Origin of the sequence: Synechocystis sp. PCC 7339, from assembly GCF_019924095.1 — a bacterium.
Taxonomy (GTDB): domain Bacteria; phylum Cyanobacteriota; class Cyanobacteriia; order Cyanobacteriales; family Microcystaceae; genus Synechocystis.
In genome coordinates, this window is the sequence record NZ_CP063659.1 from 1,663,447 (window position 1) to 1,894,132 (window position 230,686).

The 230,686-nt window shown below is 47.4% G+C and carries 213 protein-coding genes, 5 tRNA genes, 1 other RNA gene and 7 pseudogenes (1 of these 226 cut by a window edge); 110 read left to right on the forward strand and 116 right to left on the reverse strand.

All coding sequences use genetic code 11. From position 1 onward, the window contains the following. A protein-coding gene (locus IQE94_RS07820; protein WP_212717264.1) for a DUF3685 domain-containing protein crosses the window boundary here: on the reverse strand, positions 1 to 653 show its 5' portion. The gene continues 1,030 nt to the left of window position 1, outside the view; the window shows 653 of its 1,683 coding nt (coding positions 1-653); its start codon is at positions 651 to 653; the stop codon falls past the left edge of the window. A 66-nt stretch (positions 654 to 719) separates the two neighbouring features. After that, entirely contained in the window at positions 720 to 1,826 is a 1,107-nt protein-coding gene (locus IQE94_RS07825) for an ABC transporter ATP-binding protein (protein ID WP_212717266.1), read from the reverse strand. 134 nt (positions 1,827 to 1,960) lie between these two features. On the opposite strand from IQE94_RS07825, the gene IQE94_RS07830 reads away from it, so the two are divergent. From IQE94_RS07830 to IQE94_RS07845, 4 genes are all read left to right on the forward strand, one after another. Beyond that, positions 1,961 to 2,713, forward strand: a complete 753-nt coding sequence (locus tag IQE94_RS07830; RefSeq protein ID WP_212717268.1) for a hypothetical protein — start codon at positions 1,961 to 1,963, stop codon at positions 2,711 to 2,713. Between the two features lie 52 nt (positions 2,714 to 2,765). Then, positions 2,766 to 3,641: a CbiQ family ECF transporter T component gene (locus IQE94_RS07835; RefSeq protein ID WP_212717271.1), complete on the forward strand. Its 876-nt coding sequence runs from the start codon at positions 2,766 to 2,768 to the stop codon at positions 3,639 to 3,641. Continuing rightward, positions 3,545 to 5,002, forward strand: a complete 1,458-nt coding sequence (locus tag IQE94_RS07840; RefSeq protein ID WP_223343076.1) for an anthranilate synthase component I — start codon at positions 3,545 to 3,547, stop codon at positions 5,000 to 5,002. The genes IQE94_RS07835 and IQE94_RS07840 overlap by 97 nt, the downstream gene beginning before the upstream one ends. 94 nt (positions 5,003 to 5,096) lie before the next feature. Then, positions 5,097 to 5,933 (forward strand): EI24 domain-containing protein, encoded by an 837-nt coding sequence (locus IQE94_RS07845; RefSeq protein WP_212717274.1) that lies wholly within the window; start codon positions 5,097 to 5,099, stop codon positions 5,931 to 5,933. A 61-nt stretch (positions 5,934 to 5,994) separates the two neighbouring features. Here IQE94_RS07845 and hemN read toward each other — a convergent pair whose 3' ends face one another. The 6 genes from hemN to IQE94_RS07875 form a co-directional block, all read right to left on the reverse strand. After that, complete coding sequence (hemN, locus tag IQE94_RS07850) at positions 5,995 to 7,395, reverse strand: oxygen-independent coproporphyrinogen III oxidase (RefSeq protein WP_223343077.1); 1,401 nt, start codon at positions 7,393 to 7,395, stop codon at positions 5,995 to 5,997. Positions 7,396 to 7,657: 262 nt separating this feature from the next. Beyond that, a complete protein-coding gene (locus IQE94_RS07855) occupies positions 7,658 to 8,410 on the reverse strand; it encodes a heme oxygenase (biliverdin-producing) (protein ID WP_223343079.1) in 753 nt (250 codons plus the stop codon). Between the two features lie 65 nt (positions 8,411 to 8,475). Further along, the gene (gene acsF, locus IQE94_RS07860; RefSeq protein ID WP_223343087.1) at positions 8,476 to 9,552 is read right to left on the reverse strand and encodes a magnesium-protoporphyrin IX monomethyl ester (oxidative) cyclase; all 1,077 of its coding nucleotides are present in this window, start codon (positions 9,550 to 9,552) and stop codon (positions 8,476 to 8,478) included. Between the two features lie 672 nt (positions 9,553 to 10,224). Continuing rightward, on the reverse strand, positions 10,225 to 10,584 hold the full coding sequence (locus IQE94_RS07865) for a hypothetical protein (RefSeq protein ID WP_190596049.1): 360 nt from the start codon (positions 10,582 to 10,584) through the stop codon (positions 10,225 to 10,227). Positions 10,585 to 10,679: 95 nt separating this feature from the next. Continuing rightward, the gene (locus IQE94_RS07870; RefSeq protein WP_370630538.1) at positions 10,680 to 12,077 is read right to left on the reverse strand and encodes an LCP family protein; all 1,398 of its coding nucleotides are present in this window, start codon (positions 12,075 to 12,077) and stop codon (positions 10,680 to 10,682) included. A 198-nt stretch (positions 12,078 to 12,275) separates the two neighbouring features. Further along, a complete protein-coding gene (locus IQE94_RS07875; protein ID WP_212717284.1) occupies positions 12,276 to 14,300 on the reverse strand; it encodes a sensor histidine kinase in 2,025 nt (674 codons plus the stop codon). A 181-nt stretch (positions 14,301 to 14,481) separates the two neighbouring features. On the opposite strand from IQE94_RS07875, the gene IQE94_RS07880 reads away from it, so the two are divergent. After that, positions 14,482 to 14,853 (forward strand): response regulator, encoded by a 372-nt coding sequence (locus IQE94_RS07880; RefSeq protein WP_212722334.1) that lies wholly within the window; start codon positions 14,482 to 14,484, stop codon positions 14,851 to 14,853. A 261-nt stretch (positions 14,854 to 15,114) separates the two neighbouring features. Further along, entirely contained in the window at positions 15,115 to 16,920 is a 1,806-nt protein-coding gene (locus IQE94_RS07885; RefSeq protein ID WP_223343091.1) for a SpoIIE family protein phosphatase, read from the forward strand. Here IQE94_RS07885 and IQE94_RS07890 read toward each other — a convergent pair. Next, positions 16,917 to 17,597: an ATP-binding cassette domain-containing protein gene (locus IQE94_RS07890; RefSeq protein ID WP_212717287.1), complete on the reverse strand. Its 681-nt coding sequence runs from the start codon at positions 17,595 to 17,597 to the stop codon at positions 16,917 to 16,919. The genes IQE94_RS07885 and IQE94_RS07890 overlap by 4 nt on opposite strands. Next, positions 17,594 to 18,661, reverse strand: a complete 1,068-nt coding sequence (locus IQE94_RS07895; RefSeq protein WP_212717289.1) for an aromatic ring-hydroxylating dioxygenase subunit alpha — start codon at positions 18,659 to 18,661, stop codon at positions 17,594 to 17,596. The genes IQE94_RS07890 and IQE94_RS07895 overlap by 4 nt, the downstream gene beginning before the upstream one ends. Positions 18,662 to 18,811: 150 nt before the next feature. Between IQE94_RS07895 and IQE94_RS07900 the strand changes: the two genes are divergently transcribed. After that, positions 18,812 to 19,729, forward strand: coding sequence for a S1 RNA-binding domain-containing protein (locus IQE94_RS07900; RefSeq protein ID WP_212717290.1), 918 nt, complete (start codon positions 18,812 to 18,814; stop codon positions 19,727 to 19,729). A 372-nt stretch (positions 19,730 to 20,101) separates the two neighbouring features. Here IQE94_RS07900 and dnaG read toward each other — a convergent pair whose 3' ends face one another. The 8 genes from dnaG to IQE94_RS07940 form a co-directional block, all read right to left on the reverse strand. Next, positions 20,102 to 22,009, reverse strand: a complete 1,908-nt coding sequence (gene dnaG, locus IQE94_RS07905) for a DNA primase (RefSeq protein ID WP_223343093.1) — start codon at positions 22,007 to 22,009, stop codon at positions 20,102 to 20,104. A gap of 151 nt (positions 22,010 to 22,160) precedes the next feature. Then, positions 22,161 to 23,243 carry a photosystem II q(b) protein gene (gene psbA, locus IQE94_RS07910; protein ID WP_028949231.1) on the reverse strand — a complete coding sequence of 361 codons (1,083 nt, stop codon included), beginning with the start codon at positions 23,241 to 23,243 and terminating at the stop codon, positions 22,161 to 22,163. A gap of 483 nt (positions 23,244 to 23,726) precedes the next feature. Further along, a complete protein-coding gene (locus IQE94_RS07915; RefSeq protein WP_212722336.1) occupies positions 23,727 to 24,329 on the reverse strand; it encodes an L-threonylcarbamoyladenylate synthase in 603 nt (200 codons plus the stop codon). Between the two features lie 58 nt (positions 24,330 to 24,387). Continuing rightward, positions 24,388 to 25,113, reverse strand: coding sequence for a photosystem II repair protein Psb32 (psb32, locus tag IQE94_RS07920; protein ID WP_223343096.1), 726 nt, complete (start codon positions 25,111 to 25,113; stop codon positions 24,388 to 24,390). A gap of 201 nt (positions 25,114 to 25,314) precedes the next feature. After that, the gene (locus IQE94_RS07925; protein ID WP_190597433.1) at positions 25,315 to 25,527 is read right to left on the reverse strand and encodes a glycogen debranching protein; all 213 of its coding nucleotides are present in this window, start codon (positions 25,525 to 25,527) and stop codon (positions 25,315 to 25,317) included. A gap of 57 nt (positions 25,528 to 25,584) precedes the next feature. Next, positions 25,585 to 26,112, reverse strand: a complete 528-nt coding sequence (locus IQE94_RS07930) for a hypothetical protein (RefSeq protein ID WP_223343098.1) — start codon at positions 26,110 to 26,112, stop codon at positions 25,585 to 25,587. Positions 26,113 to 26,154: 42 nt separating this feature from the next. Beyond that, a complete protein-coding gene (locus tag IQE94_RS07935; protein WP_212717297.1) occupies positions 26,155 to 26,619 on the reverse strand; it encodes a universal stress protein in 465 nt (154 codons plus the stop codon). A 260-nt stretch (positions 26,620 to 26,879) separates the two neighbouring features. Beyond that, positions 26,880 to 26,953 (reverse strand) — tRNA-Arg (locus IQE94_RS07940). Between the two features lie 130 nt (positions 26,954 to 27,083). Here IQE94_RS07940 and petG point away from each other — a divergent pair. Then, on the forward strand, positions 27,084 to 27,200 hold the full coding sequence (petG, locus tag IQE94_RS07945) for a cytochrome b6-f complex subunit V (protein ID WP_010872858.1): 117 nt from the start codon (positions 27,084 to 27,086) through the stop codon (positions 27,198 to 27,200). 240 nt (positions 27,201 to 27,440) lie between these two features. Here the strand turns inward: petG and IQE94_RS07950 are convergent, their stop codons facing one another. Next, positions 27,441 to 28,205 (reverse strand): metallophosphoesterase family protein, encoded by a 765-nt coding sequence (locus tag IQE94_RS07950; RefSeq protein ID WP_212717299.1) that lies wholly within the window; start codon positions 28,203 to 28,205, stop codon positions 27,441 to 27,443. Between the two features lie 229 nt (positions 28,206 to 28,434). Continuing rightward, the gene (locus IQE94_RS07955; protein ID WP_212717301.1) at positions 28,435 to 28,950 is read right to left on the reverse strand and encodes a ComEA family DNA-binding protein; all 516 of its coding nucleotides are present in this window, start codon (positions 28,948 to 28,950) and stop codon (positions 28,435 to 28,437) included. A 131-nt stretch (positions 28,951 to 29,081) separates the two neighbouring features. On the opposite strand from IQE94_RS07955, the gene IQE94_RS07960 reads away from it, so the two are divergent. The 7 genes from IQE94_RS07960 (at position 29,082) to IQE94_RS07990 (ending at position 32,976) form a co-directional block, all read left to right on the forward strand. Continuing rightward, complete coding sequence (locus IQE94_RS07960) at positions 29,082 to 29,708, forward strand: precorrin-8X methylmutase (RefSeq protein WP_212717303.1); 627 nt, start codon at positions 29,082 to 29,084, stop codon at positions 29,706 to 29,708. A 32-nt stretch (positions 29,709 to 29,740) separates the two neighbouring features. Then, the gene (locus tag IQE94_RS07965) at positions 29,741 to 30,190 is read left to right on the forward strand and encodes an EVE domain-containing protein (RefSeq protein ID WP_212717305.1); all 450 of its coding nucleotides are present in this window, start codon (positions 29,741 to 29,743) and stop codon (positions 30,188 to 30,190) included. 59 nt (positions 30,191 to 30,249) lie between these two features. Then, positions 30,250 to 30,387: a 50S ribosomal protein L34 gene (rpmH, locus tag IQE94_RS07970; protein ID WP_010872863.1), complete on the forward strand. Its 138-nt coding sequence runs from the start codon at positions 30,250 to 30,252 to the stop codon at positions 30,385 to 30,387. A 9-nt stretch (positions 30,388 to 30,396) separates the two neighbouring features. Further along, positions 30,397 to 30,771, forward strand: a complete 375-nt coding sequence (gene rnpA, locus IQE94_RS07975; protein WP_212717307.1) for a ribonuclease P protein component — start codon at positions 30,397 to 30,399, stop codon at positions 30,769 to 30,771. Then, a complete protein-coding gene (locus tag IQE94_RS07980) occupies positions 30,743 to 31,138 on the forward strand; it encodes a PH domain-containing protein (protein ID WP_194016018.1) in 396 nt (131 codons plus the stop codon). The genes rnpA and IQE94_RS07980 overlap by 29 nt, the downstream gene beginning before the upstream one ends. 100 nt (positions 31,139 to 31,238) lie before the next feature. Beyond that, complete coding sequence (gene yidC / locus IQE94_RS07985) at positions 31,239 to 32,393, forward strand: membrane protein insertase YidC (protein ID WP_223343100.1); 1,155 nt, start codon at positions 31,239 to 31,241, stop codon at positions 32,391 to 32,393. A gap of 88 nt (positions 32,394 to 32,481) precedes the next feature. Then, on the forward strand, positions 32,482 to 32,976 hold the full coding sequence (locus IQE94_RS07990) for a protein jag (protein WP_212717311.1): 495 nt from the start codon (positions 32,482 to 32,484) through the stop codon (positions 32,974 to 32,976). 69 nt (positions 32,977 to 33,045) lie between these two features. Here IQE94_RS07990 and IQE94_RS07995 read toward each other — a convergent pair whose 3' ends face one another. From IQE94_RS07995 to IQE94_RS08005, 3 genes are all read right to left on the reverse strand, one after another. Beyond that, complete coding sequence (locus tag IQE94_RS07995) at positions 33,046 to 33,990, reverse strand: J domain-containing protein (RefSeq protein ID WP_212717313.1); 945 nt, start codon at positions 33,988 to 33,990, stop codon at positions 33,046 to 33,048. Between the two features lie 126 nt (positions 33,991 to 34,116). Further along, positions 34,117 to 34,980 (reverse strand): inositol monophosphatase family protein, encoded by an 864-nt coding sequence (locus tag IQE94_RS08000; protein ID WP_212717314.1) that lies wholly within the window; start codon positions 34,978 to 34,980, stop codon positions 34,117 to 34,119. A gap of 67 nt (positions 34,981 to 35,047) precedes the next feature. Next, a complete protein-coding gene (locus IQE94_RS08005) occupies positions 35,048 to 35,416 on the reverse strand; it encodes a 2Fe-2S iron-sulfur cluster-binding protein (protein ID WP_212717316.1) in 369 nt (122 codons plus the stop codon). A gap of 71 nt (positions 35,417 to 35,487) precedes the next feature. Between IQE94_RS08005 and IQE94_RS08010 the strand changes: the two genes are divergently transcribed. The 3 genes from IQE94_RS08010 to IQE94_RS08020 all read left to right on the forward strand — a co-directional run bounded on the left by IQE94_RS08010 (position 35,488) and on the right by IQE94_RS08020 (position 36,677). Next, positions 35,488 to 35,574: transfer RNA gene (locus tag IQE94_RS08010), tRNA-Ser, on the forward strand. A gap of 169 nt (positions 35,575 to 35,743) precedes the next feature. Next, positions 35,744 to 35,840: signal recognition particle sRNA small type (gene ffs / locus IQE94_RS08015), an RNA gene on the forward strand. Positions 35,841 to 35,870: 30 nt separating this feature from the next. Continuing rightward, positions 35,871 to 36,677 carry a C40 family peptidase gene (locus tag IQE94_RS08020; protein WP_212717318.1) on the forward strand — a complete coding sequence of 269 codons (807 nt, stop codon included), beginning with the start codon at positions 35,871 to 35,873 and terminating at the stop codon, positions 36,675 to 36,677. 9 nt (positions 36,678 to 36,686) lie between these two features. On the opposite strand, the gene IQE94_RS08025 is transcribed toward IQE94_RS08020, so the two are convergent. From IQE94_RS08025 to IQE94_RS08035, 3 genes are read right to left on the reverse strand one after another with little or no spacing between them, the layout of a single operon-like run. Then, positions 36,687 to 37,100 (reverse strand): hypothetical protein, encoded by a 414-nt coding sequence (locus tag IQE94_RS08025; protein ID WP_212717320.1) that lies wholly within the window; start codon positions 37,098 to 37,100, stop codon positions 36,687 to 36,689. A gap of 60 nt (positions 37,101 to 37,160) precedes the next feature. Next, positions 37,161 to 37,805, reverse strand: a complete 645-nt coding sequence (locus tag IQE94_RS08030) for a GUN4 domain-containing protein (protein WP_212717322.1) — start codon at positions 37,803 to 37,805, stop codon at positions 37,161 to 37,163. Between the two features lie 12 nt (positions 37,806 to 37,817). Next, on the reverse strand, positions 37,818 to 37,979 hold the full coding sequence (locus tag IQE94_RS08035) for a hypothetical protein (RefSeq protein WP_212717324.1): 162 nt from the start codon (positions 37,977 to 37,979) through the stop codon (positions 37,818 to 37,820). 14 nt (positions 37,980 to 37,993) lie between these two features. Between IQE94_RS08035 and IQE94_RS08040 the strand changes: the two genes are divergently transcribed. Beyond that, positions 37,994 to 38,992 (forward strand): aspartate carbamoyltransferase catalytic subunit, encoded by a 999-nt coding sequence (locus tag IQE94_RS08040; protein WP_212717326.1) that lies wholly within the window; start codon positions 37,994 to 37,996, stop codon positions 38,990 to 38,992. Between the two features lie 42 nt (positions 38,993 to 39,034). Here IQE94_RS08040 and IQE94_RS08045 read toward each other — a convergent pair. Together IQE94_RS08045 and IQE94_RS08050 are read right to left on the reverse strand one after the other, a co-directional pair. After that, positions 39,035 to 39,256 (reverse strand): annotated as a pseudogene (locus IQE94_RS08045) (ABC transporter ATP-binding protein); the annotation flags it as partial. Positions 39,257 to 39,289: 33 nt separating this feature from the next. After that, on the reverse strand, positions 39,290 to 42,115 hold the full coding sequence (locus tag IQE94_RS08050) for a cyclic nucleotide-binding domain-containing protein (protein WP_223343102.1): 2,826 nt from the start codon (positions 42,113 to 42,115) through the stop codon (positions 39,290 to 39,292). A 125-nt stretch (positions 42,116 to 42,240) separates the two neighbouring features. Between IQE94_RS08050 and IQE94_RS08055 the strand changes: the two genes are divergently transcribed. Both IQE94_RS08055 and IQE94_RS18610 read left to right on the forward strand, forming a co-directional pair. Next, a complete protein-coding gene (locus tag IQE94_RS08055; RefSeq protein ID WP_223343104.1) occupies positions 42,241 to 42,411 on the forward strand; it encodes a hypothetical protein in 171 nt (56 codons plus the stop codon). A 12-nt stretch (positions 42,412 to 42,423) separates the two neighbouring features. Next, positions 42,424 to 42,546 carry a hypothetical protein gene (locus IQE94_RS18610; RefSeq protein WP_255611384.1) on the forward strand — a complete coding sequence of 41 codons (123 nt, stop codon included), beginning with the start codon at positions 42,424 to 42,426 and terminating at the stop codon, positions 42,544 to 42,546. Between the two features lie 115 nt (positions 42,547 to 42,661). Here the strand turns inward: IQE94_RS18610 and IQE94_RS08060 are convergent. The 4 genes from IQE94_RS08060 to IQE94_RS08075 form a co-directional block, all read right to left on the reverse strand. After that, a tRNA-Ser gene (locus tag IQE94_RS08060) sits at positions 42,662 to 42,751 on the reverse strand. A 147-nt stretch (positions 42,752 to 42,898) separates the two neighbouring features. After that, complete coding sequence (locus IQE94_RS08065) at positions 42,899 to 43,798, reverse strand: DUF1838 domain-containing protein (protein WP_223343106.1); 900 nt, start codon at positions 43,796 to 43,798, stop codon at positions 42,899 to 42,901. A 41-nt stretch (positions 43,799 to 43,839) separates the two neighbouring features. After that, the gene (locus IQE94_RS08070; RefSeq protein ID WP_223343107.1) at positions 43,840 to 45,279 is read right to left on the reverse strand and encodes a glycosyltransferase family 2 protein; all 1,440 of its coding nucleotides are present in this window, start codon (positions 45,277 to 45,279) and stop codon (positions 43,840 to 43,842) included. 150 nt (positions 45,280 to 45,429) lie between these two features. Continuing rightward, positions 45,430 to 46,740 carry an IS701 family transposase gene (locus IQE94_RS08075; protein WP_223341782.1) on the reverse strand — a complete coding sequence of 437 codons (1,311 nt, stop codon included), beginning with the start codon at positions 46,738 to 46,740 and terminating at the stop codon, positions 45,430 to 45,432. 98 nt (positions 46,741 to 46,838) lie between these two features. On the opposite strand from IQE94_RS08075, the gene IQE94_RS08080 reads away from it, so the two are divergent. The 3 genes from IQE94_RS08080 to IQE94_RS08090 are packed head-to-tail and all read left to right on the forward strand — an operon-like array spanning position 46,839 to position 48,739. Further along, positions 46,839 to 47,243 (forward strand): IS630 transposase-related protein, encoded by a 405-nt coding sequence (locus IQE94_RS08080; protein WP_223341982.1) that lies wholly within the window; start codon positions 46,839 to 46,841, stop codon positions 47,241 to 47,243. 7 nt (positions 47,244 to 47,250) lie between these two features. Further along, the gene (locus tag IQE94_RS08085) at positions 47,251 to 47,733 is read left to right on the forward strand and encodes an IS630 family transposase (protein ID WP_249214025.1); all 483 of its coding nucleotides are present in this window, start codon (positions 47,251 to 47,253) and stop codon (positions 47,731 to 47,733) included. A gap of 55 nt (positions 47,734 to 47,788) precedes the next feature. Further along, complete coding sequence (locus IQE94_RS08090) at positions 47,789 to 48,739, forward strand: stage II sporulation protein M (protein WP_212717331.1); 951 nt, start codon at positions 47,789 to 47,791, stop codon at positions 48,737 to 48,739. Between the two features lie 20 nt (positions 48,740 to 48,759). On the opposite strand, the gene IQE94_RS08095 is transcribed toward IQE94_RS08090, so the two are convergent. Further along, complete coding sequence (locus tag IQE94_RS08095) at positions 48,760 to 49,992, reverse strand: bifunctional sterol desaturase/short chain dehydrogenase (protein WP_212717334.1); 1,233 nt, start codon at positions 49,990 to 49,992, stop codon at positions 48,760 to 48,762. Between the two features lie 276 nt (positions 49,993 to 50,268). Between IQE94_RS08095 and IQE94_RS18850 the strand changes: the two are divergent. The 4 genes and pseudogenes from IQE94_RS18850 to lpxB all read left to right on the forward strand — a co-directional run. Further along, a pseudogene (locus IQE94_RS18850) lies at positions 50,269 to 50,367 on the forward strand (DUF4160 domain-containing protein); the annotation flags it as partial. Positions 50,368 to 50,424: 57 nt separating this feature from the next. After that, positions 50,425 to 50,715 carry a DUF2442 domain-containing protein gene (locus tag IQE94_RS08105; RefSeq protein ID WP_212717335.1) on the forward strand — a complete coding sequence of 97 codons (291 nt, stop codon included), beginning with the start codon at positions 50,425 to 50,427 and terminating at the stop codon, positions 50,713 to 50,715. 154 nt (positions 50,716 to 50,869) lie between these two features. After that, entirely contained in the window at positions 50,870 to 51,397 is a 528-nt protein-coding gene (locus tag IQE94_RS08110; protein ID WP_212717337.1) for a DUF4330 domain-containing protein, read from the forward strand. A gap of 14 nt (positions 51,398 to 51,411) precedes the next feature. After that, the gene (lpxB, locus tag IQE94_RS08115) at positions 51,412 to 52,596 is read left to right on the forward strand and encodes a lipid-A-disaccharide synthase (protein ID WP_212717339.1); all 1,185 of its coding nucleotides are present in this window, start codon (positions 51,412 to 51,414) and stop codon (positions 52,594 to 52,596) included. Between the two features lie 62 nt (positions 52,597 to 52,658). Here lpxB and petF1 read toward each other — a convergent pair whose 3' ends face one another. After that, on the reverse strand, positions 52,659 to 52,952 hold the full coding sequence (petF1, locus tag IQE94_RS08120; RefSeq protein WP_194015991.1) for a ferredoxin PetF1: 294 nt from the start codon (positions 52,950 to 52,952) through the stop codon (positions 52,659 to 52,661). Between the two features lie 438 nt (positions 52,953 to 53,390). Between petF1 and clpS the strand changes: the two genes are divergently transcribed. After that, positions 53,391 to 53,678, forward strand: coding sequence for an ATP-dependent Clp protease adapter ClpS (clpS, locus tag IQE94_RS08125; RefSeq protein WP_028947369.1), 288 nt, complete (start codon positions 53,391 to 53,393; stop codon positions 53,676 to 53,678). Between the two features lie 58 nt (positions 53,679 to 53,736). On the opposite strand, the gene IQE94_RS08130 is transcribed toward clpS, so the two are convergent. Next, a complete protein-coding gene (locus tag IQE94_RS08130; protein ID WP_223343110.1) occupies positions 53,737 to 54,924 on the reverse strand; it encodes a glycosyltransferase in 1,188 nt (395 codons plus the stop codon). Positions 54,925 to 55,094: 170 nt separating this feature from the next. Here IQE94_RS08130 and IQE94_RS08135 point away from each other — a divergent pair, with 170 nt between their 5' ends. The 3 genes from IQE94_RS08135 to IQE94_RS08145 all read left to right on the forward strand — a co-directional run bounded on the left by IQE94_RS08135 (position 55,095) and on the right by IQE94_RS08145 (position 57,647). Next, complete coding sequence (locus IQE94_RS08135; protein ID WP_014407118.1) at positions 55,095 to 55,604, forward strand: inorganic diphosphatase; 510 nt, start codon at positions 55,095 to 55,097, stop codon at positions 55,602 to 55,604. A 267-nt stretch (positions 55,605 to 55,871) separates the two neighbouring features. Next, on the forward strand, positions 55,872 to 56,237 hold the full coding sequence (locus IQE94_RS08140; protein WP_212717343.1) for an NAD(P)H-quinone oxidoreductase subunit M: 366 nt from the start codon (positions 55,872 to 55,874) through the stop codon (positions 56,235 to 56,237). A 36-nt stretch (positions 56,238 to 56,273) separates the two neighbouring features. Continuing rightward, positions 56,274 to 57,647, forward strand: a complete 1,374-nt coding sequence (locus tag IQE94_RS08145; RefSeq protein ID WP_212717345.1) for a hypothetical protein — start codon at positions 56,274 to 56,276, stop codon at positions 57,645 to 57,647. A gap of 57 nt (positions 57,648 to 57,704) precedes the next feature. Here IQE94_RS08145 and IQE94_RS08150 read toward each other — a convergent pair whose 3' ends face one another. Next, entirely contained in the window at positions 57,705 to 59,321 is a 1,617-nt protein-coding gene (locus tag IQE94_RS08150; protein ID WP_212717347.1) for a glycoside hydrolase family 3 N-terminal domain-containing protein, read from the reverse strand. A gap of 112 nt (positions 59,322 to 59,433) precedes the next feature. Then, entirely contained in the window at positions 59,434 to 59,853 is a 420-nt protein-coding gene (locus tag IQE94_RS08155) for an NUDIX domain-containing protein (RefSeq protein ID WP_194015985.1), read from the reverse strand. Between the two features lie 110 nt (positions 59,854 to 59,963). Here IQE94_RS08155 and folB point away from each other — a divergent pair, with 110 nt between their 5' ends. After that, the gene (folB, locus tag IQE94_RS08160; RefSeq protein WP_212717349.1) at positions 59,964 to 60,320 is read left to right on the forward strand and encodes a dihydroneopterin aldolase; all 357 of its coding nucleotides are present in this window, start codon (positions 59,964 to 59,966) and stop codon (positions 60,318 to 60,320) included. Positions 60,321 to 60,351: 31 nt separating this feature from the next. Then, on the forward strand, positions 60,352 to 60,963 hold the full coding sequence (locus IQE94_RS08165; protein ID WP_212717351.1) for a LysE family translocator: 612 nt from the start codon (positions 60,352 to 60,354) through the stop codon (positions 60,961 to 60,963). A 98-nt stretch (positions 60,964 to 61,061) separates the two neighbouring features. On the opposite strand, the gene moeB is transcribed toward IQE94_RS08165, so the two are convergent. Then, the gene (moeB, locus tag IQE94_RS08170) at positions 61,062 to 62,234 is read right to left on the reverse strand and encodes a molybdopterin-synthase adenylyltransferase MoeB (RefSeq protein ID WP_212717352.1); all 1,173 of its coding nucleotides are present in this window, start codon (positions 62,232 to 62,234) and stop codon (positions 61,062 to 61,064) included. Between the two features lie 138 nt (positions 62,235 to 62,372). On the opposite strand from moeB, the gene IQE94_RS08175 reads away from it, so the two are divergent. Both IQE94_RS08175 and IQE94_RS08180 read left to right on the forward strand, forming a co-directional pair. Continuing rightward, positions 62,373 to 62,774 carry a DUF2237 family protein gene (locus IQE94_RS08175; protein ID WP_212717353.1) on the forward strand — a complete coding sequence of 134 codons (402 nt, stop codon included), beginning with the start codon at positions 62,373 to 62,375 and terminating at the stop codon, positions 62,772 to 62,774. Next, a complete protein-coding gene (locus IQE94_RS08180; RefSeq protein ID WP_212717354.1) occupies positions 62,775 to 63,737 on the forward strand; it encodes an RluA family pseudouridine synthase in 963 nt (320 codons plus the stop codon). A gap of 106 nt (positions 63,738 to 63,843) precedes the next feature. On the opposite strand, the gene IQE94_RS08185 is transcribed toward IQE94_RS08180, so the two are convergent. From IQE94_RS08185 to IQE94_RS08195, 3 genes are all read right to left on the reverse strand, one after another. After that, positions 63,844 to 64,575, reverse strand: coding sequence for a sugar transferase (locus IQE94_RS08185; RefSeq protein WP_212717355.1), 732 nt, complete (start codon positions 64,573 to 64,575; stop codon positions 63,844 to 63,846). A gap of 99 nt (positions 64,576 to 64,674) precedes the next feature. Then, entirely contained in the window at positions 64,675 to 65,811 is a 1,137-nt protein-coding gene (locus IQE94_RS08190) for a glycosyltransferase (protein WP_212717371.1), read from the reverse strand. A gap of 12 nt (positions 65,812 to 65,823) precedes the next feature. Further along, on the reverse strand, positions 65,824 to 67,110 hold the full coding sequence (locus tag IQE94_RS08195) for a type IV pilus twitching motility protein PilT (RefSeq protein ID WP_212717373.1): 1,287 nt from the start codon (positions 67,108 to 67,110) through the stop codon (positions 65,824 to 65,826). A gap of 622 nt (positions 67,111 to 67,732) precedes the next feature. Here IQE94_RS08195 and IQE94_RS08200 point away from each other — a divergent pair. Next, positions 67,733 to 68,077 (forward strand): hypothetical protein, encoded by a 345-nt coding sequence (locus IQE94_RS08200; protein ID WP_020862287.1) that lies wholly within the window; start codon positions 67,733 to 67,735, stop codon positions 68,075 to 68,077. Between the two features lie 120 nt (positions 68,078 to 68,197). Here the strand turns inward: IQE94_RS08200 and IQE94_RS08205 are convergent, their stop codons facing one another. Then, positions 68,198 to 68,824 (reverse strand): hypothetical protein, encoded by a 627-nt coding sequence (locus IQE94_RS08205; protein ID WP_212717375.1) that lies wholly within the window; start codon positions 68,822 to 68,824, stop codon positions 68,198 to 68,200. Between the two features lie 12 nt (positions 68,825 to 68,836). Beyond that, positions 68,837 to 69,067, reverse strand: coding sequence for a DNA-directed RNA polymerase subunit omega (locus tag IQE94_RS08210; RefSeq protein WP_010873067.1), 231 nt, complete (start codon positions 69,065 to 69,067; stop codon positions 68,837 to 68,839). A gap of 176 nt (positions 69,068 to 69,243) precedes the next feature. Here IQE94_RS08210 and IQE94_RS08215 point away from each other — a divergent pair, with 176 nt between their 5' ends. The 4 genes from IQE94_RS08215 (at position 69,244) to smpB (ending at position 71,071) form a co-directional block, all read left to right on the forward strand. Then, on the forward strand, positions 69,244 to 69,630 hold the full coding sequence (locus IQE94_RS08215) for a DUF309 domain-containing protein (RefSeq protein WP_212717377.1): 387 nt from the start codon (positions 69,244 to 69,246) through the stop codon (positions 69,628 to 69,630). A 53-nt stretch (positions 69,631 to 69,683) separates the two neighbouring features. Continuing rightward, positions 69,684 to 69,756, forward strand: a tRNA-His gene (locus IQE94_RS08220). Between the two features lie 411 nt (positions 69,757 to 70,167). Further along, positions 70,168 to 70,491: a DUF760 domain-containing protein gene (locus tag IQE94_RS08225; protein ID WP_212717379.1), complete on the forward strand. Its 324-nt coding sequence runs from the start codon at positions 70,168 to 70,170 to the stop codon at positions 70,489 to 70,491. A gap of 115 nt (positions 70,492 to 70,606) precedes the next feature. Further along, positions 70,607 to 71,071, forward strand: a complete 465-nt coding sequence (gene smpB / locus IQE94_RS08230) for an SsrA-binding protein SmpB (RefSeq protein ID WP_194015972.1) — start codon at positions 70,607 to 70,609, stop codon at positions 71,069 to 71,071. A gap of 59 nt (positions 71,072 to 71,130) precedes the next feature. Here the strand turns inward: smpB and IQE94_RS08235 are convergent, their stop codons facing one another. The 5 genes from IQE94_RS08235 to IQE94_RS08255 form a co-directional block, all read right to left on the reverse strand. Then, positions 71,131 to 72,957, reverse strand: a complete 1,827-nt coding sequence (locus tag IQE94_RS08235) for a hypothetical protein (RefSeq protein WP_212717381.1) — start codon at positions 72,955 to 72,957, stop codon at positions 71,131 to 71,133. Between the two features lie 13 nt (positions 72,958 to 72,970). Then, a complete protein-coding gene (locus IQE94_RS08240; protein WP_212717383.1) occupies positions 72,971 to 74,131 on the reverse strand; it encodes an FkbM family methyltransferase in 1,161 nt (386 codons plus the stop codon). A gap of 2 nt (positions 74,132 to 74,133) precedes the next feature. Next, positions 74,134 to 77,124 carry a glycosyltransferase gene (locus IQE94_RS08245; protein ID WP_212717385.1) on the reverse strand — a complete coding sequence of 997 codons (2,991 nt, stop codon included), beginning with the start codon at positions 77,122 to 77,124 and terminating at the stop codon, positions 74,134 to 74,136. Beyond that, positions 77,121 to 80,615: a glycosyltransferase gene (locus tag IQE94_RS08250; RefSeq protein WP_223343112.1), complete on the reverse strand. Its 3,495-nt coding sequence runs from the start codon at positions 80,613 to 80,615 to the stop codon at positions 77,121 to 77,123. The genes IQE94_RS08245 and IQE94_RS08250 overlap by 4 nt, the downstream gene beginning before the upstream one ends. A 129-nt stretch (positions 80,616 to 80,744) precedes the next feature. Further along, positions 80,745 to 82,265 carry a class I SAM-dependent methyltransferase gene (locus IQE94_RS08255; protein ID WP_223343114.1) on the reverse strand — a complete coding sequence of 507 codons (1,521 nt, stop codon included), beginning with the start codon at positions 82,263 to 82,265 and terminating at the stop codon, positions 80,745 to 80,747. A gap of 276 nt (positions 82,266 to 82,541) precedes the next feature. Here IQE94_RS08255 and clpB point away from each other — a divergent pair, with 276 nt between their 5' ends. Continuing rightward, the gene (clpB, locus tag IQE94_RS08260; protein ID WP_223343116.1) at positions 82,542 to 85,160 is read left to right on the forward strand and encodes an ATP-dependent chaperone ClpB; all 2,619 of its coding nucleotides are present in this window, start codon (positions 82,542 to 82,544) and stop codon (positions 85,158 to 85,160) included. Here clpB and IQE94_RS08265 read toward each other — a convergent pair. The 4 genes from IQE94_RS08265 to IQE94_RS08280 form a co-directional block, all read right to left on the reverse strand. Continuing rightward, complete coding sequence (locus tag IQE94_RS08265) at positions 85,134 to 85,445, reverse strand: hypothetical protein (RefSeq protein WP_212717394.1); 312 nt, start codon at positions 85,443 to 85,445, stop codon at positions 85,134 to 85,136. The two genes, clpB and IQE94_RS08265, sit on opposite strands and share 27 nt — an antisense overlap. Before the next feature lie 197 nt (positions 85,446 to 85,642). Beyond that, positions 85,643 to 86,641, reverse strand: a complete 999-nt coding sequence (locus tag IQE94_RS08270; RefSeq protein WP_212717396.1) for a phosphoribulokinase — start codon at positions 86,639 to 86,641, stop codon at positions 85,643 to 85,645. A 1,132-nt stretch (positions 86,642 to 87,773) separates the two neighbouring features. Further along, positions 87,774 to 88,754 (reverse strand): adenine-specific methyltransferase EcoRI family protein, encoded by a 981-nt coding sequence (locus IQE94_RS08275; protein WP_223343122.1) that lies wholly within the window; start codon positions 88,752 to 88,754, stop codon positions 87,774 to 87,776. 34 nt (positions 88,755 to 88,788) lie between these two features. After that, positions 88,789 to 89,625: an EcoRI family type II restriction endonuclease gene (locus IQE94_RS08280; protein WP_223343125.1), complete on the reverse strand. Its 837-nt coding sequence runs from the start codon at positions 89,623 to 89,625 to the stop codon at positions 88,789 to 88,791. Positions 89,626 to 90,256: 631 nt separating this feature from the next. On the opposite strand from IQE94_RS08280, the gene petH reads away from it, so the two are divergent. Continuing rightward, entirely contained in the window at positions 90,257 to 91,498 is a 1,242-nt protein-coding gene (gene petH, locus IQE94_RS08285) for a ferredoxin--NADP reductase (RefSeq protein WP_223343126.1), read from the forward strand. A 91-nt stretch (positions 91,499 to 91,589) separates the two neighbouring features. Here petH and IQE94_RS08290 read toward each other — a convergent pair whose 3' ends face one another. Beyond that, positions 91,590 to 92,429, reverse strand: a complete 840-nt coding sequence (locus IQE94_RS08290; RefSeq protein ID WP_212717400.1) for a Cof-type HAD-IIB family hydrolase — start codon at positions 92,427 to 92,429, stop codon at positions 91,590 to 91,592. A gap of 266 nt (positions 92,430 to 92,695) precedes the next feature. Here IQE94_RS08290 and IQE94_RS08295 point away from each other — a divergent pair, with 266 nt between their 5' ends. The 4 genes from IQE94_RS08295 (at position 92,696) to fetB (ending at position 95,559) form a co-directional block, all read left to right on the forward strand. Continuing rightward, on the forward strand, positions 92,696 to 93,562 hold the full coding sequence (locus IQE94_RS08295; protein ID WP_223343127.1) for a lipopolysaccharide assembly protein LapB: 867 nt from the start codon (positions 92,696 to 92,698) through the stop codon (positions 93,560 to 93,562). 85 nt (positions 93,563 to 93,647) lie between these two features. Next, complete coding sequence (gene psb27, locus IQE94_RS08300) at positions 93,648 to 94,055, forward strand: photosystem II protein Psb27 (protein ID WP_223343129.1); 408 nt, start codon at positions 93,648 to 93,650, stop codon at positions 94,053 to 94,055. Next, a complete protein-coding gene (rnc, locus tag IQE94_RS08305; RefSeq protein WP_223343132.1) occupies positions 94,052 to 94,747 on the forward strand; it encodes a ribonuclease III in 696 nt (231 codons plus the stop codon). Before psb27 ends, rnc begins: the two co-directional genes overlap by 4 nt. 32 nt (positions 94,748 to 94,779) lie before the next feature. Beyond that, a complete protein-coding gene (fetB, locus tag IQE94_RS08310; RefSeq protein WP_223343133.1) occupies positions 94,780 to 95,559 on the forward strand; it encodes an iron export ABC transporter permease subunit FetB in 780 nt (259 codons plus the stop codon). Between the two features lie 327 nt (positions 95,560 to 95,886). Here fetB and IQE94_RS08315 read toward each other — a convergent pair whose 3' ends face one another. Next, positions 95,887 to 97,200, reverse strand: a complete 1,314-nt coding sequence (locus IQE94_RS08315; protein WP_223343134.1) for a mechanosensitive ion channel family protein — start codon at positions 97,198 to 97,200, stop codon at positions 95,887 to 95,889. A 554-nt stretch (positions 97,201 to 97,754) separates the two neighbouring features. On the opposite strand from IQE94_RS08315, the gene IQE94_RS08320 reads away from it, so the two are divergent. Continuing rightward, a complete protein-coding gene (locus IQE94_RS08320) occupies positions 97,755 to 99,197 on the forward strand; it encodes a carotenoid oxygenase family protein (RefSeq protein ID WP_223343135.1) in 1,443 nt (480 codons plus the stop codon). Positions 99,198 to 99,332: 135 nt separating this feature from the next. Continuing rightward, the gene (locus tag IQE94_RS08325; protein ID WP_223343136.1) at positions 99,333 to 99,923 is read left to right on the forward strand and encodes a chromophore lyase CpcT/CpeT; all 591 of its coding nucleotides are present in this window, start codon (positions 99,333 to 99,335) and stop codon (positions 99,921 to 99,923) included. On the opposite strand, the gene pgsA is transcribed toward IQE94_RS08325, so the two are convergent. The 3 genes and pseudogenes from pgsA to IQE94_RS08340 form a co-directional block, all read right to left on the reverse strand. Next, the gene (gene pgsA / locus IQE94_RS08330) at positions 99,920 to 100,459 is read right to left on the reverse strand and encodes a CDP-diacylglycerol--glycerol-3-phosphate 3-phosphatidyltransferase (RefSeq protein WP_212717410.1); all 540 of its coding nucleotides are present in this window, start codon (positions 100,457 to 100,459) and stop codon (positions 99,920 to 99,922) included. The genes IQE94_RS08325 and pgsA overlap by 4 nt on opposite strands. 47 nt (positions 100,460 to 100,506) lie before the next feature. Further along, a pseudogene (locus IQE94_RS08335) lies at positions 100,507 to 102,299 on the reverse strand (diflavin flavoprotein). 394 nt (positions 102,300 to 102,693) lie between these two features. Then, a complete protein-coding gene (locus IQE94_RS08340) occupies positions 102,694 to 103,110 on the reverse strand; it encodes a DUF2358 domain-containing protein (protein WP_212717412.1) in 417 nt (138 codons plus the stop codon). Between the two features lie 50 nt (positions 103,111 to 103,160). Between IQE94_RS08340 and pgk the strand changes: the two genes are divergently transcribed. Together pgk and IQE94_RS08350 are read left to right on the forward strand one after the other, a co-directional pair. Continuing rightward, a complete protein-coding gene (pgk, locus tag IQE94_RS08345; protein ID WP_212717414.1) occupies positions 103,161 to 104,363 on the forward strand; it encodes a phosphoglycerate kinase in 1,203 nt (400 codons plus the stop codon). 278 nt (positions 104,364 to 104,641) lie between these two features. Further along, positions 104,642 to 105,571: a LysR family transcriptional regulator gene (locus IQE94_RS08350; RefSeq protein WP_223343138.1), complete on the forward strand. Its 930-nt coding sequence runs from the start codon at positions 104,642 to 104,644 to the stop codon at positions 105,569 to 105,571. Positions 105,572 to 105,604: 33 nt separating this feature from the next. Here the strand turns inward: IQE94_RS08350 and alaS are convergent, their stop codons facing one another. The 4 genes from alaS to IQE94_RS08370 all read right to left on the reverse strand — a co-directional run bounded on the left by alaS (position 105,605) and on the right by IQE94_RS08370 (position 110,362). Continuing rightward, positions 105,605 to 108,238, reverse strand: a complete 2,634-nt coding sequence (alaS, locus tag IQE94_RS08355; RefSeq protein ID WP_223343139.1) for an alanine--tRNA ligase — start codon at positions 108,236 to 108,238, stop codon at positions 105,605 to 105,607. Between the two features lie 164 nt (positions 108,239 to 108,402). After that, entirely contained in the window at positions 108,403 to 108,861 is a 459-nt protein-coding gene (locus IQE94_RS08360) for a hypothetical protein (RefSeq protein WP_223343140.1), read from the reverse strand. Positions 108,862 to 108,943: 82 nt separating this feature from the next. Further along, positions 108,944 to 109,789, reverse strand: a complete 846-nt coding sequence (locus tag IQE94_RS08365) for a CPBP family intramembrane glutamic endopeptidase (protein ID WP_223343141.1) — start codon at positions 109,787 to 109,789, stop codon at positions 108,944 to 108,946. A 186-nt stretch (positions 109,790 to 109,975) separates the two neighbouring features. Beyond that, positions 109,976 to 110,362: an AbrB family transcriptional regulator gene (locus IQE94_RS08370; RefSeq protein WP_020862256.1), complete on the reverse strand. Its 387-nt coding sequence runs from the start codon at positions 110,360 to 110,362 to the stop codon at positions 109,976 to 109,978. A gap of 416 nt (positions 110,363 to 110,778) precedes the next feature. Here IQE94_RS08370 and IQE94_RS08375 point away from each other — a divergent pair, with 416 nt between their 5' ends. After that, positions 110,779 to 111,354: a DUF3038 domain-containing protein gene (locus tag IQE94_RS08375; protein WP_223343142.1), complete on the forward strand. Its 576-nt coding sequence runs from the start codon at positions 110,779 to 110,781 to the stop codon at positions 111,352 to 111,354. Between the two features lie 46 nt (positions 111,355 to 111,400). On the opposite strand, the gene IQE94_RS08380 is transcribed toward IQE94_RS08375, so the two are convergent. Beyond that, the gene (locus tag IQE94_RS08380; protein WP_223343143.1) at positions 111,401 to 111,550 is read right to left on the reverse strand and encodes a hypothetical protein; all 150 of its coding nucleotides are present in this window, start codon (positions 111,548 to 111,550) and stop codon (positions 111,401 to 111,403) included. A gap of 38 nt (positions 111,551 to 111,588) precedes the next feature. On the opposite strand from IQE94_RS08380, the gene IQE94_RS08385 reads away from it, so the two are divergent. The 4 genes from IQE94_RS08385 to IQE94_RS08400 all read left to right on the forward strand — a co-directional run bounded on the left by IQE94_RS08385 (position 111,589) and on the right by IQE94_RS08400 (position 115,473). Beyond that, positions 111,589 to 112,005, forward strand: coding sequence for a hypothetical protein (locus IQE94_RS08385; protein WP_223343144.1), 417 nt, complete (start codon positions 111,589 to 111,591; stop codon positions 112,003 to 112,005). Positions 112,006 to 112,227: 222 nt separating this feature from the next. Continuing rightward, positions 112,228 to 113,208, forward strand: a complete 981-nt coding sequence (locus tag IQE94_RS08390; RefSeq protein ID WP_212717426.1) for an NAD(P)H-binding protein — start codon at positions 112,228 to 112,230, stop codon at positions 113,206 to 113,208. Between the two features lie 99 nt (positions 113,209 to 113,307). Then, positions 113,308 to 114,225 carry an NAD(+) kinase gene (locus IQE94_RS08395; protein ID WP_212717428.1) on the forward strand — a complete coding sequence of 306 codons (918 nt, stop codon included), beginning with the start codon at positions 113,308 to 113,310 and terminating at the stop codon, positions 114,223 to 114,225. Between the two features lie 90 nt (positions 114,226 to 114,315). Then, on the forward strand, positions 114,316 to 115,473 hold the full coding sequence (locus tag IQE94_RS08400) for an extracellular solute-binding protein (protein ID WP_212717430.1): 1,158 nt from the start codon (positions 114,316 to 114,318) through the stop codon (positions 115,471 to 115,473). A gap of 28 nt (positions 115,474 to 115,501) precedes the next feature. On the opposite strand, the gene IQE94_RS08405 is transcribed toward IQE94_RS08400, so the two are convergent. Then, positions 115,502 to 115,573 (reverse strand) — tRNA-Thr (locus IQE94_RS08405). Between the two features lie 97 nt (positions 115,574 to 115,670). Here IQE94_RS08405 and rdgB point away from each other — a divergent pair. Continuing rightward, a complete protein-coding gene (gene rdgB / locus IQE94_RS08410) occupies positions 115,671 to 116,255 on the forward strand; it encodes an RdgB/HAM1 family non-canonical purine NTP pyrophosphatase (RefSeq protein ID WP_223343145.1) in 585 nt (194 codons plus the stop codon). Between the two features lie 101 nt (positions 116,256 to 116,356). Here the strand turns inward: rdgB and IQE94_RS08415 are convergent, their stop codons facing one another. Then, positions 116,357 to 116,695 carry a P-II family nitrogen regulator gene (locus tag IQE94_RS08415; RefSeq protein ID WP_028949278.1) on the reverse strand — a complete coding sequence of 113 codons (339 nt, stop codon included), beginning with the start codon at positions 116,693 to 116,695 and terminating at the stop codon, positions 116,357 to 116,359. A gap of 289 nt (positions 116,696 to 116,984) precedes the next feature. On the opposite strand from IQE94_RS08415, the gene IQE94_RS08420 reads away from it, so the two are divergent. Further along, on the forward strand, positions 116,985 to 117,989 hold the full coding sequence (locus IQE94_RS08420; RefSeq protein ID WP_223343146.1) for a DUF1517 domain-containing protein: 1,005 nt from the start codon (positions 116,985 to 116,987) through the stop codon (positions 117,987 to 117,989). 276 nt (positions 117,990 to 118,265) lie between these two features. Continuing rightward, positions 118,266 to 118,559: a DUF6439 family protein gene (locus IQE94_RS08425; protein WP_223343147.1), complete on the forward strand. Its 294-nt coding sequence runs from the start codon at positions 118,266 to 118,268 to the stop codon at positions 118,557 to 118,559. Here IQE94_RS08425 and IQE94_RS08430 read toward each other — a convergent pair. Further along, on the reverse strand, positions 118,556 to 119,233 hold the full coding sequence (locus IQE94_RS08430) for a phosphoribosylanthranilate isomerase (RefSeq protein ID WP_223343148.1): 678 nt from the start codon (positions 119,231 to 119,233) through the stop codon (positions 118,556 to 118,558). The genes IQE94_RS08425 and IQE94_RS08430 overlap by 4 nt on opposite strands. Positions 119,234 to 119,333: 100 nt before the next feature. Beyond that, complete coding sequence (locus IQE94_RS08435) at positions 119,334 to 120,326, reverse strand: DMT family transporter (RefSeq protein WP_212722344.1); 993 nt, start codon at positions 120,324 to 120,326, stop codon at positions 119,334 to 119,336. A gap of 66 nt (positions 120,327 to 120,392) precedes the next feature. Between IQE94_RS08435 and IQE94_RS08440 the strand changes: the two genes are divergently transcribed. After that, positions 120,393 to 120,560, forward strand: coding sequence for a hypothetical protein (locus tag IQE94_RS08440; protein ID WP_212722389.1), 168 nt, complete (start codon positions 120,393 to 120,395; stop codon positions 120,558 to 120,560). A gap of 86 nt (positions 120,561 to 120,646) precedes the next feature. Here IQE94_RS08440 and IQE94_RS08445 read toward each other — a convergent pair whose 3' ends face one another. Beyond that, positions 120,647 to 121,612, reverse strand: a complete 966-nt coding sequence (locus tag IQE94_RS08445) for a septal ring lytic transglycosylase RlpA family protein (protein ID WP_212717440.1) — start codon at positions 121,610 to 121,612, stop codon at positions 120,647 to 120,649. A gap of 855 nt (positions 121,613 to 122,467) precedes the next feature. Here IQE94_RS08445 and IQE94_RS08450 point away from each other — a divergent pair. Then, positions 122,468 to 122,779, forward strand: a complete 312-nt coding sequence (locus tag IQE94_RS08450) for a hypothetical protein (protein WP_212717442.1) — start codon at positions 122,468 to 122,470, stop codon at positions 122,777 to 122,779. Positions 122,780 to 122,997: 218 nt separating this feature from the next. Here IQE94_RS08450 and IQE94_RS08455 read toward each other — a convergent pair whose 3' ends face one another. After that, on the reverse strand, positions 122,998 to 124,179 hold the full coding sequence (locus IQE94_RS08455) for a transposase (protein WP_255611387.1): 1,182 nt from the start codon (positions 124,177 to 124,179) through the stop codon (positions 122,998 to 123,000). Between the two features lie 302 nt (positions 124,180 to 124,481). Between IQE94_RS08455 and mfd the strand changes: the two genes are divergently transcribed. Together mfd and cobA are read left to right on the forward strand one after the other, a co-directional pair. Next, positions 124,482 to 127,970: a transcription-repair coupling factor gene (mfd, locus tag IQE94_RS08460; protein WP_223343149.1), complete on the forward strand. Its 3,489-nt coding sequence runs from the start codon at positions 124,482 to 124,484 to the stop codon at positions 127,968 to 127,970. 195 nt (positions 127,971 to 128,165) lie between these two features. Beyond that, the gene (gene cobA / locus IQE94_RS08465) at positions 128,166 to 128,954 is read left to right on the forward strand and encodes a uroporphyrinogen-III C-methyltransferase (protein WP_223343150.1); all 789 of its coding nucleotides are present in this window, start codon (positions 128,166 to 128,168) and stop codon (positions 128,952 to 128,954) included. Positions 128,955 to 128,981: 27 nt separating this feature from the next. On the opposite strand, the gene IQE94_RS08470 is transcribed toward cobA, so the two are convergent. After that, positions 128,982 to 129,575 carry a hypothetical protein gene (locus IQE94_RS08470; RefSeq protein ID WP_223343151.1) on the reverse strand — a complete coding sequence of 198 codons (594 nt, stop codon included), beginning with the start codon at positions 129,573 to 129,575 and terminating at the stop codon, positions 128,982 to 128,984. 117 nt (positions 129,576 to 129,692) lie between these two features. Here IQE94_RS08470 and lpxA point away from each other — a divergent pair, with 117 nt between their 5' ends. Beyond that, complete coding sequence (lpxA, locus tag IQE94_RS08475; RefSeq protein ID WP_212717456.1) at positions 129,693 to 130,580, forward strand: acyl-ACP--UDP-N-acetylglucosamine O-acyltransferase; 888 nt, start codon at positions 129,693 to 129,695, stop codon at positions 130,578 to 130,580. 15 nt (positions 130,581 to 130,595) lie between these two features. After that, positions 130,596 to 131,693, forward strand: coding sequence for a glycosyltransferase family 1 protein (locus IQE94_RS08480; RefSeq protein ID WP_212717458.1), 1,098 nt, complete (start codon positions 130,596 to 130,598; stop codon positions 131,691 to 131,693). 143 nt (positions 131,694 to 131,836) lie between these two features. On the opposite strand, the gene IQE94_RS08485 is transcribed toward IQE94_RS08480, so the two are convergent. Then, on the reverse strand, positions 131,837 to 132,124 hold the full coding sequence (locus IQE94_RS08485) for a hypothetical protein (protein WP_212717460.1): 288 nt from the start codon (positions 132,122 to 132,124) through the stop codon (positions 131,837 to 131,839). Between the two features lie 145 nt (positions 132,125 to 132,269). Here IQE94_RS08485 and IQE94_RS08490 point away from each other — a divergent pair, with 145 nt between their 5' ends. Then, positions 132,270 to 132,548, forward strand: coding sequence for a hypothetical protein (locus tag IQE94_RS08490; RefSeq protein ID WP_223343152.1), 279 nt, complete (start codon positions 132,270 to 132,272; stop codon positions 132,546 to 132,548). A gap of 456 nt (positions 132,549 to 133,004) precedes the next feature. Here IQE94_RS08490 and IQE94_RS08495 read toward each other — a convergent pair whose 3' ends face one another. Beyond that, positions 133,005 to 133,160 (reverse strand): hypothetical protein, encoded by a 156-nt coding sequence (locus tag IQE94_RS08495; protein ID WP_010873614.1) that lies wholly within the window; start codon positions 133,158 to 133,160, stop codon positions 133,005 to 133,007. Positions 133,161 to 133,747: 587 nt separating this feature from the next. On the opposite strand from IQE94_RS08495, the gene IQE94_RS08500 reads away from it, so the two are divergent. Genes IQE94_RS08500 through IQE94_RS08520 form a run of 5 tightly spaced genes read left to right on the forward strand, consistent with a single transcriptional unit; the run spans position 133,748 to position 137,261 of the window. After that, complete coding sequence (locus IQE94_RS08500; RefSeq protein WP_223343153.1) at positions 133,748 to 134,521, forward strand: hypothetical protein; 774 nt, start codon at positions 133,748 to 133,750, stop codon at positions 134,519 to 134,521. A gap of 5 nt (positions 134,522 to 134,526) precedes the next feature. Beyond that, positions 134,527 to 135,060, forward strand: a complete 534-nt coding sequence (locus IQE94_RS08505) for a carboxypeptidase-like regulatory domain-containing protein (RefSeq protein WP_223343154.1) — start codon at positions 134,527 to 134,529, stop codon at positions 135,058 to 135,060. Next, a complete protein-coding gene (gene cbiM, locus IQE94_RS08510; protein ID WP_212717468.1) occupies positions 135,061 to 135,705 on the forward strand; it encodes a cobalt transporter CbiM in 645 nt (214 codons plus the stop codon). Positions 135,706 to 135,708: 3 nt separating this feature from the next. Continuing rightward, complete coding sequence (gene cbiQ / locus IQE94_RS08515; protein ID WP_212717469.1) at positions 135,709 to 136,485, forward strand: cobalt ECF transporter T component CbiQ; 777 nt, start codon at positions 135,709 to 135,711, stop codon at positions 136,483 to 136,485. Beyond that, positions 136,482 to 137,261 (forward strand): energy-coupling factor ABC transporter ATP-binding protein, encoded by a 780-nt coding sequence (locus IQE94_RS08520; RefSeq protein ID WP_223343209.1) that lies wholly within the window; start codon positions 136,482 to 136,484, stop codon positions 137,259 to 137,261. Before cbiQ ends, IQE94_RS08520 begins: the two co-directional genes overlap by 4 nt. Positions 137,262 to 137,343: 82 nt before the next feature. Here IQE94_RS08520 and IQE94_RS08525 read toward each other — a convergent pair whose 3' ends face one another. From IQE94_RS08525 to IQE94_RS08540, 4 genes are all read right to left on the reverse strand, one after another. Beyond that, the gene (locus tag IQE94_RS08525) at positions 137,344 to 138,255 is read right to left on the reverse strand and encodes a TIGR04168 family protein (protein ID WP_212717471.1); all 912 of its coding nucleotides are present in this window, start codon (positions 138,253 to 138,255) and stop codon (positions 137,344 to 137,346) included. Continuing rightward, positions 138,255 to 140,837, reverse strand: coding sequence for a DNA topoisomerase (ATP-hydrolyzing) subunit A (gene gyrA / locus IQE94_RS08530; RefSeq protein ID WP_212717472.1), 2,583 nt, complete (start codon positions 140,835 to 140,837; stop codon positions 138,255 to 138,257). The genes IQE94_RS08525 and gyrA overlap by 1 nt, the downstream gene beginning before the upstream one ends. 445 nt (positions 140,838 to 141,282) lie before the next feature. Continuing rightward, the gene (locus IQE94_RS08535) at positions 141,283 to 141,681 is read right to left on the reverse strand and encodes a DUF29 family protein (protein WP_212717473.1); all 399 of its coding nucleotides are present in this window, start codon (positions 141,679 to 141,681) and stop codon (positions 141,283 to 141,285) included. A 53-nt stretch (positions 141,682 to 141,734) separates the two neighbouring features. Further along, positions 141,735 to 143,831 (reverse strand): cation:proton antiporter, encoded by a 2,097-nt coding sequence (locus IQE94_RS08540; RefSeq protein WP_212717474.1) that lies wholly within the window; start codon positions 143,829 to 143,831, stop codon positions 141,735 to 141,737. A 38-nt stretch (positions 143,832 to 143,869) separates the two neighbouring features. Between IQE94_RS08540 and IQE94_RS08545 the strand changes: the two genes are divergently transcribed. From IQE94_RS08545 to IQE94_RS08565, 5 genes are all read left to right on the forward strand, one after another. Continuing rightward, positions 143,870 to 144,583, forward strand: a complete 714-nt coding sequence (locus IQE94_RS08545; protein WP_223343155.1) for a hypothetical protein — start codon at positions 143,870 to 143,872, stop codon at positions 144,581 to 144,583. Positions 144,584 to 144,724: 141 nt separating this feature from the next. Beyond that, complete coding sequence (locus IQE94_RS08550) at positions 144,725 to 145,363, forward strand: histidine phosphatase family protein (RefSeq protein ID WP_212717475.1); 639 nt, start codon at positions 144,725 to 144,727, stop codon at positions 145,361 to 145,363. 199 nt (positions 145,364 to 145,562) lie between these two features. After that, positions 145,563 to 146,237 (forward strand): response regulator transcription factor, encoded by a 675-nt coding sequence (locus tag IQE94_RS08555; RefSeq protein WP_212717476.1) that lies wholly within the window; start codon positions 145,563 to 145,565, stop codon positions 146,235 to 146,237. Positions 146,238 to 146,241: 4 nt separating this feature from the next. Next, entirely contained in the window at positions 146,242 to 146,895 is a 654-nt protein-coding gene (locus IQE94_RS08560; protein WP_212717477.1) for a DUF1361 domain-containing protein, read from the forward strand. 21 nt (positions 146,896 to 146,916) lie between these two features. Then, positions 146,917 to 148,239, forward strand: coding sequence for a deoxyguanosinetriphosphate triphosphohydrolase (locus tag IQE94_RS08565; protein ID WP_212717478.1), 1,323 nt, complete (start codon positions 146,917 to 146,919; stop codon positions 148,237 to 148,239). A 15-nt stretch (positions 148,240 to 148,254) separates the two neighbouring features. Here the strand turns inward: IQE94_RS08565 and IQE94_RS08570 are convergent, their stop codons facing one another. After that, on the reverse strand, positions 148,255 to 148,860 hold the full coding sequence (locus tag IQE94_RS08570) for an NYN domain-containing protein (protein ID WP_223343156.1): 606 nt from the start codon (positions 148,858 to 148,860) through the stop codon (positions 148,255 to 148,257). Positions 148,861 to 149,005: 145 nt separating this feature from the next. Further along, on the reverse strand, positions 149,006 to 150,604 hold the full coding sequence (metG, locus tag IQE94_RS08575; RefSeq protein WP_223343157.1) for a methionine--tRNA ligase: 1,599 nt from the start codon (positions 150,602 to 150,604) through the stop codon (positions 149,006 to 149,008). 386 nt (positions 150,605 to 150,990) lie between these two features. Here metG and IQE94_RS08580 point away from each other — a divergent pair, with 386 nt between their 5' ends. Then, positions 150,991 to 151,809, forward strand: coding sequence for a carbon-nitrogen hydrolase family protein (locus tag IQE94_RS08580; RefSeq protein ID WP_190595793.1), 819 nt, complete (start codon positions 150,991 to 150,993; stop codon positions 151,807 to 151,809). Positions 151,810 to 152,314: 505 nt separating this feature from the next. After that, complete coding sequence (locus IQE94_RS08585; RefSeq protein WP_223343158.1) at positions 152,315 to 152,533, forward strand: hypothetical protein; 219 nt, start codon at positions 152,315 to 152,317, stop codon at positions 152,531 to 152,533. Positions 152,534 to 152,577: 44 nt separating this feature from the next. Here the strand turns inward: IQE94_RS08585 and dacB are convergent. Together dacB and IQE94_RS08595 are read right to left on the reverse strand one after the other, a co-directional pair. Further along, positions 152,578 to 154,031: pseudogene (gene dacB, locus IQE94_RS18855) on the reverse strand (D-alanyl-D-alanine carboxypeptidase/D-alanyl-D-alanine-endopeptidase). Between the two features lie 14 nt (positions 154,032 to 154,045). Next, on the reverse strand, positions 154,046 to 154,666 hold the full coding sequence (locus tag IQE94_RS08595) for a VWA domain-containing protein (protein WP_212717486.1): 621 nt from the start codon (positions 154,664 to 154,666) through the stop codon (positions 154,046 to 154,048). Between the two features lie 130 nt (positions 154,667 to 154,796). Between IQE94_RS08595 and IQE94_RS08600 the strand changes: the two genes are divergently transcribed. Both IQE94_RS08600 and menD read left to right on the forward strand, forming a co-directional pair. Then, positions 154,797 to 156,860, forward strand: coding sequence for a PP2C family serine/threonine-protein phosphatase (locus IQE94_RS08600; protein WP_223343159.1), 2,064 nt, complete (start codon positions 154,797 to 154,799; stop codon positions 156,858 to 156,860). Next, the gene (gene menD, locus IQE94_RS08605; RefSeq protein ID WP_223343160.1) at positions 156,853 to 158,640 is read left to right on the forward strand and encodes a 2-succinyl-5-enolpyruvyl-6-hydroxy-3-cyclohexene-1-carboxylic-acid synthase; all 1,788 of its coding nucleotides are present in this window, start codon (positions 156,853 to 156,855) and stop codon (positions 158,638 to 158,640) included. Before IQE94_RS08600 ends, menD begins: the two co-directional genes overlap by 8 nt. On the opposite strand, the gene dusB is transcribed toward menD, so the two are convergent. Then, a complete protein-coding gene (dusB, locus tag IQE94_RS08610) occupies positions 158,599 to 159,666 on the reverse strand; it encodes a tRNA dihydrouridine synthase DusB (protein ID WP_223343161.1) in 1,068 nt (355 codons plus the stop codon). The two genes, menD and dusB, sit on opposite strands and share 42 nt — an antisense overlap. 154 nt (positions 159,667 to 159,820) lie before the next feature. On the opposite strand from dusB, the gene IQE94_RS08615 reads away from it, so the two are divergent. Then, on the forward strand, positions 159,821 to 161,215 hold the full coding sequence (locus IQE94_RS08615; protein WP_223343162.1) for an ABC transporter substrate-binding protein: 1,395 nt from the start codon (positions 159,821 to 159,823) through the stop codon (positions 161,213 to 161,215). 69 nt (positions 161,216 to 161,284) lie between these two features. Here the strand turns inward: IQE94_RS08615 and IQE94_RS08620 are convergent, their stop codons facing one another. Next, the gene (locus IQE94_RS08620; RefSeq protein WP_223343163.1) at positions 161,285 to 162,766 is read right to left on the reverse strand and encodes a site-2 protease family protein; all 1,482 of its coding nucleotides are present in this window, start codon (positions 162,764 to 162,766) and stop codon (positions 161,285 to 161,287) included. A 152-nt stretch (positions 162,767 to 162,918) separates the two neighbouring features. Then, positions 162,919 to 164,376, reverse strand: coding sequence for a folate/biopterin family MFS transporter (locus IQE94_RS08625; RefSeq protein ID WP_212717502.1), 1,458 nt, complete (start codon positions 164,374 to 164,376; stop codon positions 162,919 to 162,921). 52 nt (positions 164,377 to 164,428) lie between these two features. On the opposite strand from IQE94_RS08625, the gene IQE94_RS08630 reads away from it, so the two are divergent. The 3 genes from IQE94_RS08630 (at position 164,429) to IQE94_RS08640 (ending at position 165,441) form a co-directional block, all read left to right on the forward strand. Continuing rightward, positions 164,429 to 164,680 (forward strand): hypothetical protein, encoded by a 252-nt coding sequence (locus tag IQE94_RS08630; protein WP_223343164.1) that lies wholly within the window; start codon positions 164,429 to 164,431, stop codon positions 164,678 to 164,680. Between the two features lie 126 nt (positions 164,681 to 164,806). Then, positions 164,807 to 165,121 (forward strand): DUF2499 domain-containing protein, encoded by a 315-nt coding sequence (locus tag IQE94_RS08635; RefSeq protein ID WP_212717506.1) that lies wholly within the window; start codon positions 164,807 to 164,809, stop codon positions 165,119 to 165,121. Then, positions 165,076 to 165,441: a DUF3593 domain-containing protein gene (locus IQE94_RS08640; RefSeq protein WP_223343210.1), complete on the forward strand. Its 366-nt coding sequence runs from the start codon at positions 165,076 to 165,078 to the stop codon at positions 165,439 to 165,441. Before IQE94_RS08635 ends, IQE94_RS08640 begins: the two co-directional genes overlap by 46 nt. Positions 165,442 to 165,498: 57 nt before the next feature. Here the strand turns inward: IQE94_RS08640 and IQE94_RS08645 are convergent, their stop codons facing one another. The 6 genes and pseudogenes from IQE94_RS08645 to cobS form a co-directional block, all read right to left on the reverse strand. After that, positions 165,499 to 166,824 (reverse strand): cell wall metabolism sensor histidine kinase WalK, encoded by a 1,326-nt coding sequence (locus IQE94_RS08645; protein ID WP_212717507.1) that lies wholly within the window; start codon positions 166,822 to 166,824, stop codon positions 165,499 to 165,501. Positions 166,825 to 166,857: 33 nt separating this feature from the next. Beyond that, positions 166,858 to 167,749: pseudogene (locus IQE94_RS08650) on the reverse strand (mechanosensitive ion channel family protein). Between the two features lie 41 nt (positions 167,750 to 167,790). After that, entirely contained in the window at positions 167,791 to 168,690 is a 900-nt protein-coding gene (gene glyQ / locus IQE94_RS08655; protein WP_370630531.1) for a glycine--tRNA ligase subunit alpha, read from the reverse strand. A gap of 39 nt (positions 168,691 to 168,729) precedes the next feature. Further along, entirely contained in the window at positions 168,730 to 169,524 is a 795-nt protein-coding gene (locus IQE94_RS08660) for a hypothetical protein (RefSeq protein ID WP_212717508.1), read from the reverse strand. Between the two features lie 138 nt (positions 169,525 to 169,662). Then, positions 169,663 to 169,866, reverse strand: a complete 204-nt coding sequence (locus IQE94_RS08665; RefSeq protein WP_212717509.1) for a hypothetical protein — start codon at positions 169,864 to 169,866, stop codon at positions 169,663 to 169,665. A gap of 105 nt (positions 169,867 to 169,971) precedes the next feature. Beyond that, positions 169,972 to 170,754 (reverse strand): adenosylcobinamide-GDP ribazoletransferase, encoded by a 783-nt coding sequence (gene cobS / locus IQE94_RS08670; RefSeq protein ID WP_212717510.1) that lies wholly within the window; start codon positions 170,752 to 170,754, stop codon positions 169,972 to 169,974. Between the two features lie 255 nt (positions 170,755 to 171,009). Here cobS and IQE94_RS08675 point away from each other — a divergent pair, with 255 nt between their 5' ends. Then, positions 171,010 to 171,456, forward strand: a complete 447-nt coding sequence (locus tag IQE94_RS08675; RefSeq protein ID WP_223343165.1) for a hypothetical protein — start codon at positions 171,010 to 171,012, stop codon at positions 171,454 to 171,456. Between the two features lie 112 nt (positions 171,457 to 171,568). Here IQE94_RS08675 and IQE94_RS08680 read toward each other — a convergent pair whose 3' ends face one another. Next, positions 171,569 to 172,507: a folate-binding protein YgfZ gene (locus tag IQE94_RS08680; RefSeq protein WP_223343166.1), complete on the reverse strand. Its 939-nt coding sequence runs from the start codon at positions 172,505 to 172,507 to the stop codon at positions 171,569 to 171,571. A gap of 205 nt (positions 172,508 to 172,712) precedes the next feature. Continuing rightward, positions 172,713 to 173,621 (reverse strand): LysR family transcriptional regulator, encoded by a 909-nt coding sequence (locus IQE94_RS08685; RefSeq protein ID WP_223343167.1) that lies wholly within the window; start codon positions 173,619 to 173,621, stop codon positions 172,713 to 172,715. Between the two features lie 72 nt (positions 173,622 to 173,693). On the opposite strand from IQE94_RS08685, the gene IQE94_RS08690 reads away from it, so the two are divergent. The 6 genes from IQE94_RS08690 to IQE94_RS08715 all read left to right on the forward strand — a co-directional run bounded on the left by IQE94_RS08690 (position 173,694) and on the right by IQE94_RS08715 (position 177,606). Next, positions 173,694 to 174,110 carry a hypothetical protein gene (locus IQE94_RS08690; RefSeq protein WP_223343168.1) on the forward strand — a complete coding sequence of 139 codons (417 nt, stop codon included), beginning with the start codon at positions 173,694 to 173,696 and terminating at the stop codon, positions 174,108 to 174,110. 79 nt (positions 174,111 to 174,189) lie between these two features. Further along, on the forward strand, positions 174,190 to 174,846 hold the full coding sequence (locus tag IQE94_RS08695; RefSeq protein WP_212717518.1) for a peroxiredoxin-like family protein: 657 nt from the start codon (positions 174,190 to 174,192) through the stop codon (positions 174,844 to 174,846). A 37-nt stretch (positions 174,847 to 174,883) separates the two neighbouring features. Then, complete coding sequence (locus IQE94_RS08700) at positions 174,884 to 175,366, forward strand: hypothetical protein (protein ID WP_212717519.1); 483 nt, start codon at positions 174,884 to 174,886, stop codon at positions 175,364 to 175,366. Positions 175,367 to 175,485: 119 nt separating this feature from the next. Next, a complete protein-coding gene (locus IQE94_RS08705; protein ID WP_223343169.1) occupies positions 175,486 to 176,193 on the forward strand; it encodes a DUF4079 domain-containing protein in 708 nt (235 codons plus the stop codon). Positions 176,194 to 176,209: 16 nt separating this feature from the next. After that, positions 176,210 to 176,566: a cupin domain-containing protein gene (locus tag IQE94_RS08710; RefSeq protein ID WP_223343170.1), complete on the forward strand. Its 357-nt coding sequence runs from the start codon at positions 176,210 to 176,212 to the stop codon at positions 176,564 to 176,566. Beyond that, positions 176,566 to 177,606, forward strand: coding sequence for a DMT family transporter (locus IQE94_RS08715; protein WP_212717522.1), 1,041 nt, complete (start codon positions 176,566 to 176,568; stop codon positions 177,604 to 177,606). Before IQE94_RS08710 ends, IQE94_RS08715 begins: the two co-directional genes overlap by 1 nt. A gap of 81 nt (positions 177,607 to 177,687) precedes the next feature. Here the strand turns inward: IQE94_RS08715 and clcA are convergent, their stop codons facing one another. The 7 genes and pseudogenes from clcA to IQE94_RS08750 form a co-directional block, all read right to left on the reverse strand. Next, positions 177,688 to 179,043 (reverse strand): H(+)/Cl(-) exchange transporter ClcA, encoded by a 1,356-nt coding sequence (clcA, locus tag IQE94_RS08720; protein ID WP_223343171.1) that lies wholly within the window; start codon positions 179,041 to 179,043, stop codon positions 177,688 to 177,690. 9 nt (positions 179,044 to 179,052) lie between these two features. Continuing rightward, positions 179,053 to 179,979 (reverse strand): serine hydrolase, encoded by a 927-nt coding sequence (locus IQE94_RS08725; RefSeq protein ID WP_212717526.1) that lies wholly within the window; start codon positions 179,977 to 179,979, stop codon positions 179,053 to 179,055. Positions 179,980 to 180,033: 54 nt separating this feature from the next. Then, positions 180,034 to 180,595: pseudogene (locus IQE94_RS08730) on the reverse strand (phycobiliprotein lyase). Between the two features lie 161 nt (positions 180,596 to 180,756). Continuing rightward, a complete protein-coding gene (gene psbC / locus IQE94_RS08735; RefSeq protein ID WP_194013892.1) occupies positions 180,757 to 182,139 on the reverse strand; it encodes a photosystem II reaction center protein CP43 in 1,383 nt (460 codons plus the stop codon). Beyond that, complete coding sequence (psbD, locus tag IQE94_RS08740; RefSeq protein WP_010872429.1) at positions 182,123 to 183,181, reverse strand: photosystem II D2 protein (photosystem q(a) protein); 1,059 nt, start codon at positions 183,179 to 183,181, stop codon at positions 182,123 to 182,125. Before psbD ends, psbC begins: the two co-directional genes overlap by 17 nt. Before the next feature lie 341 nt (positions 183,182 to 183,522). Beyond that, positions 183,523 to 184,866: a chromosomal replication initiator protein DnaA gene (gene dnaA, locus IQE94_RS08745; protein ID WP_212717530.1), complete on the reverse strand. Its 1,344-nt coding sequence runs from the start codon at positions 184,864 to 184,866 to the stop codon at positions 183,523 to 183,525. 47 nt (positions 184,867 to 184,913) lie between these two features. After that, a complete protein-coding gene (locus IQE94_RS08750) occupies positions 184,914 to 185,435 on the reverse strand; it encodes a YidH family protein (protein ID WP_223343172.1) in 522 nt (173 codons plus the stop codon). Between the two features lie 96 nt (positions 185,436 to 185,531). Here IQE94_RS08750 and purT point away from each other — a divergent pair, with 96 nt between their 5' ends. Beyond that, positions 185,532 to 186,707 carry a phosphoribosylglycinamide formyltransferase 2 gene (gene purT / locus IQE94_RS08755; protein ID WP_212717533.1) on the forward strand — a complete coding sequence of 392 codons (1,176 nt, stop codon included), beginning with the start codon at positions 185,532 to 185,534 and terminating at the stop codon, positions 186,705 to 186,707. Positions 186,708 to 186,870: 163 nt separating this feature from the next. Here purT and IQE94_RS08760 read toward each other — a convergent pair whose 3' ends face one another. After that, positions 186,871 to 187,170 carry a YkvA family protein gene (locus IQE94_RS08760; protein WP_212717535.1) on the reverse strand — a complete coding sequence of 100 codons (300 nt, stop codon included), beginning with the start codon at positions 187,168 to 187,170 and terminating at the stop codon, positions 186,871 to 186,873. 191 nt (positions 187,171 to 187,361) lie between these two features. Here IQE94_RS08760 and IQE94_RS08765 point away from each other — a divergent pair, with 191 nt between their 5' ends. Both IQE94_RS08765 and IQE94_RS08770 read left to right on the forward strand, forming a co-directional pair. Further along, complete coding sequence (locus tag IQE94_RS08765; protein ID WP_212717537.1) at positions 187,362 to 188,342, forward strand: GHMP kinase; 981 nt, start codon at positions 187,362 to 187,364, stop codon at positions 188,340 to 188,342. A gap of 87 nt (positions 188,343 to 188,429) precedes the next feature. Then, positions 188,430 to 189,821: a TldD/PmbA family protein gene (locus tag IQE94_RS08770; protein ID WP_212717539.1), complete on the forward strand. Its 1,392-nt coding sequence runs from the start codon at positions 188,430 to 188,432 to the stop codon at positions 189,819 to 189,821. On the opposite strand, the gene mnmA is transcribed toward IQE94_RS08770, so the two are convergent. The 3 genes from mnmA to IQE94_RS08785 form a co-directional block, all read right to left on the reverse strand. Further along, the gene (mnmA, locus tag IQE94_RS08775; protein WP_212717541.1) at positions 189,818 to 190,894 is read right to left on the reverse strand and encodes a tRNA 2-thiouridine(34) synthase MnmA; all 1,077 of its coding nucleotides are present in this window, start codon (positions 190,892 to 190,894) and stop codon (positions 189,818 to 189,820) included. The genes IQE94_RS08770 and mnmA overlap by 4 nt on opposite strands. A 116-nt stretch (positions 190,895 to 191,010) precedes the next feature. Next, positions 191,011 to 192,099 carry a hypothetical protein gene (locus tag IQE94_RS08780; RefSeq protein ID WP_212717543.1) on the reverse strand — a complete coding sequence of 363 codons (1,089 nt, stop codon included), beginning with the start codon at positions 192,097 to 192,099 and terminating at the stop codon, positions 191,011 to 191,013. Between the two features lie 8 nt (positions 192,100 to 192,107). Beyond that, complete coding sequence (locus IQE94_RS08785) at positions 192,108 to 193,574, reverse strand: glycoside hydrolase family 13 protein (RefSeq protein WP_223343173.1); 1,467 nt, start codon at positions 193,572 to 193,574, stop codon at positions 192,108 to 192,110. A 110-nt stretch (positions 193,575 to 193,684) separates the two neighbouring features. On the opposite strand from IQE94_RS08785, the gene abc-f reads away from it, so the two are divergent. Together abc-f and egtD are read left to right on the forward strand one after the other, a co-directional pair. Next, a complete protein-coding gene (gene abc-f, locus IQE94_RS08790; protein ID WP_212717546.1) occupies positions 193,685 to 195,409 on the forward strand; it encodes a ribosomal protection-like ABC-F family protein in 1,725 nt (574 codons plus the stop codon). A gap of 458 nt (positions 195,410 to 195,867) precedes the next feature. Further along, positions 195,868 to 196,881, forward strand: a complete 1,014-nt coding sequence (gene egtD / locus IQE94_RS08795; protein WP_212717548.1) for an L-histidine N(alpha)-methyltransferase — start codon at positions 195,868 to 195,870, stop codon at positions 196,879 to 196,881. Here egtD and IQE94_RS08800 read toward each other — a convergent pair. The 3 genes from IQE94_RS08800 to IQE94_RS08810 all read right to left on the reverse strand — a co-directional run bounded on the left by IQE94_RS08800 (position 196,874) and on the right by IQE94_RS08810 (position 199,077). After that, positions 196,874 to 197,362, reverse strand: a complete 489-nt coding sequence (locus IQE94_RS08800; protein ID WP_223343174.1) for a hypothetical protein — start codon at positions 197,360 to 197,362, stop codon at positions 196,874 to 196,876. The two genes, egtD and IQE94_RS08800, sit on opposite strands and share 8 nt — an antisense overlap. Positions 197,363 to 197,451: 89 nt before the next feature. Further along, on the reverse strand, positions 197,452 to 198,147 hold the full coding sequence (gene pyrF, locus IQE94_RS08805) for an orotidine-5'-phosphate decarboxylase (protein WP_212717560.1): 696 nt from the start codon (positions 198,145 to 198,147) through the stop codon (positions 197,452 to 197,454). A gap of 45 nt (positions 198,148 to 198,192) precedes the next feature. Beyond that, the gene (locus IQE94_RS08810) at positions 198,193 to 199,077 is read right to left on the reverse strand and encodes a lipopolysaccharide assembly protein LapB (RefSeq protein ID WP_223343175.1); all 885 of its coding nucleotides are present in this window, start codon (positions 199,075 to 199,077) and stop codon (positions 198,193 to 198,195) included. A gap of 485 nt (positions 199,078 to 199,562) precedes the next feature. Here IQE94_RS08810 and IQE94_RS08815 point away from each other — a divergent pair, with 485 nt between their 5' ends. Then, on the forward strand, positions 199,563 to 200,039 hold the full coding sequence (locus IQE94_RS08815) for a hypothetical protein (protein WP_223343176.1): 477 nt from the start codon (positions 199,563 to 199,565) through the stop codon (positions 200,037 to 200,039). 320 nt (positions 200,040 to 200,359) lie between these two features. Here the strand turns inward: IQE94_RS08815 and IQE94_RS08820 are convergent, their stop codons facing one another. Together IQE94_RS08820 and IQE94_RS08825 are read right to left on the reverse strand one after the other, a co-directional pair. Continuing rightward, positions 200,360 to 200,581 (reverse strand): hypothetical protein, encoded by a 222-nt coding sequence (locus IQE94_RS08820; protein WP_212717564.1) that lies wholly within the window; start codon positions 200,579 to 200,581, stop codon positions 200,360 to 200,362. Positions 200,582 to 200,652: 71 nt separating this feature from the next. Then, positions 200,653 to 201,033 carry a transposase gene (locus IQE94_RS08825; RefSeq protein ID WP_223343177.1) on the reverse strand — a complete coding sequence of 127 codons (381 nt, stop codon included), beginning with the start codon at positions 201,031 to 201,033 and terminating at the stop codon, positions 200,653 to 200,655. A gap of 76 nt (positions 201,034 to 201,109) precedes the next feature. Between IQE94_RS08825 and IQE94_RS08830 the strand changes: the two genes are divergently transcribed. Beyond that, a complete protein-coding gene (locus IQE94_RS08830) occupies positions 201,110 to 202,420 on the forward strand; it encodes an IS701 family transposase (protein ID WP_223343178.1) in 1,311 nt (436 codons plus the stop codon). 202 nt (positions 202,421 to 202,622) lie between these two features. On the opposite strand, the gene IQE94_RS08835 is transcribed toward IQE94_RS08830, so the two are convergent. After that, positions 202,623 to 202,898 (reverse strand): transposase, encoded by a 276-nt coding sequence (locus tag IQE94_RS08835; RefSeq protein WP_212717636.1) that lies wholly within the window; start codon positions 202,896 to 202,898, stop codon positions 202,623 to 202,625. Positions 202,899 to 203,055: 157 nt separating this feature from the next. On the opposite strand from IQE94_RS08835, the pseudogene IQE94_RS08840 reads away from it, so the two are divergent. The 5 genes and pseudogenes from IQE94_RS08840 to IQE94_RS08860 form a co-directional block, all read left to right on the forward strand. Beyond that, a pseudogene (locus IQE94_RS08840) lies at positions 203,056 to 203,799 on the forward strand (IS256 family transposase); the annotation flags it as partial. Positions 203,800 to 203,914: 115 nt separating this feature from the next. Next, a complete protein-coding gene (locus IQE94_RS08845; RefSeq protein ID WP_223343179.1) occupies positions 203,915 to 204,682 on the forward strand; it encodes a CPBP family intramembrane glutamic endopeptidase in 768 nt (255 codons plus the stop codon). Between the two features lie 105 nt (positions 204,683 to 204,787). Next, the gene (locus IQE94_RS08850; protein WP_212717632.1) at positions 204,788 to 205,303 is read left to right on the forward strand and encodes a DUF4269 domain-containing protein; all 516 of its coding nucleotides are present in this window, start codon (positions 204,788 to 204,790) and stop codon (positions 205,301 to 205,303) included. Between the two features lie 323 nt (positions 205,304 to 205,626). Further along, a complete protein-coding gene (locus IQE94_RS08855; RefSeq protein ID WP_212717630.1) occupies positions 205,627 to 207,432 on the forward strand; it encodes an ABC transporter ATP-binding protein in 1,806 nt (601 codons plus the stop codon). A 91-nt stretch (positions 207,433 to 207,523) separates the two neighbouring features. Further along, positions 207,524 to 208,036 (forward strand): hypothetical protein, encoded by a 513-nt coding sequence (locus IQE94_RS08860; RefSeq protein WP_212717628.1) that lies wholly within the window; start codon positions 207,524 to 207,526, stop codon positions 208,034 to 208,036. Positions 208,037 to 208,239: 203 nt separating this feature from the next. Here the strand turns inward: IQE94_RS08860 and IQE94_RS08865 are convergent, their stop codons facing one another. After that, positions 208,240 to 208,905 (reverse strand): DNA-3-methyladenine glycosylase, encoded by a 666-nt coding sequence (locus IQE94_RS08865; RefSeq protein ID WP_223341765.1) that lies wholly within the window; start codon positions 208,903 to 208,905, stop codon positions 208,240 to 208,242. 148 nt (positions 208,906 to 209,053) lie between these two features. After that, positions 209,054 to 209,926, reverse strand: coding sequence for an NAD(P)-dependent oxidoreductase (locus IQE94_RS08870; RefSeq protein WP_212717626.1), 873 nt, complete (start codon positions 209,924 to 209,926; stop codon positions 209,054 to 209,056). 654 nt (positions 209,927 to 210,580) lie between these two features. On the opposite strand from IQE94_RS08870, the gene IQE94_RS08875 reads away from it, so the two are divergent. The 3 genes from IQE94_RS08875 to IQE94_RS08885 all read left to right on the forward strand — a co-directional run bounded on the left by IQE94_RS08875 (position 210,581) and on the right by IQE94_RS08885 (position 213,746). Beyond that, positions 210,581 to 212,113, forward strand: a complete 1,533-nt coding sequence (locus IQE94_RS08875; RefSeq protein ID WP_223341766.1) for a DUF4114 domain-containing protein — start codon at positions 210,581 to 210,583, stop codon at positions 212,111 to 212,113. A gap of 164 nt (positions 212,114 to 212,277) precedes the next feature. Then, positions 212,278 to 213,042 carry a twin-arginine translocase subunit TatC gene (tatC, locus tag IQE94_RS08880; protein ID WP_212717615.1) on the forward strand — a complete coding sequence of 255 codons (765 nt, stop codon included), beginning with the start codon at positions 212,278 to 212,280 and terminating at the stop codon, positions 213,040 to 213,042. A gap of 53 nt (positions 213,043 to 213,095) precedes the next feature. Further along, positions 213,096 to 213,746, forward strand: a complete 651-nt coding sequence (locus IQE94_RS08885; protein WP_190598263.1) for an LON peptidase substrate-binding domain-containing protein — start codon at positions 213,096 to 213,098, stop codon at positions 213,744 to 213,746. Between the two features lie 94 nt (positions 213,747 to 213,840). Here IQE94_RS08885 and ftsH2 read toward each other — a convergent pair whose 3' ends face one another. After that, a complete protein-coding gene (ftsH2, locus tag IQE94_RS08890; protein ID WP_223341767.1) occupies positions 213,841 to 215,724 on the reverse strand; it encodes an ATP-dependent zinc metalloprotease FtsH2 in 1,884 nt (627 codons plus the stop codon). 270 nt (positions 215,725 to 215,994) lie between these two features. On the opposite strand from ftsH2, the gene IQE94_RS08895 reads away from it, so the two are divergent. Next, positions 215,995 to 216,141, forward strand: coding sequence for a hypothetical protein (locus tag IQE94_RS08895; RefSeq protein ID WP_212717611.1), 147 nt, complete (start codon positions 215,995 to 215,997; stop codon positions 216,139 to 216,141). Here the strand turns inward: IQE94_RS08895 and trmFO are convergent. Continuing rightward, complete coding sequence (gene trmFO, locus IQE94_RS08900) at positions 216,138 to 217,508, reverse strand: FADH(2)-oxidizing methylenetetrahydrofolate--tRNA-(uracil(54)-C(5))-methyltransferase TrmFO (RefSeq protein WP_212717609.1); 1,371 nt, start codon at positions 217,506 to 217,508, stop codon at positions 216,138 to 216,140. The genes IQE94_RS08895 and trmFO overlap by 4 nt on opposite strands. Positions 217,509 to 217,645: 137 nt before the next feature. Here trmFO and IQE94_RS08905 point away from each other — a divergent pair, with 137 nt between their 5' ends. Beyond that, a complete protein-coding gene (locus IQE94_RS08905) occupies positions 217,646 to 221,182 on the forward strand; it encodes a PAS domain S-box protein (RefSeq protein WP_223341768.1) in 3,537 nt (1,178 codons plus the stop codon). Here IQE94_RS08905 and mnmG read toward each other — a convergent pair. Next, positions 221,155 to 223,062, reverse strand: a complete 1,908-nt coding sequence (mnmG, locus tag IQE94_RS08910; protein WP_212717605.1) for a tRNA uridine-5-carboxymethylaminomethyl(34) synthesis enzyme MnmG — start codon at positions 223,060 to 223,062, stop codon at positions 221,155 to 221,157. The two genes, IQE94_RS08905 and mnmG, sit on opposite strands and share 28 nt — an antisense overlap. Before the next feature lie 221 nt (positions 223,063 to 223,283). Between mnmG and IQE94_RS08915 the strand changes: the two genes are divergently transcribed. Continuing rightward, positions 223,284 to 224,051, forward strand: coding sequence for a sterol desaturase family protein (locus IQE94_RS08915; RefSeq protein ID WP_212717604.1), 768 nt, complete (start codon positions 223,284 to 223,286; stop codon positions 224,049 to 224,051). 240 nt (positions 224,052 to 224,291) lie between these two features. On the opposite strand, the gene petE is transcribed toward IQE94_RS08915, so the two are convergent. Further along, positions 224,292 to 224,675: a plastocyanin gene (gene petE / locus IQE94_RS08920; RefSeq protein WP_223341769.1), complete on the reverse strand. Its 384-nt coding sequence runs from the start codon at positions 224,673 to 224,675 to the stop codon at positions 224,292 to 224,294. Positions 224,676 to 225,101: 426 nt separating this feature from the next. Between petE and IQE94_RS08925 the strand changes: the two genes are divergently transcribed. Next, complete coding sequence (locus IQE94_RS08925; protein WP_212717602.1) at positions 225,102 to 226,655, forward strand: hypothetical protein; 1,554 nt, start codon at positions 225,102 to 225,104, stop codon at positions 226,653 to 226,655. Positions 226,656 to 226,764: 109 nt separating this feature from the next. On the opposite strand, the gene IQE94_RS08930 is transcribed toward IQE94_RS08925, so the two are convergent. The 3 genes from IQE94_RS08930 to IQE94_RS08940 form a co-directional block, all read right to left on the reverse strand. Next, the gene (locus tag IQE94_RS08930) at positions 226,765 to 227,535 is read right to left on the reverse strand and encodes an MBL fold metallo-hydrolase (protein WP_212717601.1); all 771 of its coding nucleotides are present in this window, start codon (positions 227,533 to 227,535) and stop codon (positions 226,765 to 226,767) included. A 3-nt stretch (positions 227,536 to 227,538) separates the two neighbouring features. After that, positions 227,539 to 229,719 carry a CHASE2 domain-containing protein gene (locus IQE94_RS08935; protein WP_255611273.1) on the reverse strand — a complete coding sequence of 727 codons (2,181 nt, stop codon included), beginning with the start codon at positions 229,717 to 229,719 and terminating at the stop codon, positions 227,539 to 227,541. 122 nt (positions 229,720 to 229,841) lie between these two features. After that, positions 229,842 to 230,609 (reverse strand): DUF928 domain-containing protein, encoded by a 768-nt coding sequence (locus tag IQE94_RS08940; RefSeq protein ID WP_212717599.1) that lies wholly within the window; start codon positions 230,607 to 230,609, stop codon positions 229,842 to 229,844. Positions 230,610 to 230,686 lie beyond the last annotated feature (77 nt).

Below are 230,686 nucleotides of genomic sequence, written 5' to 3' on the forward strand. Positions count from 1 at the left end.
GCAGTCAGAACATTAGTAGCTTTATGCCAGATTTTGAGGCGATGGGGTAATAAATGCCGCACTAACCACTGGGCAAATTTAAGCTCCCTTTGTCTGCCCTGCCAAAATAGTCGGTCAAAGTCCGATAGGGATGGTACTTGTAAACTCTCCTGGACTTGTTGGAGGCTTTGCTCGATTTGTCCTAGCCCGTTCCGGAACAGAGGCCAGATCAGCCTTTCCCACAAACTCAAGGGGGGCGCGTTGACAGTTTGCAAACTAGGCCAGCAGGTTTGGCCGCCATGGACTTGTTTTAAACCCGTCACCAAGTCGGCGATCGCCGTTCCTTTGGGAAAATAAGCTGTAACACCTTGGGTTTTGGCCGCCAGTAGTTGATCGTATTCCAAACTAGCGGTGAGCAAACAAATTTTCACCTGGGGATAGGCAGAGCTCAATTGTCGTAGCAGGGGCCAGCCAGATTGGGAACGGCGGGGAAACTGGGGATCGATCAGTAAAATACTGGGAATCAGGGTTTCCAACTGTTGCCGTAGATCATCGAGGGTGTCCCCCTCCCCCAGCACCTGCACACCAGTCTCCCTTCCCAGAACGGTGATCAATCCGAGGCGAAAGACAGGATCCTCATCAACAATGACAATCGTTAAGGGAGATTCACTCACGGCAATGGTGGGGCCACAACACCGCCCATTCTAGACCGTTAACCGACTAATACCATCAAATATGCTTCAGACCTGGGCAAATAGGGGGGGACAGGGATTGGTGGGCGTTAAATTTACCCTACTGCCCACCGGAATCGCCGTTTGCAAGGAAGTACGGGCATGGATTTGAAGACCGGCGGCGGTTTCCAAACAGTAGCGATATTCCCGGCCCAAAAATTGGCGATCGCGGATGATCACGGGGCCATCACTGGCGGGGCTCAGTTCCAGTTCTTCTTCCCTCAACATCAGTTCCCCCGCTGAGGGCAATTCGGGCTGAATGCCTTGGAAAGTTAAAGGCCATTGGCCAAACTCCGTGGCCCACAGTTCCCCTTGGCGTTGAGCCGGAACGAAATTGGCTTGGGTGACAAATTCCGCCACAAAACGGGAAGCAGGCGATCGATAAATCTCCTCGGGGGTGCCAATTTGCTCCAAGTTACCTCGATACATCACACCAATGCGATCAGAAATAGCCATGGCTTCTTCCTGGTCGTGGGTAACAAAAATAGCGGCAGTGCCGGTGGCTTTGAGAATATGGCGAATTTCGTGTCGTAGCCTTTGGCGCACCTGTACGTCTAGATTACTGAGGGGTTCATCCAACAAAATCAAATTGGGTTTGGGGGCCAGGGCCCGGGCCAGGGCAATGCGCTGTTGCTGACCACCGGACAGTTCGTGGGGATAGCGTTTTTCCAGTCCCGTTAATCCCACTAAGTGGAGCACTTCCCCCACCCGACCTTGGATTTGTTGACGGTTCAGCTTTTGGGATTTGTGGCGTAGACCAAAGGCGATATTATCGGCAATGGTGAGGTGAGGAAACAAGGCGTAATCCTGAAAGACCATGCCCGTTTGACGCTGTTCTGGGGGAGTAAGCCCATGTTCTCCAGAAACACAGTCCCCCTCCAAATGAACGGTGCCACTGGTGGGGGCTTCAAAACCTGCAATAATTCTCAACAAAGTTGTCTTGCCACAGCCCGACGGCCCCAATAGTCCCAGAATTTCCCCCGGTGCCAGATTAAAGCTGATTTTCCGGAGTACTGGAGTTGATTGCCCTCGAAAACTTTTGCCTACGTCCTGTACCGTTAAAACGGAGGGTTCTGGGGAAAGGCAGGCAACGGGAGAAGATTGGGCGACTGTCATAGGAACCAAGGGCAGAAACGCGGAAACAATGGTGGGAAGGCTGATCCCGTTTAAAGCTCAGAACTAAACTATCTAAAGCAAGTATTTAAACGGTACTTTAAATAAGAATTATTTGCAAGAGTTAACATTAACACATGATTCCAGTCGATCTCAATCCCCTCACCATTCCTTGGTGGATTCTTGCGCCCCAGGGCACTGAAGCCCAGGCGATCGCCAAAGGTTTAGGGAAAAACAACCACATACATTTGCAGGCTATGCCAGTGGGGGCCACAGCGGTGCAATCTTTCTTAGAAAACCTGGCCCAGACTTGGGCGGAAACAGAAAAGCCCCAAGGTTTATTGGTGATGGGGGTAACGGGGAGTTTATCCACTGATTACGGCATTGGCCAGGCTGTCTGGGTAGAGCAGTGTCAATATTGGGGCCATGGGGACCATGGTCGGCAGCCAGAATACTTTGGCGATCGCCATTTGATGGAGCGAATTAATCATTTGTTGGAGCCCCATTGGCAGATTCCGCTGGTCAAAGGCATTACCGTGCGCCAGGTGGTTTGTAGTGGGGCAGAAAAACAACTGTTGGGGCAAAAATCCGGTGCCCAAGTGGTGGACATGGAAAATATAGCGGTGTTGGCCTTTGGAGCAACGGCCGAAATTCCCGTGGCTATTTTACGGGTGGTGAGCGACACCATGGCCCAGGATTTACCAGATCTCAGCGGCGTTTTTACCGCTCAAGGGGCCTTGCAACCCCTCCCCCTGGCCCAAGCCTTACTGCGCCGTCCCCTGGCCGCAAGTCATTTAATCCAGGGATCCCTACGAGCCTGTGGCCAGTTAACTGCCGTCGCCCGCAGTTTGAGTCGGGGCGCTAGGGGAACAGGGAAAAACCCCGGCTGATGGGATTGTGGCAAAATGCTAGGGAACCAATTGTTGTAGGGCAGGCCTTGCTATGGATTTGATGCGGTCTTTACCCATCGGCTTATATTTAGAAAATCCGGTGACTTGGTTGCACCGCCTTGATCCCAGGGTAAAACTAGCTTGGCTAATGAGTTTTTTGTTAGCCCCAGTGTTGGCCAATGCCGTTTGGCGCCTTGGCATCGTCGTTTTTCTAATTTTATTAACCTTTGCAGTCCGTATTCCCTGGCGGGTGTGGAAGCAACAAATGGGCTTACTTGTATTTTTTTCCGGCCTAATTTTCCTGTTAACTACCTTTAGTCCGGACGGTTTCACTGTGTTGGAACAACCCCGATCGCCTACTAGTGAAATTGTGGTGCCCCCTACCCCCTACCAGTATGTTTTATTTGAATGGGGCAAATTAATAGTTACTCGCCGCTCCCTAGAATTGGGGATTCGTATTAGCACTTTGATTTTTACCCTGGTTTATAGCACCAATTTATATTTGCTTACCACCGCCCCGGAGGAAATTACCGCCGGACTAGAGGAATTAATGACTCCCCTGCGGCGCTTTAAATTGCCAATTACGGAAATCACCTTAATTTTGACCCTAGCTTTGCGGTTTATCCCCTTGGTGATGGAAGAAATTCAAAACCTATTCCGATCCATTCGCACCAGGGCCATTAATTGGAAAAAATTAGGCATCAAACGAAGCGCCCAGATTTGGATTTTAGTGGTGGAAAGATTACTCGAAAATCTTTTACTGCGGGCAGAACAAATGGCGATCGCCATGGAAGTGCGGGGCTTCACCACGCCCAATGAGCATCAAGTGCAGTGGCATCAATTACGCATCGTGAGGGCAGACTGGTTGGTGCTGGGAACTTTGGTTGTATTTTGGGGGGCTCGGATCGTGTGGGGAGGCATGGCCTAATGGAACCCCAACCCTGGCATTGGTGTTATTTGCCGTTACAAGGTCGCACTGGCAGCGAAGTTTTTAGTCAATTATTTGGCCATCAATCCATCGCCACCCTACTGGAAAGTCCCTATCCGCCGTCGCCGGACTATCCCCATTTAGGCCGTTATTCCATCTGTGCTGGTGAGCCTCGCCCTGGGAAATTATGGACTCCTAGCCCTGGGCAAATTTTTAGCTTCTTACATCAGCTACCTCGGTGTGGTGGTGCGCCCAAAACTGTACCAGACCATTTACCTTTCCACGGCGGCTGGTTGGGGTGGTTAGGTTATGACACCGCTTGGGCGATTGAAACTTTACCTTACCTGCGCCCGGATCATTTGCCTTTTCCCGTGGCCTATTGGTACGAACCTGAAGATTTTGCAGTCTTAGACCATCGGGAACAACTATTGTGGCTAGCCACTACCAATCAAGCTCAAGCTAAAGTTTTTCAAACCCGATTATCAAAAAGTATTAACCCCATTGCATCGCCTCAAGTGCCCTTCTTAAATTTGACCTATACCACTGACCAAGATCAGTATGAAACCATGGTCAACCAAGCCCAACAATACATTAAGGCAGGGGATATTTTTCAGGCCAACCTAACCTTACGTTTCATTGCCCAGAGTGATGCCCAGCTTAACAGTTGGCAAATTTATCGGCGATTACAAGCAATTAATCCTTCTCCCTTCGCTAGTTATTGGCGATCGCCGTGGGGAGATGTGGTGAGTTGCTCACCAGAAAGATTAGTTAAGTTAGAAGGCAACGTGGCCCAAACCAGACCCATTGCTGGTACTAGGGCAAGGGGCAAAAATTTGGCGGAGGACGAGCAATTATTACAGGAATTACTAGTCAACACAAAGGAGTTGGCAGAACATATTATGTTGGTGGATTTGGAGCGCAACGACCTCGGGCGGGTCTGCACCTGGGGAACGGTAGAAGTAGATGAGTTATTGGCGATCGAACGCTATAGCCATGTCTCCCATTTGGTCAGCAATGTGCGGGGCATTTTGCAACCGGGCAAAACGGGGGTAGATTTGGTCAAAGCTTTGTTTCCCGGTGGTACTATTACCGGTTGTCCCAAAGTGCGTTGTTTAGAAGTTATCGAAGAATTAGAACCAGTACGACGCAGTTTATTTTATGGTTCCTGTGGCTATTGGGATCAACGGGGTAACTTAGATCTAAATATTCTCATTCGTACCCTTCTATTTACCCCTGGGCAAGTGATAGGACAGGTGGGAGCTGGCATTGTGGCGGATAGTGATCCCACCAAAGAATGGCTGGAGTCGCTACAAAAAGCGAAGGCGCTACTGGCGGCACTGGATGGGGTAAAAAAAGACTAAAATCCTAGCCACGATTATGAAAAATCAGGTTAGTAATCCCATCTAATTTTTCTATAGAATACTAAGCTTTATAATCATTAATTGATGAATAGTTATGGAATTTTTTAAAGGTCTTGCCTACCCACTACGTACATTTAAAATTTTACGTCAATCTCCCGAATTAGCTATTTATATTATTATTCCTTTGATTATTAATATTAGCTTGGGCATATTGCTTTACTGGCAGTTACTAAACTTTGGTAATGACAGCGTCGATATTCTCCGTAGTTACGCCCAGCAATGGGTAGAAATTTTAGAGCAACGTATTCCCCAGATCGTGCCCTACATTTTACCAATATTGCAAGTTATCTTTTTCCTTTATATCTGGTTAGTGCGGCTTTTACTGCTCATCATTGCGGGTTTTTTACTCTCGCAAGTGGGAGGACTACTGGGCTCTCCCTGGTACGGTAGATTATCAGAAGAATTAGAAAAAAAACTGCTGGGTAAGTTAACAGTGCAAGAAGTGGGAGTGCTACAAGAAGTCAAGCGAGCCCTAGCCTTTGAGCTAAAAAAATTAGTCTTACTAATCATTTTCACTGCTGTGGGTTTTGCCTCTAACTTGATACCCGCCTTTGGTACCCCCGTAGCCACCATTGTAGGGATTAGTTCTACATCTTTATTAACTTGCATCGATTTTTTTGATCCCCCTTTAGAACGTCGTCGCCTCAAATTTCGTCGTAAACTATTAATAATTTTTCAATGTTTACCCCTCAGCGCTGGGTTTGCCCTAGCCAGCCTAGTTTGGGTAAGTATTCCCCTAGTTAATCTCGTCACCATTCCATTTTGCGTGACCGCTGGTACTCTCTTCTTTTCTGAAAAAATTTACCCCCGTTTTTTCCAACTCCAAGAAGAAATGGATGGAGCAGCGGAGGTAAATAAGGAGGCGAATTAAATGTCTATCTGCTAGTTCTTCTAGCTGGCTCGATTATAGCTTACCCAATGAAAAAATGTCCTTAAATTGCCCGAGAAAACATCTGTTGTTGTGAATTATTTTGTAGGTAGGCATCAAACACAGCAGCAATATTACGAATTAAAATCCTCCCCCGGGGGGTAACTTCTAAGCCATCCCCCAACCTACTGAGCAAACCATCCGCTTCCAGAGCATCCAGAGCAGCTAGTTCCTTGGCAAAATAGTCATTAAAATCACAGTCAAAGCCTAAATTATACTTGTCCTCTAACTCCTGGGCAGACAACTTAAATTGGCACATTAATTCTTTAATGACAGTGCGACGAACCAAATCATCTTGGCTCAATTTAAAGCCTTTTTCTATGGGCATTGCTTCTTGATCCAGGGCATTATAAAAAGCTTTTAACGTTTTATGATTTTGAGCATACACATCCTGCAACATACTGATGGAAGTAATGCCAAAGCCGAGCAAATCGGACTCTGGTTGGGTAGTATAACCCTGGAAGTTACGATGTAATTTTCCTTGCTGTTGGGCGATCGCCAACTCGTCATCAGGTTTAGCAAAGTGATCCATACCAATGAAAACGTAACCCTGATTGGTGAGGTCAGCAATGGTAGTTTGCATAATTTTTAACTTTTCTGCCGCTGGGGGGAGGGCCGCTTCCGGCATTTTTTTCTGTACTGGCTTGAGCCAAGGCACATAGGCAAAATTAAATACAGCAATGCGGTCTGGGTTAAGTTGGGCTGTTTTATGTAAAGTTTCCCGAAATGTGCCCAAGGTTTGATAGGGCAAACCATAAATTAAATCCACATTAACGCTCTCAAAATTAGCTTCCCGAATCCAGTCCATGACTTGGAATAACATTGCTTCCGGCTGGATGCGATTGACTGCTTCCTGAACTTGGGGATTGAAATCTTGGATACCAAAACTAATGCGATTAAAACCTAGTTGGCGTAGGGCGAAAATATAATCCTTATCAACATAACAGGGGTTAACTTCAATGGAAACTTCCGCATTTTTTGCCAATGGAAAGGCATCAGTGATGGTATTGAATAAAAATTCCGCTTGTTTCAGGGTCAAATAATTAGGAGTGCCACCGCCCCAGTGGAGTTGCTGCACTTGTCTTTGTCGGTCAACTAAAGGAGCCACCAGGGCAATTTGTTTAGCAACCGCTTTCAGATAGGGCTCCACCGCTGGTTTGTGTTGGGTGATGATGGTATTACAACCGCAAAAGTAACAAGCCTTCGCACAGAAAGGAATGTGACAATAGAGAGATAAGGGTGTTTTTTTGTAGTTGCCCAAGTTGATCGCCGTCCCAAAATCACTAGGATCAAATGCGGGGCTTAGCTCTGTGGCCGGAGGATAGCTGGTGTAGCGAGGAATACCTTGATTATATTTGTTTAATAATTCAGCACTAAATTCAACAGCAGGAAAGATGGTAGTCATAAATTTTGGATGTTATCGGGATTATTTAAATGGATTTTTATCGAGGTATTTAAAATGTTTTCTCTTGGCTCTAACCCTGGAGAAATTATTTTGCTAATTTTCTTAAATCAACCAAATATTGAGTTGAAAATTTAAGCAACAACAACAATGTTACTAAAACAACTCGTATTTGATTAACCTTTTGTCTAGCTTTTATCTAGAAAAAATTGTCAAAGAGAGTGTTTACTTTAGCTTAAATACTCTCTTAATTTCCCCGTTTAATTTATTCCCCCACCATGAGGGCGACGGGATGACCACTGGTACTCCGAGCTTCCGTACTTCCGGGGCGATCCTGACGGGTTAACAAGTCAAATGTGTGCTCACCGATCGCCTTTCGGATTAAATCTTCTAGATCGTGCATCACGTCCCGATTAAGGGAGAAAGCGTAATTGGCTTCTTCAACAATACGGTTCATGGTGGCTTCATCTAAGGACAAACTATTCAGCACATCCCGGTAAATTTCCTTAAATTGACGGCGATCACCTGGGGTAGGCAAACTGTCAAATTCGTACATGGCAGTGCCCTCTCCCCCCGGCAATTGCAACGCAGAACGGATAATATTTTTCAAGCTCTGGCCACCGGATAAATCCCCCAGATAGCGAGTGTAACAATGGGCAATGAGCAATGCAGGATCACTTTCGGCTAAGGTTTTCAGGCGATCAACATAAATTTTACCGCAGGGGGTAGGTTGAATTTCCTGTTGCCAATTGGCACCGTAATAGTAGGCTAAATCTTTGGCTAATTTATCAGTGCGGTTTAATTCAGGAAAATAAATAGCACTAATGATTTGATTGTCCCGATGCTCCCTCAGGGCTGTTTCTAGGGTGTTGTAAACATAATATAAATTGGCTAATAATTGCCGAAAAGGTTCCCGCTCCACAATGCCTTTTAAAAAGCATTTCATGTAGGCAGTATTTTCTGCCAAAGTGTGGGATTGTTGGGTACCGTGGCGGAGTTTTTGCGCAAGGTTAGTCATGGTTTTTACCAAAGGAAATTAGCAGTAATTAGTAAACAATTGGAGTAAGTTAAAAAGCGATTAAACTAGCACACCATACCCCGGCGGGTTTCTGCGTCCACTGGCTTTTGCAGAAAGATGCAGAGCATTTGCCAGACAATCACGGCAATCCACGGCATTTTTTGACAAAATTTGACCAGTTTCGGAGCTTTACCGTTGGCGATCGCCGTTAGTTTTTCGTTAGCACTGGCACAGGCTTCTAGGCGGGGGAAAAATTTAGGATTATCCGTGTCCAACACTTCTGGAAAGGCCCGGGCCGCCGTCTCGTTGGTGTTTTTAACCACATCAACGTTATATTGCCTAGCGTTTAGACCAACGGATTCATAAAAATCGCCCCGTTCAAATACCGTTAGGGTATGGGTGACAAATACTGTTAGTAAGAAAAAGCGGGACCAAAGTCGAGATTGCCAAGTTTTCCACAGAGCTGTTTGGGAGCGGAGTAAAGCTTTGAAAAAGTCTCCGTGGCGATTTTCATCCTGACACCAACATTCAAAATAATTAAACAGGGGATAAATATTGTGGTCTGGATTTTTTTCTAAATGGCGAAACATCAAAATATAACGCCAGTAACCAATTTTTTCTGATAAATAAACCGTGTAAATTACCCACTCCGGCGGAAAGAAAGTATAGGTTCTTTTTTGAGTTAAATAACGCAAATCGAGGGAAATTCCAAAATCTGCCATAGCTTTGTTAATAAAACCGGCATGGCGTGCCTCATCCCTAGCTAGAAGATGAAAAGCCTCTGCCAGCTTGGGACTGCGACCCTTAAGACGGCGGGACAATTCTTTAAACAGAAGAAAACCAGAAAACTCTGAGGTACAAGACCGTTCTAAAAAGTCGATAAACGCTAAACGAGTGGCTCCGTCAATGTGGTCAAAACTACGCTTAAAATCATCATTACGGACAAAGTGGTGACGATTGTAATCAGCTCGTAATTCCTCCAACGCCGCTTCAATTTCTTCATCCTGGAGGTTCAACACCATATTGGCGACTTTATCAAAATCGGTGGTGTAGAAGCGGGGGGTGAGGAGAGTTTCCTTCACTGGAGCTTTGATGCCGGGGCGAATGGTTTCTAGCTGGGTAGGCAGGGGGGTGGATACCATCGGTGATGAATAGGAAAATGTTAAAGGTTAAGGTTTAAAGCCAAGGAATTCAACTGGGTTTAGGAAACTGAAAAGCCCAAGAAAAAGTTCGATGTTGCTTTTTATCCTGTCCAATCTTCCGACCCCTGACAAGACAGTTTCCATTGCTACCCCATAGTTTCCAAAGGGGAAAAATTATCGCCTGGCCTGGATTGCAAGGTTTTATCAAGAAATGCTAAGGTTTACATCTCCCAGTCTGCTGCGCCACTGGATCTGAAGGCAAATGCTGGATGAGTCTGTTCAATTCCCCTGTCCATTGGTAGTTTTCTACGGCGGATTTTTGTTCCGTTGGCTGAGATGCTGTTTTACAAGCTCTCCGATTGCACCTAGTTTGGCGGGAAACTAGATAAAATTTCCCCGGTATTACTGGAGCTTTAGTGGTTTGATTGAGAGAAAAAACTAAAACTTTACCAACAAATTCCGAATCTGAAAAACAAAAAAATGCCTGTGATCATTATCACAAGCAGTGGAGAGGGATCCTATCCCCCAAATGGCTGGGCCAAGATTGTGCCAAATTTAATTAAGACAGGTATGCTTTCGTAGACTTGAATTGCTTATATACAAGCATTTTGTCAGCCGCTGTCGCTCCGAACTTAGCCTAATTGACTATAAAACGGTAAATTAGTGGATTTTTTAGCGTTTAACCTTAACTTGGCGAGCCATTTCCTTGAAACGATTCAAACTGGGGCCAGGGGCACGACGGGCTACATTTTGGGGAATGGGATCACCACTGGCAAACGCCACTTGGCTGGGATCAACTTTGGCCTTAGGAGCCGGAGCCACTGGGGCAGGAGTTTCCACTGGAGCCTCGGCTTTGGCAGCGGACTTTTTCTTAATGGAAGTTTTTTTCGAAGGGGTGGGGGCTGGGGTTTCCACCGGAGCTACCTCCGATTTCACGATCGCCACGTCGGCTTCTTCCACCTTGGCCGGAGCTTGATTTTCATCTAGCTGGACGTAAAATTCTTTTTTAGCGCCAAACAATTTTTTTAACATTTAATGTGGTTCTCCTAATTAAGCAGGATTTTATGGTGAATTGTGCACAAACTGATTGTGACTGAATTTTAACAAAAATATGTCGCCGGAATTTCCTATTGCCAATCAGCGCCGATTTGGATGGTTACGTCGGAGATTAGATAACCATTGCTATCCACTAAAACTTCCCCCAGACCAATACTATTACGCACTTGCCTGGCCCCCAAATGATCGCCTTGTTGGGCAATTACCCTGGTGGTTTGTAAGGGCTGGGAAAGGGCACTGACTACGTTGATGCGGCTGTAGCCAGCAGTTTCCAACTCTTTTACCAAAGCCTCCACTGCCTGAGGGCGATCGGTACTGTCCTGGATGGCAATGCGGAGGGCATAGGGGTCGAGGGTAGTTAAATCTGGCTCCATTTCCATATCCCATAACCAAGAATTAGGGGCCATGGCCCCAAAATACTCCTCCGTCATTTCCTGGATTTTGCGCTGGTGGGGTAACCAGTAACTAATGTTGGTGCGGCCGGTGCCATTAAAATCCCCCGGCAACATCAACATTTTGACGTCTTCCCTAGGAATTTGGGCCGAAAAACCGGCGATCGCCACTAACTCCTCCATATTGAGGTTAGTGTCAATGTTGGACTGCAGAATTTTGACAATGTCCGGTATCCTCAGAATAGTTTGGGGTTTGAGGGCTTGTTCTACCACCGCCCGCATAACTATTTGCTGTCTTTGAATGCGGCCAATATCCCCCAGGGCATCGTGGCGGAATCGCAACATTTGTAGAGCCTTTTCCCCGTCTAAACGCTGTTGTCCCTCCTTGAGATTGATATACAAACGCTGACTATCATCCTGATATTTCATGTCCCGGGGTACATATACGTCTACTCCCCCCAGGGCATCAATTAATTTTTCCACCGCCTGTACATTGACCCGGATATAACGGTCGATGGGCACATCCCCAAGTAAATCCGTCACCGTCATAGCCGCCAGGGCTGGCCCTCCCAAGGCATTGGCCTGATTGATTTTCCGAGCTCCGTTGTAGCCGGGAATTTCCACCCTGGTATCCCTAGGAATGGATAGCACCACCAGGGATTTTTCCTTCGGATCAAGGCGAATCAACACCATCGTATCGGTGAGGCCTTCCACTGAATTGACCAACGCATGGTAACCGGGGTTAGGCTGACTGGGGTCGGGCTCTTCAGAAGTTAACACCTTGGTGCCCAGCACCAACACATTAATGGGGCGACTAAGTTGGGGAATATTGAGATTTTTGTAGGAAACTGCCTTTTTCTGACCAAATACCGCCGCCTGCTCTGGCGTAAGTCTGCTCTGACCCAAAGGAGTTGAATACATGGCCAACAAAGAACCAGCCCCTGCCGACACCAAGGCGATCGCCGTTAAAGCGAAACCCGTTAATAACCATTTACCGCCCTGGAATCTACCTTTGCGGGGGGATTTTTTGCCATTATGGCTACCAGACCCCTTTCTATTAGAATTTTTAGCAGTCACCATTTTGACCCCGAACTAACCATTAATATTTTTCTCCAGCTGGCATAAAGTCCTTTGGTGCTCTGGGCAGATCCCAAGGTAATAAGGTAATTGGATTGGATACTAGCAAACCGACTGCAACATTGGCAAGGAAAATTTCCTCCCCCTATCACCATAGTCATGAACAAATTTTAAACGTGATCAAAAAAATGATGAAAATCAATCATTTTGGACAGAATTTAACTGGACATGTTTGGGTAATTTGATAGTAAAAGTAGAACCAATTCCCATTTCACTAGTTAGATAAATATCTCCCCCCATCATCTGACAAAATTTACGGGTAATAGCCAAACCTAGGCCAGTGCCACCATATTTACGGGTAGTGGAAGAGTCTGCCTGGGTGAAGGGCTGAAACAATTTCGACATTTGTTCTTCAGTCATGCCAATTCCCGTATCTTTGACTTGAAAAGAAAGCCAATCCTTTTCGTCTACTTTAAATTCTTTGACTATGAAGCTGATAACCCCTTCTTTGGTGAATTTGCTGGCATTACTGAGCAGGTTTAACACCCCTTGCCGTACTTTTACCAAATCTCCATACATTTCTGCCGATTCCAGAGAAATTTCCACTTCTAATTTATTATTATTGTTTTTGATCAAAGGATTAATAGTATCAAGAATACCTGCGATTAGTTCATTGAGATTAAAAGTTTCTAGATAGAGGTCCATTTTCCCTGCTTCAATCTTGGAGATGTCTAGCAAATCATTGATTAAAGTCAACAAAGCCTTCCCAGAACGCAAAATCTTGTCTAAATCCGGTACCAATCCCTCTGATTCCAAATCTTCAGCTTCCTCAATTAACATTTCACTATAACCAATGATCGCGTTCAGGGGAGTCCTCAATTCATGGCTCATATTAGCGAGAAAAATACTTTTCGTGGCATTGGCAGCTTCGGCCTCTGAACTGGCCAATTCCAAAGCTTTAACCGTATTTTCTAATTCTTCAGTTCTTTGTTGAACTTTTTCTTCTAAACAAGAATTAGCCACCGCTAACTGTTTTTGGGTTAACTCCAATTCTTGATTTTTTTTCTGTAAACTGAAATAGGATTCTCGCAACTCATTAGTCATCATATTAAAGGACTTGGCTAGAATGCCCAATTCATCTTCTCCCAACACCGGGGCCCTAGCTCCCCGATCGCCAGAAGATATATCGGTGGCAGCTTTGGTAATTAGCAAAATTGGTCTGGTTATTTTGATAGATAGTAGATAAACCGCAATTAAAAGTAAAGCCGTGCTCACCAATCCCACCAAAACTAACATGCGGGTAAATCTTCGAGCCGACTCTAATGCTTCTACTTCACTAATTTCAGTAATTAAAGCTAAATTATATTTATCTATCCACTGGTATACTCCCAACACGGGCGTGCCGGCGTAATTAACATAGGTGCCTTGACCACTATTGCCGGCCATCACCGAATTTATTCCTAGGGTATTAAAATTTGGCTTGGGGGCATTGGCAGTCGAATTTTTATTTTCATCTGCCGCAATAAACGAAACTTGATTATTTATTTCTCCAACCAAAAATGTTTCTCCCGTATCTCCTAATCCCGTGCGCTTACGAATTAAGTCATCAACGGCATTCAAATTTATATCTATACTCAAATAACCAATTCTTTCCTTCGTTAGATCATGCTTTATGCTAGTAGCAAAAGTCATACTGGGACGATTATAAACTTTAGAAAAATAGAAATTTGGTACAGTTTTAAAATCAGAATTAATATTGGCAAAATAAGTGGTCTGATTTCCAATACCCTTGTAGACACCGATTTCAGCTAAGTCAGTAGAGGCCACTACAATACCACCAGTGTTGAGAATGTTAATAGTTTCAACATGGGGAAGAAAAAGATTAATTTCTTGCAACTCGTCAATTAAAATTTGCTGGGCGGCCTTATAGTCAGAACCGTCGTTGGTTATATTTTTAAGCATTTCAATTCCCATTTGAATGCTATTGATTTCGCTCAGCAGAAAGAGTATATCTTTCTGACTTTCCATCCATTGCTCTAGTTGATATTCCTTCAGATTATTGGAAATAGTTAAACGTTGGAATGTTTGATTCTCTATGCCCTTAACTGCCCTATAGTTAGCAACTAAAAAAATTGATGCCACTACCACGCTGGAAAGACAAAAATAGGAAAGCACGAACTTCAGCAACAGACTTCTTCGCACTGACTTGATAATTGAGACCATGGTTAAAAATCACTAATATACAATTATTGAAGATTTTGATGGAAATAACACCAAGCTGTCACCCGAAGATTGAATTAGTGAGGGAACATTTTTTGTTTAGATAAACTTTGTGGCAAAGATTAACAATTTAGTTGGGGATAAAACAGGACAGCTATTGCTATAATTCTAACAACTGTTCAGTATTGAATCTATGACTAAGATTCTCCTGGTTGAAGACAATGAAATGAATCGTGACATGCTATCCCGTCGTTTGGGGCGCAAGGGATATGAAGTAGTAATGGCTGTTGACGGTGAACAGGCAGTGACCATGGCTATCTCAGAGTCTCCCCAACTTATCCTCATGGACATGAGTTTGCCGGTCATGGATGGCTGGACTGCTACTAAGCAAATTAAAAGTCATCCTGATGGGGCTCACATTCCCATCATTGCCCTAACCGCCCATGCCATGGCTAGTGATCGAGAGAGGGCGATCGCCGCCGGCTGTGACGACTATGATACCAAGCCGATTGAAATTAAGCGCCTATTGCAAAAAATAGAGGTATTAATTAATTAAAATATTATTGGCTTTTATCTTTCTGATCGAGCCATTTATCAATAGTTTTTACAGAAAAATTTATCATTAGGAGCTGAAGTAATTCAAAAGAGATTATAGCTTAATTTAATAATAATTAAGTCAAATTGAATTAATCTTTGTTAAAAAGCTCAGGTACAGTATTTAAGGGTTTCGATAAGTTTTGATAATCGCTTAATCATTGGCAAAAACTAAAATAGTCTGTAAAACTAGCTTGATTAACCATAATTTCTTTGGTAGATGATGAATCATTCTATTAAGTCAGTTGATATAGAAAGCGCTACTGCTTTCATTCGTCATGAACTCAGAACTCCCATTAATGCAATTGTTGGCTACGGAGAAATGGTTCAAGAAGAGCTCACGGATGCCAACTCCCCCCTAGCAGAAGAATTAGATGCATTACTAGTAGAGGCACAAAAATTACTTGAAGCTATCAACTTATTTGTTAAGCATTCTGACGGAGAAGAGAAGTCGGATTTTCATAAGCTTTTTTCCACTATTCCCCATAGCACTAATTCTTCTATTACTAAAATTATTCTTTCCTGTAATAATTTACTCAAAGCAGAGGAATGTGTTAATCAACTCGGCCTTACTGAAGACATTAAAAAAATAGAATTAGCGGCCTTGCGCTTACAGGGATTAGTGAATAATATTGAATCGATTTTCACTAATTTTTTAGAGTCATTAAATCCTGTTCACGAAGCCGATTTATCTCCTCAATTAACTTCTGCATCTTCCTCAACTACCAACGAAATAATTTTGGGTAGCATCAAAACTAATAGTATTGAGGGAAGGGAACTGCTAACGGGAAAAATTTTAGTGGTAGATGATAGTCCTAGCAATTTAGATTTATTTTTTCAGCACTTAACCCGTAAAGGTCATACAGTTACCACTTGTTTAAGTGCGAAGGAAGCATTGAACCTCCTCGAAAGTCAGAGTTATGATCTAATCTTGCTGGATCTGTTAATGCCGGAGACTAATGGAGACCAGTTTTTAGAATATTTAAAAACCAGTGTAGAGTTTCAGCATATTCCGGTCATTATTGTTTCAGCTTTAGATGAATTTCAAAGTATTATTCGTTGCATTGAAATGGGAGCAGAGGACTTTTTGCCCAAGCCTTTTGATCCAGTGTTGCTCAAAGCCCGCATTGGTTCTTCCTTAGAAAAAAAGCGTTTACGGGATCAAGAAAAATTATACACCCAACAGGTGGAAGCCCTTTCAAAAATAATGGCCAAGGAGCTAGAGAAAGGTAGGCAAATGCAAAAGAATTTTTTGCCAGCCCATTTATTAACTAGGAAAGGATGGGAATTTACCGCTTACTTTAGTCCTGCTCAACAACTGGCTGGGGATTTTTATGATTTGTTCGAGCTTCCAGGCGATCGCCTGGGGGTGGTAGTGGCAGACGTTTGCGACAAAGGGGTAGGAGCGGCATTATTTATGGGACTATTTCGCAGTTTAATTCGTATTTTTTCGGGGCAAGCGGCCCTGGATGGTTTAATCAATCCTTCCTTTAATTTACCTGGCGGCCAAGATCTAAAAATCAACCTAAACGATTTGCTGGATGGCGTTAATTTTGAACCATTGGAGTCTATTAAATTAATCAATAATTACGTCGCTTTTAACCACAGCGAAGCTAGTATGTTTGCGACAATTTTCTTTGGTATTCTAGAGCCTAGCACAGGAAAATTATCTTATATTAATGGTGGTCACGAACCAGTTTTTATTGTTGACGCTAACCATCAATTAAAAGCCAAATTAACTTCTACTGGGCCAGCAGTGGGGATGTTGCCGGATTTGGAATTTAAGACGGGGGCAGTAATTTTAGAACCGGGGGATTTATTGTTGTCCTATACCGATGGTGTAACGGAAGCTAAATCACCTGCAGGCAATTTCTTTGGCAAGGAAAAACTATTAGAAGCCCTAGGTAGTCAGTTTAATTCCGTTGACCAGTTAATGCTTAATATCAAAAATTCCCTGGGCGAGCATATGGGGGAAGCGGAGCAGTTTGATGACATTACTTTACTGGCGGTTAAATTTCAAGCAAGCTAATTTTTTTTGAGAGTAATTTCCTGTCCTAATTGTCCTTGGTTAAGGGTAAAAATACGTTGACAAAAACTTTCTAAATATTTCGGTGTGTGGTTAACCATAACCATGGTGGTGCCATTCTCTTGGTTTATCAATTTTAGCTGGGTCAAAACCCTTTGAGCTAGGGCCGGATCAAGGGCCGAAGTAGGTTCATCCAACAGAAGAATCCGGGGACTTAACATGGTGGCTCGCACCAGGGTAACCAATTGCCTTTGCCCCACAGAAAGCTGTAACTCGTTGCGGTCTAGCCAATCACTGGGAATTTCCCAAATATCACAGGCTCGAATCCGTCGCCGTTGACATTCTGTTTTGCTGACTTTCTGTAATTCTAGGGGATAAATTAAGCTTTCTTCCACTGTCATACCTAAAAGTTTTGGCTCCTGGGGCACTAAAACTATTTCTTGACGCAGTTGCTGAATTGGGTATTTATTTAAAGCTTTTTCATTATAAAAGATAGTACCTTGACTTATTTCCTGAAGTCGATTTAATAGCCGTAGCAATGTAGTTTTACCTGCCCCCGATCGCCCTTGCAGACCAATAATTTGTCCATGGTCAATGTGGAGAGAAATATTATTAAGTAAAACGGTGGAGCCGGTTAAGTCCGTGGTGCTAACCCCGATTAGTCTAATTAAAGAAGTCATGCACTCTCCGAGGCCTGTTGACGAATTAATTGCTGTACCTTAGCTAGGGCTGGGTTAACTTCCACATTTTGGCGATCGGGATTTTGTTCAAACGCTGCTTGTTCCTGGGTAATCATGCGAATATCTTGGTCAATCAACCCCTCCAGCAAAGGCCGGGCTGTTCCGGATAACCAATTTTTCAAAAAACTTCTAAAGGCAATGGGTAATTTATGCAGTTTAGGAAAAGCTTCTAGGGAAGTAAAATGAACTAAATAAGCTTTGGTTTGATTAGGAGAAACAGGACAAAATAGGCAGTAAATTTTAAAGTCTGCCCCCAACGTAGATGACCAATGGGGATAAATATAGCTCACCCGTAAATTTTCTGGATGCAATCGCCGTAGGGCTGGGAAGAATAGTTGGGAAATGGACCAGATTTTATCAATTTTGTAATAACTTTGGGCGTCGTAGTCCACCACTACCCGATCGCCACTAGTTTCAATTTGTCGTAGGGAAGCGGAGGCCCAAGCCTGGTAATTATCATGCAAATGCCCATGGTGCATATCCATTAAATTTTCGATCAAATAGGAAAAGTGACCAGGACAATCAAAGGCGGCAAAGCTACCAATGTAGTTTAAATGGTGCCACTCCGGTATGGCCAAGGGTTCCGGTCCATGGCTAGCAAGATAATCTAAATCGCCTGGATAAAGCCAAATAAACCCATCTTTTTCCTGCACAGGATAGGTGCGCAAACGACAAGGAGGAAGTTTTTGAGCTTCGCTAAAGTACGGAATCTTCGTACAATGACCCTGGGTATCAAACTGCCAGCCATGGTAAGCACACTCTAAATTATTGCCCAACACCTTCCCTTCACTCAATTTCACCTGACGATGGGGACAACGATCCTCCACCGCCCGCACCTGGCCCTCCTGATCCCGATAAATAGCGATCTGCTTTTCCCAAAGAATAACTCCCAGCGGTCCCTGGCCCAATTCCCCCGCCTGGGCCACCACATACCAATGGTTGAAATTGATCGGGGTAGTACGAAGCACAGATAATGCTTGACTATGGGAAGAAAGAGCGCTCATTAGCAAGCCAACGACAGTGGTAAAGGTAAAGGCAAAAAACTGATCTCACCCAGGCAAGGGTAGTCCCAAACTGGAACTAGCTCGTCACGAAAGTCCCAAGCAATCCTGCTAGAATAAGGCATTCAAACTGATTTTTCAATCTGTCCTCGTATGCCTTCTTCCCCCAACAGTGCAGCCTTTTCCCTTGACGAATTTGCCAAAGCCCTAGACAAACACGATTACCATGCTGAGAAAGGCCAAACCGTCCATGGCAAAGTCTGCCAGCACGCTAACGAGGGAGTTTATGTGGATTTTGGTGGTAAATCCCCTGGCTTTGTCCCTCTGCAGGAATTAGGATTAAGGCCCCACGCAGAGATTGAGGAAAGTTTTCCCCTCGACAGTGCTTGGGATTTCCTCGTCACCAGTGAGCAAAATGATGAAGGGCAAGTAAGGCTTTCCCGGCGTCAGTTGCAAATCCAGCAATCTTGGGAAAATTTGGCAGAGTTGGAGGAGAGTGGCAAAACCCTAGAAATGGTTATCACTGGCACCAATAAGGGCGGTGTCGTCGGGGATGTGGAAGGATTGCGCGGTTTTATTCCCCGGTCGCACCTCATGCACAAAGACAATATGGAGGCCCTGGTGGGGCAAGTGCTGAAAGCCCATATCCTTGAGGCTAACCGGGATAACAATAAATTGGTGTTGACCCAGCGTCGCATTCAACAGGCTGAATCCATGGGCAAAATTGCGGCGGGCAATATCTACGAAGGCAAAGTGGCCAAAATCCAGCCCTATGGCGTGTTTGTAGAAATTGAAGGGGTAACGGGGCTACTCCATGTCAGCCAAGTCAGTGGTACTAGGGTCGATTCTCTCAATACCCTGTTCACGTTTGGCCAAGCCATCAGTGTCTATGTCCAGGAAATTGACGAGTATAAAAATCGCATTTCCCTTTCCACCCGCATTTTGGAAACCTATCCGGGGGAACTGGTAGAAAAATTTGACGAGATGATGGTCGATGCCCCCAATCGCTTACCCCTGGTACAATCCAAGCAAAATTTGCACGATAAACAGGAACAACTAGAAAAAAATTAAGGCAGTTACCTGTTAACCAAAAAGAGTCAGAGAAACTCTCCCTGACTCCACCAAATGTTGTTGTTGCTTGAGGAAATCTCAGTGGCGGTTTCCCAACTCGCGCAGTCCTTGATTTCTGTATAAAAAATTGTAACATGGAACACGATTTTTGTAACAAAAAATAAAGTTTGGTTATTTCCTGCCCCAATTTTGCCTCAAAGTCCTTATTCTGGAAGGCTATAGCCGTTCTTTCCTGACGGGCTAGACTAGAGAAAATTCGGTTCTCTACCTGGTTAGGCTTGTGGTCAGACCAGATTTTATCCCGCCATAGAAGACGGGAGTATGGGAAAAATTGCAATTTCTCCCTAGGGTGAGACTCAGGCAATAAATCCATCAATTGACCGGTGGGTTCAGTCGTTGACTCTCCAGCCGTTGAATTTCTTGTCGGGCCTTTTGCCATTGCTGTTGATAATAACGAAAATCTTCTGCCTGGGTGCAGGGATCCAACTGTTGCAGTTTACCAAAGCAATGCTTTTGATAATTTTCCCAGGGAACTTTTTCCATAATAGCGATCGCCTCTGGGATTCGCAGATTAGCCTGAAACAGTTCTTCCTCGCTGGTTTCCGTCAGTTGAAACAGGGATTCGACGGGCTTAAAGTCCTCCTCCTGCTCCAGATAGGCTAATTGCACTAACAAGGGCAACTGATTATCGGGGTCGGAGTCCAAATTAAAATGCTCCCGCACCTGGTCAATTTTTTGCCACAGTAAACGATGGTGAGCAAAGCTAAATAAAAGATCATTTTCTGTCAATATTTGGTCAATAGTTGACCGTTCCTGGGGACAGTGGAGGTAAATTTTCAACAATAGAGCCTCTGCCTTCTCTAGCAAACTACTAGTGGGATCCTTGGCCTGCCAAGGCCTAGACCTATTTTGTCCAGGGCGATCGCCATAAGTGAGTTGACTGGAAAGATTATTAACTTGCAAACCAATTAGACGACTGTCTCCCTGGCTCAAAATTTCTCCGCACAACTGTAGATAGTAAGCCCGTTTATTTTGGTCTGTTAAACGTTTTAGAATCTCAACCATACCCCGGGCTACCTGTTCAAAATCAAGGGGATCTTTAAGATTTTTTTGCTTAAGCAATTGCTGAACTTGCCAATCCACCCAGAGGGGAGCCTGCTTAACTAAAGTTTGGTAAATTTCTTTATTTTCAGGACTGCTGTGAATAAATTCATCAGCATCTTTCCCCGCTGGTAAATTCAAAATACGTAAATTAACTTGGCCACTATAAACCAAAGGCTCAATTTCCTGAATAGCCCGTTGGGTAGCATTAATGCCCGCTTTATCCGCATCAAAATTAAAAATAATTTGCTTTGATTGACTAAAACGCATCAAACTTTGCACCTGGTCTCGACTTAGGGCCGTACCCAAGGCCGCCACCGTTTGCTTAATACCACTTTCATGCAAGGCAATAACATCAAAATAGCCCTCTACTAAAATTGCTTCATCTACTTTTTGAATAGCAGTTTTAGCTTGGTCTAAACCAAACAAAGTCTTGCTTTTATGAAATAAAGAAGTCTCTGGAGAATTGAGATATTTGGGCTCATCGTTTCCTAAAGTTCTGCTACCAAAAGCAATCGCCCTACCCTGAATATCCCGAATCGGAATCATTAAACGATGGCGAAATTGATCATAATATCCAGTACCAGATTGGCGAGCCTTAATTAAACCAGCCTGTTCCACTGCCGCTACCGGATAACGTTTTTGCTCTACCAAGTAACGATAAAGAGTTTCCCAACTAGCCGGGGTATAACCCAACTGAAATTCTTGAATTGTAGTGGAAGATAAACAACGTTTTTGACGTAAATAAGTTAGAGCTTCCTGTCCTTGGGGCTGAAAAAGAGTATGGTGATAAAAACCAGTCGCCACCGCCATAATTTCATAGAGCTGCTCCCGCAGAGATAGTTGCCGTTGTAATTCTTGTTTTTGCTCCGGCTCTAGGGTTTGAATTTGTATTTGATAGCGGCGGGCCAAGTCTAAAGCCACATCCGTAAAGGAACGTTTACCCAGTTCCATTAAGAAATTAAAGGCATTGCCCCCAGCCCCACAACCAAAACAATAATACATTTGCTTGGCTGGGCTGACACTAAAACTCGGTGACTTTTCGTCGTGGAAAGGACATAGACCAAGGTGATCCCGTCCCCTTTTCTTCAGCACAACATAATCGCCGATAATTTCGACAATGTCTATTCTTTGCTTAATTTCTTGGATGGTGTCTGGGTGGAGACGGAGATTGTCCATGGTAAATCGGCATACTCTCCTTCTAAGAGTGGCGATAGGGAGAGATAGTTGTCAACTTAAGCGGTGTTCAAGGACAGTAACCAAGCAAAAAGCACCCCCCGGAAAGGAGAGTGCAATTCGCTGATTATTCAATTGGCATTACACCAAGGAATTAACCATTGATAGCAGGAGCGGTCAAAGCCACAGGAGCTTGCTCCCCAGAAGCTAAGTCGAGGGGGAAGTTGTGGGCATTGCGTTCGTGCATTACTTCAAAACCGATGTTGGCACGGTTCAACACATCAGCCCAGGTGCCGATTACCCGACCTTGGCTATCCAAGATGGACTGGTTGAAGTTGAAACCGTTCAGGTTGAACGCCATGGTGCTTACACCCATCGCAGTGAACCAGATGCCGATAACAGGCCAAGCACCCAAGAAGAAGTGCAAGGAACGGCTGTTGTTGAAAGAAGCATATTGGAAGATCAACCGACCAAAGTAGCCGTGGGCGGCAACGATGTTGTAGGTTTCTTCTTCTTGGCCGAATTTGTAACCGTAGTTTTGGGATTCAACTTCGGTGGTTTCACGCACCAAGGAGGAGGTTACCAAGGAACCGTGCATGGCGGAGAACAAAGAACCACCGAACACACCAGCCACACCTAACATGTGGAAGGGGTGCATCAAGATGTTGTGCTCAGCTTGGAACACGATCATGAAGTTGAAGGTACCAGAAATACCCAAGGGCATACCATCAGAGAAGGAGCCTTGACCAATGGGGTAAATCAAGAATACAGCGGTGGCAGCGGATACGGGGGCAGAGTAAGCCACACAAATCCAAGGACGCATACCCAAGCGGTAGGAAAGTTCCCACTGACGACCCATGTAGCAGAAAATGCCGATGAGGAAGTGGAATACTACCAACTGGTAAGGACCACCGTTGTACAACCACTCATCTAGGGAAGCAGCTTCCCAGATGGGGTAGAAGTGCAGACCAATGGCGTTGGAAGAAGGTACAACAGCACCAGAAATGATGTTGTTACCGTAGAGCAAAGAACCAGCAACGGGCTCACGGATACCGTCGATGTCAACGGGAGGAGCGGCGATGAAGGCAATGATGAAGCAGGTGGTGGCAGTTAAGAGGGTGGGGATCATCAGAGTACCGAACCAACCGACATAAATCCGGTTGTTGGTAGATGTTACCCACTGACAAAACTGTTCCCACAAGGAAGCGCTTTCGCGCTGTTGGAGAGTCGTTGTCATTTGGTTATAATTCCTTATGTATTTGTCAAGGTTCGAAAGGCTTGGCGTTGAGTTCGGAGATTTCCTCGCTCGTCAGCCGGTTTTGTATGTATGTAACCAACATAACAAGATTGTAACAATTTGTAAATAGCTTGCCGCAACAAATTTGTCTAGTGGATGGTTGTTAGGGGTTGCCGATCGCCGTGGGCAAGGTGATGGTAACCTTTGTCTGGCATAGGATTGACGCAATTAATGGTGAGGGAACCGTGCATTTTGTTAAGTATTTTGTAACAAAAATGCCAGCGAGTGGCGGCGGAGAGGATTGGGGGAAAGCCGTTGGGATTCTCATTTTTCTCATCCGTCGCCGTAATTTCCCACCAGATTTCTTCGGGATAGGAGCAATCCGGTGCCAGGGCGGTCTATTGTTTACCAAACAGGGATTGAATTGGAAGAGTAATTAGATTCCATTCGGGCTTCAGTCTGTTGTCGTGGGGAGATCAAAAGTCAATAATCCTGCAACACAACTTCTCCTTGGCGCAGAATTCGAAAGATTTCGTTTGCTTCATCCCATTGGGCAACGGTGGACGGCAGACCTTTACCAATTGGTCCCTGTTGCTCCAGACTGAGACAATCCAAGCAGTTTACAATAGGGAAAGTTTCGGCAATATCGACCAACTTTTCCAGGGGGGGCTGTCCCGATAAATTGGCACTGGTGGTGGCCAAGGGGCCCGTTTGCAGCAAAATTTCCAAGGCGATCGCCTGATCGGGAATGCGGACCCCAATGGTTCGGTCTTGGCGAGGGTTAATTTCCGGGGGCAACTTCTCACCGGACGGCAAAACTAGGGTTAACGCACCGGGCCAATATTTTGCCATTATTGCCTGCCACACTTGTCTTTCCCGTTGACTGCCTGCCAGGTAAGGAAAAATTTGCTCCACGGTTGCCGCCATGAGAATCAATGGTTTACTAGTTTCTCGTTGTTTAAGCTCATAAATTAAACCTGAGTTTTCTGGACGCACCGCCAAGGCCGGCACTGTGTCCGTGGGAAAACTGACCACCCGATGGGCGATCGCCGCTGAGACTAACTCCGATTGACTGACTAGGGGCACGGTTAAGTCCGACTCATCAAATTCAACATCACTATTGTTACCAGGCAATGCTCATTGTTCACCGTCCCGGTAAGCCCACGTACCAAAAGTAAGTCACCATGGGAATTAGGGTTGCCAACGCCAACAGCACTACTACCCAAATGGTGGCACTGGTATCGTCGGTTTCTTCCGCCGTGGTGAAAGTTCCTTCCAAGCTAATTTCTTCCAGAACTGGGGGGCCGGGGTCCGGTTGTCCAGCCAAAATGGCGCCCAAACGTTTGTTTGCTTCAATTAACGCTTGGTTATACTTTGCCCCATCCTTAAGGGGGACTGCCAGGGTTTCCCGCAGTAAACTATCGACCATCTCATCGGTTAATAGGGCTTCCGCCGCCTCTCCCCGACGCAAAGCAGTGCTGTTGGTGAGGGTATCTAGCACTAATAGGGTTTGATTACTCTGGCTGGTTTCATCGGGATACCAGCGTTCAAACAGATCATTAACAAAGCCGTCGATGGTAACATCAAAATCCAAACGGCGGATAACCACAAACCGAGCTTCTTGCCCACTGGACTGGGCTAATTTTTTTAGATCGCCATTTATTCTGTTTTCATTGGCCAGGCTGATGGCTTCTGCTTGATCCACCAAAAAAGTCTTAGAGGCAGGGGCCAAAACTGGCAGATCGTAAACGCCAGTCGCCAAGACTGGGGCTGGGCTAAGACCCAACAGTACTAGGCTTAAAAACAAAGAACTGAGCAAACGTCTACAAACAATACTCAGATTAAAGGGATGGTGAGGGGCGACAGTCATGGGCAATTGCCGGTAAAACTCCACTCTTCAGCTTACCAAAAACAGGTCAAAGGAAAATTTTGACAGGGGCAACAACTGTTGCAAAATGATGAAGTTGTCAAGTCAAGCCCTGGTTACTGTGCTCTTTGACGCAGAAATTAAAGGTTTCTAAGTCTTATAACAACGAAAAGTTTTGAAGATTAGGACAGCCGAAAAGTTTGGCTAAAAACTTAACTTAAGGGCGTTGACAGGGACATCATCCCAGGAGCCAACTATGCGGAGTTGCGCTGTCCATCCTTCTGCTTTTTGGGCAGGGGTCAGATTTTCCTGCCAAGAACGATGGCAATCCTGGGCGGCTTCTTCGTCCAAACAAGCAATGCAAGCATAGATAATGCCTGTGGGATCTAGCTGTTCATTGACCCAAATTTTTTCCATGAAGTGTTTTTCCTTGGCTGACAAAGACCACCGACGGTGGCTCTCAACTTAAGACTATCAAAAGTCTTGACTTCTCGACTTTTCGGCGGCAATAACCAAAAGCAAATTTTTTAGCTGGACTGTGACTGATGCCGCAGTGTAGGGGTCATCCGGGTCAGGGGGCTTACCGGGAATTTCAAAATGGGGTCGTTCGCCATAGATTTGTCCCCAACGAAAATCCGCTTGACGCACAATTTCTTTCAACAGGGCAGAATTATCTAGCAACTGCTCCACCATGGTGTTCAGCGCCATTAGGGGAAACTCCAAGTGTTTACTAATCAAAGCATCTGCTTCGTCAATGCGATTTTGCAGCACCAACAACAATGCCCCCTCGGAATCCCGCAAATGATCGTTGACAAATAATTTCAGCTCCGTCTTTCGCTGTATCAATTTAGGTACGGGAGACTCTCCTTTGAGAAAATCCCCCCCTGCCTGGCCAATCACATCGGCCAAAGTTCTTTCCCTACCGGCGATCGCCTCTAGAAAAATTTGTCGGTCTTGGTTTGATGCCGATGCCGACTCGGGGTGATGGGGTAAATTCGTCATCAAAAAATCAGGAGAATTCCAGCGGGTGAAGGGACAATCTAGCTAATGTTGGACAATCAACACCGAGCATTGCACATGGTGAATGACATAACTACTGACACTACCTAAAAATACCTCCGCTAAACCCTTCAGTCCCCGGCGACCGAGCACCACTAAGTCTGCATCCCAATTCTTGACCATGTCACGAATCCACCGCCCCGGTTCCCCTACTTTCACATCCCACTCACATTGCAATCCATCTTCCTGCACCTTTTGGACGATGGATTGCAGCCACTCCCGGGCCTCCGTTTGTCGTTCTTCCAAATGCTCTTGAATTACTTGGGAAAAGCCAATGGCTGCCTCCCCATAAAAGCTGGGGTAAATACTCAAATCTTGACTGTCCACCGGAATACAGTAGAACAGCATTAACTGAGAAGATTCCTTCTGGGCCAGGGCGATTGCCTGCTGTAAAACTTCCTTGGCCAATTCAGAGCGGTCTAAGGCGACTAAAATCCTTCCGTAGCCCATGGTGGAAACTCCTGCCCCATATCTGCGGCCTAGCAAAACACAGGTGCATCAAACTCACCTTCATACTTCTAATTTTAGCTTTTAGGTTCTGGGGGTGATGTAATTTTTGGTTCAGCAGTAGGAAATCCTGGGAAATCCACAGTCCACTACATCCTGTCTTCAAGCCAGCAAGCTGGACATACCGGAGCTAAATTAATAAAAAACTGGGTCCAACTAGGGGAACCCAGTTCAGCGATAATAATCGGCGTGAAGCCAAAAAACGGGCTTGGAGGGACTCGAACCCCCGACCTCGTGGTCCGTAGCCACGCGCTCTAATCCACTAAGCTACAAGCCCTAGCCGTTTACCTGACGATTTATAACACTATCACAGTGGTCGAAATTTCCGCAAGCTTTTTGGATAGGGAGCACTGGGGGAATTTTTGGTAGGATAGCAAAGATAATAAATAACCCTTTGGAGAAAACCTGTGATCGAACCCCTATTGCTCGGCATTGTACTTGGACTGATTCCTGTAACCCTAGCGGGGCTGTTTGTGGCGGCCTACCTGCAGTATAAGCGGGGCAACCAGTTCAACTTGGATTAGGGAACCTCCGTCATCAGTCATTTTCCCAAAATAAATACTTTCCGGCCTGGCCGAAGATTTGGCGCAGGAAAACCCCAATTTCAGCAGTAGCGAGTTGGGGCTTAGTTTTGGTTGGTCTTGGTAAAAAAAAGAATCGGCTAATTTTCTTGACCTCCACCAGAGGTTCTTTCTAGCCGACTGCGGTCAAGTGTTTCATTGGCAAGCATCCGGCAAATATACCAAATATTTTTTCTGCTTAGGTTACCCCAGCAGACCTCTTTTTTTCCCTTTTTGCCGGGAACGATGGAAATTTTTGGGGGGTAGGGCAACCACCGCATCTTCCAGGGACAGACGCCGGACTTCGTTGGTGAAAATATGAGCTTGATAAACTTCTTGGTTATTCAGCTCTAGGGCCGTGAGCCAGCCACTTTTGGGGTGATAGGCTCCAGTGTCAATATCCAACCAACCCGGACCCGAAACTAATTTGCCTGGCTCCACATCGGCAAAGGTGAAAGTTATGGTGTGCCCGGTGATAATTAACTTATTGGCAAAATAGGGATAGGGGTAGCGGTGAAATTCGTCCCTAATCCAACAGAATTGGGCTTCTCCCTGCTCTTCGATGGGGAGGCGGGGATCCACCCCGGCATGAACTAGCCAAACGTCCCCCAAATCGAGATAGAGGGGTAAATTACGCATCCAGTCCACATGACTTTGGGGAATCTGGTGGTCATAACTCTCTAGGGTTGATTTGCCGCCGCTATAAATCCAAGCGTGGAGTGACTGAGGAGAAAAGTTAACGCCCCCCACCGCATCCAACATCATTTGTTCATGGTTGCCCAACAGGCAATGGTATTTGTTGCCCATGACGAAGTCCACCACTTTAGCGCTTTCCGGCCCCCGGTCAATCAAATCACCGACAAAGTAAACCCCATCCCGGTCATTGGGGGCGATCGCCTCGAACAAATTAGTAAGGGCATCGAAATGGCCGTGGACATCACCAAAGATAATGCGTCGAGGATTGGGCATGGATCAAGCGAGCCGGGGCAGGGGGAAATTTGCAGGACAGTCTAAAACAATTGCAGAAACAAGTCTCTAAAGGTTAGGGAAGGGTCGAGATGGGCAAGGGATAAATGGTTTAACTTGGGTTGATTCCCTAGTCCAATATAGTCCAAGGTCCAGATAATGGAGTTTTTCCCGGCTTCAGGGAGTGATCAGTCCAAAATGTTGGCTAGTTTGAGAGTGGTTTTAGAACTTTTTAGAACTGTAGATAGTGAAGCAGTTGGGTAATCAGTGCTACCGGTAATCCCAAGCGTTTTTGTAAGTCCCCCAGGTTACGATATTCTCCCCTGGTTTCCCTTTCTTGTAACAAGGCAGTGGCGATCGCCGGGGAAAGGTTGGGCACAGTGAGCAATTGGTTAAGGTCAGCTTGGTTAACGGGAATTTTTGGTGGAGCTAGTAGACTGTCTGGGTCAGCATAGGTAAAGGAAAGAATGGGTTCCCAAGGCTTAATTTGTTGCACAGGGACATTGAGGGCGGCCGCCAAGTCCTCCAGGGCTAAAAATTGCACCCCCAGGTTGCTCAACTCCTTCAGTTGTCGGGCTTGATGAATGGATAACCCCGGCAGGCGCAACCACTCATCCACTGTGGCCTGGTTGACTTCGATCCTGAGCCCCAACTCGCCGGCGATCGCCAATTCTTGCCAAGATTGAAAACGGTAGTAGGGATCGCTTTGCAGACGGTGTTGGAGGGCCCGACGACGAAAATTGACCATGGCCAAGGGGAAGGAAGGGTAACAAATACAATTCTAGTAGAGAAAAATCCCCGCCACTCCACCATCTGGGATTGTAGAAATAGGGGAAGATGGTATGGAGGCATTTCATCCCCTGCACTGGCACAAGCATAATGAATTGGCATATTAGCGACGCCCAAAACCTGGCCACCATCGATTATGAAATCGGAGACCATGGCCATACCCCTGCCCAGTATGAAATTCTGCGGCGAGTTATCTACGCCACTGGGGATTTTGAGTACCTTAAGCTACTGCATTTTTCTCCACGGGTACTAACCATCGGCGCCGCCGCTCTAGCTTCTCGCACGACAATTATGGTGGATGTGCCCATGGTGCAGGTGGGCATTGTCCCTACTTTGCAAAAAACTTTTGCCAACCCTGTTTACTGTGCTACCCAAAGCATCACCAGGCCCCAAAAGGAAAGAACAGAAGAAGCTTGGGGTATATTCAACCTCGCCCACCGTTACCCAGATGGGATTTTTGTGATCGGCCATGGCCAAACCGCCTTAGATGCGCTGATGGAGTTAGTGGCAGCCCAACGTATCCAGCCAGCCCTGGTCATTGCCACCGCCACCAATTTTGGCGATCGCCGGGACGTAGAGTTAAATTTGCAAGAAGCTAATATTCCCCACATCACAGTCCAGGGAAGAAAAGGGGGAGCGGAGGTGGCCGTGGCCATCATCACCGCCCTAGTGGATTTGGCTTGGCAGGCCTACGAACAAAGAGCCCATCTAAATTAGTCATTTCCAACCTTTCCACACCAGATTTAATTATGGCTTTTTGGCTGATGAAGTCCGAACCCGTCACCTATGGCATTCACCATCTCAAAGCGGAAGGAGAAACCCTCTGGGATGGGGTGAGAAATTACCAAGCTCGCAACTTTTTACAGTCCATGGCCGTGGGAGATCAAGCTTTTTTTTACCATTCCAACTGCAAGCCACCGGGCATTGTCGGACTAATGACCATTACCGCCGCGCAAGTGGTGGACCCCACCCAGTTTGACCCTGCCAGCCCATACTTTGACCCCAAGGCTACTCCGGAAAAGCCCCGCTGGTTCACCATTAAAGCCCGTTTTACCAGAGAATTTCCCCAGATGATTACTTTGCCGACCCTTAAAGCACAGTTTAATCCGGAGGAATTGGGAGTGCTAAAAAAAGGTAACCGTCTTTCCGTGCTTCCCGTCTCCCCGGCGATCGCCAATCGAATTTTAGAGTTAGCTTAATCCATAAGCAGTGATACAATCGGAGACTGTGTCTTTTTTTGTGGAGTAACGAACGGGTCATGACTCAACGAACCCTCGGCGGAACCAACCGCAAACAAAAACGTACTTCCGGTTTCCGGGCCAGAATGCGTACCCATAACGGCCGGAAAGTTATCCAGGCGCGCCGGAGCAAAGGTCGTCATCGCTTGGCTGTATAGTTTCCTTCCGTGGGACTACCCAGAACACTGCGCTTAAAACACTGGCAAGATTTCCAGACTGTTTATCAGCAAGGAAAGCGACACCGTCACAGCAATTTACTAATGCGGGTTCTCGGCGATCGCCCGACCGGCCATAGCCGCTTTGGCATCACCGTCAGTCAAAAAGTTAGTAAGAAAGCCACGGTTAGAAATCGCCTAAAACGTCAAATTCGTGCCGTCATTAACCATTTCCAGCCCCAAATCAAGCCGGGCTTTGATGTGGTGATTATTGTCTTGCCCCAGGGCATTGGGTGCAATTATGAACGTTTTTTGCGAGAATTAGAGCAGTTATTTAGCCAAGCCGGGATTATTGACCATGGGCATTCGAGAAACCACCTACTATGAGGGCGGCCCCCACATCGGGGACTTAATCGTCAATATTTTATTGGGATTTACCGTCATCTTTCTCCCTTTGACCATTGGGGCGATCGTCCGGGCCATCTGGCTCCGTTACAAAATCACCGATCGCCGTATTTCCGTCACCGGCGGTTGGATGGGCAAAGACCGCACTGACATCGTCTACGGAGAAGTGGCCAAAATGATTAAAATGCCCAGGGGCATAGGCATCTGGGGGGATATAGTTGTCACCCTCAATGATCGTTCTCGGCTAGAACTGCGGGCCATGCCCAACTTTCGGGAAGTCTATGACTATATGGCAGAACGGGTTGCCGACAAAACCGGCCGCCCCCTGGAAGCGATCACCCAAAACTAAGACCAACGGTCATCAATGGTATTAATCAAGCACTGGGACCACTAAGCGCCCCAGTCTCCCCGGCAAACTTGGCAATATTTATCTAGAGAGCTTGTTAGCAATGGATTTTGGTATCGGTTTTATTTCGACAAATATCATGCTGCCAATCCTAGATTTTTTCTTTGGGATTGTACACAGTTATGGTTTTGCTATTATTGCCCTCACACTAGTAATTCGTTTAGGGCTTTATCCCCTCAGTGCCGGCCAGATCCGCAACATGCGAAAAATGCGCATTACCCAGCCTCTGATGAAAGAGCGCCAAGAAGAAATCCAAAAGCGATACAAGGACGATCCGGCCAAACAGCAGGAAGAAATGGCCAAGGTCATGAAGGAATTTGGCAATCCCTTGGCGGGGTGTCTGCCCCTGCTCCTGCAAATGCCCATCCTCTTTGCCCTCTTTGCCACCCTGCGGGGATCCCCCTTTTCTGATATCAATTACACCGTTGACCTACAGATCCTTCCCCAAGAACAGGCAGAACGCATCATTCCCCAAACATTCTCCACCAAGCCCCAAAATATCTACGTAGACGAAGCCCTCCATTATCCCATTGCTGTTTTCCTGCCCGGCGGCAAAATGCTTGGAGTCGGAGAGAAGACCCAATTAGAAATCCAGAGCACCGCTGGCAAAACCTTTGAACAAGTAATTCCTGAAAAGAATAGTCAAGCTTTAACGCCCAAATACAGCGTCACCAAAGGGGAAGACCGCATTGCTGTCAGCGCCGATGGCACCGTTGAAGCTCTGGTCCCCGGCGACGCCACTGTGCAAGTTACCATTCCCGGTATTGCTACCCGCACAGGTTTTCTGTTCATCAAAGCCCTGGGCCAAGTGGGGGTAACCGGTGAAAACGGAGAGATTAACTGGGACATCCTTGGCATGATCATCTTTTTCGGCTTTAGTATTTACCTTAACCAGGAGTTATCCGGTGCCTCTGGTGGTGGTGCTGCCAATGGCCAAGCCCAGCAACAACAGACCATCAATAAAATTACCCCCATTTTATTCAGCGGCATGTTTCTTTTCTTTCCCTTGCCAGCAGGGGTTTTGATGTACATTGTCATGGCCAACGTTTTTCAGACGATACAGACCCTCATTCTGATGCGGGAACCCTTACCCGAAAATCTGCAGAAGTTATTGGACGAGCAACAAAAGGCAAGCCAAGGCCGGGAATCTCTACCTTTTGAGAAGAAAAGTAATAAAAAGAAGGAAAAAACCTCCTAAATTCCTAGGACACAAGTCTTCACCTTTCCCAGAGAGATGAGGACTTTATTATGATTACGGAAGTTAAATTGAGACCTGAATATTGACGATGGAAAAAATAGTTACCCAAGCCCAAATTTGGCTCGAAGAACTGCTCACTCTTATGGGTTTTCCCTGTTCTGTCACCGTAGCAAAAGACAAAGAAAATACTTTAGTTATGGGCCCTTGGTTGGTTATTGAAGAGAAAAACCTATCTTCAAGTCAAATTGAGCGACTGCTGGCGGAAAACGGGTTAGCTTTAGATGCTATTCAATATTTACTCAATACTTCCCTCAGACCTGCGGTAGCCGACGGCGGCATAAACTTTACTCCCATCACGGTGGAGTTGGCAGAATTTAGATCCCGTCGTCAGTCAGAGTTAATTTCCCTATCGGAAATGGCGGCCCAGCGAGTACGGGAAACCCTTGAGCCAGTGGAAATGGCGGATATGACTGCGGCCGATCGCCGTCAGGTGCATAGCTTTTTTCAAGATTCCCAGGATTTGGAAACAGAGAGCCAGGGCTATGAACCTCACCGCCGTTTAGTAATTCGTCCTCGACGTTAGACGTTAGGGCTTAGAAAGCCTAGAGTATTCAGGGCTTTCCGCTAGCTACTTAAAGGTGGATTGGTTTAGTTATTTCTTTTTGCCCCCAAATAAACCACCAAACAAGCCCCCCTGGCTGGATTTTGCTCCCCCTTGGCTACTGTCCGCACTGGTATGCTTAGCCAGTTCTTTCTTAGCTGCCATCACTTTGGGGTCATTGGGGTCTAGCTTCACCGCTGAGCCAATGTGGACTTTGGCCATGGTCATCATGTTGTTCTTCAGATAGGCCATGCCCAGCAAACAATGGGCTTGGGCATTTTTCGGGTCAGTTTTCAGGGCAGATTTTAATTCAGCAATGGCCTTGTCGTACTGTCGGCGGTCAAAGTGCTCTTGGGCACGCCGTAAACTCTTCTCAAAGGGGGAAAGGTCTTCGGCTGGGGAATTATTAACAGAGGATGGGGGAGTCTGGGGCGATCGCCCTGGTACCACGGGAACGGGAGGCACCGTTTCCTTGGAAGAAGCACTAGTTTGGAACACGGGGCGAGCAGAGGCATTTTCCCCCTTAACCATCAAGAAAATGAGATTGTATTCGCTCACTTGGGCAATCTTAGGAAAGACCGTTTTAAAGTCTTCGTATAGCCCTTTGCTCAGGGGGGTGACCACCTTGCGGTAAACCAACTCCAAATTTTGTTTGGCTCCCTGGAGTTGCTGGGACTCAGTACTACTAAAGCTCAGTTGCCCCATGCTGGCCAGATTACTCACCGTCTGCTGGAGGATGAGCAGGTGTTCTTTGCGGTCATTTTCTCTGCTTAAAACTTCATAGGCAGGATTAACAAACTTAGAGAAAAGTTTTGCCGCCAGGGCTTGTTCTTCTTCGTTGGCAGCTTTTGATGTGTCGGGATGGAGTTGGAAAGCAATTTTGAGATAACTTTTACGAATTTCTTGGGGAGTCGCATCCAGAGGACAGCCGAGAATAGCGTGGTGGTCAACTACGTCATAACTAAACAGTCCTTGTTGGATGGGGAACAGGCTCATAAAAATTGCGGTCGGGGGGCATTTCTATCCCTTTTTACTCCATTATTCCTCAGAAAGAGAAAAATACCCGTAAATTGTTAAAAACATTCACCAAAGTCTGACTTTTGTACCCTCAATTTGAATCAGCTAATCTTTTTGCACTCTAGAGACTGCATAGTCCTGAAACCATTGGGGGCTGTCTGCCAGGGCCTGGCTCAGTTCGTGGTGAATTTTGCCATTGGTGGCCAGAATACGGCCAGTTTTTAAATCAAGGGGAGAGCCATCATAGGTGGAAACCACTCCCCCAGCTTCTTGGACAATAACAATGCCTGCGGCAATGTCCCAAGGATTGATGCCCCGTTCCCAATAGCCGTCCAGTCGGCCACAGGCCACATCAGTTAAGTCGATCGCCGCTGAACCACTGCGCCGTACTCCTTGGGTTAGATGGGTGAGATAGCAAAATTCAGGATAGTTATTATCTAAGGTTTTAACCCGGTCGTAGGCAAAGCCTGAAACCAAAAGACTTTTGGCTAGGCTAGTGGTGCTTGAGACTTGGATGGGCTGACGGTTTAATGTGGCCCCCAACCCCGTGGCTGCCCGAAATAACTCCCGGCGAAAGGGATTGTAAATCAATCCCACCGTCGGTATGCCCTGGACTAATAAGCCGATGGATACACAGGAAACGGGATAACTATGGGCAAAGTTAGTGGTGCCATCTAAAGGATCGATCGCCCAACAAAAAGGATTGTCCCCACTCCCCCACTGTCCTGATTCTTCCGCTAAAATGCCGTGGTCCGGGCAGTGACGTTTAATGATGCCTAAAATCATTGCTTCAGCTTGGCGATCGGCTTCCGTGACCAAATCCCCGGCCCGGCCTTTTTCCTCTACTTCCTGTACCTTGCCCCAAAGAGAAAAAATTTCTGCCCCCGCGGCCAGGGCCGCCTCCGTCCCAATTTCGAGCCAAGTTTGTAGATCAGAGGGGGAAAAAAGAGGTTTTTGGGCAGAAGTCATCACAAAAAATTCTAAATTTGGCCAAAAGTTAGCGTCGAAACTGGGAAAATCAGGTTCTAGTTCTAGCCTAGTCCTCGTCTAAGGGCAAGCCTAGGCGTACCCGACCAGCCCCAAAGTAGCGGCCAAACTGTAACTCATATACTTCATCCTCATCCTGGGTTTCCACTTCCAGATCCGATTGGGCATAACTAACACAGAGCAGGGCATAACCTTGTCGTTGTAACTCCGGGGAAAGCCCCATGGCTTCCGGTTGATGGATTTGCCCAGAAATGACGCGCACCGCACAGGCCGTACAGGCCCCATTACGACAGGAAAACGGTAATTCAAAGCCTTGGTCTTCCGCCTGATGGAGGATATAACGGTCGTCGGAGACAATTACGCTATAGTCTTTTTCGTTTTGGCGATCGTGGATCAAAATTCGGTGGGAACGGGACATTATGGGCTGGTTTGAATCCAAATTAGGTTTGTGTCTTCCGCTATTGTATAATCATTTCTTGTGACCAAATTGGAGAGGTGGCCGAGCGGTTGAAGGCGCAGCACTGGAAATGCTGTTTGGGGGTAACTTCAACGAGGGTTCGAATCCCTCCCTCTCCGTTAAAAACAACCAAAGCCAGATGGGGAGATGGAGTGAAACACTTAACTACCTTGTCTGGTTTTGTTGTTTAAGCATTTGGGCGGCAACAGTAGGCTTAGGAACATTGCTCCGGGGTAAGTTAGCCCCTACCTTAGGCCAAGGCGACGGAAAGTGTGATAGGTTAGGGATGGCTCGGACTCATGCGATTACAACGCCCAAATCTTGTCAGGACCGGAAGGTAGCAGCAATACGGGATGCTTGTGGTAGGCGTGAAATCCGGGCCCTCGGCTTTTCTGGGGAAGATGCAAACAGATTTATGACGAGCGAGCAGCAGTTCACATTACCGGCATCCCCCACAGGGCAATTCATTTGCCAACAGGATTTAAATCTCTACGACAACCCCGATCGCCAGGAATTGGCCACCCAAGCAAGGCAGGGGCGCTATTTGCTCTTAACAGAGAAGATTAAACAGTCAGCAGTGTTGGTGGAACAAGCAGAAGATGGTTACCAAGGTTGGCTAGCGGAGGACGATTTACGGAGTTTGACCCCGGCCGTTAAGGTTTATCAGGCAGTAACAGCAACCAGAGCCGAAATTGAACAGCGCATTCCCCACGTACTTGACTATTTGCTGGAAGCCCAGAAAAGGAAAAATTATTATCTTTGGGGAGGTAATATCGGCCCCAACTATGATTGCTCTGGTTTGATGCAAGCCGCTTTTGCTAGTCAAGGTATTTGGTTACCTAGAGATTCCTACCAACAGGCCGCCTTTTGTCAGCAAGTTGTTGATATCCAACCCCAACGGCGATCGGATAGTTGGGATGGTGAAAAGTTAGCGGCGGCGATCGCCAGAGCATTTTTGCCAGGAGATTTAATTTTTTTTGGTAATCAACGGGTGGACCATGTGGGAATGTATCTGGGGGAAGGAAAATATATCCACAGTTCTGGCAAAACCCATGGCCGCAACGCCATTGGCATCGACTCCCTGACGGATTTAACTGACCCCATTAGCCATACATATTTTCAAAAATGGTGGTTATGTGGCCGGGTGATTAAAAGTTTCAATCCCGTTGAAGATCATCTCCCTAGCACGGACATTGTCGTTGATGCCAGCTTGCTCAAGTAACTACACAATTCACCCCGCAGGCTGTTCCGGATTTTTAATTCTCTGTTCCAGTTCATCAATGGTTTTCAATAGCAACCTTTTAGCTTGTAATTTCCAGCCCCATTGTTGAATTTTGACCGCCACAGGTAAGGCGATCGCCAGAGCTAGAAAGTCCAACGGTTGTTGCAGGGAAATACTGAATAGTAAGCCCAAGCCCGCAATGCCCCAGAAAGGTAGGGCGACTGTTTGACGATTATCTTCCACTAAACGGGGCAAAAAACCTTGAGGCATAATAGCCAGCACCTCAGCTTTTAACTCCTGTTGTTGTTTGTAGTTCAGAGATAAAGCCATCTTGCGACGAATTTTTTCAATTTTGCGGGCCTCACTGCTATATTCTGTCAGTTCATCCTCCGCCATCCGCACATAGGTCTCTAAATTGGCCATGGGCTTACCTGTTACCTTTTTGAATTGAATACTTAAGATTCTTCTGCAGAGGGATTTTCCCTAGGAACCAAAGGGAGTAAAGCGCACTGGAGCAGTGGGTACCTGGCCCGATTGACAGGCCTGGAACCTACCCATCAGGGCAGTGTATTCTAAACGGCCACCGTTAATTTGGTACTCATCCCTGGGGCTGGGCAGATGGCCTACCGGGGCGTTGATGGTAAAGTCTAAATTTTTCTTAAAAATGACCCATTGATTATCCTTACGCCAGCCGATGCGATCGCCAAATTGGTCATAGGACTCCGGTGACATCAATCTACCGGGGCGATTCCCCGTGGCTAAAAACGCCTCCAATTGGGGAGTGAAGCCAAACCGATTCTTGGAATGTTCCAACCACAACTGGTCAATGGTTTTCAGGTCTTGGCAGGGAATTTGCTCAATGGTGTCGGTAGTTAACCAACCCTGGAGGATACGATTGGTGGCGCTCAACAACAGGCGGCGGGTAATTTCATTGGCTTGGTTAAACTGCTGGGCTGCCAGGGCCGTTTCCAAGGGCTGAAAATTTAGTTCCACCTTGGGAATGGGGGGGGCAGTATTATTCTGGGGAGCCGGGGCCATGAACTGGGCCCTAACCGCTGGGGCCGTCGTCACCAAGCTTCCTAATAGAACTGTCGCGGCAAGTTTCAGCAAATGGGTTGCAGTGGTCATAGTCAAAGGCAGTCAAATTAGGGCAGAAGCTAAACACCGTTGGCGCATTTCAGAATACCACGGACTTTTAGCTAAATACATGGGAACGTTCCCCCCTAGTGTAGCGGGGAAAAGACTTGCATTAACTGGCGATCGCCGCCAAGATGGATCGCTGGGTAGCAGTGCCTGCCCCATATCCATTTAAGGCAATGACCATGGTGGCCAGTTGGACTCGAAACCATATTTTAGACCTAACCGATTGGCGGGGCGAAGAATTAGATATTGTGCTACAGACCGCCACCACTTTCCAGCAAGTATTAAAAGGACAAACTAAAAAAGTACCCGCCCTCCAGGGGCAAGTGGTCACCAATCTTTTTTTTGAGCCGTCTACCCGCACCCGCAGTAGCTTTGAGTTGGCCGCTAAACGTCTTTCCGCCGATGTGATGAATTTTGCCCCCGGCAGTTCCTCCCTCACCAAAGGGGAAACTATTTTGGACACAGCCAAAACCTACCTTGCCATGGGGTCTGATATTTTTGTTATCCGCCACCAACAGGCGGGAGTGCCCCATTTTATTGCGTCCCAAATGGATCGGCTCCAAACCGGTGTCAAGGTACTCAATGCCGGGGATGGACAACATGAGCACCCTTCCCAAGGGTTACTAGATTTATTTACCATCTGCTCCCAATTTGCGCCGGACAATGCTGCTATTCAATGCCTGCAGGGAAAAAAAATTGCTGTGGTGGGGGACATTTTGCATTCTCGGGTGGCCCGTTCTAACCTGTGGAGCCTGACTACCGCTGGGGCCGACGTGCATTTAGCGGGGCCTCCCACCCTGTTGCCCAAGGAATTCCAACAATTGACCTTGCCTTCGGGGGCGGGGCAACTCCATTGCCACTGGCAATTACAACCAGCTTTGGAAGGGGCGGATATGGTTATGACTCTGCGATTGCAAAAAGAACGAATGACGGCCCATCTTTTGCCTAGTTTGCGGGAATATCACCATTATTTCGGCATTACCCACGATCGCCTGAAGGGGTGTCAACCGGGGGTGAAAGTGTTGCATCCGGGGCCGGTAAATCGGGGGGTGGAAATTAGTTCGGAATTGATGGATGACCCGGAAATTAGTTTGATCCAAGACCAAGTAACCAGTGGGGTAGCGATCCGCATGGCCCTGCTCTATTTGCTGGGCACTGTTCAGGAAGGATAGAGCAAGGGTAAATTCTAGCCTTAGATTGCTCAACACCGCTCACTAATGATGGTTAAAATATCGCTCCAGAAAATCCAAGGCATGGTTTTTTAAATCGTAATATTCTTGAGTTTCTCGCATGGCATGGCGATCGCGGGGATAGGGAAAAGGCACCTTTAAAATCTCACCAATGGTGGCATTGGGACCATTAGTCATTAATACAATGCGATCGGCCATATAAATTGCCTCATCCACATCATGGGTAATCATCATCACTGCCTGGCGATCGCCTTTAATTCCGAATATTCCTCAGGGAGATTAAAATGCTTGGACAGAACGCACAAATCTTTGCAATTGACGACTTTCTAATTCCAAAACTCGCCGGGCAAAATCAGGATCATGGTCGAGTAAATCGTCAAACTGGTCTACGGAAATGGCTAAAATCCTCGTACTTCTACTGTCAGCAATGATAGTATTTTCTGATTTACTGTGGGCTAAAACTTCTAGTTCATCTAATGTTTGCCCAGGATGTAATTGCTCAATTCGAACTCCAGTCTCCGTTTGGTAGTGAACATTAGCATCCCCTTCGATTAACAACAGTAATTCTCGACAGGTATCCCCCGCTTCGGTGATCACGTCTCCTTTGTTATAGGTCCTCACTTCAGCCCGCTCTGCTAGGGCAATAAGAGTTTCACTTTGCATACGGTGGAAGAAATCACTATTAAATAAATAAACTACTTTTTCTAGGTCAGGAAATTCAGTTAAAGGGGGATTTTTTGTTGATGTTGATTGCCAAGCGAGGAAGTGATCTAGAGTGTATTGAACTAGATGTGAATTAAACTGATGGCCATAATTAATGCCAATGGTTTGACTACGTTGGGGTGCTAATTGGGTCAACATATAAAGGGCAGCGGCCTGGACCATGGGATTTTGATCCTGGAGCAGAACTTCTAAGTAGGGCAAAATGGTTTCTGGAGAAAGTTCCAACGAACAGGACAAAGGGTTTTCCCCCGGTTCAGTCAAACATTGACGTATTTCTGCCGGTAGGCGATCACCCCAATGTTCCTGCTCTAAAAGTTCACTTAAAACCGTTGGGGAAGCCTGTTGTAAAGATTGTGCTAGGGGCAAAGATGCCGGGGCAGATTGCAGTTGCTCTAGGGTTTGTAGAACTGAGCGGACAATTAATTCTTTTTTGTGGCTAATGTTTTCCTGTAACAGGGTTAATACTGCCTTATGTTCCTGGAGGATGGGTTGATTAAGGGCACGGTAACAATCAATTAATTCCGGCAATTGGGCCAGTAAAAATTCTGCTTTTTTTATGCTACTGGTTTCATCGGAAAAACCACTTAAAATCCATTCTTCTTCTTGGGGCGTAATGGAATATTGACGGCGCAGGGAACGAATGGCGACAGAATCCTGTAATGATGTCGGCTCAAAGGTGTTGAAACTCGCCTGTTTTTGTTGTAGCAATAATAGGCGTTCCAGGGATTTACGATAACCAGTCAGGCGTATTTGGTTCTCCAGGGTTCTTTGGCGATCGGGGTTGAGCAATGCTGGATCTTCAATGCCCAATTCTTCGAGCACTAAACGGTGTTCATCGTCCGTAATACCCAATTCCTGGCGCATTTGTTGTAGAACCTCCAAGCTACTGGAGTAATTCACATAACCCTCTTCTAATGCTTCACGGACCACCCCTTTATAGGCCTGATGGCGTTTTTCCCGGGTAAAGCCGGGCAGAACCTTTGCCAGCACATAAACTTCATGGGTATTGAGGTCGCTTAATGTCCGCCCTTCTAAAAATTGTGAAACGTTGACCTGCAGTTTTTCCAATTGCTTGCGGAAACGGTTAGCCAAGTTTTCCCGGGAATATAAATCGGCACTGCGTCGCCATGTTTTGTACAACCAAAGGGTACTTAGGGTTACCAATCCTATATCGTACAGATACTGCACTGCCAGGGGAAGAAGTTGTATTAATGGTCTGCCGGCAAAAATAAAGAAAAAGTTGAAAATCGCAAAGGTACAAACGGTAAAAATACGATGGCGGATAATATCTATATTTAAACTGTTTTGTTGCTGCCGATTATGGGCTTTAATTCGTTTTTCTAACCATCTTCCAGCACCATAGGCAATGGCGGTACACGCCCCTAATACTAATGGCACTGCCACTATTTTGGGAATATTAATAGCTTGGTCAAATAGGTAAAATCCGGGTGATAGTAAAGAATTAAGCTGATCCGTTTGCCTTGACCATACTCCAGAAAAGTAATAGTTCCAATTGCCAGCGTAAAGATAATAATAGGCAAAATAACCTATGACTAAACCGACGTAACCATACCGTAGAAATGCCGTTTCCGGTTGATTTAAACTGTTCCAGTAGGTGCGCTCCGCATCAATGTCAATGCAGGGATTTTGGCAGGCTACGCAAGCACTCTGCTCTTTGCCATCCGGCAGTACTGTGCGGCACATGGATTGGGTAATGAGTTCTTCACTGGTGTGGGCTTTGCTGGCCAACAATCCCCCCGGTTCGCCGTAAATACTCTGCACTGGGGCCATGGGGCAAAAATATTGACACCAGGATTTGCCGCCATACAGGTAACCGACGGTGATAGCCATGGCCACTGTGAATAATAGCCAACCCCCTAGCATCAGGCGATCGCCATTAAAAAAGAGGATGCGCCCACATAGGCCGATGAACAACCAACTAAATTGCACATAGGCATAGTTCCGATCGAGCCAGGAATTGCGGTCCACTTTGGCCAGTTCGTAGCGCACTTTGCCGGTCTTTTTATTTTCCCGTTTGAATTGCCGTTGCCATCCCAAAGCCCGAGGAATTTGGGAGAGGAAAGAAAGGGGACAAATCCGTCGCCACAGTTCATGGCCGAACACTAGCAGGATAAAAATGGCCGCTGGCACGATTGCCCCCCAAAACAGGGTTGTACCCAGGGCGTAGGGTTGCTCCGCTAAACATTCCCCTTGGACTTCAATGCATTGATTCGACAACCGCAGTGGGCTCCAGGGATGGTCCGCAGTGGTGAGGGCAGATGTCCAGGGGTCATAGAATAGGGAGGCAATAATTAACAGCCAACCCCCGGTTAATATCCACCGAATCCAGTGCATCCGTCGCTCTGACAGTTGTGCGAACATAGACAAATCCTTTTCTGGTTGGGCCTTTATCCATTCTGCACTCAATGCTAACCTGTTTTGTCATTGATTTTCATCTGGGTTAAAGCTCAAAATCGCAGTAATCATTCCCAACGGGGGCAAAGACCATGATCCAACCCGCCATCCACTTGGCCCAAAAATTTGGCGATCGCCTTGCCGCTTGTGACTATGGAAAAGCTTGGGATTTATTATCCCCGGAGCTTAAAAGGGAATATTCTCCCAAAACTTTACAAACGACGGTGGAAGAGATAATTAGCTATGGTTCTGGTCCCATCTAAAGGGCGATCATGATGACGGATTGTGTTTTGACGGAGTGGCAATACCCCGCCATGGAAAACGATGATGTGGTGTGGCTATATGTTGCCCTAGAGGGGGAAGATTTTGGAGAAGCCGTGACGGTGATTGTCCAATAGCAGGAGGAAAAACTCGCAATCCGTTAGTTAGAGTGGGGCAGACCTTAAAAAAGTAACGTCACCACCACCCTTGTCTTGAACCAATTGACTCAACTTTAATTAACCAGACAACAAACGGAGAGAGAGGGATTCGAACCCTCGATGGAGCTATAAACCCCATAACTCCTTAGCAGGGAGCCGCTTTCAACCGCTCAGCCATCTCTCCAGAGTGACAGTTCCATATCATAGCAAACAATGACGTCTTCCGCCTTTTTCAACTGGTAATTTCCACTTTCTTTGGTGGGGCGGATAATTCGGAAACTCGACGTTGGTGTTGAAAAAATCCAATGTTGAATACTAAAACAGTGTCCGGTTACTGATTGCCGCCACTTTCTAAAAGTTGCCGGAATGAGCTCCAACTGGTTTCGTTGGGACGTTGGTCAGATAGGGATGGTGGCTTAACGTACTCTGGAAAGTTGTTGGCAATCTCTGTTTTCATTACTACCGACAAATCGTCGAAGCTGGCTAATTTACGTCCAGCGGTATGAAAATACAACAATCCAACCCGATCGCCCATTTCCATCCAAGGCAACCAGTTGGAAAGCCGCGCCCAACCGATGGAGGCCGGGGCTGAGGTCTGCCGGGGATTACTCAACTCATCCACACTACCAAAGAAATTGAACATTTCCGTGGCGTGATAGGTTCCCCCCACATAACGCTGAAACTCTCCCCCCAAGGGATTAGGGTAAAACAGGGGCACGGTTACGTTCATCCACCATTGGTTTCCTCGCACGGTAATGTCTCTGGCGATCGGACTGCCGTCATTGTCCTTTAAGCGATAGCTAAAATTTACCGGATCGTTAGCCACATGAAAGACTTCCACTGTTTTGCCGGTCCAGGGATTTTCCCACTGACGTAACACCTCTCCGGTCACGGGATCTTTGTAGAGTAAAATCTCTCGACTCACCATGCGAAAATCCTCGTCATCATTGCCATCTGCTAGGGGGCCACATTGACGGATATTCATGCCCTCCACCAGAAAAAGTAAGCGGTCTGGTTCCCCTGGAATCCGACTATAGGTTTTGCCTTCCCACCAGTAGGTTATTGGTTGACCATCTTCCGTCGAGCAGAAAATTTTCCGCAGGGCCTGTAGTTGACCGGCCGGCTCCCTCAGTTCCAAGGCCTCGACCTTATTTTCTCCCATGCCGACCAACAAAAGTACCAGGGATAGGGGAGAGAGGAGAGCAGCAGAAAACTTTGGCAGGTTGAACACAATGATCGGGCCCTAATAACAATCGAAAATTTGCTTGTTCCTTAGCTTTGCTTTAGCTCGAGGGCATCTTCCGTAGCAGCGCCGTGGACAGTTTTTACCCACTTGAGACGCTTTGGTCGGAAGGCCATGCGGGCAGTGACGGCGGGCATGATGATCAACCAGTGGAACATGTAAATGGTACCGCCAATGGTGCGGGCAAGCAGGGTCGGGATCTGTTGCCAGGAAGACTGGCCTTCACTGGGAGTTAAACGTCGCAGTCCATGGTACATCCCCCAGCAGGAAAAGCCGATCGCCAGATAACTGAGGGGAGTGAGCAGGGGAAAACGTCTTTGCCACAGGGCCATGAGTAAATCCGGTACGGCGGCGGTGGGCAAAAGATATTGCATCAACAGAAAGGAAAAGAGGTCTAATTTTTTCTTCCAGCCCAGGGGTTGGGTGCAAATCCAGCGCCAGTAATCCAGGTAACGCTGGTAACCCCCTTCCGCCCAGCGATTGCGTTGGTGCCAAAGGGCGATCGCCGTGGTGACCCCTTCTTCTTCCACCGGGGGATTGACCAAAATACCAACTTTCCATTGGTGGAGGTGTAGGCGGATGGTCAAGTCTAGGTCATCGGTAATGGTTTGTTCATTCCAGCCACCTACCGCATCCAAGGCTTGGCGGGCCACAAATTGGCCATTCCCCCGCAGCTCTCCAATGCCGCCGGTAACAATTCTTTGTTCTTGGAAATAGGCATCCAGGGCCATTTCCGCCCCTTGGCCCCTGGTCCAAAAATTGACCCCTTCATTGGCGATCGCCTTCCGTACCTGGAGGGCCCCAAAGGTGGGACTGGCAAAATAAGGTACCACCCGCCGCAGCAAATCCTTGGGCACATCGGCATCGGCATCAAATACCCCAATGATGTCCCCCTGGGTTTGGGCTAGGACTTCGTTTAAAGCTCCAGATTTGCCGCCACTGGCCCCAGCGCCCCTTCTCAGCACTTGTAACTGGGGGTATTGCTGGCGCAGTTGATCAAGGATAACCGGAGTGCGATCAGTGCTGTTGTCGTCCACAATCCAAACTTCATGGCGATCGCCGGGATATTCCAAGGTGCATAACTGCCGAACAATTTTGCCGATCACCGCTTCTTCATTTTTCGCCGCCACCATCAAACAAACCTGGGGATAATGCACTGCCGATTCTGCCCCAGTCACCATGGGGGGAACATCTTCGGGAGTTGCCTTCATTAACCTGAGGGCTTGCAAAGAGAGAGCACCGGTGAAGGCCCACACTAACCAACTACCCCAAACCCAATAATGGAGGGTAATCACCAAGGTCCAAATGGCCATGAGCACCACTGCGGCCTTTTTGCGCCGTCCTTCCGATCCCCGGAAAAAATCGTTCCGAAAATCCTCCTCCTCAGCCTCGGGATCGTCCCATTCTGCTAGGAAGGCCTCCAGGGGAGACAAATCGGCATCGTTATCTTTCCACGGAAATTGGGGCATAGGTGACCTGTGATGTAGTCAGGAAAACTAGACATTGCCCTCCATTCTAACGATTGCTTGCGATATTTTCGGGGAGTGACATCCGCCCAGGGTAAATCTCCACCGTCCAGCGGGGAGGTCAAGGGCTGGAACTATCCCTCTTTCATCAATCTAGGCAGAAGAAGAATAGAATGTATTCCATGAATTTAGCAAATACTTTAATCGATCTAGCTTATCAACCTTGTTGTAAAGTTTAGTTAACTCATCCAAAACATGGGCAAATGGAAATACTTTTAACCACTTTTTGATAAGATTTATTGCATTAAATACAGAGATCACTAATCGTAGGTTGTTTAGCCATTTTTTCCACCCTTCTTCTTTATCCCATTTTTCATGCTTTTGATGATACTTTGACGTTGAATTTAGAGTCGGATTAAAATTCTCATCATAAAAACAAATCATACAATATGCACACATCACTAATTCCCACCATTTTTGAATTTGCTCATAATGAGTTACCCTAAAATCTGCCCATCCTAATTCACTTTTGCATTGCTTAAATCCATATTCTATCCATGACCTTACCCCATATATTCTGCCAACTTCTTTATATTTAATATCTGGTATTCGAGTCATTACAAACCATCCTGCTTTTTCCTCCTCTTTTTCTGTTTCTGTTTTAATTTCCCAATATCTTATTGCGTTTTTTTTGCCATAAACTATTTCTCTGATATACCTATCTTCCTGTTTTCCATCCCATCTTATATGTTCAAACCTCCTCCACTTATTTGCCCTTACTTTAGCTTCCTTTGGAAGCCAGACCCCATGATTGCTCCGGATTCCCACTGCATATTCTATTTTTAATTCCTCTACGGCACTGATAAAATTGCTATGGCTTTCTCCATATAAGCTATCTGACACTACTCTTTTTATTTTAAAACCACTTTCTTCTAGTTCTTTTATTATCTCTACTGCTAATTCCGGCTTTGTTTTATACTTATCTCCCTCTTTTAATCTTTCTTTTGGTTTAAATACTTTTGATTCTAGAGGAAACGTTACTCCATTGCAGTAACCATAGGCATTTACTGACACTATACCGCTTTCTATTTTTCCTAAATTTCCAATATATTGTCTTTTTACATAATCTGTTGTTTTCCCTTTTTTGGGGTCTCCTGTTTCATCTATTATTACTATTATTTCTCTTCCTTCTAAAACTTCTAAGATAATATTTAATCTTCTTTTTTCTAATTCTTTTAATTCCCAAGGAGAATCTGTCATGAAATGCAGTAATCCCTGTTCATTTTTCAATCCTAGTGATGATGCTATTGCAGGTAAACTCTTTCTTTTTATATCACTTAATATTCCCACAATGATATATTTAAATGACTCATAAGACCTCACTTCTGGAAATATATCTTTATACAGTTCACTATATGTGTCTACACACTGTACTGTCTTTTTCGCCTCTCTTGTCTTTGTCATTCTCCCTCCGCGCTTTTCAGCCTTTTATCTCCATTTTAATTCCCTCAGTCTGACGGAAGAGGGCTATAGCAAAGATTGCTAAGATTAGGACATAATGTATGGAAAGAGTTAGGAAAAAAGCGATGCCAGCCCCCTACAGTGTAGATCTAAGAGAGAAAGCGGTAAGTGCAGTAGAAAAAGGAGAGAAGAAAAGCCATGTCTGCCGAACACTGAACATTAGTCGCAACACCTTAGACCTATGGATAAAAAAGAAGAAAGAAACAGGAAGTGTAGCCGCGAAGAGAGATTATGAGCGTGGTCCACGACCGAAAATAGATGATTTGGATAAATTCAGAGAATTTGCGGAGGAGAACGGTCATTTAACGCAAAAACAAATGGCAGAAAAATGGCCAGAGCCTGTAAGTAGAATAAGAATAAGTAAGGCTCTAAAGAAAATAGGGTTTACTAGAAAAAAAAACTTATATTTACAGGGAAATAGAAGAGGAAGAGAGAAAGGCATTTGAAGATGAAATCAAGCAATATGCGGCAGAAAAACTGATTTATATGGATCAAGCCGGTCTAGATGACACTCTAGACTACCCCTATGGGTACTGTCATAAATCAGAGAGATTAAAGGCGAGCAAATTAGGACATAGAACCAAGAGAGTCAGCATAATAAGTTGTTGGTGGAATGGAACAACAATAGCTCCAATGATATTTGAAGGATACTGTAACGCTCAAGTAGTATGCACGTGGATAGAAGAAATGTTATTACCAGAGTTAATACCAGGTCAGATACTAATCATGGATAATGCAAGCTTTCATCCGAAAGAAAGAATAAAGGCATTGGTAGCAAAAGCTGGGTGTGAGGTTATATTTTTACCACCATATTCACCAGACTTGAACAAAATTGAGAAGTTCTGGGCGAGACTAAAACGTTATGTTTCCCAACTTGTTAGTAATGGAGAATCGCTGATTTCTGCATTGGATATAGCGTTGAGAGAACTGTCCTAACTATCTCGTCCTTTGCTATAAGTGCAAAAATAGTTTATTTTCTAGGTTTTTCCCCATGGATTTTCGTCGCTGGATTGCCCGCCGTGACCAAGATTGGCAGACCCTTGACCAAATTTTGACCTGCCTGGAAACCAAAGGTATTAAGTCCCTGCCCACGGAGGATATTCAACAGTTGGCTAGTTTATACCGGGCTACTTCCGCTGACCTGGCCCGGGCCCAAACCCATAACCTCAATCCCCGTTTGAGGCAAAACCTCCAAAGTCTCATTACCAGGGCCTACGGTCAAATTTACCAAGGAGATCGCCGTCAAGAGTGGAATAAGGTCGCACAGTTCTATCTTTGGCAGTTGCCGTTGGTGTTACGCCAAACTTTTAGTTACACCATGGTGGCCTTTGGTATTTTCTTCCTGGCCAGTGTGATTGCCTGGTGGTATAGCTGGCGGGATCCAACTTTTTTGGAATTGGTGGTACCGGCGGATTTAATCAGCACCGTTCGGGATAAGGGCCAGCTATGGATGGGCTCAATTTTAACCATGAAGCCAGTGGCGGCCAGCGGCATTATGATCAATAACCTTTCCGTCGCCTTTGGTATGGTGGCCGGTGGGGTAGTGGTGGGACTATGGACTATTTATGCCCTGTTTTACAACGGTTTATTGCTGGGGGCAGTGGGCGCATTGGTGGCTCAGCATAATCTTGCCATTCCCTTCTGGGGTTTTGTCCTTCCCCATGGCTCATTGGAATTACCGGCAATTTTTCTGGCAGGGGCGGCGGGGTTACTCATTGCCAAGGGATTATTGTGGCCAGGGCCCCATCGTCGGAGTTACGCCCTCAAACAACAGGCGATCACCGCAGCTCAATTGGTATTTGGCATTGTGCCCCTGCTGATTATTGCAGGCATCATTGAAGGGTTTATTTCCCCCACTCCCTGGATTCCTGATGGCTTGAAATATCTTTTGGGAACGGCATTCTTTTTGCTATTACTAAGCTATGGATCTCGGCAGAAGTAGCAACAGTAGGCAAAAGCAGTTTAGGAATTTTTACTGAAGCAACGGAAATAAAAGGAGACAAAAAATTCCTTGATGGGAAAGGCAATGAACGTAATCGGGTTGATGGTGACAATAATATTGCGGCTGTCCCTTTTTACTCCCTTCACCACTTGTCGAGCCACCCAGGATGCGTTCATAATGCCCACCGGATTGAGTTTACTTTTGAACGGCCCCAGGATAAGTTTGCGGATCACACAGGGGGAATCCAATCGTTTTAGGGTAACCAGATCCCCTAAAGCCCGCTTACTCAGTTCATACAAAGGGCTAAAAGCTGGATTAACTTCCGCCTCGGAGGTATTCACCCAAATTTCTTTGGTGGCAATGTCTCGATTGGTTTTCACCGTGGCTAGGAATAATTCCATCAGGCGCAGGGCGGAAAAGGTATTAACTGCGTAGGCTTGCTCAATGGCTTGGCCATCCCGCCGTTGGTGAACGTTTACTCCATGGTTAATGACCAAAATATCAATTTCCGCCAGCAAATCCTGGAGTTGATCTTCCTGGTCGATGCACCATTGTTCCGTTCTGATTAGAATAGTTTCGCCTGCTCCGGCAACGGTTAACTGTTGGCCACAGGAAGTAAGGGCGATCGCCTTAGCCCCCTGTTGATGGAGTTCCTGCAAAAGAGCCTGGCCAAAACCACCGGAAGCCCCGGTAACTGCAATTTTTTTTCCTTTGAGGGACAAAGCAGTGCCCAACATTTTATCCACCAGGGTTAGGGTTCCACAGAAGTAAGCATTGGGATCATCAAAATGGTGCCGCCAGTGGTAAGTGCGGTTCACTATCCAAGGGGCCGGCGGCGCTAAAAATGGCCCGGGGCGATGGGTCAAATCCGTAATTTCGTCTGCATTGGGTAAGCCCATCCCCCTGCCGATCGCCGACAGCAAAAATCCCAAAGTGTAAATTTGCCCAGCGCTGGCAGCCAGAATTAGGGGCCAATGGTCAAAACTCTGCCACATCCAGGTTAATAAGGGAGGCCAAATGCCAAAAGCTAACATTACCAATGCTTCCGGCACATCATTGTACCAATGGGCCTTTTGATAAATTTCCGTGCTCACCACTGATAAATCTGAGCGAAACACCCGATGGTGCCAACCATGGAGACGATAAAGCGGCGACCAAACATGGGCCAAGGCATGATAGCTGTCCCGCACCAGTTCCACCCACAGCACCGAAGCCAGGGCTAAACCCAACCCCATTAACCAAGCCATTGCCATACGTTAAAAGTTTTTACTGCTATGTTAAGTTTTGTTCTATCGATGGTAGCGGCTTACGGCCCAGGGTAGCTCCCTCCAACAATAGATTTTTTGGAAAAAGACAAAAATTCCAGTTCATAAAGCCTTTGTCTTGCCACGGGAAGAGTTTGCAAAGTATGAGTTGTTAACTACACAATCAGTCCAAAAACTTACTGGGAACTTTGAGCATATGCCTACCCTATTAAGCTTTTATAACATTAAAATCACCATGAACTATAGAACTATAATGATCGCAATCCACCCCATATCAACGCTGAATATCAAGATTATGAAGCAGTTATAATGATTCAGACCGGAGAAGTCTGTGGGCAAATGTCCAAAAGAGAATTAAATTAAATTTAACTTGGCAATGGCTCTATTTACACCAATCTGAATTATTGGAGAACTGGGAAAATGCCCGCCAAGGAAAACCGCTCAATAAAATTGCCCCTCTTCCATAAATCTAATGTCTGGTTACATGTCACTTCTGTGGAGTATATGGAGGATTATCGATTAAAGCTAAGTTTTAGTAGTGGCGTAGAAGGAATTATCGATTTAGATCAAGAGTTACATGGAGAAATTTTTGAGCCGTTGAAAGATAAAAGTTTATTTCAACAGATGCTTTTAACTAGCCGAACCAGAGAATGGCCCAATGGCGCTGACTTTGCTCCCGAGTTTTTATTAGAAATTGCCCTCAAGAAATAATATAGCAATAAACCTAACCTAATAATTTCCCAGGGGAGTATTCCCGAAAACCGTGGCTAAACTTCCCTGTCGTCCCCCATGATAGAATTGCAACGATTTTGACAAAAGTCCCAATTTTTTCTGCAAAGCATTTAGTAATCATTTCAATTTTCCCATGAAGCTCATCGATTCCCGTGGCAGAATTTTCGGCATAATCAGCCTGTTGGATCTGGGGGCCGCATTGATCATCCTTATGGTAGCCGTGGGCATTTTCGTTTTGCCAGGTAGTTCGGGGAAAAGCATCATTGCCCAAGCTAACGCCGCATCTATTGAATTAACTGCCATTGTCCGGGGGTTAAACGTATTGGACCCCCAGGTGGTGCTGGATGAGTTTAAAGCGGAGAAAACCAACATCATTATCCGCAATCAACCCGCAGGGCGGGTGGAAGTGGTCAATGTCCAAGAACTGCCCCGTAATCTGGCAATCCCTCAACCAGATGGTTCAGTGAAATCTTTGCCGGATCCTCGACCAGAGTCTAACTACAGTCGGGATATGCTCCTCACCCTCAAGGGCCGGGGGGATGTTACCTCCACGGGCATGGTGCTGGGGGGACAAAAGGTGAAAATTGGTACGGTACTGGAACTGGAGGGGAAAAACTATAACTTCAACGCCAGTGTGGTGGGCATCAAACAACCCAATTAGTGCCCATTATTGCCATGAGAATTTTTATTAGTACGGGAGAGGTCTCCGGAGATCTCCAGGGGTCTCTGTTGGTCACAGCGTTAAAGCAACAGGCCCAGAAGAAAAATTTAGACCTCGAACTGGTGGGTTTGGGGGGAGAGAAAATGGCGGCGGCGGGTATGACGTTGCTAGCCAATACGGCGGCGATCGGTTCCGTGGGGCTGACCGAATCCCTACGGTTTATTATTCCCACCTGGCGCATTCAACAACGGGTTAAAAAATATCTCAAAACTAATCCAGTGGATTTGTTGGTCTTAATTGATTACATGGGGCCTAATTTAACTATCGCCAACTATCTGCGGAAAACCTATCCCGATTTGCCAATTTTGTACTATATTGCGCCCCAGGCTTGGGTATGGTCCCCCACTAAAAGGGAAACGACCCAGATTATGGCTGTAACCGATCGCCTGTTGGCCATCTTTCCAGGGGAGGCCGAATTTTTCCGTAATCAAGGTTTAGACGTCACCTGGGTGGGGCATCCCTTGTTAGACCGCATCACCAAGGAAGCCCCCAGTCGAGAGGAAGCTCGTAAAAAGTTGGGCATTGACCAAAACCAAACGGTGATTACCCTCCTGCCCGCTTCCCGCATTCAGGAACTGCGCTACCTGTTGCCGCCCATTTGTGGTGCTGCCCAACAATTGCAGAGCCAATTACCCAATGTGAAGCTGCTTTTGCCCGTTTCCCTCAGGGATTATCAAACCCAGATAGAACAAACCCTGAAGGAATTCGATCTCAGGGTTCAACTGTTGGACGGCAAGGAAACCTTAACGGCGATCGCCTGCGCTGATTTGGCCATCACCAAGTCGGGAACGGTGAATCTGGAAATTGCTCTATTAAATGTGCCCCAGGTCATTCTTTATCGGGTTAGTCCTCTGACTATGACGATCGCCAGACGGATTTTTAAATTTGATCTACCTTTTGTGTCCCCCACCAATATTGTTCTCCAACGGGCCATTATGCCGGAACTACTCCAGGAACAGGCCACCGCTAGCAACATTACCCAGGCAGGCTTGGAATTACTGTTCAACGGCGATCGGCGAGCCACCATTGCCCAGGATTACCAAGCTCTCAGAGAAGCCCTTGGGGAACCAGGGGTTTGTGAACGGGCCGCCCAAGCCGTACTGGAATTTGTCAGGGGACGACAAAAAAGCAGGGCTTAAACCCTGCCGTGGACAATTATGAAACTATCGAACTCACTAGCCCATGGCCAGCATCCTTACCCTTAGTAGAGGTCTTCTTCTTTGTGGGTTTCAATGGCGCAATCAGAAGTGGGATAGGCCACACAGGTCAAAACATAACCAGCTTCAATCTGGTCATCATCCAAGAAAGACTGATCGGATTGGTCAACACTACCGGAGGTGATCTTACCGGCACAGGTGGAGCAAGCCCCAGCACGGCAAGAATAGGGCAGGTCTAGACCAGCTTCTTCCGCAGCATCGAGGATATAGGTATCGTCAGAACATTCGATGGAACTTTCACCATCGGGGGTGATTAATTTAACGGTATAGGATGCCATAGATGTTTCCTCTTCTCAAAAAAACAGTAGAGAGATTGCCTCATGAAGCCTCCATCGGGACAGCTATATCCAGATCGAGCTACTTCAGAAAACTTAACTGTTCTGATACTACGGGAAAATCTTGAATTGACAAGGAAGCATTAGCAATGAAATGGCTAGGTCTTAATTAGATAATCTTCGCTTATGTTTACTCCCAGAGTATTTCTGCCGGTCGGCCTGGCAATTACAAAATCAAGAAAAGGCTAGAATCCCAGGTATTAAGGGAGTTTTAAGGACAGGGAAAGCAAAGATGGAAAGAATTAATCTTCCTGGGGTTTGACGATAAGATTGTCTAATCATTGCTGAGGGTAATACCCAAGGGCCGGCCTGCAGCGGTGCCCCAACAAAATGGCAGAATAGAATCTGAAGTCTCTCCACTTTCGCCCAGGGAGGTAAATGATGGCGACCGAAGTTTTAAACAAGCCCAGCAATAGCACAATCCGCAAGCACGCCCCCCGTTACCGGGTTTTACTGCACAACGATGATTTCAACTCCATGGAGCATGTAGTGCAGACCTTGATCCAAACGGTAGCGGGCATGACCCAGCCCCAAGCAGTGGACATTATGATGGAAGCCCACGTTAACGGTATGTCTTTGGTCATTACTTGTGAGTTGGAGCACGCTGAGTTTTACTGTGAAACCCTGCGCAGTCACGGGCTGTCCAGCACCATCGAACCGGACGAATAGGCTCTAGGGTCTTAGAGTCAAACTCTTTCCCCGTGGCAACGGTTGACCTGATGGAACTTCACCGGCCGAGAGCATTAACATCTGTAACTCGCCAACTAAGTTTGAGGTTGAACCAAAAGTTCCAGATGGTCACCAGGGCGATCGCCAGGGCGTTGGCTAGGTAGCGGTTGAAGTGGGAAAAGTTAAAGAAAAAGTTCAACAGCCCTAGGTTAATGCCCAGGCCAGCCCAGCAGATCAGATTGAATTTGAGCAGACGTTTGCTCACTTGCGAGGGACTGTTTTGTCCCTGGGTTAGATCTTGGAAAGTCCAACGGTCGTTCCAAAAAAAGTTATTGAGGATAGCTAATTGGGCAGCGATGATCTTGCTGCGACTCAGGGGTAAATCCCCCAGGGATGGTTCCGTGAGGATAAATAAAATACCCATATCCACCGCCACTCCGGTTAACCCCACAGCGCAAAATTGTAAAAACCGGGAGGAAAGGGATAGTCTCAGTTTGCATAAATGCTGGAGATACTCCACATATTGCCGCCAGGTGACCTTACTGTGTCCCGATCGCCGTTCTTGAAAGACGTAACCGACTTCTGCTAACCAACGGATCCGTCCCCGGGCCGCCACTTCAATGAGGATTTTGTACCCCACTGGACTGAGGGGACAATCAGCGATCGCCAGACGTCTCACCATGAAAAAACCACTCATGGGATCCGACAAACGGCCAATTACCTCTGGCAGAATTAATAAACCTAGCATCTGGGCCCCCCGGGAAAGTAGCCTCCGCACCAAGCTCCATTGACTGACCCCCCCTCCCGATTGATGGCGACTAGCCACCGCCAAATCTGCCCCCCGTTCCATTTCTGCTAACAGGGCCAGCAATACCTGGGGAGGATGCTGTAAATCCGCATCAATAACTCCTAAAAAATTTCCCCTAGCTGCTTGCCAACCCCGAATCACCGCCGTGGATAAACCCCGTCCTTCTGTTCTTCTGATTACCCGTAATTGGGGATAGGTTTGGCTTAATTTCAAAGCCTTTTGCCACGTTAAATCAGGACTGTCATCGTCCACCACAATCAACTCATACCGCTCAGACCAACGGTGTTCCAACAGTTCCACCAAGGTAACTACCATGGCCTGAATATTTTCTCCTTCGTTATAGGTGGGCAACACCAGGGAAAGGAAAATACCATCGGTCTCCCCCAGCTTGGGCACTGTTAGGGCGGTGGCTAACGATGGCAGGGGTAAATGGACCATGGCAGGGCACAGAAAAATAAGACAATGATCGCCCTAATTATGGCCCGTGGAGCGGCTCAGGGAAATTCCCCTTGATAAGGCTAGGTACAGGGGGAGGCCACCGAGTAAAATGCGATCGGGTTTCCAGCCCGTTTTGTTGTGACTCTTTTGTATTTTGTTGGAGAAAAATTGTGGATCTAAGTCGTATTCCTGCCCAGCCCAAAGCCGGTTTGATCAATGTGTTGATCGAAATTCCCGCAGGGAGCAAAAATAAATACGAGTTCGACAAAGACATGAATTGCTTTGCCCTCGACCGGGTACTGTATTCCTCTGTGCAATATCCCTACGACTACGGTTTTATCCCCAACACCCTCGCTGACGACGGCGATCCCCTCGACGGCATGGTGATCATGGATCAACCTACTTTTCCCGGTTGTGTGATTACTGCCCGGCCCATCGGTATGTTGGAAATGATTGACGGCGGCGATCGGGACGAAAAAATTCTTTGTGTTCCCGCCAAAGATCCCCGCTACACCTACGTTAAATCCATCAATGACTTGGCAGGGCACCGCTTGGATGAAATTGCCGAGTTTTTCCGCTCCTACAAAAATCTGGAGAAAAAGGTGACGGAAATTCTTGGTTGGAAAGATGTGGACGCAGTACTGCCTCTGGTGGAAGAGTGCGTTAAGAACTATAAGTAACACGCCATTAAATCCGAAATCCACTGTAAACTATTGATTTTTGCCCGAATCAGTGATTTTTGAGGTTGGCGATGGCGCTGGGGTTTTATCCTGGCTCCCATCAATTGCAATTCTCCTCCTGAACTGTGGCCGACCTGGGAAATTGTGGATCTATCTATAATGTGGGGGCTATGGACTATGCCAACAAGTTCTGGGATAGCCTAGTGCCCACCCCTGGCGAAATTTGTTTACAATGCTCTGTGATCCCCAACGGCTTAGCTAACTGCCATGCTTGTCAAATCCACTACCCGTCACGTCCGCATTTTTACCGCTGAAGTGCAAGGCAATGAACTGATTCCCAGTGACAATGTCTTGACCATGGATGTGGACCCTGATAACGAGTTTGTTTGGAATGAAGATGCTCTCCAACAGGTTTATCGCCGCTTTGACGAGTTGGTGGAGTCCTACAGTGGCGAAGATTTAACCGACTATAATTTACGGCGCATTGGCTCAGATTTAGAGCATTTTATCCGTGACCTGTTGCAGGAGGGGAAAGTTAGTTACAATCTCGACTGTCGCGTCTTGAATTACAGCATGGGGTTGCCCAAAGTGGAAAATGAGGAGACCGCTGGCAAATATTGGCTAGAAAAATAACCCCGATCAACAATCGCCGGAGGGAGGCTTAACACTGTGTTTGATCGCCATTGGCAGAATCAAGGTAATTGCCGGCCAAGATATCGGTCTTATCTGACTAAAGTTCTGACGGTATTTTTGTTGGCGATCGCCATTGGTTTGGGAGGCTGTCAATCTTTATCGGCATCACCTCCACCCCCGTTGGTTCAAACTAGTGAACCGGTTCAGTTGGGCAACTTGCAGGAAGTACCTCCCCCAAAAACCGTGCAGGCCCTAGCCCCCAGCTTTAATCAATCCCAACCCCAGCTAAAAATCCTCTCCCCCACCCCCGATGCGGTGCTTAAAAAGACCACAGTGGCGGTGCAACTCCAGGCGCAAGACCTTCCCCTGAACGAAGACGATAGTGTTCCCCTGCGAGCCCACGTCCACTTGATTTTGGATAACGAGCCCTACCGAGCGATTTATAATCTAGACCAACCCATCGTCCTAGAAAATTTGGAGCCGGGCACCCACACCCTGCGGGCCTTCCCCGTCCGCCCCTGGCATGAAAGTTACAAAAACGATGGGGCCTATGCCCAAGTTACTTTCCACGTTCTCACCAAAACCGACAGCAATAACCCCAACCCCGACTTGCCCCTGCTAACCTATAGCCGTCCCAAGGGAGATTATGGTGCTGAACCAATTCTTTTAGACTACTATTTGACCAATGCCCCCCTCCACATCGCAGTGGCAAATGATGCAGACCTGAGTGATTGGCGCATCCGGGTCACCGTCAATGATGAAAGTTTTCTGGTGGATCAATGGCAACCCATTTACCTGGAAGGATTTGAGACCGGGGAAAATTGGCTCAAGTTGGAGTTTATTGACGAAGCGGGCAACCTGGTGGCTAACCGTTTTAACAACACAGTGCGGGTGATTAATTATCAGCCCGATGGGCAGGATGCCTTTTCCCGTTTAATGCGGGGGGATGTCCCCTTGGCTGAGGCCTATACCCTGGTTGGTTTAGATCTGCCCTTTGGAGTTGACCCTCTGGAGGAAGTGGGTAAAGCAGAGGAATTGGTGGAAACTGCGCCGGAACCGTCCATTCAGCCAGAGGTAACAGAATCAGTTAAACCCGATGATCAGATTGCAGTGGAAGAAAAAGTGGAAGAAACGGAATTAATAGTAGAAGAAGTTCTCCAAGGTCCCCTTGCTGATCCAGAGGAGCCTGTGACAGATTTGAACCCTGTCCCAGAGAGGGTTATAGAGGAGAAAACTTCTGAGTTAACCCCGCCATTATCCCCAGAGCCCCAACAATTTGACGAGGAAGAGGTGGGGGAACCGGAGACAGCAGAGGAGATAGTTGAGGCAATTGAAGAAGAAGGGGTCATTGAGGAAGAAATTATCGAAGTTCAGCCAGAACCGTTGGATGATGTGACCTCAAATCCTTAAGAGTCTCCTTGTAACGATTACGCGCGTTATGCTCTGTCTTGAGCCTTACCCAGGAAATTAAGTAGTAAAAATCCCATTTTGGATACTTTGGTCAGACAAACCCTGCCAACCGAATAATTGACTAATGGCGATCGCCTGGGCTTGGGACATTTGGCCATGGGAAAAGGCCCAGGGTAAATGGGGACAGAGTTCTACCATTTGGCTTTGGAACCAAGCTAAAACGTAGGGACTGCCGTAGACGATTAATCCTTGCAAGGATGGCTGGGCTAAACATTGGCGATACAAGGCTTGGGTTAGGGGCGTTAACCCCGCAGTACCCCGGAAAGGATTGCCCCGGATAAATACCTGCAGTACAAAGGGATATTGACCCATGGGATAGTGCTCCAACAAATGGGCAGTTAAAATTTGAGCGCTGTATCCTCCCCGGAGAGGCCAAGTTAAGGCAGGACAAGCTCGGTCGAGGTAATCAGCGGCAAGTAAATCATCCACGATAACTAAGTTTTTTCCCGATTGATCGCCTAGGTTGACAATGGGCAAATCTCCGCCGCTTTGCAGTGCCGTAGTGATAATCTGATCCACCAATTCACGGCCGGGGCCGGTTTGTAAATTAATGGTGAAATTGTTCGGCTCAGGGGCGGGGGCCAATTTTTCCTTGGCAGTTAACACTCGTTGCAAAGATTGTTCAATTCTTTCCTCTGTTAAGCGGCCCGATTCCACCGCCTCGGCGATCGCCGCAATTACTGGTACCGGATCCGCCGGCATTAGCAGAATATCAACCCCCGCTTCTAGGGCCCGGACAGCCACTTCCCCAGGACTAGCGATTTCGGTAATGCCCCCCATAATCAGCGCATCGGTGACAATGATGCCCTCAAAACCCAGTTTTTGTCTTAACTGTCCAGTCAAAATAGCTGGGGACAGAGTTGCAGGATTGCTGTCGTCCCAGGCCGGCACAAGAATGTGGGCAGTCATCACACTATCCACCTCCTGGGCGATCGCCTGCTGAAAAGGAGGGATCTCCAGGGTTTCTAGCCGCTCAATGGTGTGGGGAATGACGGGCAAATGTAGATGGGAATCGGTGCTAGTGTCCCCATGGCCAGGGAAATGTTTAGCAGAAGTGAGAACAGGAAATTGCTGGGTTCCCGCAATAAATTCCCGCACTAAAGTCCCCACAATCTCCGGGGTTTCCCCAAAGGCCCGCACATTAATTACCGGATTGTTAGGATTATTATTCACATCGGCGATCGGGGCCAAAATCCAATTCAAACCCACCGCTAGGGCCTCCTGGGCAATTACTTCCCCCATCTGCTTGGCATATTGTTTAGCTAAGTCTAAATTTTGCTCAGCAATGCTACCCAAAGTCATGGGCGGTGGAAACCAAGTGGCACCGGAAAATCTTTGCCCCACCCCCTCCTCAATGTCAGCGGCCAAAAGTAACGGCGTAGAAGCCCAACTTTGTAACTGAGCAGTGCGTAAAGCCAATTCTGCCCCACTGCCTCCCAGGAGAATTACTCCGCCCAAATTAAGGTTAGATAACCAATTTCTCAGGGTTTGATTGGGCGCTTCCCAAGCAGGGTAACGAATTTGATGATCAAACAAAAATCCTGAGGCCCGCACCACAACTAATTGGCCAATTTTTTCTTGTAAAGTCCAATTGCCGGGGTTGATAGCCGCCATAGTTTTTGATTTGCTTATTATTAAAATATTTTAAAATTAACTGTTAATTAGCTTAGGTTGTTAATCCATTTCATTCCGTTGATTAATGACAAAAAATTAATTTTGGCAACCATTAAACTAAGATAAAACGTTGTTGATAATCTTCCAAAAGTAGCTTGGTAAAACTGTTGAGGGGAAAATCAAATGCTTCCAGGGGGGTGACCCATTGCCATTCCATAATTTCTTCATTGGGAGTCACCTGAGTGGATTCAGAACGGGCATAGTAGTTTAATAAAACAAAATGGGCTGGGCAATGGAACTGTTGGTCATTCACCGCTTCCTGTACCAAAGCAAACTTTATTTCCAGCAGATCCAACCCCACTTCTTCTTGAAATTCCCGTTTGAGGGCGGTTTCTAGCGTTTCTCCCCATTCCACCTTTCCCCCCGGCACCCCCCAGGTACCCCGCCATTTGGTGGTTTTGACAATTAAAACTCGGCCGTCCGGGGCAGTAACCAGCGCACCAACCGTAGCTAAGGGAAATTGGGGAGGCATGGCAAGGAAAAATTATGGCAATTTTTGACTGGGTGATCATACCATGGTTAGCTGGGGAACCTGTTGTTCTTAGTTCAATATCTGGTAGTTAGTTGGTACTTAGTCAATTTATGGATACGTTAAACGTTAAGGGCATTCGCGCCTATGGTTACACCGGCTACTTTGATGCGGAACAGTTCTTGGGGCAATGGTTTGAGGTTGATCTAACCATCTGGATCGATTTGGCTAAGGCTGGGCAGAGCGATGATCTGAACGATACTCTTAACTATGCTGATGCAGTGGCGATCGTACAAAAACTCATTCGAGAGTCCAAGTTTAAAATGATTGAGAAACTAGCCGAGGCGATCGCCAATGCCATTTTGGGAACGGGTAAAACCCAGCAAGTCAAAGTGGCCCTGACTAAATGCCAAGCTCCCATTCCAGATTTTGACGGGGATGTGACTTTGGAAATTCTCCGGAGTCGTTAGGTTATTTAGTAAGCTATTTAAACTATTAGCCATGGGTTGGTCTAACATATTCAGTCTGTTTGGGGCAATGTTAATCTTGGCCGCCGTTCCCAGCTTGAGTGTGTTAACTGTTTCAAGTAAAAGTGCCAGCGGTGGTTTTATTCATGGTTTTTTTGCCACCCTTGGTGTTGTTTTAGGCGATATTATTTTTATTCTCATCGCTCTCTGGGGCTTAGCTTTTTTACAGGGGGCGATGGGCGACTTCTTTGTCGTTCTTAAATATATCGGTGGCATTTATTTAATTTGGCTGGGAATTAACACTATCCGAGCCAAAGTTAACAACCAAAACCTGGACAAGGTTGATGCCAAGTCCCTCTCTTCAAGTTTTTCTGCCGGATTGCTCATAACTCTAGCAGATCAAAAAGCTGTCATTTTTTATCTGGGCTTTTTACCTACTTTTGTTGATGTCAATAATATTGCCTATCTTGATACCGCAGTCATAATTTTAACCGCAATGCTCTCGGTGGGAGGAGTGAAGCTGTTTTATGCCTTTCTTGCCCACCAATCAAGGCTATTGATCAGCAAGAAAAATAAGCAAATAATGAATTATCTAGCCGGCGCTTTAATGATTTCGGTTGGTGTATTTTTGCTTACTTCAAGCTAATCCATTGGGCAAATGCAATAAAAAAATCAACCGCCATCTCCACCATCAGGAAAACGGCGATCGCCAAAATTATTCAGGATTATGGGCCAAGGAAAAAATTAATATTGGGTGACACTGGGGTCAACTTCCTGACTCCAAGCGGTGATGCCCCCTTTAACGTTAATCCCTTCAATCCCAGCCTGTTTAAGCAGAGTCAAAGCTTTAGCAGATCGCCCCCCCAGTTTGCAGTGGGCAATTAAGCGGTGACCATTAACCAAATCCCGCACTTTTTCTATGCCGGGGCCTTCTTCAATATCGGGCAAAGGCACCAACACCGCCCCTGGAATACGGGCAATGTCATACTCATTGGGATTACGCACATCGATTAAAACGTAGTCATCGGCATCACTATCCAGCAAGGCTTTTAACTCTGTCACAGTCATTTCTGGCAGTGCCTGGGCGTCGGCGGCTTCAGCAGCTTTAGCTTGGGGAATGCCACAAAACTGTTCGTAATCAATTAATTTTTCGATTACCGGCCGCACAGGGTTGGGGCGCAATTTCAGTTCCCGGAATTTCATCTCCCAGGCGTTGAACAGCAGCAAGCGACCACTGAGGGTGTTGGGGGCACCAAGCATAATCTTGAGAGCTTCCGTGGCTTGAATCGTACCCACAATGCCCGGTAACACTCCTAAAACCCCTCCCTCAGAACAGGAAGGAACCATGCCCGGCGGCGGCGGCTCTGGGTAGAGGTCACGGTAGTTTGGCCCCCCCTGGTAGTTAAACACCGTAGCTTGCCCTTCAAACCGGAAAATGGAGCCGTAAACGTTAGGCTTATTCAACAACACACAGGCATCGTTGGTGAGGTACCGGGTGGGAAAATTATCCGTTCCGTCAATGACAATGTCGTAGGGAGCAATGATATCCAGGGCGTTGGCCGAAGAAATCTGGGTTTCGTAGAGGTCTACCTGACAGAAGGGATTGATTTCTAGGATGCGGTGCTTGGCGGACTCAATTTTGGGCTTACCAATCCACGAAGTGCCATGGATAATTTGCCGTTGCAGATTGGAAGTATCGACAATGTCAAAATCAACTAAACCGATCCGTCCTACCCCCGCCGCGGCCAGGTAGAGCAGTAACGGAGAACCTAGACCCCCGGAACCAATACAGAGGACACTGGCGGCTTTGATGCGTTTTTGGCCATCGAGGCCCACCTCCGGCAGAATGATGTGGCGGGAATACCGTTGGTAGTCGTCTTGAGAGAGTTCAATCTCTGCTAGGTTTGGGTTAAGCATTGCTGTTGTTCACGGAAAATCATCGTCGGGCTCACCACCACAACGAAATTAACATTTTAATCTTTTTGGCGGCGGCACTACCATGGTTTTGGTGTGAAGATTGTTAAATAGCATTCTCATTTTTGTTTGGTTAACGATATGGCTACTATGCAGGATTCCCAGGATAAAAACGTGTTGGGCGGTGACCTCAAATGTTGTTGTAAGTCGCCTTTAACCGGGTTTTACCGCAATGGTTACTGCCAAACGGGGCCGACGGATTTTGGCCGCCACGTGGTTTGTGCCCAGGTGACAGCGGAATTTTTGGAATTTTCCAAAGCCCGGGGCAATGATCTTTCCACGCCCCAACCGGCTTACCAATTTCCAGGGCTAAAACCAGGGGATAAATGGTGTTTATGTGCGGCCCGCTGGCAGGAAGCCAAAGATGCGGGCATGGCTCCGTTGGTGGATTTGAGTGCCACCCATGCTTCGGCGTTGGAGATGATTAGCTTGGATGCTCTGATTCCCCATGCTTTGCCTGGACAGTTTACCCCGGAAGAATAGATGGTTGAGCAAATTATCGAAGAAGTTTCGGATTGGGATGTTTCTCCTGAGTTGATGGTCACCGCCAATGGCGATCGCCTGGATAAATGGCTGGCGGAAAATTTACCGCAGTTATCCCGAGCCCGCTGTCAGAAATTAATTGAGTCAGGGCAGGTGTGGTGTAATGGGGTGATTTGCCAAAACAAAAAACAGATTCTTAAAATGGGCGATCGCCTTTCGGTCAATATTCCCGAGTTGGTGCCGTTGGATCTGGTGCCCCAGACCATTCCCCTGGATATTTTGTATGAAGATGACCAGCTGATCATTATCAATAAACCGGCGGGGTTGGTGGTGCACCCTGGCCCGGGCCATCCTGACGGCACTGTGGTTAACGCTCTATTGGCCCATTGTCCCGACTTGGCCGGCATTGGCGGCGTGCAAAGACCCGGCATTGTGCACCGGCTGGATAAGGACACCACCGGGGCCATGGTGATTGCCAAAACCGAATTAGCCCTGCATAATCTCCAGGCTCAACTAAAAGAAAAAACTGCCCGCCGTCTTTATTGGGGCATTGTCTACGGAGCTCCGAGGGAAACCCAGGGTACAGTAGAGCTGCCTGTCGGTCGTCACCCAGGCGATCGTCTAAAAATGGGCATTGTGCCCCCCGAAAAAGGCGGTAGGAGTGCCGTCACCCATTGGCGGTTATTGGAACGGTTGGGCAACCATAGCTGGCTGGAATTTCGACTGGAAACGGGACGTACCCATCAAATCCGGGTCCATAGCAAACAAATGGGTCACCCTTTGGTGGGGGATAACCTCTACACTTCCCCCGGTAATCTCAATGTTAATCTGCCCGGCCAGGCCCTCCACGCCCACCAACTATCCCTCATTCATCCAGTGAGCGGGGAAACCATCACGGCGATCGCCCCAATGCCAGCCCATTTTGAAAAGTTATTGACCTATCTGCGACAGAGAATGCATTGACGTGTTAAGGACAGTGGCATTGCATCCAGCCCGGGCCGAAAGTAACATCCCAAGCTAGCCCTCGAAATCCCAGGCATTATTAGAGCTAGGTCTTTTGGGTGGCAAACTAATAAGCCCCGTTGTTATTAGGAAACAGCATCACGCCCAGCGTTTTGGCAATAATGAGCAAATCCAGAGTCATGGTGCGGTAATAAACGTAATAGACATCAATTTGCACCCGCTCAGGGTAAGGAATGTCATTACGACCAGACACCTGCCACAGCCCCGTTAGCCCCGGCTTAATGCTCAGCACTTGGTTGATTTGTCGCCCATACTTGTGCAACTCCTCCGGCACCAAGGGACGGGGACCAACTAAGCTCATATCCCCCCTGAGCACATTCCAGAACTGGGGAAATTCGTCCAGGCTAGTCAGCCGGAGAAACTTACCAATCCAGGTAATGCGGGGGTCATTACGAAGTTTAAAATTCTTTTCAAACTCCTCCCGGGTTTGGGGACAGCCGGCCATCAAATTCTCCAACACCTCATCGGCATTGGTGACCATGGTGCGGAACTTAATGCATTTGAAACGTTTAAACTTACGCCCTACCCTTTCTTGCACATAAAAGATTGGCCCTGGGGAGCTGACCGAAATCATCAGGGCGATCGCCAGGTAAAGGGGGGAACAGAGAACCAATACCGACAGGGAGAAACAGATATCGAATACCCTTTTGGCCACGGTTCCGGTGAGGGAACTGGAGCGGGAACCTTGATACCTTCTCGGAGAGACCGTTGGATAAAATCCGCGTCTCATCAAAGCACGGAGGGCTTTTACAGAGATCGGTGAGCTATTAGCAGTCATCGTACTCCATCACACATCACACCATATCGTCCTAATCATAAAGCCTGAATCGACAATTGTTACGATTCTTTGCTAAATAACTGAGGACTCCCACCGCCACTAAGTCCGATGAGGAACCTGATGACAGTACTTTTCCAACAACGCCAAATATGACGTTTGAAACATTCTAGAAGAAAAACGGTTTGCTTGCAGGAAACAGTTCTCTGCACTGATCTGATGGCTAATGGCAGAAAAAGTTTCCACCCCCCGCACTAAAGACTCCACCGTTTGCTGGTCAAACCAAAGTCCCGTAGCAGTTTTGGGATTTTTTTTGTAGTCCACCACCGTTTCCAAGGCTCCCCCCCGACCAAAGGCAATGACCGGCGTGCCGCAGGCCTGGGCTTCCACCAGGGCGATGCCAAAATCCTCACAGGCCCCGTAAACAAAAGCTTTAGCCCGGGCCATGTAATCTTCCACCACGGCATTAGGTTGGGCCCCAAGAATTTGCACGTTGGGTTGGGCTAATTCCTGTAAAAGGGATAAATCAGGGCCATCGCCGATCAACACCAAGGGTAATTGCAACTGGTTAAAAGCCTGCACAATTAGTTTGACCTGTTTGTAGCTGACTAGACGACAGACTGTTAAGAAGAAATCCTCCTTCTTTTCTTGGTAGGCGAAACGCTCCAAATTCACTGGGGGATAGACCACATCAGCTTGCCGCCGATAACAACGCCAAATGCGCCGAGCTGTATGGTGGGAATTGGCCAAGAAATAATCCACTCGATTGGCGGAAACCACGTCCCATTGGCGCAATTGATGGAGCAGGTAACGGGTAAAAATTCCCGGTATTCCCCGGCCCATGGCACTGTTATTGAGGTAATCAAAGGTTAAATCCCAGGCATAGCGCATGGGAGTATGGCAATAGCAGATGTGGACTTGGTGGGGAGCAGTGAGCACCCCCTTGGCCACCGCATGGGAAGAGGAAAGAATGACGTCATATTCCCCTAAATCCAACTGCTCGATCGCCAGGGGTAAAAGGGGTAAATATTTCTGTACCCCCTGTTCCGCTCGGGGAAACCCTTGCAAAAAAGTGGTGCCGATGGAGCAGCCATAGAGGTAACTCTGGGGATTGGTGGACTCAAAATCGATCAGGGCATATAGATCCGCCGTTACGTGACGTAAAATCTCCTGCACAACCAACTCTGACCCCCCCGTTGCCTTTGGGGTGAGCCACTCGTGGACTAGGGCGTATTTCATTCCTAAGATTCCTTATGTTCTGCCTCTGAGTTTCATCGCCATTTCGTTCCGCACCGGGGCCATTTCCAACGCCGTTTCCTCCGTAATTCTGCCTTCCTGGTAGAGATTAAACAAGGATTGGTTGGCAGTTATCATCCCATCGTACTCCCCGTCCTCCATCAATTCAGCAATTTCATCGTACTTACCTTGGCGGATATAATCCTTCACCGTTTCAGTATTGATGAGAATGTCATGGAAGCCAGCTCGTTTACCATCGGTGGTGCGACATAGACCCTGGGCAATGACCGCCACCAATGATTCGGCGATCGCCGTTCGCATGGCGGGCTGTTCTTCCGCCGTGTAGAGGGTCAAAATCCTTTCCAAGGTTTTAATGGCGCTGTTGGTGTGGAGAGTCCCCATTACCAAGTGACCGGTTTGGGCGGCTTTGAGGGCAGTGTTGACCGTGCTCCGATCCCGCATCTCCCCAATCAGGATAATATCCGGGTCTTCCCGCAAAGAAGCCTTGAGGGCATGGTCAAATTCCAAAGTGTGCATACCCACTTCCCTCTGGCGAATCAATGAGCGACGACTTTGGTGCACAAACTCAATCGGATCCTCAATGGAAATGATGTGTTTAGCATGTTCCCTGTTAATGTGGTCCACCATCGCCGCCATGGTGGTGGATTTACCGGAACCGGTGGGCCCCGTCACTAGAATTAGGCCTTTGTGGGAGTCAGACACGGTGCGCAAAACTTCCGGCAACCGCAACTGTTCCAAGGTCAAGATCTTGAGGGGAATAATCCGCAGCACCATGGCGGAGCCCAACAGGCTTTCAAGGACGTTAATCCTGATCCTGGCAAAATCGTATTGTTTAGCCCCGTCAAACTCTAATTCCCGTTTGAACCTTTGGATTTCATCCTCGGTGAGAATTTCCCTGAGCCAACTCATAAAAGTCTGCTGATCCGTCGGCTCATAACGCAGGGGGAGCATTTCCCCCCGGTCCCGCATGCGGGGAACTTCCCCCACCCCGACGTGAACATCAGAAAAACCTTGCTCAAAGGCACTGCGGATTAACTCCTCCAGACTGGGTTGCCCTGGCGATCGCCCTGAGGCAGCCTGACTCGGCGCCGGGGGACTAGTGGGCAGATTGGCCGTGGCAGAACGTTGTTGGGGTTGGGGCTGACTAATGCTGGGAGGGGCTGGCACAAACTGCGTTTCTGGAGCCATACTTTCCTGGCGAATGGAAGGTGCAGTCCGCCCGGGGGAATTGTTGGGCAGAGGGGGCAATGGGGGGACAGAGGGGCGGGGAGGTTGGTTCATGGCATTTTTCACCGGATTTTGCACTTTTGCACAGCGGCCCCTGGTAAAACGTTGGTGCAGATGGAGGAAGCAATGGGGGTCGCAACAACGAATATGACCGGTCGGACTCGGTGGGGATACTCCTAATAGATTAAAGAATTTTTTCTATTTTTCGTTAGTTCTTTAACAAATCGACTTAATTGTCGCCATCGTTGGCCCATTTCGTTCTTTTCCCATTGATGAGATTTCCAGAGACAATTGTTAACAAATGTAAAATAAGCTGAGTATCCTGCTAACTAACTTTTTTATCCCTTGGGCACCACTGAAAAATTAAATGTAGGGATCAGAGCTAAACGACAAATTGCCCATGAAATTACAGCTAAAGTCTAGATAAATGGAACTAGGACAAATGCCACTCCTTGAATCTCAAGGAGTCAGCTATAAAAACAATCAGTAAATGTCAACAATTGAATGTAAATAATTATAAAGAAATCTCAGTTTCTTGGAGTCATTGCCTATACTGGATTCAACAGCCCCCCAGTGGGACCCTGAGATTTGGGCACCGCTAGTTTGGGTCTGCCTCACCTGATTGTTGTTGTTGGAGTTAATAGTTATGGAGCTTTCGTCAAGGGAAGGAGCAGGAATGAGCTATATGCTCGTCCTCATGAAGAGTTTTTCCGTCTGGACTTTCACCCTATTGGTGTGCTTGTTGGTGGTTGGTTTCCCGCTGGTCTTTCTTGTCGCCACAGTGGGGGTTTTAGCGACAGTGGTATTGCAGTCAGTTTTGCCCATGAGTGCAGTGCTGTTGGTGGCTAGCAGCTTACTGGGAGGAACAGTTTTATTGGTGCTCTCCGGAGCAGCAACCCTAACTGCAAAAGGGATTCATCCCCAGGAAGTACGTTGGCTGAGTTGGCTCCATGGGGAGACTAATCTAATTCACAAACCGATGTTTGCTTCTTGCCCATTGACCTGCAGTCTTATCCAGTAATTAATTTTTGTTTAGCTTTTCAGAAGCCGCAATGGTTTCATTTCACATCTGCCTGTTCTCAGTGGCCCCGTCTGAAGCGCCTACGCCTAAGTCGGGGTTTATTATTTGTGGGTTATCCAATCAAGGCATTAACAACTGGGCATCCCCTGGTTGGGACAGTCCCGGTTGATTAGGGGTTGTTACTGCTGGGGTTGGGCTTTGACTGCCTTCCTCCTGGTTTCCCACACCAGGCTCTCCCCCATTGGCTGAGGTTTGGGGCCGGTAAATTTCCGCTAGGAAATCCACCAATGCTTGTCTTTGTTCTCGGTTTAACTGTGTAATCAACTGGCGATCGCCATCGAGGGGGCTTTCCTGGAGGGTAGAAAAACCAGGGTAACGCTCTGGTTCCATCTGATCGTTGGCATCAAGATAATCTGCTAGGGTCAAACGCCAATCGAAACGATAGCGGGTTGGCCTTTTTTTGATGTCCCGATGGTAACGGATCATGCGACTGATTAGGGTATTCTCCGGATCTGGGCTGCCATCGCTCTGACGGCGGTAGTTGTTGCCCTTAGGCAGATCGGGAAAACGGGCGTAAACTTGCTGAGCAATTATTTCCACTACCACTGTATATCCCCCGGCGGGCACCCCCTGGGCTGGCTGGGCCTGGGACACCGCCCCCCACTGTCCAGGACTATGGAGTAGCATGGTGAGCAAAAAGCTCAGACAACCCAATAGTAATGACAGGGGGAAAAGGGGCTTAAACATGGAACTGGGGGCCTAGTTATCGCTAATAATTTCTGGACGGGTAAGTTCGTCGGACATTTCAATGATGGCCCGGATAGCAGGCTTCATGTTGGGATCATCAATGCTGTCAAAATCCTCAGAGCGATTTTCCTTGGCGCGCTTAGCTACTCTGACAGTAATGTTGTAACGGTTTGATGCGGCCCCCAGCAGTTCTTCGGAACGATAAATAATGTGGTTGGAATCCAAATTGCTACGCTTGGTCATGGTAAACAGGGTAAGGGGGAAAATATGGCGATCGCCATTCAAAAACAAAAAAAGCAGAAACCTTGTGAAAGAAAAATTTGCGGAACACGCTTCCCAGTCTAGCGGAAAATTACCCCACCTCCAGCCCGACCGACCTAGATTTACCCTTTACCCTAATGACAGTAAATGGATTAACTATGGACGCAAACACCTCACTAGGCCTAGGCATCAAACAATTTAACCGACAAGATTTTTATGCCTGTCATGACACCCTCGAAGCAGTGTGGTTAGAGGCTAACCCAACCGAAAAGAACTTTTACCAAGGCATTTTGCAAATTGCCGTAGCCCACTATCATCTTTCCAATCACAATTGGCAGGGGGCTGTGATTCTTTTGGGAGAAGGTATCCGTCGCTTAAAGGCTTTTCGCCCGGCCCACCAAGGAATAGAGACAGAAAACTTATTGCAAACTAGTGCGGCCCTGTTAGCCGAGCTACAAACCATTACCCCAGATCATTTACCCCAATGGTTGCGGGATGTGGAACCAGAAAAGTTAGCTCCCCGAATTCACATACGGGAAAAATAGTGCCGAAAAGATCCAAACCCTGTGTTACTATGATTAATGCCTAAAGCGAAACGGCGAGCGTAGCCAAGGGGTTAAGGCAGAGGTTTGTGGTACCTCCATGCGTGGGTTCGAATCCCATCGTTCGCCCTTTTAAATCTTGTCAAAGATCAGAAAAGGTTGTTCTGCAGTTACAGACCTTGGCCTGGATGCTAGAGCCAATGCTTCGCACTTCACATCCATAGGAAAATTTAAACATTTGTGGAATTAATCTTTAGTAGATCTAATTAATGGATTGTTAAGAGATTGAATGAGTTACGCTCGGGAACCGCCGGTACTTTCTTTGGTAACCATGGTTACGACCAGGCAGACCAGGGGAGTTGGGCGGTGGATAATTCTCAGTTCCTTAAGTGTCCACTTAGGTAGGGGTTATTGCCCCAAATTTTTAGGTAATTCTTCGCTCTAGCCAGTTTCATAGCTTTTTACAAAACTTTGCCTGAGCCGCTATAGTGGATGGTAATGCCAGTGATTAAACGGTCAGTCCGGAGTTAGGGAGTAATAATGGAATTCAACTTTGACTTTCATACGTCTGAACAGGAAGAACAACGGGTCAACACTCTGCTCCAGTATCTGCAAAAACAACACCCTGAAACCTTGGCCTGGATTGCCCAGTCCGCCAGCCCTGAAATCAAAGAGATTATTTACCAGAATGTCCAGGGCTTAGTGGGGATGTTGCCCATAGATGACTTTGATGTGCAAATCACCACTGACCGTGAAGATTTCGCTAATCTGTTGGCTTCGGCCATGATGACTGGATATTTTCTCAGTCGTATGGAACAGCGGAAAAATCTTGAGTCTTCCTTTTCCGGCTCTGATTGTCTTTAAGAAATTACAGCATGGATTGCCAGGGATCATTGGTGACGGTGGGTTCTTGGCAATGTGGGTAGTGCAAGCTTTTTAGTATTTAACAGATATATTACGGATACATTACTGACGGTTCATGACTAAGGAAAAAGAAAGGATAAAAGTTGTCAGCGATAATCGCCAGGCTCGTTTTCTGTACGAAATCTTAGAGACCTATGAAGCGGGCATCGAGCTACAGGGCACCGAGGTTAAGTCAATACGGGCGGGGAAGGTCAATTTACGGGATGGCTTTGCCCTGTTGCGGGATGGGGAAGTCTGGCTGATGAACGTGCATATTTCTCCCTACGATAAAAGTAGTCAGTTTTTCAACCACGACCCCCGTCGTACCCGGCGCTTGCTAATGCATAATTGGGAAATCCGCAAATTAATTGGTCAAGTTGAACAAAAGGGCCTAACTTTAGTGCCGCTGAAAATGTATTTCAAGGGTAGTTGGGTGAAAATTGCCCTAGGCCTTGGTAAAGGCAAAAAACTCCACGATAAACGGGAGACTTTAAAGCGCCGTCAGGATGACCGGGATATGGCCAGGGCCATGAAACGCTAATTTTAGCCACTTGCAAAGGGGCTGTGCTTGAGATTAGTAGGGTGTTAAGCGATCGCCTATTAACGAAGAATTTTTAACCCTTCACATTTATCCTTCATCCTTTCATCTTCGAGGTTAAATTCTGCGCGAACTGAATAATCCCGCCCGGGATGAAAATAGGAATTGTAGAAGAAACTAAAGGGAGCTTTTTCCACAACGCACACCTGATCGCCGTCTTTAATTTGACTAAAAATTTCCTTTTTCACCATCCAATCCGCAGTCTCTAGCTGTTGGGTTAGGGGTTGAAATGCTGGATAGGTAAAGAATTTGTTGGTTTTATGGATGAAGATGATCATGAACATGAAAGCAACTAAGCCAAAGTATTGGGGCCTAATAATGTTCCTGGGACGTTGATCGTCCTCAGCAAAACGACTGACTAGGTAAGCATTGAGGCTAACAAAAACAATCATCCAATACATGTAGTAGCGCAGTTCGTAGGATTGGGGCAGCCACATGGTCACCGCCGACATAATTAGCATAAAAGCTAGGGCTACCTTGGTGGATTTTTGCCAATTTTGCCAACAAAGAAACGCCAAAAGTACAACATTGAAAATCACATAGCCACCAAAATATCCCCCCATGCCAAAGCGTTCTTCATTCCAGGAAATGAAATCCATAGCCAAGGTCCAGCGCCAAGGTCGGCGATCGTCAAAGGAATTAATTTCTAACAAAGACCTTCCCCAACGCACTGGTGGCGGCAAGCGACGAATATTTTCGTGCATGAAATTGGGAGATTCTTCCGTGTGATTAAGCACCTGGCCTGCAATGGTAATTTTGACGGGGTAGGCAGGATTTTGGTAGACAATAATATTTTTGAGCGGGTTATAAAAAATAATCAAACTGGCTAGGGTTCCCAAGGCAAAGACCTGAGCTAATTTGAGTAGATTATCTTTACGAATTTTATCCGATCGCCAATAGTTGGTGACAAAAAGCGGCAGTGAAGCAAGTATTAAGAGGAAAACAACTGGAATTAGTTGCAGTTTGATATTAGCCGCCACAAACGCCGACCAAAAGAGGATTAGGAGAGTTTTAAAATCCAGTTTTATCCTATCTATGTAAAGCAAATATAGGGTTACAATGCAGATGCTAACTCCCACATTGCCTGGCAGATCAATGTAGCTTCTGGCGGCATGCATGTGGATCATGGGCACCGCTAGGAGAGAAAGGCTCGCTAAGTAGAAAGGAATTTTCGGAACTTTAACCAGATAAAAGATTAGAATTATTAAGCTAAAATAAGCGACTAAGTTTGTCGCTTCAATACGATTAAAAAGCACCCAAAATAATCCCTGGAGCCAATTTGCTAGGAGGGGAAAACCAAGGAAGCGATTTTCGGTAAAATATTCAAAAGTATATTGTTCTGGGGGAATAATGCCCCAAATTCTGGCGGCGAAGGGAATGTGATACATAAAAGCATCACCGCCATAGTTATAGTCAAAAAAGGCGATGCCCAAAATGGAAATTAAAGTTAAGACTGCTGCTCCACTGAGAATATAGCCAATAATATTTAAAATACCTATGCGGTTTATTTTTTCACCAATGGCAAATTTTTTCAGAGGATGGTCAACCTCTAATGTTTCCAACACAGACCAAATGGTGGCCGTTATCCCAACAATTAATAAAACGATTCTCCCCAGCCGTAGATCATCCCCTTGAAATACGTTCCAATAGCCAGCAATGCCTAACATGGCCGCCAAAGAAATGGAAATGTTACCCCAAATAAAAAGTACGTTATTTTCAAATTTACTTAGGAAAGCATAGCGGTGGACAACGGGAACTCCTTTGTAAACAGAAAGACTAAAAGTTGACAGGAGGAGCCCGATCGCCAAGCCAAGGAGGGGAACTAACATTGGGAATTAAACACTAGAAATAAAGGGCGGCAGGAAGATGGTCAAAATTGGCAATTTTGGTGATTTTGGCACTATTAATAGTTAGGGTTGGATCTTGGGTGCCATGCTGGAATTCAAAATAAAGTTGAATTTCACTAGTTTCGGGCAAATTAATCACCCAATCCCTATAGCTAGAGGCTAATAGTTGACTGAAAGCATGGTAACGAAATATTACTTTATCGTTAACTTTTACTCCACACATTAAATCATTTTGGGTTCCTTCAGCAGTGAAATCCCAATCGATTAAATAACGACCTTTCGGTAAGAGTAGATTACTTTTTAAGCAAACAGAACCATCCTTAGTCTGCTTAAAGTGATCAGCATCTAAAAGGCTATGGCTCTCAAACTGGAATGGATCGTGATAGGGCGTTTCCCCCAGGCGATCGCCATGGATATAGAGATTATTGCGAATGTCAGCCCCCACCGGATAATCGTCAGCAGTTTTAACTTCCCGATAGGTATTAACGTCGATGGCAATGTAGCCCAAATTACGCAAAAAATCTAAACAGCGGGTATCATTCCGTTGGGTTTCTAGAACTAAATGGGGCTTGGCGGCAACTAGGGTTTTTTCCATGCCTTTAATGGCATCAAATTCTGCTCCTTCAATGTCCATTTTGAGCAAATTAGGCACTAGTTTAGTGTGCTCAACAAAGTCATCTAGGGCAATGGTCTTAACTTCATAGGTGGAGCCCACCCCGTTTTCACTGTAAATGCTGTCATTAAGATGGCTACCCAGGTAGATTTTTACGGTTTCGTGGGAAGTGGAGTAAACTGCATGGTGAAAAAGCTGGACATTATTACAGCCGCTCAACACCAAGTTGCGTTGGGTTTTATCAATAATACGGGGGCTAGCTTCAAAGGCACAAACTACGCCCCTGGGGCCTACCATCCTCGACATTACTGTGGTTAAACCAGCAAAATTTGCCCCCACATCAAAGACAATATCCCCCGGTTTACAGAGATCCCGTAAAACTATTTGCACTGGTGGTTCCCAAAGGTTCTCCTGATACCAAGGGGCAATGCCAAAAAGATTAATAGAGGAAAGTTTTTCTTCTATTGCTAATTTTTTGTCGATTTCTGGAGCAAGAACTTTTGCCAGTTTGAATTTGAGTTTATCTTTGATTTTGTTAAACATAATTATTTTTTAGAAGCGGTAATATCCGTAAACCAAAGGAAAGAATGTTGTTCGTGGCGATTATCGTTAAAAATTGAGTAATGGGGAGAAAAAAGTCTATCTTTTGGCCAATGCTGTTGGTGTTCCTGCTCCCATTGTTTAGTTAGTTTGCGGGTCGTCAGCATGGAGTTAAGGGGAGAAAATTTAGATAATTTGGGCAACCAATCCAGGGAGCGATAGGTTCCTAGCAAAGCTTTAATGCCCGGAGCATATTGCAAAGCTTCAGCATGGGGGTTAACTTTTTCTAGATAAAGGGCCAAATTATAGGCATGGTCAAAATCTGTACTAGTATGCTTACAGTAAGATTTGCGATAGCCCAGGCAATGGTAGAGTAAATTTTCCACTTCCTCAGGCGATCGCCGTTGGAAAGCATATTTAACACCGGCCAGGGTGCGATGTAAATACCAAGCCCGCATATCTTCAATTTCCGTAGCGGGACTTTGGGTGGTGCGTTCGTCGGGATAATTCCAGAACAAGCCCAGCATTTTATCCACCACTTTACTCTTGATAAAGGGCATGACCCGGTTTTTAAATTCCGTATCCCCAGCCCCTCGGAAGCTTTGGTCATAGTAACCAAAACGTTCATGAATTGATTTGCGATAGAGCGCCCCCACCCAGGATAAATAACAGGTTTCTAGATAAACTAAATCCTGTTCATAGCCAGTGCGGTCGTAGGGCATAATGTCGCTGGCCCAGCCCCCCTGCATATCCACATTGGTGACCAAACTATGGCCGATGGCCCAATCTAGCTCTGGGTCTTGGTCCAATTCCCCCGCCAGAATTTCTAAACAATCGGGCAAAATGGTTTCATCCACCCCCAAAAAGGCCAGGTAGGGAGACTTGGCTAACTTAATGCCCCGGTTCCAAGCACTTTGGATGGTTTCCCGTTGTGGCGATCGGGCATAGAGTAGTGGATAACCCAAGGTGGGAGCTAAATCTTTAAAGACTTCATACTCATTTCCCGGTGAACCGCTGTCCACCAACACCACTTCCGCTTCTCCTAGCTTAATTAGGGTTTGATGCTGTAAGGTCTTTAAAAATAGGGGTAATTTTGCCGCCGCATTGTAGAGGGAAACAATGATGGTGGCCCGGTATGGCCCATCCCCCCGACGATCGTCCCAAATTTCATACTCATCCCCCGCCGGATTAGTCAAATTGTCCAAACGGGCCTGTTCAATGAGGCTATGGCAACGCTCCTCCCGTTCTGAAGGTTGGCCGTAGAGAGCAGATACTGCCGCCATTTCCTTGGGAAAGCCATATTCCGTCAGGGTCCGTAACACAAAGGGTAAATCGCCAAACTGATCTTCCCCCAAGGCCCGCATGGCCCGGAGTTTATAGGTAGCAGAAACTAGGGTATGGTCCCGTAGTTCTTCAATGCGAGCTAATTCCCGCCAGAGTCGCACCCGGTCGATACGATAATTAGTGGCTAATTTACCCCGCACTCCTTGGAATTCTGATTCATAGCCAGATCCCAAACGCCATCCCATTTGGATTTTTTCCGCCAAATCCTTCGCTGTTTGTTCTGTGGCATTGAAGGTTTCTTTGTATTTTTTGAGTAAATTAGGGGCTTTAACTAGCTGGGCATTGCGGTCATCCCCCAGGGGTTGCAAAACTCTTCCCTTTAATTGTCCAGCCGTACTTTTTAAATTATTTTTAATTTGCTTGAGAGTTGGTTTTAATTGGGCTTTCAGGGGTTGTAAAAAGGAGACATTCTCCTGGGTACTTACCCAATAGCCCATTAACTGGGCATACCAATTTTTTAGTTCATCTCTGATTTCTTGTTCATACTGACTAGTCTGTTGATAAATATCAGCTAAAACAGGGCTATCAGCTATGGCTGCTGAATTTTTAACGCTATCCACTAGTTGACGACGGTAACCAGAATAGTCGCCTAAAATATGCTCAATGGCTGGCAAACAACTGTAAATATTTTCTAAATCAATTTCCACAAAAGGAACATCAGGAAAGTCTTCTTTCAGTAAACGACATACCCCAGCCCCGCCCCCAATGACGGTGGGACAACCGGAAAATAAAGATTCCAGGGCTACTAAATTGAGAGTATCGTAGCGCGAAGGCACAAAGGTGACCGTTTTACGGGCGAATAAAGCCATTAATTCCCCCTGGGGTTTGGGGGGTAAAAATTTAACGGGACTCTGGCGATCGCCAAGCATACTCCGGAGATAGGTTTCCGAAGAAATGGTGCCGGTGTCGTTAAAACTATGGGGGCCAATAATATTAGCTTCGTGATAGAGATTTTTGTTTAACCACCAAGCAATATCAATAAAAATATCCGGACCTTTCCGTCTTTCGGTGCGACCAATAAAGTTCAAATCGGGGCGATCGCCACTGGCAATTGCTTCTAGGGGCTGGGGTAATTCAAAAAAGTGGAGGGGATGGTAATAGTGGGCAGAAAAGGGGCTGAGGGATTGCCATTCATCAATGTAGCTTTTACTGATGCCGTAGCGCAGATCGACGGTGGCATACTGCTTCCATTCTTCTAGTTCTAGGGGGATATTTTCCTTACCTTGATTAAACCAATCTAACTTTAAAGTGGTGGAAATTTTACCGTGGAGAGAGAGGGCAATCTTGGCAAATTTCACCCGGTGGTAATCTAAGGCTGGACGCAGAAAAATAGCCCACTGTTCATAGTCGGGGGAATCAACCAAGTCGAATTCCATGCCAGCCACCGACGCGGCAATGTTACTGGCTCTGATGAAGGAACGATAAACCCATTTGGGGGGATTGACATCAAAAAAGTTGTTTAAATCGGCTAGGAAATATTTTTCTTGAAAGGGGACTCCGTGGGCGTTATTGGGACGTTTAGTTACACGTTCTTCTTTGTCAATCAGGTAATAAAAATCAATATCGGGGTTTTTACGAATTAAACTGCGGTAAAAAGTTTGCCCGCCACCTACTTTGGCAAATAGGTCAAAATCTGTGATTAATACCTTCATGAAAGCAAATCTAGGTAGGTTTGATAAAGCTGACGATAGTCATAATTTTGGGCAAAATTGCGGGCAGAATTACCCAACTGCTCATATTGGTGGGGGTGCTGGATAATATCTTCAATTACCCCGACATAAGTGGCTAAATTATTGTTAATTAAACAATCCACCCCCGACTCCACCGGATAACCCCGAAAGGCGATCGCCGTGCCGAGGATTACCTTACCACAGGCCATTGCCTCCAGGGTTTTGACAGACATACCAGTGCCCGCTTCGAGGGGAATTAACACCAGGGCCGAGCGTTGATAAAGGGCTTGGAGGACGGAATCGGAGACTTTTCCCAGGGCCAAAAAGTTTCGTTGCTGGGTTGGCGGACAACAACTGCCCACGGCGATCGCCTGCCAATGGCCGTCACCAGCTTGGGCAAGGGCTTGAATTTGCTCCACTGCTTTGAGGTTGGGGAGATGCTGACTGCCGACAAATAAACAGAAGGGTTTGCGCCAATCCATGGAGGGGTCGAAGGCTTGTAACTCCGCCAGGGCCTTTTCCGGAGCAGGTAAATTTACAGCGGCTTGGGTATCTAGACCAATGGGGATGCAATGGCTGGCAATGTTATGGCTTTGGAAAAATGCTTGATCATCGGGGGAAAGGGTCACCACTTCGTCGGCTTCCCGCAAAGCTTGCAATTCTTCTACCAGGGCAACCTGGGCCAACCATGTGTCCGGGGGCAACTGTTTGGCTAACACATCATGGACTGTGAGAATTAATTTCACCCCCCGACGACGACATATCGGCCCGGCGATCGCCGCCCAAAAAGGGTATTCCAGCAGAACCGCATCTGCTCCATCAATGACTCGCTCCAACGTTTGCTGAAATTTGTGGTCAAAACGGCTGCCATAATAAATCCAAGGTAGCCAATTTTCTCTTAATTCCTGCTGGGACAGTGGGAAAAAATTAGTGTTATTAGTTGTGGAAATATCAAGCATTTTTTGCCAACTTAAAAACGCTTCTTGGTAAATTTTTTGCACCAATTCTCCCTGGGAAAATCCTGACTTGAAGTAACGGTAGTGAACTTGGCTCTGCCAATTACTCCGGCGATCGCCAATGGTAAACACCGTCACATCTAAGCCTTGACTAGCGAGAAAATCTGCCACCTTACCTGACCGCTGGCTAGCCCCGCTGCGCCGTTCTTCCATGTCTCCCCAGGGGTAAAGCATTACAACCTTCTTAACAACATTTTTGCTGTTAGTTGCAGATAAAACTTTCTCTTTCAGAATATGGGTAATAGCTTGGTTTAACTGATCATAATTAACGTCTTGATCAATGGTTTTAAGTGAATAAACTATTGCTTGGGATTGTAGCTCCTGTAATTTAAAAGCTAAGGGTTCAGCAGTGGTGAGTAAAACCACAAATGATTTTAGTTGCTCAATTTCCCATTGAAAATCCTGCTGTATGATTTCTCTTCTCTGGCGGAGTGCATCATCATAGGCATAAAATCTATCCACCTCCAGTATGGTTCTAGCTGAAGCTAAGTCTAATTTTTTTAAGTAATGTTGGCAGAAGAACGAACCTGCATAAACTAAATCGATATTCTCTCCCAATTTATTTTGTAATTCCAGGGGAATAATCAAGCCTGCTGATTGCACCCAATCCGTAATTAACGTTGACTTACGGGCATAATAATCCTGTAAGTATTGTTCCCGTTGCGCTGGGGATAAATTAGTCGAATTTTTCGCAAAACTATCATAGAAATCATCATGGGGATAATAGTCTTGCAAAATCCAATATTGTTTTAAGCCAAGATGCTGTAGATCATCGCTAAGGTAATTCCATTCCGGCGGGTTAGTCTGGCCTAAGCGGCGGTAAAAGATGCCATAAACCTCATAGTCACAACGACAAAAATATCTAATCTTATTAAGATTATTCCTGTCACTTAATTTATCCAGAGCCATCATCACTAGTATCGAAGCAATAGCTGAATTTTGAGGCTGAACATCAACCGTTTTTACAGGGGATATTTCCAGTGGCCGAAGCAGACATTCTAAAAAGTAATCCGGAGACTGCATAGATTGCCAATGGCGGCTAAATTCGTCAGCTTTTTCCGTCAGACTAGCTAAATTTTCCAGCACATAGCGAACTGCCATGGGCAAATGCTGGGGGCTTTGATAGATGCCAGCCCTAGTTTCATCAACCTGCTCCGCTAACCAACTACCCTGGGGCACTACCACCGGCTTACCCGCCGCTAAAGCTTCCGTTAATACCCCCGAGGTACGCTGATAATTCATTGGGTTATAGGGCAACACCACCATATCAGCCGAAGCTAATAAACGATAATAGGCATCGGCTTCCAGGGCATGGTCAATTAGCTCCACGGCACTGCGGGGATACTGACAAAGTTTTAACTTAGCTTCTAGGATTACTTCTTCTCCTCCAGCCACATTATAGTTAGATTGAATGGTAAATTTTGCCAAACCAGGCTTGAGGTAATCGGTCCATAGATCTGCCACTAAAGCCGGCAGATGCTGATAACCTTTCTCTGATCTAGCATCACCTAAATAAACTATATGAACAAAATTGTTATTCTCAACACCCTCGTCAAAATTTTCTAACTGTAATTTTTCTTGGCGGAAAGGAATTGGTACCTGAGTGAAGATTGCGGGACTTAGTTGATTATGTTTTCTTACCAAATCTTTAGTGTCTGTGTAAAAGCGAATTTTGCTGGGCCAGAGTTCAGTTTGGCAAAAATTTTCTAAACATTTTTTTAACCCCATACCGGCAGCATTGACTACCAATGGATCTTCAGTGTCACGCCTAAATAACAGATGGTATGTGGGTAGATTATCTCGGTTATGATTATTTAAATAATAAAATAATTCTTCTAATTGTTCAATACCAAAAGTATGAATGAGAATTTGATCCGCCGCTGTCAACTTTAACGTTGGCAAAATTTCTTCTATAGTTTGAGTAAAACTTTTAGTTTCTATAGCAAAAACTTCTTCAGACTGACTGGATTTATTGACAATTTTCAGGGGGATTTTCGCGACTAGACGAGTGATCCCCCAAAGAATTTTTAATAAGCCCCAAGTTGTATTGGCCAAGGGTATAGATCGCAGGGATCTAAGATCTGCTTTAAACCATTCTTTTAATCGTTGGGTGCTACCTTCTACTTTTTCTAAAAATGTTCTTAACTCTTGATGGTCTTGTTGCCAGAGATAAAGCTGATAGCGCCACCGTACTTGCCAAGGTTGGGCTTGCTTTGATGAATCGGGAGCGACAGAATCTAAGTTGTTGGCACTGACCGGATTGTTGAACCAATCTACTTGAAAAGCTGGAATAATTTTTATATCTCCGGCGGCTAAAGATTCCTGTAGGGCTTGATTGGCAATGATAATCGGTTTGTAATCTTTTCTTTGGGCCGCTTCCGCTACAGCAACACTACACTCGTAGTGATGCCCTTGCAGATTACAAAGGGAATGGTCAATAACAACAAATTTTTTCATTACCGGGGAAAAATAAAAGCAACTCTTCTCTACCTCAATAATGAATGATGGAGAAGCCAATTGACTGACGTAGCTAAAGCAAATCGGCTAGCACTTGATGACCATGTTCCATTAGTAAAATAAGCACAATTAGCTAATTCCTAACTTGGCCAACAATGGTAGGCGATCGCCATTGAAGTTCTCCGCCACAGTTGCGAGGTGAGCTAAATTTTCAGCCTCCGTTTCCAAAGTTTTGCCTTCCTTGATAATTTTTTTACCTTGACCAGAGAGCACCTGCCAAATAAATTGGGGGCCGTCTTGTTTTCGTTCCTTAGCCAATAGTAATAATTGTTCTAGGCGGTTTACCACAATGCCCGTTCCCACCAGGGGAGAAGCTAAGAAATTCATTTCATCACTATAAATAGCTTTGGTTTTGACTGCGCTATTAAAAGCATCGGTGGATTTTTGTCTTTGTTTCCGTACCGTTTCACTTACTGCCGGGTGAGTATAACCAATGCCCGTCATAATAATCAAAGCTTGGTATAGGCTATTCAAAGCAATATCCTTGGTTCTACTATCTTTTTGCAATTCCCCCAGAGTTAAGGGACCATTTTCCAAAGCTTCACAAATAGGACGATAAACTTTTTCTTGTAGCTCTACTTCTCCCAAGGGAAACTGATGTTTAAACTTCATTGATTTGATGGATGTCACCAAGGCAAACCTTAAATTCCGCAAAACTTGTAAGTGTTCTTGGGGTAAGAGGGAGAGTTGCCCCCGGGTAAAAATATCCCGCCGGAACTGGGTGTTGAGGAAGAAATCCCGAACTACCTGCTGGAAAATAGGATCTGTTACTTGGGACAACTGAGTTTGGGCCGCGGCGGACAAGTTCACTGCATCCACATAATCAATTAAATGGGCTGACCCCATAAAATTGAGCTTGGCTTCCTCCAGTTCCTTTGCCACTTCATCAAAGTAAAAAGCATTCCATTCTTCGTTAAAATATTCGTGGGCCAGATAGTAACGATTCTGCTCTTTTAGTTTTTCTAAACGGGGTTTTAGAATTGGGTTTTGAGTGAAATAGGTTGCCTTAGACTCTAGCATTTGTTCCGTGAAACTTAATGCCTTTTCAATGCGGCTCAGAATGGGCTCGGAAGAGTTGCGTCCGTAGCGGAGCATCAAGGCTTGCATGGGTCTTGCTGCGGCCCAACCAGGGAGAGTATTGTAGGAAATGTAAACCATGCCTCCCACTTTGATTTTTTGACGAATAAAATTTACGATCGCCAGGCGATTTCTGGGGGTAATCCAACTGTAAATACCATGAAGAACAATGAAATCAAATTGAGGTAAATCTTGATTGATAAATTCTTCAAAACTATCATCAAAAAAATGGACATTCTTAGTGCCCGCTGTTTCGGCGAGGGTGCGGGCTTCAACAATGTGACTAGGGTTAAAATCGTTGGCATAAAACTGAGCTTGGGGGTAGCAACTTGCTAATAAATTAGTGGAATATCCCCGGCCGCAAGCCAGTTCGCAGTAATTAAAGTTTTTCTCTAAGTTGGGGGATTTTAATGACTTGAGAGTGGCGGCTAGGGCTAATTTGAGGGGACTCAATTCACCATAAAAACCATAGGTATAGTTAACTTCTAGGACGTAGCCCTCGTTCCAAGTCATAGCGTCTGATTTTGCTTAGGGGTCAAGATTAGCCCCTAGCTTACAAGAAAGGGGCTTTGGGGCCTAGTTGAATGTCATAAATTTCCCTTCCCTGGCTATTTTTGCGGCATTGTCCAGCTAAAAGTTGGCCTCTGGTATCCCTCAGAAAAACTACCATCCCTTGGTTGATCAAGGGTAAACCCCACCGCTCCATTGGGAAAACCCTCCTTCCTAGCTCTGGATCCCGCCCCCTAAAATTGATCTGGTAGTCCTTACACAGCCCCTATAGAAAACTTTATGCAACCCACAGATCCGAATAAATTTACAGAAAAAGCCTGGGAGGCGATCGCCAAAACGCCGGAGATTGCTAAACAGCATCGACAACAGCAAATTGAGACAGAGCACCTACTTAGTGCCCTACTGGAACAAAACGGCTTGGCCACCAGTATCTTTAATAAAGCTGGGGTGAGCATTCCTCGGGTGAGAGATCAGGTCAATAGTTTTATTGCTCAACAACCCAAATTGAGTAATCCAAGTGAATCAATTTATTTAGGGCGCAGTCTTGATAAATTATTGGACAATGCAGAAACGGCCAAGGCTAAATATGGAGACGACTATATTTCCATTGAGCATTTGATGACGGCCTACGGCCAAGATGACCGCCTGGGCAAAAACTTATATCGAGAAATTGGTCTAACAGAAAGCAAGTTAGCAGAAATTATCAAGCAAATTAGAGGAACCCAAAAAGTGACAGACCAGAATCCAGAAGGTAAATACGAATCCCTAGAAAAATATGGGCGAGATTTAACGGAATTGGCCCGGGAAGGTAAGCTAGATCCTGTCATTGGCCGGGATGAAGAAGTGCGGCGCACCATTCAAATTCTTTCCCGTCGGACCAAAAATAATCCTGTCCTGATTGGGGAACCGGGGGTAGGTAAAACGGCGATCGCCGAAGGTTTGGCCCAACGTATTATTAACCATGATGTGCCGGAATCCCTGCGGGATCGGAAATTAATTTCCCTCGATATGGGGGCGTTAATTGCTGGGGCAAAATACCGGGGAGAATTTGAAGAACGGCTCAAAGCGGTACTGAAAGAAGTTACCGACAGCCAAGGGCAAATTATTCTCTTTATTGATGAAATTCATACCGTGGTGGGCGCTGGAGCCACCCAAGGAGCCATGGATGCGGGTAATTTGTTAAAACCCATGCTGGCCCGGGGAGCTTTGCGTTGCATTGGGGCCACAACTTTAGATGAATATCGTAAATATATCGAAAAAGATGCGGCCTTGGAACGGCGTTTCCAAGAAGTTTTAGTGGATGAACCCAATGTGTTGGACACCATTTCCATTCTGCGGGGACTGAAAGAACGCTATGAAGTACATCACGGGGTAAAAATTGCCGATAGCGCCCTGGTGGCGGCGGCCATGTTGTCCAATCGCTATATTAGTGACCGCTTTTTACCAGATAAAGCCATCGATCTAGTGGATGAAGCGGCGGCCAAATTGAAAATGGAAATTACCTCTAAACCAGAGGAGTTAGATGAAGTTGACCGTAAAATTCTCCAACTAGAAATGGAGCGTTTATCCCTACAACGGGAAAATGATTCTGCTTCCAAGGAACGGTTAGAAAAACTAGAAAAAGAACTAGCAGATTTCAAAGAAGAGCAGTCTAAACTTAATGGCCAATGGCAATCGGAAAAAACAGTTATTGACCAAATTCGTACTATTAAGGAAACCATTGACCAGGTGAACCTAGAAATTCAGCAGGCGCAACGGGACTATGACTATAACAAAGCCGCTGAGTTGCAATACGGAAAACTAACAGACCTGCAACGGCAAGTGGAAACCTTAGAAAGCCAACTGGCGGAGCAACAAACCTCCGGCAAATCCCTATTACGGGAAGAGGTTTTAGAATCTGATATTGCCGAAATTATCTCGAAATGGACTGGCATTCCCATCAGTAAGCTAGTGGAATCGGAAAAAGAAAAACTACTCCACTTGGAAGATGAGCTTCATAGTCGAGTCATTGGCCAGGATGAAGCGGTAACCGCTGTGGCCGAAGCGATCCAACGTTCCCGAGCCGGTCTTTCCGATCCCAATCGTCCCACCGCTAGCTTTATTTTTCTGGGCCCCACGGGGGTTGGTAAAACGGAATTAGCTAAAGCTTTGGCAAAAAATTTATTCGACATGGAAGAAGCTCTGGTGCGGATTGATATGTCCGAATATATGGAAAAACACGCCGTTTCCCGTTTAATGGGGGCCCCTCCGGGCTATGTGGGCTATGAAGAAGGGGGACAATTGACGGAAGCCATTCGTCGCCGTCCTTACTCAGTGATTCTCTTTGATGAGATTGAAAAAGCCCATGGGGATGTGTTTAATGTCATGCTCCAAATCCTGGATGACGGTCGTTTAACCGATGCCCAAGGCCATGTAGTGGACTTCAAAAACACAATTATTATTATGACCAGTAACCTGGGCTCCCAATTTATTTTGGATGTGGCGGGGGATGATAGTCGTTATGAAGAAATGCGTAACCGAGTAATGGATGTGATGCGGGAAAACTTCCGTCCAGAATTTCTCAACCGAGTGGATGAAACAATTATTTTCCACGGGTTACAAAAATCCGAATTGCGCTCCATTGTCCAAATTCAAATTCAATCTTTGGCTTCTCGTTTAGGGGATCAAAAGTTAACCCTTCAATTAACCGATAAGGCCTTAGATTTCCTAGCTGCCGTTGGTTACGACCCAGTCTATGGCGCCCGACCTTTAAAACGAGCCATCCAAAAATACCTAGAAACGGCGATCGCCAAGGGAATTTTACGGGGGGATTACCAACCAGGCGAAACCATTGTGGTAGATGAAACCGACGAACGCCTCAGTTTTACCAGCCTAAGGGGAGACTTGGTCACCGTTTAGGGATTTCCGTTCCGTTAACTCTGACGGATTAATAACCGCATCAATGCCAACCCTGGGGGGTTCCAACTCCGCAGTCATAGTTGCCCCTGGGGTTTGGTGATGGGACCATAACCCCTGACCCCGGTTAATCAAAACAGCCATGCCCTTGTCATAATTACTGGCGATCGCCAAAAAAGCACCGGCCATGACGTAAATGGGCAGGGGCAAAATTATCCCCAATAACCATTGGAAAAGTTGCACTCCGGCAAATAAAACCACCACCACCACCACTAAAAATGGCATCATTACCCTCCCCAGAGACAATCCTGTAAGCTCAACCTGGATCATATACGGATATCAAACACTGACATCCGCCTTAGATGGTAGAAGATTTTTTCCCTAAATCAAACCCCAATAAAAATCGTGGTGGAACCACAGCCATGGCCACCACGAAGATAGTAAGTTATGCAGACTAGTAGGTCAGGTAATTATTGGTGTCGCAGTTACACAGAAGCAGGAACCTTAGCTTCAGCGGTTAACTGTTCGTAAACTTCCCGCATTTTCAGACCCACCAACACCTGGAACAGACCAGTGCCATTGTCAGTGCCTGGGTAGTCCTTGTGCTTGAGTAACAACTCGGTCATCTCACCATAGTACTTAGTGCCGGTTTTACTGAGATGGTTTTCCACGTAAACCATTTCCTCCAGGTTTTCGAACCGGCCATCTACTTCCAGCAAAGAAACTTCGTTGCCCATGAAGTTATCGGGGCCGTAGTACATCTTGATGCCGGGATAGGTACAGGTAAGCTTCCGACCACAGGGACGCCAGTCAATGGTGGAACCCTCGTCAAACAAGTAGGCCGGCTCGAAGAACTTGACCCCTTCTTTTTGCACAAGACGAACCCGCAGGAGCTTACTTTCCTTATCTTCAATCAAGCGGGTGGGTAACACCTGGATGACTACGTCTGCATGCTGCTTCTGGGGCTCAATGTAGGCGGTGAAGTCGGGCTTACGGGCGTTGATCGAAGCCAAAATATCTTCATAGGTGTGGCCTCGTTCGGCCATGTCCCGCTGAATTTTCCAGTTGATCTTTACTTCTTCGCTGATGTCTAGGTACACCCCGAAATCTACCAGTTCCCGGACCCGTTCATCGTAGAGGGGGTGCAAACCTTCAATCACCACCACCTTATTGGGGTCAACCTTTTCCGGCGGATCCAGCAAGCCCGTTTCGTGGTTGTAAATGGGTTTCATAATGGATTGACCACTTTTGAGCGCTTTAATCTGCTCATACATCAGGTCAAAATTGTTGGCCCTGGGATCCAATGCGGTGACCCCAGCGGCTTTTCTGCCCTGGCGATCCAAACTATGGTAATCGTCCAAACAAATTACCGTCATAAACTCTTCGCCGAATAAATCCGTTAATCGACGCAAGAAAGTAGACTTACCGCAACCGGAATCCCCGGCAACACCAATAAGAACCACGCGGTCTAGCTGTGTGGTCATAACATCCCTCAAAAATGCAAAACTGATTGTTAACCCGGTTTCCTAGAAAATTTCTCCTCACCCCAAATGGCGTGTTGGAGAGACAAACCAGAGCCTATGGGCTTGTTAACCCCCTGTCAAGGGCCGACGGAAAACTAATCCTAAGATCTAGTCATCTTAGTCAACCCCAGATAACGCTCTTCGGTTCCAGCCAGAGATATAGCCTGACCCTCTGAATACTGAGTATGGATTCTATCAGAATTGTATTCCCTTCTACAAGATTGATCCGAGCTTAGAGTCAGACCTTATGCCCTGGCTGAGTGACAAAAGATGAATATAAGTGGTGAAAAAGATTACTGCGAGGTAGTTTCGGAAGATAGATGGAGAAAGAGAGAGCTAGTGTTTTAGGCTTAAACACCACTCAAAAGAGTGAGCACTTTGAAAAAAATTCCCCCCTCTACAATGTCTTGTGACCCTGCCTCGGGAAAATGGGCAGGAAAGTTAAGCGGGGATAGGTGGGTGTAGAGAGAGGTCAGTGTTCATGCAAAATTAATTACATACTCCGTCACAAGAGACTTTAGAGTTTTATCCATGTACTCCTTAAGACTTTTAGCCAAGATTCCACAGGCTCTACCAATAGTGATGAACTTTCCATTAAGAACGCTACCAATAGCGTAGTTTTTTGCATTATCTACCTGGGAACGAAAAGACGAAATCCGTAATAGGCTTGCCCCCGTACCCGATAGCAAATAAAACTATACTATATGTGGAACGTGAGTTAGAGCGGGTGCATCCTATTTTTTCCAGTTCGATGATTTTAAGTATAAATACTCATGCTTGGATGCCTTTCAGAATAAGGCTTTGAGGATTGCTTGACAGTTTGCCCAGTAAGACTTTTGCAAAAGTGGGATGCTCCCGTTAGAGCAAAACTGGGCTCTCATTTATTATGTCCATTTTACCTATACCCAAGATCCTCAACCTATCATGGCTTCTCGCATGTTACTTGACCAGCATACCTATTCCATTGACTTCAAAATCTAAACCTACTGCCTTCCTGTCGATTGGTTTCGTCACTCAACCAACGACTGAGCAAGGCTTCCCATGATTGATATTCATAAAGCCACAATTTTTTTATATATTTCCCTTAATTAAGTTAAGCTTGTATCCGCTTATTTTTTATAAGTATTCTAAAATATGGACACTTTCCATTAATTGACAAGTCCTTCTCATCATCTCCCTTTCGGAATTTTATTATTTCAAATTGATCAGGGTTAAATTTATGCAAAAACGTTATTGGTACACCCATAGCCCCTTTGTAGTCTAATGGTATATCTTTTGTTTTATTAACATTAATCCCATCATAATTGTCATATTTTGGATATTCATTTTCGTTTCCAAAATATTTCTTTGTAAGAGGAATATCTTCGTGTCTTTTGAAAGTATCCAAATTAGTTAACCACAAACAATTGTTTGGAGAAACTATTCTGTTCCCTAAGTCATCAATATGTGTCTCTGTCCCGTAAAGTTCATAATGCTCAGGCACGATAAAGCCGGAAACACCTCTACCAAGATTTATTCCTAGCCAGGCTTTATTTTCTTTAATTAGCTTGAAAATTTCTTTATAAGTTATCGCATTAACATTTCCAATTATTAAAAATTTCTTATCATACTTGACCAGTTGTTCAACATATTCCCTGAATAATGAAAATGGTGGATTAGTAACGACAATATCTGAATGTTTTAGCAATTCAATGCTCTCTGAACTGCGAAAATCTCCATCCCCTTTAAAATGCACAATGTCAAGTGATCTTAGTTTGCTTTTTTCTTCGTTCGTATTTCTATATTCAAAAAAAAATCCACTTTCTTGATTTTTCTTACTAAATAAATCTTCTGCTTGTTCTCTGTAGCATGATGTTATTACCTTCTTGATTCCTAGTTCTTCAAAATTATCAACAAAATATTTAAAGAAATTACTTATCTTAGGATCGTCACAATTACAAAAAACAACTTTATTCTTAAAGTGTGTTTTATAAAACCTTAATTCATTTTCAATGTCACAGAGCTGAGTGTAAAATTCATCACTCTTTGACTTCTTTGCTTTTTGTAACAATTTATTGGTCGCTTTTCTCGCCATTGATAATTGATACCCTATCTTTGTTAATATGTTGTTAATTGTTAGCTGTAATCTGAGTAAATAAATCACTTCCTACTGCCTTAAGGGATGTCTTAGAAACCTCAATCATAATTTCAAACATATTTTTTACATCCCACATTTCACCGTCCCCTTGTGAGTATATTGAAGCTGCCTGAAGCATAATCATTTTATCTTTATGCTTTACAAATTTATTTACACATAAATTTTTATTTATTGGCATTCCATAGTTTGCAGCCGTCAATCTGTCTAATCTATTCAGCGTTCCTGAATTGTATTCAAGCTTTACAACCCTTCCATCAGGTCTCTCAATTGAAATTGTTTCTGTTAAAAAGTTTGAGCCTTCAAGAAATAGAACATAAGGAAAATGAGTTTCAGAGAGCATAAAATTAGCGATCTCCGATATATTTTTATGCGCCCTTTCTATTGCGTTACCAGCAGCCATCAAATCCTGGTCGTCATTCTTGCCAACTAGTATACCTCTCTTGATATTTTCTATATCTTTTCCCTGATGTTTTGCTTCTGTTACTAACACTATTCTCCATTCACCATTGTCGTCTCTAACCTCTATTATTCCACCATCTGGTTTAATACTAGAGTTTGGAACAAAAAGGGTCTGACCTAATTCAGGATCAATTTTTTTTAGCGCTTCGTTTATTTCATTTTTTTTAATACTCTCTCTGTAACGAAAAGATAATCGGGGAAAATCTTTTTCAAGTTCCTTCATAACTTTCCTTGAAATTTCACCAACCGTAAGCTCATGGGATTTTGCATCATCACCAAATATACTAACTACACCTTGAGACTGCTTATGTTGGTTCGTTAATCTACTTGATTGATTTTTTTTAGACATATTTTCTATTTTCCATTTCTATAAATGCTACTAATTCGAAGAAAATAAATTCATAACTAAAGATTATACGGAAACTTTCCTCACATCATACCATCTAGGTAGGATCGTAAGAATAATTCTGCTAATCATACATAAGAAAGCATAGTGGATCAATCTTTGTGCTTTAATTTGTGCCACTGACTGGCCCTTGGTGGTACAGAAAAGCGCTGAAAGTCTTGATATGACGAGAATGGCGACAAGGGGAACAATTGTATAAAATACTCAAGTTCTTAAACCAAAGCAAGCTCACGACAGCCTCCCCACTCTATTATCGGCCTGATATGGCTTCTCGTGCATCACATACCCTCTGCACCTATTCCATATGAGTTCAAAATCTACACCTACTGTTTTCCTATCTAATTTGTTTGGTCAGTCAACCAGCATCATTCCACCGGGTCTTGCCATTTGTGGAAAAAGTGATACAGAGGTTACATTTTATCAAGGTTAACTTTGTTAGGGTGATAGGACTAAATCTCCGCTTCTGACCCCATTGCTCCTCCCTGCCACGGCGATCGCCTGACGATGGTAGGCTTGATAATACTGCAATAAATTTCTGTCAGTATTATTTGATTGAGTAGGGAGCAATTAACCCATGTACAGTCCCGGTTACGTAGCGACTTCATCCCGCCAGAGCGATGCCGGTAATCGTTTATTCGTTTATGAGGTAATCGGCCTGAGTCAGAGCACCATGACTGATGGCTTAGACTATTCTATTCGCCGTAGTGGCAGCACGTTCATCACCGTCCCCCTAAAGCGGATGAACCAAGAAATGCGGCGCATTACCCGGATGGGAGGAAAAATTGTCAGCATTAAGCCTCTAGAGGGAGATTCGCCTTTACCCCACACCGAGGGCATTGCTAAACCCAGTCAATCCGAGGGAAGTGGTTCAGAAGCGGTGGCTAATCCAGCCCCTGAATCTAAGAAAACCATGACAACAACCCCCAAAGAAAAGAAAGCTGACGATATTCCCGTCAATATTTATCGTCCCAAAACTCCCTACATTGGCAAAGTTTTAGAAAATTATGCCTTGGTAAGGGACGGAGGCATTGGCACAGTACAACACCTTACGTTTGACCTCTCCGCTGGGGATCTTCGTTACCTAGAAGGGCAGAGTATTGGTATTATTCCCCCCGGAGAAGACGAGAAGGGCAAACCCCACAAACTGCGTTTATATTCCATTGCTTCCACCAGGCACGGTGACTTTGGCGACGACAAAACCGTTTCCCTCTGTGTGCGCCAATTGGAGTATGAAAATGAAGCCGGCGAAAAGGTATTGGGGGTCTGCTCCACCCACCTCTGCAACCTTAAAGAAGGAGATGACATTGCTATTACCGGCCCCGTCGGGAAGGAAATGCTCTTGCCCCCGGACGAAGATGCCAACATTGTGATGCTGGCCACTGGCACTGGTATTGCTCCCTTCCGGGCGTTTCTCTGGCGTATGTTCAAGGAACAGCACGAAGATTACAAATTTAAGGGCCTAGCTTGGCTGATCTTTGGCATTCCCAAATCAGAAAACATTCTTTATAAAGATGATTTGGAAAAAATGGCGGCGGAATTTCCTGACAATTTTCGTTTAACCTATGCCATCAGCCGGGAGCAACAAAATGCCGAGGGCGGCCGAATGTATATCCAGCACCGGGTAGCGGAAAATGCTGAGGAACTCTGGAATTTGATGCAAAATCCTAAAACCCACACCTATATGTGTGGTCTCAAAGGCATGGAGCCCGGCATTGATGAGGCTTTCACCGCCCTAGCGGAACAAAATGGCACGGAATGGACCACTTTCCAACGAGAAATGAAAAAAGAACACCGCTGGCACGTAGAAACCTACTAAGGACTTTTGTCTGTGGATTAAGTACATTAATTTGTTTGGTCTGGAGGGGAGTTTGCCATTGGTAGGCTCCTTTTCAGTTTTGGGCCAACAATTAACAGAGAGCTGGGGTCGAGCCCAGGCAAAACTTAGCCAAAGCTTGGGACACGCCATCGGCTTCCACATCCGCCGTTACCCAGTCCGCCACCCTTTGCACTTCCGGGGGAGCATTACCCATGGCCACCCCTACTCCGGCATATTTCAGCATTTCTAGATCATTAAAGTTATCCCCGATCGCCAAAACTGCTTGAGGATCAAGCCCTAACACGTCTTCGGCTAAATGTTTCAAGGCTAGGCCCTTGGTGGCTTCGGCGTGGGTGACTTCAAAATAGATCTCGGTGGATTGGGTCAAATGCACGGCTTGGCCCCGCAGTTTGCGACCCATTTCCGCCATCAACCGAGCCATCAGGGGAGCATTGCGACTAATAGCTAACATTTTGGTGGTGCTACCTAATTCAATAATTGCTCGTAAATCGCCGCTGGCCTGGGCAATGGCACCGGATCTTGCCATATAAATATGGGTTTCTGGGGTGATGTGCCGCACATGGAGCTGGTCGTTGTAATAGCAGTGGACATCAAGATGGGGTTGCAGATCCGGTTGCTCAAAGTGGGACAAAATCTCTAGGGCGATCGCCGGGGGAAGAGGTTTTTCCCTCAAAACAATGCCGCTGTGGGGATGCTTAGTCAGGGCGCCATTATAACTAATCACAGGCAAGGTTGACTGGATGGCCCGATGGAAGCGCAAAGCTGAACCGAACATTCTGCCGGTGGCCAGCGCCACTTGAATACCCCGACTCTGTACCTGGTGAATAGTTTGCACCACTGTGGGGTTGATTTGATTGGATACTCCGGCAATGGTGCCATCAATGTCCAACACCACTAACTTGATTGTCACTGTTAAACTCCCTGGCAACGGATTAATTGGGCAAAAATTCTGCTAGAAAGCTTAAATTTACAATGGTTTACATTTCCCCTTCCATTTAACCATTCTGATAACGGGCTCCCACATTGGCGTCCCAGACCAGAGCGACTATGCTGGAAAGGCAAAAATTTTGGTCTGATTCAGCATGACCAAATCGCCGAGACAATTGTTCATTGGTTGCATTACCATCTAAATTATTGTTCTGGGCTCGGATAAATCTTGCCAGAGGAGGCATTGGGGTGGCAACTTCTAGAACACAACGGGATGTTTGGGTTTACGTGGGCATTGGAGCCATGGTCAGTGCTCTGGTTTTATTTTCCTTGGTGCCCCTGGCGATGGGTTTGTGGCAACCTCGTCCCGCTGCTGATGGAGGGGTCAATGGCGTCACTCCCCTGGAAAATCAGGCGTTCGGTTACCAGTTAGTGCTAGAAAGGGAGCCGGATAACGTCAATGCTCTCCAGGGCCTGCTAGAAATTCGTCTGCAACAAAAAAATCTGACGGCGGCGATCGCCCCTTTGGAGCGACTGGGACAGATTAAGGCAGACCAGGTGCAGTACCGAATTCTGTTGGCCCAACTTAAAACCCAACTGGAAGATAAGGCCGGAGCAGCGAAAGTTTACAGAGAAATTCTCCTTCAATCCCCCTACAACATCCAGGCGTTGAAAGGCCTCAGTGGACTTTATGCCCAACAGGAGCGCCCCGCTGAGGCTGTGGCCATTGTGCAAAATGCCATTACCCAGGCGATCAAAGCCCAAACTGGAACTCCTGGCACTGTGCCCCCCGACCAGCTCACTTCCCTACAACTTCTGCTGGGGGAAATTTATCTTAGTCAAAATCGCCCCGACCAGGCGATCGCCATCTATGAAGCCGCCAGTAAAGTCAACAGCAATGATTTTCGTCCCCTGCTAGCTCAGGCCCAGGTCATGGCCCAAACCGGCAAGCTAAAGGAAGCAGACCCTTTTTTCCAGCAAGCAGTTATGCTGGCCCCGGTGCAATATAAGGACTCGATTAAAAAAATTGCCCTCCAGGTGACCAACCAGGCCTTAGCTAATCAGAGTGGTATTCCCGATGCTCCAACCCCAGCCCCCATCCTGAAGTCAGAATAAAAGCGAAGTCCCAGGAGGGCCCTGGCCAACTGGTAGGATATAAAAATTAACAAAATTCAGTAACAATCCAGGGAGGGAACCCTCAGTGATGTCCTTTTTGAAAAATCAGTTGTCACGGCTGTTGGCCTTAGTTTTAGTAGTGGCGATCGGTCTGACGGCCTGCGACAGCGGCACAGGACTCACCGGCAACTATAGCCAAGATACCCTGACTGTCATTGCTACCCTACGGGAGGCGATCGATCTACCCCAGGATGCCCCCAACCACCAGGAAGTCCAGGATACCGCCCGGGGTCAGATTAATGACTACATTTCCCGTTACCGTCGCAATGGTAATGCTGGGGGGCTAAAATCCTTTACCACCATGCAAACGGCCCTCAATTCCCTAGCTGGATATTACACTTCCTACGGTGCCCGTCCCATTCCCGAAAAGCTGAAAAAACGTTTACAGCTAGAATTTACCCAAGCGGAAAGATCCATTGAACGGGGCGTGTGAACCATCCTGATTTGCCCCCCATCGGGGACCCCCAGTTAAAACTCGAAGCCCTCACCCATCGTTCCTATTGCAACGAACACCCCGGCACTCCTTCCTATGACCGGCTAGAGTTTCTTGGGGATGCGGTGTTGGGCTTTGTGGTGGGGAAAATTCTATTTGAACGTTATCCCCACTTTACTGAGGCGGAGTTAACCCGTCTGCGCTCCCAGTTGGTCAATCAAAACCAGTTGGCCTATCTGGCAAGGTTTTTGCACATTGCCCCGGAAGTTCGCTTGAGTCAAAGCTTGGCTAGGGAGGATGGCCAATCTAGTCCCTCCATCCTGTCCGATGTTTTTGAATCACTGTTGGGGGCGGCCCTGCTTGATGCCGGTTTAACAGCAGTGGAGGATTTTATTCAAGAACTATTCGTTCCCATCCTAGAGCAGTGGGAAAAAAGTCAGGACGGGCGATCGCCAATACCGGTGCCGACAATGGATGTGAAAAGCCGGCTCCAGCAATGGGCTTTGGCCAAAACGAAACAATTGCCGGAATATGAACTAATTGATGCCAGTGGGCCACCCCATGCCCGGGAATTTACCTTTACCGTCAAGGTGGCTGGAAAAGTCCATGGCCAAGGATCTGGCCCTAGTAAGCAAATTGCCACCAAACAGGCGGCCCTAGAGGCGTTGAAAGGTTTGGGACTGTTGCAATAAGCAAAAAAGAACAACCATGGTGGGGAGGGGTTATGGAACACACCTTAATCGAACTGGATTGGGCCGATATTGGTTGGATGTTGGGACTCCTGGGCGCGGCGATCGCCCTTTTGCAATGGCAGGGGCTAAATCTGACAGGGCAACTACTTTGGGCCGGGGGGCGCACCATTTTGCAACTGATTGTGGTGGGCTATTTTCTGGCGGTGGTTTTTTCCCTGGATAATGCCTGGGCCGTGTTGCTGGTGTTGGCGATTATGTTGACCATTGCCGCCGTGGTGGCCAGAAATCGCATTAATCCCCGCAGTAAGTCCCTTTTTGGTTGGTTATGGCTTTCCTTGGGGGCCAGTACTGCCATTAGCTTGGGTTACGCCCTGGTAGTGATTATCCAGCCGCCCCAATGGTATTCCCCCCAGTATCTCATTCCCCTCACCGGAATGATTTTGGGACAAACCATGAACAGCGCTTCCCTCGCTGGTGAAAGGTTAGCCAGTGCCATTCAGCAAAATCCCCGGGAAATTGAAACCCACCTTTGTCTAGGAGCTACCCCCAGCCAGGCGATCGCCAGTTATCGTAAGGCCGCCATCCGAGCCAGCCTGATTCCCACTGTGAACCAAATGATGGTGGTAGGCTTGGTCAGTTTGCCGGGAATGTTAACTGGACAGGTATTAGCTGGGGGCGATCCTCTCAATGCCTCGGTCTACCAAATTTTGATTATGTTCTTAATTTTGTTGACCAATACCCTTAGTACCATTGCGGTTACCGCCACCGTTTACCGTCAGTATTTCAATCAACATCAACAACTGTTAGTCTAACCATGGGTAGCCAGCTTTCTAAGAACGTGTTTGGAAAGTTTTATTCCGCCCCCTAAATCTCCTCACTAAAGCTCCGGCAATACTGGGGGACTTTTATTTAATTTCTCCTCAAATTTGGGGGGCCAGGGGGGCTTTTAAAGAAGGTTCCAAAAGGCAGTTGGCAAGGTTTTAATTTGATCCTAAATCGACCCACTAAAGCGGCCCCAATTCTAGAAAATTCTCTAATTTCCCTCAAATTTTGAAGTTAGAAGGAACTCTTCAAACACTTTCTAAGCTATCTTTGCTACTAAGAAATTCCCCCATGCAATACTCTCGTAGTTAACAAAATTACTCAGTGGCAGTTAACCCCAATGGAGACAATGAATCTGCTGATTCTCGCAACATAATTGTGTAAATTTCCGTAGGCATTTCAATCTGGGCAGAGGCCAATTTTTCTTTAACAGCCTGGGTAACAGTAGAGGTTACCTGCAAAAATGATTGTTGACGGGAATCAACCCAGAAGCGAACTTTTAAATTGATTGTACTGGCCGCCAACTCATGCACTAAAATCATCGGTGCTGGCTCCAATTGAATGCCCTCTATGGATCTGAAGACCTCTTCAATTAAAGTTTTGACCTGGTTTAAATCACTATCGTAATCCACCCCGACCATCACATCACTACGACGCATGGGAGAAGCGGTGTTATTGATGATACTGCTTTGAAACACTACCTGATTGGGAATATAAACTAAACGACCATCATAGGTACGCATTGTTGTGGCCCGGAGTTGAATCTGCACCACAGTGCCTTCGTAGTCTCCCACCACAATCTGATCCTGAATGCGAAAAGGTCTAGCCGCTAACAAAATAACCCCGGAAATGTAATTGCTTAAAATATCTTTCAAGCTAAAACCAATGGCCACACTGGTTAGTCCAAGGGTTCCTAGCAAAGTCGCAAAATCTAGTCCTAAAATAGTCAGGGCAATTACTGCACCCATGATCCAGACGCCCCCATAGCATAGGCGACCAATCAGAATTTCCGCACTCCGATCGCCTTCGGTTTTTTCTGCCCACACCAGACCGGCATGACGTACTCCTTTAGCAACTATCCAAGTCAAGAGAATAATCACCAATGCCCCCAATAATGAAGGCAAAAGATTGATGGTATCTCTTAATAACTGTTTAGTTGTGTTGGTTAATCTTTGTAAAACATCAATCGCTAAAGGCCTTTCAATGAAAGCTTGATTTAAACGGGTTGCCCATTGTTCAGCCAAGGTTTCTACAGAAACATTAAAATCGAGGGCATCCTGATTTGTGACCGTCATCAAGATACGATTATTGATTTTTAAAACTGCCACTTCCCGTTGGGGATCAAACTGTACAGTGACAGCTTCGGGGGAATCTGCCTGGGCGAGGACGCTGGCAATGCGGCGATTAATGATCTGGGCCCGATCATCGGCGCTCAGGGTAGCTAAACTTCCCACTTCAAGAACGGATTGCCCCCGCACTAAAACATCGGCAAAAAATAATTCATTTTGGGGGGATGCCTGAATCTCGGCTGTTAACGAGGATTGGGGAATCTCATCCACTGCTTCTTGAGCAGGGACTTTCTGGGGATGGGCCACCGCCACAAACAAGACGACGGTAATGCTCCCCGCCATTGTTGCCCATGGTAATTTGTAATGTCTATTTACGTACTTTTTGAGTTTTAATAGCATTCAATCTTGCCCCGATGTTTGTCAGAATATTATTATTTAGGGAATAATTAAATAATAATATGCCCCTTAATTTTGATACTTTGGTTTGGAAAATATTAAAAAAATAAAATACTAATTGAATGATAGCAAATTTAAGTTGGCAAGTAAAACACTAGTACTCAATGACTAGTTCCTAGTAATGCAATTGACCATCAAACGAGTCTAGTTGGAATTGTCAAAGACCCAAACCGAATATCAAAAAAATTAACTGTTTTTCTTTTTCAAACAACATTGAACTTTAGCTTCTTCTCATGTTGAAGCCTGACCCCTACTAGGCCGTTGTCATCCCAGAGGCTGCCATTGTCCTCCGGAAAATTTTGCTATGATCTGCCTAGCTCTGCCGTGGGGGGAACCCAGACCAACTCTCCACTTTTGCTGTTCTCCCCTGGAAGCTTAAACACCTACTAAGGCTAGTTTTTTTGCCGTCATTTCCCACACAAATTTTTTAGACCTTTTCTATGACCGCTACCCTCTCTCGGGCCTCTTGGGCCAGCAATTTTAGCCAAAATGCAGTGGAATTCGGCCGCACTGGATTGGAGTTGATTTCAGGACAAATTCCGGCGGCGTTGAAGGGGAGTCTGTACCGCAATGGGCCGGGCCGCCTTAGCCGGAGAAAGGAAAAAGTTGGTCATTGGTTTGATGGCGATGGTGCTATCTTGGCCGTGCATTTTGACGAAGGGCAGGCTGAAGGTCTGTACCGTTATGTGCAAACCGATGGTTACAGAGAGGAGGAAGAAGCTGGGCGTTATCTCTACGGCAACTATGGCATGGTAGATCCCCAAGGGGTTTGGCATTACTGGAAAAGTTTGTTCAGCCAAAATGATGTGCTGAAAAATGCCGCTAATACCTCCGTGATCGCCCTGCCCGATCGCCTGTTGGCCCTGTGGGAAGCGGGCCATCCCTATGCGTTGGACTTGGAAAATTTAGCTACTTTCGGCCGGGAGGATTTTGGGGGAGCTTTTCAACCGGGCCAGCCTTTTTCTGCCCATCCCCTGAAGGATCCGTTAACGGGGGAAATTTTTAGTATTGGGGTAGATTTTCATTTCAATCTCAACCTTTACCGTTTAGACAGCCAGGGCAATTTACTCAAACACCGTCGTTTGAAATTAAGCCGCACCCCCTTTTGTCATAGTTTTTGCTTGGCAGGCCGTTATCTGATCCTCTTTTTACCCCCCATTACCCTCAGTCAATTTTCCCTACTGTTGGGCAATGTGGCCTATGCCGATGCCTTAGGCTGGGATGCAGAAGGCGGGACAAAAGTCTTAGTGATCGATCGCCAAACGTTGGAAATTGTCAGTGAAAGGGAAACAGAATCCTGGTTCCAATGGCACTATGGCAATGGCTGTGAGTTAGACAATGGCAATGTGAGGCTAGATTTTGTCCGGTTTGGTGATTTTGCCCAAACCAATGAATATTTGCGGGAAGTACCCACCGGAGCGGTCCAAACTTCGACCAATGGGCAACTGTGGCAAGCCATCCTCAATCCTCAAACAGCCAAAATAGTGGAGTTAACTAAGGTGCTAGACCGCAGTGGCGAATTCCCTGTGGTTAATCCCCAACGAACCGGTTTACCCTGGCGCTATACCTATATGGCTTTGCAACGGCCAGCAGAAATCCTTGGTTCCCAATGGTTCGGGGAAATTGCCCGCATTGATTACCACACGGGGGATGTCATCACCGCCAAGCTAGGAGAGCATCAATATCCCGTGGAGCCTCTTTATATTCCCCATCCAGATAACGGCGATCTGGGGTGGATTATCACTGTGGTCTATGACGGCAATCGCCATGGCAGTGAAATGTGGTTGTGGGATGCGGATAATTTGCAGGAAGAACCCATTTGTCGCTTAGCCTTACCAGAGGTGATTCCCTTTAGTTTCCATGGCACCTGGCGACCGGCCTAAGCTTAATAAGCTTGGCCCTAGGGATGGGGTAAAATTGGCTAGTCTAGGGAAACAATGGCGATGGCAAAGGTATTGTTGAACCTGGCTGCAGCTTAACAAAGCTCAATTTTATCAACGTTAATTTTTCAATCTTTCATGTCCCATTCCACCGATCTTTCTGCCCTGGCCCGTTGGATGGCGGCCGACTTTAGCAACCAGGCCCAAGCCTTTGAAAATCCTCCCTTCTACGCTCACATCCGGGTGGCCATTCGTCCCCTCGACCAAGCAAAATTTGGCGATCGCCTTTTGTTTTTAGAACAGGCCTATGACTTTATGCTCCAGAGACCCTATCGCCTCAGGGTTTTGAAGTTAAAGGCGGTGGAAGATCATATTGAAATTGAAAACTTTAAGGTCAAAGACGAAGAAAAATTTTACGGCGCAGCTAGGGATTTGGCCAAACTGGCCCAGCTCAGCCCCGACGATCTGGAGCCCATGAATGGCTGTGACATGATTGTGGAATGGACTGGCACCAGTTTTAAAGGTGAAGTGCAATCGGGGCGTCAATGCCTTGTGATGCGGGACGGCAAAGAAACATATCTGGAAAATAGTTTTGAGGTGAGCGAAACAGGATTAGTTAGCCTCGACCGGGGTTACGACCCAGAAACTAATGAACGAGTTTGGGGCTCTGTGGCCGGTGCGTTTCATTTTGTCCGGTGGCAAAGCTTTGCCGATGAAGTTAGTTTTTAGCTAGCCTCGACTTTGTTGTTTATCGGGGGAAACAGGTAGATTGCCCCGGAAATGAGTGTTAAAACCACTGCTATCCAGAAGATGGCCATACCAATTTGGCCATAAATTTCTGGCAAAGGCGCTAACAATAAGGCGATCGCCATTATTTGGGTAGCGGTTTTCGCCTTACCCCAGACATTGGCCCCAGTAATTGCTCCCTGACTAGCTAACTGGGGATTAACCCGCCAACCGGCAACGACTAACTCCCTGGCTAAAATTAAGCCCACTGCCCAGGCCGGTACCATTTGCCAAGTTAAGAGAATTAGCAACGGCCCCAACACCATTAATTTATCCACCAACGGATCAAGAAATTTGCCCAACTCCGTCACCTGGTTTAACCGACGGGCCAGGTAACCATCCAACCAATCGGTGCTGGCGGCCAGCAAAAAAATACCTACTCCCCACCAACGGTTTTCTGCATCTGGAGTTGGTAAACACAGAAATAGTAAGGGTAAGGCCAATAAACGGGAGACAGTTACCCAATTAGGTACATTCATCGCAAAAATGGGCAAAAATTGTTTTTTTCAGGGTTTTGCTAATCACTCTAATAATGGTCGCCAGATTTCCGGTGATGCACCGCCGTTACTCCATCCTGAAGCAGAGCGCCCCGGTCGGTCACCGCATAAAGCACCCAATGGTCGCCGCACTCCAGCCTTTGTTGCACCCGACATTCCAAGTAAGCCAAGGATTCAGTCAAAATTAGGGCACCATTTTCTGCCGTTTCCGTGGCTACCCCCGCAAAACGATCACCGCCGGGGGCAAAGGGTTTGAGGAAATGTTTCATCAGCCCTAGATGATTACCTTCCTGCAAAATATTCAAGACAAAGCAACTATTTTTGTGTAACAAAGACTCGATCGCCCTTTCCTTGGCCACCGCCACGGTTAAACCGGGAGGAGAAAAGGTTGCTTGGGAAACCCAGGACGCTAACATGGCACTGCTCAATTCCCCTTGCTGGGCAGTGACAACACAGAGGGAACCCACTAAACGACCCAAGGCTTGGTCGGTGCGGGCAGACTCTGACTCCGGCAGAGCAGATTTAGGTTGACGACGTTTTTCCGCTTTTTTCAGAGCCTGGGCAAAATCCGTACCGGCTTCTTCGCACATTTTCAGGATTTGGTCGGTGGGCTTAAATTTCACCCGGATGGTGTCAAAACCAAAGCTAAAGCCCGCATCCCGGAATTTGCTTTCCAACATATCGATCGCCTCTCCACTCCAACCGAAGGAACCGAACACTGCACATAGTTGGGTTTTGGAAGCATTGGCTAGGGTGATGCCCAGGGCCGTTTGAATGGGGGTGGGGGCATGGCCGCCTAGGGTGGGGGAACCAAAAATAAAGCCAGCCGAAGCTTCAATGGCCCCTTTAATTTCCTCAGCATTGCTAGTTTCCGCATTGATGGCTGTCACCGCTACCCCTGCTTTGGTTATGCCCCTGGCGATCGCCTGGGCGAGGGTGCTGGTATTGCCGTAGGCGGACGCATAGATTAATGCCACGTTCAAAGCTTGGGCCTGTTGTTCACTGAGCCATTGTTGGTAGTTACGGGTCAACTCCCGCAAACCGTAGCGCACTAAGGGGCCATGACTGGGGGCATAGGTCTGGGCGGGATAGGCTTCCAGCTTATTGAGGGCCGCACTCACCTGGGCCGCAGCGGGGGCCAGCAAACAGTCAAAGTAATAGCGGCGATCTTCTTGGTAAATAGTCCAGCCTTCATCAAATACTTGGTCGCCACAAACATGGGCCCCAAATAGTTTATCGGTGAATAAGATTTCGGTGCGGGGATCGTAGGTGCACAGTTGCCCAGGGTAACGGGGGCTGGGGGTGGGGGTAAAGCTCAACTCATGACCCCGGCCTAAATCCAGGCGATCGTTGCCTTTCATCACTTGAATGGGATTATTAACGTCTCCATCCGCCAGTAATTTTTCTAAATTTTGGGCAGCGGGGTTAGAGCAAATAATCGTTGCCTGGGGAGCCAAGCTTAATAACAGCTTCAGGGTATGGCTCCGGTTGGCGTTAACGTGGCCCAAAATGACATAATCCAGGATGTTCAGGTCTAGCCGTTGGATTAGTGTACCGACAAAATTATCAGTGAAGGACTCCCCCGGCGGGTCAAAGAGGGCGGTCTTATCAGCACTGATCAAGTAACTGTTGGCCGTGGTGCCCCTTTGCAGACCATACTCAATTTCAAACTTCAACCTGTCCCAAGTGCGGGAGCGAAACACAGTGGTGTCAACGGCGATCGGGCAGATTTGAACGTCTTTAGCAGGCATGGTGGGGAGAGGAAAAAAGACAAATTACCAACTGTGGTAGCCAGTTGGGCTGTCTCCAGTTTTGCATGGATTTCTAACTTTTGTGTCGACACCGTTGACGCCTTGATCCGAGCCAATGGATGAAGTGCTTATTGATCAATGCTTAAGGCAAATTTGCTGTATTAGCACGGAGGATCTACCGTTGAAATTATTTGGGAATGGCTAAAAGACAATAGTTTGAGATTAATTTCTCAAGATTCACACTTTTACCCAATAGCCTTACTTTACCGTTATCCACCCAAGCTAGTTTAGCTTCGAATCAGCAATCACTACCGTGAGATTAGTGGGATTATTCCAAAATTAATCATAAAAATTGAGAACGGATTGAGGCTTTCTTGGTCAATTCTGATTCAATATTGATCTATTGATCTTTCAAACCATCGCTAATTCGACACAAGCCAGCGCCGGAACAAGAATGAAAGCCTATTATTGAAAATGTTGTTTCACCACATCCCAGGGGGAACAGTCCCAATAATCAATGTGGGAGATAATTAACCCAGCTTTGTTCAGGGTCAACTCACTGCGGCCGCTGATAGCAATTCTCGGTTTCCAGGGCAGGGGGGTAGTCCAACTCAAGGTCCAACGGGTGATAATTTCTTGGTCTACCTGGGCAATGTCATGGAGTTGTAGATTGATCGCCTGAAACCAACGGGCCAGGAATTGGATCATTTTTTCGTACCGAGCCAGGCCCCGAAACCTAGTCAAGGGGTCTTGGAAATAAACGTCGGCATCGTAAATGCTCAGGGTCTGTTGCCAGGGAAAATTGGCATAGTCCCGTTGCAGAATGGTCAGAATGCTATCTTCGGAGGTCATTTTGGGCCTTTCCATTGTCGGCGGTAACATTGACTGGTTTAATTTTGTTAAGTTTATTTGACATTTAGGAGGAAAAGGCTTTGTCCAAGCAATCGATCGCCAATTTAACGGAGGCAGACCTCGCAGGGAAACGGGTTTTTGTCCGGGTAGATTTTAACGTGCCCCTGGATAATGGCAGTATTACCGACGACACCAGGATTCGGGCGGCCTTACCCACCATCAAAGACCTGTTGAGCAAAGGCGCCAAAGTTATTTTGGGCAGTCATTTTGGCCGTCCCAAGGGCAAAGTGGTGGACAGCATGCGCCTGACTCCCGTTGGCGATCGCCTAGCAGAACTATTGGGACAACCGGTGGTTAAATGCGACGATTGCATTGGCGCTGAAGTTACGGCCAAGATTGCTAGCTTGCCCAATGGCGGTGTGGCCCTGTTGGAAAATCTCCGTTTCCATGCCGGGGAAGAAGGTAACGATGCCGAATTTGCCAAAGCCTTAGCGGCCAACGCTGACCTTTACGTCAATGATGCCTTTGGTACCGCCCACCGGGCCCATGCTTCCACTGAAGGAGTCACCCATTTCCTCAGTCCCAACATTGCTGGTTACTTAATCGAAAAAGAATTACAGTTTCTGCAGGGAGCGATCGAAGCCCCCAAACGTCCCCTGGTGGCTATCGTCGGTGGTTCCAAGGTGTCCAGTAAAATTGGCGTCATTGAAACGCTGTTGGATAAGTGCGACAAGCTGATTATCGGCGGCGGTATGATTTTCACCTTCTACAAAGCCCAAGGTTTGAGCACCGGCAAATCCCTGGTGGAAGAAGATAAATTGGAGCTGGCCAAATCTCTCATGGCCAAAGCCAAGGAAAAAGGGGTGGAATTTCTTTTACCCACCGACGTGGTGGTAGCCGACAATTTTGCCCCCGATGCCAATACCCAAACTGTCAGTGTCAATGCCATTCCCGATGGTTGGATGGGTCTGGATATTGGTCCTGATTCCGTCAAAACCTTTCAGGATGCCCTAGCGGGTTGTGGCACCGTCATCTGGAACGGTCCTATGGGGGTATTTGAATTTGATAAATTTGCCGCAGGCACCGAGGCGATCGCCCGGAGCTTGGCCGAATTAACCGCCAGCGGTACCGTTACCATCATTGGTGGTGGGGATTCCGTAGCTGCGGTAGAAAAAGTGGGAGTGGCCGAAAAAATGAGCCACATTTCCACCGGTGGTGGCGCTAGCCTGGAATTACTAGAAGGTAAAGTTCTGCCCGGAATTGCTGCTTTAGATGACCGATAAAGTCTGCCTAGATAATTCTGAGAAAAAATTTTTCTCGCCAGTTGGAAGGCTGGGCCACGGGAGAAAATTTTTCACCAGATAGATCGGTTCTTTTCACTTTAGAACGCTGAAAAACTCCTCAGAAATTAACCGGGAAGATAGATGAAAATCTGTCCTCCCGTTTTTTTGTGCGTCATTATATCGCCCAAAAAAAAGTGCATCAATAACATTTTTGAGCAATGGAGAATGCTATAGCTAGAAATAGTTTATTGTGCCAATTTTCTCCCGAAAATTAACCTATGCGACTAGAACAGTTACAGGCTTTTTTAAAAGTTGCAGAACTAGGCAGTTTTCAACAAGCGGCATTACAATCGGAAGTGACCCAATCTACCATTAGTAGGCAAATCCAGGGTTTGGAATCTGCCCTAAAGTGCCAATTATTTCACCGGGGAGCCCAAGCAAAACTAACGGTTGCAGGGGAATTATTTCTACGACGGGCAAGGAAAATTTGTCAAGAATGGGATGTGGCTAGCGAGGAAATCAGTAGCCTTTTTCAAGGCAAACAAACGGAATTATGTGTGGCAGCGATCCACTCAGTTTGTGTTTCTTCCCTGCCTAGTTTATTGCCCAAATTCTGCCTAGGGCATCCCCACATTCAACTGCGGGTGACGGCCCTGGGGAGTGATAGGGCTTTGAAGGTTTTACAAGATGGTTTGGTGGATGTGGCTATTATCATGAGCCATCGCAGTTTAACTAATACTAAGGAGTTGGCCATTAAGCCCCTCTATGAAGAGCAAATTTGTATTTTGATGGCGGGAGATCATCCCCTGACAGCAAAAAAATTCATCACTTGGGAAGATTTGGGGCCCTATCCCCAGGTTATTTTTAAAGATGGTTACCGAATGCGACGGCTGGTGGAAGACGAATTTAGTCGCCGAGAAATTCCCCTCAACGTTAGTTTGGAACTAAATATTCCCGAAGCCTTTTATGGGGTGGTACAGGGGAGCGAAATGATTGCCCTAATGCCCCAGTCTTTGGTCAAGCCGGTGATTGATAATCCCAGTTTTTCTGTGCGCTATTTATTTTGCCCAGAGTCTGGCGATCGCCAGGATTTCCGACGGCAGGTATCGGTGGTGACCACGGTGGATCGTCTGCAAATGCCCCCCGTGGCCGAATTTTTCAATTTAGTAGTGGACTATTACCACTCGGCACCCCTAACGCTGAACTGATGAAGAATCTAGGTTGGAGCCTGGGTTTAACCCCTAACTAAGTTCGGCCAACAATGTTTGTTCCGCCATGGCCAAGGCTTCCGGCAACTTACTCGGATCCCGTCCCCCGGCCTGGGCCAGATTAGGACGACCGCCCCCGCCCCCGCCACAAATTTTGGCAATAACACCGATAAATTGTCCCGCTTTAAGTTGTTTAGTTTTCACCAATTGGGGACTAAAGGCCGCCACCAAACTAACTTTCCCTGGTTCGGGAATGGAGGCCAGCACTACGGCACTTTCCCCCAGTTTTTGTTGCAACCGTTCCGCCGCAGTTTTGAGGGATTCCCCGTCCACAGTGCCCAGATCCGCCACCAGAATTTTAAACTCGCCCACGGTTTGGGCTTGGGCTAATAACTGTTCGGATTTTTGCAAAGCCAACTCTTGCTTCAGGGCTTCCAACTGCTTTTGGTTAGCTTTTAATTCCTGTTGTAGTTGGTTAACCCGGTCGGGAATTTCCTCCGGTTTAGCTTTCAGGCGATCGCCAAGTTCTTTGACCACCGCTTCCCGGACATTGAGGTAATCCAACACCGACGGCCCCGCCACCGCTTCAATGCGCCTGACCCCGGCAGCAATGCCCGTTTCCGCCACTATTTTGAATAAACCAATTTCCGCTGTATTGGCCACATGGGTACCGCCACACAGTTCCAAGGAAACCCCCGGCACATCAATCACCCGCACTTCAGCACCGTACTTTTCCCCAAACATGGCGATCGCCCCTTTGGCCTTGGCATCGGCGATCGGCATTACTGCTACCTCAGTTTGATGGGCTTCGGCAATCCATTGATTGATTAAATCTTCAATTTGCTTTAACTCTTCGGTTGTCACGGCCCGGGGCGAGTTGAAATCAAAACGCAAACGGTTAAAATCCACCAAAGAACCGGCTTGGGAAATATTTTCATCCACTACTTTTTTCAGGGCCGATTGTAGTAGATGGGTGGCGGTGTGGTTTGCCTGGGCCCGACGGCGGCAGGCTCGGTCAATGGTGGCGGTGATGTTTGTGCCAACTTGAACTATACCTCGTTCTACCCGACCAAAGTGAATAAAAATACCCGATTCCCGTTTCACATCTTCAATGCGAATGAGCAAATTATCGCCGTTGAGGAAACCCTTATCGCCAATTTGACCGCCGGATTCCCCATAGAAAGGAGTTTGATCCAGTACGATTTGCACGGTTTGTCCCGCTTTCCCTTGTTTTACCAATGCCCCCGCCACCAATACCGCCTTGACCACTGCTGAACTTTGTAAATCGGTGTAGCCTAAAAATTCCGTCGGATGGATATGGTTAGCCAATTTATCCAAACTTTCCTGCACCGTTAAATCAATGGTCTCATGGGCCGCTTTGGAACGTTCCTGTTGTTCCTGCATGGCTATTTCAAACCCCTCCACGTCCACAGTGATGCCCTGTTCTTCAGCAATTTCCTGGGTTAATTCCAACGGAAAACCAAAGGTGTCGTACAAAGTGAAAGCATCTACCCCAGCAATTTCCTTGACCCCTCCGGCCATCAAATCTGCCAGTAACTTTTCCCCCCGTTCTAGGGTTTTCAAAAAGGCCGCCTCTTCCCGCTGTAACTCTTGGGCAATCAAGGTTTTCCTTTCCAACACATTGGGGTAAACTGGCTGGGCCAGGTCAATGGCGGTGGCGGCTACTTTGGTGGTAAATTCCCCTTCTATCCCCAGTAAACGACCATGGCGCACCACCCGGCGGATCAATCTTCGGAGCACATAGCCTCTCCCCAAATTGGACGCACTAATACCGTCGGCAATCATGTGGACCACCGCCCGGACATGGTCCCCGATTACTTTTAGTGAAATTTTCGTTTTTTCATCTGCTTGACCATAATCAATCCCCGCTATCCCTGCCGCTGTTTGAATAATGGGAAAAATCAGATCCGTTTCGTAATTGTTGGGCACTTTTTGTAAAATTTGAGCCATTCTTTCTAAGCCCATGCCCGTGTCAATATTTTTCTTCTCCAGGGGTGTTAAATTGCCCGTATTATCCCGATTGTACTGCATAAATACCAAGTTATAAAACTCGATAAACCGGCTATCATCTTCCAAATCTAGTTTCTCATCCCCCAATTCCGGATGAAAATCATAGTAAATTTCCGAGCAAGGGCCACAGGGTCCAGTGGGGCCAGAAACCCAAAAGTTGTCATCCGCTCCCATACGTTGAATGCGGTGGGCAGGAATACCAATTTCATCCCGCCAAATCGCAAAGGCTTCGTCATCTTCTTCAAACACACTGACCACTAACTGTTCCGAGGGCAGTTGAAATACTTGGGTGGATAATTCCCAGGCCCAGGCGATCGCCTGGGATTTAAAGTAATCACCAAAACTGAAATTGCCCAACATTTCGAAGAAAGTATGGTGACGGGCGGTGCGGCCCACGTTTTCAATATCGTTGGTGCGGATACATTTTTGGGAAGTGGTGGCTCGGGGAAACTCCGCTGGCTTTTGTCCTAAAAAGATTGGTTTAAATGGCAACATCCCCGCAATGGTTAACAACACGGTGGGGTCCTCCGGCACCAGGGATGCACTGGGCAAAATTTGATGCTGGCGATCGGCAAAGAAGCGCAAAAATTGCTCACGAATGGCGGGGCCGCTGAGGACGGGCGGGATGGTGGTCATGGTCTAGTTGAAGATTTTGCAGATGAATAAGACTTTGGGGCACTGTGGCTATTTTCCCATTTTAGGGGTTGGTCCCTGGCCCTTTCTGACCAGAGGTTCAACTGTAGTTAAAATCCCCCAATAGTGATGACACCATGAATAAAAAACGGCTAGAGTCTGTAGGCCTAGGGCTGCTGACAATGGACATTGATGTTGGTGATTACCTGTTGCTCCTGCTGACCGATGGTGGTCACCTGTTTTTGGGCTAATTGGGCAGTTAAAATGTCCTTACTTTCCAAGGCTTGGACCATGTTGCGGGTAGCTTCTGCATTACCAAGGTAAATTTCTACTAATTCACCTTGGTAATTGGCTAGGATGGGATCTTCTAAACTAAGTCGTTCTACCTTAGTGGCAGTGGCATCGAACGCATCGGCAATTTTGAGTACTTCTGCCGCTGAAGTGGTATCTCGATATTTAGCCCCTTCCTCCGCCATCTGTTTGGTAATTAGAATCAGTTGCCGGCATTGATTTGCTTTGCTAGCGCCACAGCCGATTAGGCCCTGGTTTAACCCTAGGATTAAAATCAAACTCCCACCAAAGCGGACGCTTCGACGGGCGAGAAAACCAGCAAATTTTTGCGACAAGGGCAATGGCATAGGTGGAAAATAGAAGACAACGGGGCAACGGGCAACCATCATACCAAATCCATTTTTGGTAATTGAGCCTTTAAACCCCAGGCCAAAGGGAGAAAATGTGGAGAAATAGCCCGATCGCCAGGGCAGTAAGCAGTAAACAACCAATACCGGCTAGCCCCGCCAGGGGTTGATTGGCCTTTCCCACCCAAAGGTTACCAGCGGGAGAAGGATAGGTGATTAAACCGGTGACATCGCAGGCCGCCAAGGCAAAGACCCATCCCCCGTGCAATCCCCAAGCCAGGGCCAGATTACCGCCATCCACTAAACGGGCCCACACCAGTACCATGCCCAATAACCATAGTCCAGGCAATTGATAGACTGTTAAACGTCGTTCCCAGAGCAGATGAAGCATGGCAAAAATAGCGCTGATTGCCATTGCCGTTGCCCAAACTGGTAAATCCTGTTGCAATTGATTTTGGAAAATGCCCCGAAAAATTAGCTCTTCCACCAAGGCGATCGCCAGGGCCAAGAGTAGAAATAGGGGAGAAAGTTTAACCAAATCCCATAGTTTTTCCCTGTGCCATTGCAGCAGACCAATTTTGCCCTGCACCGCCAAAGTTAAGCCCAAACCGAACACCGCCACCCCCACGGCGATCGCCAAAGAAAGTAACTGGTCGGGGGTAAAGGATAATCCATAATCCTGGAGGGATTGGCTATCTAATTGGGTTACCGCCCAGATGGGTAGGGGGGAAACCAGGTAAAGAGATAACACCAAAGGGAGCTTTTGCTCCGGAGTGACAGCCTGCCAGGGTTGCCAAGCTAGTTTATGCCCCAGCACCAGGGCAATGGGATACCACAGCACTAGCCAGCCAGTCAGAAAAACAGTAATTTTCAACGATCCTGGCCATGGTTGCCAAAACTCCATCAAATTTTCCATCGACCCATCCCACTGGCGATCACCAATTTTTTTTGAAAAAAAGCAAAACTTGCAAGGGCCAGCTTGACAGTACGTCCGCTGTCATCCCTAATCGATAAAAAAAGGGAGAAACCTTTTTGTTTCAGGTCTCCCCCCCGGCGAAAAAGCACCTAGATCCCCTTGCTTAGGGAACCACAGCCGAGAAATTTATACTTCCTCTTCGTCGTCGCTATCGGTAATTTGCTTCAGGTGAATATGCTTGTAACCAAGCTTGATCTCAAACTCATCACCGGACTTCAGACCCATTTCTTGGGTGTAGGTGGAGCCAATAACAATTTGCCCATTTTTGTGTACACTAACTCGGAATGTCGGTTCACGACCCCGACCATCTTTGGTACCAGAGGGATCGAGGGGAACCCCTTTGGCCGCTAGAACTGCGTCATAGAAGTCGGTCAAATTAACCCGCACTTGTCCTTCCTTGGAAGTGGAGTAGTAACCACAGGCTTTCGCTGTTTCTCGACGGGGCAGATGGGATAGTTCTTTGACTTTATTGAGTAATGCTTTGCCGGTTAGTGCGGTGGAGGCGTTTGGCATGGGATTATTTTTTCCGTTGAATGATACTTGATTGCGGGGACTTGTTTTTTTTCAAAAGTCTACATGGGATAAAATATAACATTAAACCTTAGCTGAAAAACTTTTTTTTTCAACTTTTTGATTGTTTAGCCGGGGAATTTTTCCCTCTAAAAAAATTAAGCCTTGACCTCTGGCGAGTTTTGTCCTAGAAATTTTGGCCCGGTATGGAACAATGATGAGTTAGGTTTGGACAATACAAGCTAGCTACGGGTTCACCTTTCCGAAAAACAATGATTTTTTGCCCGGATTAGCGGCAAAATTAACCGGGACAGTGGGGCAAAATATATTTATCCCAGGGGAAACCATTACTTCGGCTCAATTCGCTATCCTATGCATGTCATGCATTCATTAACATTCCTCCAGGTCCCTGAGATTCTATGGTTCTTGCCCAGTTCGCCTCTAGCCCCGCTCCCCCCCATTCCTTTGCCACTGTCCCTAATCGTCAACAACTGCGACAAATGAATTGCTACCTAGACCAGCTTTTGTTAGCATTGGTCGCCTTGACGGATGTGGATCAGGACACCTGGACAACAACCCTAGAAACAATTTCGTTACCTACGACAACAGGTCAATCTTTGACTAAGAAATATCCTGTTCCTGCTGTTGCCCCCGGCCAACTAGATGTAGAAGGAATTAGACTTTTGGCCATGGCGATCACCTATTTGGGAGCCCATTACCAGGAATTGTTGCGGCGATCGGTCAGTTTAGTTGAGCAGACAAAGGAACAGGGCAAAAATCCTTTACAAACCGTACTTTTAAGTGAGTACGCTCGAAAATTCACCTCCGCTTGGCAGGCCTATGTGGAAAAACAGGGGGGAGAGGCTCATATTCCCCTACCAGCACCCACCCCCGATCGCCTCCTCACCTTGCTGACGGAATTATTTTTCTTTAGCAGTCAAGATGGTCCCCGCCGACTCTGGGGAGTATTAGCCATGATGATTTCCCCCGCCTAACTTAATTCTCACCAATTCTGGCTTCAGTGCTTTGCCGGCCTGGGCCCTAAATTAGTCCCTTCCCAGTACTGATCCCAAAGCCCTGACTGGGGAAATATCTATGGATTACTCCCCGCCATAAACAATTGCCCAACAGCCCCGGTAAAAACGGCGATCGATCCGGTAAATGACTACAATTGTGGTCAACCAGGCCCATGGACTAGGTAAAACTATTTGACTGAGGAAATAATCTCTATGGCTCAAGATTCTCCACCTCCCATCTCCCAAGAAGCCCTGACCATTGCCCATCTCCAAGGAGTACAGGATCGACGTCGGGAAGAGCGGATGTTGGCCTTTTGCCAAGTATTCGATATGGAAGGGGAATTAGTGGGGGTATCCTTTGATTTAACCCGTAGCGGCATTTGTGTGAGTGTTCCCAACGATTGGCCCCGGGACAGGGATTTTTCTGTCAAGCTCCGGCGCATGGACAACGAAGCCTTGCCCACCATCACCATTAAGCTCACTCCCATGTGGCGTCAATGCCGTAATGAAAGTTTTGACGAAATCGGCGGCAAAATTATCGAAGTGGACTGCCCTGAAGCTTTTTCTACCTTTTTGCAATATTGTCAACAGGCTGGCCCGAGTGGTTTGCTGGAACGTCAAACTCCTTGAAAATAACCGCTTTTGCTTTTGCCCTGCTTCCTACCGCCGGATCGGACGGAGTTGCCTTGTCCTGTTCTGTGTAGAGGTTAGTTTTGCTTTAGCTGAACTGCATTGACATTGGGGCCTGTGCCAGGGTAGAAGAACAAATTTCTGGGGGCTGGCCCCAATACCCATAATTGTCAGAGTCTGATAGGATTTAGCAAAGTATTAAAATTTGTAAAGAAAATTAAGATGCGAGTTTTGGTGGTAGGCGGCACAGGAACCCTCGGCAGGCAAATTGTTCGGCAGGCGATCGATCAAGGTCACACCGTTGTTTGTCTGGTCCGTAGTCTGAGAAAAGCAACTTTTCTTAAAGAGTGGGGAGCCATCATTGTGGGGGGAAACATTTGTAAGCCGGAAACCTTGCCCCCCGCCCTAGCAAACATCGACGCTGTGATCGATGCTTCCACCGCCAAGGCCACCGATGCCCTCACCATCCGCCAAGTGGACTGGGAAGGTAAGCTTAACCTGATCCGGGCTGTGCAAAAAGCGGGCATCAAAAAATTTGTCTTTTTCTCCATTTTGCGGGCGGCGGAATATCCCAAAGTTCCCCTGATGGACATCAAACACTGTACCGAGAAATTTTTAGCCCAGACAGATCTAGACTACACCGTCCTACAATTGGCGGGGTTTATGCAGGGTTTGATTGGTCAATATGCCATTCCGATTTTAGATAATCAGTCAGTGTGGCAAACCGGCGAAAATACCCCGATCGCCTACATGAACACCCAGGATGTGGCCAAATTTGCGGTGCGGGCGGTGGAATTGGACAGCGTGGCCCGTCAAACCTATCCTGTGGTGGGCAGTCGGGCTTGGGGAGCAACGGAAGTCATTCAACTGTGTGAAAGGATGTCCGGCAATACGGCCCGCATTTCCCAGGTGCCCATGGCGATTTTAAGATTCATGCGGAGCTTGACTCGCTTTTTCCAGTGGACTTATAACGCCTCCGATCGCCTGGCGTTTGCGGAAGTTTTGGCCAGTGGTAAGGCCCTGACGGCAGACATGACCCCAGTGTATGAGCAATTTGGTCTTGATCCGAAGGAAACCACCACCCTAGAATCTTACCTACAGGAATACTTTGGGCGCATCATCAAAAAGCTCAAAGAATTGGATTACGAGGTCAACCCCACCCAAACCGATGGCAAAAAGAAGAAAAATAATTTCTTTTTCTAGTTTGACTAGTTTGATTGACAATTTGATACTTTTAGATAACCTCGTTTTCTCTTCAGTTTGTCCGCTCCTTGTCCCCTGACTCGCTAGGATCTCGCCCCTGTGCCAAAAGTCGGCATTATTTTCAACGACGATAAGCCCACCGCCTGTAGCGTTGCCCAAGAATTACAAGAGCAACTACAAAACAGTGGGTTCACTGTGGTGGTGGAAACTGGATCCGGCGGCCTGTTGGGCTATTCCCAGCCCGATCGCCCCATCTGCCACACCCGCATCGAACATCTGACTCCCCCCCATTTTGATGAGTCTATGCCCTTTGCCATCGTACTGGGGGGTGATGGTACAGTGTTATCGGCCTTTCGTCAGTTAGCCCCCCTGGGCATTCCCCTGCTGACTATCAATACGGGGCACATGGGTTTTTTGACCGAAATTTACCTCAACCAACTCCCCACGGCGATCGAGCAATTGATCAACGGCGATTACCAAATTGAAAGTCGCTCCATGATGACAGTGCAGTTAATGCGGGAGGAAACCCTGCTGTGGGAAGCCCTTTCCCTCAATGAGATGGTATTGCACCGAGAACCTCTGACCAGCATGTGCCATTTTGAAATTCAAGTGGGTCACCATGCTTCCGTGGACATTGCCGCCGATGGCATCATTGTTTCTACCCCCACCGGTTCTACAGCCTATTCCCTCAGTGCTGGAGGCCCCGTAGTCACCCCCGATGTGCCGGTTTTCCAGTTAGCTCCCATCTGTCCTCACTCCCTAGCTTCCCGGGCCTTAGTATTTTCTGACCTAGAGCCGGTGACCATTTTTCCCGCTACCCCCAACCGCATGGTACTGGTGGTGGATGGCAATGGCGGTTGCTATGTGTTGCCAGAGGATCGGGTGCATTTATCGAAATCTCCCTACGCTGCCAAGTTTATTCGCTTGCAAAACCCGGAGTTTTTCCGTATCCTGCGGGAGAAATTAGGCTGGGGTCTGCCCCACATTGCTAAGCCAACTTCGGTGGAGTTGCCCTAGGGAAAAGTAGTCCCTTGTGCTGGTCTGACTCCGATTTGCCTGGCTCGATGCACTCCCGTTAGTGACTCAATTAATTTGAGGGTTCTGTTTATGCCCCTTCCCCTGTACTCCCGCCGTCATTTTCTCCAGGCCGCCACCGCGGTAGGGGTTGCCACTGGTTTGGGGGGATGTTGGCCCGGGCAAAGCAATGGCCAAGAAGTACAGTTTTTGAATCGCTCCCTACCCCCCCAGTTAATTGGCCAATTTCAGCGGCAGTTTCCCCAGGGGAAAGACCTCAATTTCAAGGCGATCGCCAATCTCCAGAGTTTGTTTGACAATTTGCAGGCCTGGCACGATCCCGAAGAGAAAGATTCATCCCCAGGGTTATGGGGCAATCGACCAGGCACTAAGCCAGTTCAAACCCCCTCCCAATTGGTTACCGGGGGAGGCGTCTGGCTGGAACGGGCAATCCAAACTGGTTTGATCCAACCCTTTGCTTCGTCCCAACTGAGTCAATGGTCAACTCTGCCGCCCCGTTGGCAATTACTGGGGCAACGCAACTACCAGGGCTTACCGGATCAAGCTGGAGAAATTTGGGCCATTCCCTACCGCTGGGGCCCCACCATGATCATTTACCGCCAACAACCCTTTGCTGATTTGGGTTGGCAACCGACGGATTGGTCCGACCTCTGGCAGCCGGAGTTAAGGCAACGCATTGCCATAGTGGATGATCCCAGGGAGGCGATCGGTTTGACCCTAAAGCAATTGGGCTATTCCTACAATGTCACCAATCCCGCCGCGATTTCAACTTTGACTCCTGCTTTGCAGGAATTGGCGGCCCAGGTAAAGTTTTACAGTAATAAATATTACCTCCAAGCCTTGCTCAACAAAGATGTTTGGCTGGCGGTGGGTTGGTCGAGCCAGATCATTCCCCTGCTGAGAAATCAGTCGGAGTTAAAGGCGATTATTCCCACCTCTGGAACTTCCCTCTGGGCTGATCTTTGGACGATGCCCACCGAAGCTGAAGCCGCTGAAATTACCTATGAATGGTTAAATTTTTCTGCCCAGCCATCCAGCCTGGAGCAAATGGCTACTTTTAGCCAGGGTTTGGCGGTGCCCTATCAAAACTTGGACATTGCTTCCCTGACCACCAATCCTTTGCTGGCTTTCTCGCCGGAGTTGTTGGAACGTTGCGAATTCCTTGCTCCTCTGAACCGGGCCACTGCGAACCAATACAAGGCTCTATGGCAGACCATGCGGAGTGCTTAGGTGTCAATGGCTCAATGACTTCAAAGCAAGCTGGTGACGGGATTTGAACCTGCGACCGACTGATTACAAATCAGTTGCTCTACCACTGAGCTACACCAGCATCTTTGATACAGAATAGCAGAATATTAACCCAGAGGCTCTGGCTAATTTTTACCCCTAAAAAACTTTTTGAGCGACCCATAAAACCCTGAAAAACCATGTCCACCTTAATTGTCGCCACGGGAAACCCGGGCAAATTAGCCGAGATGCAAGCTTATCTTGATCGCCTTGATTGCCAGTTAGCCCTCAAACCCCCGGAAATTGAGGTGAAGGAAACCGGCAGCACATTCTATGAAAATGCTTGCTTAAAGGCTTCCCAGGTGGCAAAAGCGTTAAATCAATGGGCGATCGCCGATGATTCTGGTTTGGCAGTGGATGCATTGGAAGGGGCACCGGGTTTATATTCCGCCCGTTACGGTAACACCGATGGGGAAAGAATCGCTAAACTGCTCCAGGCCATGGAGGGAGTCACCCAAAGACAGGCCCAATTCATCTGTGTGGTGGCGATCGCCGCTCCCAATGGCAGTATTCAACTGAGCAGTGAAGGGATTTGTCCGGGGGAAATCACCCACAGTCCGAGGGGCGACCACGGTTTTGGCTATGACCCAATTTTTTGGCTACCAGGGCACAAAAAAACCTTTGCAGAAATGACAAAGGCAGAAAAGCGACAGGTAAGCCATCGGGGACAAGCCTTTGACAAACTCATCCACCGGTGGTCTGAACTAAAATTCGACAGCTTTTGATGGCTGGTGATGGACAGGGAGTTGGGACGAAGAGAGCAAAACAGCCCCAGCGGGCCCAACCTTACCAGGAAACTGAAAGCAGATCTCAATCTCAAAAAGAGTTAAATAGCTTCGGTGTCCTTTTCCCCTGTCCGAATCCGCACCACCGAATCCACCGGGCTGATGAAGATCTTACCGTCACCGATCTCGCCAGTGCGGGCCGCCGATACCAACTTGTCAACAACCATGTCAACCTGTTCTTCATCGACGACAATCTCAATTTTGAGTTTTTGGAGAAACTCAACGGTGTACTCAGAGCCACGGTAACGCTCTGTTTGACCCTTTTGACGGCCAAAGCCCCTAACTTCGGAGACCGTCATACCAACGATCCCTGCATTTACTAGCGCAATTTTTACTTCGTCTAGTTTAAAGGGGCGAATAATCGCTTCTACTTTTTTCAAACTTGGTACTCCTCGTGCAATGATCTGGTCTTTGTTTCATTTATAAGGCTAGCCAGACACTTTTAACATGTTCTTCAAAAGTTTTTTTGTAAAAATCAGTACCGTTTTTTCGTGACTCCTGGTGGATCCAGTGGCAAGATTAGCAAAAAAAAATACAGAGTTTCTATTCGTCCCTGGGAAGAATCCGTTACCCTAGAGGAGTAGACGGAGTTTTGTCCGTTGATTTAGCAGGGTCCTACCGATCCCGTCAGTGGTGTTTCCAGATCAAAGTAGCAAAGTTTCTCTATCCATGCTTAAGATGCTCAAGAATTTACCCCTACCCAAAAATATTACCTGGCGATCGGTCTGGGTGCGGGGCACTTCGGTGGTGATTATTTTTGTCCTGGCCTTTACCCTCGTCTTCACTCCCACCTTTTCAGCAGAAGCTCGGCGCAGTGGTGGCCGCATTGGGGGCGGTTCTTTCCGGGCTCCCACCCGTAGTGCCCCCAGTCGTAGTTACAGCGGCCCCAGCGGTGGCTCCTATCGTTCCGGTGGCACCTATGGGGGAGGGGGCTTTGGTTTTCCCTTCATAATTCCCTTCTTTGGCTTTGGGGGAGGATTCGGCGGCATCTTTGGCATTTTAGTCATGATTGCGATCGCCAATGTGGTGATCAATGCTATTCGCAATGGTGGCGGAGGCAGTGGTGAAGGGAGCGGCGCCTTAACGGGCAATGATCCCCAAGTTGGTATTGCCCAAATTCAGGTGGGACTACTTGCTAGTGCAAAAGAATTAAAAAAAGAACTAGATGAATTGGCCCTTTCCGCCGATACCGGTACGGCCAATGGTCGTTCCCTCGTGCTCCAGGAAGCGACTTTGGCTCTGCTACGCCATCCTGAATATTGGGTCTATGGTTCCAGTCAGAGTGATAAGGTTCGTTTGAGTGCCGCCGAAGCCGCCTTTAATCAATTGGCCCTCACTGAACGGAGCAAATTCACTGACGAGACCCTGAGCAACTTTAATAATCAGTTACGTCAAGGGGGAAGGGCACCGGCCATTGGTGGAGATAGTCCCGATGCCGTTCCCGATGGTGCTGGGGAATATATTTTGGTCACCATCATTGCCGCATCCCTGGGTAATCTGACCCTGCCGGAAGTTAATGATTCCAGTCAGCTCAAACAATCTCTGCAAACCCTGGGGGGCATCAGTAGCGATCGCCTCTTGGCCATCGAAGTGCTATGGACGCCCCAAGAGGAAGGAGATACCCTCACCAGCAACGATATTATCAGCGAATATCCAGAACTGAGGCTGGTGTAGTGGTGGGAGCAGCTCATTTGCCCATAGTCAAAAAATAAGCATTGGAGGAAGCCTGGGGAACTTTGCCTGGGCTTTCTTTTTGGACAAAATTCAGCCAAAACACAACGCGAGGAAAACTGCCTTCTTCTTGGGGGGAATGGACCGGGCACTTTAGTTTTCAGGGGCAGGAGAGCTGGGACAATTTCCAACAGACTCCCGGCAAAAAAGGTCATAATCAAGGCAGTTAACCAGCCATCCGTGGTTTGGTATTCGTAATTTTCCCAGCAGTTTGCAACCATGATTCCCTTTGCTTCCCAAACCTCTTCCCTTGTGAGTCACCCCGAACTTTCCGCCCTAGAATTGGCCCAGGCCCTGGCAGAAAGATTGGCGATCGCCCCCCAGGATTGGCATCGTTTAAAGGGTAACCGTCAAGCCCAGGCTGGCCAAGAATTGGCGGCGGCATTGGTGTATCTGCTCAGAGATAATCCCCAGGAAGCATTAACCCATGTGCAACAGGCAGAAGGTTGGTTAGACCGTAGTTTGAGTGCGCCCTCCTGTCCTACCCATGGCGATCGGTCTAAAAAAGCCTAGGTTATTTCAGGATGATTTTCATCGAGCAAACCTGCGAGGGTATCCAATTGAGCCCGTAACTGGGTAACTTTCGCCAAATCCTTATCCGCCGGGGCCTTTTCTACCCCACTGGACAGGTCAATGCCGTCTGGCCGGAGTAGGTTTAGGGCGTCTGGAACATTGGTGGGAGTTAACCCCCCCGCTAACCACCAGGGTAGGGGCGGCCGAAATTGCTGTAGCTTCTGCCAGGGTAGGGTTTGCCCGGTCCCTCCCAGTTGTTGCGGATGGTAGGCGTCGAGCAAGAGAACGTCCACGGCATCGTAATAAGCTTCAGCCTGTGCCAAGTCTTCCGATTGCCGTAACCGGAGAGCTTTGATCAACCGATGTTGGGGAAATGCTTGTTTAACCTGGCGGCAAAACTCGGGAGTTTCATCGCCGTGGAGCTGGATACCGTTCAGGTTGGTTTGGGCTAAAAATTCCCCCAGTTTTGGCAGGGAAGCATTGGCAAACACCCCGATCGCCGATAGCTTGTCATGGGCAGTTAAGCTTTGCAGAACCAATGCAATTTCCCTGGGGCTGACGTAACGGGGGGAAGCTTCCACACAAATAAATCCCAGGGTTGTGAATCCCAAAGCGGCGATCGCCTGGGCTTGGGCGGGATGGCGTAAACCGCAAATTTTTACCTCCATGGCCATAGGGCAAATTTCCTGGGGATTTGGGATTGAATAGTAAAAAAGATAGATAGAAATTTGATTATTTTTGAGAAAATGGCTGAAATAGCCCCGAATTGGCAAATTAATCGTTCACTACGGGTTTACGAACCAAACTCCACATGCCCCGCAGTTGTATCTTTAACCGTTCCCGCTGATTAATTAGATAAATACTCACCAACGTAAATGCTACCCCTAACCATTGCAGAGCACTAAGTTGTTCCCCCAAAATCAAGTTACCAAAGCTGAGGGCAAAAATAGGTGTTAAAAAAGTGAGGGAACTCAAGCTGGTCAAATTACCCCGGGAAGCGAGGTAGAAAAAGATCCCGTAGGCAATGGCACTGCCAAACACCGTCGCATAGGCCAGATTACCCCAACCCCACAGATCAATATGGCGCCAAGGTTGGGGATCTTCCACCAGGGCGATCGCCAATAGGGGTAAACCCCCAATGATCATATGCCAGCCCGTGGCCACCACCGGGTCCACCCGACGACTGACAAAGGGGATCAGCACCGTGCCCACCGCCATGGACAGGGACGCCAGCAACATCCATAACTCGCCACTGTCCACCAACGCAGATCCACTCCAGTTGATGGTCAAGCTTTGCAAATGCCAAAGCTGATAGAACCATTCATCCGGCAGGCCAATCAAGCTGATGCCCCCTACCCCCAACAGCAGTCCCAGCCAGCCCAAACCGCCGATCACCTCTTTAAATAACCAACTGGACAGCAACGCCACGGCGATCGGTTGGGAATCAATAATCACCGAACCTAAGCCTGCCCCTGTGCGCTCCAACCCCTGGGCTAAAAATCCTTGGAAAAGGGTGCCATCCACCAGGGCAAATAAAATAATCCAGCCCCAGCCCTGCCAATCCTGCGGTTGGGAACGCTTTTGTACCATGGCCCAGAGCAAGACCAAGATCCCCGCTGGTATCAGGCGCACCGTTGCCACAAAAAAGGGCGTGGTATCTGCCAAAACCCCCTTCATCGCAACCATGGCCGTTCCCCACAGGAAAAAAGGCGCAATCAAGGTCAACCCAGAACGGACATTAGAGTTTGTTTTCGATTCAATCTGCATCAGCGGGGCGGTAATGGAGCGGGCATGGCCATCCCCCCATTGTATGTATAGTTTTGTTACAAAGCCATGGCGGGGGCAAAGGTGGTCATAGAAATTCTGCCTAAAACAACTACCAAGGATACGGTGGGGGCCTCCATCAATCACCAAAGCAAAAACCCTCCGATCGCCATGGGCAAAGCAGATCGGCAGGGGTTAATTTATCCAAATGTTGACCATGAACTGTGCCAGGGTTGATTGTGCCCCCAAGCCTCCAGAGGAAAGCAAACAGGCCGTTATGCTGGGGAGCAATAGCATAGTCCAGAATTATGGATTTTTAACTGTTACTGCACAATGTCCAGGGCCACATTACCCACCCCACTGCTATGGAGCCCAATCGCCCTGGCTGCTCCAGCGGACAGATCAATTACCCGTCCCCCAGTGAAGGGCCCCCGGTCATTGATGCGCACCACCACAGACTGGCCGTTACGGAGATTGGTTACCTTCACCCTAGTGCCAAAGGGCAAAGTTCGATGGGCCGCCGTTAGGGCATTTTGGTTAAAACGTTCACCATTAGCAGTGCGTCGCCCATGGAATCCAGGGCCATACCAAGAAGCAATGCCTCCCTTAATTCTTTTAATTGTTGTAGCAGCATCAAAGGCATTAACCCGAGCCACTTGCAGAGCCGCCGGTAAGGCAACAATGGGTTCTGCTCCCCCCAACAAGCGGCGGAGACGGTTAGCGGTTTGCAGGGCCGTTTCCGGGGCGGAGAGGGGTTTTTCCGGTAAAACAGTATTTTTGTTGATAGTCAGGAGAATTTCGTCGGCGGATTTGACCACCAGTTGCTTGGTCGCGGCATCTAGATCCACCTTGATTGTGCTTGGGTCAAAGGACTTAGCCCCGCTCAGTTCGTCGAGGCGACGGGCAACGGTTTGGGCCCGTTCCATGGTGTCGGTGGCTTGGTCATTGCCCAGGGCGGTCAACTCGGCAGCAGTGCCCAAAAAGGTGACCACGGGAATTTGATTCACCCGCAGGGTAACAGCTAAACGATTTTCCGGGCCTTGGTGGGGAACTAAAGAAATCAGTTCGGTGTCTTGGAAAGTGGATGCCGGCTCAGAAGAAGCGGCGGTAACGGAGGATTCTAAGGGAGCTAGAGGAGAATTATTCTCTGAAACGGCTGTCGGAGCATCCGCTTTGGTGATGGCGTTTAAGGCCAACAATCCAGAAGGGCAGTTACCCCAAACCAGGGTTGTCAAACTCGCTGTGCCAATAACACCGGCGATCGAGCGACAAACGTTAATTCCTTTCATAGACTTAGAAGTAAAGGTCAAGGACTGCAAACCCTGATTGCATCAGAGGGTGGTAGTGAAAACCTCAGCAAATAAATCCCTGAGTCTTCGGCAGTCCCACTCATCCGCAACATAGTACAAAAAGGCGGACAAGATTTTTGTTACAAGCTTCCACAAGCTACCACGTAAATTGGGGAGTAGGCCCCAGAAAATCTTATCGGAGAGATAAACAGGGTTTATTACGCTGTGTAAAAGCTTGCATTACAAGGTGTAAAGAATTTGTCCCGTTTCCAAAAACCAGTGGGACAATTTGGATAGTGGTGGGTGGTCAACAGCAGATCAAATCTTTTGTGAACATATCAACTCAATGTTTTAGGAGGAAACCGACCATGTTCTGGAAGCTCAGACAAGTATCTCGTTTCTGGTTTTGTTACTTGAATCAACCCATTTTCAGTCGAGAGTCAAAGGCAACATGGCGGCTGACCCATTTTTGGTCAATGTATCAAATCTCCTTGTTGGAATCCTGTTGGCAAAAAAGTCCCGTCAAGGAAACGTCCCTCTAGTGACGGCATAGTTAGCTGGCCTTGGTGGAGGGTCGGAGGGGTTAGTCGTTAGCTCACCATGGGGGTGTAGTGGATTTTGAGGGCAGATAGGCAAAACGACATAGCAGTAGCACCAGAAACAAATTCTCTGTTGGCTAAGTTTGGTGATTGACCGAGGGGTTTAATTGTGAGTCATCGCAATTATTAGCTTTGACCCCTAGGTCCTAACCCATCACCTCACCAAAGAGGGCAGGGAGTTGTGCTATGATCCTTGGCCAATAGCCCCTAACCCCAGTGGTTGCCTTGGTAGCGATTTTGTCAGGAACGTCCGTCTATGACCCCATCAGATTATCAAGACCAGGAAGTTAAAGCCCCCAAAGTGGAGGTGGTGGATCCCTACGAGACGGGGGACGATGGCATCACCGATGCGGCCCGCAAATATTGGTTGCAGTTCCAGCAATGGTTTGATAGGTTGCCCCTCCCTGCCAAGGGCGCTGTGGCGATCGCCGTTTTGTTTGTTGCCTTTTCGGTTTTGACCCAGGTGCTGAGGTTTGTGGCTTCCCTGGTCACTTTGGCCATTTTGCTTGTGATTCTCTACGGAGTGTATCGGGTCTTTCTCCGCCAGGACAAAGATAAAGATAGCTAATCTTAATCTGCATTAACGACAAAATTTCCCCGATTCCCTTACTCCTTAATATTCTTCGGGGTAGAAAGCAGTTCTTTGGGTAGGAAGCTAATTTCTCAGCGTTAGCGAAAATGAGTAGTTCACAGTCCGTTGACAGTTGGAGGGCGGTTTTTCTGGTCTCTATTTTTGGTAACCAATTGACATCCTCCCCGGCGTAAACGTACGGGGATTCCTAAGACTCACGACTTAGGTTTCTGCTTCATAGCACCCGCCTTCACAGACTTACTCTGTTCGGGTCTTACGGTCGCTCCACAGACTGACACCGCTAGTCCAGCGGCCAAGATATTACGACTAGCATTGATGTCCCTATCATGGTTGGTTCCACACTCAGGACATTGCCAATCTCGAATATTGAGAGGCATCTTATCGACGATATGCCCACAGGAACTACAGCGTTTGGAAGAAGGAAACCAACGGTCAATCTTGACCAAATTCCTTCCATGCCAACGACACTTGTAGTCCAATTGACGAACAAACTCGCCCCAGCCACTATCAGTAACGGAGAGGGCGAGTTTGTGGTTTTTGACCATATTCTTGACGGCTAAAGTCTCAACTGCAATCGTTTGGTTTTCACGAACGAGTTGAGTGGTCAATTTATGGAGGAAATCTTTTCGAGAGTCCGAAATCTGTAGGTGAATTTTGGCAACTTTACGTCGTGCCTTATCCCTATTCTTAGACCCCTTTTGTTTACGGGCAAGACGCTTTTGGGCTAACCGTAAACGACGATGATGCTTTTTGAATTGCTTGGGATTGGCAATCTTGTCACCATTACTGGTAGCAATCAAGCTTGTCACCCCTAAATCAATACCAATAGCATTCTCGTTAACAGGCAAGGGTTTGATTGTTAAATCATCAAAATGAATGGCAATGTGCCACCGTCCCGATGGATGAAGTCGTACCGTTACACTGGTTGGTTCACATCCCTTGGGAATTTGCCTCGACCAACGAATATCCAGAGGTTCCGAGCACTTGGCTAGGTAAATTTGCCCATCCCTAAATCGGAATGCAACTTTTGTGAATTCCGCACTACCTCCTTGATGTTTCTTTTTGAAGTTGGGGTATTTCGCCCTTCCCGCAAAGAAATTGGTGAAAGCAGTTTGAAGATTTCGCAAACCTTGTTGAAGAGGGACAGAACTAACTTCATTAAGAAAGTTCAATTCTTCCTCTTTCTTCCATCCAGTCAACATTGAGGATGTTTGGGTATAGCCGATACGCTCTTGGCGCTCATACCACCCTTGGGTTCTGACCTGGAGAGCCTTGTTGTACACCAACCTTACGCAACCTAACGTGCGGCGCAAGAAATTTTCCTGCTCCGATGTCGGGTAAAAGCGGTAGCGATGTGACTTTTCCATACCTTGCATCTTAGCATCTTATTTGCAAAACTAGGTGGTCTGACTAGCAAGGAATTAAGGCACTCGGCACATCCCCGCCCTAAAGGGCACCGGAGCTTTAGTGAGGATTTTCCCGTGCCATATTTTGATAAAGGCAAAAGTTTTCCTGGGGGCAAAACCTTGGGGCCAACTTTTTTGCTTTTTCGCCGATTATTACCGTAGGGCATGATTAGGGCTGTCTTTAAGCAGGGGAATGGCGGAGTAGGGACAAAAATTCTGCTGGGTTGGGGAACAGGCTAAGATTTGTTAATATCTCCTCTGCTCTGAACCCAATGACCTTTTCCTCCATTCTGCGCCATCTGCAAACCCTACCTCTGAGCAAAGACCTACGGGAAAAATTACAAAAGCGGGGCCATGTGCAACTCAGTGGGCTACCCCGGTTACCCAAGGGCTTGATTGTTTCCAGTTTGGCCCAGTCCTTAGAGAAAAGTCTTTTGGTTATCACTGCCACGTTGGAAGAGGCCGGGCGGTGGACAGCGCAGTTAGAACTGATGGGTTGGCAAACCGTTAACTTTTACCCCACTTCAGAAGCTTCCCCCTATGATGCTGGGAGGCTAGAGTCGGAAATGGTCTGGGGACAAATGCAGGTGTTAGCAGAATTAATCCAGGAGCATCAGGTTAAGAGCAAGGCGATCATTGCCACGGAAAAGGCCCTACAGCCCCATTTACCCCCGGTGGAAACCCTGAGGCAGTACTGCTTGACTCTACGGCGGGGTCAGGAGATGGATAGTAAAAGTCTGGAGTTGACCCTAGCTAGATTGGGCTACGAACGGGGCAGCACCGTGGAAACGGAGGGGCAATGGAGTCGGCGGGGGGACATTGTTGATATTTTTCCGGTGTCGGCGGAGCTACCGGTAAGGTTGGAATGGTTTGGCGACGAGTTGGAAAAAATTCGCGAGTTTGATCCTGCTAGCCAGCGTTCCTTGGATGACTTAGCTAGTTTGGTGCTGACCCCGACTAGTTTTGATCAGGTAATTGAGCCGGCGTTAAATGCCCAAGATATTGATCTTGTCGCCTGGGGAGAAGACCCGGAAACGGAACAATTATTTGGCAAAGAAGGCCTGCAACGATTTTTAGGTTTAGCCTTTTCAGAACCTGCTTGCTTAATAGATTATTTATCGGCGGAAACGGTCTGTGTGCTAGATGAGCCGGAGCAATGTGCGGCCCATAGTGAACGGTGGTTTGAGGCGGTGGCCCAGGATTGGCAGAGTTTGCAATTGCCGAATTTACCCCAACTGCATCTGGATTTTTCGGCCCTTGGCGATCGCCTGAAAGAGAATTTTACTTATATTGCCCTGTCGGAAATCCACGAAGTTAATACGGATAGTTTGGACATTTCGGCCCGACCAATCCCCACCATGCCCCATCAATTTGCTAAGTTGGCAGAAATTTTACGGGGTAAACGGGAAATTTATAGCGGTTTGACTTTGGGACAATACAGCACTTGGTTGATTTCAGCTCAGCCTAGTCGCACCGTTTCCCTTTTGCAAGAACATGACTGCGCGGTGCAGTTTATTGCTAATCCTAGGGATTATCCCGCCATCGAAAAAAGTCAGATTCAACGAACAGCAGTGACTTTAAAATATGCGGGCATGGCAGAACTGGAAGGATTTATTCTGCCCACCTTTCGGGTGGTGTTGGTCACAGACCGGGAATTATTTGGTCAGCATGCCTTAGCCACACCGGAATATGTGCGGAAACGGCGGCGGGCTACCTCTAAACAAGTTGATATTAACAAGCTTTCCCCCGGAGATTACGTTGTCCATAAAAGCCATGGCATTGGTAAATTTTTAAAGTTGGATGCGTTGGCTAATCGGGAATATTTAATGATCCAATACGCCGACGGTATTTTGCGGGTGCCTGCGGATAGTTTGGACAGTTTATCCCGTTTTCGTCATACGGGAGCTAGACCGCCAGAACTGCATAAGATGGGTGGTAAAGTTTGGGAGGCCACCAAAAATAAAGTCCGTAAAGCGGTTAAAAAGTTGGCAGTGGATTTGCTCAATCTCTATGCCAAACGGGCAAAACAAATGGGTTATGCCTACCCGCCGGACAGTCCCTGGCAACAGGAATTGGAGGATTCTTTTCCCTACCAACCCACCCCCGATCAGCTCAAAGCAGTGCAGGATGTGAAACGGGATCTGGAAGGCGATCGCCCGATGGATCGATTAGTGTGTGGAGACGTGGGTTTTGGCAAAACAGAAGTGGCAGTGCGGGCTATTTTTAAGGCCGTGACCAGTGGCAATAAACAGGTGGCTTTATTGGCTCCCACCACAGTGCTAACCCAACAGCATTACCACACTCTGAAAGAAAGATTTGCTCCCTATCCCATCACCATTGGGTTGTTAAATCGCTTCCGGACAGCATCAGAAAAAAAGGAAATTTTAGCTAAGTTAAAAAGTGGTGAACTGGATATTGTGGTAGGTACCCAACAGGTATTGGGCACATCGGTGAAATTCAAAGATTTGGGTTTACTAGTCATTGACGAAGAACAGCGATTTGGCGTCAATCAAAAGGAAAAAATTAAAACCTTAAAAACGGAAGTGGACGTCTTAACTCTCACTGCCACTCCCATTCCCCGCACCCTTTATATGTCTCTTTCTGGCATTCGGGAAATGAGCTTAATTACCACTCCGCCGCCGTCCCGCCGTCCCATTAAAACCCATTTATCCCCCTATAACTCCGAAGTAATTCGCACTGCCATCCGCAACGAGCTCGACCGGGGAGGCCAGGTTTTTTATGTGGTGCCTCGCATTGAAGGCATCGAAGAATTGGGAGGACAATTGCGACAAATGGTACCCAGTGCTCGCATTGCCATTGGCCACGGTCAAATGGAAGAATCGGAACTGGAAAGTACCATGTTAGCTTTCAATGATGGGGAGGCGGACATTCTACTATGTACCACCATTATTGAAGCTGGTTTAGATATTCCCAGGGTAAACACAATTATTGTCGAAAATGCCCAAAAATTTGGCTTGGCCCAGCTTTATCAACTGCGGGGTCGGGTGGGTCGATCGGGCATTCAAGCCCATGCTTGGTTACTATATCCTAATCAAAAACAACTAACAGAAAAGGCAAGGTTACGATTGCGGGCACTCCAGGAATTTAGCCAACTTGGTTCCGGCTATCAATTGGCCACTAGGGATATGGAAATTCGGGGTGTAGGTAATTTGTTGGGGGCAGAACAATCCGGGCAAATTGAGGCGATCGGTTATGAGTTTTATATGGAAATGTTGCAAGATGCCATTAAAGAAATCCAGGGTCAAGAAATTCCCAAAGTGGAAGATACCCAAATAGATTTACCTCTCACTGCCTTTATTCCCAGCGACTACATTCCCGATTTAGAAGAAAAAATGGCCGCCTATCGTCGCATTACTAGCATTGAGTCCACCGATGAGTTGCCCAAAATTGCCCTTGATTGGGGTGATCGGTATGGTATGTTACCAAGCCCGGTGGAGGAATTATTTAAAGTGGTTAAGCTCAAGCATTTAGCCAAATCCTTGGGTTTTTCTCGCATTAAGGTGGAGGGTAAACAAAATCTTGTTCTAGAAACGCCTATGGAGGAACCTGCTTGGAAATTGTTAGCAGAAAACCTGCCTAGTCATCTCCAATCCCGCTTTGTTTACAGTGCGAAAAAAGTTGTGGTGCGAGGTTTAGGTGTGTTGCCCCCGGCTAAGCAAACGGATAATTTAATTGACTGGTTTGGCAAGATGCAAGGGGCCTTACCGGAGACAAATATGGAAACTTTAGTGGGTAAATAATCTCTGGTAAAATCTCAAAAACTTGACGTGAATGGTGTAAGAACGTGTTTAGAAAGTTTTATTCCGCCCCCTAAATCCCCCAATACTGGGGGACTTTCACTCAGTATTCCTCCTAATTTGAGGCGCCAGGGGGGCTTTTAAAACAGGCTCTAAAAACTGTTGAATATTTTTCTATCTCTATAATTTCTACAAAGGGTGGTTGTTAGGTTGCAAAACGGACTGATGGGGAAAGTGTATTTGGTCGGAGCAGGCCCTGGGGACCCTGGATTGATGACCATTAAGGGTAAAACTTTGTTGGAAAATGCTGAGGCAGTGGTCTATGACGCTTTGGTAAGTCCAGCTATTTTAGCGATGGTTAATCCCCAAGCAGAATTAATTGATGCCGGCAAAAGGCGGGGTCGGCACACCAAGTTACAGTCAGAAACTACGCAGTTATTGACGCAATTGGCAGAGAAATATGCGGTGGTGGTGCGCTTGAAAGGGGGAGATCCCTTCATTTTTGGCCGAGGAGGGGAAGAAATGGAGGATCTAGTCAAAGCTGGCATTGACGTGGAAGTGGTACCAGGCATTACGGCGGGCATTGCGGCCCCGGCCTACGCTCAAATTCCCTTAACCCATCGGGCTTATAGTTCCTCAGTCACTTTTGTCACCGGCCATGAATCGGCGGGAAAATATCGGCCTGAGGTTAATTGGGCGGCGATCGCCAAAGGCTCGGAGACCATTGTGATTTACATGGGTGTGTATAGTTTGGCCACCATTTTGCCCCAGTTAATAGCGGCGGGGTTGGGGGAAGAGACTCCCATTGCCTTGATTCGGTGGGGCACCTGTCCAGAACAACAGGAACTAGTGGGGACTTTTGCCACTATTTTGGCCCAGATTGAAGCGGAAAATTTTCAAGCCCCGGCGATCGTAGTCATCGGGGCCGTAGTGAATTATCCAGCTAATCTCCGTCAGCAGTTGCAGCAGATGCTAGGCAACCCGTAACTTTTTCAGATTAACAATTTCAGCCAACTAATTCGGTTGGGTTTCACTGTAGGCAGGGAAAAGATCCCGGGGGAAATCCTCCGCCGCTAGGCAGGTATTCATCGCTTTTTGGGGAGTGAAATCAGAAACTTCCCGACTTAGGGCCAGCACACATTCCGAATGGCGGCCGGGCAGTAAACTTTGGCGACAGCTATTGAGAGCTGCCATGGTGACATCTTCTCCTTCAGGGGAACGGTTCCTTCCCACTACCCCCCGGTCAATGTCCACCACACAGTTACCCAAATCGACGGGGCGACGTACCTGGAAACAGGATTGTAAGGCCACAATACCGGTGATGTTGGTGTTACGGCTGATCATGTTGACGCATTGGGACATTTCTTTGGGGATAATGGCTTGGGAGCAACCGGAGGCGGCAGCATCATCACTAACTCCGTTTCTTTTCAGTTCGCTCACACAAACATCAAATTGGTTCCAGTCCCCAGCCCCGGCGGCGATCGGAGCAAAAACCATGCCGCTGGCCATCAACAAGCCGCAACCAATGGGGGCAAAGGGACGACGGAGTTGTTGGAAATAATTTTTCAAGCTATGTTTAGAGCCGTTAGAACCGATAGAGCTAAGCATACGGGTTAACACCAAGACGAAATTGACACCATCACCAGACCACCGAATTGTAGTCAGAGTTGCAGAGAAGATCAAGCCACTGGGGGTCACTCCAGGGGGTACAATGCCTGCTAATCTATGGGGAAGTTATTTGCCCTTGTCCCTGCTCCGATTATCCCCCATTCCGAGATATTAATGTTGACTGATAACCGCTTGGGAGAAGCGACCTTGTCCCCATCTATCCATCCAACTGCCATTATCCACCCTCAAGCCCAGTTACATGCCACAGTTCAGGTGGGGGCTTTTAGTGTCATCGGGGAGAAAGTCACCATTGGTGCTAATACGGTCATCGGTCCCCATGTGGTGGTGGAAGGCCCCACGGAAATTGGTACAGGAAATCGTATTTTCCCCGGTGCGGTGATTGGTTGTGAACCCCAGGATTTGAAATATAAAGGGGGAGAAAGCTGGGTCAAAATCGGCAACAATAACCAAATTCGAGAATACGTCACCATTAACCGGGCTACGGAAGAGGGAGCAGTGACCCGCATCGGCGATCGTAATTTGTTGATGGCCTATGCCCATGTGGCCCACAATTGTGTCATTGAAAATGAGGTAATCATTGCCAACTCAGTGGCTTTAGCGGGGCATATCCATATTGAATCCCAGGCGAGAATCAGTGGCGTTTTGGGAGTCCACCAATTTGTTCATATTGGCCGGTTAGCCATGGTGGGGGGCATGAGTCGCATTGAACGGGATGTGCCTCCCTTTACCATTGTGGAGGGAAATCCTTCCCGGGTACGTTCTTTGAATCTCATTGGTTTGCAACGATCTGGCATGTCGGCGGAGGATCTGAGTGCGCTCAAACAGGCCTTTCGCCTGATTTATCGTTCTGAGACCCCCTACCAACAAGCCTTGGAAGAATTAGGGCGATCGGCAGCCCATCCCTACGTGCAACACTTCCAAAAGTTTCTTCAGGAATCTAGCTACGGCCAAGGGCGACGGGGCCCTATTCCCGGTAAAAAGTAGGTCAGCATTGTTGCCATGGGTGATTCCCACTTACTAATTAATCTTTCCTTTTTGCTGTCCCAACCGACGGGCTTGAGCGTCTATGCCAGCAACGTTTTTCCCCATCTCAAATCCCTCAACCCGACCTTACTAACCTCTCGCATGGTGGCTAATTTTGCTTGCCAAACCGTGCCGGATAATCTCACCCCTGCCCAGGGCAGTCAGGGCCATTTTAATCGTCTAGTCTGGACCCAGTTTCAGCTACCAAAACTTTGCCAACAGTTAAAGGCTTCCTTACTTTTCTCTCCGATTCCGGAAGCTCCCCTTTGGGCAGGTTGTCGCACAGTGGTGATGGTGCATGACTTAATTCCCCTCCGGTTCCCCCATTGGAAATCCCCCCTAACCAGCTATTGCAAGTTTTATCTGCCCTTAGTGCTGGGACAAGCGGAACATATTCTTTGCAACTCCCAAGCCACGGCCGATGATGTGGTGGATTATTTCCAAATTCCTGCCAGTAAAATTACCCCGATCGCCTTGGGATATGACCGGAAGCATTTTCAGCCAGGAGAAGATAATTTACCCCCTAGGGAAAAGCCTTACTTTCTCTTTGTGGGCCGTCACGACCCCCATAAAAATGTGGCCAGGCTGATCCAAGCCTTTGCCCGGTTTATCCAAACCACCAACAACCGAAATGCTGAGTTAATTTTGGCAGGCCCCACCGATCGCCGTTACACCCCCAAATTAATGGCCTTGGCGGAGGAATTAGGCATTGGTCCATTGGTTCATTGTTTGGACTACGTCAGCTACGACCAACTGCGGCAACTTTATCGCCAGGCGATCGCCTTGGTATTTCCTTCTCTCTGGGAAGGATTTGGTTTTCCAGTGCTGGAAGCCATGGCCTGTGGCACAGTGGCAATTACCTCCTCTGTCTCCTCCCTACCGGAAGTGGCAGGGGATGCCGCTCTACTGGTTGATCCTTTTAATGTTGGGGAAATTCACCAAGCAATGGAGCAGGTGTGGAAGGATGATCGGTTCCGTCAGCAGTTACAACAGCAGAGCTTAGCCAGGGCAAGGACATTCTCTTGGGAAAAAACCGGGCATTTAACTGCGGACGCATTGACAAAGTATCTTTAGGTTAGTGAAATCTGGTTCCATGGCGACCCACTAGGCGATTTAGTCACCAATTCTGATTCCAAAGAATTGATTGACATCCTCATTCTCAATTCTCAAAACAATGAAACTGTTTGGGAAGAAGAAAGGGAGTAGAGAGATTAATATTAATTAAATGTATCTTTAAAAATTAATTTGCCTTTTAGATAAACTTCCACTGTATTGTCATTAATTGAGTAGGTATAATCTCCATTTTTCCAAGTTGAAATACCTGCCTTACGGTTGCGCCCCAACTTAATACAGCCTGTTCCATAAACACAGCCCTGATAGGTTCCTGCTTCGTAGTCGACGGTATATTCCCCTTTCTGACCATAGTAGGTAATGGGACTTGCTACGGCAAGGGTTGCATAAACCACAGAAAAAGTTGCCATCAGCACCGAATGTAATACTTTCATGATTTAGACCTCAATGCTTAATCATTCAGTAATTGTATCTGTTACCCAAATTTTCTTATCTAATATTTTAAGATAATTAACACAAAGTTTTAGTTTAAGCTTGGACTTGTCTCAAGTTATTCTGCCTGGGAGATAATCTAGTGTGATGTTACTTGCATTGTTTCAACCCCTCGAATTTCCTGACAACTTCAATCAGACACTGGCCATAAATATCTATGCGGAAACTATTTGCAGCAGTCAAGCTACCCTGGAGGTAGCCCGCGCCCAGGCAAGTCAGGCCGCAATGGATGCTTTTAATCGCCATCGACAATTTCATCTGTTTCCCCTGCAACTTTTGGACACTACTGAAAAAAACACCGAAGTCGAGTTGCTGAAACGTTGGGACGAGTTTTCCCGGAAGGTCTGCCCCGAAAAGTTTGAGTGATTATTTACGCGAAGACAAGGAGTGCCTATTTCAGTTTAAGCTGACCTGAATTGAGAAAGTATCAACAGAAACCCCCCAGGGGGAAAACTTTTGGAAGTTTTTGATCAAAGAAAAACTTCCAGTGGTGATTCTAACTTACTTTAATCTTGATGCTGGAAATTTTCGGACAAGCATGGCGGATTTTAGAACGTGTTTGAAAAGCCTCCCTTACCCCCCAAATTTGAAGGGAAACAGAGCCAGTATGCCGGAGGGGCTAAATCAGACCTTACAAACAGGCTCTAAGGTTGAAACAATATTTTTGTTTACAGCTTGTTAATAATGCAAATCCCAGCAAAAAGGCGACCTATCCCGGGGATAAATCGCCATCAACTCTAGAAATTTCTCGCAAACTTTGTCAACTATTAGTCAACTATGTTCTTGGCGTCTTTGGGGCACTCAAAGCCCCACCAATCCAACCTACAGGTGGAGGTAAGCGGCTTCTGCTTCCAGTTGACTGACGAGGGACTGATTGCCGGCGGCCCGAGCCCGCTCTAGTCGGTGCTGGAGGTTTTGACGCAGGGTTTCTTTGTGGGCGATCGCCGTTTGGGTCAAAACACGTTTACGATTATTCATTACTTCTACCCTCCGAAAGGCAGTGAAAAACTTACATTTAGATTTACACTCAACATAACATAAAACCCTAGACGATTTCCATAACGGTATCTATTGTTACTGAAGTTAACAAAAATGTGTGTGTGAAAAGTCTAAGTAAAAGTGGAGTCAGCCTGGAAAAAGTGGCTTTGCCATCGTTGGTGCAATTTGTCCCTGGGGCGAGGGATTGTGGCTCAGGCCTCCCCGTTACGGTTGGTAGCAATAAACAACAATTGTAAGCTTGCTGATTGATCCGGGTTTTGAATTAACTTTTGGGCTTACCTATGCCCTGCCTTACTGTCAAGAAACAATGGGGAAACTGGATGCCCCTTGCCCCCAGAGGGTATTGTACTTTTCGAGCAGGCAAGGTTAAGTAGGAATTGTGCTTCCACTCTCTCCAGAGTCAGGTAAATTTTTCCACCTTTGACTATGGGAAGAACACATCAGAAGCGTTGTTTGTGCTTCCAAGGAAAACTATGCGATCGCCATTCAAAAGTGGGTGGTCTTTGGTATCACTGCTATTTGTATTACTATCCGGCTGTGGTGGTGAAACTCTTTCCTACTCAGAAATGAAAGCCTCTCCTGCAGCCAACCAAGGCACTTTAACAGTACGGGCCAACGGAGAAGAAAGGGCCAGGGAGGGTCTAACCACTAAGGATGGCTGGTCTCTGGACTTCAGCCACGTTTATGTTTCCCTGGCAGAAATTAATGCTTACCAGATCGAGCCAGCCTTTGATGCCAGCACTGATGCTCCACTGCCAGATACAGCCGTGGCGATCGCCATACCAGGGCCCACGGTGGTGGATTTAGCAATGGCAGGACAAGATACTAAAACTATTTTAGTGGGGGAAACACCGGCTCCGGCGGGAAAATTTAACGCTTTATCTTGGCAAATGCCCCTGGCCGCAGCAGGCCCAGCCCAAGGTTACTCAATGTTACTGGAGGGAATGGCAACTAAAAATGGTCAGACAATTCCCTTCAAACTGGGGTTGAAAGAGCAATTGGGCTTTATTTGTGGTGATTTTGTCGGGGATGAACGCAAAGGCGTTTTGACTGCCGGGGGCAAGGCCGATTTGGAAGCAACCTTTCACTTAGATCATTTATTCGGAGAGGGGAAAGAACCCGCCGATAGCGACATTAACCTTAGTGCTTTCGGTTTTGCCCCCCTAGCGGCCCTGGCTCAGGAAAAGGGCATTGATCTCAACAGCGAGGATTTGCAAGCCCAATTAGGCGAGGCAGATTATCAAACCTTTTTGCAAGTTTTAGCCAACCTTGGCCACGTGGGGGAAGGCCATTGCCGACAAACCCCAAAATTTAACACCACCACTTCCGTCAACCCGTAAATCCGATGAAATCTAGTTTAGTCTTATTTTTTTTAGCGGGAGGCATACTTAGTCACACGGCCCCTGTCTTCGCCCACGGAGTTAAAGTAGAACATCGTTCGGTGGAGGCGATCGCCGTGGCGGCCCAGTACGACTCCGGAGAACCCATGGCGGAAGCCCAGGTGTTGGTCTATGCTCCGGACAATGCTTCCCAACCTTGGTTAACGGGGGTCACCGACAAACAGGGTAAATTTACCTTCACTCCTGCAGGCGATCGCCCTGGCAACTGGGAAGTTGCTGTGCGACAAGGGGGCCATGGGGCCATGGTCACCATACCTTTGCAAGCAGGAGGAGCCAATGGTGGCACAATGGATGCAGGTTCCGATCAATCCGACTCCGATAAAATGGCCCCGGAGATCACCATAGCCTCTGTTCCCAACGCCGGCGCCCTATCCCCCATTCAACGGGGCATTACCATAGGGGCGGTCATTTGGGGATTTGTGGGCACTGCCCTCTTTTTCACCGGTAAAAGTCAAAGCCACAGCAAAGGTAGAACCTAGATGCACATTCCCGATGGTCTATTGCCCCCCCAGATGGTGGCGGGGGGTTATGCAGTAACGGGGTTGGCTACCTGGTATTGTTTACGGCAAATTAACCATCAAGGACATACCCTAGAAAACATTCCCAAAGCTTCGTTACTGACGGCGGCTTTTTTTGTTGCTTCCTCCCTTTATATTCCCCTGCCCCCAGTGAGTGTCCACCTGGTGCTCAATGGTTTATTGGGGGTAATACTGGGCTATTTTGCCCTGCCCGCCATTTTGATTGGCCTCTTTTTTCAAGCTTTAATGGTGGGGCACGGAGGACTGACCACCTTGGGTATTAATGGGGTGTTAATGGGTTTGCCGGCCCTAGCGGCCTATCACATCTTTCAACTGCGCCATGGGCTAGAAAAATTTCTACCAGAGTCCTGGTCCACCGGCATTTGTGCTTTTTTGGGCGGCAGTGGGGGTTTGGCTTTAACTGTGCTAATTTTCATTGCCCTGACTCTGGTTAGTTTACCGACTGGGTTAGACCCCACCGCTGAACACCGGGCTATTTTAGTGTTGGCCTTAGGGCATTTACCCCTAATACTACTGGAGGGGATCTTCACTGCTATGGTGGTTTTATTTTTGCAACGGGTGAAACCAGAATTATTGGAGGGTTAGGCCGTGGGCTTGATTGGGTTGGAAACCTATGTGCCTGGGCGATCGCCAATGCATCGTTGGGAACCCAGGCAAAAACTAGTCAGCCTCATGGCATTGATGTTTGCCTTGGCCATGGTGCAAAGGGTTTGGTTGGTGATTCCCATGGTGGGCGTGACTGCATTGCTCTATCGATTATCCGGTTTACCCTTGAGCTTTCTTCGCCAACGCTGGAGTTATCCTGGCTTGTTCATCTTGGCGGTGGTTATTTTACTGCCCTTTACCAGTGGGGAAACGGTGCTGGGGCAGTGGGGATGGATCAGCGTTCGTGGGGAGGGGTTAACGACCATGGTGCTCATTGTTGGGCGCTTTTTTTCCATTCTTACCCTCGGTTTTATTCTCTTTGGCACCACCCCTTTTTTAACTATAGTCAGATGTTTACGTAGCTTGGGTTTACCTCCTTTGATGGCGGATATGGCCCTGTTGGCCTACCGTTACCTATACGACATTGGCCATACTCTCCGCACCATGAAACAAGCAATGCAACTACGGGGTCTAGGCCAACGGCCGACCAAACGGCGATCGGTAGCTCACTGGGCCATGTTGTTGGGTAATCTTTTGCTCCGTAGTTATGAACAATCCCAACGGGTTTACCAAGCCATGATTCTGCGGGGTTACGGTCAAACAACTTTCCTGGGGGGCACAGTAACGACAACGGTAGAGCAGTTATCCACTGGTTGGGGCTTAACGGTGGCCGTATTGGCGATCGCCGTCGGTTTTGTGGTGGCGGAGGTGAGCCTATGACTTTAAGCAATGTGCGGAGTATGGACCAGAGCCGGGAGGAGCAAACAATTCCATTTCTAGAACCCAACGCAATCACAGTGCGGGAACTATGCTTTGCCTATGTCCGCCAGGCACCAGTGTTGGACAACCTATCGTTGCAGGTTGCCCCCAAGGAGCGGCTAGGGATCATTGGCCACAATGGTTGCGGCAAGACCACCTTATTTTTACTACTCTGTGGACTGCTCAAACCCAGCGCTGGCACCATCGAGTTATGGGGCTTTCCCCTGCAACCGGGGAAATTTTTACCGGAAGTGGGGTTATTGTTTCAAAATCCCACCGACCAACTATTTGCCACTTCTGTGTGGGACGACATTGCCTTTGGCCCGCAAAATATGGGCCTGTCAGAGGAAGCGGTAGCCCAACGAGTAACCCAGGCCGCCCAGTTAACGGGGGTTACTGCTTTGCTAGAACGATTACCCCATCATCTGTCCGGGGGAGAAAAACAAATGGTGGCGATCGCCGGTTTGTTGGCCATGGCCCCGAAAATTCTCTTCTGTGACGAACCCACGGCTAGCTTGGACATCAGGGCCCGTCGTCAGTTAATTGACTTTTTGCAACAGTTCCAGGAAACGTTACTGATTTCCTCCCATGATCTGGAATTTGTTCTAGAAGTCTGTGATCGGGTGATCGTCATTGATCAAGGGCAGATTGTCGCCGATGGTGGGGCAGAGGAAATTATGGGTAACCAAACCCTGATGGTAAGTCATGGTTTAGAAAGCCCCTATTCCCTCCGTTAATGGCGCTCAGCGAACCGTGGGGAAAGCTCAGATCCACCTCCCTAGAATTCCAGCACAACCAGATAGACCAGGCCTAGACAAGTTAATGAGCACTAGTCCAAAGGGTTTCCTGGCTGACAATTTCTCCGTTACTCCGTAACCAAACCAGGGTAATTTTTTCCACGGTACCATTAACCAAAGTCACCAGGGAAAAATTACGGGCAGGGGGCAAACTGCCTTTTTCCGTTTGGATGCGGGGCACACAGGCCGCATTGAGATATACCGTTCCTTGATGATCTACATAAACCCTATCCCGCAGACGATCCTGGCGATGTCTAAGGCGATGGTGCATATGGCCGAAGGTCACCAATGGTACTTGTTTACCTTGTTCCCGCACAGAGGCGATCGCCCAAGCCAAATCGGGATCGCCAAAATCGCCCCCCAAGGGGTTCCAATCCCGACCACAGATGGATTCTGGATGATTGCCTAAGCCGGTGGGACCATTATGGGCCAAAAAAATTAACGTTTCATGGGGGCTAGCCAGGGCCGTTGCGGCAATCTGGGTTTGGGACTGGGTAAAGTTTTCCATGCCATACCGTTCCCGCAAAAAGTGTTTATTTTTCCATTCATTGCCCCCCCAGGTAAAGGGCCTGCCCCCCACCACCGAGAGGCCAAATTGCTGAAAATCCCGGCGGCCATAGCTAACATCCGCCACCCCCAGTAGTTCCTGCTGAGCTTTCACCCGGTCTTCCTTTTGGCGATCGTAGGGGCACTTTTTGCGGCCCCAATCGGAGGCGGTGAACCAAGCATCGTGGTTACCAAATACCGTGGCCTTGGGGATGGTTAAAGAGGCAATTAAGCTGACCACCGGCAATGATTCGTTGCCAAAATCACCCACAAATAGCACTAAATCTACAGCGACGGCCTGGAGGGCTTGGTGGTCTGCCAATTCCCATTGGTCATGGATATCACCCACAACGGCCAGGGTAATGGTTGCAGTAGGTTGGGAGGCCATTAACTCTCTTCACTTTCTGCGGTTTCCGCTAATTCTTCTTCCCCAGAAGGGGGAACCAGGGCCACAGCGGCGATCGCATCGTCGGCATCTAACCTTTGTACCCGTACCCCGGTGGCACTACGAGACTGGGGGGAAATATCGTTCACAGACTGGCGAATAATAATGCCCCGATTGGTGACAATCATCAATTCGTCGTCGAAGTTGACCACATGGAGAGCCACTAGCTGATCATCCTTGGATTTGAAGCGGATGGCCTTCACTCCCAAACCAGCCCGGTGTTGCAAGCGGAACTGACCCACCGGCACCCGTTTGCCAAACCCCTTCATGGTTACCCCCAGTAACCAAGGGCCAGGATTTTCGCTTTCTTCTAAAATGGCATCGCTATCGGGGCCCAAATCCTCGTCCGCTTCATCATCACCTCCAACACCAATGTTGGCCACCACTTGGCTGGGCAAAATGTCCATGCTAATGAGGGCATCCCCCGAGCGGAGGCGCATGGATTTAACTCCTCTGGTGGCCCGACCCAGGGCCCGCAGTTCGTCCTGATCCGCTTTGAAGTGGATGGCCATGCCCTTTTGAGAGCCAATGATAATGCTATCTTCTGCTTTGGCTAAGCGCACCCAGCGCAACTGGTCTCCTTCTACCAAAGAGATGGCGATCAGACCGTTGGAGCGGATGTTACTGAAGGCGGACAGGGCCGTTTTTTTGATGTAGCCCTGCTTGGTCAGCATGATGAAATAGGTATCGTCATCAAATTCTGAGACGGAAACCAGGGACGTAATTTTTTCATCCTTGGGGATGGGCAACATTTGCACAATGGGGACTCCCCGGGCGGTGCGAGAAGCGATGGGAATTTGGTAGGCACTGAGGCTGTAAACTACCCCCCGATCACTAAAGAACAGCACCTTGTCGTGGTCGCAACAGGAAAGGAAATGCTCCACTCCGTCGTCTTCCTTAATTTTGGCAGCGGCTTTACCCCTGGTGGCCCGGTTTTGGGTGCCAAAGGTGTTGGCGGGCATTCGTTTGATGTAGCCCTGTTCCGTCAATAAAATTAAAGCTTGGTCATTGGCAATTAAATCTGTGTCGATCAGTTCCCCGTCTTCTTGGACAATAACGGTGCGGCGGGGGGTGGCGTGGATGGCTTTAATTTGGGCCAGTTCTTCTTCAATAATGGCGTTGACCCTTTCCCGGCGAGCGAGGATGTCCTGGAGGTCGGCAATTTTAGCCTGCAATTCTTCGTGCTCAGCGGTGATCTTATCCGCTTCTAGGGCGGTTAAGCGTCGTAATTGCATTTGCAAAATGGCGTCGGCCTGCACTTCCGACAAGGCAAAGCCTTCCACCAATTCAGTTTTGGCGCTGGCGGTGTCGGCGGCGGCCCGGATGAGGCGAATTACTGCATCTAAATTATCCAAGGCAATTAGTAAACCCTGGAGGAGATGGTCCCTTTCCTCTGCTTTACGCAGTTCGTAGCGAGTGCGGCGGGTGATGGTTTCCACACGGAAATCCAGGAACACCGTCAGGAATTTTTTGATGGTTAAAACCTGGGGTTCTCCATCTACCAGGGCTAGCAAATTGGCGCCAAAGTTGCTCTGGATGGGGGTTTGCTTATAAAGATTATTGAGCACCACCCGGGCATAGGCATCCCGTTTCAGTTCGATTACAATTCTCATGCCGTCCCGGTCGCTCTCGTCCCGGATGTCGGCAATGCCATCGATTTTTTTGTCGTTAACTAAGTCGGCAATGCGTTCGATTAAAGATGCTTTATTGGTTTGGTATGGCAACTCGGTGATGATAATCGCATCCCGGTCTGGACGGCCTGGATGTTCCATGGTCTCAATGCTGGCCACCCCCCGCATGGTGATGGAGCCCCGCCCGGTGAGATAGGCTTCCCGAATGCCCGATCGCCCGAGGATTTGGGCCCCGGTGGGAAAGTCAGGGCCGGGAATGATTTGCATCAGTTCCTGTTCGCTGATGTCGGGGTTTTGCACCACGGCAATCGCCGCGTCGATGACTTCCCCGAGGTTATGGGGAGGAATATTGGTGGCCATGCCCACGGCAATGCCGGAGGAACCATTGACCAAAAGTTGGGGAATGCGGGCGGGGAGCACCACCGGTTCCTGTTGGGAACCGTCAAAGTTATCAATGAAATCTACGGTTTCCGCTTCGATGTCCCGCAGGAGGGCATTGGTGGAAAGGGGTCTGAGTCTAGATTCTGTGTACCGCATTGCGGCGGCGGGGTCATTGTCAACGGAGCCAAAGTTGCCATGGCCGTCGATTAACGGTTCCCGCATGGAAAATTCCTGTGCCATACGCACCAGGGCGTCATACACCGCTGTGTCCCCGTGGGGGTGGTATTTTCCCAGCACTTCCCCCACCACCCGGGCACATTTCCGGAAGGGGCGATCGGGGGTGAGTCCCAACTCATACATGGCATAGAGAATGCGTCTATGGACTGGCTTGAGTCCATCCCGTGCATCGGGTAACGCCCGCCCGACAATCACACTCATGGCATATTCCAGGTATGAGCGCGACATTTCGTTTCTGAGGTCAGTCGCAATCAGGCGATCGGGCGAGTCAGTCATGCAATTACTCCAAGGCAGTTTGAAAGGTTTGAGTTGCGTTCCAATTCCCCCCAAGGGAACCGGGTAACAAGGCTCAAAACAGCCTCTATTCTACCATTGGCGAGGGTGGGAGCCTCCCCCCTAGTACTCTCTTCGATTGCTCCTCAATTTTCACTCTACAGTTTGTTTAAAAGTCCCTCTTATTCCTTAATTTTAAGGGGAAATCACCTCAAATTTACCTAGTATTACCAGAGTTTCCGTGGATCGTTTTAGAGGGCAGAATAAAACCCTGCAAACAAGTTCTGAGAAATTAGCCCTTATGGGAAGAAAATAACTTGGTGATCGCCATGGTGAATTAATTAATTACCATCCTTCTCTGATTTTGGTTGCTCGAAGCTAAATAGCTATCAGCATAAATTAAATTTATTTTTTGTCAGGTCAAGCCGATGTAATTAAGTCTAAAGCATCATTTATTTAGACTATTATAATCGACCATCTTAGCCAATTCTTCACTGGAATAGCGACCTTCAAAAGCTTCCGCCGCCGCCTCTGCCAGGGCAATTCGATAGGCATCAGTTAAAGCTTCCCTCAACTCTTCTGAGGATAAATAAGTCCCCTCTGCTTTACGTCGTTGATTAGTTTTTTGAATTTCGTCCACTGAGTTGACGATCAACAAATCCGACGAGCGGGTACTGAGTTTTTCTGCCTGTCGTTTAATTAAATGTAGTAGAAGTATCTTAGCATAATTACTAATTTTATTGATCTTATCGTCCCTACTCATTTCCGTCATTTCCTCCACCAACACCAGAGTGTCAGAAACATTTTCTTGGGACAATAACGTTTTCAGTTCTAACAATTCTTCCATTACTTTTCTCCCATAAACTAACTGTTTGAATTTGGACCAACAAATAACGAAGGCTAAGCGTAGGGATCGCCAAATAAGACGAAAGAACTGGTAATTTCCCGCAAAATTTTATCGGTGACTTCCCCCAGGGCCACTCCCCCCACCGATCGCCGCCGGAAAGAACGGAGCACCACTAGGTCAAAGGTGTGGGAAACCCGAACCAGTACTTTAGCGGCATCGTCATGGCAAATAACTTTAATCGGATAGTCCGCCGTGGCCCGACATTGGTTTAAAAACCGCTCCATTTCCCCTTTAAAAGCTTGCACCTGGGCCGGTGAAGTGTTGTAGGGACAAACGTGGAGCAGGGTAACAATGGCTCCATTGGTTTCCGCCAAGCGCTGGGTGAACTGGAATAGTTCCAAGGTTTGGGGGGTGAGATTTTTAATCGGGAAAAGAATGCGATGGAAAGAATGGGGGTCAGACAGAAGCCGCATCACTGCCACCGGACAGTGGGCTGACCAGAAAACACTATCGATGGTGCTGCCAAACAATTTAGCTCGTAAACCAAGGGACTGCTGACTCCAACCCATGATGATCAAGTCGGCATTTTTTTCCCTAGCTGTGTGGCTAATGGCCCGGGCGACATCGTCATCAATGCGCAGGGCTGGGTGGGCATCTATTTTCAGGGTGGTGGCCAGTTCCGTCGCCTGTTGCAATAAGATTTCGTTTCTGGTTAGCCTTCTAGTCAAACCCGGATCATCCATATGTACTGGTGCCTTGGCGATCGCTAGGGGAATCACCACCCCATTCTCATGGCGGGCGATCAAGGCTCCCATTTCCAATAAATAGCTCAGAGTTTGGGGATTCTGGGTGGGAACTAAAACCGTAAAGGTGGAAGCTTTGGGGGGCACCAGGGTAATCTCGCCATTCTCCCCCGGTAAAGCCGAGTCATCTTCCAGGTTGGACAGACTATTGGGGAGCGGAATTTTAGTGGCAAATTTGGCAGTCATCAAGGGGCCAATGATGGACGTGATTAGCATCAACACAATGATGGTGTTCAATACCGTTTCCGACACCAGGCGATCGCCAGAGGCATTAATTGCTTGATAACCGGCCACCGCCGCCGCCAATGTGGCCGCCACCTGGGGAATGGAAAGAGACCACATGGTTAAACCTTCTGTCCAGGTATAGCCTAATTTCAGTTGGGCCAGGATGGCCGCAACCCCCTTGGAGATGATCAGTCCTCCGACAATGGCCAGCACGAGGGGAAACAGGGTGGTGAGGGTAACCATAAAAGCCGGTAAATCCAACAATAGCCCAATACCAATAAAGAAAAAGGGAATGAATAAGGTAGTACCCAAAAATTCGACTTTTTCCTTGACTGGCCCGTTGCCCAAGACATCATTCACCGCCAGCCCGGCTAGGAAAGCCCCCACAATTTTGTCCACATTGATCAATTCCGACCCCACAGAAGCAAGGAACACTGCCAGCAATACGAAGAGAAATTGATTACTCTGCTCATCTCCGGTGCGACGAAAATATTCCTTCCCTGCCCAATCAAAGCCCACTAAAACCAAGGCACTGTAACCGGCGATCGCCACCAACTGTACAACTAAACCTGTCGGGGAAAAACTACCACTGTGGATGGAAATACAGATAGCCAAAACCAGTAAAGCGGCAATATCCGTGAAAATGGTAGCCCCAATGGTGACCATCACCGCCTGATTTCGCACAATGCCCAACCGTTGCACAATGGGATAGCCCAATAGGGTGTGAGACGCAAATAGGGAGCCCATCAACACAGAAGCATTGAGGGAGTAACCAAAAAGTTGACCCACGGCCAACCCCGTGAGCAAAGGAATGGCAAAGGTTAGAAAACCATAGAGCAAAGAACGGTTGCGGGTGCGGCGGAAGTCCACCATGTCGATTTCCAACCCCGCCACAAACATCAGGTAAATTTTGCCAATATCGGTGAAAAGCTTGATGCTTTCCGAATCCTGATCCAATACCCCTAGTCCACTTTTTCCCAATACAATGCCAGCGAACAAAAGACCTACCAATCCCGGTAGCTTGAGACGCTCAAAAATTGGCGGCAGAATCAGGGTCACCAATAATAAAATGGTGAAGTCCATTAAAGGATTACTCGGAATTGGTGCGAATAAGCCATCCATAAAGTGGGTGGAGATTGTTTAGGTCATAGGCAGGAGCCATGGGCATCATCATACCTTTCCGGCTCCCGATCGCCATTTCTCGTCCGTTGGCCCCTGTCAGCCTGGCCATTGTTCCAGCTTTACCCTTTACCCCCATGCCCAAACAGTATTTTTTCTCTGTCGGCCGAATTCCCCTCCTCCCAGTGGCATCGGCCATTGTTAGCGTTTTGGTCGATCCTCTGGCCATGTCTTCCCCGGCGATCGCCTTAGATTGCTCCAAAATGGGAGAACTAGCCCAGTACGATTCCCGCTGTTGGGAAAGTTTGCCCCCCACCATGGCCCCCAAAGCAGGTAACAGCAGTAGCCCCAGTGGAAGACCTAACTCAGCTTTGGGCAATGGATTGCAGGCTTTTCAAGGCACCTGGAAATTCGATTACGAAAAAACCATGGAGGGCTACCGAAAAAGCCCCGAATACAAACCAGAGGAAGACATCGAAGCACTGTCTGGACTGCTCAACTTTATGTTTGGCATGGTTTCCCTGAAAATTGTCGGAAACCAGTTACAGATGAGCGTTGCCGGTACCGGGGAAGTTACCACCATCGATTGCCAGGAGAACTCTAGCACCGCCACTGTGGTCATGGCCCAGTGCACCAAAGAAGGTGACACTAAAACAATTAAATTTGAAAATGTCTTACCGGGACAATATATGAGATTTAGTGCCGTGGGGGAAGACGATTGTCCCTACTGCGTTTGGCGTCGGGTGGGGCCATAGTTGAACCCTTGCCGCTACTATTCCCGTCACTTGAGTCGGAAGCCTTGCTAACAACCTTGCCCGGATTGGGGCCAATTGACCCCAAGCCATTGGATGAAACAGAATCCAGCCCAAACCATCTCCAAAAATCCATCAGCTATTATGACCCTTAATCTCTATTTTCTCCGCCACGGCGAAACCACCTCTAGCCAAACGGGAACTTTTTGTGGCCGTCTGGATATTGACCTCACTAGCCACGGCTATCAGATGGCCCACCAATTTGCTGAGGCTTACAAGGATGTGACTTGGACGGCTATTTTTGCCAGCCCCCTGCACCGCACCATGGCCACCGCCACCCCCCTGAGTGAGCTGATCAATGTACCCATCCAAAAACGGGACGGTCTCAAGGAAATTGCCTACGGGGAATGGGAGGGGAAAACCCCAGCGGAAGTGAATCAACAATTCCACGATGATTATGTGCGCTGGTTAGCTGATCCGGGTTGGAATGCTCCTTCTGGGGGAGAAAAGGGCATTGATATCGCCCGTCGTAGCTCTGAGGTGCTGGAGGAAATTGAACAAACTTTCAGCAACGGTAATGTGTTGGTGGTATCCCATAAGTCCACTATCCGCATTATGCTCTGTAGTCTGTTGGGCATTGACATTGGTCGTTTTCGAGACCGCATTGGTATGCCGGTGGCGGCGGTGAGTATTATCACCATGTCTGAACATGGCCCCCTGATCGAAGTGATGGGCGATCGTTCCCACCTCAACCAAGACCTGCGCGATCGTTACGGCACTTAAAAAATATCAAACAGACGATTAAATTTCTTTAAATTCATTGCCCACTGCCATGGTTTCGTTTCTCAACACAGAGTTTTTCTGTGCCATATTTTTGATTGGTTTGAGCTTGTTTAGCCCTTTCCCCTGGCCCAACCTAGGTTAAAATCCGCAGCGGGGGCAGTACGATGAACATATTTGCTATGCGATCGCCTAGTTTGCCATGAGTCACCGTGTTCTAGTTGTGGAAGAGGAAGAAAAGTTAGCCCGATTTATGGAGTTGGAGCTCAAATATGAAGGCTACGATGTCAGTGTAGCTAGGGATGGCCTAAAGGGCTTTAACCAGGCCCAGGAATTTCCCCCCGATTTAATCATTGTGGACGCAGCCCTGGCGGGTATGTCCGGTTTAGAGCTATGCCGACGGCTAAGGCAGATGGGCAGTCGCATTCCCGTTATCCTGATTACCGCCAAGGATGACGTAGAAGAAAGGGTGATGGGGCTTGATGCTGGTGCCGATGACTACATCGTCAAACCCTTTAACTCCGATGAATTTTTTGCCCGCATCCGGGTGCAATTGCGTCGCACCCACACCACCAGCGATGAAGTGTTGCAATTCGCCGATCTACGCTTTAACCGTAGCACCAGGGAAATTCAACGGGGCGATCGCCTGATTGATCTCACCGCCAAGGAGTTTGAACTTTTGGACTATCTCCTCTCCCATGCCCGCCAGGTGTTGACCAGGGAACAAATTTTGGAACGGGTCTGGGGCTACGATTTTATGGGAGATTCCAACATCATTGAAGTCTATATTCGTTACCTACGGTTGAAGTTGGAAGCGGCGGGGGAGCCCCGTTTGATCCAGACAGTGCGGGGGGTGGGCTATGTGCTGAGGGATTAGGAGTATGGAACTAATCATTTCCTGGCTACGGGTGTCTTGGCAGGTGTTGGCCATCAATGGCGATCGCATTGCCTGGAACACTTTTTTGGCTGTTATTCCCCTGATGCTCAGTGTTTGGTTATTCCGTTGCCCCGATCCCCAGTGCCAACGATGGCCCCGATCGCCGCTATGGTGGGTGATTTTTGCGGTATTTATCGCCTTTTTGCCCAATGCTCCCTACATTCTGACAGACATTATCCATTACTTCAGATTAGTACGACAGGGCATACCGACTAGCATCATGATTTTTACCGCTACGCCCCAATTTCTTCTCTTTTTAAATGTGGGTTGGCAATGCTACGTCATGTCCCTGCTCAATGCCGGTTATTACCTCCAGCAACGGCAATGGTCAGCCTGGATTTTACCCATGGAGTTAACGGCCCATCTGTTATCGGCGATCGGTATTTATCTAGGGCGATTTTTACGCTTAAACAGTTGGCATGTGGTCACCGATCCCAAGGATGTGGGTCATAATTTAGCCCAAAGCCTTTCCCATCAACGTCCCCTATTGGCCATTAGCGTCACCGTGGTGATTTTGACTGTTTTTTATTGGTTGACTAAACAGGTTAACCTCGGGTTAGTACTGCGATGGCAACAGGTTCGTCGTGGTGCCCCATAGGCCAACAAAGGTATTAATCCAATGGAATGGCAACAATTACTCTCCCGCAAGCGCCTCGGTAAACAACAGCTAGAGGAGCATCAGTTTGAGCGCACCTCTTTCCTCAAAGATTATGACCGCATTGTCTATTCCACGGCTTTCCGCCGCCTGAAGGATAAAACCCAGGTTTTTCCCCTATCCAAAAATGCCGATGTCCGCACCCGTCTGATCCACAGTTTGGAGGTGTCCTGTGTGGGTCGTTCCCTGGGGCGCATGGTGGGGGATCAGATTATTAAGCGCCATCAACTCCAGGGGATCGAAGCGGCGGACTTTGGTGATATCCTTTCGGCGGCCTGTCTGGCCCACGACATTGGCAATCCTCCCTTTGGCCATGCGGGGGAAGATGCCATTCAAACCGCTTTTCAAAAATGGTATGCCCGCAAAAATCGCTCCGGTGCCCTTATTAATCCTTTGCAAAAAGCTGATTTTGACCGCTTTGAAGGCAATGCCCAGGGCTTTCGGATTTTAACTAAGCTTGGTTTACCCCATCGACCAGGGGGACTGCAACTAACCTGTGCTACCCTGGCCACCTTTGCCAAATATCCCCGGGAATCTTTTATTCCCCAACGTACCCTGGCCCGTCATCCCGGCAAAAGTCTGCAAAAATACGGTTTTTTCCAAGCTGAAAAGGCTCTATTCACCGAAGTAGCGGCAACCGTGGGGCTCATCCGGCGATCGCCAAAGGTGGCTTGGTGGTGTCGCCATCCCCTAACCTTCTTAATGGAGGCGGCGGACGATCTGTGTTACTCCATTGTTGATTTGGAAGATGGTTTTCACATGGGTTATCTTCCCTTTGAAGCGGTGCAAGATAAATTGCAAAGCATTGCTGACATTGAGCTAAACCAATACGAGGGCAGTCCAGCGGAAACCATCAAGCGACTACGGGCTAAAGCCATCAATCGACTGGTGAAGGAAGTGGCCCAGATTTTCCTAGACCACGAACCGGGTATTTTAGCGGGAAAATTTGACCAATCCTTAGTGGGACTAAGTCGTTTTTCCCCCCAACTGCAAGAAATTGAAACCATGACCACCAATGCGGTTTTTCACCATCCCAATGTGGTCAGAATTAAAATTGCTGGTTTTGAAGTCTTGGGGGATCTATTAACCGATTTTCTGACCGCCGTCCTGGAAAAACAGCCCCGTCCGAAGGGAAAATTACTCAAATTCATGTTGCCTCCAGAGCACCAAGTCGCTCCCGATGACGATAACTACAGCAAAATTCTGAAAGTAACTGATTACATTGCCGGTATGACGGATTTACAAGCCACTCTGCTGTATCAACAACTACGAGGCATTGCCCTCTAACGCTCCTATTCCTATTTAGGTAGATTTTTCTTGGGAAAAAACGGGCATGGGGTTGACGCTGCGATAGCCACTGTTGGGGCGGGGTTGTTTTTGAATTTCCTCCTTAATGCTGTCCAGGTCTACATAACGGTCGGAAACATTGATTAAACTATCACTGGTCATGGAACGGAGGCTCACCACCTCAATGCGCGCCCCCCGATAACTGACCGCATCGGCCGCATAGGCCAAATCTCCATCTCCACTAACCACTACAGCGGTGTCATAGGAACCCACCAAGGACATCAAATCCACGGCAATTTCCACGTCTAGGTTAGCCTTTTTAGAGCCGTCCGGCAATTGCACCAAGTCTTTGGCAATCACTCGGTAACCATTGCGGCGCATCCAAAGTAAAAATCCCTGTTGTTTTTCGTTACTGCGGTCTACCCCGGTGTAGAAAAAAGCTCGCAACAGTCGGGAGCCGCCCGTTAAACAGTGCAGTAATTTGGTGTAATCAATTTCAATGCCTAGTTGTAAGGCCGCGTAAAAAAGATTGGAACCATCAATGAAAATGGCCACCCTGCCCCGGTTTTCTAATAACTGATCCGGTGTAAACAGTGCATCCTGTTCAAAATCCTCAAACATGGTGTTCCTAAATGATTAAATCGTAATTTAAAGGGGTTTTAAAAAAAATTTCAAAGGGAAAAAGCGGAAAAGTGATAAAAATGTTAATTTTTGTTAAAAAATCTTCAAAAGATTGGCACTGACTTTCTAGGTCAGTTTCTCGATTCTACTCCTCTGCCGATAACTCCAGTTTGGTAAAAATAGGCTGGGCTGAGGGCAGATTTTGATTTGCACATAGTTGCCCCCAGGATTGGTGACGGTTGAATTCTTCCGCTTGCTCCAACGGCGATCGCCACTGGTCAAAATCCCAAGTGAAACCCAGTTGCTGATAAATTTTGGTACTCAGGCGGGGAACGATGGGGGAGAGGAGATAGGCCGAGAGCCGGATCGATTCCAATACGCTGTACAGCACATCTTCTACTTCCTTCTGACTGCCCTGTTTAAATAACTTCCAGGGAGCCATGTCATCGATGTATTTATTCCCAGCTCTCACCAGGGTAAAAATTGCTTCACAGGCATCGGTGAAGGACAGTCTTTCATAGGCACTGCTCACCTGTTCCCCCAAATGACTGCCCAGGGCTTTGAGGGGATTATCGGGGGCTAAATCCGTGGCCATTACCTGGGGACCTTGCCCCTGACAGTATTTTTTCACCATGCCCAGGGTGCGATTGAGCAAATTTCCTAAGTCGTTGGCCAAATCGGCATTGAGCACATTGACAAACCGTTGTTCGTTGAAATCCCCATCTTTGCCAAACTCAATTTCCTTGAGGAAATAGTAACGGAAAGCATCCTCCCCATAACGGTTAATTAAGTCCAGGGGATCAACGGTGTTGCCCAAACTCTTCCCCATCTTCTGCCCATCTTTGGTGAGAAAGCCATGGCCGAAAACCTGGGCAGGGATCGGTAATTCCGCCGACATCAACATGGCCGGCCAATAGACCGCATGGAACCGTAAAATATCTTTGCCAATCAAGTGTAAATTGATGGGCCACCATTGGGCCAAAGCATTAGCTAAACTAGGTTCTTCCTCCTCCCCCAAGAGGGCGGTGACATAGCCCAGCAAAGCATCAAACCAAACATAAATAGTATGGTTGGGATCATTAGGGAGGGGGAAGCCCCAGTCCAAATTGACCCGGGAAATGGAAAAGTCTTGCAATCCCTGGGCGACGAAACTTAACACTTCATTGCGACGACTACTGGGTTGGATAAATTCCGGTCGTTGGGCGTACAGTTCCTCCAATGGTTTCTGATAGCGGGAAAGGCGAAAAAAATAGTTTTCCTCATCCCGCCATTCTGCCTTGCGATTGGGATGCAGGGGGCAATGATTATCCTCCAATAAATCTCTTTTTTCTTTAAATTCTTCGCAGGCAACACAGTACCATCCCTGTTGTTGGGCCAGGTAAATATCCCCTTTGTCCCAGACCCGTTGAAAAAAGTCTTTGACAATGGCTAAATGGTGGGGATCGGTAGTACGACTAAAACGATCGTAACGGATATTGAGCGATCGCCATAGTTCCTTAAACTTGACCACAATATGGTCACAATGGGTTTGGGGATCAAGGCCTTGGGCTTCGGCGGTACGTTGAATTTTTTGCCCGTGTTCGTCGGTGCCAGTGATCATCAACACCTCATAGCCCTGCAATCTTTTGAAGCGGGCCAGGGTATCCGCTACCACCGTAGTATAGGCACTGCCCAAATGGGGCACGTCGTTAACGTAGTACAGTGGAGTGGTGACGGAAAAAGTGGGTACGGAAGAATCAAGCATTCGATCAAAAAAAGTTTGTAAAAGTGCCGTGGATAATATTTAGTTTGGTTAACCACCATGCCTAGAATAGTCAACATTAATGGTTCCTTCCCCAAACTCCTGAGGATAGATTTTCAAGGGGGGCTGTTAAGTAAACCTTGTTATTACCCTTAGAAATTCTTATCAATGAGACTAAAAATAGATTCTTAAAAATAAATTGAAATTCACAATCTTAAAAAGCGGGGGACTTCAGTGTAGCAAAGGCCAAACTTTAAAGAAGTTTTTCTCCATAATATCTTAAGATGTGAAGCCCTCTTCCTCTTTTTGGGAGCAAGTTCCGTCCCTACACCCGATCAGGATAAAATGAACTGCTAGCCCCCACTGCTTCTTTCTGACAAGGAATTTTCATGAAACCGTATTTAGCCGCTGCCCTGCAAATGACCAGCCGCCCCAACCTAGCCGAGAATTTACAAGAAGCAGAGGAGTTAATCGATTTGGCAGTGCGCCAGGGGGCAGAGTTGGTGGGTTTGCCGGAGAACTTTGCTTTTTTGGGTAATGAAACAGACAAACTGGAACAGGCTTCGGCGATCGCCACCGCGACGGAAAAATTTTTGCAGACCATGGCCCAACGGTTCCAGGTGACTATTCTGGCGGGGGGCTTTCCCTTTCCGGTGGCAGGGGAGGCAGGTAAAGCCTATAACACAGCCACTTTGATTGCTCCCAACGGGCAAGAATTGGCCCGCTACCATAAGGTGCATTTATTTGATGTTAATGTGCCCGACGGCAACACCTATTGGGAATCGGCCACGGTGATGGCCGGGCAAAAATATCCCCCGGTGTACCATTCCGATAGCTTTGGTAATTTGGGGCTCTCCATTTGCTACGACGTTCGTTTTCCAGAACTGTACCGTTACCTTTCCCGCCAAGGGGCAGATGTTCTCTTTGTGCCCGCCGCTTTCACTGCCTACACTGGCAAAGACCATTGGCAAGTGTTGCTCCAGGCCCGGGCCATTGAAAATACCTGCTACGTCATTGCCCCGGCCCAAACCGGTTGTCATTACGAAAGACGCCACACTCACGGCCACGCCATGATCATTGATCCCTGGGGAGTGATTCTGGCCGATGCGGGAGAAAAACCCGGTCTGGCGATCGCCGAAATTAACCCCGACCGCCTCAAACAAGTACGCCAGCAAATGCCTTCGTTGCAACACCGGGTATTCGTTTGATGACCAGATGCCAGGGCGTTCCTAGGTAGTCCATGGCACTGGCCCTAGGTATGGAGGCCAAAACTGGCTTTTCCGCCATTCTTAGCGGTTTATCCTGGGACAAAAACGAAAAAAAACCATGGGGATCAAGGATTTGCTCCATATTAACCACCCTATGGCGATTGTCTAGCAAAGCTTAATTAATAGTTAAGAAAACCTGAACAGTCCGGAGGGAATGTTAGTTTTTGGATCTTAGCCAGGTCACTGCAGCCCAATAAAGTTCACCAGCGGCGTTGTTTTTTCTGGCTAATCATCCAGGCCTCTGAACGGCGTAAATGGACTTGACCGCCATGGGGATCAGCACTAACTGCCATTGCAAGTAGTTTTCGCCTTCCCTTAACTGCGACTTTATAACTGTGCTTTATTTTGCAAATCTTACAGGAATTTTATCGTTTTTTAGCGCCGTAATTTGACCTGTTTGGCTTAATTTTTAACAAACCTTCTTTAAGTATCCGAAGAAATCACCATGACCATGTACCACCGAGCGATCCAAGCTCCCCAAATCCTTACCAAGCAGACCATCCACTGCCCCAACTGCGGAAACCATGCCGTCCGTCAGCAATCCCTGATTGAAAAGGAAATTGTCACTGAAACCGCTTGTCCTGTGTGTGACTACCTCTTGGTCAACTGTCACCGTACTGGCAGAGTGGTGGACTCTTACCTTTGTTTAAGTGCGAGGCGTTGAGGCGTTAGCCGGCAATAGTTATTTAGCCGGCAATAGTTATTGGGTCATTGACCACTGGGCTGACACTTTTCCACCTCGGCGGTCCAAAGCACCATCTGCTTCATTGCTTCCCGTAGCACCGTAGCCCCCAGATCACTGTTGTTGACCATAAAACTGAATGCCACTGGGCCCCAATGGTCGTTTTCCACATAGCCTGTGAGGGAGACTACCCCTGTGAGGGTGCCTGTTTTGCCCCACATTTTGCCCACCAGGGGAGTATCGGCGAAACTCCGCTCCAGGGTGCCCGATCGCCCAGCAACGGCAAGGGATTGTTGATAAATTCTCCCCGTTGACCTTTGGGTTTGATTAATTAAAAGTTGTACTAGGGTTTGGGGCGTTACCAGATCCTGACGTGAAAGTCCTGAGCCATCCCGTAATCTAACCGTAGTGGGGACTAGGCCGAGCTTTTCCAAGTAAGACTGCCAATTGGTGCCATGGGAAGGCGGTTGGATGGCGTTGAGCAAAGCTTCAGCATAGAGGTTATTGCTGCCTTGGTTTACCGTCTTGATCAATTTCCTGAGAGGAGGGGAAGTCAGAGTTAGCAAAGGAACCGGGGCGATCGCCGTGGTGTTGGTGTTCAGACTGTGGGAGTTGACAGTAATACCTTGTTCCGCCAACTTTTGTTGCAAACTAGCGAGGAAATAACCTGGGGGGTCTGCCACGGCCAAGGTGATCTCACGGGGTTCCCCTGCGGGGGCAGAGCGCCGGTAATGACCAATTGCCGTTGACCAAAAATCTGCCGTACCTGGGGAGACTGGCCTGGCTCAATTTCCGTTTGGGTTTGGTTAGTAATCTGCCATTGTTCTCCAGCAATGGTATCGGACCATTCCGTGGCCAAGGGTTTTCCTAAGTCCTGGGGCGTGAGGGTGAGGGTAACTTGGTTACCGGCCAAAATTGCGCCATTGACAGGGGGAGCATAACCGTAGTGCAAATCATCCCATTCCCAACTGGGGCGTTGGTAATGTTGGGGGGCAATGGTGTCAACTAACTCCAATTCTTCAATTACCGTTACCCCCTTATCTTTTAAGCCCTTGGCGATCGCCGTCAGGTCTTCCAGAGCCAAGCTGGGGTCGCCGCTGGTGACAACCTGGACGTTTTTCCCCCCATCGAGTTGGTAAACCCTAGTGGTAAAGCGAAAATCTGGCCCCAGTTCCTGTAGAGCCATGGCGGTGGTAATTAATTTTTGGTTAGAGGCAGGGATAAAAAAACGATCAGCTTGATATTGGTAAACAGGCTGGGATTCCGTTAAAGGTTGGATGGCAATGCCCCATTGGGCCCGGCCCAAATCCGGTTGTTGTAAATGGGCTGCCAATTTTTGTGCCAGTTCTGCCGGACAAAGGCGATCGGTCTGGGCCCCTACCCCCGTGGTCAGACAAAGGAAAAATACCCCCGTTCCCGTCAGTTGGAGGGGCAATAAGCTCAGGCGTTTTTTCCATTCAGATAATAAAATCAGCACCATGCCTGGGTATTCCCCTAGTCCATAATTGCCTTGAGCAAAACATCACTCAAACTCATGCCCTGCATATCTTCCATGGTGACAGTATCCACAATGTCAAACTTAGCTCCTGCGGCCTGCAATTGATCGTCTAAAGCCTGGAAAAAAGCTGTGGCTTTTTTATCGTTGCCCACCTGAATGAGGGAAATGCCCAATTCTTCGTCCCGGTCAATTTTTTGGCTCGCTTCCAAAATTAAACGGATCACCGCTTTACGATCGGTGGGTTCCCCGTCGGTGATGATCAAAAAAGTTTCTCCGTTGGGCTTAGTTTGCCCCGCCTGGCGCCGCTGAAAGAAATTATCCAAACCGTCCTTGAGGGCACTGGCTAGATCGGTGCGTCCCATGGGTTCGTTGTTAGCATAAATATAAGCAACTTTCTGAGCCGTAACATTGTCATAACGACGGAAGCGGCCGGAGAATAGGTAAACCGTGATGCCGTCGGGGTCAATTTCTTCGCATTTTTGCGCCAGGGCAATGGTCGAAGCTTGGGCTATTTCCCAGCGAGTGGGGCCATTGGGATCATCAGCGGTGGCCATGCTACTGCTTTTATCGATCATTAGGGTATAGTCTCGGTTTTCGATGACAGCTTCAGCGCTCATAATCCTCTTGGGTCAATTTTGCAAACAATGGCAGTTTTTTCTCTTTTAGCCTATTACAACTTTTTGGAAATGTTCTTAAGATTGCATATTTCCTTAAAATTAATCAGAAATTTGTTAGAGGGGTAATGCTGTGCCGACCGTTCACTGCTCCAACCGCGATTGCCAAGCCCCCAATGATCTAGGCGATCGCCTGTGCCAGACCTGCCAAACCCCTCTGCTGAAACGTTATCTGTGGGCAGTGGGGGATTGGATCAAGGCCTATCAACCGGGGGAATTGCTACTGGAACGTTATCTGTTGGTGCGGCCCCAGGTGTTGTTGGACACTATGCCGGCCCTGGGGGTAGAGGGGCCAGAGGAAATCCCGAATTATATTTTGCCCTACCAGAAGCTCCTGCCCTTTCGTCTCAATGTGCCGGAAGTGTATGACTATTTTCCCAGTTGGGATGCCGAAAAGGATTTATCAGTCTGGTTGTTGGACTATGGCCCGGTGCCGCTAGATGAAGCAGGGGAACCTCTCCATGACCGTTTGTTGCCCTCCCTGGGGGAAATGTGGGAGCAGGCTTCACCCCTACAGCAGTTAACTTGGCTCTGGCAAATGATTCGTCTTTGGCAACCGTTACAAAGGCAGGGGGTGGTGTCTAGCCTATTGGAATTTGACTGGTTGAGGGTGCAGGGCCCCCAAATTTTTCTCCAGCAGTTGCAGCTAGATGAGCACCAATTTTATGAAACCAAATATTTAGCCGGGGTGTGGGAGCCGTTATTGACCAATGCCCATCCGGCGATCGCCGATTTTTGTCAGACCCTGTGGCAAAGGCTAAAACAGGGCAAAATTCCCCACGCGGACTACCTGTTGCGGGTGTTGGACACGGGCATTCAATCCTTGGCAGAGCAGTATGATTTTAGCTATACAGTGTTTGCCCAAACCGATGGGGGCCCCAGTCGAGACCATAATGAAGACGCCTGTTTTCCCGTCAGCGAAACCCCCATAGAAGGGCAACAGTTGGCCAACACCATGACCCTCATTTGTGACGGGGTGGGGGGCCAGGAAGGGGGGGAAATTGCTTCCCAATGGGTAATTGATCATTTGCCAATTCGGATCATTTCCAAGATTCAAAAACAGATGAATGAGCCGGACCAAATCCGCAGTTTCATCCAGCATCTCAAGGAAGATATCGAAGAAGTTAACGAGCAACTCAATCGCCGTAATGACCGGGAGGAAAGGGTCGAAAGGGAAAGGATGGGCACCACCCTGGTGATGGCCCTGGCGGATTTTCAGCAGTTTTTCCTGGCCAATGTGGGGGATTCCCGTTGCTATTGGCTGACCAAGGATAGCTGTAAACAGGTGACGGTGGACGATGACGTGGCTTCCAGGGAAGTGCGGCTGGGGTTGATGCTCTATCGCCATGCGGTGGAATTACCCAGATCGGGGGCGTTAACCCAAGCGGTGGGATTGGGGCCAGCGGGGCAACTCCATCCCATTATTCAGCGCTTGATTGTGCCCACGGATTGTCTCTTTTTACTCTGTTCCGATGGCTTCTGTGACAACAATCGGGTAGAGCAGTATTGGCAAGATGATTTTCTGCCGGTGCTCCAAGGCGATCGCCCGGTGGCCGAAGCAGTGCCTCGATTGATTGAGTTGGCCAACCAAGTTAACGGCCATGACAATGTTTCTGTTGCCCTTATGCACTGCCAAATTTCCCCCTCCGTCCCTACCCCCACCCAGGCGGAAACGGCCGCCGCCACCGGAGAAGATGAAACTACTCTGGAAGAAGATTTTGCTGGGGATACGGAGTTTGGACTCAAGGCGATCGCCTATCCCGACTTCAGCCAAAAGCCAGTGGCCAAGCCCAAGGAAACGGAACCGGAGCATCCCATTCCCCAACAGGATCCCAAAGAATCATTGGCTTCTCGCCCCTTTGATACCCAGCCGCCCCTACCTCCGGAGGAAATTCCCCTCAATCCGCCCTTAGATCCCCCACCAACAATGGCAAAACAACCGGAGCCAGCCCATCGCTCTGGGAGCTTGGCAGCCAAATTCCTGGCCCTTTCCAAAACCAGCCAGTTGTTAATTGCGGGGGGCATAGTGATTATTATTGCGGCCCTTACAGTGGCGGTGCTTAACCTGGGCCAAGGTAATGGCGAACAAAACCAACCTTCCTCCAGCCCGATTGATTTGAGCGTGGGGCATGGTTGATTTCACTAACCTCAATAGCTTGGCCGCCTCTCTTTTGGTGGAAACCTGTTTCAGACTGGGCCTCCGGCAGGCGGTTATTTGTCCTGGGTCCCGTTCCAGTCCCTTAACGGTGGCATTGGCCCGCCATGGAGGTATTGACTGTGTAGTTAGTTTGGATGAACGTTCCGCTAGCTTTTTTGCCTTGGGCCATGGCAAACGCACAGGGCAACCAGTGGCATTAGTGTGTACTTCCGGTACGGCGGCGGCCAACTTCCTACCCGCCATTATTGAAGCCCATTACAGTCAGGTGCCTTTGTTGGTGCTAACTGGCGATCGCCCCCCGAGATTGCGTCATTGCCGGGCCGGGCAAACCATTGACCAGAACAAGCTCTATGGCCACTATCCCCAGTGGCAAACGGAATTGGCTTTACCGGAGCCTAACATGGATTATTGCCATTATCTGCGGCAAACGGCGATCCATAGTTGGCAAAAATGTTTTTGGCCTGGGTTGGGGGTGGTGCATCTCAATTGCCCCTTTGATGAACCTCTAGTGCCCCTGGAAGATGGTTCAGAGTGCTTAGAGCATCTAGCCAGAGAATTTGACGAGGAGCATTTTTATCGGGGGCTAACAACGTTTGCAGCAATGAATCAGGGAGAAGTGATTTCCTTGCCCTCGAGTTCTGTTACTTCCGCTTTTTCCCCGCCCCAGCCTGACTTCAGCCCATTGGGTTTGATCCTGGTGGGAGTTCTGCCCGGTGGTGAAACCCCTGCTTTGCTGACAGATATTTTGGCGATCGCCAGAGCGTTGCATTATCCCGTACTGTGCGATGCCCTTTGCTCTTTGCGTAACTATGACGATGGCCAGACCGCTTTAATTACCAATTATGACTTTCTGATCCGTTGCCCCAGTTGGGCAAAACAGTTAGTGCCAAAGCAAATTATTCAAATTGGTGAATTGCCCACTAGTAAAGCGTTGCGAAATTGGCTCAGCACCATTGATTGTCCCCGTTATATTTTGAACTTCCACGGGGAAAATTTAGACCCCCTGCAAGGACAAACGATTTACTTGCCCACCAGCGTTGCCCAGGTAGCGGACTATTTAGATAGCCAGAGATTAACCCCCGATGCAGAACAGAAAAGTTATGCCCATAGTTGGCAGGAAAAACAACGCCAAAGCCAAACAATTATCATTTCTGCCCTAGCCGATGCCCATACCCCTTTAATGGTGGCCCAATTGGCCCATTGCTTAGCGCCCCAAACTAATTTGTTGGTGGCCAATAGTTTGCCTGTGCGCTGGCTGGAATTTTTCTGGCCCGTCAACGGCGATCACCATCGTATGTTTGTTAACCGGGGAGCCAACGGTATTGATGGTACCCTTTCCACTGCTATGGGTATTGCCCACCGTAGCCCAGGGGAGACAGTATTATTAACTGGCGATTTATCCCTATTGCACGACAGCAATGGTTTTTTAAATCAGTCCCAAATGCAGGGTAATCTAACCATTATTCTGCTCAATAATAACGGTGGCGGTATTTTCCAAACCCTACCCATTGCCCAATGTGAAGATGTGTTTGAAACCTATTTTGCTACGCCCCAAGGAGTGGATTTCAGTCAACTTTGTCGCACCTATGGAGTGGAACACCAAATTATTACTAACCTTTGGGAATTGAAAGAACAATGGCCAAGAAACAATTCCACTTCCATCCGGGTTTTAGAAATAATTGGCGATCGCCGTCAGGAAGCCCAATGGTTAAAATCATTACAGGCACAATTTTCCTGTGCTGATAGCTTGATCCAGTAAATCTTTGCCCTCCTGCACAGAATTGATCTGAAAAAGCTGTTCCCGCAACTGTGCCGCCCCAGGAAAGTCTTTGCAATACCACGCCAAATGTTTACGGGCTTGGAATAAACCCCGTTGACCTTTATATTCCCAAAGCATTTGCAGATGTTCCTGGGCACAGGTTAATTTTTCCGCCACCGTGGGAGCCCTTCTTTTCTCTCCAGTTTTAAAAAAATGCTCAATTTCCCCCACTAAATAGGGATAACCCAAACTCCCCCGGGAACACATCACCCCGTCCGCCCCGGTTTGTTCTAAACAAGCGATCGCCGCTTCCACCGAAAAAATATCCCCATTGGCAATGACTGGGATTGATAGAGCTTGTTTAACTTTGGCAATCCACTGCCAGCGGGCCTGACCGTTATAACCTTGGGCCCTGGTGCGGCCATGGAGGGTTAACATTTGTGCCCCCGCCTCCTGCAATCTCTGGGCAAATTCGACAATGTTAATTTCCTGATCATCCCAACCAAGGCGGGTTTTGACGGTAACAGGTACATCCACCGCCGCTACCACAGTTTTGACAATGGCTTCGGCTACTTTCGGTTGTCGCAGTAAGGAAGAACCGCCCCCTTTTTTGGTGATTTTATTGACCGGACAACCCATGTTAATGTCCACCGATTGAGCTCCCTGGGCCACCGCTTTTTGCGCTGCTTCCGCCATAAAGTCCGGCCGACAGTCAAACAGTTGAATACTGATGGGATTTTCCTGGGGATCAATTTCCATCACCTGGGGCAAGGTGCGGAGATGGTGAATTTCCGTGGCACTGACCATTTCCGTATAAAGCATGGCCTGGGGAGCATAGCGCCGCACTAATCGCCGAAACACTAAGTCCGTTACCCCCGATAAAGGGGATTGGAGCACCCGGCTGTGGAGGGTGAGGGAACCAATCTGTAATGGTTTTGCCCAGGCGGTGGGATTGGGGGAATTATCAGGCAAAGAATTAGGGGCCAAAGTCTGCAAGGAAATAAATCGATAACAATATTTTCCCATTGTTAATGGCAGGCACAAGGCGATCGCCATTCGCTAACTACAACGGAGGGAAACCATGGGGGCAGGGTTGGGGGTCTAATATGTTGGTAAAGAAAATACCCTTGATGCCTACCAAGCTCTCTTTGGTCGGTCGCCCCTAAGTGTGAGTGTCAATATGTCCAGCAAAAATGAGATCCCCATTTTAATCGGTGCGTTGTTAGTCACCCTGGGCATTGTGGGGGGAGGAGGTTGGTTTTTATTGAACAGAATGAATCCTGCTGCGGTCACTTCTGGTCTGTCCACCACGAGCCCCATGCCGAGGGAATTACAGGCCAATGCCAGCGCAGGGGAAAGGGTCCTGGTGCCCACCATGGACAATGAAACCAAATTATTTGCTTCCAAGGCGATCGCCGAGGGTAAAAACGCAGAAGCGTTAGCACAATTAACTCAACATTTGGAAAAGTCCCCCAATGATCCTGAAGCCTGGATCTACCTCAACAATCTGCGGGCTTTGGAGCATAATCCCCTCCAGATAGCGGTGGTGGCCCCGGTGGGCAGTAGCCTCAACATTGCCCAGGAAATTTTGCGGGGGGCGGCCCAGGCCCAGGAAGAAATCAATCAAAAGGGCGGTATTGACGGTCGTTTTTTGCACATCACCATTATCAATGACGCCAATGATGGCACCTTGGCCCAACAGTTTGCCGGGGAGTTAGTCAAACAGAATCAAATCCTTGGGGTGGTGGGACACAATGCCAGCAGTGCCACCCTCAGTGCTGCCCCCACCTACGAAGCGGGGGGATTGGTACTGGTCAATGCCACCAGCGACGCCAATGGCATTACCAATGTTGGCGACCGTATTTTTCGGGTCATTCCCCAGATCAACACCTCTGCCCAAACCCTGGTGCAAAGGGTCAGCCAAGAAGTTGACCAAGTGGCAGTCTGCTACGATTCCAAAGCCCCCGATGGAGTTTCTTTTTACCAAGAATTTACCACTGGTTTGTTAGCTAGCGGCGGCCAGTTAGCCCCCACCGTCTGTGACCTGAGTGAAGCCAATTTCAACGGCCAAGCTAAGATGGCGGAAATTGTTGCCAGTGGGGCCCAGGGATTGCTAATTTTGCCCCATATTGACCGCCTAGACCGTGCTTTCGCCCTGGGTGATGCCAACCGGGGTCGCTTAAAGCTCTATGGCAATAGTCCCCTGTCTACGATTAAAACGTTGGAACAAGGCCGGGGCATGGTGGGTTTAATGGTGGCTATTCCCTGGAGTTCCAAAAGTGAGGCCAATCGCCCCTTTGCTGAGGCCGCCCGCAAGTTTTGGGGGGGAGATGTGTCTTGGCGCACGGCGGCCACCTACGATGCGGTTTATACGATGGCCAATGCCCTGGCCATTGCTCCCAGTCGCCCAGGCTTACAAAAGGCTTTGACAGAACCGGAATTTGTTTCCAGTACCATCAATGGCGAGGTTAGTTTTTTGCCCAACGGCGATCGGGCGGGGCAAGCTACCTTGGTACAAATTAAACCTTCCCCCAGCCATGTGACTGGCTACGACTTTTTCCCCATTAATCGCTGAGTTAATCTTGATGTCACCGGGAGTTAAATAATTAGTGCCCGTCAATTCTAGCCAGGGAATTTTCCCACCCTATATTTGCAACCACTGGGCTACAAGGGGCGGCACCGGTAAAAGGATCAAAATCAAAATGGCGATCGCCACAATGCCTAATAAATCCCGACGATCATCCAACTCGCTGACATCATTTAGCGCTGGTTGATCTCCCACGGGCATGAGCAACAAAATAATTGCCCAGATGAAAAAGTCACTGCGAATAAAGGAAAGTAACACCATTGCCACCCTGGTAATTTGCCCCGTCACAATGGCCGCCCGTTGCCCCAGCATGGCATGGATAATGTGGCCCCCATCTAACTGGCCAAAGGGCATCAAATTCAACGCCGTCACAATCAAACCAATGTAGCCGGCGATCGCCAAAGGATGGAGATCCAGCACCGTGTTAGCCCCCAGTTGACTGCCCAAGGCCGCCTTACTAATCAGGGTCATCAACAGGGAAAAGCGGTAATCCAGGGCATCAAATCGCAACAGGTTAGTATTGTCCGGCATGGCTCCCACCGTGGACTGGGTCAACCCCCACCATAAAATTGGCAACGCCACTACCAAGCCTCCCAACGGCCCGGCGATCGCCACATCAAATAAAGCTTTACGGTGGGGCACCGGGGACTTCATCTGGATAAAAGCGCCAAAGGTGCCCAAAAAGAAGGGAATGGGAATGAAATAGGGCAAAGTGGTGCGGATTTTGTAATGAACCGCTGCCCCATAGTGACTTAGTTCATGGCAGCCCAAAATGGTCAAAATTGCCAAACTGTAGGGCAAACCCACCATTAACGTTTGGATGCCCGCCTGGAGTTTTTCCGGAGTTAACCCCGCCATTTCTGCTCCCACCATAGTGGTGGTGAACCCAGTCAGTAGCAGTAAAGTTAAGGCTAACCAAGGTTTATGGAGCTTTTCGGCATTATTAATATTATCTTCCTTCGCCTGGGCTGGGTTAGGTACTAGGGCAAAAAAAGGTTGGCCCTGCAAACTTTCTTGAAATAGCACCAAAAAGCGATCGCCAAAGGCATCTTCCACATTACCCTTGACCCGTTCGTAGGCCATTTCCGGTGCCACTTGTAATTTGCCTCGGCACAGAATAGCCTGGGGACGATAGTCCAATTGCTGGAGGTAATACACTCCCCAGGGAAAACAATCCCGCAAAGATTTTTCTTCCGCCGCATCAATGGGTCGGGGGGCTGGCTCCGATGATTTTTGCTCTGTTCCTTGGGCGTTATCGGGGTTGGGGGAAGCGGTAGCCTGGGCCTGTTGATCGGGGACAATGCGACCCTTTTGCACCAACCACCAGTACAACAAAGGACAGACTAAAAAAGGCCCTAGCAATAGTAAGGCTGGCAGAGGGGCATCGGGGCCATAGATCATTGCCCAAATTGTCCAGAGGGTGGCTGGGGTCATCAACACCAACCACAATATCCAAATCGGGGTGCGGGTGATGGGGGCGGCATTGCTTTTAACCACAAAATAGGTGATGACAGCAAGGATGAGCAAAAGAAGCCACATTTTTACAAAACTCAGAGGTTACAGGGTCACAGCTAGATTCTGGGCGGGGTGGCCCGGATCAGCAAAACAGGCAGTGCGAGGTAAAGCAATCCCCTCTCCAGTCTAAGGTATTGCCTCCAGGGGCAAAGCGATGTAGCCTTACTAACCGCAAACTAGGAACGGCTGGAACTTTTTTCTGAAACGAATTCAGGCAAAAAGTTTTGGTCGCTTAAACTTCCCACCGTATGGTGTTCAAATACTTCCGCCGGTGGCAACACCAGGTGATCGCCAGGGTTATCGGGGGCCTCCGTTGCTTGATTTTCCTGGGGATCCCCCGCTGGCAACAGTCCTAAAAAGGGCAAGGGCAGCAGGGTGGAAAGGTTAGTGATAATCACCAACAAAGCCAAATTATCAAATTGAGTTTCCGTTACCCCCAACCAATGGGTCAGCAATGACCCCACCTCGAAGGATAATACCCCCGCCAAATTCATCACCGACATCAATAGGGCAAAAAGAGTGGCTTCAATGCCCGGTGGACAGAGACGGGCCGCCAAAACCAACACCGGCATAAAAGCAATTTGACCGGTTACGGTGAGAATAATGCTATCCCCCAAACTAAACCAATGGTCATCAATGCCGATGGCTCGGTTAGCGTGGGTAATTAAAATTAGGGTAGTTAACCCCAAGGCACTGGAAATCACCGTACTCCAGCCCATAATTACCCGGAAGGGCACGGTTTTTAAGAAGCGTTGGTAAAGTCCCACCCCTATCAATCCGGCTACGCTAGTGACCAAACGCACCCGCCCCAAAAATTCTGGCTCAAAGCCTAACTCGTTCGTGGTGAAATAAAAAAAAGCTGACTCGGCGCTGGGAGTTGCTTGCCAAAAGAAAATAAACAAAGTGGGCAACAGAATGGTTTTTTGTCGCACTGCCTGCCAAACCAATTTAATTTGGGCGCGGGGTTCTGGCTTACTATCCTCTTCACCGACAGATGCTTCACTAATCAAAAAAGCGGCCCCTACGGTCAGCAAAGGAAAAATGGCGGTGATGGCAAAGACAGTGCGGGTGCTAAACCATTCCAAAAGAGCGCCACTGGCATAGGCAGTAATAATGCCCCCCACGGCGGCGGCTCCCCAGGTGAGGGATTGCAAAGATCCCACTTGGGCTAGGGATTCCCGTTGGGCCCGTTCCACTACTAGGGAATCGACAATGACATCGCCGATCGCCACGGACAGGGAAGTGAAAAGCAATACCAACCCAGCTTGGGTGCCGCTACCAACCCAGCCCGCAAACAACAACCAACCGACACTACCCATTAAGCCCGATAACCACAGGTACGATCGCCGTCGGTAGCCAAACAGGGGCACCGTGTCCGACAGTAGACCAAGCACTGGTTTAATGATCCACGGGGCTGCTCCCAAACCAATCAGGGCCCCCATGGCCGCTGGACTCAGCCCCAATTCATCTTTGAGGAAAAAGCTTACTGCTAAACGGGAAAGCCCCAACACCCCCTGGACAAAGTAAATGCTGAGGATGGCCAGCAACTCCCAACTGGGGGCATTGCCCAAAAGCACTTTTTCCCGCAGGAAGCGCTTAAATGGGGTGGAAAATAAAATAGCGATCGGGGTCATAGATAAGGCAATAAACGGGGCAACTTTCTTAATATTTCGTTACGTATTCCCCATGGTAGGACATTTCTTCCTGCCCAGACCCCTACCCCCGCGTCAATTGGAGTCTGGAATTAATGGCGATCACCAGTCATGGATGTTAATCGAATCAACCAATATGCTAGATGAGGTGTCCTTCCCCTTACTGATGACTGCCTGGGCTCACCATCATCAAGGCAGTGCAGTTTTTCCTTGGAATCCTTATTTCACCTTTTACACCTATTGCGCCCACACCACACTAGAAACGCTTTTGCTACCATTTGCCTAGGGAGCTTGCTCAAAAGGCCTTGCCTAAGTTGCCTCCCCCGGTCTGCAGTGGCTTTAAACAGTATTATTGGTTTGTTTTAATCGCAATCGTTATTGAGTAAAAACCAGTTACCCAGGATAGCTAGTAGTGAATGCTCTCTCAATTCCCACTTGGATGGTTCATGTTTCCAGTGTTATTGAATGGATGGTGGCGATCGCCTTGGTGGGCCGTTATGCTGCAAAGGCTGGTTATGGCCACTGGCGGGCCCTGGCCTGGGGAATGATGCCAGCGTTGGTGAGTGCGATGTGTGCCTGCACCTGGCATTTCTTTGATAATGCTAGTCAGTTAGATTGGTTAGTGACCCTCCAGGCCCTGACCACCGTGATCGGCAATATTACCCTTTGTCTAGCGGCCTGGTGGATTTATCGTCAATCAGCCCAGCCCTCTGCCCCCAAGCCCTGATGGAACTTAGCCAAATTTTTGCCAAGGAAAACCTCTTTGCCCTTTCCCTTTTTCCCTACCTGGGCTTTCTCTGGTTTCTACGGCGATCGCCCCAAACACCCAAGCTAGTGCTGGTGGGATTCTATGTTCTATTAGTGTTTGTTTTGGTAACTATCCCCGCAGGGCTCTACGCCGAGAGCCATTACCAAGCCCAGTTGGCCGACGTGGATTGGCTCCACGGCAGTGCAGAAATATTTTTGTCTCTTTCCAATCTGTTGGTAGTCTTTGGCCTTCTCCAGGGACTAGCCCAACAATCAACGGATAAAAAGGAAAATAGCTAGGCTGATTTTGCTCGATGGAAAGTAGAAAATTGATGGGAAATTAAACTGCTTAACTGCCTATGTAGAGGGAACCGCACTAGGCAGTTGCACCCGAAATTGACTGCCTTGGGGGGAACTGGTAACACTAATCTTGCCCTGGTGATGCTGCACAATGGCCGCCACGATCGCCAGTCCGAGACCGACCCCTTGATTAGGCGATCGGGAAGGATCAGCCCGAAAAAAGCGGTCAAATAAATGGGGAATCTGCTCTGAGTCAATGCCAACTCCGTTGTCTGCCACTGTGACCTGTAAGCTAGATTGCCTGGGTCGCAGGGCCCCATGGTCAGTGGCACACCGTTCTAGGGTAAGGGCCACCGAGGATTCCTGTTGCTGCTGGGGCTGGCTATGGTCAAAGGCATTGGTAATTAGGTTAGTGAACAAGCGGGCCAACTGGTCCCAATCTCCCTGCACAGTGAAATCCTCCTCTGGGTTCTCTCCCTGGCTTTCAATTCTGAGGGAAAGAAAAATTCCCCGTTGCTCAGCGCTTAGCCGTTGCTCTTCAATTACCTCAATTAGGAGCGCATCCAAGGGAATAGTCTGCAAAGTGCGGCCGAGGGTGCCACTGTCGGAACGGGCCAGGAAGAGAAGATCATTGACCAGATTGCCCAGCCGTTGGGTGAGTCGTTCAATAACCTGCAGTTGTTGGCGTTGTTGTTGGGGATCCGCTTCGGGATATTCCAAAGCCTGTTGCACATTGGTTTGAATCACCGCAATGGGATTCCTTAATTCGTGGGAAGCATCGGCGGTGAATTGTTTCAAGCTTTGATAGGATTCGGCGATCGGCTCCATCGCTAACCCCGATAAAAACCAACCAATGGCCGCCGCACTGCTCACTAAAATAGTTAATCCTAGGCTTAAGTCCCAGGCCAGTTGACGAATAGGCTTAGTTACTTCAAACCAAGGATGGCTTACCCGCAGATAGCCCAATACCAGGCCCCTCTCCTCAATTCTTTTGGTTACCTGGCGCAACTGGCGATCGCCGGAAAAAGAAACCGTTTCTGCCTTAGATTGGCTAGAAAGAGAAAGGGGGGAATTGTTGCCCATGGTGGACCACAGCAAGCGACCCTCCGCACTGAACCACTCCAAATCAATGTGATCATCATCCACCGTTGCATCATTGTCCCGAAAGCTAGCAGAAACATTTAAGCCGTACTCGGCCTGGTCTAATCCCTGCACCACTAAGGAACGATTCACCACTTCCACCACATGCTTAAGGGTGTCATCAATCCGTTCCACCAGGGTTTGACGGACATATAAATAAACCCCGCTGGCAAATAGCAACAATAATACCGCCGTTACCAAGGTGTACCAAAGCGCTAAACGTCGACGGGTGGTCTGAAACATAGCATTAATTGAATTGCCCTTGGATTATTAGGTTTAAGCCGCTTTGATATCCAACTCCTTCGTTTCTGGCTGAATTAAATGTACATCCCGCTGGGGAAAAGGAATGGAAATATCTTCTTCATCTAGCTTCCGTTTAATTGCTTCAGTTAACTCTAATTTAAGGCGGAAGTAATCCTCCGATTTTACCCAGGGGCGCACGTAGAAATTAACACTACTATCCCCCAATTCCCCTAGTGCAATAGTAGGAGCAGGTTCTGCACAAACTTCACTATTTTGATCGAGCACCCACTGTAAGGAAGACCGCACATGGTCAATATTTTCTTCGTACCCCACCCCAATGACCAAATCTATGCGGCGCTGGGGCTTACCTACATGGTTGATAATGTTATTTTCAATGATTTGTTTATTGGGAATGGTCACCAAACGATTGTCGTAGGTGCAAATGGTTGTCGAAAGGATTTCAATCGATTCCACTACTCCTTCAATGCCAGCGACTTCTATCCTTTCCCCCACCCGAAAATAATTGAACAAGACCAATAAAATACCGGCTGCTACATTAGCGAGGGAACCCTGCAGAGCTAAACCGATCGCCAGGGTGGAAGCTCCTAAAAGAGCTACCAGGGAACTGGTTTGAATGCCCAACTGAGCTAAACAGAGAACAAAGAAAACCAGCAAAAGTAGGTAGTAGCTGATATTGCCAGCAAAGGAAATAAAGGTTGGTTCTAGGTTGGACTTTCTGAGGGCCCTAATGATTAGTTTTTGTAGCCTTCTCGACAACCAAAAACCAATTAGTAAAATTGCTAGCGCAAAGATGATTTTTAGAGAGGCAGTAATTATAAAATCAGTAATTTCCTGTTGATCATAATTGAAAATATTATCTGAAAAAAGAGGCATAACGGAACAAAAGGAACGACAAATTCACCAGCAATGGTGTAGGAAATAGGCTAAGAAATAACTTCAATTAGCCTATGCAAGGACAGCGGGTTTATCTACTTTTTTACCCAAGGGAAAACCGAGGGCTTCCCGTTGTTGTAAATAAATCTGGGCCACTTCCCTGGCCAAATTACGAATGCGACCAATATAGCGGGTGCGCTCAGTCACAGCAATTACCCCCCTAGCATCCAATAAATTAAACGCATGGGAGCATTTCAGAACATATTCCAAACTAGGCAAAGCCAAGCTCCGTTCGATCAACTGCCCCGCTTCCTGTTCATAAAGGGCAAACAATTGAAACAATAAGTCGGGATTAGATGCTTCAAAGTTGTAGGTACATTGTTCCACTTCCCCCTGCCAGAAAATATCCCCATAGCTGAGTTTTTCATTCCACTGAATTTGGTCGATCGCCTCTACATTTTGCAGATACATGGCCAACCGTTCCAAGCCGTAGGTAATCTCAATGGAAACAGGGCGACAATCAATACCACCACACTGCTGAAAATAGGTAAACTGGGTCACTTCCATGCCGTCGAGCCACACTTCCCAGCCCACGCCCCAGGCCCCAAGGGTGGGGGATTCCCAGTTATCTTCCACAAAACGAATGTCGTGATCCTCAGGCTGAATCCCCAGGGCCCGCAGGGAATCAAGATACACCTCCTGAATATTGTCCGGGGAAGGTTTGATCAATACCTGATACTGGAAATAGTGCTGTACCCGGTTAGGATTTTCGCCGTACCGGCCATCGGTGGGACGACGGCAGGGCTCCACATAGGCCACAGACCAAGGTTCCGGCCCGATCGCCCGCAGAAAAGTGTGGGGATTCATGGTGCCAGCGCCCTTTTCCGTGTCAAAGGGTTGGGCAATGAGGCAACCTTGCTTGGCCCAAAATTCGTTTAACTTGGCGATAACAGACTGAAAAGTAATGGTCATAGAAAGCCAACAGCTTGATGCTAAATAATTACTAAATGACTAGACGGTGACGAATAATTTGGACTCCGGATCATAGCTCCAAGCCAGGCCATCGGGGTCCCTAGTTTGACTCCAGTCAGCAAAATTGCCTTCGTTTTTGCGACGGGCCAAGGTGCTGGAAGTGGTGTCTAAGCGCTTGGCTAATTCTGATTGGATCAGGGTTAGGCAGGAGTTGCTGGGAATAGTTTCCGCCGGAGTGGATTCTTTTGGGGGCGTGGCTTCGGCCGCCTTCTCCTCTTCCTGTTGCTTACGGGCTTCCTTAATTTCCGCCAATTGAGAAAAAGGACTTTGACCCACCGGAGTAGCCATCAATTCTTCCTGGGGAGGCACTAGGGGATGGTCTACTACTGGAGCTGTGGCGGCCGCTAACTGGGGAGAACTGAGGGCCGGTTCCTCCGATTCCGGTTCACTGTCGTCGAAAATGTTACCCAGGGTACTGGAGGAAATAAAGTAATAAACTTTTGCTTGCCCCACCTGTTTTTCGTAGGGGCCATACTCCGCCACCTTGTCATTCAGATAGCGTTGGGCCGCCCGACCTTTGGCAATGCCCGCATCAATCAAATCAGCTTTGGTGATGATGCCCTGATTTTTTTGCACCAGTTGGTTAAAGAGGGGATCGATAGCGACACATTTCTGTTGCCATTGATAATTGTCCCAGGCCACCCAGGCGATCGCCAAGGTGAGACCCAACAAAATCCACCGCCAGGTTTTGTAGATAAAAACCATAGCGACGGCTAGGGGCAGAATCAGTACTAACAGTCCTTTGGGATCACTTTCGGCAACTTTTCCAGTCATGGCAACTCAGCAATTGAACCAGATTTAGATGAATCGAATCGAAAACAGAGTTAAATGTTAAGCAAAAACGAACAAATCTGTGGCAATGATCACAACAGTTTGCGGCTCAAATTTTACCCCAGCACCACCGACATTGACCTAACGGCTAGTCAATTCCCAGCCGTATAGTAAGGCCACAAAGACCGTGAGGGCGGCCATGCCGAGGAAGATTCCCCCCGGCAAAAAGGTAATAACGCCCCAGCCCCTCAACAAATATAACGCTAGGGTCAATCCTACCAAACCTAATAAGGGTTTTCCAAACAAAGAAGAGAATGATCGCCGTTTTTTACGTTTTTCTGCCAATGTCTGCTCCTGCAAAATTTAGGACAATTATCGGTGGTTCACGTTGAATACTGGTCATAATCCCATGGCATGGCAAAGTTAACAGCCATTGAAATGGGGGAACCGTTAAACCAAGGATAAACTCAGCAAAATTAATACCTCACTCCATTCCACCACAGCGCCGTAGGTATCTCCAGTGTGACCCCCCAATTGTTGGGCAAACCAACGACCTACCCCCCAGGCTATCAACGCCGCTCCTCCAGTGCCCAGCCCCATTAGCCAGGGGGCAATTCCCAAAATAATTCCTAGGGTCATTCCTCCCCCAATCATAATGGCCGTGCCCAGCAGTAGATCGGGCCTCCATTTTAAATTTCGTTTATGCATGGCGCCTTTGCCATCGGCCTTCAAATAAGGATAAAGGGCGATCGCCAACAGTTGGCCCCAACGTCCCCAACCCAAAGCCATCACAAGGGCCCAGCTTGCCAAGCCCTTGGAATTAAGGCTAGCCAAGGCCATGGTTTTCAGTAATAACACCACGGCGATCGCCATCACACCATAGGCCCCCGTTTGACTGTCTTGCATCACCGCTAAACGCTTGCTGGGATTAGTCACCGCTAGACCATCGGCAGTGTCCGCCACCCCATCTAAATGGAGACCCCCTGTTAAAGCTAGCCACAGACTAACCACAATGGCTGACCGCAATAAATTGTCCATACCAAACCATTGCAATCCCTGGGCTAACGCCAGCAAAATCAGGGACAATAACAGCCCCATCAGGGTAATCCAGCGGGCAATGCGGTCAAAATTTACCGGCCAACTCCGGGGCCAGGGCAAGCGGGTGTAAAACAGAATTGCCGCCCCCACACTATCCCCACCCCAGAGAAAATACCAACGACGCCACCATTTCATAAATCACCATTCCCACGGGAAGGAGTTGCCACTCCGCAAAAACTTAAAATCTAGTTACGAATTCTTGGGCTAAGATCAAAAATAAAGCGGGGATCAATCAAATCGCTCCACCGATGGCTTGGCAACCCAAAACTAAAATTCCCCATCTAGACTAATACTTTTGCGTGATTTTCGTTAGTAATCCTGGTGGAATTTATAACCATAAATATTCATCCGTAACCGACCGACCAAGCTTTTTACCCCGCCCTCACCCCCATGAATCCTGAATTTCACTCTCCCCCACTGCCAGCTCCCTGTGTGATTGAACAGGGTATTTTGGTCAACAAAGAAGATATGCAACGGGCCCTAAACGATTTAGGACAAGTTAATTACTATTATCAATTAGATGGCAAATCCCAAGCGGAAGGCCAAGGTTGGATCTTGGATGTGTTTAGCGATGCCCAACAGGCCACCATTGTTACCAATCAATCTCTTTATCTCAATGTCAACAGCTTTGATTACCTGGAAATTAGCCTAGACCACCAAGGAAAAACCATTGTGGACCTCTGGCAGGAAAGTCGACATTTAAGGCTGGTGTCTTTGGATGATTGGCTCAACCCAAGGGAAGGCTACAGTCAACTTACGCCCCTGGATTTGGAAGAAGTGGTGGCGGAGGTACTGGCGGCCCGGTTGGATGTGCAGAGGGACGAGGAAGACTTTTGATTGGTTGTTGATTCCCGCAAGCTTGCTCAACGCAACAATTAATACAAATAAACCAGCAAACCACCCATGGGGGCTAGCAATGACCATCAAAACTTGCTCCCCGGAATGGAATCTAGTTCGGCCCTTGGTAATATTCGTGGGTGATGTAGGGTGGTCTTTCTACTGTGGCGATCGCCTCCCCCACCTGCACGGCCATGCCCTGATCGGCCAGCTTAGTTTTAAGGTAACCAAGCCCCGTCAATCCCTTCACACTGGTTAAAACACCCACTTTTTGTCCTTCCAGGGTAATCACTGTCCCTGCTTCCATCGGGCGATCGAGGGTAAGGCGCCACAGCCGCTGTTTTACCCCCTGGTAAGTGTTCAAACGGGCAATGGTTTCCTGGCCAATATAACACCCCTTAGTGAAGGAAATGGCCCGCCATAATCCTGTTTCAAGGGGATTGTAATCCTCGGTCAGTTCTTTATTTGCTTGGGGTCTGCCCTGGTAAATGCGCAAACCTTCCCATTGATCGGAGGTAATGACAGTTAAATCTTCCCAAAGTTGGTCGATTACTGCCTGTTGAGTCGCTGGAAAAATTACTGTATAGCCGGGTAAATCCAACCCTGTTTGGGCAGAAATGAGTAACTCAACTCCCTGCACCGCTTGGGTTAACCATTGGTTCCCGATGGGCAACTGCCAACCTAAATGATCTTGCCCCGCTTCTTCTCCCAGCAGCACCACCGCTCGATAATCGGCAGATAAATCCTGCAGTTCCACTTTGTCGAAGGGGAAAATGAATCGGTCCATCCATTGCCACAGGAAGTCTTTTCGGCTGGCTTCCACTTGGACCCAAAGGGAGTCTTGACGCACATAAACCGTGGCTAATTCCAGAGTTCTGCCGGTGGAGTTGACGAATACGGTTTCAAACCATTCCCCCACTGCCCTAGTTTCCACTGCGTTGGTGGTTTGGTTGTGCAAAAAGCGTTGCCGGTCTTCCCCTTGTAATGCAATCAAACTAAATTCGGGTAGGGGATAGAGCCAAGTTTGCTCCAGGTCGAGGGGATGGGCCATGAATATCTCTAAATTGAAGATCTAAGTGGCAAATTGCCGTGTTCAGCAATGCAATCAGGGAAAAGTGGGTTTTGCGCTTGCGAGCTTTAACTTTCTATTTTCCACATTTTAGCGGCGAATGAACGCCTTGTTGTTAAGAGCTTCTGTGACTCCATGTTTGAAGAGCAGAATGGGACTGTAGTAGTTAAAGGGTTTCATTAATAAATTAGGTGCCATAGTCAGAAACCCAAGGGTCTAGCTTAAATTCTTCTCGTAAAAAATCAATAAAACAATGAACTTTGGCAGGATAAAAGCGACTGCGACGATAGACGGCGTAGATGGGAAAAGGCACGGGTTGATAGTCCTGTAAAACAACTTTAAGATCCCCCCGATAAATATCTTCACCAAACATCCAAATCGGGGCGATCGCAATGCCTAAACCTGATAAAACGGCGGCTCGCACAGCAACGGAGCTATTAGTTTGAAAACTACCTTTAACATTAACCTTAATAACTCCATTTTTTTCATGAAAATGCCATTCATTAATGGTAGACAAGGAAGTATAGACAATACAATTATGCTTGGCTAGATCTTCTGGTGTTTTCGGTTCCCCTGATTTTTCAAAATAACTGGTGCTAGCTACCGTTACACGACGGGTGATACCAATACGTTCACTAATTAAGGACTTATCTTGATGATTGCCAATACGAATAGAAAGGTCTAGTCCTTCTTGCACCATATCGACAAAATAATCAGCCATCATTAAGTCTATTTTAACTTGGGGATAGCGGGTGATAAAAAGATTTAAGCGGGGCACGATTTGCATTTCGCCAAATAGGACCGAACAACCTAAACGTAAAATACCAACGGCTTTCTCTTTGCCTTCTAAGCTAGCTTCTGCTTCAGCAACTGTTTCCAAGATTTGTTGACAGTATTGATAATATTGTTTTCCTTCTTCGGTTAAATTGAGTTTGGTTGTGGAGCGAGTGATTAACTTCACCCCCAAATATTTTTCTAGGGCGGCAATTTGTTTACTGATGGTTGGTTGAGTTGTTTGTTGTTCCCTTGCCACGGCGGAAAAGCTATTCATTTCGATCGCTCGAACAAAACTCTGCATACAAGCAAGACGATCCATAACAACACCTATTCCAATCTGGCATATGGCATATTCCATTTTGCCGGCTTCCCATCGAAAAAAAAACAAGCAATGATGATTCCGTCAATAATTTCTATGTCTAAAAACTCGATGTTAAGACTCAAACCCTTTAGCCCTTTGCTAGCTCCCCTTATCCTAGCTAGCGCAATTACCATAGGAGATGTCACTTTTCACAGCTTTCTACCCCAAACTCAAAATACGGCGATCGCCGCTCCCCCTTCAGCCAGCCAAGAACAGATCAAGCTAATTATCACTAGCAAAGGAAAAACTGGCAGTGGAGACCAATTGAGGCGATTTTTCTATGGTGATCTAGAACCATTGGGAGTTCAGCCAGGGGGTGCTGGAATGGTTGTCAATCTATACAGCAAAAAGAGCGATATTACCTTTTCCTACTGTGCAACCTATGATGTAGTTGTGGCAGTGAAAGAAGGAAAAATTGTTATGTTTCCCGCCAGCGAAGTCAAGTAAATTCTTGGGAATTTGTTCAATTACTGCAATCTTTAGGGGATATGATAGGTTATAGCCTCTAGCTATTTCTAAGAAGATTGTGAATTTACAAATTGAACTATATAAGTTTCACCAAGAATCTTTAAAAAAAACACCTCCCAAAAGAGCTGCTGTTTTTTCGGATTTTATTAAAGGTTTGACTGAGGAATTTAAAAATCGAAGACAGTTGAGAATAGGAGATTTTGCCCCTGATTTTACCTTAATAAATACCCAGGGAGAAAAGATTATCCTTTCTGAACAACTTAAACAAGGCCCTGTCTTGCTCAAGTTTTTTCGGGGTTATTGGTGTCCCTATTGTGGTTTAGAACTACGGGCTTATCAAAAGGTTGTTAATAAAATTCGAGCATTAGGAGGAACTATTTTAGCCATTTCTCCCCAAACTCTAACCGCTTCTCAGAAAACCATTGAGCGTCATGATTTGACTTACGATCTCCTCAGTGACCATGGTTTACAAACGGCTCAGGATTATGAATTAGTTTTTACTGTTCCCGATGCGGTCAAACAAATTTATTTACAATCCGGCTGTGTTATTCCTGATCATAATGGCATAGAGGAATGGTTATTACCTATCCCCGCTACATTTGTGATTGATCGTCGTGGACATATCGCTTTGGCCTACATCAATGTGAATTTCCGTGTTCGCTATGAACCCGCCGATGCGATCTCCATTTTACTGTCTCTTTTTGTTGATAATTAGCCCAATTTTCTTTTCCTAGTTTAAGGAATTAAACCCCATGAATATTCGTCCTCTTATCGGCACATTTTCGGCTTTAGCTATTTCGTTAGCCTTTTTATCCTTGGCTAATTCCCCTGCCCAAGCGCAAATGACAATGCGTTTTACCACCCCTTTTGTCTCAGACTCTGGTTTTGTGGGAGCCGCTGGAAACACCCACTTTATCACCTTAGCCGTTACAGGATTTTCCCTAGAATCTACGACCATTAGCTTACCCCTTGACATGGCACGGTCTATTAATGTTAAGGCTTTTGATCCCAGTGGCAAGGAAATTCCCACCACCACAAAAATGTCTCCAGGGGGAATAACTATTGATTTTAACCAACCTGTTAACCCTGATACCTATGTAAGGCTGCAACTATCAGGGGTGGATATGTCACGCATGGGGGGACGTGCGCTTTATCGTGTCAGCACTAAGCTAAATGGTATCGACGGAGATGTTCCAATTGGTTCAGCAATGGTTAGGTTGAAAGACCAAAGTTAGTAACAACTTAATATTAGGTATTGGTGACATTAATGGCAAATATTCGCGGGGCAAGTAATGCTTAATAGTTCATCTTTAATTTCTTGAATATTGTTTAATAAATTTGGCAATTGTTTTTTATGATGGATTTTCAAGATACCTGGGCTTTGCTACATCCCGCAATCGCCATTATTGTAGTTTTCCCTCTGTTGGGCATTGTGGTCAATCGTGCTTTACTCACTCGTGAACGGCGTTTAGTAACGAAAGCGGGAGAAAAAAGTAAAATTCCCCCGGTGGTTGGCACTGAACACGTGGCGATCGGGAGACATCTCACTATAGCGGTGGTGGGTGTTACTTTTTTAGGGTTAGCCTATCCACTTTTTTCTAAATTTATTAATAAAAATGTCATCTCCCAGGAACCTTTTCGGGTTTTCCTGGTGATTGCTGTATTTGGCTTTAGTATTGCATCTTTTGTTTTTTTATTTCGTGCAAAAACAAAATTTTGGCGAGGCACTTTCGCCAGCTTAACAGGCATGGGGTTAGTATTGTTAGGGAGTCAACCTGAAATTTATCGCCGAGGACATGAATGGCTTGTATCCCATTTTTATTATGGAATTTTAGCCGCATTTTTAATGATTTTTTCAGTAGCAACTACCCAAGATATTTATCAAGATCGTCAAAATCGTTGGCGCAATGCCCACATTATTATTAATAGCCTTGCCTTATTACTTTTTATTGGTCAAGGGATAACAGGAGCGAGGGATTTACTAGAAATTCCACTCCATTGGCAAGCACCGTATGTTTATCAATGTGATTCTGTCAGTAAAACGTGTCCTCAGTTCAAGTAAGGAGCAAATTATTGCAATGGATAACCAACGGATTTTTGACTTAGAGCAAATGGCTTGTTTTTCCGAGCAAGGGGCAACGGTAACGCCGGTAATTGAGACAGAAAATTCTAGTATTGCTATCTGGGCTGTTCGACCGCAGCAAATTGTTCAGCCCCATTTTCATCCCGATGGTCAAGATACCTGGGTTATGCTAAAAGGGACTTTGACTTATTATTTGGGGGAACATAAAAGTCAAACTTTGACGCAAGGGGAAGTGGCGATCGCCGAAAAAGGTCAAGTCCATGGAGCGATCAATCATAGTCAAGAAAATGCAGTTTTTGTTTCCATTTATTCGGCTCCTCAGATTGGCTATCAACGGGAATTAGATTATTAATGAAAACACTTATTTCTATTTTTGGCACCTTTTTAAATCGGATTCCCAGCCCGATTTATCTTGCCCTTGCCGTAGTGATTTTTTCAGCGGCCAACGCTGTAACTAGTCGCATAATTGAGTTGGGCCAAGCTTATACAATTGATGGTCGGAATCCCATTTCTTTTTGTAATGTTCTTTTTGTGGGTAATTTGTGTGCCTTGGGTTTAATGATATTAATTTTTTACCCTGATTGGCAAATTGATAAATTAAAAAAGTTAACCAGAAAAGATTGGTTGCTTTTAACTATTACAGCTATTTTATCAAGAGCCATTGCCCCTGGATTAATGTTCAGCGCCCTAGATCAAACAAATGTGACCAATGTGGTTTTAATTGGAAGATTGGAACCAATTTTCACCCTAATTTTAAGTATTTTTTTGTTAAAAGCTTCCACAAATTGGTTAAGCATACTGGCAACCTTAATTTCTTTTATCGGAGTTGCTGTTACGGTTTTCTGGGGAGTTTCTGATCCAATTAACATGGTTATCCATTTCAATTTTGGGTTGGGGGAAATTTTTGTGGCGATCGCCGCTTTCATTTCGGCAATTACAACAATCCTGAGTAAACAACAACTGCAATCTATTCCAGTAAGTATTTTTACTGTTTATCGTAGTTTATTGGGAACTTTTGTATTTTTTTGGATAGCAGTTATTCTTTACGGGTTTGACCATTTTATGGATGTTTTTTCTCCTATTCTGTGGCAATGGATGTTAGTCTATGGGGCTATTATTGTTGTTCTTGGTCAATTGTTTTGGTTAGCCGGTCTTAAGACTGCCAGTTTTATTCAAATTAATTTGGCAAGCTTAGTCACCCCTATTTTAGCCATAATTTTTGCCTATCTAATCCTACAAGAAACTCCTACACAAGCCCAGTATTTAGGCGGAACTTTCTTATTAGTGGGAGCAATAATAAGTTTTGTGGATAATTTACAAGCATCAAAACGTAAGCAAACTTTGAATCCTCGTCAAACAATGGATACGAATGTCGGCTTTCGAGGGGTTTAGAAATGAACTAGCAATAGATTTTTAGATCAAAGAGAATACCAGAATTATTAGTCTTTTCCTTCATAAATATTTAGATAAATCTTAGCCATGGTTTTGTTTGGCTAAAGTTCTCTCCAACAATACTGCATAAATAGGTTTACCACCCAATCCTTCCGCCACCACACTAGCCACTAGACAAGTGACCAACAGAGGCAAAATCACAAAATAGTTATCAGTCATTTCAATGGTGAGCAAAATGGCTGTCAATGGGGCCCGCACCGTTGCGGCAACTAAAGCCCCCATACCGGCGATCGCCATCACGGCGGGTTCGGGAATTTGAGCAGGAAATAGTAAATGAAAATGCCGAGCTATGACAACGCTAGCAATGGAAGCAATACCTAGCATGGGAGCAAAAATACCACCGATCGCTCCGGAGCCATAGCAAATCAGAGTTAACAGGAACCTACCACAAAACACCAGTATTAGCGTCGAAGAATGGGACTGACTATTAAAAGCCCAGAGCACCGCATTGTCCCCGCCATTGGTGAGGGGTAAGGGCAATAGAGACAAAATCCCGATGACTGAACCGAGGATAAAGCCTTTCCATCGCATCGCTAGGGGAGGGAGTAGATCAAACCAGTCCAGTAGTTTGAATAGACCCCAGTTGAAGGCGTAACCCATGACCCCAAACAAAATGCCCAAAATGATGAACATCCAGAGGGAATCCAGGGGAACCCGTTTAAATTGAGTCAAACTGATAATGGCGGATTGTCCCCGAATCATCCGCAGAACAATGGTGGCCATCACACAGCCAAACAGCAGTCCGTGGTAGGCCAAAGTTTGACTGCGAAAACGGGGCCGCATTTCTTCTCCAATCAGCGCCATGCCCGCCAAGGGGGCGTTAAAGGCGGTGGCTAAACCGGCCCCGGCCCCCACCGCAATTAAAATTCGTTGATGTTCTTGGCTAGATTTCAACCAGCTTCCTATCATTTGTCCAATGCCTCCCCCCATTTGAATGGTTGGCCCTTCAAAACCCGCCAACATACCGGCCCCCAGGGACAAAAAGCCTCCCACGAGTTTGATGGGCAATACTCTCTGCCATATCAAGGGCAATTTCCCGTCTAAATGCCCTTCAATTTGAGGAATACCACTGCCACTGGTATCCGGGGCAAAGCGCTTCATTAACCAAAAGCTGAGTGCCACCATGCCCCCACTCACCAAAGCGGTCACCAACCAGGCCAACGGGGGAATGGGGGACAAGAGGCTGGCCAATTGAGATCGCCATTGGAGCACATTATTAACAGCGGACTTAAAACCAGCCCCCACCGCTCCAGTAATCAACCCCACCACAATGGCCGCCAATAGGGTACGGGGATGGAGAGAACGAGCACTGTCGGTTAAATTTCTGGGCAATCTATCTAACCAGCGTCGATTTGACCTTTCAAAGTGGGAAGCCATAGGTCTGGTTTAGTAGGCATTGGCGAAGGCTTGGGAAATAAACGGCAATAAACGGCGATCGCCAGCGAGGGCAGAATTTTCAGTAAATACCACCAAAAGATAGGGACTCTGGTGGGGAATTTCAATGTAGGCACAATCATGGCGCACCTGGCCCGTCCAACCGGCCTTAGACCAAATTTGGGCATCTTTGGGTAATGCTTCACCGAGAAAGCCGGTAATTTGGTTATCCTCCCCTGGGGAGGGCGGAGCGACCGTTAAATCCCGCTTGAGCAATTGCATCATTTGTTGGGAACGGATTGAGGACACGGCCACACCGCCAATGATACTGTGCAGTAAACGGGCCACAGCGTTGGTGGTCAACATGTTGCGCTGTTCGTAAAGTTCTCCCACAAAGGCCCTTTCCCGGCCGTAGTAACCATCACCCCAGGTCTTTTGGTTGACATTAATGTTCTGCAACTCCTCCCAGCCCAGGGATTTAAAATAACGGTTCACAATATTACGCTGTTGCTGCCAGGTTTCAAAGGGGCCCGGCGGTAACATGGGCCCACTGCTGGTACCGGTGAGTGTATCCACCACTAAGCTGGTGGCATCGTTGCTGGAGTCCACAATCATATCCCGCACCGCCCGCTCCAACTCCGGGGAATCCTTAACCATGCTCCCTTCCAACCATTCCGCCATGGCCACCAGATAAAACAATTTCACCACGCTAGCGGGATAAATGCGTTCAATGCCCCGGTAACTAAAGCCCCGCACGGGATACTGCCAAAATTCATTGGCGGCGATCGCCCCTCCGGTATTAACCATTACTGGAGCATCATAAACTAGCCAGGTCAAGGCAATTTGGTCCCGTTGCAAAGCAGGGAAAGTCTGCCAAGTGCTTTCAAGGATCGCCTGGGCCATATCCCCCAGGGCTGGATCTTGCTGAAAAAATGCCATGGAATAATCGGTTTCGGTTGAGGATAAAAACTGACACCTGTTACCTGATACTTGTTACTTTGCTGGAGGTAAACGCCGGATATCGGAATAGAAGGCACTATGACTATAACCTCCTCCCCGCTGGATCAGACTGGTGCGGAGTCGTAGGTTGGGGCTAGCATACCAATGCCTTTCTGTTAGGCGAGTTTCCCCATCCTGTAAATTTAAGGTCAAACACTCGTCTGACCCGAGATGGTAATCCCCGCGCAGGAACACTTTGCTCCCATCCCCATTACCCCGCCAAAGACGACCCTGTTCCGAGCGATCGCCGTCGGGCAGAAAACCGTAGTAAATGGAGCCGATATTTTTGGGCTTACCCCAGTCCACGGACGTATCCCAACTTAGTTGCAACATAATTAACCCTCCACCATGGTCTAAACCGGCCAGGGCTTGGAGCGATTGCCCTAGCTCAGTTTGACTATCCCACCGTTGCACTGTCACATCGGATTTGTCATTGCCCGCTTCATTTTGCTCAAAACTATAATTGGTACGTTGGGAAAGCCATTTTCCTTCCCAGGCGGTGATAAAGTCCAAAAACTGCATAGCGAAAAAGCTTCTCGGGGGCAACAGGCTTTATTTTAGGCGATTAGGCGATCGCCAAACAAAAATCCCCCACCAAACAGGCAGGGGAAAATAATGAATTTGGCTCAACCCCCTTAATTTCCCAAGTTGGGGAAAACTCAAAGGTCATTGCCCCCACCATGGGGGCTAGGGGGACTTTTTTAAAACAGTGCCAAATTAGTCTAGGTCAGGCATGAACAACGTGGGTTCAGTTTCCCGGTCAATGCCTTTTTCAAAACCAGCGGCCGCCGCCCGAGCACGACCAGCATGCCAGAGGTGACCCACCAGGAAGAAGAAGCCAAGGACGAAGTGGGAAGTTGCCAACCAAGCCCGGGGAGAAACGTAGTTAAAGGAGTTAACATCGGTGATTACCCCACCCACAGAGTTCAAAGAACCAAGGGGAGCGTGGGTCATATATTCAGCCGCCCGCCGTACTTGCCAGGGCTGAATGTCGTTGCGGAGTTTGTCGAGGTCCAAACCATTGGGGCCCCGGAGGGGTTCCAACCAAGGGCCACGGAAATCCCAGAAACGCATGGTTTCACCACCAAAGATGATTTCTCCAGAAGGAGAACGCATCAGGTATTTACCTAGACCAGTGGGGCCTTGGGCAGAAGCAATGTTAGCACCCAACCGTTGGTCCCGCACCAAGAAGGTGAAGGCTTGGGATTGGGAAGCTTCCATACCAGTGGGACCATAGAATTCACTGGGGTAAGCGGTGTTATTGAACCAAACAAAAATGGAAGCAATAAAGCCCATTAAAGAAAGGGCACCCAAGCTGTAGGAAAGATAAGCTTCCCCAGACCAGATCAGAGCCCGGCGAGCCCAACCGAAAGGCTTAGTGAGAATGTGCCAAATACCACCGGAAATACAGATCAAACCAATCCAGATGTGACCACCGATGATGTCTTCCATGTTGTTGACACTGATGATCCAACCTTCTCCCCCAAAGGGCGCCTTCAGCAGATAGCCAAAGATAATTGCCGGGTTAAGGGTGGGATTGGTAATCACCCGCACGTCCCCACCACCGGGGGCCCAGGTATCATAGACACCGCCAAAGAACATGGCTTTAAAGACCAGTAACAAAGCACCACAACCCAACAGGATTAAGTGGTAGCCAATGATATTGGTCATCTGGTTTTTATCTTTCCAGTCGTAGCCAAAGAAGCTGGAATATTCTTCCAGAACTTCAGGGCCCCGGAGAGCATGGTAAATACCCCCAAGACCTAAAACGGCCGAAGAAATTAAGTGCAATACCCCCACAACAAAGAAGGGGAAAATATCAGTTACTTCCCCAGCGGGACCAACGCCCCAGCCCAGGGTAGCAATGTGGGGCAGGAGAATTAAACCCTGCTCATACATGGGTTTTTCGGGGATGAAGTGGGCAACTTCAAACAGGGTCATGGCCCCAGCCCAAAAAACGATCAAACCGGCATGGGCAACGTGGGCACCAAGCAATTTACCGGAGAGATTAATCAGTCGGGCATTCCCCGACCACCAAGCAAAACCGGTAGAGGGAAGGTCACGTCCCCCCACCATCGAAGTATTAGAGAGCGTTACCACGGGGGAGAACCTCCTCAGGGAAGATAAAGTTTTCATGGGGTTGATCTTGGGGAGCCATCCAGGCGCGCATCCCTTCGTTCAACAAAATGTTTTTTGTATAAAACGTTTCAAATTCCGGGTCTTCCGCTGCCCGTAGCTCCTGGGAGACGAAGTCATAGGCCCGTAGGTTTAAGGCTAAACCGACGATACCCACGGAACTCATCCACAGACCAGTTACCGGCACGAACAACATAAAGAAGTGCAACCACCGCTTGTTGGAGAAGGCAATACCGAAAATCTGAGACCAGAAACGGTTAGCGGTCACCATGGAATAGGTTTCTTCTGCTTGGGTGGGTTCAAATGCCCGGAAAGTATTGGAATCTTCCCCATCTTCAAACAGGGTGTTTTCCACCGTGGCACCGTGGATAGCACACAGTAGGGCGCCGCCCAAAATCCCTGCCACTCCCATCATGTGGAAGGGGTTCAAAGTCCAGTTGTGGAACCCTTGCAGGAACAAAATGAACCGGAAGATTCCCGCTACCCCAAAGCTGGGGGCAAAGAACCAACTGGATTGTCCCAGGGGGTACATCAAAAAGACGCTGACAAACACTGCAATGGGACCAGAGAAAGCGATGGCGTTGTAGGGACGAATGCCGACCAGACGGGAAATTTCGAACTGACGCAGCATAAAGCCAATCAGACCGAAAGCACCGTGGAGGGCAACGAAGGGCCACAAACCACCAATTTGAAACCAGCGGGTCAGGTTACCTTGGGCTTCGGGCCCCCAGAGGAACAGGAGGGAATGGCCGAAGGCATCGGCGGGGGAAGAGACCGCCACGGTCAGGAAGTTAGCTCCTTCTAGATAGGAACTGGCTAGACCGTGGGTGTACCAGGAAGTAACGAAGGTGGTGCCGGTCAGCCATCCCCCCAGGGCCATGAAGGCACAGGGGAAGAGCAGCAAACCAGACCAACCAATAAATACGAAACGATCACGCTTTAGCCAATCGTCGAGGACATCAAACCATCCTCTTTCGACTGGGGCGCGTCCGACTGCAATAGTCATAAATGCAAATCCTCTTGCGTAGCTAGCATCAAAGGCAAGAATTTCTAAAGGAGGCTTCTGTAATTTGGGTTATGCCATTTAGACTCCATTCTCTAATAAGACGAGACGATTGGAAACTACACCGCTAGGGTAGAGCGGTTGGCCAAAACCCAAATGTGGCCTGTCGGTGGAACAATATTTGTTCTCCTGATGCCATTTTCTTATGGGTAGCAAGCCGGGCCACAGGGGCCAAACCTGCACTGATGTTGGCGTTCCTTGCCGAAACGCATTTACATATTATTAGCAAATATTTTACATTCTGACATATTCATTCTCATAATTAATCACCGATCGCCGGGGGTCTAGGATTCCGGGGCTTGGCCGGCAATGTTGATGCGATGACTGAGGCTAGTAAGGGTTTGACTGGTCTCCCAATCTTTTTGTTGTAGTTGGGTGATTTTGTCGCAACTGTACATGACGGTGGTGTGGTCCTTACCGCCAAAGGCTTCCCCAATGCGGGGCAAACTCAAGTCCGTGTGCTGACGCATTAAATACATCCCCACTTGACGAGCCAGGCTAACTTCCCGGCGGCGGGAGTTACTCAGTAGTTCTTCGACCTTTAACTGATAATGCTGGGCCACGATGCTGATGATGGTCTCCGGGGCAGCGGCCACCTTTTCCACCGGGGGGTTGAGCACCGGAGCAATGTTTTCCACTGTCATGGCCACACTCGATAGGGACGTGTAGGCGATCGCCCGAATTAGGGCTCCTTCCAGTTCCCGGATATTGGAAGTGTAATGGGAAGCAATGTACTCAATAACCTCCTTAGGTAGACGAATCCTGTCGTACTCAGCTTTTTTTTGTAAAATAGCCATGCGGGTTTCCAAATCCGGCACTTGGATATCAGCGATTAAACCCATGGAAAAGCGGGAAATGAGCCGGTCCTGTAGGCCAGGAATCCTTTGGGGGGCCCGATCGGAGGCCACTACCACCTGTTTGCCCGCTTCGTGGAGGCTGTTGAAGGTGTGAAAAAATTCCTCTTGGGTGTACTCTTTGCCCTTAATAAATTGGATATCGTCAATGAGCAAAAAGTCGGCACTGCGGTAATATGCCCGAAAATCCTCCATATTGTCCTGGCGGATAGCGGTGATCAGGTCATTGGTGAATCGTTCTGTGGAAACGTAATAAACTTTGGCATTGGGATACATTTCCAACCGGTAATGGGCGATCGCCTGCATGAGGTGGGTTTTTCCTAGACCAACGCCGCCACAGAGGAAAAGGGGATTAAATTCCCGCCCGGGGGATTCCGCCACTGCCAAAGAAGCGGCATGGGCCATGCGATTGGTCGGCCCCACCACAAAACGCGAAAAGGTGTACTTAGCATTGAGGGCAGTGGAATTTTTAGCTGTGGTCTCCACCGTTAGGGGTGACTGGCGAGGAGTTAAGCTGTGGGGCTCCAGGCCGTCGGTGGTTAACTTCACAGTGATTTCCTGGCCAGTTAAGTCCGTTAGTACCTCCATCAGCAGTGGGCCATAGCATTTTTGCAAATGGTTGAGGACGAAGCCGTTTTCCACCTGAATGGTGGCCACTCCATCCCCTAAGGAGGTCAGCACTGATGTTTTGATCCAAGTGTCAAAAGCCGGTTTGGTTAACTGGGTTGCCAGGATGGCCAGGGCCTGTTGCCAAAGATTTTCGCAGGAGACCATTAAAAATACACGTAGTAAGGAAAAGCCTATTGCCCCACTCGAACAGTCTAAAGCGACTGGAACATAATCGCTAAAAAAGCAAACGTTCCCACCACCACCAAGGCGATCGCCACCACAAAACTAATGGACAGGCGGGACTGGTAAGTGAAACGTCCCCGTTCAATGCACTTTAAATCTTGACGGTGATTGATGGCGGCCGCTAGTAGGGCCAAGGTGCCAATGATAATAAAGGATAAACCCAAAGTCCGGGATAAATGAAAACCATTTCTGCCTCCCGGAAACGCGCCGTGGATGGCGGCGACAATGCGGTCAATGCCCACGCCAAAACTAATCAAAGAAAGACTGGTGCGAATCCAAGCCATTAAGGTCCGTTCTGCGGCGGCCCGGTTCCGTTCCTTGGCCAATTCATTAGCTAGGTTATAGGGCTCTGGCAGTGGGGGATAGTTATCCATACATTCTGCTGGCAAGTAACTTTGCAGTTCATTATGGCCATGGGAACTAAAACCCCTTGTCAAAACCCAACCCATGGAAACGGCTAAGACCCTAGGGACTTTGGCGGCTATAACCAAGGATTTGTCCCAGGGGTAAGGAGGCAATAACTGTGGGAAACTGGGAAAAACCGGTTCCCTCGCCGGTGGTCATCCCCTGCCCTCTAACATTTAACCATGGTCAACCCCGTCACTTTGCCCCAAACCTTTTTGCTACTTGGCTCCGGGGAACTGGGTAAGGAATTTACCATTGCCGCCCAAAGATTAGGTAATTGGGTAATTGCGGTGGACCGTTATGCCGATGCCCCAGCCATGCAGGTGGCCCAGATTTCAGAAGTCATTTCCATGTTGGATGGGGACGCCCTGGCAGCGGTGGTAAGAAAATATCAGCCGGATTGGATTGTACCGGAGGTGGAAGCGATCCGCACAGAAAAATTATTGGAGTTAGAAGCCCAGGGTTATCGGGTTATTCCCACCGCCCAAGCCACCAATTTCACCATGAACCGAGACCGAATTCGGGAGTTGGCCGCCCAACAGTTGGGGGTGCGTACTGCCCGTTACGACTACGCTACCAGTCTGGCCGAGTTGGAGCAAGTTAGCCAGGCCATTGGTTTTCCCAACGTGGTTAAGCCGGTGATGTCTTCCTCCGGTAAGGGTCAATCGGTGGTTAACAGTAATGAAGAGGTGACCCAGGCTTGGCAAGCGGCGATCGCCGGAGCGAGGGGGGATCAAACCAAAGTGATTGTGGAGGAGTTCATTCCCTTCGAGTTGGAAATTACTTTGCTGACCATCCGCCAATGGCAGGGGGAAACCCTCTTTTGTGATCCCATTGGCCACCGGCAAGAACGGGGAGATTATCAAGAATCGTGGCAACCGGCCCCTTTAAACCCAGGGCAGTTAGCCCAGGCCCAGGCGATCGCCAAAACAGTCACCGATGCTTTGGGGGGAGCGGGCATTTTTGGGGTGGAATTTTTCATTACCCCGGAGGAAGTGATTTTTTCCGAATTATCTCCCCGGCCCCATGACACCGGCATGGTTACCCTAATTTCCCAAAATTTGAACGAATTTGAGTTACATTTGCGGGCCATTTTAGGTTTACCCATTCCCCACATTCAACAAACGGGCCCCGCCGCCAGTGCGGTTATTCTGGCCCCTGAAGCTGGGGAAAATCTTAGTTACAGTGGAGTCGCAGAAGCCTTGGCCGAAGCCCATACGGATTTGCGGTTATTTGGTAAACCCAATGCTCGACCCCATCGTCGTCTGGGGGTAGCCCTAGCCCGGGGGGAATCCGTTGATCAAGCCCGACGTTTAGCCCAAGCCGTAGCCGAAAAGGTAATTGTGCAAACGGAATAATTGGCAAACAAAAACTTCCCAGGGGATAAATTGACTAGGGAAGTTCACAGAAGTCTAGGTTTTGGCGACTTGATTCCATTCTCGAAATCCTCTGACTCTGAAGGTCTTCCAGGGTTAGAGAATCGGAGGAATGCAATGACAAGCTAAACTGAGTACAATTAAATTAACTATGGGCTACATCTTGTCCCACCACATCTACCACCACCGATTCCTGGGGGGCATTCTTTTCCTGTTTGACGGCTTTATTTTTCAATCCAGTGAGGACCATTTGGGAAATTTCCGAGACCAATAAAGTGGCAATTAAACCATCGTCAATCCAACCAAGCACAGGGAAAACATCGGGCAAAAAGTCGATGGGGCTGAGGAGATACACCAGGGAACCAAGGACAATCCACCAGCGGTACCGGGGATGTTGGAGCATTTGACGGTACCAGCCGTAGAGGGATTCGAGGGAAAATTTCATGGGGTGCTGTGGGGAAAGAACAGTTTAATTTTGGCAGATCTCATGGGGTATCCGGGGGGGGGAAACTCCCAGGGTTAGGGACGGATTCCCCTCCAGGACAGGGTTTGAGCAGTGGTTTTCGCATTGAACGCTGACATTGCCCCCCAGTCGGCAATAATGTATCTGTCGTTAACCTTGTCTTTGCCAGGCCCATGCTGATTTCCCGTGCCCCTGTCCGCATTAGTTTTTTTGGTGGGGGAACTGATTATCCTGAGTATTTTCTCCAGCATGGTGGTGCGGTCCTAGCCACGGCGATCGACAAATTTTCCTACGTCACTGCTAGCCCTTTTTTGAGCCATTTATTTGACTATTCCATTCGAGTTTCCTACCGCAAAGTGGAATTGGTCAAAAATCCCAGTGAGATGGAGCATGTGGTTTTTCGGGAATGCCTGAAATTTTGTGGTTTGGAAAAGGATATTGAGCTCCATAATGTGGCAGATTTACCAGCTTTTACCGGCCTAGGTTCCTCTTCTGCCTTTACCGTTTCCTTACTACAGGCTTTGCACTCTTTCAAGGGGGAGTTTATTCGTCCTCTGGATTTGGCCTATGAAGCTATTTATGTGGAAAGGCATTTAGTCAACGATAAAGTGGGCTGTCAGGATCAACTCATGGCTGCCATGGGGGGATTTAACTTAGTGGAATTCCGTAAGGAAGATGACATTGTGGTTAGTCGGGTGACCATGGCCCCGGCAAGGATGGCGGAGTTTGAAGAACATATCTTTATTGTTTTTACTGGCATCAAACGGCGGGCGGCCAATGTGGTGGAAAAGCAATTAAAGCGGGTGGGTAATAATCGGGAAACTTTGCAACTGATGCGTGCCATGGTGGACAAGGGTTGGGATATTTTGACCAGTAACCAATGCCTATCTGCCTTTGGGGAGTTGCTAGACCAAGCCTGGCAGGCAAAACGGAGCTTGGATGTGGGCATTTCCAACGGCGACATTGACAGTATTTATCAACAGGGACGGGAAGCAGGGGCCTGGGGCGGTAAGTTGCTGGGGGCCGGAGCGGGGGGGTTTATGTTATTTTTTGCCCCGCCATCAGTGCATCCCCGTTTGGCGGAAACTTTTAAAAATCATCAGGTTTTATCGGTGAAAATTAACGCCCCCGGTTCCCAAATCATCTTCTCCTAGGTTGAAAGCTGTTGAGCTCCATGAATTTTGGCGGTCAAGCAGGGGCGGGAAAAGTATCATGGATGGTGACTCCCTAATTCTTTTTCAATGAACTTAGCCACCATTAAAGCAACCCTGCCGGAACTAATTGGCCGTTACCGGTCCCAAGCGGACTTTATCAGTATCCGGTTGGAACAGTCTGAAGGCACCCAAATTAGCTTACGGGGTAACCAGGTGGAAACTCTCAGTGAGGGCATTGCCATTGGTGGCCAGGTGCGGGTTTGTCATCAAGGGGGCTGGGGCTTTGCCAGTTTTAATCGTTGGGAGCAGTTACGCCAAAGATTAGAAGAGGCGATCGCCGCGGCCCGGTTAATTGGGGACGATGAAACCCTGTTGGCTCCCATTGATCCAGTCCAGCAAACCTTTATTAATCCTTTGACGGGTAAAGACCCCCGTGAGATTAGTTTGGCTGATAAAAAAGCCCTCTGTGACCACTACAATGATCTGCTCCGGGGCACCAGCGATAAAATTACCACCACCCATGTGCGCTATAGCGACAGTCAACAAACGGTGTTGCTCGCCACTTCAGAAGGGACTTTGTTGGAGCAATGTTGGTGGGACTTGGAAATGCGTTTTGCCGCCACTGCAAAGGATGGCAATGGGGTGCAAGTAGGTAGGGAAACCACAGGCTCCCGCCGGGGCTATGGGGACTTGGAAAATTTAGATACCGTGGTACAGGAGGCGGCGAAACGGGCAGTGAAAGCGCTAACTTTGCCTACAGTACAGGGAAAAATTTATCCGGTGGTGATTGACCCAATTTTGACTGGGTTATTTGTCCACGAGGCCTTTGGCCATTTATCCGAAGCAGATATGCTCTACGAAAATCCCGACTTTTTGGAAGTGATGAGCTTGGGGCGACGCTTTGGCCCACCGGAGTTGCAAATTTTTGATGGGGCGGCCCCCCCAGGGCACCGTGGCAGTTACGGTTTTGACGACGAAGGGGTACCGGCCACCACCACCCAACTAATTAAAGACGGCGAGTTGGTGGGCAGACTCCACTCCCGGGAAACGGCAGGGAAGTTGGGGGAACAACCCACTGGTAATGCCCGCTGTTTGAATTACCACTATCCCCCCATTGTGCGCATGACCAATACGTGGATTGGCCGGGGAGCAACCCCTGTGGCCCATTTGTTAGACGGCATTGAGGAGGGGGTTTATGCCCAAAACTGGCTCGGGGGTATGACCAATGGGGAAATGTTCACCTTCAGCGCCGGGGAGGCTTGGATGATCCGTAATGGCCAGCTAGCAGAACCGGTTAAGGATGTGACCCTCTCTGGCAATGTCTTTAAAACCCTGGCTAACATCGAGGCGATCGCCGACGACTTTTATTGGGATGAGTCCGGGGGTTGTGGCAAAGGGGGCCAAAATGGCTTAGCCGTGGGTTGTGGTGGCCCAAGTTTACGCATCCGGAACGTGGTGGTGGGGGGCGATGTCGCCTAGACCCCTGCTTTTTCCGACTTTTGGGGGCAGATGATGCCTCCCCCTAGCACCCGATCGCCATCGTAGAACACAGCGGCCTGGCCGGGGGTGATGCCAAATTGGGGTTCGTCAAACACCAGTTTGATTTGTTGGTCGTCCCAGGGAATGGCGTTGACCGTCACCGGAGCAGAACGGTAACGCACCTGTACCTCGCAGCGGATGGGGGCCGTTGGTTCGGGAATGGACACCCAATTTAACCTTTGCACGTAGCATTCTCCACTGCCCGCACTCTGGCGATCGCCAACAATAACCCGATTCATCACCGGATCGAGCTTAACCACGTATAACGGTTCCGCGGCCGCAATGCCCAGTCCCTTCCGTTGGCCAATGGTGTAGTGATGAATGCCTTCATGGTGTCCCAACACCGCTCCGGACAGGTCAACAATTTCCCCCGCTTTGGGGGCAATGTACTTGTCCAAGAAGTCCCGCATGGAACCATGGGCTTCAATCAGACATAAATCCTGACTATCCTTCTTCTCTGCTGTGCTCAGGTCAAACTCCGCCGCCAACTGTCGGGTCACAGTTTTGGTTTGTTCCCCCAGGGGAAACAGGGTCGCCGCCAAAATTTCCTGGGACAGGTCATACAGAAAATAGGATTGATCCTTCTGGCGATCGACCGCCCGCAATAACTCATAGCGCTGACTGTCTTCGTTGAAGCGAATGCGAGCATAATGGCCCGTGGCAATTTTATCGATACCAAGGGACTGTTGGGCGTATTGCAACATGGGACCAAACTTCACGGCTTTATTACATTGGGAACAGGGCAGTGGGGTCACGCCCTCGCCGTAACCCTGCACCAGGTAATCAATGATGTGATTTTGGAATAAATCCCTAGTATCAACAATTTCGTGGGGTACCCCCAACTGCTCACAGATAGAAGCAGCATCCACCAGCCCTTCCGAACAGCACTGACCCTTACCCTTCATTAACCAGAGAGTCACCCCCACCACGGCATGACCTTGACGGTGCAACAGGGCCGCCGCCACCGAACTATCTACCCCACCGGATAGTCCCACCACTACTTTCTGCGTCATTGCTCGTTTACTCTGCGCTCCAAATTGACAAGTGTTGCTCTAACAAATAAGCCCTAACTCAGCTTAACCTAGAAAAACTATCCCCAAAAACTACGGGAAAAAACAAAATCCCCAACTTAATAATTTTCAAAACGAGTATGGGGCGCAAAGTCGCCCAAACCGTCACAGGCCATAATTCCCTGGACTGTTAAGCCTTTGACTGGGTGAGGATGGTAAAAGTTTAAAAATTTGTCTAAAGTCGTTGTCAAATCCTGGTGGGCCACAATTTGCTTCCGGAGGGCTTGGTCTAAAAAAGGAACCAACAATGCTAAAAAATCCTGACTAACTATGGTGGCTAATTGGGCCTGATCCGTTAGACAGGTAAAACTTTTCTCGATTCTGCCATTACCTTCAATTTGGCAATGACTCTGTCCTCGATGCCAAATATGATCATCTTTCAACACAGATCCCCCACCAAAGTTGCGATCGCCGGGAAATATCGTATGAACACAGCCAACTGAATACATCGATGTTTGGCTACGGCCAAAATAGGGATAACGAAAACTACAAACGTCTGTTAACAAAAACGTATTGGGATGACGTTTAGTGTGGGCTGGAGCAAAAGAATCCTGGACTGTATGGAGGGCCGCCCCAATAAATTTGAGGCCTAATTGTTTGCGCTGGTAACGGTCTAAATTTTGGCTGATTATTTGTTGTCCCGCCATTACTTCAGTGCCGTAAATCACTGTATTTTTAATAAAATTCTGAGATAGCAGACAAGACGCTTTGGCACTAACGGCTTGTTGTTGACTTTGACCAAGATAATTACGGGTAAAATGCATCACCTGGGAGCGGAGTTCATTGTGATTTATGGTTGCGACTATAAATCTTTCCTGTTCCTGGATAGTAAATTCATCCCATTCTGGCCCCAATAAAATCCTGATTAAAATTTTTGTCAAACTTGGATCAAGTTGGGGAAAATCATTAACCACATTGCCATAGGCCAAAGGATGGGATAAATAATTTACGCCGCCGACATAATCACCGTAAAAAACCCTAGTTAATTTATCCTCGCTAAATTGGAGTCTTGTGAGCGCAAATTTGGTTAGATATTCATGCCCTGGCATAATGTAACAGGAAAAGGCTTGAGCAGGCGAAGCTCCCCAGGATAGTAACCAAGTAAACCCCAGAAAAGATAGACATTTTTGGAAAAATGCTAGCTTCATGGCCAAAATTAGATGATGGCAAAAGCTGCTCCTGATTGGGGGGCCATGGTCAAAAGCAACCCTGCGTTGTTCCGGTCAATTGCGGTCTCGCCATTGGCGGCAAATATAGATTCAGATACGTCTATTTTATCCAAATTTATTGTTTCTGAAGATAATAAAATTTCCATTATGTTGTCACCACTATTAACAGCAACAATTATGGCTTCATCACCGTATTGCCGCTGAAAAACATAGCCCATACCTGCCGTGACGAGAATTTTGTAATCCCCCAGTTGCAAGCATTGATAGCGATGGCGCAGAGCGATCAATTGACGATAAAATTCCCAACAATCTAAATCCCAATCAGTTTTTGCAGGAAAAACTCGGCGACAATCGGGATCTGCTCCCCCTGCTAAGCCCACTTCGTCACCGTAGTAAACACAGGGAGCACCGGGGAAAGTAAACATTAGTAGGAGGGCTAGGTTAACGCTGGGCCGATCGCCATTGGCCAGGGTTAAGAGGCGGGCGGTGTCGTGGCTATTGAGCAAATTCAATTGGGTTAACTGAATCTCCCAGGGGTGTCGTTGCAGAAGTTGGCTAATTTTTTCTCCATAGGCTTCTGCGTTGAGGGCGGGGTAGGGACGATATTCTTCCCCCCGTAGATGTTCTTTTTGCAGGCGATCGCCAATGGTGAAGGCCACTGTTGGTTCGGTGAATCGGTAATTCATCACGCCATCAAACTGATCTCCGCCTAACCAAGGACTAGCATCACACCAAATTTCCCCCACAATGTAGGCTTCCGGGTTAATAGCTTTGACCCGACGGCGAAATTCCGCCCAAAACCCCTCCGCTTTGACACAATCGGGCACATCTAAACGCCAACCATCAATGCCTTGGGCAATCCAATATTCCCCTACCCGCATTAAATATTCCCGCACGTCGGGATTATCGTGGTTAAACTGCGGCAAGGCTCGCAAATCTACCCAACCCCGATAATTAGCCGGCAAAGAACCGTCATAGGCTGATAAAGGCCAGTCTTCGATGTAAAACCAATCTAACCAGGGGGAATGGGGCCCGTTTTCCAAAATGTCGTTGAAAAAGTAGAAACCCCGACTGGCATGGTTAAACACTCCGTCCAAAACCACTTTCATTTCTCGACTATGGGCCGCAGTTAGTAGGGTCTCCAAAGCTTCATTGCCCCCCAGGAGAGGGTCCACTTGGTAATAGTCATGGGTGTGGTAACGGTGGTTACAGGCGGACTGGAAAATGGGAGTGAGGTACAAAGCAGTAATGCCCAAATCCTGCAGATAATCTAAATGTTCGATCACGCCCCACAGGTTTCCCCCTTTATAGCCCTCCACCGTTGGTGGTGTATCCCATGGTTCTAGCTTTGGTTGTTGAGCGACGGCGATCGCCTGCTGTTGGCCGACGGCGAAACGATCCGGAAAAATTTGATAGAAAACAGCTTTTTTCACCCAATCTGGGGTTGCAACCATGATGATAATAATCCTCGCAGATATTTTCAGGGACTCAAGATTGGGGGACAGGGTTTAAATGCCAATTTTTCGATAGACTGGAAGCTCAGTTTCCCCCCAGCCCTATTCCTATGCTCCGACTTGAACACATCCGCAAAATTTATCCCACCGGCGAAGTTCTTAAAGATGTGAACTGGGAAGTTAAACCAGAAGAACGGGTAGGCCTGGTGGGGGTCAACGGGGCCGGAAAATCCACCCAACTCAAGATCATTATGGGGGAAGTGGAGGCCACTGCGGGGGAAATTATTCGGCCAACGGCTCTGAAAATCGCCCATTTAACCCAGGAATTTGACGTTACCCCCACCCGTACTTTACGGGAGGAAATGTGGACCGTATTCACCGAGGCGAACCAGGTTCAGGACTCCATGCACCATGTCCATCAGGCTATGGAAGTGGCCGATCCGGACACCCTGGAAGATTTAATTCATAAATTAGATAAATTACAACGACAGTTTGAAGCCCTGGACGGTTATCGGTTGGAGTCGCAAATTGAGCGGATTTTGCCGGAAATTGGTTTTGAACCGGAGGACGGCGATCGCCTGGTCAGTTCCTTTAGTGGCGGTTGGCAGATGCGGATCAGTTTGGGCAAAATTCTACTGCAGGAGCCGGATTTATTACTGCTGGACGAACCAACAAACCATTTAGATTTGGAAACCATTGAATGGTTAGAAATTTATCTCAAGGGCTTAAAAACCCCCATGGTGATTATTTCCCATGACCGGGAATTTTTAGATCGTCTTTGCACCAAAATTGTCGAAACGGAACGGGGAGTTTCCACCACCTATCTGGGTAATTATTCCAGTTATCTCGTGCAAAAGGAGGAAGGGACCTTGGCCTTGGCTAGTGCCTATGAACATCAACAAAAAGCTTTGGCCAAACAACAAGCCTTTGTGGACAAATTCCGGGCAAGTGCCACCCGCAGTACCCAGGCTAAAAGTCGGGAAAAACAACTAGAAAAAATTGAGCGAGTAGAGGCCCCCGTCGGTGGTGTCAGAACCCTTAAATTCCATTTCCCCCCCGCTCCCCGCAGTGGTCGTCAAGTGGCCCTGATTGAAGATGTTTCTCATGCCTTTAACGATAAGTTACTCTTTCTGGGGGCAAATTTAGAAATTGAACGGGGCGATCGTATTGCATTTCTCGGCCCCAACGGTTGCGGAAAATCCACCCTCTTGCGGATGATTATGGGCATGGAATTGCCGGAGGAAGGCCAAATAAAACTAGGGGAACACAACATTTTACCTGGCTATTTTGAGCAGAACCAAGCGGAAGCCTTAGACCTGGAAAAAACTGTGATGGAAACCATCCATGATGAAGTACCCGACTGGAAAAATGAAGAAGTACGGACCCTGTTGGGGCGATTTCTCTTTTCTGGGGAAACCGTGTTTAAAAAAGTAGCCTCCCTCAGTGGCGGAGAAAAAGCCCGCTTAGCCCTGGCGAAAATGTTGCTCACTCCGGCCAACTTTCTCATCCTTGATGAGCCCACCAATCACCTGGATATTCCCGCCAAAGAAATGTTAGAGGAAGCATTACAGGAATATGAAGGCACCGTGGTGCTAGTTTCCCACGACCGTTATTTTATTTCTCGGGTCGCTAATAAGATAGTGGAAATTCGGGATGGGGAACTGGTGGTGTACAGCGGTGATTACCATTACTATTTGGAAAAATTAGAGGCGGAAAAAGCCGAGAAAAAACGTCGTCTAGCCGCTGAACAGGCGGCAAAAAAGCAAGCAGAAAAACGGGCTAAGCAAGCGGCGAAAAAAGCAGAGCAAAAAAGCAAAAATGTCATTGCTCCCTAGTATTGTGCAGAAAATGAAAACGATGGTGTTGTTTCTCCCTCTACCCTTCTGATAAGGGGGAGAAATACAAGTCTTCAGAACGTGTTTGAAAAGTCCCCCTGACCCCCCAAATTTGAGGGGAAGCAAACGCAAAGTCCCCCGGTATTGCCGGAGCTTTGGTGAGGGGATTTAGGAGGCAAAATAAGACTTTACAAACAGGCTCCCAGTATTACCTAAGCTTTAGTGGGTCGATGTAGAGGCTAACCAAAACTGCATCAGCAGGCTCTTAAACGCCATTACCAAGGTCTGAGGTGATGTTGCAAGTATCATTACTAGGCTTTCTCCGGCCAAGGGGTAAGATTGGAGCAATCCCTGGGCGAGTTTTCAAGCTTCGCCGCTGTTTAACTACGGTCTGGGGGTCGATCTGGAGGGACAGTTCAGGTTATGGTGCGAGGATGTGTTAGTTTTTGCACCTCACCATGGTCTCCGTTCAAAATTCCCCCCGTCTACAGCTCGAAAACCGTCTCCTCAGCCATCCCCAGAGCTATGTCAACCATGGCCAAGATGTCATTGTCGGTTTGCAGCAATACCCCAAAACTTTACCCCCCCACTATTTTTACGATGACCGGGGTTCTCTGCTGTTTGAGCAAATTTGTCTACTGCCGGAATATTATCCCACCCGCACGGAGGCCAGTATTCTTCAGGCGATCGCCAAGGAACTGGTGCAGATTACGGGGGCCTGTGACTTCATTGAATTGGGCAGTGGTAGTTCCACTAAAACCCGTATTTTACTGGATGCCTTTGCGGAAGAAAATATTGCCCTACGCTATATTCCCGTTGATGTCAGTGAAGCAATTTTGAAAGAAAATGCCGAGGCTATTTTAGCCACTTATCCCCAATTAACGGTTCGGGGTTTGGTGAGTACCTATCAGTTGGCCCTGGCATCATTGCCCCACCATAATTATCCCCATCGTTTGATGGCCTTTTTAGGCAGTTCCCTCGGTAATTTTTCCGCCGACGATTGTCAAGATTTTTTTGAGCAAGTAGGGCAAGCTTTAGACCCAGGGGATTACTTTTTATTGGGGGTGGATTTATGTAAACCCGTGGATATTTTAGAGGCGGCCTATAACGATGTCCAGGGGGTGACAGCGGAATTTAATTTGAATATGTTGCGCCATTTAAATTGGCGTTTTCAGGGCAATTTTGCGTTGGATAATTTTTTCCATCGAGCCATATTTAACCAGCAAAAGTCCCAAATTGAAATGTATTTACGCAGTGGCACCAAGCAAGCGGTGCGGCTGGAAAACCTTGGTTTAACGATTAACTTCCAAGCCGGGGAAACCATACTCACGGAAATATCCTGCAAATTTTCTCTCCAAGCTAATAATCCTAATGCCATTACCCGTCAGTTGGCGGACCATGGCCTAGAACCCTTGCAAGTATGGACCGATGACCAGCAATGGTTTGCAGTCATTTTAAGCCAGGTTAACTAGCCGCAAACACCCCTGCCTGACAATCCCTCAACCATAAACGAATGCCTTGGGCGATCGCCCCGGTGCTGGCGTCCCGGCGGGGAGAAGTGGGCTGTTCTGGGGAGCTTCCACCTAATTGTTGGTACAGTAACGCCAACTGCCAACCCTGCTCCGTTTGCACAAAAAATGCCCAGTAAAAGTTCTGACTGGCGATCGCCCGTTGGTCGGTGTAACTTCTTTCTAGGGTGGTGAAAAAGACTTGTTCAGTGGTATCTGGTAACGCCGGTTGCCATTGCTGTTGGGCTAGGGGGAGGGGATCAAAATCGGCATTGCCGGCAATCAAAATGTAGGTCCTCAAAGGAACGCCACCAATTTGACTCCGCTGCATGACCCGATTGGTGTAACTGGGCAAAGCTTCCAGCAGGGGGGGCATCAATTCCGTTAAAGGTTGCTGGTGCTGGCAGTGGCCTTGGTGGGAGGATGGCTGATTTCTGGCTTGCACGGAGCTTAAACCCAGATTGGTGAGCAGTATCAAAGTACAGCCAGTGGCAGATAGGCCAACTTTGGCAACCGGGGAGCATCGAAATAAGTTCAGACAGCAAAGTCTTGGCATAATCTTTCCCAAGCGGCTTCGGGGTTGGGGTCAGCAGTGATGGGCCGGCCAATGACAACATAATCGGCGCCAGCGGCGATCGCCTGAGAGGGTGTCATGATCCGTTGTTGATCCCCTTGGACAGACCAGAGGGGGCGCACGCCGGGGGTAACCAACAAAAAGTCCGGGCCATAGGTTTGCCTCAGCATAGCCACTTCCTGGGGAGAGCACACCGCTCCATCAAGGCCAGCATTTTGGGCTAACTGGGCCATGGCGTTGACATAATCCTCCACCGCTAACGGTTGTTGCAACTCTTCCCGTAACTGGCGATCGCCAATGCTGGTGAGTAGGGTAATGGCCAACAGTTTGGGAGGATGGGTCAACGGGGCCATGGCTTGGGCGGCCAAAGTTAAAGCTTGGCTCCCCGCAGTGGCATGGAGGGTTAACAAATCCACTTCGTACCGACTGGCAGACAGGCAAGCCCCCAAAACCGTGTTCGGGATGTCGTGGAACTTCAGGTCTAAAAAGATGCGCTTACCCCGCTCCTTTAACTCCGTCAAAATTCCTGGCCCCGCCCCCACAAACAATTCCAGCCCCACTTTCCAAAAATTCACCCCCGGTAAAAGATCCACTAGGGCGATCGCCTTGGGCAAATCCGGTACATCTAGGGCAACAATTACTTGGTCTGGGGTCATGACAGATTGAGGAATTATGGCAAAGGAACGGGAAAATTTGACCTACTACAGATCATCACTGGGGGGCGGTAAAGTGCGCAACATTTCCACCATGGTGGGGGTAGAAAATAGGGCCTTAGTGTCTGCAATTAACTGCTCTCCCCAAAGATTCTTAATCAGGAAATCAATTTCCCCATAGCGACTATCCAAGTTGAGGGCATCCTGAGCCTTCAGCAATCCCTCTTCCGTTTTGCCCTGTTTATACAACGCCACGGCGATCGCCAATTGGGGTTCCGGCTGTTCCGCATCGATTTTGATCACCTCTTGCCAACGTTTGAGGGCAGTGTCAATTTTTCCCTGTTCGTATTCGATTAAACCAATATTGTTCAGGGCTGGCCAAAACTGTTCCTCCGCTTTCAGAGCCTTTTGGTAGGCAGTGACAGCATCGGGATATTTAACCAATTTTAGATAGGCATTGCCCAAATCAAAGAGGGCGGCGGGGGTGTCGGGGCGCTGGGCTAAACCGGCCAGCAATACTTCCACTGCTTGGTTATATGCCCCCTGTTGAAAATAGGCATTACCTAGGGTGAATTTAATACCTGCCTCCTCCGGTGCCATGGCTTCAGCTTTTTTCAGCACTTCAATGCCCGGCTCCACCTCTTCCTGTTGCAAGTACAGGGTGCCGAGAATAAACCAAGTTTGAAACTGCTCCGGCGCCAGTTGAGTTGCCAGTTTGGCCCGAGGAAAGGCCAGGTCATACTGCTGAAATCGCACCAATTGCACCACATCTTCCGTGAGTGCCAGGCCCTGATCTTCTAACTGTTGTTGGTCTAAATTGGGGGTGTAGGGCAGGATCGCCTGGGAAAACACCGGGGCTGCCATACCGGCCAGGCCCAGTTGTAATCCCCATAAAAGCAACCAATGACGTTTTGACACAGTAATTTTTTCCATCGATCAATCAACATTCTGAGCCATGGTGGGGGAAATTGCGGTCTCCCAGCCTACCTTTGGAGGCAAGGCTCAAAACTTTTGAGGTATGGGGTTTATTGTATCTAGCCCGACGTTGTTTTGGCGATTAATCTTGGCTAAAGGGCTCCGGGAGTGTTTTTATTGACAGCTCCCTCGCTTAAAGGCGTGGGATTCCTGCTTCACTGGGTTTGTCTAGTCTTGTGCTGTCTCTGTCCTAGACTATGACGCCCCTGTGTTCAGGTATTTCCTTTTGGTCATGCATTCTAGTCGGCGAGAACCACCAATCTTGCCTCTCGTGGCACACTTGGGTGCGTGGGCATCCAGAGATTAACGCAAAGCCCTCCTACAGGACGGGGTTTTAAACCTATTTTTTCCATAAGATTTTATGCTAGTCCGCCTAAATCAAAAATTTGGCTGTGACTTTGACCCCAGCACCTCTTGTTGTGAATATTTATACTATTTTGCTTATGCAAAGCCGATGGACCCGATTGATTTTAGCCTGCAGTTTTTGGCTACCGTTCGCTTCTGTTAATAGCGTCAACGCTCAAACCTCCCCTGTGGACCCGGACTTTACGAATTTAAAGCAACAATTAGAGGCAAAAAAATTTAGGGTGTTACTATCCCCTCCTCCCCAACGGGGGGCTTACGGACTGCTCAATGCCCAAAGTCGTACCATCTGGATTCATCCCCTCACCTTTGAGTTGGGGATCGCTGTGCCGGTTATTGTTCATGAAGCGGTACACGCCGCCCAGGTATGTAAAGGCCAAGGGCAACTGGCTCCTTTAGGGGTAACGGCCGAACCATTGGTCTATGCCCGACCATTTTGGCTACGCTATGGTGAAAATCACCGCCGGGACTTGGAGCGAGAAGCTTTCACTATTCAAACCCAACCTAATCGCATAGCTCTAGTTTCTGATTATCTCAACCAATTTTGCCCATTTTGATAATTTATTTCCGCCAGGGCCAACGGGTACCCATTTCCGTTTTAGCTGACCAAATTAGGTAAAGCACCAACAGGCCAACGCCTGCCAGAAAGGGCAATAAGTCTTCTTGCATCGGATTCATGCCATCAAAAAAAATTTTATTTGTTAATCATTAAATCAATCTGTCAGGTAGATATAAAAAAAGAAAATTGGCTGAGATTTATTATTTCCGGTTTATCAAAAAATGATATGCTTCGTTAATTTCTTGAGTTTTTAGATGCGCTAGTTCTTGAAATTCGCCGGGCATATTACGTACAGTATCAGAGTAATAAGAAACAATTTTACTTCTGTATGTTTTTTTTGATCTCTTCTTGGCTGGCATTTTCATTAACACCTAAAATTTCAAAAAAGTTTCTTGTTTCAACATTAATATCCAGTAACGTAATTAAATTAGGCAACTCTTCTTTTGGAAACCCAAGAAAAATAGCAATCAACAAAATTTTATTTTGTTGACTTTGATTGATTTTTTGATTAGCTTTTGCAACTTCTGATAACAGGCTCAAAAACGCATTAATCTGAATAAAATGGAAACGGTAAAAAAGAATATTTATCTGCCTTACGGCGGATTTCGCGTCTAAGTGTAATAGTAGCAACAATGAGTAAAATAGTTCCGTCTAATTGTGGCAGAATTTAAAATAATGCCGATTGCTGTTAAGTTTTCAACAGATTCTTTGTCTTGAGGTCTAAATCTCCGAATAAAAGCCTTGAGTTTCCACCAAAAATGTTCAATGGGATTAGAATCTGGGGAGTAGCGTGGTAAATAAATCACCTTGGCTCCTGACGCTTCGATCATTTCTTTGACTCCTTGAACTTTATGATCATTGAGATTGTCCATAACAACGACAGTACCTTCCCAGAGTTGTGGGATTAATTCTTCTTTGACAAAATCTATGAACAGTTCTCCATTCATAGATTTAGGTAATAATTTTAAGCATAAAATCCCCGACAAACTCATTGCTCCTGCATAGCCCTCTTCCGTCAGACTGAGGGAATTAAAATGGAGATAAAAGGCTGAAAAGCGCGGAGGGAGAATGACAAAGACAAGAGAGGCGAAAAAGACAGTACAGTGTGTAGACACATATAGTGAACTGTATAAAGATATATTTCCAGAAGTGAGGTCTTATGAGTCATTTAAATATATCATTGTGGGAATATTAAGTGATATAAAAAGAAAGAGTTTACCTGCAATAGCATCATCACTAGGATTGAAAAATGAACAGGGATTACTGCATTTCATGACAGATTCTCCTTGGGAATTAAAAGAATTAGAAAAAAGAAGATTAAATATTATCTTAGAAGTTTTAGAAGGAAGAGAAATAATAGTAATAATAGATGAAACAGGAGACCCCAAAAAAGGGAAAACAACAGATTATGTAAAAAGACAATATATTGGAAATTTAGGAAAAATAGAAAGCGGTATAGTGTCAGTAAATGCCTATGGTTACTGCAATGGAGTAACGTTTCCTCTAGAATCAAAAGTATTTAAACCAAAAGAAAGATTAAAAGAGGGAGATAAGTATAAAACAAAGCCGGAATTAGCAGTAGAGATAATAAAAGAACTAGAAGAAAGTGGTTTTAAAATAAAAAGAGTAGTGTCAGATAGCTTATATGGAGAAAGCCATAGCAATTTTATCAGTGCCGTAGAGGAATTAAAAATAGAATATGCAGTGGGAATCCGGAGCAATCATGGGGTCTGGCTTCCAAAGGAAGCTAAAGTAAGGGCAAATAAGTGGAGGAGGTTTGAACATATAAGATGGGATGGAAAACAGGAAGATAGGTATATCAGAGAAATAGTTTATGGCAAAAAAAACGCAATAAGATATTGGGAAATTAAAACAGAAACAGAAAAAGAGGAGGAAAAAGCAGGATGGTTTGTAATGACTCGAATACCAGATATTAAATATAAAGAAGTTGTCAGAATATATGGGGTAAGGTCATGGATAGAATATGGATTTAAGCAATGCAAAAGTGAATTAGGATGGGCAGATTTTAGGGTAACTCATTATGAGCAAATTCAAAAATGGTGGGAATTAGTGATGTGTGCATATTGTATGATTTGTTTTTATGATGAGAATTTTAATCCGACTCTAAATTCAACGTCAAAGTATCATCAAAAGCATGAAAAATGGGATAAAGAAGAAGGGTGGAAAAAATGGCTAAACAACCTACGATTAGTGATCTCTGTATTTAATGCAATAAATCTTATCAAAAAGTGGTTAAAAGTATTTCCATTTGCCCATGTTTTGGATGAGTTAACTAAACCTTACAACAAGGTTGATAAGCTAGATCGATTAAAGTATTTGCTAAATTCATGGAATACATTCTATTCTTCTTCTGCCTAGATTGATGAAAGAGGGATAGTTGAGGCGGGCGCCCCTGTAGACAGAATCAAAGTCATAGGCTCTAGTTCCCATAAGACTTCTCGGCATATCTCGCATAATTCCCAGTAAGATGCCCATTTAGTCAAGAAATACTAAATTTTCAGGTTTCTCTTTCACAATTAAATGCCAATATTCCTTTCTTTCTTGTTGAACTTCTTCTGGGCTAGCTTTGCGATTCCTTTTTGTTTTTTTTTCGTGTTAATCTCAGGGTTTGTAAGAAGCGACACATGGTAGGTTCGCTGATTTTAATACCAGTTTTTTCTAGCCATAGCTCACAGTATTCTGAAAGAGTATAATCGGGATATTCTGCCACCATTGCTATAGCCTGCTCTTCTTTCCCCATCAGCTGACTAGGTTTCCCTTCACTTGGAGCTTTTGGGCAAACTTGTCCCATTTCTCGTTTTAGTTTAAGCAAATCCTGTACCGTTGTTTTGCTCACTTGAAACTGCTTTGCTACTTTTCTAATCGAGGTTTGATCGCCTTCATAGGTCTTGACTATTCTCTCTGATGTCCACTGATAGAGCAGGCATTTTACTTTTCGGTGAATTTTTACTTATGTTTGTCACCCATTGTGCCACTTCGTCATGGAATCCGCCGTAGAGGAGTTGTATGCCATTGTTTACCTAGATGCATTGTATGTAAACATTAAAGTCTCAGGTCGAGTGAGCAAACGGGCAGTGTATGCAGCGTTGGGTATTGACCGGGAGGGAGACAAGCAGCTACTAGGACTATGTATTGGGGAAGTGGAGGCCGAGGGAGTCAAATTTTGGTTACGAATCCTGACAGAGCTCAAGAATAGGGGGCTAAAGGATATTCTAATTGCCTGTTGCGATGGCTTAAGGGGCTTCCCTGAAGCGATTGAGGCAGTTTATCCCCAAACCCAAGTCCAACTATGTATTGTCCATTTGATACGTAATTGCCTTAACTCTGTCCCCTGGAAAGACCACAAGGCAGTGGCGACAGATTTGAAACTTATTTACCAGTCCCTAACCTTGGAAGAGGCAGAAGCGGCTCTGGATGCTTTTTCCCAGAAATGGGATAACCTTTACCCCGCTATCGCTCAAATCTGGCTACGTCATTGGGAGCATGTCATTCCCATTTTTGACTATTCCATGGAAATTCGACGGGTAATCTATACCACCAATGCTATTGAGTCCATGAACCGTTCTTTACGTCAAGTAATTAAAACCAAAGCCGTTTTTCCCGACGAAGATTCTGTCTTTACGCTATTATATTTAGCCATGAGGAACTTCACTAAAAAATGGCAACGCCCTATCCGAGATTGGCGAGCTGCTGCTTTCTATTTTGCTATTCTTTTTCCTGAACCCTTTTCTCTTTAATTTTCCTCTTTACACAAAATTTAGATCACTCTCCTTAGTTTGATAGATAACGACAATAATTTTAAGGTTATCTGTGAGAAGATCATTGCTGTCTATTTCGTAAGTTTTGCCAAGCATGATTTCCAAGACAATTCTATTCATTATTTTGTGGTTAATTGGCATGATAGGAGTGATTTCTACCATCTGGATTGCACTGCCAATCCCTGCCGAAGAACTTCCTCTACCTATCATCGTCGTCAAGCTTATTAACCTAATTTTGCCCACTTTCCTATTATTGATCGCAGTCTTAATAGGAGTCAATTTGGCATATAAAGTTGGATTATCAGCACCTTTTTTTGAAGCACTCGCAAGTAGCGCTCAGCAGCCAATTTTAGCGATTCAGCCTCAGGCGGTTCCTGGTTTGGTGGGCGGAGTATTCGGCGGTGTCGCGATTTCAACGTTATCTTTCCTTTGGCGCTCCTCACTCCCCAATGATTTTGTTGCCCAAGCAAAAGCACTATCTAATAACACACCTTTACTCACTCGTATTCTCTACGGAGGAATTACCGAGGAAATCTTAATGCGGTGGGGATTGATGTCGCTGCTTGTATGGGCAGCATGGCGGGTGTTGCAAAAAGGGCAAGGAAATCCTCATACTGTCTATGTTGTTCTTGCCATTGGTGTTTCAGCGATCGCATTTGGATTAGGGCATTTACCGTTAGCATTCACACTCAGTTCTCAAGCAACAACTTCGTTGGTTACGTATATCATTGTGGGGAATGCGTTTTTTGGTTTGATTGCGGGTTATCTATACTGGCAGAAGGGACTTGAGGCCGCGATCATTGCTCATGTTACTGTCCATCTAGTGGTGGCGGCGATTGATCATTTGAAGAGTTTCAGGTAGCGTATGGGGCAGCCAGCTAACAATGCGCTTGGAGCGGACGATCAAACTTCGTCTACCGTTCAAGTCTTTGCGTCGCACTCTTATTCCACTTGGCTTTGATTCCCAATGCGAATCCCTTACGAAAAAACAATTGAGAATCTCGACCTGCTGGCCAACCTGTCTTCATTCGAACCAATCGTGATCGGAACGCCGCCGCTTGGAATTGATGTGTCCAACAGCGATATCGACATTGCTTGTTATTGTGACGATCTTGACCAATTCGTAGGATTCACAACGCGCCAGTTTGAATCTCAAGATGGTTTTCAAATTCGACACGGAATTTTTCAAAACCATGAATCCATCATTGTTCAGTTCAATGCGTTTGAATGGGACGTTGAGATTTTCTGCCAACCAATTCCGACAAACAAACAGTGGGGCGTACGGCATTTTCGGATTGAACAGCGGTTGCTCGCTTTGTCTCCTAACCTAAAATCAACCGTGACGGAATTGAAACGTTCTGGCTTGAAAACTGAACTTGCGTTCGCCAAAGCTCTTGGATTATCCGGTGAGCCTTACGGGGCAATCCTTGGGCTTGAACAAACCGACGACCGTGAATTGTTGGCATTAACTGCGACACAATGAAATCGAGGGATAACAATGCGATGGTGACGGAGCGTCGGAGTCACGTTTTTTCCACTACTTGCAAGCCTCTCGCCGCTGCCCGCACATCGCCAACGTTGGGCGATCGCCTCCAACCCTAGGGGGAAAGATGGGTTAGATTTGTGAAGGTACAATGGCCTTTTGCCTTGCTCAACCATTGCCTGAGTCATGGATACTTAAGCCATAGTCGCTTGTTTTTAGGGCCTGTGTAACTTTTTTGACCAAGGGTAAATCGAGGTTTCTCGCAACGAAATCTCTCCACTTGGACGCGTCAGTCAGTTTTCCTGTCGATTATTTATTCTTCCATGATCCCTTCCCCTGCTGCTCCCCCGTCTGATAATGATTGGCGCTTGTTATTGCGTCTGCTGCCCTATGTCAAACGGTATCCCCGGGAACTGGCGGCGGCATTGATTTTGCTTATCCCCGTGGCTTTTTCTGGGGCGGTGCAACCCCTCATTATTGGGCAAGCAGTTTCCCTGTTGCGGGAGGAGCGGGCCTGGGGCTTTTTGGATGCTATGCCGTTAGATCGGGCTTTGCACACCCTAGTGATTATCCTGGCAGTCACCATTGTCATTAGATTGCTTTTTTTGGGGCTACAGGGCTTCATTGTGCAAAAAATGGGGCAGGAGATCACCGCCGATGTACGCCAGGATTTGTTTGAGCATGTTACGTCTTTATCGGTAAATTTTTTCCATCGTACTCCTGTCGGTCGTTTAGTTACCCGCATCACCAGTGACGTGGAGGCGCTGGGCGAAGTGTTTGCCAGCGGGGCGATCGGTGTGGTTAGTGACATCGTTTCCATTCTGGCCATTATCGTGACTATTTTTTTGGTGCAATGGCAGTTGGCCCTGCTATTGGTGGGAATGTTGGTGCCAGTGACCGTATTAATTATTTATTTCCAGCAACAATATCGCAAAGCTAACTACCAAGCTAGGGAGGAATTGTCTCGCCTTAATTCCCAGTTACAAGAAAATGTAGCTGGTATTAATGTGGTGCAATTATTCCGTCGGGAGGAGTTGAACAGTCGATCTTTTCGTCGGGTGAATGAAAAATATCGTCGGGCAGTGGATAAGACCATCTTTCACGATTCCGCTGTTTCGGCTACGTTGGAATGGATCAGTTTGGTGGCGATCGCCGGGGTGCTGGGTCTGGGGGGCTGGCTGATTTTACGCAATAACATGGAATTTGGAGTGCTGGCGGCGTTTATTCTCTACGGACAACGGCTATTCAATCCCCTGCGGCAGTTTGCGGATAAATTCACCATGTTCCAATCCGGCTTTACGGCGATCGAGCGCATTGGGGAATTAATGGAAGAACCGGTGGAAATCAAAGACCAGGCGGTAATTACCCCGATTGAAATTAACAGCGCTCTGCGGGGCAGCCACGGGGAAATTTGCTTTGAAAATGTGTGGTTTGGCTATAAACCGGACGAATATGTGCTCAAAAATTTGAATTTCATCATCAAACCCGGGGAAAAAGTCGCCCTAGTGGGGCCCACGGGGGCAGGCAAGAGTTCTATTATTCGCCTCCTTTGTCGCCTCCATGATCCTTCCCAGGGTCGAATTTTGGTGGATGGCATTGACATTCGCGAACTGTCCCAACAACAACTACGCCGTTTCATTGGCGTCATTCTCCAAGACAGTTTCCTGTTTGCCGGGGACGTGAAACGCAATATCACCCTGGGAGAAGAATACAGTTTGGCGGAAGTGCAACGGGCGGCCCAGTTAACCAGTGTCGATCGCCTGATTGAAGAATTGCCCCAGGGTTACCACACCCAACTGCGGGAAAGGGGCAGTAACCTATCCGGTGGTCAAAAACAATTGCTGGCCTTTGCTCGAGTGGCCATCCGGGAGCCCTACGTGCTGGTGATGGACGAAGCCACCGCCAGTTTAGACGTCCGCACCGAGGCGGCCATTCAAGAGGCCTTGCTACATTTGCTCCAGGATCGCACCTCCATCATCATTGCCCACCGTTTATCCACTATCCGCAATGTGGATCGCATTTTTGTGCTGAAACACGGGGAAATCGTCGAAACTGGCAACCATGACCAATTGCTGGCCCTGAAGGGACTTTACGCCAGTCTGTACCAGTTACAAATGCTGGGGGGCTAACGACCCTATTTTTCTGGTAAGATTAATGGTACACTGCTGGCTTTGCTGATGAATTTTCCGGCAAATTCAGTGAAATTGTCTAATCATTGCCATGGATATGAAATTTTTGACCCTTTTCCAACCATTGCTTTCCCTTGGCCTGGCCAGTATGGTTTCCCTGGCTGTACCTATGGTTACCCAAGCTGGCCAAAACTCTAGCAATCAAGGGGATGGACAAATCAGTCTGCCCGATCGCCAGGTGTTTGCCGTTGTCCCTTTTACCGAAGTGTCCCGGCAGTCATTTTGGCAGTGGTCGAATCTCAATACCCTGACTAGCCCAAACCAGCTCATTCAACAATTTTATAGTCAGCCCCTGTTGCCCCAACAATTGGAAGAAGGGGATTTTGGTTGCTTTCGATCAAAAAGCGCTACCATTACCTCTGTTAGCCAAGAATCCGTTGCTGTTTTGCTCACTCAAATGGGGAGTTGCGATGATTCCGTCAGTGGTCACCAAACCCGGGTGGATTTTGTCCCCATTGGCGATCGATGGCAGGTGGATTGGGTAGGGGAAAGAAGCCATTGCCGGGGGCGTTTTTGGGCAGAGCCGGGACAACTTTGCCCTTAATTTCCCACTGTTTATTTTTAAAAAGAAAACAAAACTTTTTTATCAGTATAGATATTAAGATGTCGATACTCAACATTTTTGAAAAACTTGTGGTTCTCGTCAATCTTTACTGGATTTTATTTGGTAGTTTTGCCGTCGAACTACTGTAGTTGTTATCGTCCAAGATTTGAAGCAAAAGTCAGTTACCTATGTGCCATTAACATTTACAAATGGATCTGGCTAACTGTTGCCGACAAACTCCGCCACAAATACCAACTAGCCAGACTGCGATAGGGCTGCCAATTTTTGCCGTATTCAAACACTTGTTTAGGACTAGGGCAATCGGGCAATTGATATAATTTTTGAATTGCAATGCGGATTCCCAAATCTTGACTCGGTAAAATATCCTGGCGACGTAGACGAAACAAGAGAAAAAGCTGCGCTGTCCAAGGGCCAATTCCTTTAATGGCAGTTAAGCGTTCAATAATGCTCAGATCATCCCAGGTTTCCAATTCAGATAAAGGGGGAAAATCATTTTGCAAGGCGATCGCCCAGGTTTTTAAGTAGCGGGCTTTATAGCGAGAGATGCCCAGTGCTCTTAAAGATTCAGGCTCAACATTGGCTAAGGTTTTTGCTGTCCATCCCTTAGGTTCGGCATAATCTAAAAATTTTTGGAATAACATTTGAGCTGTATTCGTATTGATTTGCTGACCAATAATCCCCCAGGCGATCGCCTCCAAGAATGTGGTTCGAGGTGGATGATGGGTCAATGAACAAACTTCTAGCCCAGCAATTAAAGTCCCGAGTCTGGTATCTTGAGATTGTAAATATTCAATTCCTTGATTGAGATCAAGATCGTATAGGGTTTTTACCATCAATAGTTGTTGCACAGAGCGGCGCTTTTAATTTGACATGACGAGGTAGTAAAAATTAGTTTTAAATAGCCATTATTCCGCCAAATATGGTTTCGATTAACTCAAAATTGAATTATTTAATTAAGCGTCTGACTTTCTCATCTTATGCTTTGCCAAAATTAATCTAGGTTTCATCATAGGCCCGAATAATCGCTTGGGAACCCTGGTCTTCTCCTCCCAACAATTGAACAGATTTAAACAAATTTTCTGCCAACTTAACCCCTGGTAATTGACCATTTTCAGCAGTTTCTCGGACAAGGCGTAGATCCTTAAGAAGATGTTTCACCATAAAGCCTGGCTCAAAATCAGCTTCTGACATTTTCGGTCCCAAATTGGTTAAAGCCCAGGAACCCGCCGCTCCACTTCCGCAAACATCAATCACTAACTCTGGTTCGATTCCTAATTGCTTGGAAAGTTGTATGGCCTCAGCAGTGGCGATCGCATGGATACCACAAAGAATTTGATTACAGAGCTTAACCGCTTGACCACTGCCACTAGGACCACAATGAACTACTTTTTTCCCTATAGCTGTGAGCACAGGCAAAGCTTCTTCAAAATCGGCAAGCTCTCCCCCCACCATGATGGTTAACGTACCGTTTATTGCACCAATATCGCCCCCTGTTACCGGTGCATCTAAAAAACGTAAACCCTTTGCTTTTAAAGTTGTAGCAAGATCACAAGCCGTAGTTTTGCCGATAGTACTACAATCAATTATTAAAGCTTGAGGTTTCGCAGATTCAGCAATGCCCCCCGAACCTAAAATGAGTTGTTGAACATCTTTTTCGTCGCCAACACAGGTGAGAATAATATCCGCATTTTCCGCCGCTTCCGTAATGCTATGTACAACCTTAACCCCTGCTTTTGCTGCTTCTAGCGCAGAAGAGCGATTCAACGTGCGATTGTACCCCACTGGTTGATAACCATTTTTGACTAAGTTTTGAGCCATAGGACTGCCCATAACTCCTAAACCAAAGACAGTAATTTTGGAAATGTTCATAATAACCCTAGGTAGCTGAAATGATGAAAACAATAAGTACAATGAACTGAAATAATCTATTTTAAAATCTTAACAGAAAAAACGAATTTACTCTTTATTTTATTCCTTAATTTTCAACTAATTTAAAAGGACAAAAACAACAATATTTTTTTGTAATTTCAAATTGTAATCATTGCTAAAATAGAAATTCAGATAATTATTTCTGTGATTTCAAACTGGCAATTATCTATTGAAAGCTAAATTGAGTACCATGCAATAGAGTGGCTTTGCTTCTTTTATATTTTCACTCCGCACTTAAGGGAAAAATTTTTCCTCTTTGTGGTGAACTAGCCAGATATTTAGAGTATCGTAAAAGAGAAGCTCTTTTTCATGGCGCTCTCATTTTTGGATGGCATTTGAGCTTGGAGCACTCTTTTTTGCCATTAATTCGCTCTGTGTAAGCTTTTCAGATCTCAAATATTTTTTTAGCTTTTGTCAATTGTAGTATAGACATTCCGTATTCTCGAATTTATGGGTGGTCTATTCTGAAAACTCCAATAGCTTAAATTTTACCCTTTGCAGGGCAAAGTAACTCAGCCAAGCAAAAAGCCATTACAGCTTATTGGCTGAGAACATTAAATTTTCCCAAAATTATTCTCTTTGTTGATTAAAGCAATGACTCCAACCCTCAAAATCTCAGCCTTTAAAGATATTTCAGCTTTTTTGTTGAGCACTTTACAGCCACAATTAGACATTAATTTAGAAATTAAATATGTCCAAAATGCTGATGAGGCTCATCAAGATCTGTTTGACAATAATGCTGACATGGTTTTAATGTCCTATGACGATACTTTGTCCTTGTCGTTAGAGGATAAATACCCTGCCATTCTGGCTCTTTTTCCCATTCATGGGGGCATTTTAGACCTTTGCGGCGAGATTGATTTGGAAGCAAATAAAAATAGAGTGGGGATTGATACAAATACTGGTTATGCCCGGGCTTTGCGTTCCTATTTAAGCCAAAAGCTTAGCCCAGAAGAGTATCAAAGTTTAGATTTCATCAAGGCAGGTGCCACGAATTTACGCTATGACAAATTAATTGATAATCAAATTGATGCTACCCTCCTAAATCCCCCCTATTCCTATTTTGAAGGAGCCCAAGCAGACCCAGGTTTTCAGCTTTTTCTGGGGGACTATCAAGGGGTTGTAGCTAATACCAATAAATATCTTTGGCAGGATCTTGACAAACGAGCCTTGCTCAAGGATTTTATGACCAGTTATCAGGCTATGTTGCAAAACTTAGAAGCAAATTCACAATCAACTATTCAAAGTTTGTCCGATTACTACAGTATTTCTATGGACATAGCAACTAGCATTTATAATCGCCTATGGATGCCCAATGGATTAAATATAAATTTTCAGTTTAGTGACTCCCAATTACAAGGAACAGAGTCTATTTTTTCTCAAGATACTCAAATTTTTATTCCTTCAAAGCGATATTGGGTCTTGAATCAGGACTTGAATAGCTTTTATCTTGATCCTAATGTAACTGATGCTTTTAACCTTCAACCTAACACGGACAATTTAGGAAGTTTGACCTACGATATTAGCTCTGTTTCTGGAGAAATTAAAGGCGAAACTGACGATGGTGCTCTGTCCCAAACCGATGCCCTATTTCATAATCTGGTGGGATTTTATGGGGTGGAAGATACGAGCGGAGCAATTCTCGATGTCTATGATGTCAACAATAATGGCCAGGTAGATGATTTGCTAAATCCAGGGGATAGAGGCTATGTCCAGACTGCGCTTAGTCAATATGTCAATAATTTTTTTTTGGAAGCTGGCGCCAATGGTGATACCAGCAAAAATACCACCGCAAACCAGTTTGGAGAAGTTGTTTTGGCTGGAGGACGTCTTTATGCTCCTTTTTTAATCGCCAATGGGGGAGATTTATTGACAAAGTCAGGTAATTTTGATCAGGCGATCGCCGCTTTTTTGGCCCTTAATCCCGACAATGCAGGGGCGAATTTGGAAGATTTTAAAACTAAGACAGTGGCTTATTTTGGTTTTGGTGCTGCTAATCCCGATAAATCTGAACATCTGCGTCGCTTAGAAAATAACACTTTTGGCTTTGAAGATCTGCCCAGTATTGCTGGGGTCAGCGACTATGACTTTAATGACAGTGTGTTTAGCTTTTTCTATCGCACCTAGATTTCTGTTTTTGAGAAATTATTTCTGATTGGTGAATAGGGCCGTATTAGTCAAACTCAGCATGACCCCGACATTGGCGATCGCCCGGCCAACATCGATATCTTCGCAATCAGTGCCTGGAGAATGTCAGAATAGGGGCAACTTGTTTTCCCCGCCCTGAAACCATGCCGACCCAGCTTGATAACATCACTTCCTCGGAAACTTCCCCCGATTACTTGGACGAAGTGCCTAATGACGTGGAAATGTCTTTGTTCGATCACCTTGATGAACTTAGAACTCGTATTTTTCTGTCCTTGGGGGCAGTCGTGGCCGGGGTGGTGGCCTGCTTTATCTTTGTCAAACCCTTGGTGCAATGGCTCCAGGTGCCGGCGGGCACAGTGAAATTTTTGCAGCTTTCCCCTGGGGAATTTTTTTTCGTTTCCGTTAAAGTAGCGGGCTACAGCGGCATCCTAGTGATGAGCCCCTTTATCCTCTACCAAATTATTCAATTCGTTTTACCTGGTTTAACCCGTCGGGAACGTCGATTACTGGGGCCGGTGGTGCTGGGGTCCAGCGTGCTTTTTTTTGCAGGGTTGGGCTTTGCCTACTATGCCCTCATCCCTGCTGCGCTCAAATTTTTTGTCAGCTACGGGGCAGATGTGGTGGAGCAACTATGGTCCATTGATAAATATTTTGAGTTTGTGCTTCTGTTGATGTTTAGCACGGGGCTAGCTTTTCAAATTCCGATTATTCAAGTGGTTCTGGGCTTTTTGGGCATTGTCTCCTCCGATCAAATGCTGAAGGGTTGGCGCTTTGTGATTTTGGGGGCGATGGTGCTGGGGGCAATCCTTACCCCTTCCACAGATCCCCTCACCCAATCTCTTTTAGCTGGGGCTGTGCTGGGGCTTTACTTTGGGGGCATCGGTTGCGTGCGCTTACTGGGTAAATAGTCCCCAATCCTTTATCATTTGAAGTACGTTGCTTAACATTAAGAAATATTAAGATGGCATCCTCCGTTGCAATTAGGGAACTTCCTATTTTTCCACTGCCTGAAGTTGTGCTTTTCCCTGGGCGTCCCCTGCCCCTGCACATTTTCGAGTACCGCTATCGGATGATGATGAACACCATTTTGGAAGACGATCGCCGTTTTGGGGTGTTGATGATCGATCCCAGCACCGGGGAAATTTCCGATGTGGGTTGCTGTGCAGAGGTTTTGCGCTACCAAAGATTACCCGATGACCGGATGAAGGTTTTAACCCTGGGACAACAGCGTTTTCGGGTGCTGGAATATGTGCGAGAAAAGCCCTACCGAGTCGGTTTAGTGGAATGGATTGATGATAAATACACGGGGCAGGATCTCCATGGCTTGGCCAAAGAGGTCGATCGCCTGTTGCATGATGTGGTTAATTTGTCGGCCAAGTTGACCGATCAGAATTTGGAATTGCCCGATGACTTACCTGTATTGCCTGTGGAATTGTCCTATTGGGTGGCAGGCAATCTTTATGGCGTAGCCAGTGAGCAACAGAGCTTACTGGAATTGCAGGACACCGCCGAGCGCTTGCAACGGGAAGCGGAAATTCTCATGTCCACCCGCAACCACCTCGCCGCCCGCACTGCGTTGAAGGATGTTTTGGGTACAGAGGGAGAAGAATAGAACGAATAGAACATTTAAAAAAAGCTAAAAAAAGGCCCTGATTCTTCGGAACAGGGCCTTACTGATCAAACTAATTTGTTAGAGAAGAGAAATTTTAAAGTTGGGGAATTAATTGTTCCTTAACGGGAACCTCGGCGTATTCCGCCACAATTTGCCGAAATTCTTCCCCGTCAATGGTTTCTTTCTCAATTAAAAGATCCACCAGGCGATCGACTGCTTCCCGTTGTTCTTGGACGATTTTGCGAGCCATTTGGTGACCCTGTTCGGCCAACTGCCGCACCTGGACGTCAATGCGGGTGGCTACTTCTTCGGAGTATTCAGAACGGTTCATCAAGCCACCGCCGAGAAATACTTCCCCGCCTGAGCTCTCTAGGGAGATGGGGCCAAGGTTGCTCATGCCAAAACGAGTTACCATCTGGCGGGCCATTTCCGTTACCTGTTGTAGATCACCACCGGCCCCAGTGGTTACTTCGTCATCGCCAAAGACCTCTTCTTCGGCGGCTCGACCGCCCATGGCACCAGCAATGCGGGCCATCAGTTGGGCTTTGGTGGTCAGGCCCTGTTCCTCATTAGGGGTAAACCAGGTCAAACCTTGGGCTTGGCCCCGGGGAATGAGGGTGACTTTTTGCACCGGATCATGATCTTTTAACAGCGTGCCGACAATGGCATGGCCGACTTCGTGATAGGCAATTAACCGTTTACTTTTGCTGTCCACTAAGGGGGTGCCTTCCATACCAGCCACAACCCGGTCCACGGCATCGTCAATTTCCAATAGGGTAATGGCGGATTTACGACGGCGGGCGGTGAGGATGGCGGCTTCATTCAACAAGTTGGCCAAATCAGCCCCACTGAAACCAGGGGTACGACGGGCAATGGAGTCGATGGAAACTTCCGGTGCTAGTTTTTTGTTGCGGGCATGGACTTCTAAAATTTCCTTACGACCAGAGTAATCGGGAGCATCCACCATCACTTGACGATCAAAACGACCGGGACGCATCAAGGCAGAATCCAGCACATCGGGGCGGTTAGTGGCGGCAATAATAATAATCCCCGTATTGCCTTCAAAACCATCCATTTCCGTCAGTAATTGGTTGAGGGTTTGTTCCCGCTCATCGTTACCACCGCCGATGCCAGCGCCCCGTTGTCGACCAACGGCGTCAATCTCATCGATAAAGATCAAACAGGGGGCATTCTCTTTGGCTTTTTTGAACAGATCCCGCACCCGGGAAGCACCAACCCCCACAAACATTTCTACAAATTCAGAACCAGAAATACTAAAGAATGGAACTCCGGCTTCCCCGGCGATCGCCTTGGCGAGGAGGGTTTTCCCTGTACCAGGAGGGCCCACCAGAAGCACACCCTTGGGAATTTTGGCTCCCACAGCGGTAAATCGTTCGGGCTGTTTGAGGAAAGTTACCACCTCTTGCAGTTCCTCTTTGGCTTCGTCAATGCCGGCCACATCATCAAACATGACACCGGTTTTGGCATCCATTTGAAAGCGGGCTTTGGATTTGCCAAAGTTCATGGCTTGGCCGGGGCCACCGGGCATATTGCTGGAACGGCGGAAGAGAAAAAAGAGGGAAGCAATTAAAAGGACAGGGAAAATTAAGTTGCCTACAAAGCCCCAAACCATGCCATTGTTGCGGACAGGGTGGGAATCAAGGCGAATGTCGGCATCCCGCAAACGAGCAATCAATTCCGGGGCATTGGTGGGGAGGTCAACCCGGGAACGGAGGGTCCGGTCTATTTCTGGATCACTAACTTGCACGATCGCCGTGCGGCCATTTTCATATAAATCCACACTGGTGATGCGGCCAGCATCCACATATTCGAGGAAGCGACCATAGGTCATGCGGGTGTTGGCAGTGTTGGAACCGAGGTTGGCATCCGCCCCTCCAAAGCTCCCCTGCCAGAAGAAAAAGCCGACTACCAACAGGGGTAGGGACCAAAGTAGGGCAGTTCTCCAGGAAAATTTCATATGTTAGCTCACTTTAAAAGTTAAGACGGTCGTTAGGACTTAGTGTAATCGGTTAATCGTGGAACGGAGACTGAACCCCGCCATGGAGGATTAGCCCCCCGACGCCGTGGAATTGATTAATCTTGTTGACAATAGACTTTTGTAACAAAATCTTAACTAAATGTAACGTAATTCTCATAATTACGACAACCCCCTAGCCCTGGGCGGATTACCGCCGAGTCTGCCGAATTGGGAATTTACTAGTTTGACGTAAGTTCGATAGGTGAACCGATGTTCTCTCTGGCCGCCGTTGCTGGCTGTGCAAAAGGCGATCGCCATCGCCATTATCAACTATTACTTTGCTTGAAATTTGCCGGATATATGGAGCCAATCCGGCATCGTTGTACCGTAGGGAAGCCCGAGAAAACTAACGCCTAAACTCGACATGTTGCTAGACCTTGGATGCTAGCTTGCCAGGTTTGTAAATCAGCCAAAGCCCGGTCTCGATATTGGCCGTAACGTTCTTGCTTATTGCGGATACGCTGGGGCAATTCCGGTAAAATGCCAAAATTGGGCGGCATGGGTTGGAAATGTTTGGGGGAAGCGGAACTGATGAAGTTAAATAAAGCTCCCATCATGGTGGTGACGGGCAATGTGAGCAAAGGCAAACCCAACGCCAACCGGGCCGCATTGGTGCCTGCTAACCATCCCCCAGCCGTAGCGGCGGCATAACCTTCCGTTCCCACTAACTGCCCCGCCGCAAATAGGCTTTGGCGATCGCCAAAATGGAGACTGGAAGTCAGGAGTTGGGGCGAATTAATAAAAGTATTGCGGTGCATTACCCCCATGCGGACAAACTCAGCCTTTTCTAAACCAGGAATTAGGCGAAATACCCTTCCCTGTTCTCCCCAGCGCAAATTAGTTTGGAAACCCACCATATTCCACAATTGTCCGGCCTTATCTTCCTGGCGTAATTGCACCACTGCGTAGGGCTTTTTACCTTTATTAGCTGGATCTCGGAAGTCACCCAAACGGGCATCAAATAGACCAACGGGTTTTAACGGGCCGTAACGCATGGTGTCCTCCCCTCGTTGGGCCAACTCTTCTATGGGCAAACAACCCTCAAAAAACTTGGCCGTTTCCCGGTCGAAATCCTTCAGAGGAGCCTGCTCCGCGTTGCACAATGCCTGCCAAAAATCGAGATACTGGTCTCGGTTAAAGGGACAGTTGAGGTAGGCCGCCTCTCCCTTGTCATAGCGGGAAGCAAAAAAAGCCACTTCTTTATCGATGGAGTCCCCCACCACAATGGGACTGGCCGCATCAAAAAAGCTGAGGTATGCCATGCCAGTAAACCGCTGTAAATCCTCCGTTAGCGCCGGACTGGTGAGGGGCCCTGTAGTTAGAACCGTAATACCTTCCCTGGGAATTTCTGTTACTTCCCCCCGCCGTAATTCCACCAAGGGATGGCTGGCCACTTGTTCTGTCAAAGACTGGCTAAAACCCCCCCGGTCCACCGCTAAAGCGCCCCCTGCTGGCACCGCATGGCGATCTGCAGTGGCAATAATCAGAGAATTTAACTGTCGTAATTCTGTCTGTAAAAGTCCCGCCGCCCGATCGCCAGCTTTAGCGCCAAAGGAATTACTGCAGACCAACTCCGCCAAATCCTGACTATGGTGGGCTGGGCTCAGGCGTTCAGGGCGCATTTCCGTCAGAATAACTGGAACTCCTGCTTGGGCAACTTGCCAGGCGGCCTCCGTACCTGCTAAGCCTCCACCGATGACATGGATGGGCGTTAAAGTGGTCATAGGGAACTTTGAAAATTCAAAAATCGTTAGAGACTAACATTTTAATGCAGGGGATAGTCCACCGCCCGCGGGCAAGGCTCCCATCTCCTGAAGAATGGAATTTTCCTTGTCTTAATTAATGTTTGACCTTGGAACCCATGTCTATCATTCCTAGCCCTAAAGTCTTGTTAGTGGATGAGCACCAGGAAAATCTTGCTGCCTTGTCCCAGGCCCTGGGTTCCGTACCGGTGGAAATTATCACAGCTCACTCTGGCCAAGAGGCGATCGCCACCGCCGCTACCACAGAGTTTGCTTTAATGATTTTGGCTGGGGAAATGCATGAGTTAGACGGGTTAAATACCGCTAAAATCATTCGTTCTTTTCCCTTGGCGGAACAAACGCCAATTATTTTTCTGGCTCGCCAAGGATTCATTACTAGGGCAATGGCCGAAGTCGATACTTTGGGCGTGATTGATTTTCTTGAGCAACCACCTAATGAATATTTTCTCCGAACCAAAGCTAAAATTTATTTACAACTTTTTCAGCAGAAACAAACCCTAGAATACTACGATGGTCACTTAGAAAATTTAGCTAAATCTGTTTGTGTTGACGAAAATAATAGTAAGATAGAACAAATTAGTCGAATGATTTTAGCTAACATTTCTGATACTGTTTTTGTTACTGATTTGGTCGGAAAGTTTACTTTTATTTGTCCCAATATTGACACAATTTTTGGTTATTCTGTGGCAGAAGTAAATGCCATGGAAAATATTAAAATACTTCTGGGTGATTTTAATATTAACGAGTATGAACTAAAAGAGAAAGGAGAATTGCAAAATTTACAGCACACCATTCAGGATAAGCAAGGCAAAATTCACTCTCTACTCATCAATCTTAAAAAAGTTGCCATTAACGGCGGTGTTTATCTTTACGATTGTCGGGATATTTCAGAATGGGCTCAAACAGAACAGGCTATCAGGAATAGCGAGGCTAATTTCCGAGATATTTTTGCTAGCATTAGCGACGGGCTATTGGTATTAGACCAAGATAATTATATTTGTTATGCCAATGCCCAAGCAGTGAAATTGCTCAACTGTACCTTGGAAGAGCTAGTGGGAACCATTTGCAGCCCAGTGGAAAATACGGAATTTAGCTTATCAGTGGACGATGGTACTATTTATACCGTTGATGTTAGTGTAACTGAGATTACTTGGTATGGACAATCGGCAAAATTAGTTTCCCTACGGGATATTAGCGACCGCAAACGCATGGAGGATGAACTGCGGGAAAATAAAGATAAATATTACCGTCTGTTGGAAAATCTTGATAATGGAGTAATAGTGCATAATGCCAATACCGAAATTGTTTATGCCAATCCTAGGGCAGAAGCTTTCCTCGGTTTAACAGATTTAGAAGGCAGAAATATAGAAGATGAACAGTGGATGTTTTTTGATGCGACAGGAAACAAACTCAAAAAAGAAGAGTTTCCCGTGGCCCAGGTTTTAGCCAATCAATTGCCTTGTAAAAATTTTGAAATGGGGATTTACCGTTCCGATATTGATCGGGTACTTTGGGCATATATTAATGCCTATCCTCAATCTTATAACGAAAATACTATTCAGGAGGTAGTGGTTACTTTTTCTGACATTACTGAACGTAAGCAAGCAGAACTTCAACTAAAAACAATTAATGAAAATCTAGAAGTGCTGATTGAAGAAAGAACTAATGAGTTGGAAACTAGCAATAGTCAACTGTTACAGGAAATCATTGAAAAAGAGCAGGTGAGTATTACCCTTACGACCCAGGAAGCAAAATATCGAGCCCTGGTGCGGGATGCCAGCGACGCAATTATTTTAATCACGATTGATTTTATTGTCCTAGAAGTAAATTATCGAGCCGTGGAGTTAAGTGGTTATAGCCAAGAAGAATTAATTGGGCAGTCTTTACTAAACTTTGAACTATTACCGCCGGAATTTCATGCCCAGCAAAGACACTTTTGGCGCACTCTTAGAAGAGAACAAATCGCCGAATTAACCGACGTCAAACTTGCAAAAAAATCTGGAGAATTAATTTCCGTTGATATTTCTGCCAGTGTAATTACCTATGAAAATCATTCGATTGTTCAGTGCATAGTCCACGATATAACCCTGCAAAAAACAATTCAAGCCCAATTGCAAAGGGAAAATTACTTTCGTCAGCAACTATTGGAAAAAATGGTGGAAGGACTATTTGTTTGCCATGAAATTGAGCAGTTTCCCTTCTTGCAATTCACTGTTTGGAATCCGATGATGGAAAGCATCACTGGCTATAGTAAAGCAGAAATTAACCAATATGGCTGGTATGAAACTCTTTATTCCTATGGGCAGCCCCAAAAGGCCGCCAGATCCAGAATGAAGGCGGTGACTTTGGGGATGGACATGGTCAAGGAAGAGTGGCAAATTATCCGTCGGGATGGAGTTTTACGTACCATTGAAATTTCCACTGCCCTGATTACCTCAGAAAATGAAATTAATATACTTGCCTTAATTCAAGATATAACTGAGCAAAAACAGCAGTTACAAATTATTCAAGATAACGAAGCTACCCTACGTTGTATTGTGGAGAATTTGCCAATTTTCTTTGGTATGAGAACGGTGAATTTTAGTCAATGGTATTACATTAATCCTTCTTTTGAAACTTTAACTGGTTACACTCCTCGGGAAATGTATGAAGATCCCCTACTATGGCAGAAAATTTACCGAGAAGAACATGCAGAAAACCTAGAGCAGGAACGTTTTAACCTAGGAGAGTGGACTATTTTTTCTATGGAAAAAAAAGACGGCACACAAATTTGGGCGCAAACGGTGGAATTTTTGGTGGATGATCTATCGGACACTGCTCGGGTAGTAGTATTTGGTCAAGACATTACCGACATTAAGCGAGCGGAAATTGAAACCCTGAGATCATTGGTCAAAGAACGGGAGTTAAATGAAGCCAAAACTCAATTTGTCGATATTGTTTCCCATGAATTTCGCACCCCTTTAACTTCTATTATCGGTTTTGGAGAGTTATTGTCCAAATATTTTGACCGCCTCTCTTTAGAAAAAAAACAACACTACATTAATAATATTCAAAATGCTAGCCAACGGCTAAAACAGTTAATTGATGATGTACTTTCCATCAGCCGCTACGACGCCAATAAACTAGAAATTGAGCTAGACAATACTAACCTAAGGAACTTAGGGAACGATTTAATCGAGGATTTTAGCTGTGGCTTGGGTAGTGAACACAATCTGGAGTTTAACTACCATCTCAAGCCTGATGAACGCTCCCTAGTGGATGTGAGACTGCTCCGCCATACTTTGGAAAATGTTTTAAGTAATGCAATTAAATATTCAGCTCCGGGCAGTACTGTTACCTTAGACATTAGTAGAGATGAAGATCACTTACTTTTCCAAGTGCAGGATGAAGGCATTGGCATTCCTCCCCAGGATCGGGAAAAACTGTTTGAAGCTTTCCACCGTGCTAGTAATGTGGGGAATGTGCCCGGCACTGGTTTGGGACTGAGCATTGTTAAACGCTATGTAGAGTTCCAGGGAGGAACCATACAGGTGATATCAGTGCCCGAAAAGGGGACAACAATGGTGATCAAGTTGCCTCTAAACCCTGCGCCCGTAATTCAAATGCCTCAGGGGGAAACCGATCGCCTGAGTTGAGTTTCCAGGTACACCAAAAGAGCATTGATGTCGGCGGGATTAACGCCCCCAATGCGGCCGGCCTGGCCAATTGTGAGGGGTTTAAATTGGTTTAACTTTTCCCTCGCTTCCATAGACAGGGTTTCAATGGTCATATAATCAAGACTGGCCGGTAAACGTTTTTGGCTATGGCGACTCACCTGTTCAATTTGGGTTTGTTGCCGTTTAATGTAGCCAGAATATTTAATTTCGATTTCTACGCTGGTTTTTTCTTCTGATTTTAATTCCCCATTCCCTAACTGAAATTTTTCTAAATCTGGGTAGTGGAAGCCCGGCCGCCGCAGTAAATCTGCCAAAACGATGGAACCTTTAATTTTTTGTTGGGTATAGTCGGTAATCTCTTTACCTACTTCGTCCTGTTCCTTAATGCGGGTACTGTAAAGCCTTTCCTTTTCCGCCGTAATGTTATTCTGTTTGTTTTGGAATAGACTCCAACGGCGATCGTCAATTAAGCCAATGTCCCGTCCCAAAGGAGTTAACCTTTGATCGGCATTGTCAGAACGCAAAATTAAGCGATACTCAGAACGGCTGGTGAGCATCCGGTAAGGTTCCCGCAAATCTTTGGTACATAAATCGTCAATTAAAGTGCCGAGATAGCTTTCTTCTCGGGAGAAGATGATCAACGATTTTCCCTGACAATGGCGTGCCGCATTGATGCCCGCTACCAGACCCTGGGCCGCCGCTTCTTCATAGCCAGTGGTGCCATTAATTTGCCCAGCACAGAATAGCCCCGCTACTTTTTTGGTCATTAAACTGGGGTAGCATTGGGTCGCCGGTAAAAAGTCATATTCTACTGCGTAGGCAGGCCGCAACATGACGCAACTTTCTAGCCCAGGCAAAGTTCGTAACATGGCTAATTGCACATTTTCCGGTAGCCCTGTGGAAAATCCTTGGATATACAGTTCAGGAATGTCTCGACCTTCCGGCTCGATGAAAATTTGATGGCTTTCTTTATCGGCAAAACGAACAATTTTGTCTTCGATGGAAGGACAATAACGGGGCCCTTTGGAGTCAATAAAGCCACCATAAATGGGGGACAGGTGGAGATTATCTTTAATTAATTGATGGGTTTTAGCTGTTGTTCTGGTTAGGTAACAATTCATTTGCTCCCGTTCCACCCATACCGCCGGGTCAAAGCTAAACCAACTTACTTGGTCGTCGGGGGGTTGGGGCTCTAATTTGCTATAGTCTACCGATCGCCGGTCTACCCTGGCCGGAGTCCCGGTTTTTAACCGTCCCGTTTCAAAGCCCAACGTGTTCAAGGTTTCCGTCAATCCCACTGCGGCAAACTCGCCGGCCCGCCCCGCTGGCATAGATTTATTGCCAATCCAAATTTTCCCCCCCAGGAAAGTCCCCGTCGTAATCACCACAGACTGGGCCCCAAAGCAGGCGCCAAAGTAGGTTTGCACACCTTGAATCTCATCATTTTGCCCCAGCACCAAATCCGTCACCATCCCTTCCCGAATGGATAGATTGGGTTGATTTTCCACAATATTTTTCATCACTGCGGCATATTCTCGCTTATCCGTTTGAGCCCGCAGGGCCCATACCGCCGGCCCCCGAGAAATATTTAATACCCGTTTTTGCAGATAGGTGCGGTCAGCCATTTTGCCAATTTCTCCCCCCAGCGCATCTACTTCATGGGTCAACTGGGATTTGGCCGGCCCTCCCACCGCCGGGTTACAGGGTTGCCAAGCAATGCGGTCTAGGTTGAGGGTTAATAGTAGGGTGCGACAGCCCAACCGAGCCGTAGCCAAGGCTGCTTCACAACCCGCATGGCCCGCCCCCACCACGATGACATCAAATTGATCTTGGAATTCCACTGGCGATCGAAGGGTCATGGCGGAGCACTAAAATGGTAGCAGGGCTAAAAACTTTATTCTAGTCTTTAGTCTAACTTTTTTGGATTTTGCTTTACATATCCATAACCTACGCTGGGAAATTTTGGAACCGATTGATGAACTTTGATTCCCCCCTCTAAATCACCCTATGCTGGAGAAATTCACAAATGCACTTTTAGACAAATATTAATTAACTTGTTATGGCATTATCAGCCTAATTTATGGATCACTCATTTGGAATTTACGGACTTATATTTTTTGTCATTATTTTGCTCAGGTATTTCCTCATTGCCGGGGGAACCTATGCGTTTTTTTATTCTCCATGGGGTCAATCATTAATCAGTAGCCAATTCCCAATTAATATTCCTCCCTGGTCATCAATTCGTAAAGATATAAAACTTTCTGTAATTTCAGCAATGGTTTTTGCTCTGGCGGCCGCCTTTATTTTTTCGAGTTATGGCTGGAAAATGAATCGTTTATACCTTGATCCCTATCAGCATGGATTGTGGTATTTAGGCGTAAGTTATATTTTAGTTTTGCTATTACAAGATACCTATTTTTACTTTACCCATCGCCTTTTCCACCACCACCTATTATTTCCTTTGTTCCATCAAGGGCATCACTGTTCTCGTTACCCAACGCCCCTTACTTCCTTTGCCTTCGATTTACCAGAGGCGATCGTGCAGTCATTTTTTCTAATTGTTGTTGTTTCCTTAATTCCCCTCCATTTTTTCACTTTATTAGCAATATTAATAACCATGACAATTTGGTCAGTAATTAATCATTTAGGTATCGATCGCCTGCCTTTAACCTTTCCTCACCATTGGTTAGGAAAATACTTTATTGGCACGGCCCATCATTCCCTGCATCACCTCAAACACAACGCCAACTATGGATTATATTTCACTTTCTGGGATAAAATTTTGGGCACGGAAGATCCCAAATATCAGGAAAAGCTTGGGCGAAATCAAGCAACAAAAGAGCATTAACGTACAAACTAATAGACAAAAAATCGCACCTTGGTTAGAAGACGCGATCGCCAAAACGCAGAAGTTTTTCTAAGTAGATGGCTTTAGTAAAGAATCTGTTTTGTAGACTTTCGATCCGTTGCCCCCAATCCCCGATCAGCAAGGGAGATTTTATTTTCCCTACTATTTGGGGAAGCTGAGGGAGTTAGAGATAGGCCCCATGGCATTGGGCTTAAATCAACAACGGATGACTATTAACTATTACTCAACGACAACTTTGCCTACCATGCCAGCCCCGCGGTGAGGTTCACAGTAGTAGGTGTAGGTGCCAGGCTCAGTGAAGGTGGAGGTGAAACTTTCGCCAGCGGCAAAGGCCAAACCTTTGTGGGAGAGTTTAGCAGCGGCGGCATCGTCTACACCATCGCCAGCGGCAAAGACAACATTGTGGGGAGAGAGCTTGTTGTTAACCCATTTGACTTCGTCCCCGGCTTTAATGGTGACGGTGCTGGGTTCAAAGGCGAGGGCTCCACCGTCAGAACCCATTTTTACCGTTGCACTGGCGGCGGCGGCGGGGCTAACGGACAAAAAGAAACTGGAGACCACTAGCAAAAGGCCAGCGAGGACTGTTAAGAACTTTTTAGGCATACTTCTTGGCAATTTCATCTATAGGGACTCGTGGTTGAACGGGTCGGGGCAACGCCCTACTCCATGCTACAAAAGGCGATCGGGGACGTTTTTCCTTTCTTTTGCCCATGGTATCACAATGTTTGACAGCCCGTCGTAGATCATTCAATCTCAATCCTGAGCGGAACGCATAACCCCGCTCTTTGTGCTATTTAAATAGTACTTTGTCAAAAATGCTTGGCTTTTCTAGCTATATTTACTGAACTTTAAATTAGGGTTTGTAGTGGCCTTCGGTAATTGCTGAATTATCTTTACTTTTGGCGATCGCCGTCATAAAAATTAGCTTGCCATTGCTTCAATCCCAATGATAATGGAAGGTAGCCCAGTAAACCCGATCAGAATTTTAATGGGCTGAAGAAGCTCCCTGAGTTAGGTTGGGTACCCCTTATGAATCCTGAAAAATTTTTCCGCTTAATAATTTTTGCCCACCGCCGTCCTGCTAATAGCCGTGGTTTTGTCATGCCCATGGTGATCATGGTCGGTCTGGTACTGACGGTCATTGGCATTGTCATCATGCAGAGGTCAATGTTTCAACAAAATGACTCCATCAACAAAGCCGCCACTTCCCAAGCCCAAAATGCGGCCGAAGCCGGTGTAGCAAGGGTTACCAATCTGCTCAACGAACCCCAAAGACGTTTTTTGGCCACCCTCCCTGCTTGCCGAGATTTACCCCTGCGAACATCAGGACAGAGTTGTACAGACACCAGCACCGGCACTGGAACTGTTGTCCCCAATTGGCAAAATTTAACTGAAACCCAAATTCGCAACTGGTCAGGTAATAATGTGGCCTGTAAATTAATCGACGATGCTTTCCTAACCGATGTCCGTGCCATTTCCAATTCCGCTGATTGGCAGACTTTACCCCAAGGGCGTTTCCGTTTAGTTGGCTACAAATATACAGATGCCAGTGGTGCGGTCTTGCCCCCCGGTAAAGTTCCCGTCCCCAATGGCGGAGTGGGAGTGTTAACGGTGGAAGGCTCTGTCAATCCAGGGCAACCGAGTGCGGCCGTCTCCCGGGTTGAAGTAAAAATCCCCATCAAACCAGGGCCCCCGGACAACTTTAACATTCCTGGTTTATGGGTTACCAACACCAGCACTGGTAGCGTGGCAGGCAACAATACCATTGCAGGGGACGTGCTTGTAAACGACTGTAGCGGCAATTTAGGAGGGGTAAGCTTTCCCTCTGGAAGCACTTACACTGCCAAGTACACCAATGCCGATATGCCGGCTTTGCCCCCAGCACCAGGCAGTTGTAACAATCTGGGCAACATTAACGCCAATGTGACCTTGCCCCAGCGGGATGGCAACAACATCTACACTGACGCTAGGACCAATATCACCTTAAACAACGGTAATACTTTGCCCGCCTATATTTACTGCGTCAGTTCCATTAGCCTTGGAGGCGGCAAGGAAATGCGAGTGGAGACTCTAGATACCCGTCCCACTGTTGCTGGGGTGACCAATCCCAACCGTGGTGAACGTTTCATGGTTATTTTCCATTTGACCGGCAATCTTGACCTGGGGGGAAATGGCAAAATTGTCCATGAGTGCCCCATACCCTACGAAGCGACCGGCGCCAAAACTCCTTGCAGTAATTATGTAGTGACGGATTTTAATATTTATGGTCGCGCTCCTCTGCCCAGTAATTTGAGTAATTTGCCGAAAATTTGCCTAGCTGGTGGGTCATTTATGGATGCCTTTATTCTCGGTCCTAATTATGAGTATGGGGTGTCTGGCAGTGGCGGCAATGGCGGTGTGCGAGGTACGGTCATGGTCCGGCAGGTGAGTAATTCCGGGGGATGTGGATCCAACACTTCCAACACGGTGATTACCCAAACCGGCACTTGGGATGACATGGTGGCGGGTATTCAACCCCAGGCCACAGCCCCTACCCTGGGAGCGTTCACTGGTTGGACTAGCCGGCCGACGGATGAATATTAGTTTTTGACTTGAATCAAAGATTACAGAGTGATTACAGAGTGGGGTTTTCCGTTCACTAAAGCTAAAACTCCACAAAATCCCATCTAGAACTCGCCTCCGGTGATGAAAGTCAAACTAGCTCAAACCGTTGACCCCGCTTCACAAAGCCAAGAAAGCCATCTTTCAACGCGGGAGGTAAGGGCCCCGGCTGGTAGCCATAGAGCCACATTTTAGCTTTGATAGCGGCGGGAAGTTTCCGCAATTCGTTGTAGTGGGCATGGACAGGGCTAGGATAGGGGGAAATTTCGCAATCATGGAAAATGATATCGGCCCGATGGAAATAGTCCTGCAGGCGATCGTAGCTAAATTTGGTGTCGTTGCTGAAGAAAACTTGGGAGTGATTGACTGTGAAAAAAAGACCATAGGCAGGCATTAACATCGACCCTGTATCCACATGGTTGAGTTTAATTAATTGAAAAGTGATCTTTTCCCAGGTAAAAGTTTCCCCTGGCCCCAAAGCATGGATTTGAAAATAATTATCAACATTGGTCATTCCCCCTTCAATGGCTTCCATCCCTCCGGCGAGGGAACGCTCCCATAAATCCGCCGCAATGTCCTGGCTCAAATATAAATTTGGTTTACCACAGGTAGGATCAAACATGGTGGTAAAGCCGACATATTCCAACCCCCCCACATGATCTGAGTGGAGATGGCTGACGTAGATGTCTGTAATGTCTTGGTGGCTAAGGCCGAGGGCATGGAGGGAAAAACGAATGTCGGTACCACAATCGATCAGAAATTTTTTGCCGTTATCGAGGGTGAGAATGGCATTAGATTGAAAATTATCCGCCCCCACCGTGAATGCAGAACCGGAGCCAAGAAAGGTTAGGTTAGCGGCCACAATCTAGCCCCCCTTAGCAGAGGCAATGGCCGTGGGCTGGGCCAGTGCTCCTTGATAGAGTTGATGAAAACGCTGAGCGATGTCGGTGGGCATTGCAGAAAAGTGGACGTAAAAACCGTGGCTCTCTCCGGGGATTGAATCTAATACCTTAGCGTAGAGTGCCGTCGCTGGCGCCCCCGTCTCCCTAAGGTTAATTTTAATATTGGTTAGACTTTCTGGACAGTGCTGATTTGGGGAAATCTGTATAAACCCCCCCTTAGCGGAGATTTTCCGCAATGTACCGGTTATTACCGCGTCGGTGATGTGTTTTCCTTCCAGACAGACGTATTCTAACGATAGGGGCTCTGGAATAGATAAATACTTTTGCTCTTCCACGGCGAGGGAAAGATTATAGGGTTCTCCTACGCCAGCCACGTCCCAGATGACCACAGGATCTTTAACTCCTTTAGGTTGCACCGTTCTATGGCCGTTGACTTGAACCCGATCGCCAGCGGCCTCTAGGGTAGTGGAGGAAATAAAAATTTGTCCCCCGGTGGTGTAGGACTCAATGCGATAGGTAAGATTGACCTGGGCTCCCACCACGCCATATTTAGTGCGCTTTTCAGAGCCGATGTTGCCCACCACCACTTCGCCGGTATTGATGCCAATGCCCATTTCTAGGGGTTGTAAGCCCAGCCCCGTCACCTGTTGATTGACTTCCCTTAGGGCCAGTTGCATTTCCACCCCACAGGCCACCGCCCGCAGAGCATCATCGCCCTGGGAAGTGGGGGCTCCGAACAGAACCAAAATACCATCTCCCATAAATTCGTCAATAGTGCCGCCATGGTTGGTGATGACATCGGCCATTTTGCCAAAGTAGATGTTCAGCACCTTAACCACTTCCTCGGGGTTGAGGCCTTCAGAGGTGCTAGTAAATCCCCTTAAATCTGAAGTGAGGATGGTGATTGGACGGCGATCGCCACCCATTTTGAGACCTTCGGGATTTTCTAGTAGGGTGGCCACCACCTGATCGGTCAAGTAACGACCAAAGGTGTTGCGCACCTGCACCCCCGCCCGGGCCATCCAGGTGACAATAAATACTCCTGACCCTAATAAACCCAACATCGGGGGAATAAACGGTAGCCACCATCCCATCACCAAGGCCCCATAGGTAATGGCCAGTAAAGATCCTAAACTGCCCACAATGGCGGCGATCGGTAGCCACTGCCCCCCGGAACGTCGGGTAGCATAGCGCAACTGCCAGGTAATTACCGCCCCCAGGAAAGACCAGACCGCGACCCAAAGCCATTCCAACGGCTCAGACCAACTTTTGAGCAACGGTTGACCGTCAACCCCCGCACTAATGATTTGACTAATGATGTTGCCATGGATCTCTACCCCAGGCACCGCGCGAGACAGTCCCAATGTATTGCTGTTGGGGGTGAAGTATAGGTCTTTAAAGCTTTCCCCCACCTTCCCCAGCAGGATGATTTTGTCTTTACCCCAGTCCGACGGCAATTTGTCCGTCAACACATCGGTGAGGGAAACCTGGGGAAAGGTTGATTGATAATCAATTAGTAACTGGAAACCACCGTCATCAGCCCGGATATAACCACCGCTATCGGCCTGGAGGGGGGAAAACACCACTTCATTTAAACGGAAGTCGTCACTGCCTTCGCTGATGGCCTCCGGCCCAATTCCGACATTATCAAGGAAGCGCAAAGCTAGGTGTAGCCCAAAGCTGTAGTGGGGTTCCCCATCCCGCACCAAATAAATAAAACCCCGGCGGACAATGTTATCAGCGTCAATAATTAAATCATTAGCGCCCACCTGATTATTTTCTTTCAATAAGGGCGGGGGACTGACCGTTTCAATGCCTGGTTTGCCTGCGACTTTTTCAATGCCCACCAAGTTGGGGGTGCTGGTGAATACTCCCGCTAACTCCTCTGTGCCCGGTGGCAGGGGTAAGTCCCTATAGAGATCCAGCCCGACCGCCGCTGGTTGCTGTTCCTTTAGCTTAGTGAGGATTTTTGCCAGCAGTTGGTCGTCAATGATCGGAGTGTTGAGGTAGGTAACGTCCTGTTCATCAATGCCCACAATGACAATGCGATCATCTTCGTGCCTTGGTAAAAGCCTTACCCCCGCATCGTAGCTCTGCCATTCCAACACCTGTAAAATGCCGGTGAAGCGGAGCAAAACTACCATAGCCGTCACCGTGGGGGTCGCAATCCAGATCCCCCGAGACTGCCAAAGAAACTTTTTCCAAGCTGACGGTATACTCCAACCCATTAATCTTCTCTGGTATTTCCTTTGATTTTCCCCTCGGGTCAGTTAGCCGAGGCAGACGTATTGACCATTTGGCAACACTCCACCACCGGAGCCTCCGCCCAGGCCGCAAATCCCCCCGACTCCAGAAATTCCTGCCATTCCTGGGGTTCCTCCTTGGCGATCGCCGCTAGGGCATTGAGGGCGTCCAACCATAGGCCCTGTTCGGCATAAAAAGCGGCCTTTGCTAGGGAAGAATCGGGGTTGGTGGGAGACAGGTCTAGGGGAGTGTAATTCACCGTCAACTCCACTGTGAGATTGTCCTCGGTGTTATTAGCATCACAAATAAGGGTCAAAGTAACATTATAAAAATTGTCCTCAATGACATTATCCGGCAAGCTAACGGGGAAACGAACAATCCCCCCTTCCTTGGACACGGTGAAAGTTGTTTGGTTTTGCTCCTTAGTAATGGGATCTGCCAACTGTACCTGGGCTGTCAGTCCTGGCTGGGGAGGCACATAAGCGTAAATAAAAGTCTCTTTGCTAGCAGTATTGTGGAAACCGCTGCCTTGGTTATAGTCGCCAGGAATTAAAAGCTGAAAGGGTAATTTGGCCTCATTTAAACAACTACCACCACTAGTTTGTCTGACTCCCCCGCCGCCACTGGTGACCGTTTGTCCCCGGTCAGTATTAGCTTGGGGAAATTTGAGGGCGATTAACTGGGAAGAAGATTTGACCGTGGAGCTATAGGAGGGGGAGATGCCAAAGGGAAAAGCCAGGGCCAAACCCATCAAACCGGCAAAAAACAACTTTCCTGGGCGGTTAGACATAATTAACGCTTCCTGGGCAGAGCAAAGGGCAAAAACGGAATTGTTTCCCCCCCAAGATAACAAACTATCTCCCTTTT

Coding starts and splice junctions, on each gene's coding strand:
- IQE94_RS08725 (WP_212717526.1), bottom strand. CDS start 179,979: ATGGCATTTTTTCAGCAAGATCCAGCCCTGGGGGATATGGCCCAGGCG.
- IQE94_RS08235 (WP_212717381.1), bottom strand. CDS start 72,957: ATGTTAGTTCCCCTCCTTGGCTTGGCGATCGGGCTCCTCCTGTCAACT.
- pgsA (WP_212717410.1), bottom strand. CDS start 100,459: ATGAATGTACCTAATTGGGTAACTGTCTCCCGTTTATTGGCCTTACCC.
- lpxB (WP_212717339.1), top strand. CDS start 51,412: ATGAGAATTTTTATTAGTACGGGAGAGGTCTCCGGAGATCTCCAGGGG.
- clpS (WP_028947369.1), top strand. CDS start 53,391: ATGGCGACCGAAGTTTTAAACAAGCCCAGCAATAGCACAATCCGCAAG.
- IQE94_RS08845 (WP_223343179.1), top strand. CDS start 203,915: ATGATTTCCAAGACAATTCTATTCATTATTTTGTGGTTAATTGGCATG.
- IQE94_RS07845 (WP_212717274.1), top strand. CDS start 5,097: ATGGAATTTTTTAAAGGTCTTGCCTACCCACTACGTACATTTAAAATT.
- IQE94_RS08940 (WP_212717599.1), bottom strand. CDS start 230,609: ATGTCTAACCGCCCAGGAAAGTTGTTTTTTGCCGGTTTGATGGGTTTG.
- dnaA (WP_212717530.1), bottom strand. CDS start 184,866: ATGGTCTCCTGCGAAAATCTTTGGCAACAGGCCCTGGCCATCCTGGCA.
- IQE94_RS08040 (WP_212717326.1), top strand. CDS start 37,994: ATGACCATGGTGGCCAGTTGGACTCGAAACCATATTTTAGACCTAACC.
- IQE94_RS07990 (WP_212717311.1), top strand. CDS start 32,482: ATGGAAAAAATAGTTACCCAAGCCCAAATTTGGCTCGAAGAACTGCTC.
- IQE94_RS08130 (WP_223343110.1), bottom strand. CDS start 54,924: ATGGTCCATTTACCCCTGCCATCGTTAGCCACCGCCCTAACAGTGCCC.
- IQE94_RS08550 (WP_212717475.1), top strand. CDS start 144,725: ATGACCCTTAATCTCTATTTTCTCCGCCACGGCGAAACCACCTCTAGC.
- IQE94_RS07825 (WP_212717266.1), bottom strand. CDS start 1,826: ATGACAGTCGCCCAATCTTCTCCCGTTGCCTGCCTTTCCCCAGAACCC.
- IQE94_RS08540 (WP_212717474.1), bottom strand. CDS start 143,831: ATGGATGGCTTATTCGCACCAATTCCGAGTAATCCTTTAATGGACTTC.
- IQE94_RS08770 (WP_212717539.1), top strand. CDS start 188,430: ATGAACTTAGCCACCATTAAAGCAACCCTGCCGGAACTAATTGGCCGT.
- IQE94_RS08760 (WP_212717535.1), bottom strand. CDS start 187,170: ATGAAATTTTCCCTCGAATCCCTCTACGGCTGGTACCGTCAAATGCTC.
- IQE94_RS07885 (WP_223343091.1), top strand. CDS start 15,115: ATGAATCATTCTATTAAGTCAGTTGATATAGAAAGCGCTACTGCTTTC.
- IQE94_RS08560 (WP_212717477.1), top strand. CDS start 146,242: ATGGAACTAATCATTTCCTGGCTACGGGTGTCTTGGCAGGTGTTGGCC.
- petH (WP_223343126.1), top strand. CDS start 90,257: ATGTACAGTCCCGGTTACGTAGCGACTTCATCCCGCCAGAGCGATGCC.
- IQE94_RS08390 (WP_212717426.1), top strand. CDS start 112,228: ATGCGAGTTTTGGTGGTAGGCGGCACAGGAACCCTCGGCAGGCAAATT.
- IQE94_RS07935 (WP_212717297.1), bottom strand. CDS start 26,619: ATGGGCTACGGAAGGATTTTAGTCGCCTTAGACCGCTCTGAATTGGCC.
- psbD (WP_010872429.1), bottom strand. CDS start 183,181: ATGACTATTGCAGTCGGACGCGCCCCAGTCGAAAGAGGATGGTTTGAT.
- IQE94_RS08150 (WP_212717347.1), bottom strand. CDS start 59,321: ATGGCGGCTATCAACCCCGGCAATTGGACTTTACAAGAAAAAATTGGC.
- IQE94_RS08325 (WP_223343136.1), top strand. CDS start 99,333: ATGTCCCATTCCACCGATCTTTCTGCCCTGGCCCGTTGGATGGCGGCC.
- IQE94_RS08435 (WP_212722344.1), bottom strand. CDS start 120,326: ATGCAGATTGAATCGAAAACAAACTCTAATGTCCGTTCTGGGTTGACC.
- IQE94_RS08370 (WP_020862256.1), bottom strand. CDS start 110,362: ATGCCAAACGCCTCCACCGCACTAACCGGCAAAGCATTACTCAATAAA.
- glyQ (WP_370630531.1), bottom strand. CDS start 168,690: ATGACCATTACTTTTCAGTCTGTTATCGCCAAGTTAAACGAATTTTGG.
- IQE94_RS08825 (WP_223343177.1), bottom strand. CDS start 201,033: ATGAGTTTGTCGGGGATTTTATGCTTAAAATTATTACCTAAATCTATG.
- IQE94_RS08050 (WP_223343102.1), bottom strand. CDS start 42,115: ATGTTCGCACAACTGTCAGAGCGACGGATGCACTGGATTCGGTGGATA.
- IQE94_RS08680 (WP_223343166.1), bottom strand. CDS start 172,507: ATGGCCCATCCCCTCGACCTGGAGCAAACTTGGCTCTATCCCCTACCC.
- IQE94_RS08555 (WP_212717476.1), top strand. CDS start 145,563: ATGAGTCACCGTGTTCTAGTTGTGGAAGAGGAAGAAAAGTTAGCCCGA.
- IQE94_RS08870 (WP_212717626.1), bottom strand. CDS start 209,926: ATGAACATTTCCAAAATTACTGTCTTTGGTTTAGGAGTTATGGGCAGT.
- IQE94_RS08320 (WP_223343135.1), top strand. CDS start 97,755: ATGACCGCTACCCTCTCTCGGGCCTCTTGGGCCAGCAATTTTAGCCAA.
- IQE94_RS08705 (WP_223343169.1), top strand. CDS start 175,486: ATGATGGATTTTCAAGATACCTGGGCTTTGCTACATCCCGCAATCGCC.
- IQE94_RS08265 (WP_212717394.1), bottom strand. CDS start 85,445: ATGATGCCATTTTTAGTGGTGGTGGTGGTGGTTTTATTTGCCGGAGTG.
- IQE94_RS08105 (WP_212717335.1), top strand. CDS start 50,425: ATGCCCGCCAAGGAAAACCGCTCAATAAAATTGCCCCTCTTCCATAAA.
- IQE94_RS08200 (WP_020862287.1), top strand. CDS start 67,733: ATGAGCTATATGCTCGTCCTCATGAAGAGTTTTTCCGTCTGGACTTTC.
- IQE94_RS07895 (WP_212717289.1), bottom strand. CDS start 18,661: ATGAGCGCTCTTTCTTCCCATAGTCAAGCATTATCTGTGCTTCGTACT.
- IQE94_RS08090 (WP_212717331.1), top strand. CDS start 47,789: ATGGATTTTCGTCGCTGGATTGCCCGCCGTGACCAAGATTGGCAGACC.
- gyrA (WP_212717472.1), bottom strand. CDS start 140,837: ATGACTGACTCGCCCGATCGCCTGATTGCGACTGACCTCAGAAACGAA.
- IQE94_RS08070 (WP_223343107.1), bottom strand. CDS start 45,279: ATGCCCCAATTTCCGTGGAAAGATAACGATGCCGATTTGTCTCCCCTG.
- IQE94_RS07965 (WP_212717305.1), top strand. CDS start 29,741: ATGGCTTTTTGGCTGATGAAGTCCGAACCCGTCACCTATGGCATTCAC.
- IQE94_RS08915 (WP_212717604.1), top strand. CDS start 223,284: ATGGATCACTCATTTGGAATTTACGGACTTATATTTTTTGTCATTATT.
- IQE94_RS08500 (WP_223343153.1), top strand. CDS start 133,748: ATGAAAGCCTCTCCTGCAGCCAACCAAGGCACTTTAACAGTACGGGCC.
- IQE94_RS08470 (WP_223343151.1), bottom strand. CDS start 129,575: ATGCTTAGCTCTATCGGTTCTAACGGCTCTAAACATAGCTTGAAAAAT.
- fetB (WP_223343133.1), top strand. CDS start 94,780: ATGGAACACACCTTAATCGAACTGGATTGGGCCGATATTGGTTGGATG.
- IQE94_RS08250 (WP_223343112.1), bottom strand. CDS start 80,615: ATGAAAAAATTTGTTGTTATTGACCATTCCCTTTGTAATCTGCAAGGG.
- cbiM (WP_212717468.1), top strand. CDS start 135,061: ATGCACATTCCCGATGGTCTATTGCCCCCCCAGATGGTGGCGGGGGGT.
- mfd (WP_223343149.1), top strand. CDS start 124,482: ATGACCTTTTCCTCCATTCTGCGCCATCTGCAAACCCTACCTCTGAGC.
- IQE94_RS08785 (WP_223343173.1), bottom strand. CDS start 193,574: ATGGTTGCAACCCCAGATTGGGTGAAAAAAGCTGTTTTCTATCAAATT.
- IQE94_RS08495 (WP_010873614.1), bottom strand. CDS start 133,160: ATGAATAATCGTAAACGTGTTTTGACCCAAACGGCGATCGCCCACAAA.
- IQE94_RS08815 (WP_223343176.1), top strand. CDS start 199,563: ATGCAAAGCCGATGGACCCGATTGATTTTAGCCTGCAGTTTTTGGCTA.
- IQE94_RS08140 (WP_212717343.1), top strand. CDS start 55,872: ATGCTTGTCAAATCCACTACCCGTCACGTCCGCATTTTTACCGCTGAA.
- IQE94_RS07900 (WP_212717290.1), top strand. CDS start 18,812: ATGCCTTCTTCCCCCAACAGTGCAGCCTTTTCCCTTGACGAATTTGCC.
- IQE94_RS07925 (WP_190597433.1), bottom strand. CDS start 25,527: ATGGAAAAAATTTGGGTCAATGAACAGCTAGATCCCACAGGCATTATC.
- petF1 (WP_194015991.1), bottom strand. CDS start 52,952: ATGGCATCCTATACCGTTAAATTAATCACCCCCGATGGTGAAAGTTCC.
- IQE94_RS08925 (WP_212717602.1), top strand. CDS start 225,102: ATGAATCCTGAAAAATTTTTCCGCTTAATAATTTTTGCCCACCGCCGT.
- IQE94_RS08885 (WP_190598263.1), top strand. CDS start 213,096: ATGGCATCCTCCGTTGCAATTAGGGAACTTCCTATTTTTCCACTGCCT.
- cobS (WP_212717510.1), bottom strand. CDS start 170,754: ATGAAATGGTGGCGTCGTTGGTATTTTCTCTGGGGTGGGGATAGTGTG.
- IQE94_RS08715 (WP_212717522.1), top strand. CDS start 176,566: ATGAAAACACTTATTTCTATTTTTGGCACCTTTTTAAATCGGATTCCC.
- IQE94_RS08245 (WP_212717385.1), bottom strand. CDS start 77,124: ATGAAGGTATTAATCACAGATTTTGACCTATTTGCCAAAGTAGGTGGC.
- IQE94_RS08025 (WP_212717320.1), bottom strand. CDS start 37,100: ATGGCCAATTTAGAGACCTATGTGCGGATGGCGGAGGATGAACTGACA.
- psb32 (WP_223343096.1), bottom strand. CDS start 25,113: ATGACTGTCGCCCCTCACCATCCCTTTAATCTGAGTATTGTTTGTAGA.
- IQE94_RS08255 (WP_223343114.1), bottom strand. CDS start 82,265: ATGACTTGGAACGAGGGCTACGTCCTAGAAGTTAACTATACCTATGGT.
- IQE94_RS08210 (WP_010873067.1), bottom strand. CDS start 69,067: ATGACCAAGCGTAGCAATTTGGATTCCAACCACATTATTTATCGTTCC.
- IQE94_RS08520 (WP_223343209.1), top strand. CDS start 136,482: ATGACTTTAAGCAATGTGCGGAGTATGGACCAGAGCCGGGAGGAGCAA.
- IQE94_RS08365 (WP_223343141.1), bottom strand. CDS start 109,789: ATGGAAAATTTGATGGAGTTTTGGCAACCATGGCCAGGATCGTTGAAA.
- IQE94_RS08400 (WP_212717430.1), top strand. CDS start 114,316: ATGCCCCTTCCCCTGTACTCCCGCCGTCATTTTCTCCAGGCCGCCACC.
- IQE94_RS08095 (WP_212717334.1), bottom strand. CDS start 49,992: ATGGCAATGGCTTGGTTAATGGGGTTGGGTTTAGCCCTGGCTTCGGTG.
- IQE94_RS08525 (WP_212717471.1), bottom strand. CDS start 138,255: ATGGCCTCCCAACCTACTGCAACCATTACCCTGGCCGTTGTGGGTGAT.
- IQE94_RS08350 (WP_223343138.1), top strand. CDS start 104,642: ATGCGACTAGAACAGTTACAGGCTTTTTTAAAAGTTGCAGAACTAGGC.
- dusB (WP_223343161.1), bottom strand. CDS start 159,666: ATGGGAAAATATTGTTATCGATTTATTTCCTTGCAGACTTTGGCCCCT.
- mnmA (WP_212717541.1), bottom strand. CDS start 190,894: ATGACGCAGAAAGTAGTGGTGGGACTATCCGGTGGGGTAGATAGTTCG.
- clcA (WP_223343171.1), bottom strand. CDS start 179,043: ATGGCTTCCCACTTTGAAAGGTCAAATCGACGCTGGTTAGATAGATTG.
- IQE94_RS08445 (WP_212717440.1), bottom strand. CDS start 121,612: ATGAAAGGAATTAACGTTTGTCGCTCGATCGCCGGTGTTATTGGCACA.
- IQE94_RS08275 (WP_223343122.1), bottom strand. CDS start 88,754: ATGGCGAGAAAAGCGACCAATAAATTGTTACAAAAAGCAAAGAAGTCA.
- IQE94_RS08240 (WP_212717383.1), bottom strand. CDS start 74,131: ATGTTTAACAAAATCAAAGATAAACTCAAATTCAAACTGGCAAAAGTT.
- IQE94_RS08765 (WP_212717537.1), top strand. CDS start 187,362: ATGCTGATTTCCCGTGCCCCTGTCCGCATTAGTTTTTTTGGTGGGGGA.
- IQE94_RS08315 (WP_223343134.1), bottom strand. CDS start 97,200: ATGGCGGGGAGCATTACCGTCGTCTTGTTTGTGGCGGTGGCCCATCCC.
- IQE94_RS08450 (WP_212717442.1), top strand. CDS start 122,468: ATGACCCCATCAGATTATCAAGACCAGGAAGTTAAAGCCCCCAAAGTG.
- IQE94_RS08710 (WP_223343170.1), top strand. CDS start 176,210: ATGGATAACCAACGGATTTTTGACTTAGAGCAAATGGCTTGTTTTTCC.
- IQE94_RS07830 (WP_212717268.1), top strand. CDS start 1,961: ATGATTCCAGTCGATCTCAATCCCCTCACCATTCCTTGGTGGATTCTT.
- IQE94_RS08420 (WP_223343146.1), top strand. CDS start 116,985: ATGCTTAAGATGCTCAAGAATTTACCCCTACCCAAAAATATTACCTGG.
- IQE94_RS07865 (WP_190596049.1), bottom strand. CDS start 10,584: ATGTTAAAAAAATTGTTTGGCGCTAAAAAAGAATTTTACGTCCAGCTA.
- IQE94_RS08490 (WP_223343152.1), top strand. CDS start 132,270: ATGTTACTTGCATTGTTTCAACCCCTCGAATTTCCTGACAACTTCAAT.
- IQE94_RS08535 (WP_212717473.1), bottom strand. CDS start 141,681: ATGGAAGAATTGTTAGAACTGAAAACGTTATTGTCCCAAGAAAATGTT.
- rpmH (WP_010872863.1), top strand. CDS start 30,250: ATGACTCAACGAACCCTCGGCGGAACCAACCGCAAACAAAAACGTACT.
- lpxA (WP_212717456.1), top strand. CDS start 129,693: ATGGGGAAGTTATTTGCCCTTGTCCCTGCTCCGATTATCCCCCATTCC.
- folB (WP_212717349.1), top strand. CDS start 59,964: ATGGATACGTTAAACGTTAAGGGCATTCGCGCCTATGGTTACACCGGC.
- IQE94_RS08690 (WP_223343168.1), top strand. CDS start 173,694: ATGATGATTCCGTCAATAATTTCTATGTCTAAAAACTCGATGTTAAGA.
- IQE94_RS08570 (WP_223343156.1), bottom strand. CDS start 148,860: ATGTTTGAGGATTTTGAACAGGATGCACTGTTTACACCGGATCAGTTA.
- yidC (WP_223343100.1), top strand. CDS start 31,239: ATGGATTTTGGTATCGGTTTTATTTCGACAAATATCATGCTGCCAATC.
- IQE94_RS08895 (WP_212717611.1), top strand. CDS start 215,995: ATGTTCTCTCTGGCCGCCGTTGCTGGCTGTGCAAAAGGCGATCGCCAT.
- IQE94_RS08195 (WP_212717373.1), bottom strand. CDS start 67,110: ATGAACCAACCTCCCCGCCCCTCTGTCCCCCCATTGCCCCCTCTGCCC.
- IQE94_RS08375 (WP_223343142.1), top strand. CDS start 110,779: ATGGTTCTTGCCCAGTTCGCCTCTAGCCCCGCTCCCCCCCATTCCTTT.
- IQE94_RS08645 (WP_212717507.1), bottom strand. CDS start 166,824: ATGTTTCAGACCACCCGTCGACGTTTAGCGCTTTGGTACACCTTGGTA.
- IQE94_RS08020 (WP_212717318.1), top strand. CDS start 35,871: ATGACGAGCGAGCAGCAGTTCACATTACCGGCATCCCCCACAGGGCAA.
- alaS (WP_223343139.1), bottom strand. CDS start 108,238: ATGACCACCATCCCGCCCGTCCTCAGCGGCCCCGCCATTCGTGAGCAA.
- IQE94_RS08905 (WP_223341768.1), top strand. CDS start 217,646: ATGTCTATCATTCCTAGCCCTAAAGTCTTGTTAGTGGATGAGCACCAG.
- smpB (WP_194015972.1), top strand. CDS start 70,607: ATGACTAAGGAAAAAGAAAGGATAAAAGTTGTCAGCGATAATCGCCAG.
- IQE94_RS08630 (WP_223343164.1), top strand. CDS start 164,429: ATGGTAGGACATTTCTTCCTGCCCAGACCCCTACCCCCGCGTCAATTG.
- IQE94_RS08425 (WP_223343147.1), top strand. CDS start 118,266: ATGATTCCCTTTGCTTCCCAAACCTCTTCCCTTGTGAGTCACCCCGAA.
- IQE94_RS07835 (WP_212717271.1), top strand. CDS start 2,766: ATGGATTTGATGCGGTCTTTACCCATCGGCTTATATTTAGAAAATCCG.
- IQE94_RS08035 (WP_212717324.1), bottom strand. CDS start 37,979: ATGGGGCAGGCACTGCTACCCAGCGATCCATCTTGGCGGCGATCGCCA.
- IQE94_RS08165 (WP_212717351.1), top strand. CDS start 60,352: ATGGGTTGGTCTAACATATTCAGTCTGTTTGGGGCAATGTTAATCTTG.
- IQE94_RS08660 (WP_212717508.1), bottom strand. CDS start 169,524: ATGACTGGAAAAGTTGCCGAAAGTGATCCCAAAGGACTGTTAGTACTG.
- IQE94_RS08830 (WP_223343178.1), top strand. CDS start 201,110: ATGACAAAGACAAGAGAGGCGAAAAAGACAGTACAGTGTGTAGACACA.
- IQE94_RS08215 (WP_212717377.1), top strand. CDS start 69,244: ATGGACGCAAACACCTCACTAGGCCTAGGCATCAAACAATTTAACCGA.
- IQE94_RS08850 (WP_212717632.1), top strand. CDS start 204,788: ATGCGAATCCCTTACGAAAAAACAATTGAGAATCTCGACCTGCTGGCC.
- IQE94_RS08005 (WP_212717316.1), bottom strand. CDS start 35,416: ATGTCCCGTTCCCACCGAATTTTGATCCACGATCGCCAAAACGAAAAA.
- IQE94_RS07960 (WP_212717303.1), top strand. CDS start 29,082: ATGAATTGGCATATTAGCGACGCCCAAAACCTGGCCACCATCGATTAT.
- IQE94_RS08480 (WP_212717458.1), top strand. CDS start 130,596: ATGGGTGATTCCCACTTACTAATTAATCTTTCCTTTTTGCTGTCCCAA.
- IQE94_RS07930 (WP_223343098.1), bottom strand. CDS start 26,112: ATGACGAATTTACCCCATCACCCCGAGTCGGCATCGGCATCAAACCAA.
- IQE94_RS08055 (WP_223343104.1), top strand. CDS start 42,241: ATGATCCAACCCGCCATCCACTTGGCCCAAAAATTTGGCGATCGCCTT.
- dnaG (WP_223343093.1), bottom strand. CDS start 22,009: ATGGACAATCTCCGTCTCCACCCAGACACCATCCAAGAAATTAAGCAA.
- IQE94_RS08225 (WP_212717379.1), top strand. CDS start 70,168: ATGGAATTCAACTTTGACTTTCATACGTCTGAACAGGAAGAACAACGG.
- tatC (WP_212717615.1), top strand. CDS start 212,278: ATGCCGACCCAGCTTGATAACATCACTTCCTCGGAAACTTCCCCCGAT.
- IQE94_RS08280 (WP_223343125.1), bottom strand. CDS start 89,625: ATGTCTAAAAAAAATCAATCAAGTAGATTAACGAACCAACATAAGCAG.
- IQE94_RS18610 (WP_255611384.1), top strand. CDS start 42,424: ATGACGGATTGTGTTTTGACGGAGTGGCAATACCCCGCCATGGAAAAC.
- IQE94_RS08430 (WP_223343148.1), bottom strand. CDS start 119,233: ATGGCCATGGAGGTAAAAATTTGCGGTTTACGCCATCCCGCCCAAGCC.
- moeB (WP_212717352.1), bottom strand. CDS start 62,234: ATGCTTAACCCAAACCTAGCAGAGATTGAACTCTCTCAAGACGACTAC.
- IQE94_RS08455 (WP_255611387.1), bottom strand. CDS start 124,179: ATGCAAGGTATGGAAAAGTCACATCGCTACCGCTTTTACCCGACATCG.
- ftsH2 (WP_223341767.1), bottom strand. CDS start 215,724: ATGAAATTTTCCTGGAGAACTGCCCTACTTTGGTCCCTACCCCTGTTG.
- IQE94_RS07955 (WP_212717301.1), bottom strand. CDS start 28,950: ATGGTCAATTTTCGTCGTCGGGCCCTCCAACACCGTCTGCAAAGCGAT.
- IQE94_RS08155 (WP_194015985.1), bottom strand. CDS start 59,853: ATGCCTCCCCAATTTCCCTTAGCTACGGTTGGTGCGCTGGTTACTGCC.
- IQE94_RS08000 (WP_212717314.1), bottom strand. CDS start 34,980: ATGACTTCTGCCCAAAAACCTCTTTTTTCCCCCTCTGATCTACAAACT.
- rdgB (WP_223343145.1), top strand. CDS start 115,671: ATGTCCACCTTAATTGTCGCCACGGGAAACCCGGGCAAATTAGCCGAG.
- IQE94_RS07855 (WP_223343079.1), bottom strand. CDS start 8,410: ATGACTAACCTTGCGCAAAAACTCCGCCACGGTACCCAACAATCCCAC.
- acsF (WP_223343087.1), bottom strand. CDS start 9,552: ATGGTATCCACCCCCCTGCCTACCCAGCTAGAAACCATTCGCCCCGGC.
- IQE94_RS08175 (WP_212717353.1), top strand. CDS start 62,373: ATGGCTACTATGCAGGATTCCCAGGATAAAAACGTGTTGGGCGGTGAC.
- IQE94_RS08190 (WP_212717371.1), bottom strand. CDS start 65,811: ATGAAATACGCCCTAGTCCACGAGTGGCTCACCCCAAAGGCAACGGGG.
- IQE94_RS08205 (WP_212717375.1), bottom strand. CDS start 68,824: ATGTTTAAGCCCCTTTTCCCCCTGTCATTACTATTGGGTTGTCTGAGC.
- IQE94_RS08385 (WP_223343144.1), top strand. CDS start 111,589: ATGGCTCAAGATTCTCCACCTCCCATCTCCCAAGAAGCCCTGACCATT.
- IQE94_RS08505 (WP_223343154.1), top strand. CDS start 134,527: ATGAAATCTAGTTTAGTCTTATTTTTTTTAGCGGGAGGCATACTTAGT.
- IQE94_RS08565 (WP_212717478.1), top strand. CDS start 146,917: ATGGAATGGCAACAATTACTCTCCCGCAAGCGCCTCGGTAAACAACAG.
- IQE94_RS08875 (WP_223341766.1), top strand. CDS start 210,581: ATGACTCCAACCCTCAAAATCTCAGCCTTTAAAGATATTTCAGCTTTT.
- IQE94_RS08340 (WP_212717412.1), bottom strand. CDS start 103,110: ATGTTACCGCCGACAATGGAAAGGCCCAAAATGACCTCCGAAGATAGC.
- IQE94_RS08860 (WP_212717628.1), top strand. CDS start 207,524: ATGGATATGAAATTTTTGACCCTTTTCCAACCATTGCTTTCCCTTGGC.
- IQE94_RS08675 (WP_223343165.1), top strand. CDS start 171,010: ATGAATCCTGAATTTCACTCTCCCCCACTGCCAGCTCCCTGTGTGATT.
- trmFO (WP_212717609.1), bottom strand. CDS start 217,508: ATGACCACTTTAACGCCCATCCATGTCATCGGTGGAGGCTTAGCAGGT.
- IQE94_RS08545 (WP_223343155.1), top strand. CDS start 143,870: ATGGGCATCATCATACCTTTCCGGCTCCCGATCGCCATTTCTCGTCCG.
- abc-f (WP_212717546.1), top strand. CDS start 193,685: ATGCTCCGACTTGAACACATCCGCAAAATTTATCCCACCGGCGAAGTT.
- IQE94_RS08030 (WP_212717322.1), bottom strand. CDS start 37,805: ATGACCACTGCAACCCATTTGCTGAAACTTGCCGCGACAGTTCTATTA.
- egtD (WP_212717548.1), top strand. CDS start 195,868: ATGGTCTCCGTTCAAAATTCCCCCCGTCTACAGCTCGAAAACCGTCTC.
- hemN (WP_223343077.1), bottom strand. CDS start 7,395: ATGACTACCATCTTTCCTGCTGTTGAATTTAGTGCTGAATTATTAAAC.
- psbA (WP_028949231.1), bottom strand. CDS start 23,243: ATGACAACGACTCTCCAACAGCGCGAAAGCGCTTCCTTGTGGGAACAG.
- IQE94_RS08075 (WP_223341782.1), bottom strand. CDS start 46,740: ATGACAAAGACAAGAGAGGCGAAAAAGACAGTACAGTGTGTAGACACA.
- metG (WP_223343157.1), bottom strand. CDS start 150,604: ATGCTTGATTCTTCCGTACCCACTTTTTCCGTCACCACTCCACTGTAC.
- menD (WP_223343160.1), top strand. CDS start 156,853: ATGGTTGATTTCACTAACCTCAATAGCTTGGCCGCCTCTCTTTTGGTG.
- IQE94_RS08585 (WP_223343158.1), top strand. CDS start 152,315: ATGACCATGTACCACCGAGCGATCCAAGCTCCCCAAATCCTTACCAAG.
- mnmG (WP_212717605.1), bottom strand. CDS start 223,062: ATGACCCTTCGATCGCCAGTGGAATTCCAAGATCAATTTGATGTCATC.
- IQE94_RS08615 (WP_223343162.1), top strand. CDS start 159,821: ATGTCCAGCAAAAATGAGATCCCCATTTTAATCGGTGCGTTGTTAGTC.
- IQE94_RS08080 (WP_223341982.1), top strand. CDS start 46,839: ATGGAAAGAGTTAGGAAAAAAGCGATGCCAGCCCCCTACAGTGTAGAT.
- IQE94_RS08780 (WP_212717543.1), bottom strand. CDS start 192,099: ATGAAGCTAGCATTTTTCCAAAAATGTCTATCTTTTCTGGGGTTTACT.
- clpB (WP_223343116.1), top strand. CDS start 82,542: ATGCAACCCACAGATCCGAATAAATTTACAGAAAAAGCCTGGGAGGCG.
- IQE94_RS08440 (WP_212722389.1), top strand. CDS start 120,393: ATGGCGGGGGCAAAGGTGGTCATAGAAATTCTGCCTAAAACAACTACC.
- IQE94_RS08180 (WP_212717354.1), top strand. CDS start 62,775: ATGGTTGAGCAAATTATCGAAGAAGTTTCGGATTGGGATGTTTCTCCT.
- petE (WP_223341769.1), bottom strand. CDS start 224,675: ATGCCTAAAAAGTTCTTAACAGTCCTCGCTGGCCTTTTGCTAGTGGTC.
- IQE94_RS08485 (WP_212717460.1), bottom strand. CDS start 132,124: ATGAAAGTATTACATTCGGTGCTGATGGCAACTTTTTCTGTGGTTTAT.
- IQE94_RS08935 (WP_255611273.1), bottom strand. CDS start 229,719: ATGGTAGTTTTGCTCCGCTTCACCGGCATTTTACAGGTGTTGGAATGG.
- IQE94_RS08185 (WP_212717355.1), bottom strand. CDS start 64,575: ATGACTGCTAATAGCTCACCGATCTCTGTAAAAGCCCTCCGTGCTTTG.
- IQE94_RS07995 (WP_212717313.1), bottom strand. CDS start 33,990: ATGAGCCTGTTCCCCATCCAACAAGGACTGTTTAGTTATGACGTAGTT.
- IQE94_RS08855 (WP_212717630.1), top strand. CDS start 205,627: ATGATCCCTTCCCCTGCTGCTCCCCCGTCTGATAATGATTGGCGCTTG.
- IQE94_RS07950 (WP_212717299.1), bottom strand. CDS start 28,205: ATGCCCAATCCTCGACGCATTATCTTTGGTGATGTCCACGGCCATTTC.
- IQE94_RS08270 (WP_212717396.1), bottom strand. CDS start 86,641: ATGACCACACAGCTAGACCGCGTGGTTCTTATTGGTGTTGCCGGGGAT.
- IQE94_RS08595 (WP_212717486.1), bottom strand. CDS start 154,666: ATGAGCGCTGAAGCTGTCATCGAAAACCGAGACTATACCCTAATGATC.
- IQE94_RS08620 (WP_223343163.1), bottom strand. CDS start 162,766: ATGTGGCTTCTTTTGCTCATCCTTGCTGTCATCACCTATTTTGTGGTT.
- IQE94_RS08700 (WP_212717519.1), top strand. CDS start 174,884: ATGAATATTCGTCCTCTTATCGGCACATTTTCGGCTTTAGCTATTTCG.
- IQE94_RS07875 (WP_212717284.1), bottom strand. CDS start 14,300: ATGGTCTCAATTATCAAGTCAGTGCGAAGAAGTCTGTTGCTGAAGTTC.
- IQE94_RS07980 (WP_194016018.1), top strand. CDS start 30,743: ATGGGCATTCGAGAAACCACCTACTATGAGGGCGGCCCCCACATCGGG.
- IQE94_RS08685 (WP_223343167.1), bottom strand. CDS start 173,621: ATGGATCGTCTTGCTTGTATGCAGAGTTTTGTTCGAGCGATCGAAATG.
- IQE94_RS08580 (WP_190595793.1), top strand. CDS start 150,991: ATGAAACCGTATTTAGCCGCTGCCCTGCAAATGACCAGCCGCCCCAAC.
- IQE94_RS08810 (WP_223343175.1), bottom strand. CDS start 199,077: ATGGAAAAAATTACTGTGTCAAAACGTCATTGGTTGCTTTTATGGGGA.
- IQE94_RS07890 (WP_212717287.1), bottom strand. CDS start 17,597: ATGACTTCTTTAATTAGACTAATCGGGGTTAGCACCACGGACTTAACC.
- purT (WP_212717533.1), top strand. CDS start 185,532: ATGGTCAACCCCGTCACTTTGCCCCAAACCTTTTTGCTACTTGGCTCC.
- IQE94_RS08110 (WP_212717337.1), top strand. CDS start 50,870: ATGAAGCTCATCGATTCCCGTGGCAGAATTTTCGGCATAATCAGCCTG.
- IQE94_RS08625 (WP_212717502.1), bottom strand. CDS start 164,376: ATGACCCCGATCGCTATTTTATTTTCCACCCCATTTAAGCGCTTCCTG.
- IQE94_RS08380 (WP_223343143.1), bottom strand. CDS start 111,550: ATGGGCCTGGTTGACCACAATTGTAGTCATTTACCGGATCGATCGCCG.
- pyrF (WP_212717560.1), bottom strand. CDS start 198,147: ATGACCCCAGACCAAGTAATTGTTGCCCTAGATGTACCGGATTTGCCC.